The organism is Saccharopolyspora phatthalungensis, from assembly GCF_014203395.1.
Taxonomy (GTDB): domain Bacteria; phylum Actinomycetota; class Actinomycetes; order Mycobacteriales; family Pseudonocardiaceae; genus Saccharopolyspora; species Saccharopolyspora phatthalungensis.
In genome coordinates this window covers 1489789-1720474 of the sequence record NZ_JACHIW010000002.1, presented here as the reverse complement: position 1 = coordinate 1720474, position 230686 = coordinate 1489789, and the positions used below count along the sequence as shown (strand labels likewise).

Annotated in this window: 204 protein-coding genes and 7 pseudogenes (2 of these 211 running past the window's edge); 104 read left to right on the top strand and 107 right to left on the bottom strand. The window is 66.5% G+C overall.

Annotation, left to right across the window (positions count from 1 at the left end):
• The 3 genes in view from BJ970_RS33735 to BJ970_RS33725 are tightly spaced (at most 5 nt apart) and all read left to right on the top strand, a layout consistent with a single transcriptional unit that may run on beyond the window.
• Nucleotides 1-570 carry the end of an ABC transporter permease subunit gene (locus BJ970_RS33735; RefSeq protein WP_184731757.1) on the top strand. Its footprint begins 1209 nt before the window's first position, so 570 of the gene's 1779 nt are visible here — the last part of the coding sequence; the start codon falls outside the window, past its left edge; the stop codon is at nt 568-570.
• Nucleotides 567-1667, top strand: coding sequence for an ABC transporter ATP-binding protein (locus BJ970_RS33730; protein WP_312864596.1), 1101 nt, complete (start codon nt 567-569; stop codon nt 1665-1667). Before BJ970_RS33735 ends, BJ970_RS33730 begins: the two co-directional genes overlap by 4 nt.
• 5 nt (nt 1668-1672) lie before the next feature.
• Entirely contained in the window at nt 1673-2746 is a 1074-nt protein-coding gene (locus tag BJ970_RS33725; protein WP_184731755.1) for an ABC transporter substrate-binding protein, read from the top strand.
• Between the two features lie 100 nt (nt 2747-2846).
• On the opposite strand, the gene ligD is transcribed toward BJ970_RS33725, so the two are convergent.
• The 3 genes from ligD to BJ970_RS33710 are packed head-to-tail and all read right to left on the bottom strand — an operon-like array spanning nt 2847 to nt 5206.
• On the bottom strand, nt 2847-3803 hold the full coding sequence (ligD, locus tag BJ970_RS33720; RefSeq protein ID WP_246471940.1) for a non-homologous end-joining DNA ligase: 957 nt from the start codon (nt 3801-3803) through the stop codon (nt 2847-2849).
• A gap of 60 nt (nt 3804-3863) precedes the next feature.
• Complete coding sequence (locus BJ970_RS33715; protein ID WP_184731753.1) at nt 3864-4472, bottom strand: class F sortase; 609 nt, start codon at nt 4470-4472, stop codon at nt 3864-3866.
• Between the two features lie 17 nt (nt 4473-4489).
• Nucleotides 4490-5206, bottom strand: a complete 717-nt coding sequence (locus BJ970_RS33710) for a DUF4142 domain-containing protein (protein ID WP_281399669.1) — start codon at nt 5204-5206, stop codon at nt 4490-4492.
• A 455-nt stretch (nt 5207-5661) separates the two neighbouring features.
• On the opposite strand from BJ970_RS33710, the gene BJ970_RS33705 reads away from it, so the two are divergent.
• The 6 genes from BJ970_RS33705 to BJ970_RS33680 all read left to right on the top strand — a co-directional run bounded on the left by BJ970_RS33705 (nt 5662) and on the right by BJ970_RS33680 (nt 17275).
• On the top strand, nt 5662-6003 hold the full coding sequence (locus tag BJ970_RS33705) for a hypothetical protein (RefSeq protein WP_184731749.1): 342 nt from the start codon (nt 5662-5664) through the stop codon (nt 6001-6003).
• A 20-nt stretch (nt 6004-6023) separates the two neighbouring features.
• Nucleotides 6024-6590, top strand: coding sequence for a hypothetical protein (locus BJ970_RS33700; protein ID WP_221468374.1), 567 nt, complete (start codon nt 6024-6026; stop codon nt 6588-6590).
• A gap of 367 nt (nt 6591-6957) precedes the next feature.
• Nucleotides 6958-7503 carry a DUF3455 domain-containing protein gene (locus BJ970_RS33695; protein WP_184731745.1) on the top strand — a complete coding sequence of 182 codons (546 nt, stop codon included), beginning with the start codon at nt 6958-6960 and terminating at the stop codon, nt 7501-7503.
• 256 nt (nt 7504-7759) lie between these two features.
• Nucleotides 7760-8065 carry a cytochrome P450 gene (locus BJ970_RS40285; RefSeq protein WP_184731743.1) on the top strand — a complete coding sequence of 102 codons (306 nt, stop codon included), beginning with the start codon at nt 7760-7762 and terminating at the stop codon, nt 8063-8065.
• A gap of 10 nt (nt 8066-8075) precedes the next feature.
• Nucleotides 8076-8342, top strand: a complete 267-nt coding sequence (locus BJ970_RS39255; RefSeq protein WP_184731741.1) for a cytochrome P450 — start codon at nt 8076-8078, stop codon at nt 8340-8342.
• Between the two features lie 209 nt (nt 8343-8551).
• Entirely contained in the window at nt 8552-17275 is an 8724-nt protein-coding gene (locus BJ970_RS33680) for a WXG100-like domain-containing protein (RefSeq protein WP_184731739.1), read from the top strand.
• Between the two features lie 79 nt (nt 17276-17354).
• Here the strand turns inward: BJ970_RS33680 and BJ970_RS33675 are convergent, their stop codons facing one another.
• A complete protein-coding gene (locus tag BJ970_RS33675; protein ID WP_312864595.1) occupies nt 17355-17948 on the bottom strand; it encodes a cysteine dioxygenase family protein in 594 nt (197 codons plus the stop codon).
• 15 nt (nt 17949-17963) lie between these two features.
• The gene (locus BJ970_RS33670; RefSeq protein ID WP_184731737.1) at nt 17964-19292 is read right to left on the bottom strand and encodes a cysteate synthase; all 1329 of its coding nucleotides are present in this window, start codon (nt 19290-19292) and stop codon (nt 17964-17966) included.
• 133 nt (nt 19293-19425) lie between these two features.
• Between BJ970_RS33670 and BJ970_RS37400 the strand changes: the two genes are divergently transcribed.
• The gene (locus tag BJ970_RS37400; RefSeq protein WP_184731735.1) at nt 19426-19608 is read left to right on the top strand and encodes an AMP-binding protein; all 183 of its coding nucleotides are present in this window, start codon (nt 19426-19428) and stop codon (nt 19606-19608) included.
• Between the two features lie 282 nt (nt 19609-19890).
• Here the strand turns inward: BJ970_RS37400 and BJ970_RS33660 are convergent, their stop codons facing one another.
• Both BJ970_RS33660 and BJ970_RS33655 read right to left on the bottom strand, forming a co-directional pair.
• The gene (locus BJ970_RS33660; RefSeq protein WP_184731733.1) at nt 19891-20370 is read right to left on the bottom strand and encodes a GtrA family protein; all 480 of its coding nucleotides are present in this window, start codon (nt 20368-20370) and stop codon (nt 19891-19893) included.
• 184 nt (nt 20371-20554) lie between these two features.
• Nucleotides 20555-21490, bottom strand: a complete 936-nt coding sequence (locus BJ970_RS33655) for an NmrA family NAD(P)-binding protein (protein WP_184731731.1) — start codon at nt 21488-21490, stop codon at nt 20555-20557.
• A 284-nt stretch (nt 21491-21774) separates the two neighbouring features.
• Here BJ970_RS33655 and BJ970_RS33650 point away from each other — a divergent pair, with 284 nt between their 5' ends.
• Nucleotides 21775-22056, top strand: a complete 282-nt coding sequence (locus BJ970_RS33650; protein ID WP_184731729.1) for a hypothetical protein — start codon at nt 21775-21777, stop codon at nt 22054-22056.
• Between the two features lie 90 nt (nt 22057-22146).
• Here the strand turns inward: BJ970_RS33650 and BJ970_RS33645 are convergent, their stop codons facing one another.
• Nucleotides 22147-22290 (bottom strand): RidA family protein, encoded by a 144-nt coding sequence (locus tag BJ970_RS33645; RefSeq protein ID WP_221468372.1) that lies wholly within the window; start codon nt 22288-22290, stop codon nt 22147-22149.
• Between the two features lie 63 nt (nt 22291-22353).
• A complete protein-coding gene (locus BJ970_RS33640) occupies nt 22354-23454 on the bottom strand; it encodes a PLP-dependent cysteine synthase family protein (RefSeq protein WP_221468371.1) in 1101 nt (366 codons plus the stop codon).
• Between the two features lie 115 nt (nt 23455-23569).
• Here BJ970_RS33640 and BJ970_RS33635 point away from each other — a divergent pair, with 115 nt between their 5' ends.
• A complete protein-coding gene (locus BJ970_RS33635; protein WP_184731727.1) occupies nt 23570-24502 on the top strand; it encodes a LysR family transcriptional regulator in 933 nt (310 codons plus the stop codon).
• 146 nt (nt 24503-24648) lie between these two features.
• Here the strand turns inward: BJ970_RS33635 and BJ970_RS33630 are convergent, their stop codons facing one another.
• Both BJ970_RS33630 and BJ970_RS33625 read right to left on the bottom strand, forming a co-directional pair.
• The gene (locus BJ970_RS33630; RefSeq protein WP_184731725.1) at nt 24649-25482 is read right to left on the bottom strand and encodes a transposase family protein; all 834 of its coding nucleotides are present in this window, start codon (nt 25480-25482) and stop codon (nt 24649-24651) included.
• Nucleotides 25483-25704: 222 nt separating this feature from the next.
• Nucleotides 25705-26748, bottom strand: coding sequence for an NAD(P)-dependent alcohol dehydrogenase (locus tag BJ970_RS33625; protein WP_184731723.1), 1044 nt, complete (start codon nt 26746-26748; stop codon nt 25705-25707).
• 99 nt (nt 26749-26847) lie between these two features.
• Here BJ970_RS33625 and BJ970_RS33620 point away from each other — a divergent pair, with 99 nt between their 5' ends.
• From BJ970_RS33620 to BJ970_RS33555, 14 genes are all read left to right on the top strand, one after another.
• Nucleotides 26848-27435: a TetR/AcrR family transcriptional regulator gene (locus BJ970_RS33620; RefSeq protein WP_184731721.1), complete on the top strand. Its 588-nt coding sequence runs from the start codon at nt 26848-26850 to the stop codon at nt 27433-27435.
• Between the two features lie 469 nt (nt 27436-27904).
• The gene (locus tag BJ970_RS33615; protein ID WP_184731719.1) at nt 27905-28771 is read left to right on the top strand and encodes a vWA domain-containing protein; all 867 of its coding nucleotides are present in this window, start codon (nt 27905-27907) and stop codon (nt 28769-28771) included.
• Nucleotides 28772-28784: 13 nt separating this feature from the next.
• The gene (locus BJ970_RS33610) at nt 28785-29486 is read left to right on the top strand and encodes a protein phosphatase 2C domain-containing protein (protein ID WP_221468370.1); all 702 of its coding nucleotides are present in this window, start codon (nt 28785-28787) and stop codon (nt 29484-29486) included.
• Nucleotides 29468-31369, top strand: a complete 1902-nt coding sequence (locus BJ970_RS39250) for a protein kinase family protein (RefSeq protein ID WP_184731717.1) — start codon at nt 29468-29470, stop codon at nt 31367-31369. Before BJ970_RS33610 ends, BJ970_RS39250 begins: the two co-directional genes overlap by 19 nt.
• Before the next feature lie 475 nt (nt 31370-31844).
• Nucleotides 31845-32579 (top strand): GntR family transcriptional regulator, encoded by a 735-nt coding sequence (locus BJ970_RS33600; RefSeq protein ID WP_184731715.1) that lies wholly within the window; start codon nt 31845-31847, stop codon nt 32577-32579.
• A 44-nt stretch (nt 32580-32623) separates the two neighbouring features.
• The gene (locus BJ970_RS33595) at nt 32624-33655 is read left to right on the top strand and encodes an ABC transporter ATP-binding protein (RefSeq protein ID WP_184731712.1); all 1032 of its coding nucleotides are present in this window, start codon (nt 32624-32626) and stop codon (nt 33653-33655) included.
• Entirely contained in the window at nt 33642-34697 is a 1056-nt protein-coding gene (locus BJ970_RS33590; RefSeq protein WP_184731710.1) for an ABC transporter ATP-binding protein, read from the top strand. Before BJ970_RS33595 ends, BJ970_RS33590 begins: the two co-directional genes overlap by 14 nt.
• Before the next feature lie 136 nt (nt 34698-34833).
• Nucleotides 34834-36354 carry an ABC transporter substrate-binding protein gene (locus tag BJ970_RS33585; protein WP_184731708.1) on the top strand — a complete coding sequence of 507 codons (1521 nt, stop codon included), beginning with the start codon at nt 34834-34836 and terminating at the stop codon, nt 36352-36354.
• Nucleotides 36355-36365: 11 nt separating this feature from the next.
• Nucleotides 36366-37313, top strand: coding sequence for an ABC transporter permease (locus BJ970_RS33580; protein WP_184731706.1), 948 nt, complete (start codon nt 36366-36368; stop codon nt 37311-37313).
• A gap of 9 nt (nt 37314-37322) precedes the next feature.
• A complete protein-coding gene (locus BJ970_RS33575) occupies nt 37323-38189 on the top strand; it encodes an ABC transporter permease (protein WP_184731704.1) in 867 nt (288 codons plus the stop codon).
• A 24-nt stretch (nt 38190-38213) separates the two neighbouring features.
• On the top strand, nt 38214-39824 hold the full coding sequence (locus BJ970_RS33570) for an arylsulfatase (protein WP_184731702.1): 1611 nt from the start codon (nt 38214-38216) through the stop codon (nt 39822-39824).
• 71 nt (nt 39825-39895) lie between these two features.
• On the top strand, nt 39896-41497 hold the full coding sequence (locus BJ970_RS33565; protein ID WP_184732568.1) for an arylsulfatase: 1602 nt from the start codon (nt 39896-39898) through the stop codon (nt 41495-41497).
• Nucleotides 41490-42251, top strand: a complete 762-nt coding sequence (locus BJ970_RS33560) for an alpha/beta hydrolase (protein WP_184731700.1) — start codon at nt 41490-41492, stop codon at nt 42249-42251. The genes BJ970_RS33565 and BJ970_RS33560 overlap by 8 nt, the downstream gene beginning before the upstream one ends.
• A gap of 242 nt (nt 42252-42493) precedes the next feature.
• The gene (locus BJ970_RS33555) at nt 42494-43003 is read left to right on the top strand and encodes an RICIN domain-containing protein (protein WP_184731698.1); all 510 of its coding nucleotides are present in this window, start codon (nt 42494-42496) and stop codon (nt 43001-43003) included.
• 110 nt (nt 43004-43113) lie between these two features.
• Here BJ970_RS33555 and BJ970_RS33550 read toward each other — a convergent pair whose 3' ends face one another.
• A complete protein-coding gene (locus BJ970_RS33550) occupies nt 43114-43980 on the bottom strand; it encodes an alpha/beta fold hydrolase (protein WP_184731696.1) in 867 nt (288 codons plus the stop codon).
• A 106-nt stretch (nt 43981-44086) separates the two neighbouring features.
• Here BJ970_RS33550 and BJ970_RS33545 point away from each other — a divergent pair, with 106 nt between their 5' ends.
• The 8 genes from BJ970_RS33545 (at nt 44087) to BJ970_RS33510 (ending at nt 50968) form a co-directional block, all read left to right on the top strand.
• Entirely contained in the window at nt 44087-44608 is a 522-nt protein-coding gene (locus BJ970_RS33545) for a CGNR zinc finger domain-containing protein (RefSeq protein ID WP_184732565.1), read from the top strand.
• Between the two features lie 240 nt (nt 44609-44848).
• On the top strand, nt 44849-46087 hold the full coding sequence (locus BJ970_RS33540; protein WP_184731694.1) for a hypothetical protein: 1239 nt from the start codon (nt 44849-44851) through the stop codon (nt 46085-46087).
• A 163-nt stretch (nt 46088-46250) separates the two neighbouring features.
• Nucleotides 46251-46727, top strand: coding sequence for a hypothetical protein (locus BJ970_RS33535; protein ID WP_184731692.1), 477 nt, complete (start codon nt 46251-46253; stop codon nt 46725-46727).
• Nucleotides 46728-46729: 2 nt separating this feature from the next.
• The gene (locus tag BJ970_RS33530; protein ID WP_184731690.1) at nt 46730-48532 is read left to right on the top strand and encodes a caspase family protein; all 1803 of its coding nucleotides are present in this window, start codon (nt 46730-46732) and stop codon (nt 48530-48532) included.
• A gap of 8 nt (nt 48533-48540) precedes the next feature.
• Nucleotides 48541-49173 (top strand): hypothetical protein, encoded by a 633-nt coding sequence (locus tag BJ970_RS33525; RefSeq protein ID WP_184731688.1) that lies wholly within the window; start codon nt 48541-48543, stop codon nt 49171-49173.
• Nucleotides 49174-49297: 124 nt separating this feature from the next.
• Nucleotides 49298-49744: a hypothetical protein gene (locus tag BJ970_RS33520; RefSeq protein WP_184731686.1), complete on the top strand. Its 447-nt coding sequence runs from the start codon at nt 49298-49300 to the stop codon at nt 49742-49744.
• On the top strand, nt 49737-50306 hold the full coding sequence (locus tag BJ970_RS33515) for a hypothetical protein (RefSeq protein ID WP_184731684.1): 570 nt from the start codon (nt 49737-49739) through the stop codon (nt 50304-50306). Before BJ970_RS33520 ends, BJ970_RS33515 begins: the two co-directional genes overlap by 8 nt.
• On the top strand, nt 50303-50968 hold the full coding sequence (locus BJ970_RS33510) for a hypothetical protein (RefSeq protein ID WP_184731682.1): 666 nt from the start codon (nt 50303-50305) through the stop codon (nt 50966-50968). Before BJ970_RS33515 ends, BJ970_RS33510 begins: the two co-directional genes overlap by 4 nt.
• A 103-nt stretch (nt 50969-51071) precedes the next feature.
• On the opposite strand, the gene BJ970_RS33505 is transcribed toward BJ970_RS33510, so the two are convergent.
• The 4 genes from BJ970_RS33505 to BJ970_RS33490 all read right to left on the bottom strand — a co-directional run bounded on the left by BJ970_RS33505 (nt 51072) and on the right by BJ970_RS33490 (nt 53643).
• On the bottom strand, nt 51072-51716 hold the full coding sequence (locus BJ970_RS33505; RefSeq protein WP_184731680.1) for a cupin domain-containing protein: 645 nt from the start codon (nt 51714-51716) through the stop codon (nt 51072-51074).
• A gap of 204 nt (nt 51717-51920) precedes the next feature.
• Nucleotides 51921-52187, bottom strand: coding sequence for a hypothetical protein (locus BJ970_RS33500; RefSeq protein ID WP_312864594.1), 267 nt, complete (start codon nt 52185-52187; stop codon nt 51921-51923).
• 435 nt (nt 52188-52622) lie between these two features.
• Nucleotides 52623-52916 carry a hypothetical protein gene (locus BJ970_RS33495; protein WP_184731678.1) on the bottom strand — a complete coding sequence of 98 codons (294 nt, stop codon included), beginning with the start codon at nt 52914-52916 and terminating at the stop codon, nt 52623-52625.
• A gap of 307 nt (nt 52917-53223) precedes the next feature.
• Nucleotides 53224-53643 carry a hypothetical protein gene (locus tag BJ970_RS33490; protein WP_184731676.1) on the bottom strand — a complete coding sequence of 140 codons (420 nt, stop codon included), beginning with the start codon at nt 53641-53643 and terminating at the stop codon, nt 53224-53226.
• A gap of 556 nt (nt 53644-54199) precedes the next feature.
• Here BJ970_RS33490 and BJ970_RS33485 point away from each other — a divergent pair.
• The gene (locus tag BJ970_RS33485; protein WP_184731674.1) at nt 54200-54751 is read left to right on the top strand and encodes a fascin domain-containing protein; all 552 of its coding nucleotides are present in this window, start codon (nt 54200-54202) and stop codon (nt 54749-54751) included.
• Nucleotides 54752-54927: 176 nt separating this feature from the next.
• Here the strand turns inward: BJ970_RS33485 and BJ970_RS33480 are convergent, their stop codons facing one another.
• From BJ970_RS33480 to BJ970_RS33465, 4 genes are all read right to left on the bottom strand, one after another.
• On the bottom strand, nt 54928-57429 hold the full coding sequence (locus BJ970_RS33480) for an ATP-binding cassette domain-containing protein (protein WP_184731672.1): 2502 nt from the start codon (nt 57427-57429) through the stop codon (nt 54928-54930).
• Between the two features lie 61 nt (nt 57430-57490).
• The gene (locus BJ970_RS33475) at nt 57491-58645 is read right to left on the bottom strand and encodes a substrate-binding domain-containing protein (RefSeq protein WP_184731670.1); all 1155 of its coding nucleotides are present in this window, start codon (nt 58643-58645) and stop codon (nt 57491-57493) included.
• Between the two features lie 78 nt (nt 58646-58723).
• A complete protein-coding gene (locus tag BJ970_RS33470) occupies nt 58724-59746 on the bottom strand; it encodes an ABC transporter permease (RefSeq protein ID WP_184731667.1) in 1023 nt (340 codons plus the stop codon).
• A 31-nt stretch (nt 59747-59777) separates the two neighbouring features.
• Nucleotides 59778-60518, bottom strand: a complete 741-nt coding sequence (locus BJ970_RS33465) for an SDR family NAD(P)-dependent oxidoreductase (RefSeq protein ID WP_312864593.1) — start codon at nt 60516-60518, stop codon at nt 59778-59780.
• 195 nt (nt 60519-60713) lie between these two features.
• Here BJ970_RS33465 and BJ970_RS33460 point away from each other — a divergent pair, with 195 nt between their 5' ends.
• From BJ970_RS33460 to BJ970_RS33445, 4 genes are all read left to right on the top strand, one after another.
• Nucleotides 60714-61583: a carbon-nitrogen hydrolase family protein gene (locus BJ970_RS33460; protein ID WP_184731663.1), complete on the top strand. Its 870-nt coding sequence runs from the start codon at nt 60714-60716 to the stop codon at nt 61581-61583.
• Nucleotides 61584-61598: 15 nt separating this feature from the next.
• A complete protein-coding gene (locus tag BJ970_RS33455; RefSeq protein ID WP_184731661.1) occupies nt 61599-62573 on the top strand; it encodes a cyclase family protein in 975 nt (324 codons plus the stop codon).
• 73 nt (nt 62574-62646) lie between these two features.
• Nucleotides 62647-64341, top strand: coding sequence for a dihydroxy-acid dehydratase (locus BJ970_RS33450; RefSeq protein ID WP_184731659.1), 1695 nt, complete (start codon nt 62647-62649; stop codon nt 64339-64341).
• 100 nt (nt 64342-64441) lie between these two features.
• Nucleotides 64442-65152, top strand: coding sequence for a GntR family transcriptional regulator (locus BJ970_RS33445; RefSeq protein ID WP_184731658.1), 711 nt, complete (start codon nt 64442-64444; stop codon nt 65150-65152).
• Nucleotides 65153-65295: 143 nt separating this feature from the next.
• Here the strand turns inward: BJ970_RS33445 and BJ970_RS33440 are convergent, their stop codons facing one another.
• The 6 genes from BJ970_RS33440 to BJ970_RS33415 form a co-directional block, all read right to left on the bottom strand.
• Nucleotides 65296-66747 carry a glucosyltransferase gene (locus BJ970_RS33440; RefSeq protein ID WP_246471937.1) on the bottom strand — a complete coding sequence of 484 codons (1452 nt, stop codon included), beginning with the start codon at nt 66745-66747 and terminating at the stop codon, nt 65296-65298.
• A gap of 38 nt (nt 66748-66785) precedes the next feature.
• Nucleotides 66786-67865 carry a class I SAM-dependent methyltransferase gene (locus BJ970_RS33435; RefSeq protein ID WP_184731656.1) on the bottom strand — a complete coding sequence of 360 codons (1080 nt, stop codon included), beginning with the start codon at nt 67863-67865 and terminating at the stop codon, nt 66786-66788.
• Complete coding sequence (locus tag BJ970_RS33430; protein ID WP_184731654.1) at nt 67862-70498, bottom strand: HAD family hydrolase; 2637 nt, start codon at nt 70496-70498, stop codon at nt 67862-67864. Before BJ970_RS33430 ends, BJ970_RS33435 begins: the two co-directional genes overlap by 4 nt.
• 98 nt (nt 70499-70596) lie before the next feature.
• Complete coding sequence (locus tag BJ970_RS33425; protein WP_184731653.1) at nt 70597-70782, bottom strand: hypothetical protein; 186 nt, start codon at nt 70780-70782, stop codon at nt 70597-70599.
• A 387-nt stretch (nt 70783-71169) separates the two neighbouring features.
• A complete protein-coding gene (locus BJ970_RS33420; RefSeq protein WP_184731651.1) occupies nt 71170-72174 on the bottom strand; it encodes a 2Fe-2S iron-sulfur cluster-binding protein in 1005 nt (334 codons plus the stop codon).
• A 2-nt stretch (nt 72175-72176) separates the two neighbouring features.
• Nucleotides 72177-73400: a cytochrome P450 gene (locus tag BJ970_RS33415; RefSeq protein WP_184731648.1), complete on the bottom strand. Its 1224-nt coding sequence runs from the start codon at nt 73398-73400 to the stop codon at nt 72177-72179.
• Nucleotides 73401-73540: 140 nt separating this feature from the next.
• Here BJ970_RS33415 and BJ970_RS33410 point away from each other — a divergent pair, with 140 nt between their 5' ends.
• The gene (locus BJ970_RS33410) at nt 73541-74479 is read left to right on the top strand and encodes an AraC family transcriptional regulator (RefSeq protein WP_184731646.1); all 939 of its coding nucleotides are present in this window, start codon (nt 73541-73543) and stop codon (nt 74477-74479) included.
• Between the two features lie 179 nt (nt 74480-74658).
• Here the strand turns inward: BJ970_RS33410 and BJ970_RS39245 are convergent, their stop codons facing one another.
• The gene (locus BJ970_RS39245; RefSeq protein ID WP_184731644.1) at nt 74659-75078 is read right to left on the bottom strand and encodes a beta family protein; all 420 of its coding nucleotides are present in this window, start codon (nt 75076-75078) and stop codon (nt 74659-74661) included.
• Nucleotides 75079-75734: 656 nt separating this feature from the next.
• Between BJ970_RS39245 and BJ970_RS33400 the strand changes: the two genes are divergently transcribed.
• The 4 genes from BJ970_RS33400 to BJ970_RS38520 all read left to right on the top strand — a co-directional run bounded on the left by BJ970_RS33400 (nt 75735) and on the right by BJ970_RS38520 (nt 77177).
• Entirely contained in the window at nt 75735-76106 is a 372-nt protein-coding gene (locus BJ970_RS33400) for a hypothetical protein (protein WP_184731642.1), read from the top strand.
• Between the two features lie 94 nt (nt 76107-76200).
• The gene (locus tag BJ970_RS33395; protein WP_184731639.1) at nt 76201-76491 is read left to right on the top strand and encodes a WXG100 family type VII secretion target; all 291 of its coding nucleotides are present in this window, start codon (nt 76201-76203) and stop codon (nt 76489-76491) included.
• Nucleotides 76492-76522: 31 nt separating this feature from the next.
• On the top strand, nt 76523-76720 hold the full coding sequence (locus BJ970_RS40280; RefSeq protein ID WP_221468368.1) for a DddA-like double-stranded DNA deaminase toxin: 198 nt from the start codon (nt 76523-76525) through the stop codon (nt 76718-76720).
• A 19-nt stretch (nt 76721-76739) separates the two neighbouring features.
• Nucleotides 76740-77177 carry an Imm1 family immunity protein gene (locus tag BJ970_RS38520; RefSeq protein ID WP_221468367.1) on the top strand — a complete coding sequence of 146 codons (438 nt, stop codon included), beginning with the start codon at nt 76740-76742 and terminating at the stop codon, nt 77175-77177.
• A gap of 138 nt (nt 77178-77315) precedes the next feature.
• Here BJ970_RS38520 and BJ970_RS33380 read toward each other — a convergent pair whose 3' ends face one another.
• The 4 genes from BJ970_RS33380 to BJ970_RS33365 form a co-directional block, all read right to left on the bottom strand.
• Complete coding sequence (locus tag BJ970_RS33380) at nt 77316-77693, bottom strand: DUF2255 family protein (protein WP_184731635.1); 378 nt, start codon at nt 77691-77693, stop codon at nt 77316-77318.
• Entirely contained in the window at nt 77690-77896 is a 207-nt protein-coding gene (locus BJ970_RS33375) for an SDR family NAD(P)-dependent oxidoreductase (RefSeq protein WP_184731633.1), read from the bottom strand. The genes BJ970_RS33380 and BJ970_RS33375 overlap by 4 nt, the downstream gene beginning before the upstream one ends.
• A 100-nt stretch (nt 77897-77996) precedes the next feature.
• The gene (locus BJ970_RS33370) at nt 77997-78950 is read right to left on the bottom strand and encodes a DUF5996 family protein (protein WP_184731631.1); all 954 of its coding nucleotides are present in this window, start codon (nt 78948-78950) and stop codon (nt 77997-77999) included.
• A gap of 199 nt (nt 78951-79149) precedes the next feature.
• Nucleotides 79150-80259, bottom strand: a complete 1110-nt coding sequence (locus BJ970_RS33365; protein WP_184731629.1) for an AI-2E family transporter — start codon at nt 80257-80259, stop codon at nt 79150-79152.
• Between the two features lie 197 nt (nt 80260-80456).
• On the opposite strand from BJ970_RS33365, the gene BJ970_RS37395 reads away from it, so the two are divergent.
• Entirely contained in the window at nt 80457-80597 is a 141-nt protein-coding gene (locus BJ970_RS37395; protein ID WP_221468366.1) for a hypothetical protein, read from the top strand.
• A 295-nt stretch (nt 80598-80892) separates the two neighbouring features.
• Here BJ970_RS37395 and BJ970_RS33355 read toward each other — a convergent pair whose 3' ends face one another.
• The 5 genes from BJ970_RS33355 to BJ970_RS33340 form a co-directional block, all read right to left on the bottom strand.
• On the bottom strand, nt 80893-81138 hold the full coding sequence (locus tag BJ970_RS33355) for a DUF397 domain-containing protein (RefSeq protein WP_184731627.1): 246 nt from the start codon (nt 81136-81138) through the stop codon (nt 80893-80895).
• An 81-nt stretch (nt 81139-81219) separates the two neighbouring features.
• Nucleotides 81220-81384, bottom strand: coding sequence for a hypothetical protein (locus BJ970_RS33350; RefSeq protein WP_221468365.1), 165 nt, complete (start codon nt 81382-81384; stop codon nt 81220-81222).
• Entirely contained in the window at nt 81378-81554 is a 177-nt protein-coding gene (locus tag BJ970_RS37390) for a hypothetical protein (RefSeq protein WP_221468364.1), read from the bottom strand. Before BJ970_RS37390 ends, BJ970_RS33350 begins: the two co-directional genes overlap by 7 nt.
• A 122-nt stretch (nt 81555-81676) precedes the next feature.
• Nucleotides 81677-81958 carry a hypothetical protein gene (locus tag BJ970_RS33345; RefSeq protein WP_184731624.1) on the bottom strand — a complete coding sequence of 94 codons (282 nt, stop codon included), beginning with the start codon at nt 81956-81958 and terminating at the stop codon, nt 81677-81679.
• A gap of 424 nt (nt 81959-82382) precedes the next feature.
• A complete protein-coding gene (locus BJ970_RS33340) occupies nt 82383-82718 on the bottom strand; it encodes a hypothetical protein (RefSeq protein ID WP_184731622.1) in 336 nt (111 codons plus the stop codon).
• Between the two features lie 442 nt (nt 82719-83160).
• Between BJ970_RS33340 and BJ970_RS33335 the strand changes: the two genes are divergently transcribed.
• On the top strand, nt 83161-83817 hold the full coding sequence (locus tag BJ970_RS33335; protein ID WP_184731620.1) for an HAD family hydrolase: 657 nt from the start codon (nt 83161-83163) through the stop codon (nt 83815-83817).
• Here the strand turns inward: BJ970_RS33335 and BJ970_RS33330 are convergent.
• Nucleotides 83814-85040 (bottom strand): NsdA family TPR-like regulatory protein, encoded by a 1227-nt coding sequence (locus BJ970_RS33330; protein ID WP_184731619.1) that lies wholly within the window; start codon nt 85038-85040, stop codon nt 83814-83816. The genes BJ970_RS33335 and BJ970_RS33330 overlap by 4 nt on opposite strands.
• Nucleotides 85041-85422: 382 nt before the next feature.
• Here BJ970_RS33330 and BJ970_RS33325 point away from each other — a divergent pair, with 382 nt between their 5' ends.
• A complete protein-coding gene (locus tag BJ970_RS33325; RefSeq protein WP_184731616.1) occupies nt 85423-85599 on the top strand; it encodes a hypothetical protein in 177 nt (58 codons plus the stop codon).
• 38 nt (nt 85600-85637) lie between these two features.
• Here the strand turns inward: BJ970_RS33325 and BJ970_RS40275 are convergent.
• The 6 genes and pseudogenes from BJ970_RS40275 to BJ970_RS33295 form a co-directional block, all read right to left on the bottom strand.
• A pseudogene (locus BJ970_RS40275) lies at nt 85638-85826 on the bottom strand (integrase core domain-containing protein); the annotation flags it as partial.
• 60 nt (nt 85827-85886) lie between these two features.
• Nucleotides 85887-86186: a DUF6262 family protein gene (locus BJ970_RS33315; RefSeq protein ID WP_184731614.1), complete on the bottom strand. Its 300-nt coding sequence runs from the start codon at nt 86184-86186 to the stop codon at nt 85887-85889.
• Nucleotides 86183-88087: a tyrosine-type recombinase/integrase gene (locus BJ970_RS33310; RefSeq protein ID WP_184727270.1), complete on the bottom strand. Its 1905-nt coding sequence runs from the start codon at nt 88085-88087 to the stop codon at nt 86183-86185. Before BJ970_RS33310 ends, BJ970_RS33315 begins: the two co-directional genes overlap by 4 nt.
• Entirely contained in the window at nt 88056-89159 is a 1104-nt protein-coding gene (locus BJ970_RS33305) for a tyrosine-type recombinase/integrase (protein WP_184725899.1), read from the bottom strand. Before BJ970_RS33305 ends, BJ970_RS33310 begins: the two co-directional genes overlap by 32 nt.
• Before the next feature lie 63 nt (nt 89160-89222).
• Nucleotides 89223-89963: an IS3 family transposase gene (locus BJ970_RS33300; RefSeq protein WP_184727934.1), complete on the bottom strand. Its 741-nt coding sequence runs from the start codon at nt 89961-89963 to the stop codon at nt 89223-89225.
• A complete protein-coding gene (locus BJ970_RS33295) occupies nt 89963-90286 on the bottom strand; it encodes a transposase (RefSeq protein WP_184727273.1) in 324 nt (107 codons plus the stop codon). The genes BJ970_RS33300 and BJ970_RS33295 overlap by 1 nt, the downstream gene beginning before the upstream one ends.
• Before the next feature lie 77 nt (nt 90287-90363).
• On the opposite strand from BJ970_RS33295, the pseudogene BJ970_RS40270 reads away from it, so the two are divergent.
• The 6 genes and pseudogenes from BJ970_RS40270 to BJ970_RS33265 all read left to right on the top strand — a co-directional run.
• Nucleotides 90364-90624 (top strand): annotated as a pseudogene (locus BJ970_RS40270) (GNAT family N-acetyltransferase); the annotation flags it as partial.
• A 45-nt stretch (nt 90625-90669) separates the two neighbouring features.
• On the top strand, nt 90670-91107 hold the full coding sequence (locus tag BJ970_RS33285) for a transposase (protein WP_184731612.1): 438 nt from the start codon (nt 90670-90672) through the stop codon (nt 91105-91107).
• On the top strand, nt 91104-92108 hold the full coding sequence (locus BJ970_RS33280; RefSeq protein ID WP_221468363.1) for an IS3 family transposase: 1005 nt from the start codon (nt 91104-91106) through the stop codon (nt 92106-92108). Before BJ970_RS33285 ends, BJ970_RS33280 begins: the two co-directional genes overlap by 4 nt.
• Before the next feature lie 1153 nt (nt 92109-93261).
• Nucleotides 93262-94563, top strand: coding sequence for a group II intron reverse transcriptase/maturase (gene ltrA, locus BJ970_RS33275; RefSeq protein ID WP_221468362.1), 1302 nt, complete (start codon nt 93262-93264; stop codon nt 94561-94563).
• A gap of 187 nt (nt 94564-94750) precedes the next feature.
• Nucleotides 94751-95989: a group II intron reverse transcriptase/maturase gene (gene ltrA / locus BJ970_RS33270; RefSeq protein ID WP_184731610.1), complete on the top strand. Its 1239-nt coding sequence runs from the start codon at nt 94751-94753 to the stop codon at nt 95987-95989.
• Nucleotides 95990-96189: 200 nt separating this feature from the next.
• Entirely contained in the window at nt 96190-97446 is a 1257-nt protein-coding gene (locus BJ970_RS33265; protein ID WP_184726914.1) for an IS701 family transposase, read from the top strand.
• A gap of 204 nt (nt 97447-97650) precedes the next feature.
• Here BJ970_RS33265 and BJ970_RS33260 read toward each other — a convergent pair whose 3' ends face one another.
• Nucleotides 97651-98373 carry a 5'-3' exonuclease gene (locus tag BJ970_RS33260; protein WP_184731608.1) on the bottom strand — a complete coding sequence of 241 codons (723 nt, stop codon included), beginning with the start codon at nt 98371-98373 and terminating at the stop codon, nt 97651-97653.
• Nucleotides 98374-98594: 221 nt separating this feature from the next.
• Here BJ970_RS33260 and BJ970_RS33255 point away from each other — a divergent pair, with 221 nt between their 5' ends.
• Nucleotides 98595-99890, top strand: a complete 1296-nt coding sequence (locus BJ970_RS33255) for a glycosyltransferase family 4 protein (protein WP_184731606.1) — start codon at nt 98595-98597, stop codon at nt 99888-99890.
• Between the two features lie 46 nt (nt 99891-99936).
• Here BJ970_RS33255 and BJ970_RS33250 read toward each other — a convergent pair whose 3' ends face one another.
• Entirely contained in the window at nt 99937-100179 is a 243-nt protein-coding gene (locus BJ970_RS33250) for a GNAT family N-acetyltransferase (protein WP_221468361.1), read from the bottom strand.
• On the opposite strand from BJ970_RS33250, the gene BJ970_RS33245 reads away from it, so the two are divergent.
• Genes BJ970_RS33245 through BJ970_RS37380 form a run of 4 tightly spaced genes read left to right on the top strand, consistent with a single transcriptional unit; the run spans nt 100153 to nt 103506 of the window.
• The gene (locus BJ970_RS33245) at nt 100153-101193 is read left to right on the top strand and encodes a glycosyltransferase family 4 protein (protein ID WP_184731604.1); all 1041 of its coding nucleotides are present in this window, start codon (nt 100153-100155) and stop codon (nt 101191-101193) included. The genes BJ970_RS33250 and BJ970_RS33245 overlap by 27 nt on opposite strands.
• Nucleotides 101193-101897 (top strand): PIG-L deacetylase family protein, encoded by a 705-nt coding sequence (locus tag BJ970_RS33240; RefSeq protein WP_184731602.1) that lies wholly within the window; start codon nt 101193-101195, stop codon nt 101895-101897. The genes BJ970_RS33245 and BJ970_RS33240 overlap by 1 nt, the downstream gene beginning before the upstream one ends.
• Nucleotides 101898-101922: 25 nt before the next feature.
• Complete coding sequence (locus BJ970_RS37385) at nt 101923-103302, top strand: WbqC family protein (RefSeq protein WP_221468360.1); 1380 nt, start codon at nt 101923-101925, stop codon at nt 103300-103302.
• 60 nt (nt 103303-103362) lie between these two features.
• Nucleotides 103363-103506, top strand: coding sequence for a hypothetical protein (locus BJ970_RS37380; protein WP_221468359.1), 144 nt, complete (start codon nt 103363-103365; stop codon nt 103504-103506).
• Between the two features lie 525 nt (nt 103507-104031).
• Here the strand turns inward: BJ970_RS37380 and BJ970_RS39760 are convergent.
• A complete protein-coding gene (locus tag BJ970_RS39760; RefSeq protein WP_376775185.1) occupies nt 104032-104247 on the bottom strand; it encodes a mycothiol transferase in 216 nt (71 codons plus the stop codon).
• Nucleotides 104248-104456: 209 nt separating this feature from the next.
• Here BJ970_RS39760 and BJ970_RS33220 point away from each other — a divergent pair, with 209 nt between their 5' ends.
• Nucleotides 104457-104564 (top strand): zinc-binding dehydrogenase, encoded by a 108-nt coding sequence (locus BJ970_RS33220; RefSeq protein ID WP_184731600.1) that lies wholly within the window; start codon nt 104457-104459, stop codon nt 104562-104564.
• Between the two features lie 130 nt (nt 104565-104694).
• Here BJ970_RS33220 and BJ970_RS33215 read toward each other — a convergent pair whose 3' ends face one another.
• Entirely contained in the window at nt 104695-105348 is a 654-nt protein-coding gene (locus tag BJ970_RS33215; RefSeq protein ID WP_246472125.1) for a DUF3159 domain-containing protein, read from the bottom strand.
• Between the two features lie 87 nt (nt 105349-105435).
• Entirely contained in the window at nt 105436-105909 is a 474-nt protein-coding gene (locus tag BJ970_RS33210; RefSeq protein WP_246471934.1) for an alpha/beta hydrolase family protein, read from the bottom strand.
• Nucleotides 105910-105919: 10 nt separating this feature from the next.
• Between BJ970_RS33210 and BJ970_RS33205 the strand changes: the two genes are divergently transcribed.
• Nucleotides 105920-106303 carry a hypothetical protein gene (locus BJ970_RS33205; RefSeq protein ID WP_184731596.1) on the top strand — a complete coding sequence of 128 codons (384 nt, stop codon included), beginning with the start codon at nt 105920-105922 and terminating at the stop codon, nt 106301-106303.
• Between the two features lie 145 nt (nt 106304-106448).
• On the opposite strand, the gene BJ970_RS33200 is transcribed toward BJ970_RS33205, so the two are convergent.
• Genes BJ970_RS33200 through BJ970_RS33180 form a run of 5 tightly spaced genes read right to left on the bottom strand, consistent with a single transcriptional unit; the run spans nt 106449 to nt 115096 of the window.
• A complete protein-coding gene (locus tag BJ970_RS33200) occupies nt 106449-108194 on the bottom strand; it encodes a glycoside hydrolase family 15 protein (RefSeq protein ID WP_184731594.1) in 1746 nt (581 codons plus the stop codon).
• Entirely contained in the window at nt 108191-109210 is a 1020-nt protein-coding gene (locus BJ970_RS33195; protein WP_184731592.1) for an SDR family oxidoreductase, read from the bottom strand. Before BJ970_RS33195 ends, BJ970_RS33200 begins: the two co-directional genes overlap by 4 nt.
• Nucleotides 109211-109216: 6 nt before the next feature.
• Nucleotides 109217-112186, bottom strand: a complete 2970-nt coding sequence (locus tag BJ970_RS33190) for an FAD-binding and (Fe-S)-binding domain-containing protein (protein WP_184731590.1) — start codon at nt 112184-112186, stop codon at nt 109217-109219.
• Between the two features lie 13 nt (nt 112187-112199).
• Nucleotides 112200-113303, bottom strand: coding sequence for an enolase C-terminal domain-like protein (locus tag BJ970_RS33185; protein WP_184731588.1), 1104 nt, complete (start codon nt 113301-113303; stop codon nt 112200-112202).
• On the bottom strand, nt 113300-115096 hold the full coding sequence (locus BJ970_RS33180; RefSeq protein WP_184731586.1) for a thiamine pyrophosphate-requiring protein: 1797 nt from the start codon (nt 115094-115096) through the stop codon (nt 113300-113302). The genes BJ970_RS33185 and BJ970_RS33180 overlap by 4 nt, the downstream gene beginning before the upstream one ends.
• A gap of 237 nt (nt 115097-115333) precedes the next feature.
• Between BJ970_RS33180 and BJ970_RS33175 the strand changes: the two are divergent.
• Nucleotides 115334-115619 (top strand): annotated as a pseudogene (locus tag BJ970_RS33175) (WhiB family transcriptional regulator).
• Between the two features lie 138 nt (nt 115620-115757).
• On the opposite strand, the gene BJ970_RS39755 reads toward BJ970_RS33175, so the two are convergent.
• Entirely contained in the window at nt 115758-115979 is a 222-nt protein-coding gene (locus tag BJ970_RS39755) for a hypothetical protein (RefSeq protein WP_184731584.1), read from the bottom strand.
• A gap of 307 nt (nt 115980-116286) precedes the next feature.
• On the opposite strand from BJ970_RS39755, the gene BJ970_RS33165 reads away from it, so the two are divergent.
• Nucleotides 116287-116505: a hypothetical protein gene (locus BJ970_RS33165; RefSeq protein ID WP_184731582.1), complete on the top strand. Its 219-nt coding sequence runs from the start codon at nt 116287-116289 to the stop codon at nt 116503-116505.
• Between the two features lie 1003 nt (nt 116506-117508).
• A complete protein-coding gene (locus tag BJ970_RS33160; protein WP_184731580.1) occupies nt 117509-117712 on the top strand; it encodes a hypothetical protein in 204 nt (67 codons plus the stop codon).
• Between the two features lie 1241 nt (nt 117713-118953).
• On the opposite strand, the gene BJ970_RS33155 is transcribed toward BJ970_RS33160, so the two are convergent.
• From BJ970_RS33155 to tal, 3 genes are all read right to left on the bottom strand, one after another.
• Nucleotides 118954-120891, bottom strand: coding sequence for an aconitate hydratase (locus BJ970_RS33155; RefSeq protein WP_184731578.1), 1938 nt, complete (start codon nt 120889-120891; stop codon nt 118954-118956).
• A 252-nt stretch (nt 120892-121143) separates the two neighbouring features.
• Nucleotides 121144-121815 carry a UdgX family uracil-DNA binding protein gene (locus BJ970_RS33150; protein ID WP_184731577.1) on the bottom strand — a complete coding sequence of 224 codons (672 nt, stop codon included), beginning with the start codon at nt 121813-121815 and terminating at the stop codon, nt 121144-121146.
• 62 nt (nt 121816-121877) lie between these two features.
• Entirely contained in the window at nt 121878-122981 is a 1104-nt protein-coding gene (gene tal / locus BJ970_RS33145; RefSeq protein ID WP_184731575.1) for a transaldolase, read from the bottom strand.
• A gap of 293 nt (nt 122982-123274) precedes the next feature.
• On the opposite strand from tal, the gene BJ970_RS39750 reads away from it, so the two are divergent.
• Nucleotides 123275-123487 (top strand): DUF2188 domain-containing protein, encoded by a 213-nt coding sequence (locus BJ970_RS39750; protein WP_184731573.1) that lies wholly within the window; start codon nt 123275-123277, stop codon nt 123485-123487.
• A 9-nt stretch (nt 123488-123496) separates the two neighbouring features.
• On the opposite strand, the gene BJ970_RS33135 is transcribed toward BJ970_RS39750, so the two are convergent.
• Complete coding sequence (locus tag BJ970_RS33135) at nt 123497-124066, bottom strand: LysR family transcriptional regulator (protein WP_184731571.1); 570 nt, start codon at nt 124064-124066, stop codon at nt 123497-123499.
• A gap of 73 nt (nt 124067-124139) precedes the next feature.
• Between BJ970_RS33135 and BJ970_RS33130 the strand changes: the two genes are divergently transcribed.
• Both BJ970_RS33130 and BJ970_RS38510 read left to right on the top strand, forming a co-directional pair.
• Nucleotides 124140-125087 carry a DMT family transporter gene (locus tag BJ970_RS33130; protein ID WP_312864591.1) on the top strand — a complete coding sequence of 316 codons (948 nt, stop codon included), beginning with the start codon at nt 124140-124142 and terminating at the stop codon, nt 125085-125087.
• A gap of 348 nt (nt 125088-125435) precedes the next feature.
• Nucleotides 125436-126371: a 3-methyl-L-tyrosine peroxygenase-related protein gene (locus tag BJ970_RS38510; protein WP_246471933.1), complete on the top strand. Its 936-nt coding sequence runs from the start codon at nt 125436-125438 to the stop codon at nt 126369-126371.
• Nucleotides 126372-126379: 8 nt separating this feature from the next.
• On the opposite strand, the gene BJ970_RS37365 is transcribed toward BJ970_RS38510, so the two are convergent.
• The 9 genes and pseudogenes from BJ970_RS37365 to BJ970_RS33075 form a co-directional block, all read right to left on the bottom strand.
• Complete coding sequence (locus BJ970_RS37365; RefSeq protein ID WP_221468355.1) at nt 126380-126637, bottom strand: hypothetical protein; 258 nt, start codon at nt 126635-126637, stop codon at nt 126380-126382.
• 191 nt (nt 126638-126828) lie between these two features.
• Nucleotides 126829-127899, bottom strand: a complete 1071-nt coding sequence (locus tag BJ970_RS33115; protein ID WP_184731569.1) for a lysylphosphatidylglycerol synthase transmembrane domain-containing protein — start codon at nt 127897-127899, stop codon at nt 126829-126831.
• Between the two features lie 419 nt (nt 127900-128318).
• Nucleotides 128319-128642 (bottom strand): YchJ family protein, encoded by a 324-nt coding sequence (locus BJ970_RS33110; RefSeq protein WP_312864590.1) that lies wholly within the window; start codon nt 128640-128642, stop codon nt 128319-128321.
• Between the two features lie 270 nt (nt 128643-128912).
• A complete protein-coding gene (locus BJ970_RS33105; RefSeq protein WP_312864589.1) occupies nt 128913-129911 on the bottom strand; it encodes an aldo/keto reductase in 999 nt (332 codons plus the stop codon).
• A 402-nt stretch (nt 129912-130313) separates the two neighbouring features.
• Nucleotides 130314-131921: pseudogene (locus tag BJ970_RS38505) on the bottom strand (TIGR04141 family sporadically distributed protein).
• Nucleotides 131922-132130: 209 nt separating this feature from the next.
• Nucleotides 132131-132283, bottom strand: coding sequence for a hypothetical protein (locus tag BJ970_RS33090; RefSeq protein WP_184731562.1), 153 nt, complete (start codon nt 132281-132283; stop codon nt 132131-132133).
• Between the two features lie 97 nt (nt 132284-132380).
• Complete coding sequence (locus BJ970_RS33085) at nt 132381-133562, bottom strand: hypothetical protein (RefSeq protein WP_184731560.1); 1182 nt, start codon at nt 133560-133562, stop codon at nt 132381-132383.
• A gap of 41 nt (nt 133563-133603) precedes the next feature.
• Nucleotides 133604-136516: a DEAD/DEAH box helicase gene (locus BJ970_RS33080; RefSeq protein ID WP_184731558.1), complete on the bottom strand. Its 2913-nt coding sequence runs from the start codon at nt 136514-136516 to the stop codon at nt 133604-133606.
• A 6-nt stretch (nt 136517-136522) separates the two neighbouring features.
• Complete coding sequence (locus BJ970_RS33075) at nt 136523-137986, bottom strand: SEFIR domain-containing protein (RefSeq protein WP_281399716.1); 1464 nt, start codon at nt 137984-137986, stop codon at nt 136523-136525.
• 130 nt (nt 137987-138116) lie between these two features.
• Between BJ970_RS33075 and BJ970_RS33070 the strand changes: the two genes are divergently transcribed.
• Nucleotides 138117-138665, top strand: coding sequence for a toll/interleukin-1 receptor domain-containing protein (locus BJ970_RS33070; protein ID WP_184731554.1), 549 nt, complete (start codon nt 138117-138119; stop codon nt 138663-138665).
• A gap of 121 nt (nt 138666-138786) precedes the next feature.
• On the opposite strand, the gene BJ970_RS33065 is transcribed toward BJ970_RS33070, so the two are convergent.
• Nucleotides 138787-139740, bottom strand: coding sequence for a hypothetical protein (locus BJ970_RS33065; protein ID WP_312864588.1), 954 nt, complete (start codon nt 139738-139740; stop codon nt 138787-138789).
• Between the two features lie 589 nt (nt 139741-140329).
• Between BJ970_RS33065 and BJ970_RS33060 the strand changes: the two genes are divergently transcribed.
• From BJ970_RS33060 to BJ970_RS33035, 6 genes are all read left to right on the top strand, one after another.
• Nucleotides 140330-142567, top strand: coding sequence for an ATP-binding protein (locus BJ970_RS33060; protein WP_184731552.1), 2238 nt, complete (start codon nt 140330-140332; stop codon nt 142565-142567).
• Nucleotides 142568-142793: 226 nt separating this feature from the next.
• Nucleotides 142794-143522, top strand: coding sequence for an NUDIX hydrolase (locus BJ970_RS33055; RefSeq protein WP_184731550.1), 729 nt, complete (start codon nt 142794-142796; stop codon nt 143520-143522).
• The gene (locus BJ970_RS33050) at nt 143522-144673 is read left to right on the top strand and encodes a 5'-methylthioadenosine/S-adenosylhomocysteine nucleosidase family protein (RefSeq protein ID WP_184731548.1); all 1152 of its coding nucleotides are present in this window, start codon (nt 143522-143524) and stop codon (nt 144671-144673) included. The genes BJ970_RS33055 and BJ970_RS33050 overlap by 1 nt, the downstream gene beginning before the upstream one ends.
• Nucleotides 144670-146658: a hypothetical protein gene (locus BJ970_RS33045; protein ID WP_184731546.1), complete on the top strand. Its 1989-nt coding sequence runs from the start codon at nt 144670-144672 to the stop codon at nt 146656-146658. Before BJ970_RS33050 ends, BJ970_RS33045 begins: the two co-directional genes overlap by 4 nt.
• A gap of 314 nt (nt 146659-146972) precedes the next feature.
• The gene (locus BJ970_RS33040) at nt 146973-151001 is read left to right on the top strand and encodes a PDDEXK-like endonuclease domain-containing protein (protein WP_184731545.1); all 4029 of its coding nucleotides are present in this window, start codon (nt 146973-146975) and stop codon (nt 150999-151001) included.
• Nucleotide 151002: 1 nt separating this feature from the next.
• The gene (locus BJ970_RS33035) at nt 151003-151851 is read left to right on the top strand and encodes a hypothetical protein (RefSeq protein WP_184731543.1); all 849 of its coding nucleotides are present in this window, start codon (nt 151003-151005) and stop codon (nt 151849-151851) included.
• A gap of 195 nt (nt 151852-152046) precedes the next feature.
• On the opposite strand, the gene BJ970_RS33030 is transcribed toward BJ970_RS33035, so the two are convergent.
• The 3 genes from BJ970_RS33030 to BJ970_RS33020 all read right to left on the bottom strand — a co-directional run bounded on the left by BJ970_RS33030 (nt 152047) and on the right by BJ970_RS33020 (nt 156171).
• A complete protein-coding gene (locus BJ970_RS33030; protein ID WP_281399664.1) occupies nt 152047-153384 on the bottom strand; it encodes an MFS transporter in 1338 nt (445 codons plus the stop codon).
• 502 nt (nt 153385-153886) lie between these two features.
• Nucleotides 153887-154591: a Crp/Fnr family transcriptional regulator gene (locus BJ970_RS33025; protein WP_184731539.1), complete on the bottom strand. Its 705-nt coding sequence runs from the start codon at nt 154589-154591 to the stop codon at nt 153887-153889.
• Nucleotides 154592-154821: 230 nt separating this feature from the next.
• Nucleotides 154822-156171, bottom strand: coding sequence for an MFS transporter (locus tag BJ970_RS33020; protein WP_184731537.1), 1350 nt, complete (start codon nt 156169-156171; stop codon nt 154822-154824).
• A 424-nt stretch (nt 156172-156595) separates the two neighbouring features.
• Between BJ970_RS33020 and BJ970_RS33015 the strand changes: the two genes are divergently transcribed.
• A complete protein-coding gene (locus tag BJ970_RS33015) occupies nt 156596-157057 on the top strand; it encodes a nuclear transport factor 2 family protein (protein ID WP_184731535.1) in 462 nt (153 codons plus the stop codon).
• A gap of 141 nt (nt 157058-157198) precedes the next feature.
• On the opposite strand, the gene BJ970_RS33010 is transcribed toward BJ970_RS33015, so the two are convergent.
• Nucleotides 157199-157891, bottom strand: a complete 693-nt coding sequence (locus BJ970_RS33010) for a DUF4386 domain-containing protein (RefSeq protein WP_184731533.1) — start codon at nt 157889-157891, stop codon at nt 157199-157201.
• Nucleotides 157892-157967: 76 nt separating this feature from the next.
• Between BJ970_RS33010 and BJ970_RS33005 the strand changes: the two genes are divergently transcribed.
• On the top strand, nt 157968-158501 hold the full coding sequence (locus tag BJ970_RS33005) for a MarR family winged helix-turn-helix transcriptional regulator (RefSeq protein ID WP_184731531.1): 534 nt from the start codon (nt 157968-157970) through the stop codon (nt 158499-158501).
• 191 nt (nt 158502-158692) lie between these two features.
• On the opposite strand, the gene BJ970_RS33000 is transcribed toward BJ970_RS33005, so the two are convergent.
• Nucleotides 158693-159490 carry a GNAT family N-acetyltransferase gene (locus BJ970_RS33000; RefSeq protein WP_184731529.1) on the bottom strand — a complete coding sequence of 266 codons (798 nt, stop codon included), beginning with the start codon at nt 159488-159490 and terminating at the stop codon, nt 158693-158695.
• A gap of 525 nt (nt 159491-160015) precedes the next feature.
• Here BJ970_RS33000 and BJ970_RS32995 point away from each other — a divergent pair.
• The gene (locus tag BJ970_RS32995) at nt 160016-161140 is read left to right on the top strand and encodes a hypothetical protein (protein ID WP_184731526.1); all 1125 of its coding nucleotides are present in this window, start codon (nt 160016-160018) and stop codon (nt 161138-161140) included.
• A gap of 52 nt (nt 161141-161192) precedes the next feature.
• Here the strand turns inward: BJ970_RS32995 and BJ970_RS32990 are convergent, their stop codons facing one another.
• Nucleotides 161193-162227 carry an undecaprenyl-diphosphate phosphatase gene (locus tag BJ970_RS32990; RefSeq protein ID WP_184731524.1) on the bottom strand — a complete coding sequence of 345 codons (1035 nt, stop codon included), beginning with the start codon at nt 162225-162227 and terminating at the stop codon, nt 161193-161195.
• Between the two features lie 536 nt (nt 162228-162763).
• On the opposite strand from BJ970_RS32990, the gene BJ970_RS32985 reads away from it, so the two are divergent.
• Together BJ970_RS32985 and BJ970_RS32980 are read left to right on the top strand one after the other, a co-directional pair.
• Nucleotides 162764-164188 (top strand): FtsW/RodA/SpoVE family cell cycle protein, encoded by a 1425-nt coding sequence (locus tag BJ970_RS32985; protein WP_184731522.1) that lies wholly within the window; start codon nt 162764-162766, stop codon nt 164186-164188.
• A 69-nt stretch (nt 164189-164257) separates the two neighbouring features.
• A complete protein-coding gene (locus BJ970_RS32980) occupies nt 164258-165232 on the top strand; it encodes a magnesium transporter CorA family protein (protein WP_184731520.1) in 975 nt (324 codons plus the stop codon).
• 96 nt (nt 165233-165328) lie between these two features.
• Here the strand turns inward: BJ970_RS32980 and BJ970_RS32975 are convergent, their stop codons facing one another.
• The 5 genes from BJ970_RS32975 to BJ970_RS32955 all read right to left on the bottom strand — a co-directional run bounded on the left by BJ970_RS32975 (nt 165329) and on the right by BJ970_RS32955 (nt 170659).
• On the bottom strand, nt 165329-165622 hold the full coding sequence (locus tag BJ970_RS32975; protein ID WP_184731518.1) for a hypothetical protein: 294 nt from the start codon (nt 165620-165622) through the stop codon (nt 165329-165331).
• A 416-nt stretch (nt 165623-166038) separates the two neighbouring features.
• Nucleotides 166039-166857 (bottom strand): SAM-dependent methyltransferase, encoded by an 819-nt coding sequence (locus BJ970_RS32970; protein WP_184731515.1) that lies wholly within the window; start codon nt 166855-166857, stop codon nt 166039-166041.
• Nucleotides 166858-167025: 168 nt separating this feature from the next.
• Nucleotides 167026-168447: a sugar porter family MFS transporter gene (locus tag BJ970_RS32965; protein ID WP_221468354.1), complete on the bottom strand. Its 1422-nt coding sequence runs from the start codon at nt 168445-168447 to the stop codon at nt 167026-167028.
• 182 nt (nt 168448-168629) lie between these two features.
• Nucleotides 168630-169502, bottom strand: a complete 873-nt coding sequence (locus tag BJ970_RS32960; RefSeq protein WP_184731511.1) for a TIM barrel protein — start codon at nt 169500-169502, stop codon at nt 168630-168632.
• 176 nt (nt 169503-169678) lie between these two features.
• Complete coding sequence (locus BJ970_RS32955) at nt 169679-170659, bottom strand: LacI family DNA-binding transcriptional regulator (RefSeq protein WP_221468353.1); 981 nt, start codon at nt 170657-170659, stop codon at nt 169679-169681.
• Between the two features lie 200 nt (nt 170660-170859).
• Here BJ970_RS32955 and BJ970_RS32950 point away from each other — a divergent pair, with 200 nt between their 5' ends.
• The 8 genes from BJ970_RS32950 to BJ970_RS32915 all read left to right on the top strand — a co-directional run bounded on the left by BJ970_RS32950 (nt 170860) and on the right by BJ970_RS32915 (nt 187539).
• The gene (locus tag BJ970_RS32950; protein ID WP_184731507.1) at nt 170860-171840 is read left to right on the top strand and encodes a sugar phosphate isomerase/epimerase family protein; all 981 of its coding nucleotides are present in this window, start codon (nt 170860-170862) and stop codon (nt 171838-171840) included.
• 11 nt (nt 171841-171851) lie between these two features.
• Nucleotides 171852-172679 carry a sugar phosphate isomerase/epimerase family protein gene (locus BJ970_RS32945; protein WP_184731505.1) on the top strand — a complete coding sequence of 276 codons (828 nt, stop codon included), beginning with the start codon at nt 171852-171854 and terminating at the stop codon, nt 172677-172679.
• A gap of 31 nt (nt 172680-172710) precedes the next feature.
• A complete protein-coding gene (locus BJ970_RS32940) occupies nt 172711-173562 on the top strand; it encodes a mycofactocin-coupled SDR family oxidoreductase (protein WP_184731503.1) in 852 nt (283 codons plus the stop codon).
• 270 nt (nt 173563-173832) lie between these two features.
• Nucleotides 173833-181704, top strand: coding sequence for a WXG100-like domain-containing protein (locus BJ970_RS32935; RefSeq protein ID WP_184731501.1), 7872 nt, complete (start codon nt 173833-173835; stop codon nt 181702-181704).
• 566 nt (nt 181705-182270) lie between these two features.
• Nucleotides 182271-183704, top strand: a complete 1434-nt coding sequence (locus BJ970_RS32930; protein ID WP_312864632.1) for an NF041680 family putative transposase — start codon at nt 182271-182273, stop codon at nt 183702-183704.
• Between the two features lie 596 nt (nt 183705-184300).
• Nucleotides 184301-185662 carry a group II intron reverse transcriptase/maturase gene (gene ltrA / locus BJ970_RS32925; RefSeq protein ID WP_184723821.1) on the top strand — a complete coding sequence of 454 codons (1362 nt, stop codon included), beginning with the start codon at nt 184301-184303 and terminating at the stop codon, nt 185660-185662.
• A gap of 119 nt (nt 185663-185781) precedes the next feature.
• Complete coding sequence (locus BJ970_RS32920; protein ID WP_184731497.1) at nt 185782-187296, top strand: C25 family cysteine peptidase; 1515 nt, start codon at nt 185782-185784, stop codon at nt 187294-187296.
• Nucleotides 187297-187302: 6 nt separating this feature from the next.
• Nucleotides 187303-187539: a hypothetical protein gene (locus BJ970_RS32915; RefSeq protein ID WP_184731495.1), complete on the top strand. Its 237-nt coding sequence runs from the start codon at nt 187303-187305 to the stop codon at nt 187537-187539.
• 191 nt (nt 187540-187730) lie between these two features.
• On the opposite strand, the gene BJ970_RS32910 is transcribed toward BJ970_RS32915, so the two are convergent.
• From BJ970_RS32910 to BJ970_RS32900, 3 genes are all read right to left on the bottom strand, one after another.
• Nucleotides 187731-188996, bottom strand: coding sequence for a hypothetical protein (locus tag BJ970_RS32910; RefSeq protein WP_246471931.1), 1266 nt, complete (start codon nt 188994-188996; stop codon nt 187731-187733).
• A 484-nt stretch (nt 188997-189480) separates the two neighbouring features.
• Nucleotides 189481-190215, bottom strand: a complete 735-nt coding sequence (locus BJ970_RS32905; protein WP_184731493.1) for an SDR family oxidoreductase — start codon at nt 190213-190215, stop codon at nt 189481-189483.
• Between the two features lie 73 nt (nt 190216-190288).
• Complete coding sequence (locus BJ970_RS32900; RefSeq protein WP_184731491.1) at nt 190289-190726, bottom strand: cupin domain-containing protein; 438 nt, start codon at nt 190724-190726, stop codon at nt 190289-190291.
• Between the two features lie 459 nt (nt 190727-191185).
• On the opposite strand from BJ970_RS32900, the gene cutA reads away from it, so the two are divergent.
• Nucleotides 191186-191503: a divalent-cation tolerance protein CutA gene (gene cutA / locus BJ970_RS32895; RefSeq protein WP_184731489.1), complete on the top strand. Its 318-nt coding sequence runs from the start codon at nt 191186-191188 to the stop codon at nt 191501-191503.
• On the opposite strand, the gene BJ970_RS32890 is transcribed toward cutA, so the two are convergent.
• The 4 genes from BJ970_RS32890 to BJ970_RS32875 all read right to left on the bottom strand — a co-directional run bounded on the left by BJ970_RS32890 (nt 191494) and on the right by BJ970_RS32875 (nt 195326).
• Nucleotides 191494-192105 (bottom strand): NsdA family TPR-like regulatory protein, encoded by a 612-nt coding sequence (locus BJ970_RS32890; RefSeq protein WP_512700304.1) that lies wholly within the window; start codon nt 192103-192105, stop codon nt 191494-191496. The two genes, cutA and BJ970_RS32890, sit on opposite strands and share 10 nt — an antisense overlap.
• Nucleotides 192106-192251: 146 nt before the next feature.
• Nucleotides 192252-193271, bottom strand: a complete 1020-nt coding sequence (locus tag BJ970_RS32885) for a Gfo/Idh/MocA family protein (RefSeq protein ID WP_184731487.1) — start codon at nt 193269-193271, stop codon at nt 192252-192254.
• A 102-nt stretch (nt 193272-193373) separates the two neighbouring features.
• A complete protein-coding gene (locus BJ970_RS32880) occupies nt 193374-194288 on the bottom strand; it encodes a sugar phosphate isomerase/epimerase family protein (RefSeq protein WP_184731484.1) in 915 nt (304 codons plus the stop codon).
• 258 nt (nt 194289-194546) lie between these two features.
• On the bottom strand, nt 194547-195326 hold the full coding sequence (locus tag BJ970_RS32875) for a GntR family transcriptional regulator (protein ID WP_184731482.1): 780 nt from the start codon (nt 195324-195326) through the stop codon (nt 194547-194549).
• 145 nt (nt 195327-195471) lie between these two features.
• Here BJ970_RS32875 and iolC point away from each other — a divergent pair, with 145 nt between their 5' ends.
• The 5 genes and pseudogenes from iolC (at nt 195472) to BJ970_RS39235 (ending at nt 200699) form a co-directional block, all read left to right on the top strand.
• Nucleotides 195472-196470, top strand: a complete 999-nt coding sequence (gene iolC / locus BJ970_RS32870; protein WP_184731480.1) for a 5-dehydro-2-deoxygluconokinase — start codon at nt 195472-195474, stop codon at nt 196468-196470.
• On the top strand, nt 196463-197344 hold the full coding sequence (locus tag BJ970_RS32865) for a Cgl0159 family (beta/alpha)8-fold protein (RefSeq protein ID WP_184731478.1): 882 nt from the start codon (nt 196463-196465) through the stop codon (nt 197342-197344). Before iolC ends, BJ970_RS32865 begins: the two co-directional genes overlap by 8 nt.
• Before the next feature lie 46 nt (nt 197345-197390).
• On the top strand, nt 197391-198290 hold the full coding sequence (iolB, locus tag BJ970_RS32860) for a 5-deoxy-glucuronate isomerase (protein WP_246471929.1): 900 nt from the start codon (nt 197391-197393) through the stop codon (nt 198288-198290).
• A complete protein-coding gene (gene iolD, locus BJ970_RS32855) occupies nt 198287-200152 on the top strand; it encodes a 3D-(3,5/4)-trihydroxycyclohexane-1,2-dione acylhydrolase (decyclizing) (protein ID WP_184731473.1) in 1866 nt (621 codons plus the stop codon). The genes iolB and iolD overlap by 4 nt, the downstream gene beginning before the upstream one ends.
• A 60-nt stretch (nt 200153-200212) precedes the next feature.
• Nucleotides 200213-200699 (top strand): annotated as a pseudogene (locus BJ970_RS39235) (aldehyde dehydrogenase family protein).
• Nucleotides 200700-200724: 25 nt separating this feature from the next.
• Here the strand turns inward: BJ970_RS39235 and BJ970_RS32845 are convergent.
• A complete protein-coding gene (locus BJ970_RS32845) occupies nt 200725-201285 on the bottom strand; it encodes an EF-hand domain-containing protein (protein WP_184731471.1) in 561 nt (186 codons plus the stop codon).
• Between the two features lie 360 nt (nt 201286-201645).
• Between BJ970_RS32845 and BJ970_RS32840 the strand changes: the two genes are divergently transcribed.
• On the top strand, nt 201646-202689 hold the full coding sequence (locus tag BJ970_RS32840; RefSeq protein ID WP_184731469.1) for a S1 family peptidase: 1044 nt from the start codon (nt 201646-201648) through the stop codon (nt 202687-202689).
• A gap of 252 nt (nt 202690-202941) precedes the next feature.
• Here the strand turns inward: BJ970_RS32840 and BJ970_RS38500 are convergent, their stop codons facing one another.
• Together BJ970_RS38500 and BJ970_RS40265 are read right to left on the bottom strand one after the other, a co-directional pair.
• Complete coding sequence (locus BJ970_RS38500; RefSeq protein WP_312864586.1) at nt 202942-203640, bottom strand: acyl-CoA dehydrogenase family protein; 699 nt, start codon at nt 203638-203640, stop codon at nt 202942-202944.
• Nucleotides 203641-203680: 40 nt separating this feature from the next.
• A pseudogene (locus BJ970_RS40265) lies at nt 203681-204256 on the bottom strand (AMP-binding protein); the annotation flags it as partial.
• A 248-nt stretch (nt 204257-204504) separates the two neighbouring features.
• Between BJ970_RS40265 and BJ970_RS32825 the strand changes: the two are divergent.
• On the top strand, nt 204505-205758 hold the full coding sequence (locus tag BJ970_RS32825) for a phthiocerol/phthiodiolone dimycocerosyl transferase family protein (RefSeq protein ID WP_184731463.1): 1254 nt from the start codon (nt 204505-204507) through the stop codon (nt 205756-205758).
• A gap of 270 nt (nt 205759-206028) precedes the next feature.
• Here BJ970_RS32825 and BJ970_RS32820 read toward each other — a convergent pair whose 3' ends face one another.
• Nucleotides 206029-206400, bottom strand: a complete 372-nt coding sequence (locus BJ970_RS32820) for a CBS domain-containing protein (RefSeq protein ID WP_184731460.1) — start codon at nt 206398-206400, stop codon at nt 206029-206031.
• 195 nt (nt 206401-206595) lie between these two features.
• Here BJ970_RS32820 and BJ970_RS32815 point away from each other — a divergent pair, with 195 nt between their 5' ends.
• Genes BJ970_RS32815 through BJ970_RS32800 form a run of 4 tightly spaced genes read left to right on the top strand, consistent with a single transcriptional unit; the run spans nt 206596 to nt 208312 of the window.
• Nucleotides 206596-207006, top strand: coding sequence for a CBS domain-containing protein (locus BJ970_RS32815; protein WP_184731458.1), 411 nt, complete (start codon nt 206596-206598; stop codon nt 207004-207006).
• Nucleotides 207003-207149, top strand: a complete 147-nt coding sequence (locus tag BJ970_RS32810; RefSeq protein ID WP_184731455.1) for a hypothetical protein — start codon at nt 207003-207005, stop codon at nt 207147-207149. The genes BJ970_RS32815 and BJ970_RS32810 overlap by 4 nt, the downstream gene beginning before the upstream one ends.
• A complete protein-coding gene (locus tag BJ970_RS32805; protein ID WP_184731453.1) occupies nt 207146-208030 on the top strand; it encodes a universal stress protein in 885 nt (294 codons plus the stop codon). Before BJ970_RS32810 ends, BJ970_RS32805 begins: the two co-directional genes overlap by 4 nt.
• A gap of 27 nt (nt 208031-208057) precedes the next feature.
• Entirely contained in the window at nt 208058-208312 is a 255-nt protein-coding gene (locus BJ970_RS32800) for an SHOCT domain-containing protein (protein WP_184731451.1), read from the top strand.
• 93 nt (nt 208313-208405) lie between these two features.
• Here BJ970_RS32800 and BJ970_RS32795 read toward each other — a convergent pair whose 3' ends face one another.
• The 3 genes and pseudogenes from BJ970_RS32795 to BJ970_RS32785 all read right to left on the bottom strand — a co-directional run bounded on the left by BJ970_RS32795 (nt 208406) and on the right by BJ970_RS32785 (nt 211596).
• Nucleotides 208406-209407 (bottom strand): Acg family FMN-binding oxidoreductase, encoded by a 1002-nt coding sequence (locus tag BJ970_RS32795; RefSeq protein ID WP_184731449.1) that lies wholly within the window; start codon nt 209405-209407, stop codon nt 208406-208408.
• A 127-nt stretch (nt 209408-209534) separates the two neighbouring features.
• Nucleotides 209535-209885: pseudogene (locus tag BJ970_RS32790) on the bottom strand (HAD-IC family P-type ATPase); the annotation flags it as partial.
• Nucleotides 209886-210321: 436 nt separating this feature from the next.
• Nucleotides 210322-211596 carry an Nramp family divalent metal transporter gene (locus BJ970_RS32785; RefSeq protein ID WP_221468352.1) on the bottom strand — a complete coding sequence of 425 codons (1275 nt, stop codon included), beginning with the start codon at nt 211594-211596 and terminating at the stop codon, nt 210322-210324.
• Nucleotides 211597-212156: 560 nt separating this feature from the next.
• Here BJ970_RS32785 and BJ970_RS32780 point away from each other — a divergent pair.
• Complete coding sequence (locus tag BJ970_RS32780; RefSeq protein ID WP_184731447.1) at nt 212157-212621, top strand: PPOX class F420-dependent oxidoreductase; 465 nt, start codon at nt 212157-212159, stop codon at nt 212619-212621.
• A 78-nt stretch (nt 212622-212699) separates the two neighbouring features.
• Here BJ970_RS32780 and BJ970_RS32775 read toward each other — a convergent pair whose 3' ends face one another.
• The 4 genes from BJ970_RS32775 to BJ970_RS32760 all read right to left on the bottom strand — a co-directional run bounded on the left by BJ970_RS32775 (nt 212700) and on the right by BJ970_RS32760 (nt 216136).
• A complete protein-coding gene (locus tag BJ970_RS32775; RefSeq protein WP_184731445.1) occupies nt 212700-213596 on the bottom strand; it encodes an ABC transporter permease in 897 nt (298 codons plus the stop codon).
• The gene (locus tag BJ970_RS32770; protein WP_184731443.1) at nt 213583-214371 is read right to left on the bottom strand and encodes an ABC transporter ATP-binding protein; all 789 of its coding nucleotides are present in this window, start codon (nt 214369-214371) and stop codon (nt 213583-213585) included. Before BJ970_RS32770 ends, BJ970_RS32775 begins: the two co-directional genes overlap by 14 nt.
• A 31-nt stretch (nt 214372-214402) precedes the next feature.
• Nucleotides 214403-215470: an ABC transporter substrate-binding protein gene (locus BJ970_RS32765; RefSeq protein ID WP_184731441.1), complete on the bottom strand. Its 1068-nt coding sequence runs from the start codon at nt 215468-215470 to the stop codon at nt 214403-214405.
• A 168-nt stretch (nt 215471-215638) separates the two neighbouring features.
• Nucleotides 215639-216136, bottom strand: a complete 498-nt coding sequence (locus BJ970_RS32760) for an RrF2 family transcriptional regulator (protein WP_221468351.1) — start codon at nt 216134-216136, stop codon at nt 215639-215641.
• A gap of 326 nt (nt 216137-216462) precedes the next feature.
• Here BJ970_RS32760 and BJ970_RS32755 point away from each other — a divergent pair, with 326 nt between their 5' ends.
• The 3 genes from BJ970_RS32755 (at nt 216463) to BJ970_RS32745 (ending at nt 218793) form a co-directional block, all read left to right on the top strand.
• Nucleotides 216463-217014, top strand: coding sequence for a sigma-70 family RNA polymerase sigma factor (locus tag BJ970_RS32755; protein WP_184731439.1), 552 nt, complete (start codon nt 216463-216465; stop codon nt 217012-217014).
• On the top strand, nt 217011-217721 hold the full coding sequence (locus BJ970_RS32750; protein WP_184731438.1) for an anti-sigma factor: 711 nt from the start codon (nt 217011-217013) through the stop codon (nt 217719-217721). Before BJ970_RS32755 ends, BJ970_RS32750 begins: the two co-directional genes overlap by 4 nt.
• 154 nt (nt 217722-217875) lie before the next feature.
• Complete coding sequence (locus tag BJ970_RS32745) at nt 217876-218793, top strand: DUF1996 domain-containing protein (protein WP_312864585.1); 918 nt, start codon at nt 217876-217878, stop codon at nt 218791-218793.
• Between the two features lie 114 nt (nt 218794-218907).
• Here the strand turns inward: BJ970_RS32745 and BJ970_RS32740 are convergent, their stop codons facing one another.
• Nucleotides 218908-219834: a hypothetical protein gene (locus BJ970_RS32740; RefSeq protein WP_184731434.1), complete on the bottom strand. Its 927-nt coding sequence runs from the start codon at nt 219832-219834 to the stop codon at nt 218908-218910.
• A gap of 423 nt (nt 219835-220257) precedes the next feature.
• Between BJ970_RS32740 and BJ970_RS32735 the strand changes: the two genes are divergently transcribed.
• Nucleotides 220258-220665 (top strand): SsgA family sporulation/cell division regulator, encoded by a 408-nt coding sequence (locus tag BJ970_RS32735; RefSeq protein ID WP_246471927.1) that lies wholly within the window; start codon nt 220258-220260, stop codon nt 220663-220665.
• Between the two features lie 194 nt (nt 220666-220859).
• Here the strand turns inward: BJ970_RS32735 and BJ970_RS32730 are convergent, their stop codons facing one another.
• From BJ970_RS32730 to BJ970_RS32720, 3 genes are read right to left on the bottom strand one after another with little or no spacing between them, the layout of a single operon-like run.
• Nucleotides 220860-221210: an LLM class flavin-dependent oxidoreductase gene (locus tag BJ970_RS32730; protein ID WP_246472116.1), complete on the bottom strand. Its 351-nt coding sequence runs from the start codon at nt 221208-221210 to the stop codon at nt 220860-220862.
• Nucleotides 221211-221243: 33 nt separating this feature from the next.
• Nucleotides 221244-222269: an o-succinylbenzoate synthase gene (locus tag BJ970_RS32725; protein WP_184731430.1), complete on the bottom strand. Its 1026-nt coding sequence runs from the start codon at nt 222267-222269 to the stop codon at nt 221244-221246.
• Nucleotides 222269-223783 carry an NsdA family TPR-like regulatory protein gene (locus tag BJ970_RS32720; RefSeq protein ID WP_184731428.1) on the bottom strand — a complete coding sequence of 505 codons (1515 nt, stop codon included), beginning with the start codon at nt 223781-223783 and terminating at the stop codon, nt 222269-222271. Before BJ970_RS32720 ends, BJ970_RS32725 begins: the two co-directional genes overlap by 1 nt.
• Before the next feature lie 125 nt (nt 223784-223908).
• Here BJ970_RS32720 and BJ970_RS32715 point away from each other — a divergent pair, with 125 nt between their 5' ends.
• On the top strand, nt 223909-225531 hold the full coding sequence (locus tag BJ970_RS32715; RefSeq protein ID WP_246470688.1) for an IS1634 family transposase: 1623 nt from the start codon (nt 223909-223911) through the stop codon (nt 225529-225531).
• A 1287-nt stretch (nt 225532-226818) separates the two neighbouring features.
• Here the strand turns inward: BJ970_RS32715 and BJ970_RS32710 are convergent.
• The 6 genes from BJ970_RS32710 to BJ970_RS32690 all read right to left on the bottom strand — a co-directional run.
• Nucleotides 226819-227193 (bottom strand): amidohydrolase family protein, encoded by a 375-nt coding sequence (locus BJ970_RS32710; protein WP_246471926.1) that lies wholly within the window; start codon nt 227191-227193, stop codon nt 226819-226821.
• On the bottom strand, nt 227174-227413 hold the full coding sequence (locus tag BJ970_RS38490) for a hypothetical protein (protein WP_246471925.1): 240 nt from the start codon (nt 227411-227413) through the stop codon (nt 227174-227176). Before BJ970_RS38490 ends, BJ970_RS32710 begins: the two co-directional genes overlap by 20 nt.
• A 75-nt stretch (nt 227414-227488) precedes the next feature.
• Nucleotides 227489-228124 carry a TenA family protein gene (locus BJ970_RS32705; RefSeq protein ID WP_184731425.1) on the bottom strand — a complete coding sequence of 212 codons (636 nt, stop codon included), beginning with the start codon at nt 228122-228124 and terminating at the stop codon, nt 227489-227491.
• Nucleotides 228109-228858 carry a glutamine amidotransferase gene (locus tag BJ970_RS32700; protein ID WP_184731423.1) on the bottom strand — a complete coding sequence of 250 codons (750 nt, stop codon included), beginning with the start codon at nt 228856-228858 and terminating at the stop codon, nt 228109-228111. Before BJ970_RS32700 ends, BJ970_RS32705 begins: the two co-directional genes overlap by 16 nt.
• Nucleotides 228855-229910 carry a phosphotriesterase family protein gene (locus BJ970_RS32695; protein ID WP_184731421.1) on the bottom strand — a complete coding sequence of 352 codons (1056 nt, stop codon included), beginning with the start codon at nt 229908-229910 and terminating at the stop codon, nt 228855-228857. The genes BJ970_RS32700 and BJ970_RS32695 overlap by 4 nt, the downstream gene beginning before the upstream one ends.
• A protein-coding gene (locus tag BJ970_RS32690) for an ABC transporter permease (protein WP_184731419.1) crosses the window boundary here: on the bottom strand, nt 229907-230686 show its 3' portion. It continues 240 nt past the right edge of the window; only the last 780 of its 1020 coding nucleotides appear in the window; its start codon lies off the right edge, out of view; its stop codon occupies nt 229907-229909. The genes BJ970_RS32695 and BJ970_RS32690 overlap by 4 nt, the downstream gene beginning before the upstream one ends.

Here is a 230686-nt window from a genome sequence, read left to right as displayed (position 1 = left end):
GGCACGCTCGCCGCCCTCGGCGTCAGCCGCAGCGGCCTGAGCAGGCTCGGCGGGCTGGCCAACACCCTGATGCTGATGCCGCTGCTGTTCCCCACGGTGGTGGCCGCGGCGGCGATGTTCGTGGCGTTCCTCCCGCTGTACCTCACCGACACGCGCACCGGCCTGATCCTCGCCCACACCGCGCTCGCCCTCCCGTTCGCGTTCGTCGTGGTGCTGGCAAGCGCGCGCAAGCTCGATACGAAACTGGATCAGGCGGCGGCGAGCCTCGGCGCGCGCGCCCGGCAGCGGCTGACCCGGGTGGTGCTGCCGCTGCTGCGCCCCTCCATCATCGTCGCCCTGTTCCTCACTTTCATGAATTCGTTCGACGAGACCCCGGTGGCGATTTTCGTTACCGGCGTGCGGGTCAGCACGCTGCCCGTGCAGATGTACGACTCGTTGACGATCCAGAGCGACCCGACCATTGCCGCGGCGGCCGTGGTGATCATGGCCCTGGCCGGGCTCGGCATCGGGCTGGCACCCCGGCTCGCGGCCGCCGGCCGCCGCACGTCCCGGAAGGGTGGAACGAAGTGACAAGCGTGATCACCGATACGACGAAGACCCGGCGCGGCGCGGTGAGCCTGCGCAAGCTGACCAAGGACTACGCGGGCTCGCGGGCGGTTGACGGTATCGACCTGGACATCCCGGCCGGCGAGTTCTTCACCCTGCTCGGCCCTTCGGGCTGCGGCAAGACCACGACGCTGATGATGCTGGCGGGCTTCGTCGAGCCCTCCGGCGGCAGCGTGGTCATCGACGGTCGCGACGTCGCGCATGTCCCGCCACCCGACCGCGACATCGGTGTCGTGTTCCAGAACTACGCGCTGTTCCCGCACCTGACCGTGTTCCAGAACCTGGCTTTCCCGCTGGAGATGCGCCGGCTCGGCCGCCCGGAGATCGCCCGCCGGGTCGGCGAGGCGCTGAAGCTGGTCCGGCTCGAACAGTGGGCCGACAGCTATCCGGGCCAGCTCTCGGGCGGCCAGCAGCAGCGCGTCGCGGTCGCTCGTGCGGTCGTGTTCAACCCGCCGGTCCTGCTGATGGACGAGCCGCTCGGCGCACTGGACCGCAAGCTGCGCCTGCAACTTCAGCTGGAGATCCGCAGCCTGCAACGAGAACTGGCATTGACCGTCGTGTACGTGACGCACGACCAGGACGAGGCCATGTCGATGTCGGACCGCGTCGCGATCATGCGCGAGGGCCGGATCGAACAGATGGGCACGCCCGCGGAGCTGTACGAGACGCCGGTTTCGGTCTTCGTCGCCGACTTCCTCGGTGACAACAACACAATCCCCGCGCGGGCCGCGGACGACAGGCACGTCATGGTCGGCGATGTCGCGCTGCGAACACCGGCGCACGGGCTGGCCCGCGACGCGGACTGCGTGGTGCTGATCCGGCCGGAACGGGTCCGCATCAGCGATGCGCCGGCGACGTTTTCCGGGGTCGTGCACGACGTCGTCTACCTCGGCAGCGCCAGCCAGTACGAAATCGACGTGGCCGGCGCCGGTCGGCTGCGGTGCGCGGTGAGTCACAACGGAGGCCACGCGGTATGGGAGCCCGGCCGGCGCGTCGGCGTCGAGCTGCCGGCGGACTCCGTGCACGTGATGCCTGGCGATCCCACCTCGAAGAAAGAGTGATGAAAATGGACCTTCACACGCCGTTCGGACGCCGAGGCTTCCTGCGCCTCGGGGCGATGACCACCGGTGCGGTGCTCGGTGGCGGAGGGGTGGCCGCCCTGCTCACGGGCTGTGGTGGCGGCGATGCGAGCTCGCTGATCTACGCCGGATATGGCGGGTCCTATCAGAACGGCATCAAGTCGGCCATGTTCGACCCGTTCGGCAAGGCGACGGGGATCGGCGTCAAGTACACCGCGGACGCCAACGACGTCACGAAGCTGATCTCCATGGCCACCGCGGGCCGGTCGCAGAACGACGTCGCCGACGCGCAGGGCCCCGCTTTCGCCCAGCTGCGGTCCAACAATGCGCTGGAAAAGCTCGACCGCGCCGTGGTGACGCGGGACGACGTGGTCGATGCCAGCCTGATCACCGACTACAGCATCCCGTACTACCAGTTCAGCCACAACATCTTCTGGAACACCTCGCTGGTGTCCGGGAAAATGAACTCGTGGGCCGATGTCTGGGACGTGAATCGGTTCCCGGGCAAGCGCGGTTTCCAGCAGCTGCCGTGGTTCACCCTTGAGATCGCGCTACTGGCCGACGGGGTGGCGATGGACCGGCTCTACCCGCTGGACGTCGACAGGGCCTTCCGCAGCCTCGACCGGATCAAGCCGCACTCAGTGTTCCTCGACAACAACTCGCTCACCAACGCCGTCTCGACCGGCGAACTCGTCACCGCGGACCTGAACCTGTCCCGCGTGCAGACGATGCAGAAGAGCGGCGTCAAACTCGAATACATCTGGAACCAGACGATGGTCGACGTCGAGCAACTCGTGGTGCTGCGCGGCGGGGCGGGCCGCGACTCGGCGATGAAGGCCGTCCAGTACTCGCTCGACCCGGACACCCAGCTGCGCATCATGCGCACCCTCGGCTACACACCGACGTCCAAGGCCGCGCTGGCCCAGATTCCGACCGAGGACGCGAAGAACCTACCCGGCACGGCGGAAACCGTCGGCCAGAGCTTCTACCTGAACTCGTCCTGGTGGGCGGAGAACTACCGGACGGTCTCGACGCGGTTTTCCAGCTGGCTGACGTCGTGAGCAGCGGGGTTCTAGCGCTGGCTGCCGCGCCCTCAGACCGCAGGTAGGCCAGCGTGCAGTATGGCGCGAGTCCGGAATTCCCTGTTCCGTGCTAAGACGATCATTGCTCTGGTGCGACGATGTGCCGGAATGACGGGTGCCGCAGGCGTCCGTCGGCGGTTCGTTCTCGATAGCTGATTTCGGCGGTGACCACTGGTTCGATCCATCGGGCGTAGCGGGCGAACTCCTGCGGGACGGCGTCGGCGAACGGACTTGCCGGTCGGCTGAGCTCGTCGAGTCCTTCGGCGAGTACCTTCCGGTCTCGGTCGGAGAATCCGGTGCCGACGTGGCCGGCGTAGCGCAGGGTGCCGGTCTGGTCGTAGAGGCCGACCAGCAGCGAGCCGACTAGGTGGCGGTACCGGCCGCTGCCGGGTACCCATCCGCCGATTACCACGTCGGTGGTCGTGCGGATCGCGGTCTTGATCCAGTCCGGTGAGCGTTTTCCGGGTATGTATCGGGAGTTCAGGCGCTTGGCGACGATCCCTTCGAGGTGGTGTTGGCGGGCGATCTCAAGCATCTGTGCCGGGCTGACGTCGGTGTAGTAGTCCGGCACCCGGATCGGGCCGCGTTCCAGTCCGAGCGTGGTGAGCCGGTCGCGGCGATCGAGGTAGGGCGTGGCGAGCAGGTCGGCGCCGTCGAGGTGGAGCAGGTCGAAGAGATACAGGCAGACCGGCACATCACGCAGTACGGCAGTGGTGGGCAGGGGGCGGTGGATCCGGTCCTGCAAGCGGACGAAGTCGGGTTGGCCGCTCGTGCCGAGGGCGACGATCTCGCCGTCCAGGACCACTCGCCGGGTGCCGATGACCTCGGTGAGGGCTCGGAGTTCGGGAAACGACGTCGTCACGTCGCGGCCCGAGCGGCTGATCACCCGGATACCGTCCGGCCCGGCAACGACCAGGGCTCGCATGCCGTCCCATTTGATCTCGGCGGCGAAGCCGGGACTGGTTGGTGGGGATCCCGCGGTGGGCAGCATCGGGCCGCGTGCCACCCACGCGGGTACCTGCGGTTGCGCTGCCATGTGGTGAGCCTGCGCCGCGGTGACCGCAGTCGCCAGTGGGTGCTGCAGTTGGCATGCCGCCTACGCCGGGACGGCGTAGGCGACGATGTTGTGGTCGTACTGGCGCGTGCTGTCGTCGAACGTTCCTCCGCAGGTGATCAGCACCAGACGGGGACGGCCGGTACGGTCGAACACATCTTCCGGCAGGGATTCCTTGGGATAGCTGCGCACTGCCTCTATCCGGTACCGGAGCGCGGCTTGCGCGGTAGTAACCGTGACGGGATCGCCTGGCTCAAGATCGGCCACCCGGAACAACGCCCCCGGGCCGTCGCGGCGGCTGTCGACGTGCCCGGCCAGCACGACGGTGCCGTGCCGAGAACCGGGTGCGACGCCCGCGCTCCACCACCCGACGACGCCGGGTGATTCGGGCACGCCTAGCTGACGGTCCGGCCCCGGCAACACCGGTCGGATCGGCGCGTCGACGCCCAAGGGCGGCAGCCGCACCCGTTGCGGCACCTGGTTCGGCGACGCCGGCACCGGCTTCTCCTGCGCCGCTGCGGGTGCTGAGGAACGTTCGGTATGGGCGACCGGGACTGTTCCGGTGTGTGGCAGTCTCGGGCCGCTGGTCAGAGCATGGCCGAGTCCCAATGCCCCGACCATTAGGCCGAGCGCCAGCAAGATCTCTGGCACTCGGTGGTGCCGTGACCTCATTCGAGACGCTGTCGCCGGCGCAGCAGCACCACACCGGCACCAGCGGCCATGGCCAGACCGGCTACCACCAAGCCTAGGTCGGCGGCGCGGGGATGTGCTTGCTCCACGAAGCCGCCGGATCCGGTGTTGGCGCCCTTGGGCGCAACGCCGAGGGCCTTCGCGGCCGCCTCGGCATCGCTAAGGTGTTTGAGGACTACCGGGAGGAAGTCTTTGGCGTAGTTCTGCACGTCAGCATCGTGACCAGAGGCGATTTCGGCGCGTGTTTGTGTTGCCGCCTCTTGGTGTCCCGCGATCTGCGCCTGCAGGTAGGTGGTGTCGAACATGGCGCCGGACGCGCTTTCGAGTTGGTGTCCGATACCCTGCTGCTCCGCATTCGGCGACGATGGCAGCATCGCGCCCTTCTGACTGGCCAACTGTTCGAGCTTGCTCTGCGCGCTCTGGTGATCGGTAAGCGTTTCCTGTGCCAGTGACCGGACCTGCGCCGTAGCTGCCTTCTGCAGCGCCAGTTTGCCTATAGTGATCTCCGCCAGGTTCACCTGCGCGACCTGTGTCATGAAAGCCGTGTCCTGCTGGGCCAATGCGGCCGTGGCGCTTCCGGAGGACTGCTGAGCCGGGTCGATCGACCACGGAGCCGCGTGGGCCGCACCGCTGGGTACCGCCAACGCCACTACCACGGCCGCACCGCCCAACGCCGCTGCAGCGCATCTACTCATCCTGGTCCCCCTTCTCCCCACTGGTCAGGAACAATTACGGTGCAGGGCGATTCCGCACGCCGCAACAGAAGCTGCATCGGTCAGTTGATCAGGCGGAGGCGGGCATTGCGGTGAGGCTCGCTGAGGGTTCGGTGGCGCCGTTGCCGTTCCTACCCGCGGGCCCGATGGCTGCTCAAATTCGCCGAAACGAGTGAGTAGCCAGGCACGGCGGACGACCGTCGCTAAGCGGGTCGATTTCGATGGAAATCCGCCCGCCGATTTCCATCGAAATCGCCATTTCACGTCGAGCGCGTTGCACCCGACGGCGGAGCATCGGGGGGCGGTGCGGTCGGCATGGTTCACCCGTTCGCCGGATAACCGGGGATGCCCGGTTCGCGATGATTATTCGGTGGGGTAGCGCAGGGCTGCCCTGTTTTTCGAAGTGAGGATCTATGCGGTGGTTAACCCCTGCTCTGGTGGGCGAGCGTTTGGTGTCGGCGTGCGGTAGCGGTTCGGCGAGTCAGGGACCGACGGCGCAGCAGGTGGTCGAGCAGTTCCAGCGGGACGGGCTTTCGGTGCCGAACCCTCGGGACGATACGGCGCAGAACTGCGCGTCGCTCGGATGCGTGCAGCTGGTGGCGACCGACACGGTGTCCGTGGTGTCGTTCGCGGACGAGTCGGCGGCATCGACGTTCGCGCGCAAGCTTGGGGATAACGCGCACCAGGCGGGGGCGATCGTGCTGCGGTACGACGCAGCCGAGACCCCGGAGGATGTCCGGCTGAAGTTCCAATCGTCGCTGGCGAGGATGGCACATTGATCGCTGGCGGTGACGGCGCATTGATCGCGTGGCTGATCCACTACAAGGACATCTTCACCATCTTGTTCACGGCCCTGTCCGCCGGCGTCGCAATCGTCGCGGCAGGGACCTCCCAACATCAGTTCCGCCTTACCCAGCAACGAGATCGTCAGCAGTTAGCTGCCAAAGTCGCGCTCTGGTACGAGAACGACGTGCCGAAGTACGTCAACACCAGCGGTCTACCGATTTGGTCGGTTGCAGTGTTGTTCGACGGGCGAAGTCAGCTTGCGGAGCGGGGGTGCTGGCCGCCTGCACCCGAACCGATCGACGCCCGCAGCTTGTTGGGCGCCGACGCCGACACGCTGTGGCGAGAGGCCATCAGCGACACCGCGGACCGCATGAAGCAAGGACACTTCGACGATGAGTCGGAAAGAGGCGCCGACGTGAGGTTCCCGCTGGGGATCGTCTTCACCGACGGCGACAACCGGCGTTGGCGCCGCGACTTCAATGGGATTCTTACCGAGATCGAGGGCCCACACTGGCTGTGCGCGCGAATCTGCAGCGCCGGTCGACTGCTGCGACGTGTGGTCACCTGGCGTGAGAAATGAGAAAACCCCCGGGCCAATCCGGCTCGGGGGCTCTCGCCGGCCCGGGGCTGCCCAGCGGCAGACAGTCCTTGCCGGTCAGACTTCCCGCGATGGCAAGGAGATCGACCAAGTAGCCGAACGGCTACCGCCGTTCTCAACGCCCGAGCTAAACCCATGGGTGATCGTCGCTGCCCCCGGAAACTCCGACATCGTTTTGTGTGCCTCCTTTCGAGGGAATCGCGCTTAGGTACGGGAGTATTTCGGGGCAGACAACAAAGGTTTCCAGGCAAACCTGTCGCCGTACTGCCCATTCTGCCGTCCGCCTTGATCAACATTATGGGTGCAATGCCCGACGGGAACCGGTGGGCCGATGAGAAGGCAGGGAAGTATGAAGCGGTTGACGGTCGCGCTTTTGGCTGGCGTTCTGGCGATTGGTGGTGCGGCGACGGCGAGCGCAACTCAAGTCGAGGCCGGGGTACGGACAAGCCTCGATTCGCAGTGGGTGCCGGAGGCAATCAAGGCGCCGGCCAGCAACAAGCGTATCGCCACCTACCGCGGCGATGGCGTGCAGATTTACGGCTGCCTCAACGGGGCCTGGACGTTCATCCAACCCGCAGCGACGCTGAGCGACTACTACGGCACATCGGTGGCGATCCACTTCGCCGGCCCAGCCTATCCTCGCTGGGAATCCACAAAGGATGGTTCCTTGGTCGGTGCGCAAAAGATCGCCTCGGCGGACAAGCCGGGCGCGGTGCCGCAGTTGCTGTTGAAAGCGACCGAGAACAACGGCGGCCGGGGCACGCAGTTCGGCGAGGTCACCTACGTTCAGCGGCTGAACACCCGCGGCGGTCTTGCTCCCGCCGGGAAGTGCAACGAAGGCGCACGGGCCAGCGTTTCCTACACCGCCGATTACGTGTTCTGGGGCGCCCAGTGAGCTGAAGGGGCGTTCGTCGCCAGATATGCCGCACGAGGATGGAGCTGATCCGCTGTGCGAGAAGGCATATCGACCCGATGCCGGGCACCGGGACCACCCGCAACGTCCAACGACTTACTCGGGGGCTCCGGCGCAGCAACGCGCCGGAGCCCCTGGCGGGTCAAAAGCGCCTACCTGGAAATGAAATCCACCAATTTTAACGGGCCCGGTAGGCAACGCCCGGACGGTTCAGCGGTTGACGATCTGGGAGATCAGGATGTCTCTGGTCTCGGTGAGGTGGGTCTCGACCGCACTGGAGGCTCTGGCCTCGTCGCCCGCGAGGACCGCGTCGTGGATCGCGCGCTGTACTTCTAGGACCTCGGCGAGGCTGCGGGTCCTGGTGGTGGAGAGTCGCCGTGCGGCGGGAATGGAAACAACGGCCGCAACGCTGTCCTGGGCCCTGTATCTCCTCGCCCGCCATCCGGAGACGGAACGGCGCCTGCACGCCGAGACCGATGCCGTCCTGGCCGGGCTCCGCCCACCGATGAGCATCTGCCGAAGCTGGACTTCACCGGCCGCGTGATCAGCGACGCATGTACCCGCCTGCCTGGCTGCTGACCCGGACGGTGACCCAAGACACCGAACTCGGTGGCAAGCCGCTGCTCGCGGGCACCACGATCGCCTTTAGCCCCTACCTGATCCACCACCGCCGCGACCTCTACCCCGAGCCTGACCGGTTTGACCCCGACCGCTGGCTGAACCCTCCAGACCGCAGCGCCTACCTACCGTTCGGCGGCAGCGCGCGCAAGTGCATTGGCGATCGTTTCTGTGAAGACCTGCCGCAGCCGTGCGAGCACTGAACGGTAGGCAATGGCAGCGTCGACATGTGCGGTGTCGCACGGGCCCGCTGACCCGGCGCGAAAGCGCAGGTCGGCGGGCCTTTTTGCATCCCGTAGTGGCTTCGGCGACCGAGAAACCCAACTGGGGTGGCCAGCCGCCCCACTGCCGGCCTAATGGCACGATGGTCATTTCGGGGTGGTTCGTGTGTGAGCTGATTGGGTGATTGCGCGTGTCTGTGCTGGTGCCGGAGGAGGTGAGACGGCTTTTTCAGGTGTTGACGGGTGAGGATATGACGGATGCGGATGAGGATGCGTTGTTCGCGGTGGCGGAGCGGTTGGAGTCGGGTGCGGCAACGGTGGAGGTGTTGGCACCGGCGGTGGGGGAGGTGATGGGGCAGGTACGGGGTGAGTTTTCGGGCAAGGCGGCGGATCGGTTTGCGGAGCGGTTGGCTGGGTTTGGTCCGGTGTTGGAGGCGGGTGGTGTGGGGTTGCGGGAGTTGGCGGGGTTTGTGCGGAATCTGGCGTTGCAGGTGCAGTATTTGAAGTTTGTGACGGTCGGGGGCCTGCTTCTGTTGTGGGCGGAGGTGGCGTGGGCGGTGTCGATGGCGGGGGTGACGGCGGGGGCGAGTATGGCGTGGTTGGCGGCGCGGTTTGCGGTGATGCGGTTTTTGTTGTCGCGGTGGTGGGGGCAGTTGTTCATGCGGTTGGCGGTGGCGCAGGTGGTGGGGATCGGGTTGCAGGTGGTGATGGATGTGGGTGCGCAGGGGGTGCAGTTCGCGTTGGGGACGCGGAAGAAGTGGGATGGCCAGCTGACCGGGATGGCGGTGGGGGTGGGGGCGTTCAGTGCGTTGTTGGCGGTGCCGCTGTCGGCGTTGGGCAATGTGGTGGGTAATGCGGTGACGAAGGTGTTGGTGCGTGGTCTGGGTGATGAGATCGATGTTGAGGTGTTGGCGGCGGCGGCGAAGCATGCGGTGGAGGAGCACGCGGAGCTGTATCCGGCCTCGTCGATGGCGCGTTTTGCTGATGTGGTGTCAAAGAATATTGAGGATTACGCGGGGATGTCGGTGCGGGCGATGTGGGCGGCGCGGTTCGGTCATGGGCTGGGGGAGTCGCTGGAAGAGGGCCTGACCGAGATGTTGGGCGAGGCGGGGTATGGGGCGTTGAGTGGTCAGGGGGCGCAGTGGAATCCGTTCTCGTTCACGGCGGGGTTGTCGGAGGCGGTGGGTTCGGGTATCGGGAACCTGGCGGGTCTGGCGTTGCGGGGTCAGTTGATTCCGGCGGGCCGGGCCCAGGATGCCGCTGGCGGAGAGAAGGAGTCCGGCAGCGCCGACACCGACACGGATGTGGAGACGTCCGAGGACGCGAAGGTGGACCCCGGTTCGCAGCCGAGGGAATTCGGCTCTCCAAAGGAGCTGTCCACTAGGGACCTCGCGGAGTCGGTGCCGGGTTCCACAACGGTGGCGACTGACCTGAAATCGGCTCTGGGACCGGTGGTCAAAGGTATTCCGGTGACGTCGGGCTTCCTGCCCGTCGACCTCGGCGTGGATGCCGCTGCCACGATGGGGCTGGATCCCAAGGCCGGCGCGCGTGAGACGCCGAATTACACCGCGCCGACGTCGTGGCACGCGGACGATGAAAATGCCCCGGGTGCGCCGTGGGATCTGGACAGGCCGGTCACACCGCCGCCATCGTACAGCCGGGTAACTGGTGATAACCACGCGGGTGCTTGGTCGTCTGCCGTGGCCGCTACGGGTGTGTCGGCGGAGCGGTCGGCGGGTTCTGAAATTGTCGCCAAGATAGGGGATTCCTCGGCCGATTTGCCGCCAAACGATGGCCATCCCGGCGTCGACACGCCCAGGGCGAACGGCCACAAAAATGTGGACGATGCGCGGCTGGTGGAGCCATTGGCCCGACTGGACGACGTTTCGTGGGAGAGCTCGTCGTTCCCGGATGTCGCCGAGGTGTCCGATCTGCCTTCGGATGTCGCGATGTCGAGGAATTCCCAAGCGGCAGCGGCGCTTCCGGGTGCCGACGCCTGGTCCACGTTGCCGGGACAGGAGTCCGCGTGGGATGGAATGACTGTTCTTGGTGTTCCTGCGGGTAGGGATTCGGCTGCGGAGAATTCGGATGCGGTTGGCGTGGGCGATAGCACGCCGCACTCGTCGGTGTTGCCGGGTTCGTCAGGGGTGGTGTCGCCGGTTGGTCCGGTGGGGTTGCCTGCGGGTGCGGTTCGGGTGACGGTGCCGGTGGATGTGGTTGCTGATGGTGGGGTTGCGGAGTTCGTGCGTGGTCGGGTGAGGGATGTGGGTGTGGGTCCGGTGGTGTTGGTGTCAGGAGTCGGTTCGAGTCCTGGTGTGGTGGTGTCGTCGGGTCAGGCGTCGGAGGTGGCGCGGGTTCTGGGGCGTGATGTTGTCGCGATGATGCCGGGGCGTGGTGAGCGTGGTCCGCGGTGGATGCGGTTTTCTTCTAATGGGTCTCGTCCTCGTCCAGTGGCGGATGCGATCGGGTCGGATTCGGGGTTGGCGGCGAAGGTTGATGAAGTAGGTCGTAAAAAGGCGGTGCGGTTTTCTCGGGAACTGGCGGCCAGGCTGGGCACGCAAGGGTCGGGGTTGAGAATCCATGCCGGAGCGGGCTCGCCTTCCCAGACCGAGGTTCCGGCGTTCGGGTCGGGCAGCGGTCAGATCGGCGAGGTGACCGCCGAGCCAGCGGATGATCCGGCGTGGGCGGTTTTGGCGCCGGTGAGAGACTTCCTGATTTCGTCGGACTTTGTGGGCACCGCTGCTCGGGATTCGATCGCAGACAGTGCTGCACCGTCGCCGGCGGAGTCCGGTTTTGCGGCCGCGAATCCGGGGCCGGAGGCGCTAGACGTGGCCGAGCGGCCTGATAGTGCGACGCGATTACAGGAGTTGGGGCGCGTGGAGGCGCGTCGTGCCCGTGACGCGGGGGAGCCCCACAGCGGTGCGACGTTGGGGGAGAAGTTCGGACGTAGCAAGTCGTGGGGCCAGCAGCGGCTTGCGGAGATCAGGACTGAGGGTGGTGCGACCCGACGGGCATTCCGGGTGCGGGAGCGGGAGGACGCGCGGTTGGAGGCGCGTCGTGCTCGGGACGCGGGCGAGCCTTATACGGGTGCGGCGTTGGGCGAGAGGTTCGGAAAGAGCACCGCTTGGGGTCTGCATCGGCTTCGTGAGATAGCGGATGAGGCGAGTGGTGCTGCCGGTGGTGCTTCGGGTTCCGAGGGCAGTCTGTCGACGGAAGGTGCCCCTTCAGCGGATGCGGCTGTGGCGCGGTGGACGGAGTCGGATCTGCGTAGGGAGGTTGAGTGGGCGCGGTCGGTGGGTGGGCCCCGTGACGCTGCGGTGCGGATTGTGCAGGGGACTCATGATGTGGTGACGTTGGCGCGTGATGGCGCGGATGTGTCGTTGGATGATGTGGTGGCTTTGGTGGCGGTGAAGGTTGCTGAGGTGGGTCGTGATGGGGCGGTGCGGTTTTCGCGGGAGTTGGCGGCCAGGCTGGATGCGCAAGGGACAGGGTTGGGCGTTCGTGCTGGTGCGGGGCCGGATCCGCAGGCGGATGCCTCGGTGTCCGAGGGGTCTGCTCCCGCTGAGTCGGCGGGTGTTCCGATGACGTGGGGTTTTGATCCGGACGTCGATGCCGTGTTTGATTCGATGGATTTTGGGGGATGGTCCTCGGGGGTCAGGGGGACGGGTTCGGCCGGTGCGGGCGGTGGCCGTAAGCGGCGTCGTGGCGATGGTTCTGGTTCGGTCGATGAGGGTGCGGCGCGCAGGCCTGTGGGGCCGCAGCCGAACTTCCCGGTTTCGCCGGAAATTGGGGACACCGGTGCGAGCTTGGCGGGGTCGCACGAGAACGCGCGGGTGGAGGCGCATCGTGCTCGGTACACGGGTACGCACCGTAGGGGTGCGGCGTTAGGGAAGAAGTTCGGGAAGAGCGCGACGTGGGGTATGGCACGGCTTAGGGAGATTGGTGGTGAGGGTGGTGGGCGCTCACGGGCTTTGCGGGAGGGGGAACAAAAGCGGGCGGACGTGCGGGAGGCGGCGCGGGTGGAGGCGCGTCGTGCTCGGGATGCGGGTGAGCCTTACACCGGGGCTGTGTTGGGGGAAAAGTTCGGCATGAGCGAGTCGTGGGGTTCGGAGCGGCTTGTGGAGATCAGGACCGAGGGAGGCGCGACCCGGTCGGCTTTGCTGGAGCAGGAGGGGGAGCGGGTGCGGGAGGCGGCGCGGGTGGAGGCGCGTCGTGCTCGGGATGCGGGTGAGCCTTATACGGGTGCGGCGTTGGGGGAGAAGTTCGGAATGAGTAAGGAGTGGGGTAAGGCTCGGAATGCGGAGATCAACGTTGGGGATGGGACCGCGCGGGTCTTGCGGGAAAGGGAGCAGGAGCGGGCGAACGTGCGGGAGGCGGCGCGGGTGGAGGCGCGTCGTGCTCGGGATGCGGGCGAGCCTTACACGGGTGCTGAGTTGGGGGCGAAGTTCGGAAAGAGCAAGGCGTGGGGTCTGGAGCGGCTTGTGGAAATCAGGGACGAGGGTGGCGCGACTCGGTCGGCTGTGCGGCAGCAAGAGCTGGAGCGGGTGCGGGAGGCGGCGCGGGTGGAGGCGCGTCGTGCTCGGGACGAGGGCGAGCCCGACACCGCTTTGACCGAGCCGGTCGTGCGGGAACGGGACCAGGAGCGGGCGAACGTGTGGGAGGAGGCGCGTGAGGCGGCGCGTGCGGAGGCGCGTCGTGCTCGGGACGCGGGTGAGCCTTACACGGGTGCGGAGTTGGGGGCGAAGTTCGAAAAGGGCGAGACGTGGGGTTTGGAACGGCTTGCGGAAATCAGGGCTGAGGGTGGTGCGACTCGGTCGACTGTGCGGCGGCAAGAGGTGGATCGGGCGTGGGAGGCGGTGCGTGTGGAGGCGCGGCGTGCTCGGGATGCGGGTGAGCCTTATACGGGTGCGGCGTTGGGGAAGAAGTTCGGAAAGAGCGTTGCGTGGGGTAAGGCCCGGCTTGCGGAAATCAAGGCCGAGGGTGGTGCGACTCAGTCGGCTGTGCGGCAGCAAGAGATGGATCGGGTGCGGGAGGCGGCGCGTGCGGAGGCGCGTCGTGCTCGGGATGCGGGTGAGCCTTATACGGGTGCTGCGTTGGGGAAGAAGTTCGGAAAGAGCAAGCCGTGGGGTACGGCCCGGCTTGCGGAACTCAATGCTGAAGATGGGAACGCGTGGGCCTTGGGGGAAGGGGGGCAGGAGCGGGAGGCGGCGCGGGTGGAGGCCCGTCGTGCTCGTGACGTCGGCGAGCCCTACAGCGCTGCGAGGTTGGGCGAGAGGTTCGGAATGAGCGCGGCGTGGGGGCAGGCGCGGCTTGCGGAGATCAAGGATGAGGGCGGTGTGACCCGGTCGGCTTTGCAAGAGCAGGAGGGCAAGCGGGTGCGGGAGGAGGCGCGTGCGGAGGCGCGTCGTGCCCGGGACGTCGGCGAGCCCTACACCGCCAAGGTACTGGGCGAGAAGTTCGGAATGAGCACGGGGTGGGGGCAGCAGCGGCTTGCGGAGATCAGAGGGGAGGGTGGTGTGACCCGGTCGGCTGTGCGAGGGCGGGAGGGCAAGCGGGTGCGGGAGGAGGCGCGTGCGGAGGCGCGTCGTGCTCGTGAAGCTGGCGAGCCGCACAGCGGTGCGACGTTGGGGGCGAAGTTTGGAAGGAGCGCGGACTGGGGTTCGCGGCGGCTTGCGGAAATCAGGGCCGAGGGTGGCGGGGGACGGCCGGATTCGCGGGCCGAGGCGCCGGTTTTGCAGGAGTCTGCGGACAGCGGTCAAGTCGGCGGTGCGGTGACCGAGTCGGAGGACGATCTGTGGTCGTTGGATTTCGATGCGGCTTTAGAGTCTTGGTGGGGCTCGCCGGCCGGTGCGGGATGGCCGTGGGGTGATGATGTGCCGCAGGCGGCGTCGGAGGACGCGGATTTGTTGGCGGTTGCTGGGAGCAATGGCCGTAACCTGGGTCGTGATGAGGGTTCGGGCGACGAGGGTGCCGAGCGCGGACCCGTGGGGCCCGCCGACGATGTGGTGGATCCGGGACTTGAAGCGGAAAATGCGGCCGAGATGGCTGATCTTGCCGAGCTGGGTAGCGCGGAGCTGCTGAACGAGGCGGCGCGTGCGGAGGCGCGGGCCCGTGATGGTGTGCCGACCGAAGCGGTCCCCTCGGCGGAATTACTCGATGCGGAGTGGATGGAGTCGGGCCCGGAGGTGAGCTTCCCGATTGTGCCGGAACTTGTGGACATCGGTGTCGTCGATGGGGGCTCGCCGGGAGTGGAGTCGTGGTCGTGGGACGTTCATGGTGCTGCTCCGGATGTGGGGGCTCTGGGGTCGGGTTCCGGTCATCTGAATCCGGATGAATCCGGTTTGCCGGATCTCGGTGCGGAGGCACCTGGTCGTGATGGCGTGCCTAATAGCGCGGAGTTGCGGGAGGCGGCGCGTGTGGAGGCGCGTCGTGCTCGGGATGCGGGTGAGCCCTATACCGCCGTGGTGTTGGGGCAGAAGTTCGGGATGACCCGATCATGGGGCAAGTCGCGGCTCGCGGAGATCAGGGGTGAGGGTGGTGTGACCCGGTCGGTTTTGCAGGAGCGGGTTCGGGAGGCGGCGCGTGCCGAGGCGCGTCGTGCCCGGGATGCGGGTGAACCTTATACCGGTGCGGCTCTGGGCCGTAAGTTCGGAAAGAGCGCAATGTGGGGTAGCTCCCAGCTTGCGGAGATCGGTGGTACGGGTGGTGCGATGCCGCGGGTTTTCCTGGAGCAGAAGGTGGAGCGGGTTCGGGAGGCGGCGCGTGCCGAGGCGCGTCGTGCCCGGGATGCGGGTGAACCTTATAGCGGTGTGGCGTTGGGGAAGAAGTTCGGAAAGGGCGAATCGTGGGGTAAGTCGAGGCTTGCGGAACTCAAGGATGAGGGTGTTGGAAGACGGCGTCCCTTGCGGGAAGACGAGCGGGAGTTGGCGAAGGTGCGGGAGGCGGCGCGGGTGGAGGCGCGTCGTGCCCGTGATGCGGGTGAGCCCTACACCGGTGCGGCGCTGGGGAAGAAGTTCGGGAAGAGCGCAGCGTGGGGCGTGGAGCGGCTTCGGGAGATCAAGAATGAGGTGGGTGGTTCTGTGGGGGCGGATTCGGGTTATCTGAATCCGGATGACTTGGGATTGTTGGATCTTGCTGCCGACGCTGGTCGTGATGCCGGAGCAATGGATTCGATTGCTGCCGGTGCTGCGTCGTTGCCGGCGGATCTCGATGATCCGGATGCGCAGCCGCCCCGGGAAGTGGCGGGTGCGGCCAAGTTGCCTGGTAGTACGGGGTTGCGGGAGCAGGCGCGGGCGGAGGCTCGTCGTGCCCGTGACGCGGGTGAGCCCTATAGCGGGTCGGCGTTGGCGCGGAAGTTTGGCAAGAGCAATTGGTGGGGGCGGGCGCGGCTTGCGGAAATCAAGGATGAGGGTGGTGTGACCCGGCCAGTTTTGCAGGAGCAGGAAGAGGAGCGGGTGCGGGAGGCGGGGCGTGCCGAGGCTCGTCGTGCTCGTGACGCGGGTGAGCCCTATACCCGTGTGGAGTTGGGGCGGAAGTTTGGCAAGAGCAATTGGTGGGGGCGGGCGCGGCTTCGGGAGATCAGAGATGAGGGGGGTGGTTCTGCTGATGCGGCATCGGGGTCTGGGGGTGGCGTGCCGGTGCAGCGTGTCTCGTCGGTGGGCGTGGATGCGGATGCGGTTGAGTGGTCGCAGGCGGAGTCGGTCAGTGTGGCTGGGCAGGCCGCGCCGGATCTGCTTGGGTTTTGGGATGTTGGCGATGTGCCGGGAGTGGGCGACCTGGATCTGGGGGCGGGTTCCGGTTATCTGAATCCGGAGGTCTTGGATCTTGCCGCGGATGTGACTGGACGTGGTTCAGGAGTAATGGATTCGATCGGTGCAGACGCCGCGTCGTTGCCGGCGGACGTCGGTGACGCGGAGCCGACTCGGGAAGTGGTGGATGCGGCCGAGTTGCCTGGTAGTGCGGGGTTGCGGGAGGCGGCGCGTGCCGAGGCGCGTCGTGCTTGGGGTGGGGGTAAGCCCTATAGCGGTGTGGCGTTGGGGCAGAAGTTCGGAAAGAGCGCGGCATGGGGTAAGGCGCGGCTTGCGGAACTCAAGGGCGAGGGTGTTGGAAAACGGCGTCCCTTGCGGGAAGAGGAGCGGGAGTTGGCGAAGGTGCGCGAGGTGGCGCGGGTGGAGGCGCGTCGTGCTCGGGATGCGGGCGAGCCCTATACCGCTGCGGCGCTGGGGCAGAAGTTCGGAAAGAGCGAATCGTGGGGGAACCGGTTACTTGCGGAAATCAGGACGGACGGTGATGCGAGCTGGCCGGTCGTGCGAGATCGAGAGGGAGAGAGGTTGCGGGAGGTGGCGCGGGTGGAGGCGCGTCGTGCTCGGGACGCGGGTGAGCCCTATACCGCTGCGGCGCTGGGGCAGAAGTTCGGAAAGAGTGGTTCGTGGGGGCACCGGCTGCTTGCGGAAATCAGGACTGAGGCTGGTGCGACCCAATCGATTTCGCGGGGCCGGAAGCGGGGGCGGCATCGGAATGCTGAGGTCAATAAGGTGGGTCGTTCAGCTGGTGCCGCTTCGGGTTCCGCGACTGAGGTGTTGGTGGAGGGTTTCTCTACGGTGGATGGGGTGGCGGTTGAGTGGTCGCAGTTGGAGGTTGAGTCGGTTGGTGTGGCGGGGTGGACTGAGTCGGCTCTGCTTAGGGAGATTGAGTGGGCTCGGCTGATGGATGCACCGCGGGATGTGGCGGTGGGGATCGTGCAGGGGACTCATGATGTGGTGGCGTTGGCGCGGGATGGCGCGGATGTGTCGTTCGATGATGTGGTGGCTTTGGTGGCGGTGAAGATTGATGAGGTGGGTCCTGATGAGGCGGTGCGGTTTTCCCGGGAGCTGGCGGCCAGGCTGGACACGCCAAGGGACGGGGCTGGGCGGTAGTGCCGGGGCGCAGGGCACCGGGTCCATAGGACGTCCCGATTTTGCCTAAACCTGTGAATCCCTTGGGTCCCGGCGTTGGTCAGTCCCCGAGAACGTCGAACTCGTCGTAACAGCGACGGATGCTCGTCCCATGGACGCGCACGTCCGTGCCGTAGACGTGCAGGGAGATGACGAGGTCGTCGCTGCCGTTGCGCACCAGGTGAATGTCTCCGGGCGGGGCGAGGTGAGCGACCGTGCCAGCCGGGTTGACCATGGTAGCCACGGGTGCCAGGGCTCGGCGTCCACCAGCGGAGGGGACCAGCTGATAGGTGGTCTCAACCTCCTCGCCCAGGTAGGTACCGACGACGCACCAAGTGGTGTGATCGTGGATTGGCGTGCTCTGCCCGGGCAGCCACACCAGGGCTACGAGCGAAAAACGGCCATCTGGTGCGACATGCAGCACGTGCTGTTTATAGGCGTGCGGGTCCGGCTCCAGGTGGCGGACGTCCACCAAGTCCTTGAAGTCCAGGAACGGAGCGAGGACCTCGGCGACGCGGCGAGAGGTGTGCTCGGGCGGTTCGTCCGAGGGGGCAGACCTCAGTGCGCGGTCGATTGCCCGGACGAGTTCGGCCGTGCCAGGTGAACCCGTGGTGTTGGGATGGTCGAATCCGTCTGGCAGCAAAGTAGAACCCACTTTCGCGAGCGTTGGTCAGGGCGCGGTGGTAGCGGCTCGGTGCTCGGTTATCTGCGCGGCGATCTCCGCCGCGCGGTTTGCCGACCGCACCGCGTCGCGGGGGACGGTGAACGCCGGCCGGTTGAGTTCCAGCCGGTGGTCGCGGGCGTATCTCGCGCGCCCGCCTCCGGTGACGTTGAGCAGAATCGTTCCTTCCGGGTCGACGCGTCCCGTGCGCAATGCCTCGCGCAGCGCCGCCAGGGCGACACCCGCGGGCGGCTCGATGTCGATGCCCTCAAGTTCGAGGAAGGCGTTCATCGCGGCCTGGGCTGATCGCGCGTCGGCAACGATCACGTCACCGCGGCTCTCCACCAGCGCCGCACGCAGACCGCCGATTACCTCGTATGGAGGGCGTCGATTGGTCAGCTCTGGCGCGAAAGCCCGACGCGCAGAAGCGCAATCGTCTGAGTCGTCCGCGTCGGCCGCGTTCCATGGCAGGCGTCCGGTGTGCCAAGCCTCGTGCACCGGCGCGAAGTCCGCGTTCTGGGCCAGCACGAGGCGCGGTTGCCGCACGTCGTCGCCATGAATTCGGCGGAGCCGTACTGCGGCTTCGTGGGCCGCGATCGCACCCGCCCCGCTGCCGATCGCCTGGACGTAGGTGGCGGGAAGTGCCTGAAGTTCTTCCCACGCCGCCAGCATCACCGTGCCCAGTCCGTCGCGTCGCCCGACGTTGCGCGTCCCGCCCTCGGCGTGAAAACCCGGTTGCTGCGCCAGCATTTCCGCCAGCGCGATGGCATCGGCATACTCGCCCTGCTCGACGGCGATGACGCGCACCGCATCCGTGTAGGGAGTCTGGGAATGCAGTCGTGTGAGAGCGCCATCGGGCACGACAATCACTGCCGGGACGTCGAGTCGCGAACACAATTCCGCGAAAGCGGCGGCAGTGTTGCCCGCGGAAGCCACCACGAGCGTGCCGAAATTGTCGGGAATGCGCCCTAGAACGGTGGCGGCTTCCAGTTCCTTGAACGAACCAGTGATCAGGCTCGCATTGCGCTCGGGCCAGTAGCCGTTGAAGGCGATGCGCAGGTCTTTCACGCCCAGGGCGGCGCCAAGCCGTTCGCTGCGGTAGATCACGGTCCGCCCGGCGTGTCGAATCATGCGGCGCACCGGTAGCCAACGGTGGTAACGGAACGCGCCGGTTGCCTGGTCATCCGGCGCGAACGTTGCCGCGTGGTACTCGGTTCGCAGCAGGCCGGGTGCGTGCGCTTCGGGGCAGTCCAGCAGTAAGCCATCGTCCGGAAAACGTCGTTCGCAGACTGAGCAGACCAGGAAGTGACGAACATTATCCGAACAGTTGGCAGGCAATGGGAAGACCGTCTCGTTGTTGGGCCGAAGTTGTGCGGATGAGCCTAGATGCCGACAGGCTGCACAACACCGAACGACACAATCTATGTGTACTGCTCACGAATGTCTGCCTGATCGGGCAGGTTATTGAGAGGTGGGGCATACCCGGCCCGAAGTCGGGCCACTTTCGATCGCCGCTGGCGTCCGGCCCGGTGACCGCGTGGCTGCGCTGGGGCCGACGAGCGTGGCGTGGGCAGTGGTGGACTTCGCGGTACTGAGCATCGGTGCGGTCGTGGTGCCGATCTACCCGACTTCCTCGGAAGTGGCGGCGCTGTAAACGATGGATGTAGGGATTGCTGATGGCTTTCCGGCGCGGTCCGGGTTTGCCCGTTTACGGTCCGGAAGTGTCCATGACGGACTGCGTGGTTTCTTCTGACATTCTCGCTCAACCGCCCCTTCGGGGAACCGACTCGACGTGAAGCAGGAAAGCGGTGTCGACCGTAACAGCGGTTTTCGTCCAACCCGGTCGTGCGCGCAAGCGCCAATCGCCGGATCGGAACTCGCTATCAGCTCCCGCAGCGGGCTTGAGACGCAGCAGACTGTCCCTTGAAATCGTGCGCTAATGGTGGGAGTTGTCCCGGAAGACCCACCACCGAGAAGCGGCGTAGGTGAACAGGGCGACGCAGGTGCCGGCGAGTAGTCTGGCGAGTCGGTAGTCGACTCCCAGTGCGGACAAGCCAGTGGTCACACCCAGCGTCAGCGCGAAGTCGGCGGCGACCACCACCGCGTAGCGGAGGAACTGGCGGCCGACCGGGGCATGTGAACGGAAGTTGACCGTGCGGTTGAGCACGAAGTTCAGCGTGAAGGCGAGCGCGTAGGCCACGGCCACCGAGACCGCCAGTGGCAGCCGGGTCCAGGTGCGCAACGACGCCAGGATGGCGAGGTCGATCGGGAAGGTGAAAGCGCCCAGGATCGCGAAGCCGACGAGGTCGCGGGGGAGGATCCGGCGCAGCCGCGGGGGAAGCCGGTCGACCCAGGAGGTGAGCAGATCCCCGACTCGCTCGGCCGTACGGAGGCCTGACGTGGTCTGCTCGTGCATCTCCACCCATCGCACCAATCATGTGGGCCGCCAACGGAGGGCCAACGCTGCGGCGGCGTCGCGAGCGTTCGCCTCCGCATCTTAAGGGCTCCCGTCGAATTGAACGCACGTTCGAGTGATCGCCAGGCGCGCGAGCGACGGTTGGCGCTGACGCCGTCGCGTTCGGTGACCGACAGGGAACAGCTCACTGTTGTTCAGGTGCTCGCGGGGCGAATAGGTCGGCTCGTTCGGCGACGAATTCCTCGACGGACTGCGCGGGTTCACCGGTGATCTTTTCAATGTCCTGGGTGAATCGGTCGTAGCGGTTCTCGCGGTGCAGGCGGGTCATGGTAGCGATGTGTTCCTGGGTGTGCGGCGGAAGTCCCGCGCGCGAGAGCACCTGGTCGGTCCACGTATCGACCGGGACGTCCACATAGGACACCGGTTTGCCCAGTGCGCGCGAGTATTCTGCGGCGACACCGTTCATGTCCTGGGACCGCGGCCCGGTCAGTTCGCAGACCTTCCCGAGGTGCGGCGTCGGGTTGCGCAGGACGGCCGCGACGACGCGAGCGACGTCCTTCGCCGCCACTGGCGAGGTGCGGCCGGTGCCGAAGGGCAGCCGGATGGTTCCGCTGTCGGCGATGGATTGCGCGGCCAGTGTGGTGAACAGCGGGTTGTCCAGGAAGATCGTGGGTCGCATATGCACCAGCGGAAGGCCGGACCAATTGAGGACCTGCTCGGACAGCCAGTGCAGCCGTTGCTGGTGGGACTCTTCGGTGCTGATCGCGGTCATCTGCGACACCGTCATCTGCGAGATGCTGACCACGGCGTCGAGGGACCCGGTCGCGCTGGCCACCGTCGCCACCGTCGTGGCCGCCTCCAGGTAGTCAGGCGAGACGCTCATGCTGAAGAACATCCGGCGGGAACCGTCCATCGCGGCGGCTACATCGTCGGGGCGGGTAAGGTCACCCACGACAACTTGCGCACCGAGAGTGCGCAGCTCCTGTGCGCGGTGGTCGTCGTGACGCACCAGCGCCCGCACCGGCAGATCGTGCGCGAGCAGAAGTGTGGTGACGGTGCGGCCGACTCCACCGACGCCGCCCCCGGCGCCGGTGACGAGAATGTTTTCGCTGTCTGCCATTGCGGTTCCTTCCTGCGCAGCTCCGGCCACCGTAGAACCGTCGCATTGCAAGAAAAGGGACTTTCGCCCCATGTCTTGCAGCCCCAAGTCGGCGGGGTGGCTCGCATGCCGATGCGCGCCGCCAGTACCCGCTTGTTGCTTACGGGACAGACGTTCGCCATCGTCCCGCCGCGGTGTGTTCTTGTTGTACCTAGGGGTAAACTCGTGTTGTTCAGCCGGTCTGGCTTCGGCGATTTCGACGCCGATGCACGGCTGCCCATGTGGTTGCGTGCGGGGGAGGGGCAATGGCTACTAAACAGCGGAAGGCAGGTACCGAGGGGACGACGGTGAACTTCCCCGGTGTTACGGCGGAGTTCCACCGACCCGATCACGTCATCCCGACGCGAGATGATCTTTCTGGCGCGGCCGAAACCGTTCGGGGGTATCTCCCATCGGGCCAGATGCTGGCCTTCTACGGTGGTCTTGGAGCGCTGACCGCGTTTTCGGTGATCGAGTGGCCGGTGGCTGCGGCGATCGGTGCGGGTGTCGCGCTCGCACAGCGCGCCGGCGGTACGGCGTCGGAGTAATCCGGCTGCACGTGGTCCCCGGAGCGGATAAGCCCCTGGGGACGCTGTTCAGATCGGCGGCTGCCGGGCCGGTGTTGGCTCGTTGTGCATTTACTCGATGACCGCGGTGGCCTCGATCTCGACCAGAATGTCGGGCTCGGCCAGTGCGGCGACGCCGATCCCGGTCAGCGGGGGCAGCAGGGTGACGCCCAGCTTTTCGGCGGCCCGGGCGGCCCCCGCCGTGAACAGGGGCATCTTGTCGGGTGTCCAGTCGACGAGGCTGCTGCGCGGTGCTTGGCTCGACCGGTTGTTGGTCGGCTACGCGGGACCGCCGTCCCTCGTGAGCGACTCAAGGTGCGTTAGATAGGGCGTGAAATCCCAGCCACGGGAACGGACCCACTCGTCGTTCCAGTAGGTGTCGGTGTAGCGCTGTCCGTCGTCGCAAATGAGCGTGACGATGCTTCCGGTCTGCCCGGCCGCGCGCATGCGAGACGCGAGTTCGAGCGCGCCGACGATGTTGGTGCCGGTCGAGGCTCCAACGCGGCGCCCGGTCAGGCGTTCCACGACGCGCATCGCGGCGACCGTCGCGCCGTCGGGCACCACCAGCATCTCGTCGATCACCGACGGCACGAAGGATGGTTCGACCCGGGGCCGGCCGATGCCCTCGATGTTCGAGCCGATGCCGGTGACGTCGCGGCTGCCCTCGCGCCAGGCCCGGTGAAACACCGATCCCTCGGGGTCGACGACCGCTAGGCGGGTGGCCACCTGCCGGTACCGGCAGTACCGGCCGATTGTCGCGCTGGTGCCGCCGGTTCCGGCCCCGACCACGATCCAGGCGGGAACCGGATGCCGTTCCATGGTCAGCTGATCGAAGATCGAGGCGGCGATGTTGTTGTTGCCGCGCCAGTCGGTGACGACGGAAGCCCGGCCGAACTGGTCGAGGTAGTGGTGGCCGGGTAGGGCGCCGAGACGTTCGGCCTCGGCGTAGATCTCGCCCGGGCGGTCCACCAGGTGACAGCTGCCGCCGGAGCGTTCGATCAGCTCCAGCTTGGCACGGCTGGTCGCCCTGGGTACGACGGCCACGAAGTCCAGTCCGAGCATCCGGGCGAACCAGGCTTCCGAGATGGCGGTCGAGCCGCTGGTGGCGTCGACGAGAGTCGTGCCCTCGGTGATGTCGCCGTTGACCAGGCCGTAGAGGAAAAGGGACCGGGCGAGGCGGTGCTTGAGCGAGCCGGTGGGATGCACCGACTCATCCTTGAGATACAGGTCGATGCTCCAGGACGACGGCAGCGGGAACACATGGAGGTGGGTATCGGCGCTGCGGTTGGTGTCGGCCTCGATCTTGCGGATCGCCTCCGCGACCCAGCGCCGGTCCAGACCCGGGTCCAGGACTTGTGCGGCGGCTCCTGCCCGGTCCATTTCGGTCCCCGTCTGCTCGGCTGATCTGGGTCGCTGTCCAGGCTCGACCGCCGCGAGCCATTGGTCAACGGCAAAAATATTCGGAGTCTCATAAGCCAGGCTTATACTGGGTGCCGTGTTGGAGCTGAAACACTTCCGGGTGCTGGCGGCGATCGCGGCAGAGGGCAGCCTCTCGGCCGCGGCGCGCTCCCTCGGGTATTCGCAGCCGGCGGTGACCCAGCAGGTCCAGGGCCTTGAGCGCGCGTTGCGGACTCCTATCGTGGTCCGCTCGAAGGCGCGCGTCGGGCTGACTGACGCTGGTGAGGTGCTGCTTCGCCACGGCGAACAGATCCTCGATCTCGTGGCGCGTGCCGAGTCGGAGGTTGAGGCGGTGGCAGGCTTGCGCGCCGGGCGGGTCCGGCTCGCCTGTTTTCCCAGCGGAGCCTCGATGGTGTTGCCGCGGGCGCTCGGGACGCTGACCGCACGGCATGAGGGGCTGTCGTTCACCCTGACCGAGACCGAGCCCCGGGGCGCCTATGAACTGCTCCGCCGCGGCGAGGTCGACATCGCGGTCGTCTATCACTACGAGATGGCGGGAACCGGCGCGCCGCCGGGCCAGGGCCCGGACGAGACGGCGACACCACTGCTGGAGGAGGCAGTGCACGTCGCGCTGCCGGTCGGCCATTCGGCTGCCGGCGAAGCCGTCGTCGAACTTGCCGATCTGGCCGGCTCCCGCTGGATCGCCGGGTGCCCCGACTGCCGGAGCAACCTGGTCGACGCCTGCCGCGCAGTCGGATTCGACCCGGACATCGCCTTTGAGACCGACGATTACGCCGCCCTGCAGGCGCTGGCCGCGGCCGGCTTGGGCGTGGCCTTGCTGCCCGAGCTGATGCTCGCCGCGGCACGTGCGGAGGCGGGATTGGTGGTGCGACGGCTTCACCCCCGCTCCGTGCGGGTGGTGACGGCGGTGACGACGACCGGGTTGTCGAGGGTTCCCGCCGTCGCCAGGACGATGGCGGCCCTGCGGGAGGCGGCCCGTCTCGTCGAGATCCCGGACCTACGTGAGTGACCGTCCGGGCGATTTCAATGGAAATCAGCGCGTTGATTTCCATTGAGCGTTTTCCATCCTGTTTGGGCTGGTGATGGGGGGTGGACAGAGGGGGTGGGGTGTGAGTGGGCTGGTGAAGGGCCATGATCGTTTGCGGTGGCCATGTGTCAGCGGGTGATTTCCAGGTTGGTCAGCACCAGCAGGGCACGCAGCAGGCGGGTGGCGTGGCGGGTGTGCATGCGTAGCCGGGTGAGAATGCGCCAGTTTTTCAGGTCGGCGAAGCCATGTTCACCGGCGGCGCGTTCGCGGGCGAGGAGTTGGTTGGCCTGTTTCTCGGCGTCGGTGAGGGGCCGGGCGCGGGCGGCACGGCGGCCGATGATGATCACGGGCTGGGTGGGGTCGTCTTCCAGTCCGGTGAATCCCAGGTCGCACATCGCGCCCAGGCCGGCGTCGCGGAGTTTGGTGGTGAGTTTGGCGTGGCGGGCGGTGGTGACCTCCGAGGCCCGGCCCGGGGTCGCGGCCGAGAGCCACAGCAGATTGCCCGCGTCGTCGGTGAGAGCGAGAAACAGCAGCCCGTGGCGTTTGTGTTTGCCGCTGTAGTAGCGCCGGTTGTCGTGACCGCTGCGCCGGTGGGTCGGGATCAGGGTGCCATCCAGCAGGACCACCTCGCCCCCGGTGCGGGCGGTGGTGGCCAGCACCCGGTCCAGGCGCGGGGCGCGGGCGGCCAGCAGGTCGATGACCTCCAGGACCCACCGGCGAATCGTGGAGGCCGAGACGCCGTTGCCCCCGGCCAAATCCAGCAGCCGCTGGTCGTGACGCAGCACCGCCAGCGCGATGATCGCCTGCTTACCCGGGGGTGCCTTGCGCCAGCGGGAACCGATCTTCTTGCGGCGAGCGGAAATCAGGTCACTGACCACCTGAAGCGTGCGGGTGGAGACCGGAAGCTGGACCTGGTAGATAATGGGCGCTGCGCCCTCGGCGAGGTTTTTTTGTGTAGTCACGAACCAATCGAACCCGCCGAGGGCCATCTTTTTCGTCTTCCCCGGCAGTGATCATGATCACCCTGCCGTGGGCCGTGGGGACAGTGTCAGATGATCAATCCCGATGATCATGACTCCGACCAGCCCACTCACACCTCACCACCCACGTCAACGCCCCCTGACCTGCAAGGATCAGGATGGAAAAAGGTCATTGAAATCGCCAACCCTGAAAGCAGCAGCGGTTTACGACAGGTCGGACATGTCCAGCACGAAGCGGTAGCGAACGTCGTTGCGCTCCAGGCGTTCGAGAGTTTCGTTGATGTGCTTGGAAGGCACGATTTCGATGTCGGCGGTGACGTTGTGCTTGGCGCAGAAATCGAGCATGGCGGCGGTCGCGGGTCGGCCGCCGCTGCCCGCGGAGCTGAGTTTCTTTCGCCCTACTAGCAGGTCGGTGGTCTGTACCGTGACGGGGCCAAGGTGCCCGAGGTGGCTGAGTGTTCCGTCCAGGGCGACGAGCCGCAGGTAGGGGTCGATGTCGTGCGGTACGGCAATGGTGTCGATGACGACGTCGAACCGGTCTCGGGATGCGGTCATCTGCTGTTCGTCCGTGGACACGATCAGGTCGTGAGCGCCGAGGCGGCGGGCGTCATCGGCTTTGTCGGTCGATCGACTGATGACCGTGGTGTCGGCGCCGAGTGCGACGGCGAGTTTGACCGCGAGGTGTCCGAGACCGCCGAGTCCGGCCACCGCGACACGGCTACCCGGGCCGACACCGAGTGCCTGAAGTGGCTCCCAGACGGTGATCCCCGCGCACAAAAGAGGAGCCGCGGCTGCGGGATCGAGTCCGGTGGGCAGCGGGTAGGCGAACTGGTCGCGCACGATGTACTCGCGCGAGTAGCCGCCCAGCGTGGTGGATCCGTCGTGGCGGTCGGTGCCGCTGTAGGTCAGGGTCGGAAACTCGTAGCAGAAGTTTTCCTGCCCCTGTCGGCACATGGCGCACGTACCGCAGGAGTCGACGATGTTGCCGACCGCGACGGTGTCGCCGATGGCGAATCGGGCGACCTCGCGCCCGATATCGGTTACCACGCCCGTGAACTCGTGGCCCGGTACCAACGGCGCATCGTCGTTGTCGGTGTGGGCGCGGACGGCGTGTAAGTCGCTATGGCAGACGCCGCAATAGTCCACGCGCACGGCGACGTCGTCGCCCCGTAGTTCCCGGCGTTCGAGCGACACCCGGCGCAGCGTGTTCCCGGCGCGGACGGCTTGCCAGCCCACGGTGGTCCTCATGCTTCCTCCCGAGATAAACAGACTGTTCGGTCTATTTGCAGGCTAGCCGAGGAACGACCGGTCAGGCAAACCGACTGGTCTGTTGTTATCGTGCTCGGCATGGCCGACAAACCGCTGACCTCGCGTGGCGCCGCGACGCGGCAGCGCATCCTGGACGTGGCAACGCGGGAGTTCGCCGAGCACGGGATCGCCGGGGCGCGCGTCGAACGCATCGTGGCCGCGGCCCGCACCAACAAGGCTCAGCTCTACGGCTATTTCGGTAGCAAGGAAGGGTTGTTCGACGCGATCTTCTTCGGCGCTCTGGAGCGGATCATGACCGTCGTCCCGATCGATGCCACCGATCTCGCGGACTGGGCCGTGCGTTTGTACGACGAATACCTCCGCCGCCCAGACCTCATCCGGCTGGCCACCTGGGCGCGCCTGGAACGACGCCCGGCCGGTCACCTCGTTGACGATGCCGATCGTCTCGACGATGCAAAACTGCGCGCCATCGCCGAGGCGCAAGCCGCGGGGATCGTCCGGGCCGGGGACCCGTTCGACCTGATGGCCATGGTGATCGCGATGTCCATGGCATGGTCACCGGTCAGCAACGTCTACGCCGCCACCGACCAAGAACCCCCGGAAATGCACGAACAGCGCCGAACCCTGCTCCGCGACAGCGTCCGACGCGTCGTCACACCAAACTAAGCCGCACGAGGTGATTCTGCCTAACTGCGCGGTTCGCCCCTGCATAGATCACCGCGCAACCCGACGCACGGTCCGGGTTGCCCAGGACCGCACCGTCATTGCCAGCGGTTGAGCGGGCTTGCCGCATGGTGACCAGTTGATCAACTCAAAAGTTTGAACCTTGGCTGGCGCAAAGCGCACCCCGACGGACGGCAACCTGTGTAGCATTCGCCAGCGATACATCCCAACAGCGGTCGGGCATCTGGAGGAGTATGGCGCCCATCTGCCCCCAGCCTCGGCGCTGGAAGTGGTTGACGATGGAAATACGGTCCTGGAAAGGGTGTATCACTTCTTCGTTGTGCTTCCTTGGGCAGCTCTCCTGCGACCAGACGAACCTCCTAGTAGATGGCCAGGTGCTTGACGACCTGACCACTCGTCAAGCGGAACCCGCCTTTCGCGCAGAAACTATTCCATAATCGGAGGAAACGGGTTGTACTCAGCCGAGATCAACCGCACTCAGCGGGCCTGCCTGCTGCTGCTCATCGACCAGTCGTACTCGATGTCCGAGCCTTGGGCGGGCACCGGGATGTCCAAGGCCGATCAGCTGGCCCTTACGGTGAACAAGATCCTGGGCAACGCCGTTCTGCTGTGTAGCAAGGGCGACGACCGGATCTTCGACTACTTCGAAGTCGGTATCATTGGATACGGTATGGACGTCGGGCCCGTGCTGCACGGAACAGACCTCGGTACACCGCTGATCCCCATCGGTGAGGTGGCGCGCAATCCTAAGCGGATGGACCAGCTCACGCAGAAGATTTCCGATGGCGTCGGCGGTTTCTTGGAAGTCCAGACGAACAAGCCGGTGTGGGTCGACCCGCGGTTCAACGGGCAGACGCCGATGGTCAAGGCATTCGGCACGGCTGCTGAGATCATCGATTCCTGGTGTCGTCAGAATCCACGCAGCTTTCCGCCCATCGTCATCAACATCACCGACGGCGTAAGCTCGGACGGCGAACCGACCGATGTGGCCTGGCAGATCCGCGAGACGGCCACCGAGGACGGGAACGTACTGCTGTTCAACGTGCACGTGTCCGGTATGCCGAATCCGCCTGCGGTGATGCCGAATGCCCCGGCGGGGCTTCCGGACGCCTACGCGAAAATGCTGTTCGACATCTCCAGCGAGCTGCCGCCGCAGATGTTGGAAGCCACTGCTGTCGCCGGATACGAGGTCAAACCCGGTGCCCGGGGTTTCGTCTACAACGCCGAGGCCCACATGGTGGTGGATTTCCTCGACATCGGGACCCGAGCGGTGACGCCGACCGGACTCAAGGAACTCACCGACGGACGCGAGTCGTAGGTTGCGGGCAGCCGTGGGAATCCGGATCTGCGCCGTCGCTCAGAGCATGTCGAAGCGTGGTCGCAGCGATGCAGAGAACGAGGACCGCGTGGCCTACGACGTCGGAAGCGGTCGTTTCGCGGTGGCCGACGGCGCATCGACATCGGCGCGGTCCGAGGTGTGGAGCGAAATCCTCGTGAACGCCTTCACCCGCGACGGTGTCGACCCGCTCGCGCCGGACGTGCTGGACCGGCTGCGCCAGGCCTGGTGGAAACAGGTGGCCCGGCCCGGCTTGCCGTGGTGGGCGGTGGAGAAGCTGCCGCAGGGTGCGGCGGCCGCCTTCGTCGGGCTCACGGTTCGCGAAACCGGGTATCGGGTGCGCGCGATCGGTGACTCCTGCCTGTTCCACCTACGAGGAGAAGAGATCCTTCTGGCAGGACCACTGGATAGAGCGGATCGGTTCTCACGTTTCCCCGCATTGATCACCACTCGGCCTCATGCGGCCGCGACCGTCGCCATCTGGGAAGGAGGGGGTAGCTACGACGCCGGTGATGTGTTCGTGCTTGCCACGGACGCGATGGCGAAACACCTCCTGCAAGACTACCAGACGGCAGGACGCCTCCTCCCGGTTGCCAAATACCTCGAAAGTCCCGAGGCTTTTGGCGATTTCGTCGCTCGTGCCAGGGAAAACGGGATGGACAACGACGATACGACAGCGTGCGTGGTGCAGACGTGAAACTACCGACACCCGTTGACTACCAAGAAGCGGTCCAGATCCCCCAGCGGGCGTTCGAGGACGAGATTCTGCAACGTGGAAAGCCGCTGCGCAATGGTCTCGGCCTGCCCAACGCGATCTCAGGCGGGTTCGCGCTGACGTTCAAGATTGAGGTCGGCTCGGAGTGTTTTGCCGTACGTTGCTTCCACAAGGAAGGCAATCACCTCCAGGAACGTTATGCGAGAATCGCCGAGTTCGTCCAGGCGCATGAACGGTTGGGCTTCCTGGTGGACGTCGATTACATCCCCACGGGAATCCGCGTGCGCAACAGCACCCTCCCGATAGTTCGGATGCCTTGGGTCGAGGGAAGACGGCTGGACAGCTGGATCGATAACCACCTCAACGACCCCGATGCGCTCGGCGCCGTCCGGCGACACATCCGCGAAGCTGTTACCGCGCTGCGCCGAGTGGGCGTCGCGCACGGTGACCTCCAGCACGGCAACATCCTGGTGCGGCCGGACCACAACGTGCGGTTCGTCGACTACGACGGAATGTTCCTACCGGCGCTTCGTCCACTCGGCCCATCCGAACAAGGCCACCGCAATTTCCAGCACCCCGATCGCGCAGACCACTACGACGCATCCATCGATCTGTTCGCGACTTTCGTGATCGACCTATCGCTCGAGGCTCTCCAGCACGATCCCGTCCTGTGGGACGAGTTCCACACCGGTGAGAACCTCCTTTTCAGCGGATCGGACTTCGCCAGACCAGAGCAGTCGGGAGTCTTCGCCCGACTCGGCGAGATCGCCCCGCTGGCCGCGCGCTTGCGGCGACTCAGGGAAGCCTGTACGGCCGAGTTCGCGGCAGTGCCCGACATCCTGCGAGGCGTGGGGATTGCCGGGCCGCAGCGCCGAAGCGGCCGAGCGCGCACCAGGACCTACGACTTGCCGCGACCTGTGCCGGCCGCTGAGCGCGACACGCTGCTCGCGTGTCAGGGCGATGAGGTCACCACGTTCGGCCGAATCGTCGATGCGCGCTTGCAGCCGACTGCTTACGGAAAGATGGCCTTCGTCAACCTCGGTGATTGGCGACGCGGAGATTTTACCATCATCGCATTCGACCAAGTCTGTAAAGAACTCTGCCAGGAGTACGGCGCAGATCTGGCTGGCCTGAAGGGACGTTGGGTGTCGATCACCGGCATGGTCACCGCGTACCGGGGCAAGCGATCGTATTGGACCCCGCAGATCGAACTGCGTCGACTGCGCTCCCTTCGCATGCTTGATATGCGACAGGTCGAAGAGTTCGAAGCGGCAGCCAACGGGGCATTCGTCGATGAAACTGATCAGATACACGAACCTCCCGAAGCGCGAGATCTCGGAGGCTCTGACAAACCGACGACGACATCGGCACCAGCCTCGGTGCCCTCCGGCGCGCCGCAGCAAGGCTCGGGTGCATTGCCGGGCAAGCCAGCCGCATCCGGAAGCGGCGCGGACGACCTCCAGCAGCGTCTCGGCAGGCTGTACTCGTCCCCGGGGTTCGCCGCGCAGGTCTCCCCGCATGAGGAGCTGAACTCGACGGGATCGGCAACTAGGTCGCCATGCGGTGGGGCTGACAGACCTCCCCCTGAACTCCCTACGCCACCACAACCTTGGCCAGTTCGCCCCCCGGTGCAGCCAGGCCCAGTTCCCCCGCAGTATCGGGTCTACCGACTGCCGCCTAGCCAGATCTCACCACCACAGCCTTCCGCGCCACCACCGCCACCCCCACCACCACCGCCACCGGTGCCACCCCCACCACCGAATTGGCAGTCGGGATGGTCGGTGCCGTATCGGAATCCCTGGCCGCCGGCAGAGCAGGCGCCGAACCGGATTCGGCAGCTCCTGAAACGCTGGTTCGGTCTGTGAATGATGAATCCTGAACTCGACCGTGCATGCAGGCACTGGTGATGAATGCAAGGCGACCGCCGCGCACCCAGAACGCACACCGTGCCAAGGCCATCCGCCGCAAGCAGTACCGCGCGCTGTCGGAGGTCAGCGCGGCTGACTGAGCCGCGGATTGAGCGATGAGGCACCCGTTCGGCACTGCGGGGTCTCTGATCCGAGCGAGGATGACGTCGAAGAACGCATGCGCCGAAGGGTTCAAGCCCGGCATGCAGGCCCGCGCCATGCGCGGGCGGCTCTTACCTCTGCCATGAGTCGTACTTCAACCCTTGCCAAGTCGCCGCCCGACCGGCGAACATCCCCGACAGCACCAGCGGCAACCCGGGTTTTGGCTGCGTAGCGGGGTTTAGTGGCAATTTCCGAACGCTTCTTGACGGCACGGGCACCAGCGCCTTAAATAAGTCAGACCTCCGGACGTCAGACGAGTGAAGGAGCTCCCGTGGAACTACACAGCCGGCTGCCCGACCGCGTCGCGGAGGTATTGCGCGCCCGGATCCGCGACGAGTACGAGCCGGGCCGGCGGCTCCCGTCGGAGACGGTGCTCGCCGAGGAGCTCAACGTCAGCCGCGCCAGCGTCCGGGAGGCGCTAAAGCAGCTGTTCGCCGAGGGGCTGGTCGACCGGCGGTGGGGCGCTGGCACGTTCGTGCGCGAACTGGGCGAACCCGTGGCCTTCGACGTCAGCGAGGTGTCCACCACCCGCGAGGTCATCCGCTCCGCGGGCCACGAGCCGACGCTGAGCTTCGTCGACATCACCGTTGTCCCCGGCGAGGACGAGGTTCTCACCGCGCTCGGCCTCGATCAGGGCGCCGACGTGTGGAAAGTCGAGCGCGTCTTCGCGATAGACGCTCAGCCCGCGGTACTGATCATCGACCACCTGGCGCAGATCGTGAACGGCGCCAAGATCGACCCGACCGTGCTCAAGGACGTCAACCTCGACATGATGACGCTCCTGCGTCGCGAGGCGAACACCCACATCGCCAGCTCCGAAGGCACGATTGACGCCGTCGCCGCCGCACCGCTCGTCGCGTCCCGGCTCGGCATCGCCGAAGGCACCCCCGTGCTCCGCCAGCGCCTGATGAACATCGGGCCGGACGGGATGCCGCTCATGCACTCGGTGTCGCACCACCGCAGCGACGTCGCGTCCTTCCGGGTGCTGCGCCGGCAGCGCAGCTGATCCCCGGTCGCAATCCCGCAACCTCCGGAGATCTCATGACCTCAATGGTGACTTCATTTGCCTCTCCTGACGGGAAAGACACCGCCACCGACGCCGCCCTCGAAGTGCGAGACCTGCACGTCGAGTTCGCCACACGCGATGGCGTCGCCCGGGCCGTCAACGGCGTGAGCTGGAGTGTCCGCCGCGGCGAGACGCTGGCCGTGCTCGGCGAATCCGGCTCGGGCAAGAGCGTGACCGCCCAGGCGGTGATGGGCATCCTTGAGACGCCGCCCGCGCGCATCACCGGTGGCCAGGTGCTGCTGCACGGCGAGGACCTGCTCGCGATGGACGACCGCCGCCGTCGCTCGCTGCGTGGATCCGGTGTCTCGATGGTGTTCCAGGACGCGCTGTCCGCGCTTAACCCGGTGTTCCCGGTGGGCTGGCAAATCGCGGAAATGTTCCGCGTCCACCGTGGAATGTCCAAAAAGGATGCCAAGCGCAAGGCGGTCGAGCTGCTCGACCGGGTACGGATCCCCGCGCCGGCCAAGCGGGTGGACGACTACCCGCACCAGTTCTCCGGCGGCATGCGGCAGCGCGCGATGATCGCGATGGCGATCGCGCTCGACCCCGACGTGCTCATCGCCGACGAACCCACCACGGCGCTCGACGTCACCGTGCAGTCCCAGGTCATGCAGCTGCTCGCGGACCTGCGGCGAGAGTCGGGCATGGGGCTCGTGCTCATCACGCACGACCTCGGCGTGGTCGCGCAGGTCGCCGACCGGATCGCGGTGATGTACGCGGGCCGGGTGGTCGAGCACGGCGAGGCCACCGACATCTACACGCGCCCCGCACACCCCTACACCCGCGGGCTGCTCCAGTCGATTCCCCGGCGCAGCGACAAGGGCCAGGAGCTGCACACGATCCCCGGCCTGCCGCCGAACCTCGCGGCGTTGCCCGGCGGCTGCTCGTTCCATCCCCGCTGTTCGTTCTCCGACAACAGCCGTTGCGCGGCCGAAACACCGGTCCTGCGGGTCCCGCGCCCCGGCCGTGTCGCCGCGTGCCACATCTCCGAGGAGGTCCTCGATGCCGAGTTCTGACGCGGACGTGTTACTCGACGTTCGTGACCTCGTTAAGCACTACCCGGTTAGCGGCGGGCTCCGGCGGCAGCGCCGGCACAGCGTCAAGGCCGTCGATGGGGTCAGCCTGCAACTGCGTCGCGGGGAGACCCTAGGCGTGGTCGGCGAGTCGGGCTGCGGCAAGTCCACGCTCGCGAAACTGCTGATGCTGCTGGAGACACCGAACTCGGGCGCCGCCGAGTTCGAGGGCCGCGACATGTTCTCGCTCGGCCGCCGGGACCGCACCCGGCTGCGGCGTGACGTCCAGCTGATCATGCAGGATCCCTACGGCTCGCTGAACCCGCGTATGACGGTCGAGCAGATCGTGGGCGAACCGTTCGACATCCACCGCGACATCGCCCCGCGCGGCGACCGGCGCAAGCTCATCCAGGAACTGCTGAGCGTTGTGGGCCTCGACCCCGACCACCATCTCCGCCGTTACCCGCACCAGTTCTCGGGCGGGCAGCGGCAGCGCATCGGCATCGCCCGCGCGCTCGCGTTGCGCCCCAAGGTAATCGTGTGCGACGAACCGGTCTCCGCGCTCGACGTGTCGATCCAGGCCCAGATCCTCAACCTGCTCAGCAAGCTACAGCAGGGCTTCGGGCTCTCGTTCATCTTCATCGCGCACGACCTGTCCGTGGTGCGGCACCTCGCCGACCGCGTCGCCGTCATGTATCTCGGGCGGATCGTCGAGACCGGCACCGAGGCCGAGATCTACGACAAGGCCGAGCATCCCTACACCCAGGCGCTGCTCTCGGCCGCGCTCGACCCGTCGCCGGACCGGCGGCACGAGAACCAGGTCATCCAGCTCACCGGTGACGTGCCGAGCCCGCTGGATCCGCCGCCGGGGTGCCGTTTCCACACTCGATGCTGGCTGCGCCGGGAGATCCAGACCGAGCGCGGCGAGGCGGCCACCGAGCTCTGCGAGACCGCCTCTCCGTTCTCCGAAACGGAGCCCGCGGCCACCGGGCACCACACCGCATGCCACTTCGCACCCGCCTGGACTCCGCCGATCCCCGACTGATGTATGCCCAATACACGGCGCTGGGGCTGTCCTCGCCAGGCGACGCCTGAGAACCCGCAGCGGTGCGAGCCGAGTCCCACACCGCAAGCGGCTTACGCCGCTTATAAAAAGACACTAGTCCACGAAGGAATCACTCATGTCTACGGCAGACATTTCGCGTCGTTCCTTTCTCGCGCTCTCCGCCGCGGCGACGGCGGTGCTCGCCGCCGGCTGCGGCGGAACCGACTCCACGGGCAAGGCGGCGGGCGCGATCACCCTCGCCCAGTCCACCGAGCCGAACCTCGCCGCGCTCATGCAGGTCGTCTCGGGCAACAGCTTGTGGCAGCACCTGGTTTTCGACTACCTCACCGAACTCGACGACACGCGCACACCCCAGCCGCGGCTGGCCGAGTCCTGGACCCCCGGCCCCGACCTGCGCACGCTGACCTTGCGGCTGCGCGAGGATGTCGTTTTCCACACCGGACGCCCGATGACCGCAGACGATGTCGTCTTCTCGTTGCAGCAGGCCGCGATCCCGAAGAACGGCTCCCAGCTGACCGGCGTCGCGCAGCAGATCGCGTCGATGACACCGCAGGGAACGCACGGCCTGGAGATCACGCTCAAGGAACCGAGCAACCGGCTGTTCGAGCTGTTCGAGACCACTCCGATCGTCGATAAGGACACCTTCGCCAAAGCTGCCGACGGGAAGAACCTGGTCGGCACCGGCCCGTTCCGCTGGAACGGCTACCGCGCGGGCGACTCGATCGAGCTGGCGGCCAATTCCCAGTACTGGGGCGGGAAACCCGCGCTGACGAGCGCGAGCGTGCTGATCATCAAGCAGTCGCAGGCGCTCATCGCCGCCGCCCGCTCACGCCGCACCCAGATCACCGACGGGCTCACGCCGCTGGACGCGGGCACCGTGCGCGGCGGTCAGCTCCGGGTCGAGAACCGGGGCGGGATCCAGTGCTACGTGCTGGGCCTGGACGCCTCGAAGCCGCCATTCGACGACATCCGCGCCCGGCAGGCGGTGGCGGTGGCGGTCGACCGGGAACGCATCGTGAGCCAGATCTACCGCAACACCGGCACCGTGACCAACCTGTGGTGGCCGAAGAACACGCCGGGCTGGGACGCCAAGACCGACGCACGGTGGCGCTATGACCCGGACCGGGCGCGCGCCGCGCTGCGGGATCTCGGCCTAGAGGGCGCCTCGGTCCCGGTCACGGCGAACAGCGGTGACCTCATCGGCCGCGCGATCTTCGACATCGTGCGCTACAACCTCGAAGACGTGGGCCTGCGCATCGAGCCGAACATCCTCGAATCGGCCGCGTTCATCAACCGCAATGTCGCCGGCGCGCTGGGCACCTGCTTCGTGCACACCACCGGCTTCGGCAGCCTGTCCCCGGTGGCATGCGTGACCGCGACCGCGCACCTCAAACCCAACGGGGGCACGCACTTCAGCTCGCCCGAGTACACGCGGCTGATCAAGGCCGCCAGCACCGCGGGTGAAGACACGCGGGCGGCGGCCAACGCCGCGCTCGGCAGCTATCTCGTCGAGCAGGCATTCAACCTGCCGCTCGTGATCGCGCCACCGCCGATGGTGGTCGACTCCGAGGTCCGGGATCTCCGGATCACGACCGCGTTCCGCTATCTCCTTCCCCAATCCCTCTCCTACCGCTGAGGCAGGCCGCTATGCCCTCCTACCTGATGCGCAGGATCCCGGCCGCCCTGCTGACCGCGCTCGGCGCCTCGATCGTGATCTTCGTGCTGATGCAGCTCGCGCCCGGCAGCCCGGCGAGCGTGCTCGCCGGTCCCGATGCCACCCCCGAGACCGTCGCGGCCATCGAACGCTCGCTCGGACTCGACAAAGCCGCACCGGTGCAGTACTTCGACTGGCTGCGTGGGCTGGTCACCGGGCAGCTCGGCGACTCGCTGATCTACCGCCAGTCCATCGCCGAGCTGATCGGGCAGCGGCTGGAGAGCACGATCGAACTCGCCGCGCTCGCCGCGATCCTGATGTGCGTCATCGGTATCGCGCTCGGCGTGCTCGGCGGATCGTCCCGCTCGGCACGCGTCCGCGCCACGCTGGACAGCGCTTTCTCGATCCTGCTCGCGCTGCCCACCTACGTCACCGCCGTCCTGCTGCTGCTCCTGTTCGGCGTGGTGTGGCCGGACATCCTGCCGGTCAGCGGCGAGACTCTGCTGTCGGAGAGCCCGGGCGGCGCGCTGCAAAGCCTGATCCTGCCCGCGATCACGCTTGCCATCCCGCATTCGGCGGTCATCGGCAGGCTCCTGCAGACGAGCATGCGTGAGGCGATGCACGAGGACTACGTGCGCGCGGCGAACGCGAAGGGCCTGACCCACCGGCGGGTGCTGTGGGTGCACGTGCTGCGCAACTCGATGTCCACCGCGGTCGTCGTGATCGGCATCCGCTTCGGCGGCCTGCTCGGCGGCGCCGTGCTGGTCGAGGCGCTGTTCGCGCGCAACGGCGTCGGCCAACTGCTCGTGCAGAGCGTGCTCAGCCGCGACTACTTCGTGGTGCAGGACCTGATCCTGTTCGCCGTCGTCGCCGCGATCGTCATGCAACTGATCTCCGAGATGGCGCTTGCCGCCCTCGACCCCCGCGTCCGGCTGAAGTAGGAGCCTGCGATGTCCACAATGGTCGAAACCCCGCAGCCGGTGAGCGTGTTCGCCGGCGCCGCCCGCCGCTTGCGCGGATCGTGGCTGCTGTCCTCGAAAACAGGAAAAATCAGCGCCGCGATGGTGCTGATCGCGCTCCTGGTGGTGGTGCTGGCGCCGCTGCTGGCGCCCTTTGGGCTGGACGAGCAGGGCCGCACGTCGTTCGCCGGGCCCACCGCGGCCCACCTGCTCGGCACCGATCAGCTGGGCCGGGACCTGCTGTCCCGGCTGATCTACGCGATCCGGCTGGACATGGTGATCGCGCTCATCGCGATCCCGCTGGGCGGGATCGTCGGGACGCTGCTGGGGCTGTCGGGCGTGCTCGCGCCGTGGCTCGGCCAGGTCACGTCCCGAATCTTCGATGTGATCATCGGCTTCCCGACGTTGGTGCTGGGCATCGCGCTAGCGCTCGTGCTCACCCCGGGCACCACCGCGGTGATCGTCGCGATCGCGGTGATCAACCTGCCGGTGTTCGGCAGGCTCGCGCGCGGCGGCATGCTGAGCCAGCTGGGCCGCGACTACGTCATCGCGGCGAGGTCGCTGGGCGCATCACGGTGGCGGCTGCTGTGGCGGCACGTGCTGCCCAACATCCGGTCCGCGATCCTCGTGCAGGGCGCCATCGCGATCGCCGACGCCGTGTTCGTCGAAGGCGCGCTGAGCATCCTCGGGGTGGGCGTGCAGCCGCCCGAGGCGTCGCTCGGCAGCATGGTGCAGGCAGGTCTGCCCTACATCGCGGACAGCCCGCTGTCGGTGCTGGCGCCCACCATCGCGCTCGCGTGGATCATCCTCGGGTTCGCCCTGATGGCCGACACGTTCAACAACCGCGCCTCGCGGTGAGGTTCCAAGGGAGGGAAACCAGCTGTGACGAATGTCGTCCTGATCCTGGCCGATGACCTCGGCTACTCCGATGTCGGCGCCTATGGCGGCGAGATCCGGACGCCGAACCTGGACCGCCTGGCGGCGGGCGGAGTGCGGTTGACGCAGTTCTACAACACGGCCAGATGCAGCCCGTCGCGCGCGTCACTGCTCACGGGGCTGCACCCGCAGCAGACCGGGATCGGCATTCTCACCAACGACGAGAGCCCCACCGGCTACCCGGGCACGCTGAGCCGCCGGTGCGCGACCGCGGCGGAAGTGCTCGGCGCCAACGGTTTTTCCTCGTACCTCAGCGGAAAGTGGCATCTGACCAACGACGTGGTCAACCCCAACGATGCTTGGCCTACGCGCCGCGGGTTCGACCGGTTCTTCGGCACGCTGATCGGCTGCGGCAGCTACTACGAGCCCAAGACGCTGATGCGTGGCGAGGAAAGCGCGCAGGATGAGGTCAAGGACCACGCGTTCTTCTACACCGACGCGATCGCCGACGAGGGCGCGAAGTTCATCCGCGAGCACGTCCGGGACCACGGCGACCGGCCGTTCTTCCTGTACACGGCGTTCACTGCGCCGCACTGGCCGCTGCACGCGCACGAGGAGGACATCGCCGCCTACGACGGCAGGTACGACGATGGCTGGGACGAGCTGCGAAAACGGCGCTTGGCGCGGATGGTCGCGTCGGGCCTGCTGGAGGAGGACACGGCGCTCAGCGAGCGCGATCCGAGCCAGCCCGCCTGGCAGGACGCGCAGCACAAGCCCTGGCAGCTGCGGCGGATGCAGGCATACGCCGCACAGGTCGACCGGATGGATCGCGGAATCGGCACGCTCATCCGGGAACTGGAGGCACACGGGATCCTCGACGACACCCTGATCATCTTCCTGTCCGACAACGGAGCGTCCAATGAGGACCTTCCGCAGGGCGATCCGGACCGGTTCCACCGCCGCACGGACATCCTCTCCCACGAGACGCGCGACGGACGTCCCGTGCTCATCGGCAACGACCCCGACGTGCCCCCGGGCGGCGAGAACACCTACGCCAGCTATGGGCGGGCGTGGGCGAACCTGTCGAACACGCCGTTCCGGTACTACAAGAAGTGGGTGCATGAGGGCGGGATCGCGGCGCCGTTCATCGCGCACTGGCCTGCGGGCGGCCTCGAAGCGGGCGGGATCGTGCGCCAGCCGTTCCAGCTCGTGGACGTACTGCCGACTTTGCTTGAGGTCACCGGCAGCGCGGCACCGGACCAAGAGCTGCGGCTGGAGGGCCGCAGCATGCTGCCCGCGTGGCGCGGCGAAACGGTCGACGAGGCCGATCTCTACTGGGAGCACTGCGGAAATGCCGCGATCCGGCGGGACCGGTGGAAGCTCGTGCGGGCCTATCCCGAGGCGTGGGAGCTGTATGACCTGACGCGGGACCGCACCGAGCTGCACGACCTCGCGGCGCAGGAACCCGAGGTGGTCGCCGAGCTCGCCGCGGCGTGGGAGGCATGGACGGCGCGGATCGGGGTGATCCCGTTCGAGACCACCATCGCGTTCTATCGCGAGATGGGCATCCCGGAGCCGCGAGCCACGGTGATCGCGTCTTCGGAGGACTACCTTTGATCCAGCGTCCCAACCGGCCAGGGCATGGTCGGCCAGGGCAGCGCCGAATTGACCAAGAAAGGCTGACGTTCATGACGAACGTGCTTCTGATTCTGGCCGATGACCTCGGCTACTCCGACATCGGCGCCTACGGCGGCGAGATCCGCACCCCGAATCTGGACCGGCTCGCGGCGGGCGGCGTGCGGATGACGCAATTCTACAATACGGCGCGGTGCAGCCCGTCACGTGCGTCGCTGCTCACGGGACTGCACCCGCACCAGACCGGCATCGGCATCCTCAACCGCGACGAGCGGCCCGTCGGCTATCCTGGCACGCTGAACCGGCGCTGCCTTACCGTCGCGGAAGTGTTGCGGGCCAACGGTTTCTCGACCTTCTTAAGCGGTAAATGGCATCTGAGCAACGATCCGAGCCGGCCCAACGACGCGTGGCCCACGCGGCGCGGATTCGACCTGTTCTTCGGCACCATCACCGGTGGCGGCAGCTACTTCGACCCGAAGACGCTGACCCGCGGCGAAACGCCCGCAACCGACGCCGCCGACCGGGACGGGTTCTACTACACCGATGCGATCGCCGACGAGGCCGTGCGCGACATTCGGGAGCGGGGGAGCGAGCCCTTTTTCCTCTACACGGCGTTCACGGCCCCGCACTGGCCACTGCATGCGCCTGAGGAGGACATCCTCGCCTATGACGGAATTTTCGATGACGGCTGGGATGAGCTGCGTGAGCGTCGCCTAGAGCGGATGATCGAACTTGGGATCGCCGAACCCGGCACGACGTTGAGCGACCGCGATCCGACGCAGCCGGCGTGGCAGGACGCGGAGCACAAGCGTTGGCAGCTGCGCCGCATGCAAACCTATGCCGCGCAGGTGGAGCGGATGGACCGCGGCATCGGGCGAATCGTTGCCGAGCTGGAGGCACAGGGCATCCTCGACGACACGCTCATTCTGTTCCTGTCTGACAATGGCGCCTCGCCCGAGCCCCTGCCGCAGGGCGACCCCGCACGCTTCACGTCGCGCAAGGACCTGACGTCGGGCACCACGCGCGACGGGCGGCCCATCCGCGTCGGCAACTACCCGTCGATCGACCCCGGCCCGGACGACACCTTCGCCAGTTACGGGCGGGCGTGGGCGAACCTGTCGAACACGCCGTTCCGGTACTACAAGAAGTGGGTGCATGAGGGCGGGATCGCGGCGCCGTTCATCGCGCACTGGCCCGCGGGTGGGCTCTCCGGAGGGGACATCGTGCACCAGCCGTTCCAACTCGTCGACGTGCTGCCGACGCTGCTTGAGGCCACCGGATCGACGTTTCCCGAGGCGGACGTGCCGCCTTTGGAGGGACGGAGCATGCTGCCCGCGTGGCGGGGCGGGACCGTCGCGGACGCGGATCTCTACTGGGAGCATTGCGGGAACGCGGCGGTCCGGCGGGGCCACTGGAAACTCGTGCGGGCATACCCAGACCCTTGGGAGCTCTACGATCTGGAGAACGACCGCACCGAGCTGCACGACGTGGCCGCCGAGCATCCATCCATTGTGGATGATTTGAGTGCGGCGTGGGACGAGTGGGCCTCGCATGTGGGCCTGATCCCGTTCGAGACGACCGTCGGCATCTACCGGGACATGGACATAGAGGAGCGAAGGGCCATCGCGATCGCGTCGGCGGAAGACCGTGTCTGAGACGGTGGTCTACGGCACCGGGGGCGGGCGACCGCTGGAGCTGCGCCTGTACGGGCGCGGCGGTGGTCGGCGACCGGGCGTGGTGTTCGTGCACGGCGGCGGGTGGCGCAAGGGAACGCTGGACATGCTCGCGCGGCTGGCGTCGGAGGTGGCGGACGCGGGGTACGTGACGGCGACCATCGACTACCGCCTCTCCGGCGAGGCGCGGTGGCCGGCGGCGCTGGAGGACGCGAAGTGCGCGGTGCGGTGGATGCGCGCGCACGCCGACGAGCTAGGCGTGGACGCGTACCGGATCGCGGCGGCGGGCGGCTCCGCGGGCGGGCATCTGGCCGCGCTCGTGGCGCTCACCCCGGGCAGGTTCGAAGGGAGCGGCGGCTGGGCGGGCGTGTCCAGCGCGGTTCAGGCAGCGGTGCTGTACAATCCGGTGATCGACCTCGGTGTCCCGGCGATCGGTGAGATGGTCGAGGAATTCCTTGGACCGGAGCCGGTTCCCGTCGCCTCGCCACTGTCGTATGTGGATCACTCGTGTCCGCCGGTGCTGAGCCGGGTTGGCACGGAGGACGAGCTCACCCCGGCGTCCGGCTGCGTCGCCTTCCACGGCAGGTTGGACGAGCTGGGAGTGGCGAATGAGCTGGAGATCGTGCCGGGCCGGGGTCACGGTCTTCCAGTGCATGACCACGAAGGCTGCTACCACGCCACGATCGACTTCCTGGGACGGCGGTTTCAAGGGAAATCGGCACGCCAATTCCCTTGAAACCGCAACCGACGCCGAGGAGGTAGTCACGACGACAGGGTCCCGTCCAGGCGCTCCATCCGCCGACCGGCGATTTCCAGTGAAATCGCCGACCACCTCGGGAGCGCAACCGGCAACGGTATTTCATCCCGGCGGCCTGTCGCTATCCCAAAGTTTGGGGATACGCGTGCACGGTGGACCCGCCGAAAGTTGGATCAGTTCGCGCAGCGGCGCGAACATTCATCCAGCGGCAGGAGTACCTCATGACCAGATCTGCTTTGGGGCGGGTCGTTGCGGCGTTGATCGCCATGGCGTTCGTGGTGGGCGGCGGCTTCGTCGCCTCGTCGGCAGGTGCCACCGCGGGGCAACCAACAAAGGCGGAGTCGGCTTTGGCCGGTTTCTTGATCGTGTCGAGGATGAACGGGCTGTGCCTGGAGGTCCGGGGGGACAACGTCGGCGATGGCGGCGCGGTGGCCATGCTCGGGTGCACGGGTCGCAATAACCAGCGTTGGTCGAGGAGCGGCAGCCAGTACCGGAACGACCACAGCGGCAAATGCCTCGACCTCAACAGCAACAACGGGGCCACCGGCGCCGGACTCAACCAGTGGACATGTGGCGACATCCCCGCCCAGCGGTGGACCTTCACCGGTAGCGAATTCCGCAACCAGAACAACAAGTGCCTCACCGTTCCCGCAGGGAATCGGTGGGACGGCGCCGCGGTCGTGATGTGGGACTGCGTCGGTGCCGCCGACCAACAGTGGCAAATCGGCTAACTGGGACACAGGTCCCGTGATGGGGGTCGGGACCTGGACGGGCGCGAGGAGCTTGGTCGGCTGTTCGCGCCCGCCCAGCAAATACTCCCACCGAGGGTCTGGGGCGGTGACTACTCAACGACTCGGCCGAGGAAGCCGCGGATGTAGCCCGCGACGGTGTCGAGGTCGGATTCGAGTGCGAAATGCCCTGCGTTGAGGAGGTGGATCTCGGCGTCGGGAAGGTCGTTGCGAAAGGCGCGGGCGCCGTCGGGACCGAAGATCTCGTCGTTGGCCCCCCACACGGCTAGCAGTGGTACTTGGCTCTCGCGGAAGTATTCGTGCACGCGCGGGTAGAGGGCGACGTTGGTGATGTAGTCGCGGAACAGGCGTAGTTGGATCGCGTCGTTGCCGGGGCGTTGGATCAGAGCGTGGTCGTGGGTCCAGGTGTCGGGGCTGACGAGACTGGGGTCAGCAACGCCGTGCAGGTACTGCCAGCGAATCGCGTCCAGGCCGAGGGCTTCGCGCAGGGCGGTCTCGTTGCTCGGGTTGGGATCGGCCGCGTATGTCCAGATCGGTGCCCAGAATGGTGCCACGAAGCCGGCTTCGTAGGCGTTGCCGTTCTGGCTGATGATCGCGGTGACCCGCTCGGGGTGGGCCAGTGCGAGCCGCCAGCCGATGGGCGCACCGTAGTCCTGCACGTAGATCGCGAACTTCCTCACCTCCAACTGGTCCAGCAGACCGTCGGTGATGGAGGCGAGCGCGTCGAAGCTGTATTCGAATTCGTCGACCGGCGGTGTGTCCGACTGCCCGAATCCGAGATGGTCCGGGGCGATGACGTGATAGCGGTCGGCCAGTGCTGGGATGAGCTCGCGGAACATGTGTGAGCTGGTTGGATAGCCGTGCAGCAGCAGCACGGTCGGCGCCTGGCTCGGTCCGGCTTCCCGGTAGAAAACCTGATGACCGGCGATGGTCATGGTCCGGTGATACACCACGCTCATTCTAACTCCTTTGGAAGATTTAACTGGTTAGCTCGACGCAGGTGACTGTAGGTCGCTGTGCTAACCTTGTCAACCAGGTCTTACTGGTTAGATTGGTTGCTTGGCGATGGTCGAAGATTGTGAGCTGCTGCTCGCGCTCCTCAACACCAGGCCGATAACGGACGGCGTCGAACACGACGAGCTCTCCGATGATCGTTCTGCGCGAAGGTGGTCCGAGGCGCGTGGTGGCACCGGAACGACGCTTGAGCTGCGACGGTTGCGACGCCTTCGAGAGCACCTGACCCATGTGGTGCTGGGTCAAGCGCCCGTGACCGTGCTGGCCGAGGCGCTCGAGGGCGCCCACCAGCGCCCCAGTCTCAGCGAGGCTGGCCTGAGTTGGGAACTCGTCACCGAACCCGACATGCGCCTGTCGGCGCGAGTGGTGTTGGCCTGGGCCTGGGTGAACGAACACCTGCCAGGACGCCTACGACCGTGTGGCAACGACGAATGCCAGCTGTTCCTCCTGGATCGCAGCAAAGCCAACAAGGCCCGCTGGTGCTCGATGGCGACCTGTGGAAATCGCATGAAAGCCAGACGGCACTACGAACGCATTCGAAGCCATGTCCCGACTCAGCGGGGCGATCAGTAAGCCGGCCCCGGATGAACCGCGGCCCGTGGCGCCGATCGCGGAAGGCGTTTCAACGCAGGCATCTTGCCGTTGCAGCATTAGCGGTACCCGGTGTTCTACCTGGACAGGCGATCTGGGCGCGCGGGGGACCGGTCCCGGGCTGCTCCTGATTCACTCGCGGTGTGGTTGTGCACGACGACTCTGGTCATGGGCTATCGTCGGCGGCCAAAGGCTTTCGAGCTTAATCCCTGGGGACGCGGTATGCGTAATGATTTGCGGTGGAGCGATTTCTCGCCGCCGGAAGAGCATCTGAAGCTTGGCAGGAGCTTGCTGCGAAGCGCGTCGCGGATCAGGCGCAGCTGGTTCGGATTCGCGGCGTTGGCGCTGCTCGCCGCTTTGTTCAGCGCGATCAGCATATGGCAGTTGCTCGTCCTGTGCTGCGGGATCTGGTTCGTCAACCGCGCTTACATGTACCAGGAGAAGGGACAATGGTGTCTGTCGCGCACGGCCGCATATCGGGCGCACCGGGGCTTTGAGCTCCCGGGCGAGGTACCCAGCCGTTCCCGGGGACAGAAGTGGGTCATCGGGAGCAAGCTCGTCATCGCGCTCTGCGGCCTTCCGTACGCCATGGGTCTGCTGACCCTTCTTGACAGCTTGAAGGCGATATGGACCGGGATCGCACACGGCGACCCGACCTACGGCAGCCTCGCCGACCTGGTGGAGGGGATCGCCCTGCTGGTCGTCGCCAACTTCTGGAACGTGATGGGTGCCCGGATGGGTCAGGAGGTCATCTCCTCACCTCAGGATGTCGCCTCGCGTTCCTACGTCCTGTACTTGCGGCCCTTCCGGATCGATGGCGATCTCGCCCGCCAGCAACGCCTCCTGTCGCCGACTGGGCTGGTGCGCGGCCTGTTTCTGGCGCAGAGCCGAACGGAGGAAGCTCGCCTCGCCCACGCGCTGAGGTGGGCGGGGCCCCTGGTGGCGGTCGGGCAGCCGCAGGAGCATTCACCGCATAGCGGGGCGGTCCGGATGTACCTGCCGAGCCACGACTGGCAGCGGCCGGTGCGGGAGTTGATTCAGGAATCGCGGCTAACGGTCATCATGCTCGGCCGGAGTTCGGGAACCATGTGGGAACTCGGCGAAGCATTACGCGTCCTGCCACCCGAGCGGCTGATCCTGGCTGTTCCTTTCGGGAAGGCGGGATATGAGCGCTACCGGCAGGTGGCCGAAGAAGCGTTGCGCGCACAAGCGAACTGCCGGCAGTGCGAGGAAAAGCGTGGCCCGCTGAACCCTCCTGCCCTGCCGCGATACGTCGGCGGCAGACCGTTCCCGGCTAGGATCAAGGCGCTGATCTACTTCACCCCCGGCTGGAAGGCGGAATTCGTACCGCTTGAGCGCCCGCCGCGCTTCGAGGAAAAGCTCATGGGGGCGCTGGACCGGGGATTGTGGCCCGCCGTGCTGCAGCTGACCGACTACGAAAGCCGCTCCCGCAACGCCTAGCTGCACCTAGGAAATCCGCCTGTGCGGCATCGTCCGCAGAAGAGATCGGCGCGGGTTTTTCGAGTCGTGAACTTGATGCCACGGCCGCTCTGCCAGCCGAGCTTGACGACGAGATTGGGGATCCCGGCACATCGACATGCTCACACATCGTATTGTTCGGAACGTGCAGCGTACTGATTCAAGGCAGCCATGGGGCGAGCTGCGTGTCATGCCAGATCTCGGGCACATCGGCGATGAAACCGCCATGAGCCTGAGCGTGCACCTGCGGGACGAACTGCTCCGCGCGGGGGCACCTGAAGTGGGCCGGGAGAAGGTGGAGGCGCCCCCTGACAGCAAGAGTGGCGTGGCGCAGAGCATCTGGCCGCTGGTGGTCAGCGGACTGGCGTCGGCGGCGATGACGCGCATGGTGGCCGTGGTGGCGAAGGCTTGGCTGGACCGGGCGAAGGGGCGGAAGCTGACGCTGGAGTGCGGAGGCGAGAAGCTGGTCTTGGAAGGCGGGTCTGCCAAGGATCAGTCCGCCGTTGTCCAGGCATGGATAGACAAGATCGAGGCGAAAGCCGACAGCGACGGCGGGAACTCGAACACCGCCACTGACCTCGGTCGAGACGACGATCAACCCGGAACCGTCACTCGGGGGTAACGGTGGGCCGCCACGCCCTTATCGTAGCGACCGCGAACTATCAGGATCCGCATTTCCGGAGGATGCGTGCGCCCGCGCAGGATGCTCGCGGCCTGAGCCGCATTCTGAAAAGCCCTCAGATCGGCCGCTTCGACGAAGTGGTCGTACTGGAGGACGAGCCGAGGCACCGGGTCGAGGAGGCATTGGGCGATCTGCTCGCCGACCGCCGCCCGGACGATATGGTTCTGGTCTACTTCACCGGCCACGGAATTACCGACGAGCGGAACAAGCTCCATTTTGTGACGAGCAACAGCCGCCACGACCGGCTGGCCACCACCGCCGTGTCCTCGGCGTTCGTAAGCGAACAGCTGGAAAACTGCCGCGCGGGGACCAAAGTCGTGCTGCTCGATTGCTGTTTCAGCGGCGCTTTCCCCGCCGGGTTCGTCGCGAAAGCAGCTCCCGTCGACGCCGGGCTGGCCGCCCAGCTACCCGGCCGAGGGTTCGCGATCATCGCTTCCTCCGGTGAATTGGAGTACGCGTTCACGGGTGAGGAGAAGACCCTGGACAAGGGGCGATCCTCGTCTGTCTTCACCGACGTGATGATCGAGGGCCTGCGGACCGGCAAAGCTGATCGCGACGGCGACGGCCGGGTCGAGGTCAGTGAACTCTACGACTACGTTCGAGATGAGGTGGCCGCCAGGGCACAGCAGACGCCGACCTACATCGGTCGGGTGTCCGGGACCATCTACCTCACCTGGGTCCCACCGCAGCCGCAGCACATCGCGGATCTCGTGATGCCCCGGGGTGGGCAGGGAGTACCGCGGCCCCACGCCATTCTGCCGGCAAAGCCGACGACGCAGGTGCCGGCGACGGCCCGCGAACGCGGCAGGGCCCGGTGGCAGAAGAGGATCGCCGGTCTGGTTGGCGGGCAATCGGTCCCTTCGCTCAGGGATCGGGTGCTAATCGATCACCCGATCCGTCATTCCCTGCTGGCCGCGGGATTTACGACCGCGACAACCGCGGTTGTCGTTGCCCTGCTGGGCGTCTGGTTCGACACCGGTGACCTGCGGAGCCTGATCGCCTACGTGCTCCTGCTCGGCGCGGCCACCGGCGTCTACCACTGGTCCCGGTTGCGTGTGCGGCGCTGGCGGTACGGGTATATCGGCTTGTACAGCGCTGGGCACCTCGATCCCGTCGCGCCCAGCCCCAGGACATTGCTCATCCCGGTCGGTCATGTGACGGGCGGGCACCGGTCGTCGGCGACCGGGCAGTTGTGTGCCGAGATCCGGCTTGGTTCACGGTTTCTGGAAGTGTCTGCGGATGAACTTGCCGTGTGGCAGGTCGCCCATCGCGCCTGGGGTAAGGAATCCATCCCTTTCACCCGCCAGGACCTCGAATGCCTGCAGGTCGGCGCAGGTGCTGCCCGCGCCTCGATCGACCGTCTTATCCACTTGGACCTGTTGGTGGAGGTGCGGCCGGGAACCAGGGACGTGGTGGACTTCGCCCGGTCGCACCGCTTTGTGCCGCTGCTGCTGGGTCTGGGCAACACGACGACGACGCCGTGGCTGTACCGAATCGGGATGATCGACCGGACTCTCATCGAGGTGCACACGAACGTGTACCGGATCTTTGTCGCTTCGCCTGCCCAGCGGAGCCTCTGGCACGCATGCGTGACGGTGGCACGAGAGGAAGCCATCCTGGAACTGGACATGTTCATCCGGAGTGTGCACGCGTTGCTTTCCGTCGAGGCGGGGCACTTCGACCGCGCTTCGCCTGATCCGGACCCCACCCGCACGGCCGAGCAGGTACCGGAGGCGACTGGATGATCTCCGAGATGTCGCGAAAGCAGACGCTCATCTACCCGATCGGCTTCTTGTGCGGTCCCGAGTACCTGGAGGCAGGAGGGAGACCGGATGGCTACCAGCTGCGGATCGGCGGTGGTGGCATCCGCCTGGACACCTATGCGGAATGCTTGACGTGGAGTTGCGCACGCGGAGCGATCAAGCTGATCGAATCGGCCTCGTCGGAGGGCTGGCAGCGGCAGGACACCGAAGCCCTCGCGGTGCGGGAAGGTGTCACCGACGCCCGCCATGTCGTGAACAGGTTGTTCGCGGTCGGGGCATTGGCCGAAACGACGACCGGGCCGCAGCAGCCGGATGCCGCGGATTTCACGCAACGGTACCGGCTGCTGCCGCTGCTGACCGGTTTCGGCGACGTTCCTTGGCATCGGCAAGTGCCGCCGGAGGCAGCCGAGCCATCGTCGGCGATCGACTTCGTGGCCTACCTGCTCTGGAAGTACGCCCCGCTGGTGCACAATCTCGCCGAGCTGTGCGAGCTGCTGCTCAAGCCGGGAGGGCGTCTGAATTGGTCCGTCATTCCGGATCACCTGAGCTTGCTGCCGATCGCTCTGCGTGCCGTGCAAACGCTGCTGGCCCATCAGGCGGCTTATCTCGATCACCCGTTATGACGAAGTCGGAACGCAACCGGCCACGGCGACGTCTGTGCAGGATGTAGCCCCAAACCCGACTCATGAATGAGGCGCCCGAATGAGTACGACGCGAAACACCGTGGGCGGTGTTGGCATCGCAGTCATGGCGATTGCGGGCCTGGTGGGGATCGTCGGGGTGTTCCTGCCTGAAGGCATCGTGCCGCCCACACTCGTCTATATCGGCCTGGCCGCGGCGGCGACCTTGGCGGTCACCGCGATCTTGGGCTATGCGAATTGGCGCGGAAGCAAGCTACGTGCCCAACGCATCCATGCACGGCTACGGGCGAACGACCCCAGGAAGGCGCTGCCCGAGTTGCGAACCTTGGTCGCGGATCTCGAACGGGTCGCAGGGCAGGATGACCCGATTACGATGGAATGGCGGCAGGTTCTCGCCAGGACGCAACGCGACGTCGGGCAGTTGGCCGACGCGCTGCGCACCGGCAAGCTCAACGTCGAATGCCGCACACGGGCCCTGGGGCACGACCATCCGCGGACGAAGGAGTCGCGGCGCGACCTGCAAATGCTGCTCCGGGAGATCGAAGGTGGCTGAGACCCTCATCTTTCCCATCGGGCACTACCAGGGAAAAATCCGTCGCGGGACGGACTTGGTCCAGGAGATCAGACTCGGCGCCAGCCTGCTCACCCTCACCGACGAAGAGCATCGAGTATGGCTGGCCATGCACGACAGGGACGGCGGGCAGGCCGTCAGGGCGGCGGAGTCCGGCGTCGTATCGTCGTTGCTGGAACGCGGAATCCTGTTCAAGGTAGCTGAAAATCCCTCCGCACAGCGTACGTTCGCCCTGAAGCACCGGCTTGTGCCGAGCATGCTCGGCCTCGGCAACACACCGGAGGTGCCGACGGCCTATTCGATAGGCACCATCGGCGACCCCGCCGTCGAACTGCCCGCCCCGCTCTACGACCTGTGGGAATGGGGGCATATGGACCCGAATCTCTGGGTCGCGGTGCGCGGAGCCACCGCAACCGCTCAGCGCGTCGGGATCGACAATCCAGCCGAGAGCGTGCCCGAACTGCTGCTCAGGCGTCTTCTCGCGGCGTTGCACGACATTCTCGCGGAACACGCGGCGTACCTTGATCGAGGATTGAGGGAATGATCATCGGCCGGAGAACCGATGCCGACACGCAGGTCGTTCCCGTCGGCCACTACATGGGGCCGTTCTACCCGGGCCTGGGCGCCGAGCTACAGCACCACATCATTCGGGTCGGCTGGGACTCCGTCCGGATGACCCAACAGGAATTCGAGACATGGGCACTGTGCCACGGTCCGGCGGGCCTGGTTCGTGGCCAGCGGTGGACAAAGCGGCACCTTGTCGACAGCGGTGCAACGAAACTTGGCCAGCGCGCGGTGCGAAAGTCCTTGGGCCGCCTCATCGAGCGCGGGGCTGTCGTCGAGCTCGGGCAGGGGCCCAACGGCGCCGAGACGTTCGCCCGCGCATACCGCTTCCAGTCCCTGCTGTTCGGGTTGGGCAACCCCGTTGGAGATCCGTTCGTCTTCGGCGTGGGTTTGCCGGGCCGACCACCGGTGCTGACGCTGTCGGCCGAAGACTTCCAGCTGTGGCAATGGGGACATATCAGCGACACGCTGTGGAACTGCTGCGAGCTGAGTGCGGAGTCATGGCGCAAGGCCGGTTCGACCGATCCCGACCGCACCGACGTCCGGCGCAACCTGGCCCGCTCGGTAGCGACACTCCAGGTCTTGGTTGCGCACGGTGCGGCGTATGTGGACCTACCGCGCCGGCAGACCAGACAGGGTTGAACCAGGAGTCACGGTGAGCAACGTCTTGAACAGCGTGGGATCGAGACCACCATTCCGGCGTGACATGGCTTCGGTGCCGGGGTCCGCCGGAATGGTGCGGTTCCTACTTGCGCCTCGTGATTACGACCGGCTTGATCTCGGTGGGCACCCCGTCGAACGCGGAAACCGGGACGCCGAACGTGGCGGCGAGGACGTCGCGGGGTAGCGAGTTCAGCGTTCCCACGATGCCGATGTCGTCGTTCGGTTCCGTGGTACTGGTGTTGAAGATGACCAGCACGTCGAGTGCCTTGGTGGCGCTGGCGTTTTCGAAGTAGTGGAAGAACCCCTGCGGCGCGAAGACGAGATCGCCTTCGTCGGCTTCGAAGGCGTCGTTGTGGTAAGCCCCATCCGGGTGCGTACCGAGAATCGTCCATTTGGCCTTGCCGGCAATGATGTAGTTCAGTTCCCAGGCGGTCGGGTGCCAGTGCGCTTCGCGAATGCCGCCGACCTCCAAGCGTACGAAGTACACCGATCCCTGCTGGCCGCGCAGGACAGGGAAGTTCTGCTCGTGCGCGCCTTGCAGGGTGCCGCCGTCGAAGATCGTCGGCTCGCTCGCCCTCAGCTTGAAAAGGTGCGGGCTCGGGTTCAGCCGTGGGTCGGTCCCCGCGGCGGCAGCACCGGATTCTGCGCTGGTCGCACTCTCGGTGGCCGCACTACTGGCGGATAGCCCGGTGTCGCCGGTCGTGTTCAGGTCGTCGGTCTCGCTCATGGGATCGATTCGCCTTCCCTGTTGTCTCGTCGGGCGAGTCGATTCTGCCGAGAATTGCCATTCCGCAAGATCGACTGATCGGTGATTTGTTGCGGAACGATCGGCTGATTTCCGGTTGGTGTAATCGTGGTGCGGTTCCGCGCGGTTCCGCGCGTTTCCGCGCGGTTCGAAAGGGTTCCGGAGGCCGCTCGCTCAGGCACGGAGCTAGCTCGACTGCTCCGCCGTTCGCCGTCCGCCTGAGGAACCCGATTTGCCCTCGCGGGCCCCGGCGCGCTGTGCAATCGCGGTGCCCACGCCGATCGCCACCGCCACCGGCCACTCGATCACTGACAGCGCCGCCAACGTCCCCAGCCCCCCGTAATAGGCCACCGTCTGCGGAGAAGGCAGACGGCTCCGTACGGTGTTGACCACGCCCGAGAGATCCTCACGCGTAGGAATGTAGTGATCGGGCTGGTGGAACTCGGCAGTCACGCCCGGCAGGTTTACCGTCGTCGCCTCGCGGGTGGTCGTGGGTTCGGGCGTTGTGGTTCTCCGGCGGGTGGTCGTGGGTTCTGGGGTTGTGGTTCTCCGGCGGGTGGTTGTGGGTTCGCGTCCCGTTGTTTCCCGCCGGCTGGTCGTCGCCTTGCGGCCCGTCGACCTCCGCTGCCTAGTAGCCATGGTCCCTCCTTACCGCCTTACCGCAGCCTGCCGAGAAACCGACGTCTTCCCGGCCGACGACACCTCCTCTTGAATGAGGGGTACCACGTCGGGGGCGAGCTCATGCGCATCCGCACAATGCAGTACGCCGCATGACCACGAACCTGCTGCCGAGCTCCTGGCCACTGACCCGACGTCGTCCTGGGTGTACCGCCCACAGGCGCGGACGTCGCGCATCTGGATGTGGGCACCGTGAAGGACGGCGGTCCATCAGTGTTCGTCGTAGTGGCCTTCGTGGCTTGCGTGGCGGCACTTGTCATGTATGTAGTCGACATGGTCGCCATGGGGAACGGCGACGTGACCGCAGCCATCGCCGTGAACGTGATCATGTTGCTCGTGCGTGGCGTGCTCGTGTGTTTCGCACTCGTCGTAGTGGTCGTCGTGCACGCGATGCAGGTGGCCGTCGTGTACGTAGTCAACGTGGTCCTGGTGCGGTACCGCGACGTGGCCGCAACCCTCACCATGAACGTGCTCGTGTTCGGTGTGTTGGGTGTGCGTCGCCATCGCTCAGGCTCCTCTCCGTCGTGTCCACGATCGCCAAAGTGCCCAGCCACTAGCCCGCTGACGGGTAGCCGCCGGTGGGCGTGCCTTTCGACTACCCGGTTTGGTCCCGACGCAACCTGGCGGTTCCGGCTGGCAACGGCCTGGGCGGACGCGCAAGACCAACCGTAGGGCTTCGGGCGTTGCGTAAAATCCGTCAGACAAAGCGGCCTCCATAAATACTGACTCTTTTGGTCGTTTCTCCAAGTCAACAAGGTTTTCGCGGGCCAAGTTTGCGCGTTCACGCAAACATGCCAAATGGGATAAGGTCTCAAGCGATTGCCTTTCCGCTAAAGCAGAACCTTCGCTCGCCGTTCGGGCCGTTTTTCAGGCAAGCCTCGACCGTGACGGTCTTTCCTTCGGGAATGTTCACCTTCTTGAACGCACACCGGTCAACCGGGTGCGAGCCGTTGGTGTCCTCGCTTTGTACAGCGTGACGCCCATGGGAATCGCGCCAACTCAGGGCTCCCCAGGCTCGCAGTCCATCGGCCTGCATGTCGCATACCTCGAAGAGGTCACCGTCGTGCCAGAAGATGGCCTTCCCGCCGGGATTGTCGTCGAGTGTCACCGCTCCGCCATCTTTTCCTTTCGTCTGGATCGGGCTCGGCGTCGCCTGCGCTGCGGTAGCCGCAGGCCCCAGCAGCACCAACGCCCCCAGCAGCGGGAGCGCTCGGCTCAGGTAACGAAGCATCTGCATTTTCCTTACCTCTCGTTCGCAGTCGGTGCACTGAATTTCTCGTAGCCGCAGTCACGGTTCCCAGAGACGCCAGGTTTCGCCTGTCTGTCGCCCGCGGGGTTGTTCTTCGCGGTAGGGAAAGAGTCGCAGTCGGTGGTGACCGTTGGATGACTCGACAGTGACACGGGGCGCTGCCAAGGCGCGATCGGTGTGACCTGGTGAAGATCGCTGCGCGTTGGGGCTGTACCCGAGCGCAAACACAAGCCCCCAATACGGCCATGACCGCGAAAATCACCCGACCCGGCGTCATCCAGCCTGTTGGCAGAACCCGAAAGCGCCACTTCTGGGGATTTGCACCCGACCGGGACCCGACGACCTGTCGGACTGGGGCCGGCGGCAGCCGAAGCGGGGTATGGGTGGCACCCGCCGTAGTGAACTTTCTCGGCCGCCCACCTCGCGTGACCGAAAGAAAGCCAGGGGGCCGGTCCCGGCCCCCGCTTGTGACACAGGAGGCACCACGTTCATGGACAGGTTTTCTCTTCGTCAACTGACCAGGACCACGCTGGTCCTGGTGACCACTGCCCTGGCCATCACCACCGCGACCGCCGCTGCCTCTCCTGCGGTCGAGGAAACGGTGGTGGCAACGCAGAGCCTCAATGAAGCGGTCGGCAAACTCCAACGAGCCGCCAAACCCGCCTGCCAGAGCAACGTGAGCATCAGGTCCTGGGCCAATAACAGGTACGTGAGTGCGGAATTGAACTGGGGCGGAAACGGCTACGGGACCCTGCGTGCCCGAGCGGACCGGGTCGACGCCTGGGAGAGGTTCACCATCTGCCAGAACGGGTTGGCTTCCACGATCCGGTCCGAGGCCAACGGCAAGTACGTGAGCGCCGAATTGAACTGGAGCGGAAACGGCAACGGGACCCTCCGTGCCCGAGCGGACCGGGTCGACGCCTGGGAACAGTTCTCCTTCGGCAACTGCGGCCAGGACTGTGTGTCCATCCGATCGACCGCTAACGGCAAGTACGTGAGTGCCGAATTGAACTGGAGCGGAAACGGCAACGGCACCTTCCGTGCCCGAGCGGACCGGGTCGACGCCTGGGAAAACTTCGCCTGGAGCTGACCGCACCCGGTCAATCACCACTGGGATCGGGTTGCCCTGGGGAACGCCGATTTCGCGCGAAATCGCCGTCGGCTCCGCACGAGGACCGCCGATTTCGCGCGAAATCGCCAACCCTGCCGGGCGGGCAACCTCAAGCCCCAGTCTCGGACCGCTTGACGGTTTTCTCCGGGCTGTGCTCAGCGCGACAGCGCGGAAGGCTTGCTGCGGTGTTGTACCTGGGCGAACAGTCCGGTCGCGACCAGTGCCATCAGCCCGGGAAGCCAGTACTGCCAAGCCTGGGAGAGACCGGCGAACGCGGCGGTGTTCTGTGTCACCTGAAGCAACAGGACCCCGAAGACAACCCCGATGAAGCTCCCACGACCGCCGAAAATGGAGGCACCACCAAGGACCACCGCGGTGATGCTGGCGAGGGTGTAGGAGATACCGGCGGTCGGGTCACCGATGCCGGTCTGTGCCGCCAGCAAGAACGCGCCGAACAGCGTGCACACCGAGCCCGCTACGTAAGCCAGCACGTAGACGCGAGTGACGGGGATGCCCCGCTTGTACGCGGCCTGGTCGGCGGAACCAGTGCCACGCAGGCACAAACCGGCCATCGTGCGGCGCGACGCGAGTTCGAGAACGAGCAGAAGGACCACCCCGGCGATCACGGGCCACGGGACGGGGCCGATCTTGACCTTGAGCAGCGAGGTTACCGGTTCGGCGATCAAACCGCCGGGAACGTCGCGCATGAACAGCGAAAAGCCCTGCAGTGCCATATAGGTCACGAGCGTGGCCACCACGGGCGTGACGCGGGCGAACTTCACCAAGCTGCCGTTCACCAAGCCGATTCCACCGGCTACCAACACCATCATCACGAACCCCAGGACCCACCAGCCCACGGCGTAGTCGTCAGTGACATAGAAGGACGCGACGACGACGAGCGCTCCGCACAGCGGCCCGACCGAGAGATCGATTCCGCCCGTCAACATCACGATCAGTTGACCCGCGGACAGGAACAGCAGCGGGCCCAGGAGCTCCAGCATGCTGGCGATGTTGAAACTGGACAGGAACCGCTCGTTCTGTGCGGCCCCGACGATGGTCAGCGCGATGATGGCGGCGATCAGGAAAGCGCTCGGTCCTTGCTCGCTGGACAGGAGCTTTCGCCAGCGGCGTCCCGGTGCTTTCTCCCGCGCCGGGGCCCGCTCCGCTTGCTCGGCCGACGAACTGGTCAGGGCGGCCTCGGTGATCGCGTTATCGGTGATCCCGTCGCCGACCAGTTCGGCGACCACCCGGCCCTTCGAGAAGACCAGGACGCGGTCGCACAGGCCGGCGAGTTCCACGTTGTCGGAGCTGAGCACGACGACGGGCACGCCGCCGTCCGCCGTGTCCCGCAGCCGGTGGTAGATGTCGGAGCGGACGCCGACGTCGATGCCCTGGGTGGGTTCGTCGCACAGCAGGACCTTGGGGTCGGACAGCAGCGAACGACCCAGCACCACCTTTTGCTGGTTGCCTCCGGAAAGCGTCCCGACGGCGACGTCCGGGGACGCGAGCTTGACGCCGAGTTCGACTACTTCGCGCTCGACGAGCTGATCTTCGCGTTGGACAGCGATGATTCCGGCGCGCGATGTCTGGTCGGTCGCCGCGACGGCCAGGTTTTCCCGGACGGAGTGAATGGTCGCGACGCCTTCGACATGACGTTCCTGGGGCATGAGCACGACACCCGACTCGCGCGCCCGGCGAGGGCTCGACACATCCACCGGTCGGCCTTCGATCAGCACCCGCCCCCGGCTCGGCGCGGCACCGCCCAGTGCCCTGATGAATTCGCGCTGCCCGTTGCCCTCGACGCCGGCCAGACCAAGGATCTCCCGCCGGGCCAGGGCGACGCTCACCCCGCCCAGCCGATCCGATGTCAGGTCCTCCACCCGCAGGACCGGCTCGCCCGGATCGGCGGCGTGATCGGGGAACAGCGAGGTGACCTCCCGCCCGGCGACGCGCGTGATGACCTCCTGTTCGCTCACCTCGGCCCGGTTGAAGGTGCCGCGGATCTGGCCGTCGCGCAGGACCGTGATGCGGTCGGCGAGTGCGAACACGTCGGGCAGCCGATGGCTGATGTACACCACGGCGACACCGCGGGCGGCGAGCTCACGAATCCGCTCGAACAGCCGCTCGGTCTCGGCGGACATGAACGGTTCGGTCGGCTCGTCGAAGATGACCACGCTCGGGTCGCACGCGAGCGCGCCGCAGATCTCGACCGCCTGCTTCTCGGCGAGGGTGAGCGCGCGAACCGGGACGGTGGCATCGATCGGCATCCCCATCGCCCGCAACTTCTCCGTCGCCCACCGCGTCGCCTCACCGAAGCGCGGACGCTTCGCCGCGGGCACCGCGAGCATGAGGTTCTCCGTCACGGTGAGGTCCGGTAGCAATGTCGGGTGCTGAAACGCGATCGCGAGGCCCTGCTCGCGCGCGGCCACCGGGGAGATCTCGGCCAGCGGGCGGCCCGCGATCGCGATATGCCCGCTGTCCGGTTTCACCGCGCCCGACGCGACTGCCATGAGGGTCGACTTGCCCGCGCCGTTGCCGCCGACGAGCGCGTGGATCTCGCCCGCCTGGGCCTCGAAGTCGACCCCGTCCAGGGCGAGGACACCGGGAAAACGTTTGGTCACACCGCGCATCACCAGGCGGGCGCTCGATTCATCCATCGTGTGAGTCCCTTCCGGTGCTGGTCCGCGGCCGCCGACCGCGGACCAGCGCACAGATCGATCAGTTGTAGATGCTCTTGAGCTTCTCGGGCGCGAGCTCGGCCGAGAGGATGGCGCTGGTCGGCAGCGCCGAGTCGCACTTCGGCTGCTTGCCGCTGTCGAAACTGTCTTCGTAGATCGGGATGTTGATGATGTCCGGCTCGTCGTTGTTGATGCCTTCCTTCGCGGCGACGGCCTTGCGCAGCGCGAGGCGGACGAGCCAGGTCCGGCTCGAAACGGTCACGAGGTTGGCGTCGGGCTGCTGTGCCCTGGCCTTCTGCCATTCGCACGCCAGGCCGTTGTTGTCATTCGCCGTCCACAGCGGAAGTTTGCGGCCGGCCGATTCGAAGGCGCGAACGCCACCGACCGAGCCGTCGCCCGAGTCCGAGATAATCGCGTCGATCTTGTTGTACTTGGTCAGCAGGCCCGCGACGACCCGCTGCGTCTGGGCCGGGTTCCAGTTCGTGTCGATCGGCTTGCCCGGCTCGTTGAGCAACTTGGCGTTCTTGCAGGCCGGGTTGTTCGCGAACTCGTCCTGGATGCCCTTGATCTCCGTGGTGCTCTGGGTGTTGCCCGGCGTGCCGCCCAGGAACAGGACGTTGCCACCGGCTTCCCCCAGGTGCTCGCAGGTCCAGCGGGCCCAGGTGTGCCCGTCGTTGATCGTGTTGTGGCCGACGAATGCGGTGTAATCAGTACCGGCGGTGCCACCCGGGTTGGCGGTCCACGGCACGATCGCCACGCCGTTCTGGAACGCCTCGCGCAGCGTTGGCAGGAGCGCTTGGCCCGCGTCGGGGAACACGACGATGGCGTCGGCGCCCTGAGCGACGAGCGCCTTGATGTCGCTGATCGCCTTCTGCGGATTGTTCTGGGCGTCGGAATACGGCATGACAGTGAGGTTCGGGCACTTGCTCGCCTCGTCCTCGAACTCGGCTCGCGCCGTCTTGCGCCAGGCGTTGTCCCCCGTACCGTCGGCCAGCGCGACCTTCAGCGGTTTGGTGCCGCAGAACTCGTTGATCGATTTGAGTTGGGAGACTTCACCGATCTTGCCTTTGTCGCTGTACACGTCGTTGACGTTCGAGGTGGAACCGCCCTTCGGGCTCGCGCATCCGGTGACGGCGATGAGTGCCGCGACGACGATCGACCCGCCTGCCAGCACAGGGCGTCGCTTGTTGACCATTGTCACTCCATTGTGAGGGTTACTGGATGTGGTGGGGAAATGCATGCCGGCTACCTAAACCCGGCTACCGGGACCCGGCTACCGAGACGTGGCCCGATTCCCGCTCAACCGACGGGGGATCGCGCTCAGCGGCACGCGGCGCATGACAACGGCCAGGGCGAGCACGGCCGCTTGCACGAGCAGTTGAATCGAGGTCGCGGCACCGGCGGCGAGCACGACCTGGTTGAGCTGGGTCAGGAACAGTGCCGCCACGCCGGTGGCGACCGCGCTGCTCATGCCGCCGGTCAGCAGGCTTCCCCCGAGGACGACCGCGGCAATGGACGACAGCTGGTAGGTGTTGCCGAGCAGGATGTCGGGCGTACGCAGGTACGCCGCGAGCAGAAGGCCCGCCACCGCATACAAGAGCCCGCCGATGGCATAGGCGGAGACCTGGTACCCCTCGGCTCGGATGCCGAGCAACCGCGCGGCGGCCGGGTTGGCGCCCACGCTCACGAAGCGCCGCCCGGGCACCGAGCGCCGCCGGAGCCACTGCGTGATGGCGACCAGGATCACGGCGACGATCAGCAGGTTGGGCACCGTCCACAGGGAACCGGTCGCGAATGCGCTGACGGCCGGGTTCGCCGACGCCGGAAATCCCTTCGATATCTCCAGCACGACACCGATCAGGATCGTGTTCATGGCCAGGGTCGCCACGAACGCGGCGATCCCGAACCGCACCACCAGCACGCCGATGACCAGCCCGCCGGCCGCCCCGGCGAGCAGTCCGAGCACCGCCGAGACGGCCAGCGGAAGTCCGGTCAGCTCGGGCACTTTGGTGGCGAACAGGGCCGCCAGCGCCATCGCGCCCGGCACGGACAGGTCGATGCCGCGCTGAGTGATCACAAAGGCTTGCCCGAGCGCGGCGAGGACCAGGATCGAGGCGAAGGGAAGCATCGAGCTCAACGCGGCCCCGGAAAGGCTGCCGGGCGCGATCAGCGGGCTGATCGCGAACAGCACCGCGGTCATGGCCCACACCGGCACGAACGGACCGCGGGGCAGCCTCAGCCGTGGCCGCCGGGCCCGCGCGGCCCGTTGCACCGGTTCGTGTATGCCGAGGGACATCGCTAATCCTTTCTGTTGGGCCGGAAGGCGGTCACACAGCGGTGTAGCCGCCGTCGACGGGCACATCGGCGCCGGTGATGAAGCTCGCCTGGGGACTCAGCAGGAACACGATGATCGAGGAGATCTCGGAGACATCCGCGATCCGCCGTAGCGGATGGGATTCGACGAGCTCACGTTCGGCCGCCGCCGGATCCCGTTGCGCGGCAAGGTAGGTGCGCAGCTGTTCGGTCCGCACCGAACCCGGGCTCACCACGTTGCAGCGGATTTTCTGGCGCGCGTAGTCGGCGGCGATCTGCCGGCTTAACTGGAGCACCGCGCCCTTGGACGCGCAGTATGCGGGCTGGTTGCGCAGCCCCACTCGCCCCGAGATCGACGAAAGGTTGACGATGGAGCCGCCCGATCCCTGCCTGACCAGTGTCCGGACGACATGTTTGCAGGTGAGAAAGGTTCCCGTCGCGTTCACACCGAGCACCCGCGTCCAGTCCGCGAGCGTGGTCTCGGTGAGAGGGCGCGAGACCATCGTGGCGGCGCAGTTGACCAGACCGCCGATCCCGCCCCACTCGTCGAGCGCCGCGTCGACAGCGCCCTCGACCGCTGCCTCGTCGGTGACGTCGGCGAGCTTGGCGCGCGCCTGCCTCCCTTCGGATGCCAGCTCCACCGCCAGCCGTTCGATGCCCTCCGCGTTCCGGTCGACCAGCAACACGGGTTTGCCGGTGGAGGCGACGGAGCGCGCCACGGCGGCCCCGATCCCGCCGCCGGCGCCGGTGACCACGACCGCGTTGCTCATCGGTATGTCCCTCGATCCCGCCGTTGGGCGAATTGGCGCCGCCGACCAGTCCCTGACCTGCGTCAATGACTTCCAGAATGCCGATGAGAGTGACATGCTGCATGCAGCATGTCAAGGCATTGATATGTAGCATGCAGCATGCCAATATCGACCGGAGCGAGAAGGGTGGTGGTCTGGGCCTTGAGTCGGACGGATGAAGCGGTACGGGTCGCGGTTGCCCAACTACCTTCGGCGGGACCGAATCTCGACGTCAACCTCTGCGCCACGATTGACGCGATCGAATTGGCCGGGGCGGCGGGCAATGATCTCGTCGTGTTTCCGGAATGCACGCTCAGTGGTTACATGTTCGCCGCGCGTGCCGAGGCCGAGCAGGTGGCGATCGGCCTGGGTGACCAACGAATCGAACACCTCGTGCGGGCATGCCGCCGCGCGTCGACCGTCGCGGTGGTCGGGTTTCTCGAAGCCGATGGCGACGCGCTCTACAACTGTGCGGCGACCCTTGGACCGGACGGCGTGCTCGGAACCTATCGCAAACAGCACCTGCCCTACCTCGGCGCCGATCGCTTCGTCGAGCCCGGTCGCGGCGAGGCACCCCGCGTCGTGACGACCCCGATCGGCCGCATCGGCGTGATGATCTGCTTCGATCTCCGCTTCCCCGAATCGGCGCGGGTGCTCGCCCTGCAAGGAGCGGACATCATCGCGATGCCGACCGCTTGGCCGCAGGACGCCGTCTTTCTCGCCGACCACGTCACCCGGGTCCGAGCCCTGGAGAATCTCGTCTACCTCGCGGTCGCCGACCGAGCCGGCGACGAGAACGGCACGACTTTCCTAGGCCAGAGCCAGGTGGTCTCGCCCGCCGGAGAGGTGTTGATCAACGCCGGAAATGATCACGGAGTCTTCGGCACCGAGGTGGACCTGGCCCAGGCGCGCCAGAAGAAGCTCGTGAAGATTCCCGGCGAATACGAGCTCGGCATCTTCGCGGAGCGCAAACCCGCTCAGTACACCGAGATTACGCGTCCCGTCGAGTCGTCAACCCGCGAGGCACGGTAGGAAAGGAGATTGGTCGTGTGTGGACCTGAGCTGATCACCGAGACGACGCGCCGCAAGATCGCGGCGTACGCCGCCGAGTTCCGGAAGGTGACCAAGAGCCCGTTCGGCGCCGACGACGAGATCGGCATGCTCAACCTGCTGTCGCCGGAATCGGCGCGGGAGGTGATCCGGCGGGCGGATGGCGGTGCCGCGATCGACTTGTCCGTCGACATGTTCGTGGGCATGCCGTCGTGGGTCAAGGCCGGCGACCCGGCGTTCCAGCAGTGGATGACCCACACGCCCGACGGCACGATCCTCGACGACCTGACCGGCGCCGGGGACGCGCAAAACCGGCTGGTGTCCTATTCCGGCGACGCGGTGTCGATGTACACCCATACCGGAACGCATATCGACACGCTCAACCACTTCGGCTACCACGGCGAAATATGGAACGGGTTCTCCGCGGCGCAGCATCTGAGCTCGCGGCATTGGACCAAGTGCGGCGCCGACAAGATTCCGCCCATTATCGGCCGCGGCGTGCTCTTCGACGTGGCCGGACTGCACGGCGTGGACATGCTGCCCGCCAATTACGGGATCGGTGCCGACGACCTGCGCGCCGCGCTGGAACGGCAGGGCACCACGTTCTTGCCCGGGGACATCGCACTGGTCCGGACCGGACGGATGACCCAGTGGCCGGATCCGGCGCGCTATATCGACAACAGTCCGGGCCTGAACCTGGACGGCGCTCGGTTCCTGGCCCGGGCGGGAGCCGCGTTGATCGGCGGCGATAACTCCGCGCTTGAGCAGATGCCGGCCGACGATCCGGAGAACTGGCAAACAGTCCATACCTATCTTCTCGGGGAGGCCGGGGTGCCGATCATGGAGCTCGTCGACTGCGAACAGCTCGCCGCGGAGTCGCTCCACGAGTTCGCCTTCATCGGCGCTGGCCTGAAGATCCGAGGCGCGACCGGCGCGCCGATGCGACCAATCGCGATGCCGCTGACCAGCTGAGCACCGCGACCCGTTGTCCACCGCGACCCGTTGTCCACCGCGACAGCTGTCCACAAGTGAGGCGAGTTCCACCATGTCTGAGAATGAGTTCACGTCCGCGGTCGACCACAGCCGGACCTCGTACGGAGACGAGGGGTTCAGCCGGTTCCTGCGCCGCGCGTTTCTCGCCTCCCGCGGATACGACGACGTCGACCTCGACCGGCCCGTGATCGGGATCGCGGTGACCACGTCGGACTACAACACGTGCCACCGCGATATGCCGGCCCTCCTGGAGGCGGTGCGGCGGGGGGTTCTCGAAGCCGGCGGGCTGCCCATGGAGTTTCCCACGATCTCGCTCGGCGAGATCCTCACCTCGCCGACCTCCATGCTGTTCCGGAACCTCATGGCGATGGACACCGAAGAGATGATCCAGGCGCTGCCGATGGACGCGGCCGTGCTGCTCGGCGGATGCGACAAGACCGTCCCGGCGCAGCTGATGGCCGCGGCGTCGTCGGACAAGCCGGTGCTGCTGGAAGTCGTGGGGCCGATGATGACGGGCAGTTGGCGCGGGCAACGGCTGGGCGCCTGCACCGACTGCCGCCGGCTGTGGGCGAGCCACCGGGCCGGTGAGCTGGACACCGCGGAGATCACCGAGGCGCGCAGCGAGCTGGTGACGACCGCAGGCACCTGTGCGGTCATGGGTACCGCGTCGACGATGGCCTGCCTGACCGAAACACTCGGCATGATGCTCCCGGGCGGAGCCACCCCTGGCGCGCCGACCGGCGCACGGCTACGGCACGGCGTCGCCACCGGGCGGCGCGCCGTCGAACTGGCCCGGCAGGGCGCGCCGAAACCCCGGGATGTCCTTACCAGGGCCGCGTTCGAAAACGCCATCAAGGTCCTGGCCGCCCTCGGCGGTTCCACCAACGCGCTGGTTCACCTGATCGCGGTGGCTCGGCGAGCGGGTGTCGAGCTGTCGCTCGCCGACTTCGACACCATCGGCGCTAAGGTTCCGCTCCTCGTGGACTGCAAACCGTCCGGCGCCAATTACATGCCGGACTTCCATCGGTCCGGTGGGGTCCCGGTACTGCTCAATGAGCTTGAACCGCACCTGGAAACGTCGACGGTCGGCGTCACCGGGCGTTCCCTGGCCGAACTGCTAAGCGACGTCCGGCCCCACGAGGCCACGCGAGACGTCATCCGGCCGCTCGACGATCCGCTCGGTCCGCCCGGCGCGCTCGCGGTGCTGACCGGTTCTCTCTGCCCGAACGGCGCGGTGATCAAGACGTCGGCCGCGAGCCCGGAACTGTTGCAGCACACCGGCCCGGCCTTCGTCCTCGATGCCGGGCAGGACATCGCCGCGGTGCTGGACGACCCCGATCTTGACATCACCCCGGATCACGTACTCGTGCTACGCATGGCCGGACCGATCGCCGCCGGCATGCCCGAGGCCGGGGCGTTGCCGATTCCGGCGAAACTGGCGCGCCGGGGAGTTCGCGACATGGTCAGGGTTTCCGACGGGAGGATGAGCGGCACCTCCTACGGAACCGTCGTGCTGCACTGCGATCCCGAGGCCGCGGCGGGCGGGCCGCTCGCGGCGGTGCGCAACGGCGACCTCATCCGGCTGGACATTCCGGCGCGGCGGATCGACCTTCTCGTGGACGAGGACGAGCTGTCGCGACGCCTGCGCGAGTTCACGCCCGCGCCGCCGCCGGCTCGTGGCTGGCGGCGGCTCTACGCCGAGACGGTCCTACCGGCCAGTCAAGGTGCTGACCTGTCGTTCTTGTAGGCTGACAAGGGGGTAGGGGAGCGATGGCACTCTTGACATGCTGGCGAAATTGGGCGGGCAAAGCTGGTTCCTCGCTGGTCGACGGAAAGGGTAAGAACGCGTGAAGCCACTGTCGGGCGACAACGCCTCCTTGACCGAGCGGGTTTTCGAGCGGATCAGGACTGCCATCCTTTCCGGGGAATTGGTGCCCGGCTCGCTGTACTCGGTCGTGGACATCGCGAGCCAGCTAGGCGTGTCACGCACACCCGTGCGTGAGGCACTGCTGCAGTTCGCGGCCAATGGCATGGTCCGGTTCGAACGCAGCCGTGGCGTGCGCATCCTCGAACTGTCGGTCAAGGACATCGAAGAGATCTATTCGCTGAGGCTGCTACTGGAGGCGCCTTCCGCCTATCGCGCGGCCACGCACATGAACGATCGCGATCGCGCGGTCTTCAAGAAGGCGTTCGCCGGGATGCGCAAGGCGAGCGATGCCGGCGACGAACGCCTCTTTCAGCAGCACGATGTGGTCTTTCACGAGACAATTGTCCGCGCGGCGGGCAACGAGCGAGTCGTCCAAGTGGTGGCCAACACGCGCTCGCAGATGCACGCACTGGGTCTTTCCACGATCAAGACGCGAACGCTCGCCGACATCCTCGCCGCCCACGAAAGGATTTACGACGCCATTCTCGCCAAGGATGCGACCGGTGCCGGCGAGGCGGTGCAGGACCATCTCATTGGCACGCTCAAAGTGCTGGTGCAGCAGTCACTCGACTCAACCGAGGCCGGCGAGGACTATCAGCCCCCCGTCGCGCGGTTGAAACTGCTTCCCTAGCAGGAGTCTTTCCGTGGTGTGGGCTTCCCCGGCCGTGATCGTGACGGTTGGGTCCCGGGGCTTTGGAGTAGTTTTCCCAAGTGGCCTGCGGAGCGGGTAGCGGAACTCAGACGCCGCATGCATCCGGTTGCGGGTGCTGGCGATCATCTGATGTCGCGTAGTTTCGCGCACGGAACTACGACGGCGAACAGTGGCGAGGCCCCGGCCGGTGGCAACGGCGAGAGCGAGATCGTGATGTCGTCGGGCGCGGGAACAATCGGTGCTGAGGTCTTACCGTGTGCCTCGGCGACGACGGCGGTTTCCTGGAAGCCGTGTGATCCGGGCGGGCCCTGGCAATTGACCTGTGCGGCACGTACTTCGGCTTGCCAGGAAGGACCGTTGGCACGCACCGTTGGGCCGCCCCAGTCGGTGATCAGTTGGACCGCGAGCACCGCGACCGTCGTTGTCCCTATCAGCCCAGGCGCGCCCGTGGGAAGTGCGCGGTCGGCAAGGCGGTCCAGGACCATGACCATTGCTGTCCACAGCATGAGGATTGGAACGATCGTGTACCGCGACCCCGCGAGTCCGAGTTCGTTGCCGTCGAAAAATCCGGCCGTGCCACGGAGACCGACCGGTACGAAGAGGAACGCGACGGACACGGCGAGCGACAAGAACGCGACCAGGCGTGTCTTTCGGTCGGCATTGAGCACCAGGGCGATCAGTGCGGCACAGACCAGCGCCCCGGCGAGCACGACCACCGGCATACCGAGTCGCTCATGGATCGGTCCGAGCAGTCGATCACCGGTTGCCGAAGGCAGCGCCACCCTCGCCGCGTAGATTCGCGGTAGCTCGGCGAAATCGGTCGGACTCGCCCGGTACGGGACCGTCCGAGTGAGGTGTACCCACGCCTGCGAGGCCAGTGCGACGATCATGCCGACCGGCGCGATCAGGGCGAGGCGCCGCCTGGGGGACCGGAGCACCCCCACGACCGCAGCCGGCAGCACCAGCGCCGTCAGTGGGTCGGATAGCGCGGCCAGGGCAACCACGAACAAAGCGCCGAGCTGTCCTCTCCACGAATTCGAAGCCGCCAGCAGCACCCAGAACGCCGCGTAGGCGAGGTACCAGTGCAGGTTGCACACGGTGGCATTGACCTCGAACCCCGCTTGGGGCAGCAGGGGCACCAAGGCTGTGAGCAGCGCCCGAGCCCACCACGACCGAACGACCCGAACGCTGGCGAACCACACCACCAAGGAGACGAACGCGACGGTGAGTGCGGCGATCCCGGCCAGCCACCAGGCCACCCATGACAGCGGCAGGTGCGCTGCCGGTTGCACCGCGACACGGGCGATCACTTGCAGGTACCCGGCGTGCGGTACAAAGATGTTGTGCCACAGCGGGTGGCGTATCGCCTGGTTGAAGAAGACGCCGCCGTCCTCGGCCCAGATGACGTCCGCCGCGCGACCCGAACCGCGGGCCAGTTGCAGGTAGGTCGTCGCCACGACCCAACAAGCGCAATAAAGGACCACGCGGAGCCGGTGCCGGAAATCCCGTGTCTGGCCAGCACAACCCGTCGTGTCCTTGGCACTTGACGACAGTTCTTCCTGCCTAGCCGTCATCGGAATCCTTTTGCTAGCGGGGAGAATTGTTAGCGATGCTATGAACCCCTGGTAGCGCCCCGTCGAAACAGCGTCCGGACGCGGCTGGCGATCGTCCGGTTGGCCAGTTCCTCGATCTGTTGTTCCAGCAGGTTGTTCTTTCGGCGCAGCGATTCCATTTCTGCGGAGTGTCGGGCAACGGCGTCGTCCAGGGCGGTTGCGATGTTGTTCTTCTCGCTTGATGCGCGAGCGATCTCTTCCGCGAGCCGGTCGGCATCCATGGCGTGCGCCGCCGCCTCGTACTGGAGTTGGAGGACCCGGGTGTAAAGGGCTATCCGATTGTTCTCCATCGCCGCGAGCAGGCGTGACCGTCCGTAGGGGCGCAGGGCTTCCAGGAGCTTGTCGGCGCTGATGTCCGTGCGCCTGACGAGAACCCCGAGTCCGAAGACCGCGGGAACGAGTTCGCAGTGCCACCGGTCATCCGATTGCTCCAGTGCGTCCTCGACCGCGGTCATAACGCCATTGCGTTCCCCACCAGCGTGCTCCGCGGTACGGAACGCGCCCAGCCCGACCAGGCCGGCGGGGGTCAGTTCGTCCTGCCAGACGGTGGGTCCGTCCGCACTGGCCGGATGCCGTTCCTCCGGCGGTATCGACAGCGGTTCGTAGTAGAGGTCTCGTCGTGCGCAGGGCCACAGCACGTCGTGCAGCACGATGACCGCGTCCGGGGCGTGGGTGAGGATCCAGTCGAGCTCCCGCCGCACCACGGCGTAATTGTGATCACCATCCACTATGTACAGATCGGCCGGCGGGATCGTCTCCAGCGCTTTGGGGGAAGGGATCTCCACCAGGTGGAGGGCATCGTGTTCGCACGCGTATGCCCTGAGCTCGTCGGAGGGCTCTGGCTCTACGCAGTACACATCGGAGGCACCGAGCTCGGCGTACATCGCGCTGCCGTGGCCGGACTCCACTCCGATCTCGACGATTGTGGTGATCGTGCGGTGCTCGAAGATGACCTCGAACAACTCGCGGTAGACCGACATCGAGTGCAGCAGCAGCGGCTGCCGACGCGCCTCGCGGGCCTGCGCGTGCGGATCGTGCCTGCTGCCGATGCGATGCGGGCAGTCGGATGCGGTGCTCATCGGACACCCGCCAAGCGCCGGGAGAAGATCCGGCCGGCCCCGGCCACGAGGCCGACGAGACCACGGTCACGGTATTCCGCGCGCGCCCGCTGAGCGAGCCTGGCTACGCGCGCCGCGGGAGGGATCCGGGGCTCCAGCCGCGACATCGAACGCGGCAGCATCGCGAAACCGATGCTGATCTGCGCGGAACTAACCGGGCCGCCGCTGCGGGCGGCCAGCGGCAGCCACAGCGCCGAATGCGGTGACTCGAACTCGACGACGTTGCCGCCGAGATAAACGCACTCGGCCATGACCAGCGAAGCGATGTCCTCGGCGGTGTCCCAGCGCAATACCGAGGGCACGTTGCGACCCGCAACGAAGACTTTGGCCTCGATCCAGTCCACCCGCACGATCGCCGGTCTTCCCGGTATCGCCAGCGCCACCTCCGCGACGTCGTGTTCGTGGAGCACGAGCCGTGCGAAGGACAGGCCATTGTGGTTGATCCGCACCGGTCGCCGCACGCCGTCGTGCCAACTGCCTCCCGGAGTCCGCCAGCGAAGCCGCGTCTCGCAGGGCGAGATAGAAGGCTCGAATACGTCGGCGTCGAGCAGCCCGGTGTCCAGGGCGTGGGCCGCGGCGGCCAGGCGGGTGTCGGACGCGGCGATGAGCCGTGGCCAGAAGGCGTCCCGCATGTCGAGCTCTTCGAGGCCGCCGGGCGACAGGTAGGGGAGGGCTGCGACAAGGTCTTCAGGCAGGAGATGCGTGATGACCGAAGACCCGAAGTTGTCCTCGTGTCGCCAGCCGCCGAACAACGCGGCTTCGTCCGCCGTGGGTGCGCGCAACGCGCGCGCGAGGATCGTGCCGAGTTGCCTGCTCGCCGACCCGCTCAGTTCCGGACAGTTCCATGTCGAGTTCTCGGCGTAGCGGTTCCACATCTGCTGGAAGGACAGCACGCCGTCGCGGACCGCATGGCGTTGCGCGGTTTGGCGGGGATCGTCCACCCAGGGCCCCAGGATCGGCTGCCCGTCGTCGGAGTAGTCGATCAACGAGCCACACGTGGCGTTGACGGACTGTTCGAGCACCTCGGGGCTGCGCGCGGCCGGGAGCGCGACCTCGGCGGGCTGACCGGCCTGGGACAGATAGCTCTCCAGGCGCAGCCCGGCCATGTGCACCTGCGAGGCACCCTCGTGGGTCGCCAGGTACAGACCCGAAACCTGGACGTCGACTCCGGCCAAGCGCAGCGCCTGCGCGAGTTGCCGCTGGGTCGTGCCGGCCCACCCGAGGTCGACCAGCACCAGTTCCGGCTGGTCCAGGGCTCCGCAGCCGCGCAGCGCGGTAACGAGGCGTCCCCGGCTCGCCGCGGTCGTCGTCGCCAGCCGGTTGCGCAGGTTCGGGGTCTCGGTCAACGCGTCGCAGACCCGGTCGACGGTGTGGCCGTTGTCCAGGATCGTATCGAGCATGTGCGCCAGGCAAGGCACCTCGCCCGGCCGCAGGCCCAGCATGTCGAGCACTTCTCGCACGCTCAGCCGATAACCGCGCCCGATCAACGCGGCGAGCGACTGCCGGTCGGCCGAGTCCACGATGGCCATCGACGTCACGTGCCGCGACAACCACAAGGGCTTCGCCTCCACGGCCAGCCCTCGAACGCGGGCGGCTTCGTTGACCATCGCCGCCAGCAGCTCGCCCTCCCGCATCGGACACCACACCACAGGGGTTCCGGCGTCGTGCGCGGTCCGTGCCACCCACTCGGCGAAACCCGTCAAGACGGGCCCGAGCACCGCGGCCCCGTATCGCCAGGCAGCGCCCTCCGGTGTGGTGTCATGTCGAGCACCGGCCTGAAGGATCTTCGCGCGCAAGCTCGTCAGCCCGAAGTCACCGTGCTCGGGATCCAGGAGCGGGTCGAACGATCCCAGCAGGTCAGTGTCCCGGTGCTCGCGCTCCAGCAACTCGCCGAAACCACTGCCCCCCTTCCGGTAGTGGACCGCGCGGATCCCGAGCGCACCCGGGACTTTGTGATCTGCTCTCCGGTCATCGCCGACGTGCACCAACTGCTCGGGGCGCAGCCCGAGCTCGTTCAACACGACGGGCCACAGGCCGTCCGCCTTGTTCACGCCGTGCGCGTGCGAGCGGAACACGCGCACGCCCTCCAGCGACTCGAGTTCCGGCCGGGTCAGCAGGTAGGACAGCTGGTCCTCGGTGAAGTAGGTGTCGGACACCAACACGACCGGAATGCACTCCTTGCGCGCCAGGTCCGCGACCGAAGCGATGTCCAGGTCCACGACCGTCAGCGCGTGTTCGAACTCGACCTCGGCCTGCACAAGCTCCTCAAGCTCCATCCCGCCGAACAAGCTCAGTGGCATCCGCCGCCAGATGTCGAACAGCGAGACCTCGCTGCCCAACGAACCGCGGCAACGGCGCGCCTCCCGCTCGGCGTCGATGCGCATGCGTCGGAATGCGGCGTCGCCTAGCCACGGCGGACAGACTTCCGCCCGGCGAAGTCGACCGCCGAGCAGGCCGAAAACGTCCGCCGGACGCGGAACCCGCCGCCACAGCACGGTATCGAACACATCGAATGACACAGCGGCACAGGAGCCGTCGCCGATGATCCGGCACAGGTCTTGCAACTGCGGACTGTGCCCTTGCCTCGACCGCATGGCCTCTCCCCCAAATTCACTGCACATTCGTCAGATCGCCGCATCCGCGCATGCTGCTCAGGACCGCTGCGAGCAACAGTTCGATCGCCTGAGCTTGATCACTCGTCTCGCTGGTCACCGACCGCCGCCCCAGTCCGGCGCTCGCTGTATTGGGCCTGTGAAGTATCACCAAGGCGACGCCCCAGCCTGGCGACGATTTCGTCGGGGTCCCGCGAGACATCCGCGGAAACGCCGGTGGTGGTTGCACGGCTTACCTGGTCGCCGTGCTCACGAGCTGCGCTCATGCTGAAGTTGCCCCCTAAGAGCAGTGTGGGCAACGAAGGCGCCGGTCGCTCGCCGAAAAGACGCGCTTGGAGCCGTCATCAGCTATTGGTGTGATGGCAGCAGTCGCAATCGCGCAACTTGCCACGCGCTGCACCGTAGTCACGCGGAATCCACACCATGCGCTCGGGTGTTCGCCCCGTTTGCTCCTGGTAGCGGCGAGTGTCATCGAGCTCTTCGGCGAGTTCGTCCAATTGTTCGTGGAACTTACCGCGACCGGACCCGGCACACCAAACTGTCCACATCGGACTAATTGATGGTCGAGCGGGCGCGTTTCGGTTGCCCGTTGGCTGAGATTGTTTGTTGCAGCGAGGGATTCGGCTTACCGGGCGGGCAAACGGGCCACACGGTTACTCGGTCGGCGTGAACTTCTCCCGGTGGATCCGTCGTGGCGACATCCGCCTGCGCTTGAAGGCCGTGACTCCGGCCTCCACCATTGCCGGCGGCCCGCACAGCCACCCGGACCAGCCGCGTCCGCTGGCGACGTCCTCGACGAAGGCGTCGGTCGGGAAACCGCTGCGATACGCCGGGTCGGGCTCATGGGAGAGCACCGGGACGAACCGGAAGTTCGGGTGCAACTCCGGCAGCTCCGCGAAGCGGTCGAGGTCGTAGAGGTCGGCGGCGCCCCGCACGCCGTGATAGAGCAGCACTACACGGTCGGGGTGCCGGCGCAGGGCGGTCCGGGCGATGCCGACCAGTGGCGCGAGTCCCGTCCCGCCGCCGACGAGCGCCATCGGGCCGCCGTCGTCATCCGCCTCCGGTGGGAGGTGGAAGTCGCCGAGCGGGCCCGAGGCGGCAACCCGATCCCCGGCCGCCAGCCCGTCGAACAGCCATCCGTCGGTGGCGAGGCCGCCGGGAACCCGCCGAACGTGCAGCTCCAGGACCTTGTTCTCGTCGGCGGTGTTGGCCAGTGAGTACTGGCGGCGCGCGCCCGATCCCGGCACGACCAGCTCGACGTACTGCCCGGCCTCGAAGGCCAGCGGCTCGGGCAGGCCCAGCAGCACGCGGCGGGTGTCGCGCGCGATGTCGGAGACCTCCAGGACCGTGGCGACCAGATCCTGCAACGCGTGCGTGGCACGCCCGGTCGACCCGGGACTGCTCAGCTCGACGTCGGAGACGGGGCGGGCCTGGCAGGCCAGGGCCAGGCCGGCACGCCGCTCGTCGTCGGTGAGCGTGTCCAGCGGCGAGGCGCCGTGGTCGACCTCGCCGGAGAGCACCCGGAGCTTGCAGGTGCCGCACGTGCCCTGGTTGCAGGAGTTCGGCATCCACACCGCCGCCCGCAGACATGCGTCGAGCAGGCTCTGGTCGTCGGCGCACTCGACGCTGCGCCCGCCGACGCTCACCGCGAAGCTCACCTTCACACCTCCCACGTCACGTGCAGGCTCGTCGGGCCGCGGAAGCCCCAGCCCCAAAACTCCACCCCATCCCGGGTGTCCCGCGCCAAGTTGGGGATGACCTCGAACAGCTCCTCAAGCGCGATCCGCATGACGTGGTTCGCGAAGTAGATGCCGGCGCACGCGTGGTTGCCGGCGCCGAAAGCCAGGTGCGGCAGCGGCGGGCGGTGCAGGTCGTACTTCGACGGCGCGGCGTACTGCCCGGTATCGTGGTTGGCCGATCCGTAGGACAGCATCACCGGGGTGTCCGCCGGCAGGTCCACGCCCGCGATCGTGACCGGCCTCGTGGAGATGCGGGCGGTGGCCGACCAGATCGGCGACGTCCAGCGCAGCCCCTCCGAGATCGCCCTCGGAATCAGCACCGGGTCGTCGACCACCTGCGCCAGCTGCTCGGGCCTGCTGAACAGGCCGACCAGCGTCGAGGCCATCCCGTGGCCGGGCTCCTGCATCGCGCCGAGCAGGTAGACGTAGATCGTGGGGTAGATGTACTCGCGGTCGCGGGTCTGCCCGGGCGGCATGCCGTCGTGCAGCCAGTGGGAGATCGCGCTGTCGGTCGGCTCGTCGATCCACCTGTCGATCAGTGGATCGACGATCGCGCGGATCTCGGCCTTGGCCGCGTCGCCCTCGGCGAAGCCTTCCGGGTTCGCGAACTCGCCGTTCTCGTCCACCGCGGCGTTGGTGAAGGAGCGGTTCAGCTTCGCGAACCACTCGCGGAGCTTGTCGGAGTCGACATCGTGCAGGCCGAGGAGGTCACCGAGCGAGCGAACGCTGACCGGCTCGCAGTACTGCGCCACCAGTTCCGCGCGCCCGTCATCCTCGAACTGCTCCAGGTAGCGGCGGGCGATCGGGCGGACGAGGTCGTCGATCCAGCGGTCTACCTCGACGGGCTGCAGGGCGGGCTCGACCATGGAGCGCAGGTCGGCGTGGACGTCGCCGTTGACACCGATGATCGCCGGGTGCCCGAAGGTCCGCCCACCCGCCGGCGTGATGACCGCCTCGAAGTCCGGGCTGGTCGCGATCTCGCGGCAGACCTCTGCGGTGGAGGCGACATAGGACCCCAGCACCGGGACGTACGCCAGCGGAGCCTCGGCCCGCAGCCGCTCGTACACCTTGTACGGGTTGCGTTCGAGCTCGGTCATGGTCACGTCGTCCAGCCAGGACAGATCGGGCCGCTCGGTCGTGGTCATTGATCGTCTCCTCCCACGTCGTTGTCCGGGATGGCACGGGACGGTAGATCGGTGGAGACGGGTGAGCGACACGATTCGCGCGGCGACGGCACGGATCGCGCGGCGATTTTGTGACCTGCGCCTCAGGTATGCTCCCCGCCATGCGCGCACGGCGTGGTTCCGCGCCCCGGGACTGGGACCAGGCATCCCGGGAGGTGGCGGCGGCGTACTTTCCGCACGAGCTGCGGATAATCGGCGGCGGCCGCGATCCCCGCCTGACCCTGCGCACGCTCGACCTCGGCCCGGTGCTGATCGGCCACGTCGGTTGGGGCGCCGACGTCCGGATCGCGTGCGACTACCCCTGCGCCTACGAGGTGAACCTGCCGCTGACCGGCCACCTGCAGAGCCGGGGCCGGCACGGCTCCGTGACATCCGTTCCCGGTCAGGCCACGGTTTTCCGGGCGGACACGCCCTCGCTGATCAGCCACTGGGACGCGACCTGCACCGTGCTCGGCGTAAAGTTCGACAGCGCGTGGCTCGACCGCGAGGCCGAACGAGTGCTCGGCGACGACCGAGCGACCGTCCGCAGCATCCTGCCCGACCAGGTGGAACTGACCGATGGCCGCGGACGCGCGTGGCGGCAGCTCGTCGCAAGCCTAGCGGCCCACCTGCACGATTCCGAGCTGTTCGGTGAATGCGGTCCCGTCCGCGACCAGCTGGCCGGGGCATTGGCCGCGGGCTTTCTCCTGGCGGGCTACCCGGAGGCAGGCTCGGGTTCCGTGCCGCGGCCGCGCGCGATCAGGCGCGTGGTGGATCAACTGCACGACGACCCGGCCCGGGCGTGGACCGCGAGCGAGATGGCGGCGGTGGCCGGCACCAGCATCCGGCGACTACAGGAGGGTTTCCGGCAGTGGCTCGGCTGCACGCCGACGGAGTACCTGATCGGAATTCGTCTGCAACGAGCCGAAGCCGACCTGCGTGACGACCCGTCGCTGACGGTAAGCACCGTGGCGGCCCGGTGGAGCTTCTCCAGCGCCAGCCGATTCGCCGCAGCGTACCGCCGACGCTACGGCATGCCGCCGTCGCAGGCTCGACAGTGATTCAGGTAGCGCAAATTCCGTTGCGCCGCAAGAAGATCCAGTGCATCGCGTGGTCGCGCTCCCGCCGATGTCGGCGAAATCGCCGCCAGCTCCGCACCAGGACCGCCGATTTCGCGGGCTGTCGACGCTGAACAGAAGCTTTACGTTGCACGTTCGTTGGCCTGCGGCCGGTTGCGCATTCATGTCGCGGTCCGTGTGGCCAGGTAGGCGACGTGATGGGAGGTCGCCAATGCCACCGGACGGCTCACCGCGCCCCACTTCGGGGCTTGGTCGTCGAAGACGGTGGAGATCTCTCCATCGCCCCAGGAGAACTTCGGCCCGGAAAAGGGCTCGGAGTGGACGAGATTGCGGCAGATCGCCCGGAACGTGGAAGCGCGCGCCGACTCTGCCGTGGCGTCTTCCGCTACCTCATTCATAGGCTCTCGCGAGTACAGCCACCGGCCGCCGCAGGAGTACTTCAGATTGACGTGCTTGCTTCGGAATCTCTTGCAATGGCCCCAGCAGTCTCCTTCGACATGCGTTACGGCGGCGCAGCGTAGTCGTGCAGGTGCTGCTGCTTGTCGCTGTCGACCGCTTCGCTTCAAAAGGAGACACTTCATCGGCGCGACTGGTCTTGTTGGGTGATCTTGCGATGGTCTTGATCGAATCGACTGTAGCTGTGTGACCAGTGATCCAAGAGCGCTCGCCTCCCCGCCAGAGCCGGGACCAGCCACACCGGTCGATGTCCGTCCCGAGGATATGCATTCGGTGGCCCGTCGGTTCCTGGCCGGGCAGGACGAGCGCGAGGACATTCATCGTCGACTGCTGCAGCGGTTGGCTGTCGCTACCCAGACAGTCGGACAGGACCAGTCGGGCAAGAAATTCGCCGCAGACTATGCCAACGCAGCCCAGGCCGCGTTGGGCGGGTTCGTGCGCGCTCACCGATTGCTGGGAGCAATCGGCCAAGGCTTGAGCATAGCCGCGGAAAACCATCGTACTTTCGGAACGGCCGTGTCCCCAAGGCCACAGAACTGGAGCAGTACGCCAACGAGCAGGGATGGCACAAGACGCAGACACCGAACGGGCCACCCAAATACGTCGACGACAATGGTGTCGTGCGCCTGACCCTCAAACAGGGCACGCCGAGAGCGCCGGGAAGCGAGACACCTCATGTCGAGATCCGCAACGCCGCGGGCCAACGTGTCGATCCCAACGGCAACCCGGTCGCCCGCAAGAGTCCTGGAAACCACACACCGATCGATTGGGACCTCGGTTCATGAACGACTACCAGACACTTCCCGGGCTAGCCGAGGTCTATCTCGAAGACAGCTTCGTGCTGGGTATCCACGAAGGAAGGGATTCCCTGTCCTTTGACCTGGATGCTGTCCTCACCGAACAACACCCCCGCTATACCCCGCCGCCGGATGAGCAGTACTGCTATGTGAATGCGACGCTCTCGTTCACCCGCACCACGGTCATCGACTGGATCAGCCGCACCGACGCCTCCTATCGCGACGCAAACGATGAGATCGACCAAGGCAACATCGACTTCCTCACCGTCGACGACGACACCTACCGTCTTGGCGGAGATTGGGGGGAAGTCGCGATCCAAAGTAGTACGCCTCCCGAATTCCGCATCGAGGAGTAAGGAAGCTCGGACTTGATGAACAAACTACTCCGGCCGGATTGCCGATCTTCGTCGGTAGCGATGCGGTCGTGTTGTAGTTGATGTGGGAGGTCGTGTGGACCGTATTGCGGTGGATTTCCGTGCTCTCGAAGCGGGCGAAGAAGCACTGCGGCGAGCGGTCGACGAGATCGATGCCCGGCTCGGCGAGCTCGAAGGCGTGGTGACTCGGCTTCTGAGTTCTTGGTCGGGTGACGCTGCGGACGCCTACCAAGCGGCCCAAGAGGAGTGGGACCTAGCCGTGGCAGGCATGTGCGAGAACGTCCGCGAGATGCACCGGCTGTTGGTGACTGCGCATGGTAATCAGGCATTAGCGGTGCGGTCGAATACGAATATCTGGGAGGTCTAAGGCGGGTGCGTGTCTTTGCGACGCACTCCGCGTGGAGACCAAGGCGGCTCAGCGTATGCGCGACTCGGGGCAGACGTACGGGGTGGTCGTGGTCAACAACCCGATGTGTGTTGGTTACGCAAACTGCAAAACAGCTATTCAGTCAATCCTGCCCCAAGGGTCAACGCTCGTAGTATGGGACCCAGACAAGGACAGTCCAACGACTATCAGAGGGAAGGCACAACCGTGACCCAAGCACCACGCAACTGGTGGTGTCGGCGGTAATCGACAAAACGGTACGCCACGCCTACACCGCTGGCGAATGCACGGAGCTGGTCCGGGCGGCGGTCCGCGACGTACACCTCGACTTCTCATCGAAGTTCTACGTTTGGGACAGGCCATGCGGGGACGGGGACAACGACGAGTTGCCGCCTTCGCAACTTCGGATTGCGACTGACCCGGTTGCGGGCTACGGGGCGCTTAACTGGGCGGGTTTCGAAGGCTCTGAGGATGACGGCTGCTTCGATTCCTGCACCGAATCACCACCGGCGAACCCGCCGCGAATCCGGTTCGATATCCAGTCCGACTACTACTTTCCGGCTGACACGTTGCTGCCGCTGGACGTGATCCAGGACGCCCTGTTCGAGTACTGCCGCACAGGGCGTAGGCCGAGCAATGTGCAGTGGCAGGAAGGGCCCTACTACTGACCGGGTGCACGCACACGAAAACGGCCCCCGCGTCCTGCCCGACGTGGGCGGCCGTTCCTGTGTCCGGCTGGGAGGGACCGGATGCCCTAGAGCAGGGCAGGTGAACGTCCATCAAGAGGCGTTGTGGAACGCTACTTTTTAGCGCGGTAGCAGTTTGATCGTCGTGGCTCGCGCCTCGGGGCTGACCATGGGGTCGACGTAGCGTGCGCCGTAGCGGCGGTACTTGGCGCGGTAGGTGTCGTCGATCTGGTTGTTGATGTCGTCGTCGGTTTCTTCGACGAAGGTGACGTCCTTGTCGATGCCGCCAGCCTGGATGTGGCCTTCGTGGCGGACCTGGGTGCCGCGGAACCAGGAGCTTGCGCGTCCCTTGTATGCGCGGACGAACAGGTCCTCGTCGTTGCGGACGACCCAGATGGTCACCGGGTTTCGCAGCGTGTCGTTGCGGCGCAGTGACGCCAACTCTAGTTCGTCCGCTTCCGCGATCTTGTTCAGTTCGGTGCTCGTCCACGTCCTCATCGGTGTCTCCTTCTTGTTGCGATGATGGCCTGCCCGCCGTTGTGCTTCGAGTTGATCTCCTTCACCGTGGTATCCAACTCGGCCTGACGTCGCCCGGAGACGAACACGGACGCCCCTTCCGAGGCGAAACGCCGAGCAGTGGCCGCGCCAATACCCTCCGACCCGCCGGTAACCACGGCGACCTTCCCATTGAGCTGGCCCATAAAGCATCCCTCCGCCATCGAGGGTGCCCGTACCCAAGCCCGGTCACCTGGGCCGTTCGTCCTCGGAACACGGTGGCTGACCAAACGTGGTGACGCGCGGTCAGCGGGGTGCGGCGCGGCGTTCCGGGCGGTCTTCGAGCGCGTCGCGGTACCAGTTTGCGTTGTCTGCGGCGGCTTCGTAGGTCGTTTGCAGGAAGTTGAGCAGGGACTGCTCGGGGTCCGCTGCTGTGCGCACGGCTTCATACGGCAGAAGGAACTCGCCGAATTCCGTGCTGTAGGCCGCAGCCTGTGGTTTCACCGGATGCTCGGCGTAGCCCTCGGGTTCGGGGTAGGCGTAGGAGTAGAAGGTGCCCTCCTGGCTGCCACCGGGCCAGAATCCGCAGCTGGACAGCTCGTGGGAGTAGGCCTCGACCATGACCCAGTTGCCCAAGTTAAGCGCACCTCCGGGATGCCGTGGTGCGGGGCGGCCGCTGAACCGGGTGCAGGCGAGGTCCATGGAACCCCAGAAGAAGTGCACAGGGCTGGTCTTACCGATGAACCGGGACCGGAACTGGCTGATCACCTGGTGCGCGGCGGTGAGTTGCGCCCAGAACCGCCGGGCGTGCTCGGGGTTGTAGGAGGCGTGTTTCGTGTCGTCGGCGAACGGGATGGCACGCTGCACCTCGACGGGGTCGGGCCAGATCGGTACCTCGATCTCGAGCTCGGCGAGCGCCGTCGTGGTCTCGCGATAAAACGAGGCCACCGACTTCGGTTCCAGGGCCACCTGGCGCTGGTCGCCGCCGCTGGAGCGAATCCGCAGCTGGTGTTCGATGAAATCGAACTCCATATCGAAGAGGTTCGCCCGGTAGGGAATCGCCGAGGTGGTCAGGCCCCGGGGGGAGACGTACAGCGGAACTTGCCACCAGTGGTTGACCATCGGTGCCAGCGCCAGGCGAATCTTGCCCACAATCTGGGTCCACATGTGCAGTGTGTCGCGGGTGGCGGCCCACTCATCGACCGGAAGACTCGGCCAGGTCTCGGCGCGTCCGGATCGGACGTTCTGGGTGCTGGTCATGGCTGGCGCCTTCGGTGAGGTGTTCGGTTTCTTTTCCGGGCATACTTGGCGACTCGCGTCGCACGAGCCGCGCTGACACGCAGCGGGTACCCAAAACCCACATCGCATCAATCGACGCGATAGCGCCGCCAGCCCAGATCATCTGCGCGGTTTCGCCGTCCGCTCGACTGCCCACGCCCGCAAGGACAACCGATGCGCATCATGCGCGGTCCAGGCGTGGCTGCACGAGCTCGCGCAGGAGGAGCCTGATCACTGCGGCTACGGGAATGGCGATCAATGCCCCGATGATTCCCAGCAGAGCGGCACCGAGCAGGACGGCGACGACTGTGGCGGCGGCAGGCACCTGCACGGCCCGGCCGATGATCTTTGGCACGAGTAGGTAATCCTCGACGATCCGGTAGACGACCAGGAAGGCCACGGTGGCCAGCGCAACCGGCACCGATACGGTCAGGGAGACCAACGTAACGATCACCCCGGCAAGAATGGTGCCGGCTACCGGAACCAGGTCCAGGAGCGCGACGAGCACCGCCAGCAGCAGCGGAAACGGCACGCCGAAAATCACCAACCAGATGAAGCTGGTCGTGCCGGCGATCAGGGAGGTGATCAGATTGCCGAGCAGGTACCCACCGGTCTGGTCGAAGACTTCGTCGCCGATCCGCATGGCGTGGGGCCGCCGCTGTGCTGGTACCAGCCGGTACAGCGTTTGCAGGATTCTCGGCATCGCGGCCAGGAAGTACACCACGAGCACCGCGACGACGACCGATCCGGAAAGCACGCCGAACAACAGCTGTCCGGCCCCCAGCAGTCCCTGTGCCAGGGTTGCGCTTTGTCCGCTGAGCAGCTGCTGCACGCGCTGGTGGACCTCGAACTGGGCATCGAGCCGCCCGAGCGTGGTTCGTGGGTCTTGGAGGCTGCTGAGATATTCCGGCACCCGCACGGCGAACTGTCCCGCTTGAGTGATCAGGGGCGGGATCGCCGCCGCGAGGAATCCGGCCACCACGCCCACGGCAACGACCAGCACACTGAGCACCGCGGTCCACCTGGGCAGCCGGTGTCGTATCAACCACGACACCGTTGGTTCCAAGCTCATCGCGAGGAAAAAGGCCAGACCGATGAGGATCAGCACCTGCCGCGCGGTGATGATCAGCTGGACGACGCCGTAGGTCACCGCCACGCCGGCCGCCGCTGTCATGCCCGTGATGAACGGCGAAGGCCGGCGTGTCGGCTCCGGTGACTCGGGCTGATGAGTCCCCGCAGCACAACGCTGCTCGCCGCCATCGGCGGGCTCGGCGGTGGGATCCGTCGTCACCGTCTCCTCCCACCGGTCGCATCGAACCAGCACCGTTAGGGGACTGCGCTGCAAGGCCCGTAGGATTTCTTCCGCCGGGTCGGTAACCCAGCGCACACATCTTGAAGGTCGGCGCCTACTCGCGCATTTTCACAGGCCGCCTGGCCGTCCGCTGCCGGTCTCCAGGCGAGTCCATCCCTCTTGGGGGGACCCCGCTGGTGGCGGCATCTCCGCCGGCGTCGAGCGAAGCGAACAATGCCGACTACACCCGGGTGCCCGCATCGAATGTCGCCCTCACCGAGTCGGACCTGCCGTGGGCCGAGCTTGCCGCCATCCCGGAAACCTACGCGACCGCCTAGACGTGCCGTTTCCGGAATCTGGAAATCATTCCGGAGCAGGCCTTGGTCATCCGGGGAGCGCCGCAGACTGGCCGTTGCTATGGCGTCACCGCCGGAGTCACAGACGTGGCAGGAGTAGGGCCACGGCGGGATCGTTACCCACCGTGGCCCACCACCGGGCACGTGGGCTTGACCGACACAAGATCAAGAAACGTGCCGATTGGCCGCTTACTCAGCGGCATCGCGACTCCCGTCCGGAATTGTCGCTGGGGCTCGGTTCATGTCGCGCGGCCAGGGCTGCGAGCGATCTGAGTGATCATCGACCCGTGTCTGCTAGATCGTCGAACTCGCCCACCTCGCATCCTTTGATCCAGGCGTCCATCTCGGCGAGGGTGAAGAACACGACGCCCGCTTCGGGATGTTTGCTGTTGCGTACGGCGATCCTGCCGTCGTGCAGCGGAGCGACTTCGACGCAGTTACTTCCCGCGTCGCCATTACCCGTTCTGCCCGGAGTGCTTGGCCGAGGTTCGGCAGCACGGGTAGCACAACGCTCAGCCGTCACCAGCTGATCATTGCACCATGAAGGGACGACTTCCTCTGTCCACTATGGCCATTGACCACGGCTGCCTACTCGACGGCGAGGTCAGGACGCTTGCGGTTTGTCGAGGTAGGTGTTGAGCAGGGCGTCCGTCTCAGACATCAGTACCTCGGGGATGACCTCGACGTAGTGGTTGAAACGACGGTCGCGCGCCACATCCCACAGCGAGCACACGGCGCCGTTGTACTTGTCCCAGGAGCCGATCACCACGCGCGGAAATCCTCGCCATTCATGTCCGCGATGGGCTTCTGGTCGATGGCTAGATCAACACGGTGGCGATGCGGCCGATCGCCCGGATAGCGGGCCCCAACTACGCCGGCCTCGGCGAGATCACCCAAATGCGGGCAATCGGTCAGACGCCGAAGACTGTTCTCACGCACGGCAACGAGTGACGACCGCAAGTTTTAGGGTTCTTCTGTCCCGGCGGCGAGTGCGCGCATGCGGGACCGGCCCGCCGCCGATGTGGGAGGGGGAGTGCAGCGGCGGCGGGCCGGAGCTTGAATCAGCGGATGGGTTGTCGGTTCAGATCGATGACACTTCCGGTGCGGAGTTCCGGCGACTTTTCATATGTGGTGGCGTTTTGGCATACCTCACACGGGGCGCCGCCGCCTTGGTACATCACGAATGCCAGCGGGAGCATTTCGCGGCAGGCGCTTACGTGGTACTCCGCAACTTCAGCTGGGGTCTGTGATTCGGATTCGACGGTGTGGATGAATCCGCCTTCGGAAGCAAAGGCGTGGCTGAGGGCGTCCAGCCCGGACTGCCGCCAGGTGTACTCGTTCATGGCGATGCTTTCTGGTCGTGCTGCCCCATGGGCAGCGTCTTGTTTTCTTGGATGGGCGAGCGGTCCCCGGTAGCGTCTGTGCCCACGCTGGGCACCAGCGCGGGATCGCCTGGGGGGCCGCGACGCGGGCGTGTCCGGACGGCATCTGCCGTGCACCGATTGTCCTTCTTCTCATCGCAGATCTCGATCAGCGTCAGGACGCGTGCCGAGAAAGTCAGCAAGAACAACCCGGCAGAGTCTGTTGAGAAATAAAGGTTTCCTCGAAGTGATGCGGCGTATGGGGCCGTGGTCGCGGGCACATACGCCGGCCCTCTCCAGAGGTATCGGCACCCGCTGAGGGACGTCCGCGACGACACGAAGCGCTGCGGTAGCTGACGGGTCTCAGCGTTGCAACCACCACCGACCGGCTCGGGAAGTTCGGAACTCACGACGCGATCCCTTCCACAGTGCTCAACTGGCCGGTCACAGTGCCGAACCCACGGTTTGCCACAGCGGAGGGCGCTGGGAGCGGCAGCCGTTGCGCATCCGCAAGGTGGGCACGTGCACAGTCCTGGCACTTGGTCGGAGTCCGTGCGGAAAAGCTCTCGCCGTTGGACGGAAACGCAGGCGAGTTGCACGCTGACCAGTAAGCGATCCGGCCACGGACGGCAATTGGCCGGGCACCGGCGAAGATCCGGTGTTCAAGGTCGCGGAATACGCCCACACCGACCATGTCGTGCTCGGCCGGGGGCAGCCCGGTCTCGGCGCCAACACGGGTCATCAGACGGCCCTCCCGTGCTCGGTGGTGAACCCAGTCAGCTTGTGCTCGGGCAGAGGGGAGACCTCCAGTAGTGACAGGGTCATCGCGCACCACCCCGGGACTCCTTGGTAGGCACGACGTACTGTGTCCCGTCGTATAGTGATCCTGGCAGCACCCGCCACCCGTGCTGTACGTAGCGCATGGCAGCTCTTTTCCCGTTCGCTTACCACCCATGTCGTAGCGGCCTTTTCGTCACAGCAGGCTCAACGAAGGCCCAAGGGCAGTTCTTGTCCACCGAGTACAGCAGAAAAGTGCTCTTTCCAGTATTGGCCACTGGCGGGCCATTGCTTACCGCCCGAGCGAGGTCCAGAAAGTGACATTGCGTTTTGCGGGGCAGCGGACAGCGGCACGGCATGGCCGACTAGGCTCTTGCAGCAACATCACAAACTGTCAGGAGGTACCCGTGATTTGTGCGGTCTTTTTCGACGTTGGTGAGACGTTGGTGGACGAGACCAGAGAGTACGGCACCTGGGCTGACTGGTTGGGGGTCCCGCGTCATACATTCTCTGCGGTGTTCGGTGCGGCCATTGCCCGCGGTCAGGACTATCGGCAGGCCTTTCAATACTTCCAGCCAGGCTTTGATCTAGGCCAGGAGCGCCAGCGCCGAGCCGATGCCGGGCAGCCCGAGAGTTTCGACGAGACAAACCTGTATCCCGACGTACGCCCCTGTTTGCGGGAGCTCCGCAACATGGGCGTGCAAGTCGGTATTGCCGGAAACCAGACGGCTCGGGCTGAGTCGATCCTGAAAGCTCTCGCTCTGCCGACCGACGTACTCGGCACTTCGGACAGCTGGGGCGCTGAAAAACCAAGTCCGGAGTTCTTCGGCCGTCTGATCGAGGAAGCACGCTGCGCCCCCGAGCACATTCTGTATGTGGGGGACCGGCTGGACAATGACGTGCGCCCTGCCCAAGCTTTAGGGCTCCAAACAGCGCTGATTCGGCGAGGGCCGTGGGGCTACATCCTCGAAGATGAGGCATCAGCCGATCACTGCCTTTTTCGAATCGCCGACCTCGCCGACCTACCCGAACTCGTACGTGCACACAACGCCCACGATGTCTAGACCGATCTCGTCGACGTGAGCGCGCGCACGCGGTCCTCAAGCATACGAGCGTGTGGCGTGTGGGACAGTTGGGTGAGGACAGAGGGAATTCGCTCGGCGGCCGTGCCGTACCACGTTTTCTGGAGCGATTCCAATGCGTCGGCTACGGCGGCAGCGGACCGATCAGCATCCTCTTGGGCATATGCCAGCGCCAAGTCGAGCAGCAGTACTGAATGCTGCTTGCCCTCATGCGGCCCGAGTCCCTCTAGTGCCGTGGTCAAGTTTCTTGCCGCCGCTGCGTAGCGTCCAGCCGCCAACTGGGCGCTGGCAGCAAATCCGTGTAGCCGTGATTCATCGTAGAAATCCAGCCAGACAGGGTCCGGGTTCCCGCCTTCGGCGACCAGAGCGTCTTGCGCATTGCCGATAGAACGGAGGCTGGCCTGGACCTCGCCGAGTTTGGCAGCGATCTCGGCACTGACCGAGTGCACCCACGAACGCAGCAACTTCCCGCCAGCGTGCTTAGCGTGGGCGTGGGCTGCGGCAATCAGGGGAAGCGCGGCTTCCTTGTCGTGAGCGAAGCCGGGGATGAAGCTGTTGTGCGCCAACACAGCCGCACTCAGTGCATGGTCACGCGCCTCCAAGCTGGCCTCGCGGGCAGTGTCGAAGAACCGCCCGGCTCGGTCAGCGTCGCGGAGGTCGAAAAATGCCAGTCGCGCGGACAGCAACGCCGACTCTGTCAAGGCGAATGCCAAGCGGCGACGGTGCTCGCTGTGTGAGGTTCTCTGCATCAACCGGACGCCGAACCGCGTGTGCTCGGCTACGGCGTTCAGCAACTCCTGTGGTGGAGCCGACCAGTACAGCGCCCGTTGGGCCGCAGTGATTTCCGCATAGGCCGCAGCTGAGGCGGAATTCACTCCTGAATCCGCCTCACCTGCGTACGCCAGGGTGTCCGCGGCCTCGGCGGTCGCATCCAGCGGCGCGATCAGCGGAAGCAGTCCAAACCCCACCACGCCACGGACGAACTGTTGCCGGGTAAAGCTTTCCGGTAAACCTGCGGACATAATCAGCAGCCTCCTCACACAAGAACCGTGCTCGTCATCACATGGCCTAAGGGACAGCTCCTCCGAGGTGAGCAAGCCCAGGCCGCTCGCCTCTAGCCCGAACACAAGCACGAGATGCTTACGAAACCGCACCTCGGGCCGGCGCTCGCCGGTCTCCCAGCGCCGGCAGGTATGGCCGTTCAAGGCAGCAGGCCCATCCCCTCCCTTTCCATGCTCTGCAGGAGCTGGCTCGCCAGCTCGTCGTGGCTCCAGCCACGCTGCATCCGTTCCCAGGCCAAACGGTTATTCGGCGGATAACGGTGCGGTACCCCCATCGAGACCCCTCGCACTACTTGAGCAGTGTCGCCCGCAGCGTAGAACGATCGACGCCGTGCGTCACCAACCGACTACCGCTGGCAAGCAATGGCCCACCAGTGGCCACCTGACGCGCAGGTCCAACCCACCTCTCGACTCCGTGAGCCCATCCGAGCCGTGAGTGCGCCGGTACGGGACCGTGAACTCCTGGCTGACACGGTCACGGATGCTGACTCGGCGTGCCACGCCCTCGATGAGGCAGGGTTAAGCCATGACTGAGAACCCGGTACTGCGTGACATCGCGGCCGACCATCCCGACGCCGCCGGGCTCATGGCTCAGCTGGAACACTTCCAGCTCAGCCTCTATGGTCATGCCGACCCCGCATGGGTCGACGCCGCAGAATTCACACCGCCACGAGGACTGTTCGTCGTCGCCTACCTCCACTGAGGTTCCCCCCGAGTGGTGGACAGGGGGTTTATGGGGATTCAGGCAGCCGCTCGAAGTGAGTTCTCGTAGTCGTCGGGACTGAGCATCCCGATCGCGGAGTGCCGCCGGACAGCATTGTAGAAGCGAACCCAATTGTCAACTGTGTCAACAAGTTCCGCTTGTGTGGCGTAGGTATGCCGGTAGTAGTGCTCGTGTTTGAACGTGGACCAGAACGATTCCGCAGGGCTGTTGTCCCAGCATTATCCGGCTAATGATCGTGGTTTCCGGTTGTTGGCCGGTTAACGCTTTTAGTCGTTTCGAGCTGTGAGGCGTCGGAGTTGTTCTTCGTGGCGGCGTACTCGGGTGGCGAGGGCGTCGAGGGCGGTGCGGAGGGTGGTGATCTCGTCGGTGAGGCTGGTGAGGGTGCCGCTGGTGGCGGATCGAGATCGGTGTTCCTCGATGACGGCGCGCAGGGTTGGGTTGCGGTAGAGGGTGGTGCGGCCCAGCCCGGTGTGGGCGGCGACGGCGGTGAAGGTGACGGCGTGGCCGTCGTGGTGGAGCTGGACGCAGGCGCGTTCGACGCGGCCCAGGGTGCTGGTGGTGGTCATCCGGCTTGGGCCTCGTTGATCAGAATGTCGAGTCGGGCGATGAGTCGTTGGTGGCGTTGGGCTTCGGCGATCCAGCCTCGTTGTTCGGCGTCGCGGGCGAGTGCTTCGGCGTCGACGCGTTGGGCGGCCAGGATGGGCAGCGAGCTGGGTTCGGTGTGGAAGCTGGGGCAATGCTCGCAGATGTTGGCGTAGGCGCAGGCGCCTTGGGCGGGTGCGCGGAGGCAGAACCCGCCGGCCAGACGGGATTTGAGCAATGGGGTGTTCTTCCAGTCGGCTCCGCCGGTGATGTCGGCCAGTGGCAGGCTGATCGTGCCGGTGGTGGGGGTGCGGGCCTGTTGTTTGGCGAGGTCGAGGGCTCGTTCGTATTCGGCTCGGACGGTGGTGTCGAACAGCCGACCGTAGCGCAGGCTCATCTCGGCGGAGACGTGGCCAAGTAGCGCCATCAGTGCTTGGAGTGAGACGCCGGCGTTGACCAGGGCGGTGGCGTAGGTGTGGCGGAGCTGGTGCGGGGTGAGGTGGTCGAGTCCCGCGGACTGGGCGGCGCGGTCGAGTTCGTGACGGACCGCGCTTTGGGAGAGGCGTCGGCCGTGGTGGGTGAACAGGAACTGGGCCCGGCGCCGGTAGCGAGGGTGCGGCATCGGCCGTCCGTGGGAGCGGATGGCGGTGATGTGGTCGATTAGGTCGAGGATGTCGTCATCGATGGGGATCATGCGCTCGGTCTCCAGTTTGCCGAGCGGGATTTTCAGCCAGCTGCCGTGGTCGGGGACTTCGTGGACGCAGTCGAGCTCGAGGTCGAGCAGTTCCCCGATCCGCAGTCCGCAGCTGCGTTGCAGTCGCAGGGCGGCTGCGGCGAGTTCGTTGCCGGGGTGTTCGGTCAGCACTGCGGTGAGTCGGCGGTCGACGTCGAGGGGCAGGTAGCGGGGCAGCGTGTGCGGGAGTTTGGGGACATCGTCGCGGAATATCAGCTTGCGGGGTGGCGCGTCGGGCCAGTCCCACTCGGTGATATCGGTCAGGAATCCCATCAGCGCGAGCACTCGCCGGGATCGGTCCGCGACGGTGATCGGCTGATCGTTTTTCGGGTTGACCGCGTCGACCAGCGACCTCAGGTAGGGCTCGATGTGCTTGCGGCGATCCAGCTCGGCGATGGAGCCGAGTCCGGGATCGACCTCGGCCAGGAAGACCCCGAAGTGCTTGAGCCGGGTCGCGAAGGCCGACACCGTTTTGGGCTGACAGGTCGCCCGCTTGCGTTCCAGATAGGCGATCACCGTCTCGCGGATCGGCGGCCGCAGGTCGGCGAGCCGGTCGGCGAACGGGACCGGCCCGCCCGAGCGTGGCAGCTCATCGACGATTCCCAAGTAAAACAGCACCCGTTGGGCATTGCTGACCGACGCCAGATAGTGCCTGTGCCCCTTGCCAGTTCGCGTCTCCCGCTCCTGGCACGCAGCCCGGAACTCGTCCAGATCGGCCACGGTGAGCAGATCCAGCGACCGTCCAGTCTGGATCAGCAGCCGGACCGGAACTTGGGAACCGGTGGCGAACCGGACCCGTTCGGTGAACCCGAGCTCGGCGGCCGCGGCCATGAACCGATCGAGATCCGGACCCAGCGGTGAATCCTTGACCTCCCTCCAGATGCTGGAAAGCTTGCGTTCCAGCAGATAGTCATAGCCCGGTTGCAGCACCCGATGCAGCATCAGGAACGTGATGATCGGCCGGGTCGAGCTTCCCGCCGACAAGCGGGTCTCCAAAGGCTGCACCGCCCACTGCCCGGGGTCTGGCCAGCGCTGGAAGAACACCCGAGCCGCCCCCGTGTAGGCGGTGTTTCCGCGTCCGGTCCGCCGCAGGTAGTCCAAGTAGGCGGCGTGCAGATCATCACTGGGAGCGGATGCGATCGCGAGCGGCATCGAATTCTGCTTTCACATGCGCCGGAGCCAAATGGATGTAACGGGCGGTGGTGTCGACATGAGCGTGTCCGAGCAACGCTTGCATCACCGCGAGATCGACCCCCGCTTCGGCCAGGGCGGTGCCGAAGGTGTGTCGCAGCGCGTGAGGATGCCCGCCGACGACGCCGGTAAGCCCACGGTGATAGCGGAAGATCGTGCGCAACCCGGCCGCAGTCAACGGCTGGCCCCGGTTCGGCCCCTTGGCCACGAGAAACAGACGGGCGCTTGCGGATTCGGGCCGCTCGGCCAGCAAATACACCTGGATCACCGAAGCGACGTCGGCATCCAGCGGGACCCGGCGTTCCCGCTGGCCCTTACCGACCACCCGCAGCCATCGGCCGCCGATATCGGCGTCGACGACGTCCAGGCCCAGCACCTCGGCGGAACGCAGCCCGCAATACAGCATCAAGCCCGCGATCGCCCGGTCCCGCCACGCATGAAAACTCGCCAGAAGCTCCGCCGCATCCGACTGCGACAGCGCCGTGGGCAGACGACGAGGCTCCCGGAGCCGAAGCGACGAACGGGTTTTCGGCCGACGGACGGTGTGCGCGAGCATCCCGCTGCGCTCACCCGCTACCAGCCAGCGGGCCTCCTTGCCTCTGGGGACTGGGTTTTTCACGTCCGGATCCCGCATCGCGGCGAACGCGAACAAACCCGAGATCGCCGCCAACCGCCGATTGATCGTCGTGGGGGCATACTGATCCATCCGACGGCCCGACAACGTGACCACGTTCGGCCCCGGCCTGCCCGCAACCGTAGCCTCCCGGCAGGCACGCAAGAACCGCAACAACACCTCCGTGGTCACCTCCGGCAACGGCTGCTCCTCAACGACGAGCCACCGGCAGAACGCCAACACGTCGTATCCATAGGCACGCACGGTCTTCGGTGAATAGTTCCGATCGGCCAAATACGCCAGGTACTCATCCACCAACCCGAACCGCGACGCGGCCGGCCCGGCCAACGCCCAGCCACCGTCCCGTTCCTCAAGCCGAAGACCGGCCTCGATACCCAAAGGAACAGACGTACCAGCCATGAACGCAGCCAACCGGCAAGTACCACTACCGCAGCGTGTCGCTGACCTGGACAAACACAACCATTAGCCGGTTAAGAGGGAGATCCCGGTCGCGCCCATCGACCGGCGCAGCCCGTGCCGGAAACACGCCTGCACGGTCAGGCCACCGGTGTACTCCCCGCCACGGTCGGAATGCAGGATCGTGCCACGACACCGGCCGCCTCGGGTAGCGACAGCGGCGTCGATGGCCTCGGTGACCATCTCCGAGCCGATGTGCTCGGAGATGCTGTAGCCGAGCACTTTCCGGGAATGACCGTCCCGGACCGCGCACAGATACATCTCGCCCTCACCGCAGGACAGGTAGGTGATATCGGTCAGCCACACCGCGTCCAGGCGGCCTTGGTCGAATTCCCGGTCGATGAGGTCCGGTGGGAACGACGCATGCGGGTCGGCCACGGTGGTTTTCACCTTGAATGTGCGCGGGCTGATGCCCTCCATCCCGATGCCGGCCATGATCTTGGCGACGGTCTTCTCGCTGACCACCTCGCCCCGCGCACGCAGTTCGGCGGTGATGCGGGGTGACCCGTAGGTGCCGCCGGACTCCTTGTGTATCTGGGTGATCTTCACCTCGAGGTCCGCCCGGCGCTGTGCGCGTGGTGTCAGCACGGTAGCCGCCGCGCGTTTGACATGCGCGTAGTAGCCCGAGGCCGACACGCCCAGAAGTCGCGCCATGCGACGCACCGAGAACCGCCCGGCCTTGCCTCCACCGCTGTTGGTGTCGGTGCCGGTCTCGGCGAGCGTGTCGGGGCCGGCGTACTTGGCCATCAGATCGAACCGTTGGGTTTCTTCTGCATCGCGGCAAAGTACGCCGAGGCTTTTACCAGGAACGCGTTGTCCTTCTCCAACTCGGCGACCTGTCTGCGCAACCGCAGCAACTCGGCCCGCTCCGCCGCCTCCAAAGGTTTCTCGCCCTGGACCTCGGCCGCGGCGATCCTGCGCCGCTCATCCTTGACCCAGTTATTCAGCAACCCGTCGTTGAGACCCAACTCACGAGCTACTTCAGCGATCGTGCGGCCGGAATCGATCACACGATGCGCAGCCTCGACCTTGAACTCGGCCGTGAACGACCGACGCTTACGAGGAGGCATGAGGACATCCTTCCAGCAGGAACCAATCCTGCCAACGTGGTGTCCACTACCCCGGGGGAACCCCACACGGCGAACCGGTTGCCTGCGGCGGATGTCACCGCCTCCTCAACGACACCGTCGAAATCAAGAAGATGTACAGAACCCCGAGACTGCGAAAACGGGGCCTGGGTCGCCTAATCCTCACACGGTTGGAGCGCTTCGCACTCCAAGCAGGCTCCCGACGGATCCGTCTTGAGAGCGGCGCGAAGAACGCAGACGCTCTCAAGTTGTACGAGGAGGCCGGATACCATCCCCCCGTACACCCTCTTTGTCAGGATGAGATGAGACACCTGGTGTGAGTGCCGGGTGCCTGAGCGAGGGCGGGATCGGAGATCCTGGTAGACGTGTCCACTTCATCATCTGACAGGTCCGGCGACCCGAGCAGGCAGTCTGATCCTGCCGCGCGGCCGTCGCGGCGGGTGTTCAGCCCGGAGTACAAGCTGGCGATCGTCGCTGAGTATGAGAACGCTCCGAACGGGGAGAAGGGCGCGATCCTGCGGCGGGAGGGTTTGTATTCCTCCCACGTCATCGAGTGGACGCGTGCCCGTGACGCCGGCGTTTTCTCCGCCGGCTCCGCCGGTGGTGCCGGCTGGGCGGCGCCGAAGCGGTCGAAGAAGACCGCCGAGCAGTTGGAGTTGGAGAAGCTGCGCCGGGAGAACGAGAAACTAAAGTCTGATCTGGGCAAGACCCGGATGGCGTTGGACATCATGGGAAAAGCGCACGCGCTCTTGGAAGATCTGTCCGAGAGCGCGGGCAGCGACGAGCCGCCGAGGACATCATGACCACCGCGTTCACCGAACTCCGCGCAGCGCAGGTCTCGGTGCGTCGCTCGTGTGAGCTGACCGGGATCGCCCGCGCCACCCATTACCGGCGGGCCAAGCCACAGGGCCCGGTGCATGGTCCGTGGCTGCCGCGTTCCCCTCCGCCGGCGACCCTGACCGAGGACGAACGGCAGGCCGTGCTGGACCTTCTGGCTAGTCCTGGCTACCAGGATTTGGCGATCCCGCAGGTCTGGGCGCGGGAACTCGACGAGGGGCGCTATCACTGCTCGGTTTCCACGATGTACCGCATCGCCCGCGCCGCCGGACAGGTCCGGGAGCGCCGGCGGCAAGCCACCCATCCGCCCCGCACACGCCCGGAACTTCTCGCGCACGGACCCTCCCAGGTGTGGTCCTGGGATATCACCGCGCTCAAAGGCCCGGTGAAAGGGGTCTGGTACAAGTGCTATGTCGTGATGGACATTTTCTCCCGGTACGTGACCGGCTGGCTGGTCGCCGCAGCCGAAGACTCCGTCGTAGCCAAAGAATTCCTCGGCGAGGCCATCACGCGCAACGGCATCGAGCCGCACACGATCCACGCCGACCGGGGCGGGGCCATGGTGTCCAAACCCGTCTCCGAACTCCTGACCGACCTCGGTGTCCTGCGGTCACATTCCCGCCCGCGTACCTCCAACGACAACCCCTATTCCGAGGCCCAGTTCAAGACCATGAAGTACGTGCCGGACTTTCCCGGCAGGTTCGGGTCATTAGAGGACGCCCGCGCCTTCTGCGACGGTTTCTTCCTGGGCTACAACCATGAACACCGTCACTCCGGTATCGGCCTGCACACCCCTGCCTCCGTCCACTTCGGAACAGCCGAACAGATCCGCACCCAACGGCAAACCACCCTCGACCGCGCCCACGCCGCACACCCCGAACGCTTCACCCGCCGCCCCAACCCACCAGCACTACCCCAAACGGCCTGGATCAACCAACCCACCGAAGATCAGCAACCAGTCCACTAAGCACAACCCGTCTCAATTTGACTTGAGTGTGCCACGAACGCAAGGAGTGAGTTGGTTGTAGGACGCCCCATGTAATGCGGTGCTGTGCAGGAGATGAAGGTTTTGTGGCCCTTCGGCGTCGCCTCCGCGGGGGGAGGCGTCAAACCACCTCAAGCCGCATTGGCTGAAGACCGTTGTGGTGAGCGTTGAGGAAAAGGCACACGTGATGTGTCAGGTAGGGATCGGGAAGGCGAGCGAGAGCGAACCGCTGATGACGTGTCGAAAATTGCAGACGACATCGAAACCGGGGCATTCAAGTAGTCCCGGGATGAGCCTGGCGGGTGCCCGCTGGCTGGCCAGGTGGTGTCCGGCATGGAGGCGGCGCGAGCCCGGTCTGCGGCTTCTGCATGGAACGTGGGAAAGCGAGTGCTGATACAGCCCGCCGCGTGCCGAAAGCGGCGCGGGAAGGCGAAAGGGAGTGCGCCGAGCGGCGGAAACCGTGAGGCGTCGAGTACCGATGCGGCACTCGCTGGCGGACCGGCTCGTAGTGTGCGCCGGGCGGCGCAGAGAGCTTGCTGGTGAAAGTCCAGCCGGACCGGCCCCAAGCGGGGTCCGTAGCCGAAGGCGGGGGTAATGCCTCGCTGGGCGCTGTTGGGAGGTGGATGTGATGGCCTTGGGCTGTTGGGTCGTGCTGACCAGTGGCGCAGGACAGGGCGCTCACCGTGAGGTGGGGTCTGAAGGGTTTGAGGCGAAACACCGAGCCGTAGCCGAATATGGCGAACCGGTCGGCCCGATCCAGGTGATGCCGAGCCTGCACTATGGGGGCGAAGGAAATACTTGGGGCATCTGGACACAACAAGGTGTGTGCGGGCGGCGCGGTGGGAAAGTTCTCTGCGTTACCCCGGGAGGTCTCGTACGGTCCCGCTCGACGGGGCTGGGTAGCTGGGCGTATAAGCCGCGAGGTGAAATCGCTGGTGATGCCGTGCGAGAAGTCGGAGTGATCCACGGTACTGAGGAACCAAGGAACAACAGAAACCTTGGGATCGTCGTGGTGGTGCGACGGCGGGCGGTGACTCAAAAGGCATCGACCTGGGGAAGGGATCACGGTGGAAATGGCGAGTCGGGGTGTGGTGTCGAGTGAGTAGGTGGCGCCGGACTGATGGTTGCTGAGGCAATGACCGAGGCGGCGTTGGCTGAGGAGACTCGGAATCACGCAACGGTGGGCCAGGTAGGAAAGAAACGTATGCAGGTGCGGAAGGCGCACTCGCTGATCGGTCAGATCCACGATCCACGCAATGTGGTGCGGGCGTGGGAGCGTGTGCGAGCGAACCGAGGTGCGGGTGGTGTGGATCGGGTCAGTATTGACCGGTTCGACTGCGAGCAGGATCGCTATCTCACGGTATTGCGACAGCGGCTGGCTGATGGGCGTTATCGTCCGCAGCCGGTGCGTCGGGTGGAGATCGATAAGCCAGGATCGACGGCCAAACGTCCACTGGGGATTCCTACGGTCATGGACCGGGTATGCCAGCAGGCGATACGGCAGGTGCTGGAGCCGATTTTCGAGCCGACGTTCTCCGAGGTCAGCTTCGGGTTTCGTCCGAAGCGGTCGGCGCACATGGCGATGCGTCGGATCTGGGGACAGTTGCAGGCGGGTGGGAGATGGATCGTTGACGCGGACATCGCCGATTTCTTCGGGACGATCTCGCATGACAGGCTCGTATCCCTTGTGGCGGAACGAGTTGCCGACGGTAAAGTGTTGAGTCTGATACGTCAGATTCTCACGGCCGGAGCGCTGCGGGACGGCGTCTACGAAAGCACGGTCGCGGGCACGCCTCAGGGCGGAGTCATTAGTCCTTTGCTCAGCAATATTTATCTGCACGTTTTCGACGAGCGGATGGAGCGGGCTGGATTCCAGGTGACCAGGTATGCCGATGATTGGCTGGCAGTCTGCCGGACTCGGGAGGAAGCGGAGCGGGCGCTGGCGAGCGCCTGTGCGGTGCTGGAGGAACTGGGTCTGCGGATTCATCCGGAGAAAACCAGAATCGTGCACGTCAGTCAGGGGTTCGAGTTCTTGGGCTACAAGATCGGCTTGGGCAAGGGTTTGCGCTTCAAACAAGGTGGTATTGGTTTGTATGCGATTCCCCGGCAGCAGTCGATCGACCGGTTCAAGGACAAGGTGCGCGCGTTGACACGGCGGCGCATCGCGGTGCCTCTGGAAGAGTTGATCGACATGCTGAACCCGGTGATTCGAGGATGGGGCATGTATTACCGGCGCGCGAACGTGCGCAGGTTGTTCAATCGACTCAACATGTGGATCGTGCGACGAATCTGGGGATGGCGGTTCAAACGATGGCGAAACGCCGGATGGCGCACGCTGCCGGAGAAACGCCTCTACGGTGAATATGGCCTGGTCAACCTGCTGCAACTGATTCCCAGCATGCGCGATTACTACCGCCAGAAGGGCTATACCCATTGAGAGCCGCTTGCGGGAAAACTGCACGAGCGGTTCGGCAGGGCGGGCGGAGGTAGCGGACCCTGGTCCGCCGCCTCCCCCGACCCGACAGTGAGGAAGCCCTGGTAATCGGGGCGGAGCGAAGGGGCCGGCTCATCGGAGATCTGTTCGCGCGAACAACCGGACGTGGTCCGGGAGGAAACGAGTGAGCATGTCAGGTCCGCAGGACAAACCGTTTGATATTTCAAAGCAGCTGGTGTGGGAGGCATACAGGCGAGTCAGGGCGAACCAGGGCGCGGCCGGAGTGGATGGTGTGTCGATCGAGGAGTTCGAGAAGGATCTCCGGAACAATCTGTTCAAGATCTGGAACCGGATGTCCTCGTGCAGCTACTTCCCTCCGCTGGTCAAGGCGGTGGAGATCCCCAAGCCTGGGGGCACGCGAATGCTCGGCGTGCCCACGGTAGGTGATCGCATTGCGCAGACGGTGGTCGCGATGGCGTTGGAAACCCGCACCGAGTCGATCTTTCATGATGACTCCTACGGGTATCGGCCTGGGCGGTCAGCGTTGCAGGCGGTCCAGCGGTGCCGGCAACGGTGCTGGAAGAAGGATTGGGTTCTCGATCTTGATGTCGAGAAGTTCTTCGACTCTGTGGATCACGCTCTCATGGTCAAGGCCGTGGAGGCGAATACCGATCAACGTTGGGTGGTATTGTATGTGAAGCGGTGGCTTGTCGCGCCGCTTCAACTGCCCGATGGGACCTTGCAAGCGCGAGATCGAGGAACCCCACAGGGCTCTGCGGTTTCGCCCGTGCTGGCGAACCTTTTCATGCATTACGCGTTCGATCTGTTTCTCGCTCGGGAGTTCCCGGCTGTGCAGTTCGAGCGCTATGCCGACGATGCGGTGGTGCACTGCGCGACCGAGCGTCAAGCCCGTGAGGTATGGGCCGCGCTCGCTGAGAGGCTGGACAGCGTCGGATTGCGGTTGCATCCCGACAAAACCAAAATAGTGTACTGCAAGGACGCGAAACGGCGGGGCTCGTTCGAGCAAGTGTCGTTCACGTTCCTGGGGTATGCGTTTCGTCCTCGCAAGGCACGGCAGAAGGATGGCCGGTTCTATACCGGCTTTCTGCCGGGCGTCAGCCCCGCTGCGCTCAAGGCGATGGGGCAGCAGGTCCGCACATGGCGGATACACTTACGCACCGGACTCGACCTGAAAGAGCTCGCCGATTGGATCAATCCGATCGTGTCGGGCTGGATCACGTACTACGGCCGGTTCTACCAGTCTGCGTTGTATCCCTTCCTGCGACGTATCAACACCTACGTGATGCGGTGGGCCCAAAAGAAGTACAAGCGGCTGCGCAGCTTCAAACGCTTCAAAGCGTGGTGGACCGGGCTCGTCGAACGAGAACCCGGACTATTCACACACTGGGCGTGCACAAGCCTGTTCTAACGGATTCGATGAGAAGAGCGGAGTGACGGGAGACTGTCACGCTCCGTTCCGTGGGAGCCGGAGGGTGAGACTCCCTCCGGCCACCCGACCAACTACCGTACATGCCCGACCGGGGAGCGGTGAATCGCGCATTCGAGAAAACTCTCCGTCTTCTATTAGGGCTTTGTTACTTGTAGATCATCGTGTGGGATGATCTTGGGATGCTGCCGGCTGAGCTTGACGCTGTCCGTGACCGTTTGGAGGAATTCGCGGGTGAGGTGTTCACGTCGTTCGTCCGTAGTGAGCAGCGGGCGAATGGTGGGCTGTATCTGCGGGGGCTGATGCTGGACGGGCGGCGTAAGTCGATGCAGCCGATGGCCGAGCGGTTGGGGGTGGATCATCAGCGGTTGCAGCAGTTCATCACGTCCTCGACGTGGGATTATGCGGTGGTGCGGCGGCGGTTGGCGGCGCGGGCGGTGCAGGTGGTGTGCCCGGAGGCGTTCGTGCTGGATGACACCGGGCATCTCAAGGACGGCGAGGCCTCGCCGGGGGTGGCCCGGCAGTACACCGGCACGGCGGGCAAGGTCACCAACTGCCAGGTCGCGGTGAGCGTGCACGCGGTCACCGATGCCTGTTCGGCCGCGCTGGACTGGCGGTTGTTTCTCCCGCAGAGCTGGGATGATGAGTGCGCGACCGGCGCCGAGGCCGAACGCATCGCCGCCCGGCGGGCACGTTGCGGCATTCCTGAGGATCAGGGGTATCGCCCGAAGTGGCGGCTGGTGTTGGAGATGCTCGACGAACTGGCCGCCTGGGGGCACATTCCGCCGGTGGTGGTCGGTGATGCCGGCTACGGCGATAACGCGACCTTCCGGTGCGAACTGGGCGCACGAGGACTGCCGTATGTGATGGCCGTCAAGGCGGCCGCCACCGCTCATCCCGCAGACGCCGAGCCGGTGGCCGCGTCGTATTCCGGCCGGGGACGGCGGCCCGCACCCCGCTACCAGGACACGCCCGCCACGTTGCGGGATCTCGTGCTCGCCGCCGGACGCACGGGCCTGCGGTGGGTGACCTGGCGGCAGGGAACCAAGAAAACCCAGGGCAATCCCACCGCTGCGATGCGCTCTCGGTTCCTGGCCCTGCGGGTGCGGCCGGCCAACCGCGATATTCCCCGGGAGGCTGACGGCAGTCTGCCGGTGTGCTGGCTGCTGGTCGAATGGCCGCCCCGCGAGCCCGAACCCACCGACTACTGGATCTCCACCCTGCCCGAGGACACCCCGGTGCGTGAGCTGGTGAGGCTGGCCAAGATCCGGTGGCGCATCGAACACGACTACCGGGAACTCAAGACCGGGCTCGGGCTCACCCACTTCGAAGGGCGTTCCTTCACCGGCTGGCACCGCCACGTCACCCTCACCTCCGCCGCCCATCTGTTCCTCACCGAACTCCGGTTGACCAGCCCAAAAGCACCTGGGGCGGCCTGACTCTCTACAAGATCCTCCACGCCCTCCAGGTCCTGCTGGCCACCTGGACAGGCCGATGCCCCACCTGCCACCAGCAACCACCATGACCACCTAACAAAGTCCTACTATGACACTGCTCCCCAACGCCACCTCGCCAGGGGGTGGGTTACGGAATGCTCCGACCTGCCAGGACAGCCCGCCTGAGATTCTGCGTTCCCACGGGCTTTAGTTCCACAGGCCAAGTTCGCCGACGATTTCTGGTGCGGCGAACGGAGTAGTAGGTGCACCCGGGCTGGTGACGGCCGGCAGGGGGATGTCGGTGCGGAGCTGGATGAGCGTTCGCCAGAGAAGAAGGTCGTCCCAGCATTCTCGGATCAAGGTTCCGGTGCGACCGGTGAGGCGATCAAGCCCGGCGAGGTCTTCCAGATGAGCTCCGTCGGCGAGGAGTCGGCTTGCTGTCTTGGGGCCGATTCCACGGACTCCGGGAATGTTGTCCGACTTGTCTCCGGTGAGGGCGCGGTAGTCGCACCATTGGTGCGGTGTAACAGCGTAGGTGTCGTAGACCTCGTCTGCGTCGATGCGCCGCCGGTCCGCGCGTCGTTGGGTGTTCAATGCGGACACTTGGTTCGATAGCAGTTGATAGAAGTCCTTGTCGGTAGACATGATCACGTGTTCGCGTCCTGGGTTCGCGGCGATGAAGGAGGCGATGATGTCGTCGGCCTCCCGGCACGGATATTCAGCACAGGGAATGTCCAGCAGTTCCAGGCCTTTGTAGAGGAGCGGTAGGTCGGCAAAGACCTCCTCGTCACCGGCAACTGGCGGCTTGTAGCCGGGCATGAGAGTACGGCGGTCTGCGGCGCCTTCCTGGCCGTCGAAGACGACAATGATCTCCGGAGCGTCCTCAAGGCTGCGTGCGCCAGCGCGTACGCGGGCGAAAAACCCGAACACGAGAGTAATGTCCCCGTCCGCTCCGGGACCTGATACGGCAGGGAAACCCGAACGCGGCGCGGTGCAGCAGGTTATGGCCGTCGACGTACAGCCTGGGCGGTGCGGTGGCGGGCACGGATCCTCCTTGTGATGCGAAAGCCTGTGACCGCGGCAGCCGGGTGCCCACGACGACATGGACAGCCGGAAGAGTAGCCGATCGAAATTCGATGAAGGAGAACCACATGGGTACTCGGCGCGCCGTCTTGTATTGCACCGTTAATGGCGTATGCAACAACACCAACGGTCTGGGGCGTCAAACGACGACGCTGCTCTCCACGCTTCAACGACACAGGGACCTGCTGATTGGGGCTGTCGGGGCGTTCGATGTACACCTGGCGTGCCCACAGCCGGGGCCAGCCACGTGGGCCTTTGATCCGGCCCAGCTAGAGGCGAGTCGGAGGGCCGTAGAGAAATGGGGCGGGCGGGTCCACGCGTTGCCCTACGATACGCAGACGGAGTTCTGGTCGGTTGCCACATGGCGGGCCTTGTCGAAGGCCGGTGCCCGCTGCGCATGGACGTTGGCGCAGCGCTATGACGAGCTGCTGGTGATCGCTGTGGACACCCCGTTCGCCGGGCTCGGCGAGGCGTGGATGCGGCAGCCGGCCGCGACGCGCGGCACGGTGCATATCCTGCTTTGCTTCTACAGCACCGCCCTGATCGTTGAACGTCCCACGCCGAATCCGCGGCGTATCGAATGGGAACGGCGTGGCATCGAGAGCGCGAACCAGCATCCCGAGATCTGGATCGCCGACATCGGCCGGTTCCTGTCTCGCCATCTTGAAGCGGACTACCGGATGCAGCCGCGCCGACTGGCGCCGTACACGTCCAGCCTCGACCTGACCGGCCCGGACCTACAGCCCATGCCGAGCGGCCAGGCCCGCGCGGTTGCAGCGCGATGGCGGATCCCCCTGGATCGACCGCTGGTGGTCACGATCGGGCGCACCGACCCCACCAAGGGGATCGATGTTCTCATTCACTCCCTTGGCCCATTGCGCAACGAGGTCCACGCCGTGATCGTCGCTGTCCCGTTCGACCACGCCGATCCACTGATCGCGGACTATGCACGCCGGATCGGCGAAGAGAATCTGCGGGCGACATTGGTCACCAGGTTCACCCGGGACCTGCCGCGAGCCCTGTGCGGTCTCCCGGAGACCCGGGTGGTGGCGTGTCCGTCCAGGGGAGAGACATTGGCAAATGTGCCGTTCGAGACGGCTCTGTGGGCGCAAAACGCTGGCCCGGTTGTGGTGGCCCCGCGCCGGGATGGGTTTGTCGAACAGATCGACGACGGCCGCACGGGCATGTTGTATGACCCGGACGAGCCGGATGGACTGACCGAGGCGGTCCGGCGCGGCCTCTCGTTACCGGCCGAAGAGCGGGCCAAAATGCGGGCCGCTGCTGCGTCAAGGGTCCGTGCCGAACGCGACGCCGCCCGCAACTTTGCGCGCCTGCTGGAATTTTTCTGGGCTGCTAAAGCCTGAGCGTCAGCTTTGCGCCAGTGGCCGGACGGACGATGGTGTCTGAGTGCTATTTGATGATCAGTTCGTAGACCGCGCGGCTTTTGTCAGGGCCTTTGAAGTCGGTGATGACGGAGACACCGTTGACGTTGTGATCGCCTGGCACGTTGGTGAAGCCAAGGTTCGTCCACGCGGAGTGTGCTGCGGTGTTGTCCGGTTCTGAGGTGAGGTACAGGCGTCTGCAGCCCCATGTGACGGCTCGGGAGCGCACGACATCGAGCAACGCGTGTACGGCCTGCGCGAAAACGGACATCTTGCCTACGTCCTCGCCGCGGGCCCGCCGTCTCCCGGGGACGGCGTAGAGATCATTCGCCTGCCTCGCTTCGCATTACCCGCACCAGCAACCGAAGACGTTCTCCTGACCGCCCTCGCGAGCACGTCCACGGTCGCCGACGACGCCCGCCACCTGTTGTCCCAAGTGGACGCCGATCTGGTGTGCTGGGTCGACGCCACCTGGGGCCTGGGCTTCCTCGCACCACATCCCGGTATCGCGACCGCCCTGATGATGCGCGTGCTGCGCACCGACACCTACCTGCACCAAGCTCTGGCTCACCAGCCGGATCGAGTGCTGACGAACAGCGAGTTCCTGATCCGTGAGGCCACGAACGCCGGCCTGGACACCAGGGGCTGGCGAGCAGTACCCAACGCGTTGCTGACCCCAGGGACCCCTCCCTCGGCCACGGCGCGAGAACACTTGCGCACCAGTGGCCCGGTGCGGATCGTGGCCCGTGCCGAACCGCACAAGGGCATCGCCGAGCTCATCACCGCCTGCCCGCATACCTTCGAACGGGACGTGGAGATCGTCCTGGCCACAGCCGGTTTCGAGTACTGGCCCGGCATGCAGCAGCAGGTCATCGCCGACTGCCAGAGCCGAGCGCGCGCTCATCCCCGGGTGAGACTGGTGGCCGATCTGCCGTGGCGGGCCGTACAGCCCTTCCTCGCCGGCGCGGCCTGCACCGTGATCGCTTCCACCTCACCAGAGACATTCTGTAACACAGCGCTGGAAGCTCTCAGCGTCGCCACTCCGGTGGTCACCTTCGACCTCGGCCACGTGCCCACCCTGATCGGTAACGCTGGAGCCGTCGTCCCGCCCTCCGCTGGAGCGGCGGGACTCTGGCAGGCGGTGACCGAACTGCTCGCCGACACCGAGGGGTACCAGCGCGCCAGCCAGACCGCGATCCAGCGCGCCGCCAAGCACGATCCGGCCGCGATCGCTGAGCAGTTTCTCCGCGTCGTCGAGCCAGCGCTCCAGCGGAGGGCGGACTAGTGAGCGTCTTGGGACTCAGCGCGGGAGAGCGCGCGTTGGTCGTGGCACCGCATCCCGACGACGAAACCCTGGGCTGCGGCGGAACGATCGCACGGCTGGTCGCCGACGGAGTCGACGTTCACGTGCTCGCCGTCACCGTGCGCGCCGCGCCGATGTGGGGTGGCGTCAGCGACCCAGTCGTGCGCCAGAACGAATTCATCCAGGCGTGCGCCGCGCTGGGCGTCACAACCCAGGCGATGGCCTGGATCGATGAGACCGGTGACCTGGACATCGCCGCTCGGCCTCGGGCCCTCGTCGAGCTGATCGAGCAACACCCAACAGCGTCGCTGGCCATCCTTAAACCGGACGCGCTGCTCATCCCTGCGGCCGGTGGCTTTCACCAAGATCACCAGGTGGTGCACCGGGCCGCGTTCGCCGCCGCGCGGGTCCACGCACGCGAAAGCAAGCACACACCCTCACTCGTCCTCGGATTCCGCGGCGTCGAGGACCACTGGTGCGCCCAGGAGGAGCCCTGGCGTGTCCACGTCAACACCTCGGCGCACTGGTACGCCAAGGAACACGCGCTACGCTGCTACACCTCGCAACTACGCGGCGGAGGTCATCCCCGCGCTATCGAAAACATCCGCACCACCGACGCCGCAGCCGGCGGTGCGCTGGGCTGGCACTATGCCGAGAAATTCGTCCCCTATCGCCTGGCGTACTGACCCATTCCACGGAGCCGTTTCAGCCATGTCGTTACACCGCAAGGAAAACCACCCACCCAAGGTACTTGTCGCGCACCAGCCGTCATATCTACCGTGGCAGGGCTACTTCGCCCGACTGTTCGACGTAGACCAGCTCGTGTTGCTCGACCACGTCCAGTTCGCCGAACGAGGCGTCCAGCATCGCACCTGGATCCGTGGCCACACCGGCGGACGGCAACGACTCAGCGTTCCTGTCCGCCGCACAGGCCGATATCCGCAACCGATCCGGGACGTGGCCATCGCCGACCCGCGCTGGGCCCACCGCCACTGGCGCACCCTGAGCCAGATCTACCGGCGCGCCAAGTACTTCGACACCTACGCCGAGGACCTCCACGCGATCTACCACCAGCCGTGGACAACGCTGACCGCGGTGAACACCACCCTCATCAAACTGGTGTCCCGCGCACTGGGACTGGACATCCAACTCATCCCCTCCAGCAGTCTTGATCCCACAGGCACCAAGACCGCGATGCTCGTCGATCTGTGCCGCCGCACCGGCGCGACGGTGCTGCGTGTGGGCACCGGAGCACCGCACTACCTCGACACGAGGCTGCTGACCCAGGCAGGCATCGCAATCGAAGTCGCCACCTACACTCACCACCCCTACCCGCAAGGGCGCGGCCCATTCGTCCCCAACCTGGCGGCGCTGGACCCGGTGCTGCACCACGGGCCACATGCCCGAGAGATCCTGGCCGCAGGCGCATCGACCCGCACCTGGACGCCGCATGAGCACGACAGCCGACCCGCAGTAACCGGATCTCGCGCGCGTCCGCAGGCGCGGCAGACACACTCACTGATGCCGCTGCTCACCGATCGGCGCCGACTCAAGCAGGCCGCACGCGGATGCATGCGCACGACCTCCAGCCCCGGCGCCGATGGCATGACCTGGCGCAACTACCGGGCCGGGCTAGACGCACGGCTTGCGAAATTGGCGGCACACCTGCACGACGGCTCCTGGACTCCCAGCCCACTCCGGCAAGTCACCTGGAGCCTCGATGACAAAGACCTGGCGATCGTCATTCCAACGGTCGAGGACCGCATCGTGCACCGAGCGCTACGCCAGTGCGCGGAACCGATACTCGAAGCCCACGCGTATCCGGACTGGCTGTTCGGCTGGCGGCCCGGCCGCAGCCGCGCCCACGCCCTCGCCTACGCCCAGCGCCACGGAATCACCAGCCCCTGCTGGGTAGCCGACATCGACGTCACCCGCGCGACCGCAGGCAGCACCGTCGACCAAACCATGCGCTGGCTGGCGGACTGGATCCATGACGGGAGCTTCCTACGCATCGTGCGACGAGTCCTCAACGGGCTCCCATCCCCGCTCGCACCGGGCAGCGGGCTATCCCCGCTGCTGACCAACCTATGACTGCTGCAGGTCGATCACGCCCTCGCTGACAGCACCGTCATACGAGTCACCGACAACTACGTGATCTTCTGCACCGACCACGACGCCGCCCACCACGCATACCGGATGCTCACCAAAACGTTGACCACGCACGACCTCGCGCCCCATCCATGCAAGAGCAAGGTATGGCGCCCAAACCTCGAAGACCTCTTCCTCGCGGGCTAACCACACAGGGGTTCGTCGCGTACCGTGCCCGCTCGGTCGAATAGAAGTCGTCGAAACCGATCTACACCGGCCTACCGCGCGCCATGGCGGCCGCCCTGATACTGAGCGCAGCCAAGTGATTCATGCTGATGCTGTGGCCCAGCCGCTGTTGGAGGAACATGTCGTGTCCACCCGGCTGAGGAGATGCTGCCGATCGCCGAGAGCGAGGCGGTGGTCATCCGCACAATGAGCCGGCGAGCGTTCTCTGAGCTGGGGTCGCCACAACGCCATGACGACATCGACCGCTAGTTCAGCAGCCACCGATGTAGCCGGTAGCGAGATCACGGGGAGCACGATCGCCAGCCACCACGCCAGCCGCGCCTGCCTCGCTCCCACCGCAGAGATGGTCAACAGCGTCACTGACGTCAGCAAGATGATCGGAATGATCTCTACCCCGGCCGCTCGGCCCTGCCCCAACGGGTCAAGGGCCACCGATCGTCCCCGCAGCGAAGACCAGGACCACCGACGTCGGAAGACGTGGTCCCCTTACTCGCCAACGGTTCCGTCGATACTCTCGCGAAGCAGATCGGCATGACCGTTGTGGCGCGCATACTCCTCGATCATGTGGGTGACGATGTAGCGGAGCGAGAAGACCTCGTCTCGCCACAGCACCGTGGTATCAAGCGAACCCACAGCGTCCACCGTGGCTCGCGACCGCGCGCACTCCTCCTCCCAGACCCTGACCCGCTTGTGGGAGCAGATCGCGCCATTTCCCGAGGAAGGCCGCAGCTACACCCGAAACCTCCTGCTGCGCGCACTTCGGGACGCCGAGGCCGCCGGAGAGGGTGCACGCGCGCACGCTGCAACATGGGCTCGGCCTGCTCGGCATCAGCGCACCAGAACGCATGTAACAGCAAGCTATCTCCTTGCTAGCGAAAGCTGGCGCGGAGCGCGCCGAGTAAGCGGGCTGGTTGAAGGCGAAGCCCTCGCGCGTGTTCGACTTCGAGGACGTGCGCGAAGCGTATCGCGTGATGGAGGCTGGCGAGGCCAAAGGCAAGATGGTTGTCGTCCATGCTTGAGCCGCCATCGGTCGACAACGAAGACACCCAAGGCGACAGTCGGCGTTCAGGAGCCGTAGAGCGTGGCGCGTGGTCGACGGGTCCGATGCGGTTCGAGCGATCGGCCATGCGGTCCGTGCAGAATCCCCCGTCAGTCGAGTGCCTTGAGTCGCTTGGTCGAGCGCCGGGCCGCCCAGACGACCACCAGCAGCGCCAGACCGAGGAGCGGGTAGCCCATCGCGATCTTCGCGAACGCCAGCCAGCCGGTGTTGTCCTCGTTGTAGAGCCACTGCTGCACGACGAACCTGGCCGCGAAGACGCTCACCAGCGCGAGGGTGGCGATGTCATAGTCGTGCCGCGATGGCCGGTCCCTGCGCCACGCGTTCCCCTTGTCCCCGAACAGGTTCACCGCGACCCCGACCAGCGGCCACCGCACGAGGACCGACACGAGCAGGACACTTCCGATCAGGAGGCTCGCCCAGATACCCACGAGGAAGAACCCCTTGGCCGATCCGGTCTGGTAGGCGATGAACGCGGCGACCCCGACGCCGATCAGGCCGGAGACGGCCGGTCGGATTGGCTCCTTGCGCACCAGCCGCAGCACGGTGATCGCCACCGCGATACCGATGGCGCTCCAGATACCGCCCTGCAGTCCGAACACGCTGTTGGCCACGACGAAGACCACGACCGGCAGTCCGGTGTACACCAGCCCGGACGGGCCGCCCATCTGGTCGAGCAGCGTCGGCTTCGGGGCCAACTCGGCGGCATGGGGTGTCTCGCCGCTGTTGCGGCCGTGTTCTGGCATCATGTGGCTCTCCTCGGTCTCTTGCGCGGCACCCGCACCCGGTCGGACTTGATGAGCGGAGGGGAAAACGTGGTTCATCAGTCCTCCTCACCGGTTGTCGGGCCGACCGCCCAGGTGTCGGCCGAGGAAACGCTCGGCCGCGTGGAACATGGCGATCAGGTTCTCCGGGTTCGCGAACATGTGGCCTTCGTCGTCGAAGACCGTGTACTCGACTTCCACGCCGCGGGCGCGCAGCGCGTCGACGATGTTGTCGGACTCAGCCTGCACGACGCGGACATCGTTGGCGCCCTGGAGCACCATCAGCGGTGTGCGGATCTGGTCCACCCGGCTGATCGGCGAACGGGCCAGCATGTCGGCCTCTTGCTCCGGGTCGTCGGGGTCACCGACGTACAAGTGCCAATTGTTGACTATCTGGGGCTGCACGAAAGGGGGAAGGGTTCGCATGAAGTTCGCGAGGTTGGAAATGCCGACGTAGTCGATGGCGGCGGCGAAGACGTCCGGGGTGAAAGCGACGCCGACCAGCGTGGCGTAGCCGCCGTAGGAGCCGCCACCCGAGCTCATCCCGGCCACGGTGACTGGCGATCTCTCCGAAGCCGACCGCTCCCTGCTCGTGGTCATGAGCCGCGTGCTCGACCCCTCAACCCTCAATGCCTACACGGAAATGCTGCCGATAATCCCTACCGACCCCGCGATCACCGAGTTCGACAATCTGCCCGCCGACACCGACGAGCAGACCCGGCACGAGCTGGCGGAACGCCTGGTCGCATTCGGCGACAGACTCCGGACCGAACACCCCGCGCTGAAGGAACTGCGCCCCGACGTACCGACCGGTGTACACCCTGCCGCGAGGACGCTCGCCGTAGCTGTCAAAGACCTCTACAACCGCGCCCAAATCGACGTCCTGCACCGCATACGATGCCTGCGCCGGACCCCACCGCGCACGGACCCCACCTGACCGCGTGTTCAGCCGCACGCAACGCCGCCAGCACAAGCAGGTATTCACCGCGCTTGCCAAGCACTTCGACGTCGCTCTCCCAACCGTTGCAAGGAAATTCTGGCGTTCGCCCTCGACATACCAGCTGCGGCTGAACGCTCGGCGCCTACGCGGCTCGGCGCAGGCGCACGCAGGATTCGAGGAGGAGGGCATGGACGAAGGCTTGCGGGAGGTTCCCGCGGAGTTGGCGTTGCCGGACGTCGTATTCCTCGGCGAACAAACCCGGTGTTCCGCAGGCCGCGCGGTTGCGCTCGAACCACCGCATCGCGGCGGTGTCGTTGCCCTGCTGGTTTTCCGCGAGCGCCATGAAGAACCCGCACAGCAGGAACGCGCCTTCGTCGCTCTCCAGGGGCTGCGGGGAGTGCCGGAACCGGTAGAGGTAGCCGTCCTCGCCGAGGTCGCGGAGAACCGCCGCGATGGTCGCCCGGGTGCGCGGATCGTCCCCGGGCAGCGCCCCGCGCACCGGCGGGAGGAGGAGGGCGGCGTCGGGCCCGGTCCGGGTTGGGCTGCGTTGCCAGTGACCGTCCGGGTGCAGGCAGCGTCGCGAGGTTTCGGCGAGGATCGCGTCCGCGAGGCTCAGCATGGCCGGGACATCGCTTCGGTGGGCGACCCGCGCCGCCGTTTTCAGGCCCGCGACGCAGGCCAGCCGCGAATGTGTCCACCAGTCGTCGGCGAGCTCCCACAGCCCGGCCTCCGGTTCCCCCCAGTGGCGGCCGATGGCGGCGACGGCCAGCTGCACGGCGCGTTGCCTGTCGCCGTCCAGCCGCCCGTAGCGGGCGGCTTCGGCGAGCAGCTGGAGAAGTTCTCCGTAGCAGTCGAGCTGAGCCTGGCGCGTGACCCGGTTCCCGCGGGCGACGGTCTGCCCGCCGGGGTAGCCGGGCAGGTCGACCAGCCGCTGTTCGTCGGGCACCGTGCCGCCCTCGGCGGTGTAGGCGGGGCGCAGCCCGTCGCCGTTGGCCAGGATGCGTTCGGTCATGAACGACACCGCGTCGTCCAGGAGCGCTTGTTCGCCGGCTGCGGCTGCCGCGATCCCGGCGTAGCACTGATCGCGGATCCACGTGTAGCGGTAGTCGTAGTTGCGGCCTTGTTCGGCGCGTTCGGGCAACGACATCGTCGCCGCCGCCACCATGCCGCCGCGCGGCACCGTCAATCCGCGCAGCACGGCACAGGCGTGTTGCGCGTCCCTGGGTGCCACGAGGTTGTCGAACGTCGGGACCTCGCGGGACCACGTCGTCTCCGTGCTGCGCCAGGCGAATTCGGGTTCGACCGGGTCGCCGAGCCGACCCGGGGAAAGTTCGAGGACGAAGTCGTGGTGCCCGCCGGCGGGAACGGTCACCTCCGTCCGGAGCACGCCGTTGTCCACTGTGGCGTTTGGCGCGCCGGACCAGCGTATCCGCAGCCCGCCGCTGTCTGCGGTCCAGTGCCCGGCGTCGTCGAGTGTGAGATCTCGGGTGGGGTGCTGGCCGAAACCGGCTCGGACGTCGAGCATCACGTGCAGCCTCACTTCGCGTTCGACGGCCTCGATCCGGCGCAGCAGCACCACCCGGTCGCGCTGGCCGGGCCGGGCCAGGGCGTCCCGGCATTCGACGATGGTCGAGGTGGTCACCCACCGGTGGCGCCAGATCAGTGATCGCGGTTCGTAGTAGCCGCCCCACGCGAAGGGCTCGACGGGTGCGATCACGTAGGCGCCGGCCCCACCGAGCAGCCTTGAGAACACCGCGTCGTCGTGCCACAGGGGCGCGCACAGCCACACGATGTCGCCGCGTGGACCGCAGACCGCGCCCCGGTAGCCGTCGGCGAGCACGGAGTATTCGCGCAGGATGTGAGGGCGGACGGCGTCTTCGTCGCTCACCGGGCCCTCCGCGCTCGTGGGGTCCGGCGGCGCAGCACGCCCAAGCCCACGGCGGTCATCCCTGCCGCGGCGAGGGCGAGTGCGTTGTGGTGGTGGGACGCCCACATCTGCGGGCTGCGCTCGTGCGCCCGGCCGAAGACTCCGCGAGCGCCGTAGTCCCGACCGTCCGTTCCGTCCGCAGGCTCCCACAGGTTATCCGCTCGGGCGGGATCGTCGACATCGGCGTTCTGCTGCGCGGCGTACCCGTTGCGGGCGAGGTAGCGCTCCAGCAGCCCGGGAACCAGGGCGTTGGCGATCAGGGTGGCTACGGTGCTGCCGCCGACCCAGTATTCGCGGCGCTGCGGGTGGTCGGCGGCGTGGAGCACCGCATCGGCGACGATCTCGGGTTGGTAGATCGGCGGCATCGGTTGGGGGTGGTGCGGCAGCCGGGAGCGCACCCACGAGAACTGTGGTGTGTTCACCGCGGGCAGCTGCACCATGGTGGTCCGGATGCCGCTGCGCTCATGCAGCAGTTCGCAGCGCAGGGACTCGTGGAACCCTTGGATCGCGTGCTTGGCCCCGCAATATGCCGATTGCAGCGGAATTCCCCGGTATGCCAGGGCGGAGCCGACGTGCACGATCACGCCCCGATCACGCGGGCGCATGTGGCGCAGCGCGGCCATTGTCCCGTGCACGCACCCGAGGTAGGTGACCTCGGTGACGCGCCGGTACTCCTCGGGGCTGATCTCCTCGAACGGCATGAAAACCGTAGCGAATGCGGCGTTGACCCAGACATCAATGGGCCCCAGTTCGCTCTCCACACGCGCGGCCGCCGCCGCGACCTGCTCGTCGTCGGAGACGTCGGCCGGGACCACCAGTGGCATCCCGCCGGCGTCGCGAACCTCCCGCGCGGCGGCGTCGAGCCCGGTTCGCCCGCGGGCCACGAGTGCCACCCGCGCCCCGCGCTTGCCGTAAGCGCGGGCAACCGCGCGACCGACACCTGCGCTCGCCCCGGTCACCACGACGACCTGCGACATCGCCTTTCACCTGCCTCCCATCCGATTCTTTCCCAACTCCCCGGCCGCAGCGGACGGGAGCGCGCAGCGCAGCAGTTCGGCGAGATGCAGCGGATGCCGCTGCCGTTCGGCGTGCTCGATCTGCGTGCGACAGCTGAATCCGTCGGCGAGCACCGCTGTGTCGTCCGGCGCTACTCGCAGGGCGGGCAGCAGGACCCGTTCGGCGCACGCCATCGACACCTCGTAGTGGCCGCGCTCGAACCCGAAGTTGCCGGCGAGGCCGCAGCAGCCGGAGTCGAGGACATCGGCCTCGATGCCGGCGCGGCGCATCAGCTCGGTGTCGGCATCGAATCCCAGCACCGCGTACTGGTGGCAGTGCCGCTGCACGACGGCCCGCCCGCCCACTCGCGGTGGCCGCCAGCCGGGTGCGCGATCCCGGATCGCCTCGGCGAAGGTGACGAACTGGTCGCGCATCCGCTGCGCATCCTCGTCATGCGGCAGCAGCTCACGGCTGTCGGACCGGAACACCGCGGCGCACGACGGCTCCAGCCCGACGATCGGCGTTCCGGACTCCAACCACGGCCGCAACAGCCGCAAGGTGCGCCGCAGCACGCGTTTCGCGATGCCGAGCTGTCCGGTCGAGAGCCAGGTCAACCCGCAGCACATCGGCTGGGTAGGAACCGCGACCCGCAATCCGGCGTCTTCGAGCACATCCACGGCCGCACGCGCGATCTGCGGGTCGAAGTGGTTGGTGAACGTGTCCGGCCACAGCACGACCGCGTTGCTCTCACCGGGTCGTGGCGGCGGGGGTCCGTGGCGGTGGCGCCACTGCCGCTGGAAGCTCGCCGCGGCGAAGCGCGGAGGGGTGCGCTGCGGCGCGATGCCGGCGAGTCGTTTCCCCGCTTCGGCCAGCACCGGGACCCGCAGCGCCGCGTTGACCGCGTGCGGAGCCGCTGCGGCCAGTTGCGCGATCGCGGGTAGCCATCCCAGCGAGTAGTGCGCCGCCGGGCGCAGGCGATGGCGGTAGTGCTGGGCGAGGAATTCCGCTTTGTAAGTCGCCATGTCCACGCCGACCGGGCAGTCGGACTTACATCCCTTACACGCCAGGCACAAGTCCAGCGCATCGCGCACCGCGGTGGAGCGCCATCCGTCGCGCACCGGTGAATCCGGGTGCCCCTGCAGCATCTCGAACAGCAACCGGGCCCGCCCGCGGGTGGAATGTTCCTCCTCTCGCGTCACCATGTAGGAGGGGCACATCACGCCGCCCGTGGCGCGCCGGCAATTGCCGATCCCGACGCAGCGGGACGCGGCCTGGGCGAAGCTGCCGTCGTCATCGGGAAACCCGAGGAAGGCCCGGTTCGTCGAAGGCCGGTAGTCGGCACCGAGCCGGAGGTTCTGGTCGACACGGTGCGCGGCCACGACCTTGCCCGGATTCATCCGGTTCCGCGGGTCAAAAGCCGCTTTGACCTCCTCGAAGGCGGTCACGATGGACCGGCCGAACATCCGCTGGAGCAGTTCCCCGCGCGCCTGCCCGTCCCCGTGCTCGCCGGAGAGCGATCCGCCGTGGGATGTGACGAGGTCGGCCGCGCTGAACAGGAAGTCCCGAAAGGTGGCCACCCCGGGGCCGCTCTTGAGCCGGAACGGCATCCTGATGTGCACGCAACCATGCCCGAAGTGGCCGTAGAGGGCCGGGCGTTCGTAGCCGTAGCGCTGGAACAGCGCGAGCAGGTCGCGAAGGTAGTCGCCGAGCACATTCGGCGACACGGCCGAATCCTCCCAGCCTTCCCAGCTTTCCGGCATGTCCGGCGGATGCGCGGTGACTCCCAGCCCGGCCTCGCGGGCCTTCAGCATCTGCTGCTCCTGCTCGGGATCGTCGGAGACAGCGACGTCGTCGTCCGAGGTCGACTTCCCCAGCGCGGCAAGCAACGCGTGCAGTTGGGCGTCGGCTTCCTGGGTGGTGCCACCGCCGAACTGGACCATCAACCAGCTGTTGCCCCGCGGCAACATCGCGACCGAATCGAGGAACTGGCCCTCCTCCCGCATGAAGTGCACCAATTCGCCGCCGATGGCTTCCAGCTGCATCGGCCGGCAATGCGCCAGGATCCCCGGCACCGCGTCGGCGGCCGCGGCGATGTCGTCGTAGCCGAGCGCGAGCATGGCGGCAGCGGGCACCACGGGCACCAATTCGATCTCGGCGCGGAGCACGGTGGCCAACGTGCCCTCGCTGCCGACCACGAGCCCGGCTAGGTCGAACTCCGCACCGAGCAGCGAATCCAGGTTGTAGCCGGAGACCCGCCTCGGGATGTCCGGGTAGCGTTCGCCGATCTCCTCGGCGTGGCGGTCGCGCACCCGGCGCAAGCGGTCGCACAGCGCCCCGAGATCCCCGCCTGCGTCGATGCGGTCGGCCAGTTCTTCCTCCGTCCATTTCCCCACCCAGGCGCGGGTGCCGTCGTAGGTGAGGATCTCCAGCCGGACCACGTTGTCTACGGTCTTGCCGTAGTGCTGCGCACTGGCCCCGCAGGAGTTGTTGCCCACCATCCCACCGATCGTGCAATGGCTGTGCGTGGCCGGTTGCGGCCCGAACTTCAGCCCGTGCTCCGCGAGTCGGCGGTTGAGATCGTCCAGCACGATGCCGGGCTCAACGACACAGGTCCGCGCTCGCGGGTCGACCGAAACGAGCTTGTTGCAGTATTTGCTCCAGTCCAGGACGACTGCGGCGTTCGTGCACTGGCCCCCGAGGCTCGTGCCGCCGCCTCGGGACAGCAGCGGCGCGTTGTGGCGGCGGCAGACCGCTACCGCGCGTGCCCCCGCCTCCACCGTGCGCGGCACAACGACGCCGATGGGCACCTGGCGGTAGTTCGACGCGTCCGTCGAATACGCGCCGCGGGTGCCCGCGTCGAAGCGCACCTCGCCATCGACCTCCGCGCGCAGATCGCCTTCCAGCGCTTCGACGTCCACTTGAGACGGTTCGGCCGTCCGCGCATGAGCTCTTGCCATCTTCTCCTCCCGTTCAGGCGATCCGAAAGGCTTCGGCGTCGGCTTCCTTGAACGTCATGCCGTGTCCGGGGAGGGAGAGCTCGGCGCGCACCCGCCCACCCGTCGGATCGAGTACCCCGTCGAAGAACATCCGCTCGATCCGGTCGTGGTCGTGGAACCACTCCAGGTGCCGCAGGTTCGGCGTGGCCAGCGCGACGTGCGCGGCCAGGTTCTGCGCGCAGTGCCCGGAGATCTCCCGGTTGCGGGCCGCCGCCAACGCGGCGGCCCGCAACCATTCCCCGAAGCCGCCGCAGCGGGTGACGTCCACCTGCAAGCAGTCCACCGCCTCAAGCATGGCTTCGAAGTACGGCAGGTGGTATCCGTACTCACCGGCGGCGACGTCCGCGCCCACCAATTCCCGAACCCGGCGCAATCCGCTGAGGTCGTCGCTGGAAACGGGCTCCTCAAACCACGACACGCGGCGCTCGTCGAGCCGGTGACCGACCCGCACCGCCTGGCCCGGCCCGTAGGCGCCGTTGGCGTCCACGTAGAGCTCGACCTCCGGGCCGACCACCTCGCGCGCGAGATCGACCCGCCGGAGGTCGCGATCGACCCTGGTTCCCCAGTCCTGCCCGATCTTGATCTTCACCGCCGGCAACCGCAGGCCGTGGACCCACCGCTGCAGTTGCGCCCGCTGCTGCCGCTCGTCGTAGGTGGTGAAACCACCGCTGCCGTAGACCGGGACGACATCCCGCACCCGACCGAGCAACCGGCAGAGCGGCAGGCCCACCAGACGGGCGGCGGCGTCCCACAACGCGATCTCTACTGCCGACATCGCGCACGACACCAGGCCCGGGCGCCCGAGGTTGCGAACCGCCTGCTGCATCGCCTGCCACGCGGCCGGGACGTCGAGCCCGTCGCGGCCTTCGACGGCGGAGCCCAGGATCCCGTGCACGAGCTCGACACCCGCGACGTCGGTGTAGGTCCAGCCCAGCCCGACCACGTCACCGACCTCGGCGCGCACCACCACGATCGTCGTGGCCGACCAGGCCAACGTGCCATCGCCCTCGTCGGCATCGGTCGGCACCCGGTACGCGCTCGCCCGCACCGGCCCGATCCGGGCTTCGGTGGCGCTCATTGCCGCTTGTGGCCGCCCGGCAGGAATTCCTGAACCTTGGACTTCACGCCCTCGCGGACCACCGACCAGGCTTCGGGATCCCCCTTGAGCAGCGAGCTGGTCACCTTCTCCAACTGGTCGAGGTCTGCCCGCGGCGGGATCGGCGGCACCGTCGGATCGGTGACGAACTCCAGCACGCACGGCCGGTCGGCGGCCAAGGCCTGCCGCCACGCCTCGTGGATCCGCGCGGGATCGTCGACCTTCGCCGCCCGCAGGCCGAGCTGTTCGGCCACCGCCGCGTAGCCGACGTCCGGAAGACGCTGCGAGGGAATGAACTGTGGTGCGCCGCTCATCGCCCGCAACTCCCAGGTGACCTGGTTGAGATCGCCGTTGTTGAGTACCGCGACCACCACCCGCGGATCGCTCCACTCCCGCCAGTAGTGCGCCAGGGTGATCAGTTCGTTAAGGCCGTTCATCTGCATGGCACCGTCGCCGACCAGCGCGATCACCGGCCGATCCGGGTGCGCGAACTTCGCCCCCGTGGCGTAGGGGACCCCGGGGCCCATCGTGGCCAGCGTCCCCGATAGCGAGGACCGCATGCCGGCGCGGATCTTGAGGTGGCGGGCGTACCAGTTCGCCGCCGAACCGGAATCCGAGGTCAGGATGACGTCATCGGGCAGCTGCGGCGAAAGCTCGTGGAACACCCGCTCCGGGTTGACCGGGACCGCCTCGACGTGGGCGCGCCGGTCCATGACCTCCCACCATTCGCGCACGCTTTCCTCGGTGCTCGCGCGCCAGGACCGGTCCTGCTTGCGCCGCAACAGCGGCAGCAGCGCGCTCAGGGTCCGCTTGGCGTCGCCTAGCAGGTTGACCTCGAACGGATAGCGCATGCCGATGCGGTTCGGGTCGATGTCGATCTGGACCCCGCGCGCGTGCCCGAACTCGGGCAGGAACTGGCTGTACGGAAAGCTCGACCCGACCACCAGCAGCGTGTCGCAATCGCGCATGAGCTGGTACGACGGTTTCGTCCCCAGCAGCCCGGCCGCCCCGGTGACGAACGGCAGGTCGTCGGGCAGCACGTCCTTGCCGAGCAATGCCTTCGCCACGCCCGCACCGAGTATCTCGGCGGTCGCCACGACCTCGTCGGCGGCGTCGCGCGCGCCTTGGCCGATCATGATCGCCACGCGCTCACCCGCATTCAGCACGTCGGCCGCCGTGCGCAGGCTCGCCTCATCCGGCAGGAGCGAGGAACCGGACATCCCGATGCTGGAGGGGACCATCTTGAACTCGTGCTTCGGCGGCGTGTACTCCAGCGCCTGCACGTCGCCGGGAACGATCACCGCCGTCACAGTGCTGCGCGCCTGGGCGGTGCGCATCGCCCGGTCCAGCACGTTGGGCAACTGCTCGGGCACCGTGACCATGCCGAGGTACTCGCTCGCGACGTCCTTGTACAGCGACATCAGGTCGACTTCCTGCTGGTACGCGCCGCCCAAGGCCGAACGGGCGGTCTGCCCGACGATGGCCACCACCGGTACCCCGTCGAGCTTGGCGTCGTAGAGGCCGTTGAGCAGGTGAATCGCGCCCGGCCCCGAGGTGGCGGCGCATACCCCGATTCGACCGGAGAACTTCGCATACCCGACCGCTTCGAACGCCGACAGCTCCTCGTGCCGAGACTGCACGAAACGCGGTCGATCACCGGCCCGGTCCCACGCCGCCAACATCCCGTTGATCCCGTCGCCGGCGTAGGCGAAAACGTGCTCGACGCCCCATTCCCGCAGGCGGGACAAGATTCGATCCGCGACCAACTCCGCCACGACGCGCACCTCCTCGAGTCGTTGGTGTCCAGGCACCAACCGCCAGGCAACAACCTCCCGTTCGCCTACCCGCAGCCCCAGCCCGCTAACCCCGCCAAGCGCTCGGGCCGAGGCGGTGAGCCCGTGACGTTGATCACCGTGGGCGGGTGATCTCTGCTCGACGAGAGGTGTATCGGGGTCCCGTTCCGGGTAGATCGACTAGAGACAGCCGAACGCAGGGAACCGGAGGTGGTAGCAGTGGCAGCAACGACTCGCTTGCCCAAGCCGGTGAGCGATGCCTGGCATTGGCAGCTCGACGCGGCGTGCCGGGATGTGAGCACGAGCCGGTTCTTCCATCCGGAGAATGAACGCGGCAGCGCTCGCGACAACCGCGAACGGCGAGCGAAGCTCATCTGCCGCCAGTGTCCCGGTCATGCGGCAATGCCGTGCCCACGCGCTGAAGGCCCGCGAACCCTACGGCGTCTGGGGCGGTTTGGGCGAACGCGAGCGGCGGGAGCTCATCGCCACCGGTCGGACCGTCTAGTGCCTCATCGAGGAACCTTGGTTGGGGTATAGATCACCTCGGGCGTCCAATACCGCACTGTCCGGTTCTCCCGGGGAAATCGTTGTGTCGCCGCCAGCTCCGCACCAGGACCGCCGATTTCGCGATGGTCCAACGGATTCAGGCGCGAGAGGCAAGCAGCGGGATCACGCCGCCTGCCAGCACAGCATCGACCTGGCGCGGTGAGAGTCGGTGCCGCACTCGGATGGAGCGGTTGCGGGTGGTGTTGCGCACGTCGAGTTCGTTACCGGCCGACAGTGCGCCGGGCAGGTCGTCGAAGAGGAGGGAGTCGTCGACTCCGATGCCCGCGTAGTCGTCGGGGTCGCAGAACTCCAGCGGCACGATGCCGAAGTTGGCGAGGTTCTGCCAGTGGATGAACCCTGGCCGTAGTTCTGCCCGCCGATCACGACGTGGCCGCCGGGGTGGCCCCGGGCGCGGCGAGGGTAGTCGGCGTCGATCCGCGTGAAGGTGAACTCGGCCAGCGCCGGGATGTTCGAGCGCAGCGGCAAAGCGCTGGCACCGGCCGGGGAGATCTCACCCGACCGCCGGAACAACACAACACAAACCGTGGAACTCACACCACACGTAATCGACCAAATCCCGATGGCACTCCACATGCTACGGATGATGCACTGGAAGGAAAACATCCATGTTAAAGCGTGTACCCGCCGGAACCGTACGACTCCAATTCAAGCGCTACCTGTTCAACAATGGACACGAATACCACGACCGGATCACCCGCCACGTACTACACCGCGTTGACGGACAGTGGACGTGCCGCAGCTGCACGTTCAGCGTGGCCGAACAGCGCTACCTCACCTGGCAAGGAGTCATCGAGGATCACCGAAGACACAACGGCAAAACCTGAGACCCTCGCCCACGTCAGAGGGACGGCAAAGCCAAGCCGAGACATTTCGAACCTCAGACACAGGGATGCCCCTCCGGTACGCCGTACCGGAGGGGCACCATCATGCTAGAGGTCGAACGCCCCTGCCTCACCGCACTACCACAAGCGCACAACCGTTTGCGCAGATCATCCGGTAACCTTTAGCCTCATGATCTACGGAGATCCGACGTGTCTCGGCAGGAGAAACGAGTTGATTAGCAAGCTGCGTAAGCAAGCGGAGGGGTGGTCGCATTTAGCCAACGACGGTCTTTCTCGGGCGGCTGACGAGGGGGCTAGCAATCTTGAGGCTGGGCACTCATCCGTACGGGTAGGGCACACGATTTACATCGTGACAGAGTGATCGCTCCGCGCTAATCTGCGGTCGAACCCCCGCCACAGGGGCGGGGGGACGGCATTAGGACAACTACATGAAAACCCAAGCGGACTGCCGTAACTGGCAGAGAACGTCGCTTGACTTGCAGCCCGAGATTGGGCCGAGGTCTCGCGACAGAAGACCCGTGCCAATCTGCGGGCTTACTCATTATTGGCCCTCACGGGTGACCGAGCCGCACGAGTGATTAGCCCGCACCGGGGAATTCGACGCGAAACGGCGTCGTAAGAGGCGGGCGTGGGATGAGATGCGGAAGCGCCGTAGGCGGGTGTACCTGTGACGGACACCCCTGACCCGCACATCAGAACGTCCATGAGCCCGGCCGCCAATCTCGCGGAAGCGCTCCGGCAGGCTCAATAAAATGTCGATCGGTAGGACAACTACATGAAAACCCAAGCGGACTGCCGTAACTGGCAGAGAACGTCGCTTGACTTGCAGCCCGAGATTGGGCCGAGGTCTCGCGACAGAAGACCCGGACCGGTCTACGGGCTTACTCATGATTAGCCCGTACGCGTGGATTCGACGCTGGATGAAAAGGCGTCGGAAGAGGCGGGCGTGGGATGAGATGCGGAAGCGCCGTAAGCGGGTGTACCTATGACGGACACTGGCCCGCAGTTCATCGGAAAGCCCATGAGTCCGCCGGCTAATCTCGCGGTCGCGCTTCGGCAGGCTCAATGGGATCTCGAACGGGTTGCTTTCGCGATGCCTCGCGGGGAAATCTCGAAAGAGGAAATTCTCAAGCTGGCTGACAGCATCACTGAACTGGCCGATCGGCTTCGAATGCATCCGCCTTCGTGACCCGCTCGGGCGGACCTCTCGTGTGCTTAGGACGCAATTAACGCGAAATGTGGGCAAGGGTCCCCGGTAGCGCGTATCTACCGGGGACCGTCAAGGAACTTACCGCATACGCGGTTTGACGATTGAATGGGGATGGAAGTTGTCCAAACAGACGTTCATACCCGGCGTGTATCAGTGCTCTGCTGATTGCTGCCTGTTTACCCACAAGGACCGGGCGGCGGTAGCTCAGCACGAATACGGGGCACACGGTCCCGTGGCGGAGGAACCGGCGACTATTGAACGAGACGAACGCGACGGGAGGTTTTGCAATGAACACCGGGTCGCCCCTCTCCATCACAGAAATCACCACCACGTTCACACCCGTTCGGTGTGCTGACTGCCTGGTAAATTGGCATAGCTGGTCAGCCGTGCAAGCCGAGACGTTCGCCGCAGTTCTCACACGGTGGCATTGCGCCTGCTCTTACTGCTACTGCGACGCTAGGAAAGTCAAAGTGAGCCTGAAAGAGCGTTCCCGTGGCTGGCGGCTCCTCCGCCGTATCCAACGCGGATTGGAGCGGCTCTAGACGCGGGCCGGTGCCGGGCACGAGATACAGTGCCCCCCGACCCGGCATCGGCCCGTTCGCGGCCGGTTGGCGTCCTTCCCTCTCCTGGCGTCAACCGGCCGCTTCCAATTCAATCGAGAGGCTTGGAGAAATAGCCAAAGTAATGACCGATCGGGTTGACGGCGTGAAGCACGGATCACAAGCGACGTATAAAAAGTATGGTTGTAGATGCACTGAATGCAGTGCAAGGATGGCAGAGTATAGCCGAGCTTGGCGGCAAAAGAAGCGCCGAACTCCTTTGCCGAATGATAAGCATGGAACCGTCACCGGGTACACCCACGGTTGTCGTTGTTCTCTCTGTTCAAAGGCCCGACGAGATTACGAAAGAGAGCAGAAAGCAAAGCTCCGCCTCAAGCCTGCACCTAAAGATAAGCACGGAAGAGCGAGCACCTACAAATACTATGGATGCCGCTGCGATGACTGCGCTGCGGCGCAACGTGAATATCAAAGGCTAGCGAGAGCTCGGCGCAAAGCGAGAGCTCGCCGCAGGGCTTGACCCAGATGCAGCGATGCCCTGTTTTGATCAAGACCATTAGTCGGCAGGGGCCGCGAGATCGGCCACTGCTTCATAGCCCATTTCGTGCGAAATCGCCGCCAGCTCCGCACCAGGACCGCCGATTTCGCGATGGTCCAACGGATTCAGGCGCGAGAGGCAAGCAGCGGGATCACGCCGCCTGCCAGCACAGCATCGAGCTGGCGCGGTGAGAGTCGGTGCCGCACTCGGATGGACCGGTTGCGGGTGGTGTTGCGCACGTCGAGTTCGTTACCGGCCGACAGTGCGTCGGGCAGGTCGTCGAAGAGGAGGGAGTCGTCGACTCCGATGCCCGCGTAGTCGTCGGGGTCGCAGAACTCCAGCGGCACGATGCCGAAGTTGGCGAGGTTCTGCCAGTGGATTCGCGCGAAGGACTTCGCGATCACGACTCGCAGACCGAGGTAGCGGGGCGTGATCGCGGCGTGCTCGCGCGACGAACCCTGGCCGTAGTTCTGCCCGCCGATCACGACATGGCCGCCGGGGTGGCCCCGGGCGCGGCGAGGGTAGTCGGCGTCGATCCGCGTGAAGGTGAACTCGGCCAGCGCCGGGATGTTCGAGCGCAGCGGCAAAGCGCTGGCACCGGCCGGGGAGATCTCGTCGGTCGAGACGTTGTCTCCCGTCTTGAGCAGGACCGGTGCCGCCAACCTGTCGGGCAGTGGCGGGAAGTCCGGCAGGGCAGAGATGTTAGGTCCCTTGATCAGTTCCAGCGTCTCCGCCTGTTGCGCCGGGAGAGGGGGGACGAGCATTGCGGTGTTGACCGAAGCCTTCTCCGGCAGCGCGAGCTCCGGGGGATCCCGGTCGAGGTCGCGCGGGTCCGTGATCACGCCGGCGAGCGCCGAGGCCGCTGCTGTCTCGGGGGAGCACAGCCACACTGAATCCTCAGGCGTACCTGAGCGGCCCGGGAAGTTCCGCGGAAAAGTGCGCAGCGAGTTCTTGCCCACCGCGGGCGCCTGCCCCATGCCGATACACCCCATGCAGCCGGACTGGTGGATGCGCGCGCCGGCCGCGATCAGGTCGAATGTGGCGCCCATGCGGGTCAGGTCTTCGAGGATTTCCCGGGAGCTGGGGTTGATGTCGAAGCTGACCGAAGGGTCCGTCTGGCGGCCGCGGACGATTGCGGCGGCGATGGCGAAATCTCGCAGACCAGGGTTGGCCGACGAGCCAATGACGACCTGGCTGACATCGGTCCCGGCGACTTCGCGTACCGGAACCACGTTGTCCGGCGCCGAAGGGCGGGCGATCAGCGGTTCCAGCTCGCTGAGGTTGATGTGGTCTTCGACGTCATAGGACGCGTCGGTGTCGGCGGACAAGGGCGTGAAGTCGTCCTCGCGGCCTTCGGCGCGCAGGAAGTCGCGGACCTCGGCGTCGGCGGGGAAAACCGTGGTGGTCGCGCCGAGCTCGGCGCCCATGTTGGCAATGACATGCCGGTCCATCGCGGAGAGCCCGGCCAGCCCGGGTCCGTAGTACTCGATGATGCGGTTGACCCCGCCAGCGACCCCGTGCTGGCGCAGCATTTCCAGGATCACGTCCTTCGCCGAGACCCATGGCGGCAGCTCCCCGGTCAGGCGCACCCCCCAGATCTCGGGCATCCGGATCCGCAACGGCTGGCCGGCGATCGCTAGCGCCACTTCCAGGCCCCCGACGCCGACGGCGAGCATTCCCAACGAGCCGGCGGCGCAGGTGTGCGAGTCGGAGCCGACCATGGTCTTGCCCGGCGTACCGAAACGCTGCATGTGGGTGGGGTGCGAGACTCCGTTGCCTGGCTTGGAAAACCAGAGGCCGTAGCGCTGGCTGGCCGAACGGAGGAAGTCGTGGTCCTCGGCGTTCTTCTCGTCCGTCTGCAGCAGGTTGTGGTCCACGTATTGCACGCTGGTCTCGGTGCGGGCACTCGTCAGCCCGAGTGCTTCGAGTTCTTGCATGACCAGCGTGCCGGTGGCGTCCTGCGTCAACGTCTGGTCGATGGCGATCGCCACGTTCGAACCGGGCGATAGATCGCCGTCGACCAGGTGGGAGGCAATGAGCTTGTGGGCGAGGTTGCGAGCCATCAACATCTCCCTCCTGGCATGGCCGCGCACCACCACGTGCTACCCGGCGTGTCGATCTGCAAAACGTTTCCTTCGCACATGTCCTGCGGCCGATGAGCTGACACAAGCCCGTATGCCCGTCGACGGCGACCAACTCGTCGGCATTGCCAGCCTCTCCGACGTAGCAAAGCCGCTTCCGCACAGGGAGGTCGGCAAGCCGTTGGACGCGCTGTCGTCGGACTGAGCCTTTTCCGGGGCCTCGCGCCGTGCGCGCTACCGCTTTGCTCGTGGTCCTCGGCTGTTCAGGAGTTCCGCCACGACCTCGATGTCGGCGAGCAACCCTTGGTAGGCCGCGTGCCGGTCTGGGGCCCGCACCACCGCAGAGGGGTGCGTTGTGGCCAGCACCGAACGAGGCCGCTGCCGTCCGAGTTCGGCGATTTCCGGGAAGTCGAGGACGATGCCGCGACTCTTGGTGATGCGGAAGCTGTTGCCCAGCAAGGCCTTCGCTGCCGTTGCCCCGAGGCAGACCACGATTTCGGGCCGCACTATGCGGAGTTCGGCCGTCAGCCACGGTCGGCAGGCGCGCACTTCCGCGTCGCTCGGCTTCTTGTGGATACGCCGCTTTCCTCGTTCCGGCAATACGAATTTGAAATGTTTCACCGCATTGGTCAGGTACGCCTCGTCACGCGGGATCCCGGCATCGTGGAGCACGCGGTCGAGCACGCCGCCCGCGGGGCCGACGAAGGGCTCGCCCTCCTGGTCCTCGCGGTCTCCGGGTTGCTCACCGATGAACATCAGCGGCGCCGGGCACGGCCCCGCACCGAACACGGTCTGGGTCGCGTCCTTGTAGAGGCCGCACCCGTGGCAGCCCTGGGCCGCCCGCTGGAGAGCGTTCAAGCCTCCGCGAGCAGGAACGAACGGTTCAGCCGTTGATTCGGGTGCCATCGCTGCTCCTGAGCACTGGCTGCAGCCTACCTGCTTGCGGTACCGATTACCTCGGTCAGCGTCTACAGCCGTATCAGTTCATCGCGCTTGTGCGTGATCTTGTCGAACAACTTCCGGAAGGACGCGGCGAATTTGTCTACTCCCTCACGTTCCAGCACTGCGGTCACGTCGTCGTAGTCGACACCAGCCGCGGCGAACCGGTCAAAAATGCGGCGGGCCTCATCCACATCACGCTCCAGAGTGTCCGCGACCTGGCCGTGGTCCAGAAAGCTCTGCAGTGTCTCCCTCGTCATGGTGTTCACCGTCTGGGGGCCGATCAGCTCCTCGACGTAACGAACGTCGCGGTACTGCGGGTTCTTCACTGAGGTGGAGGCCCAAAGACAGCGCTGCGCAACCGCGCCTGCGGCAGCGAGTTCCTCCCACTCTTCGCCTGCGAACAACTCCTTGTAGGTCTGGTAAGCGAGCTTGGCGTTCGCGATCGCGAGCGTGCCCTTGAGCTCGTCATGCCCACCGATGGTGTCGAGCCGGCGGTCGGCTTCGGTATCCACTCGCGATACGAAGTACGAGGCCACGGAGGCGACAGACCGCGGTTCTCCGCCGCCGTCGCGGAGTCGCCGCAATCCCCGCAGGTATGCCTCGGCGGCGGCGCGGTGCCGCTGCAGGGAGAACAGCAGCGTCACATTAACCGGAATTCCGCTGGCGATGGATTCCTCGATCGCTGGCAGGCCGGCCTGGGTACCGGGGATCTTCACGAACAGATTCGGCCGATCGATCATGCGGTGCAGGCGCGCGGCCTCGGCGATGGTGGCTTGCGTGTCGTTCGCCAGCGTGGGGTCGACTTCCAAGGAGACCCATCCGTCTCGTCTGTCCTCGCTGCGGTCGAAGAGCGGGCGGAGCACGTCACACGCGGACCGGATGTCCTCACGTGCGAGGACGTAGAAAACCTCCTTGGGGTCGGTTTCGGTGGCTAGCACGTCGCGCAGCTGCTCGTCGTAGCGGCCGCCTTCCGCGATAGCGCCGTGGAAGATTGTCGGATTGGAGGTCACCCCGGCCAACCCTTGCTCAACGAGGCGACTTAGGTCGCCGTCGCGGACGAAAGGCCGGGACAAGTAGTCCACCCAGGCGCTCTGTCCATGGTTTGCCAACGTCTGCAGCGGTGTATTCACGCCATCTCCTGTAGGACTCATAACAGCGTGCTACCCGGAAGATCGGCAGAAGACACCTGACCCGCTATCGCTACCAGCGGAGGAGCGTACTGGGGTCTGAGCTACGTTTGTTGCTGATGAGGCTTGTGTGTCGCCCGTCGATGACTGGCGGGCACCGAAGGCCATGTTTGCCACCGCAGCGATCCGTGGAGCCACCGACTCATCCGGATGCGGCGTGTGTTCGGTGCACCGCATCCGGGTACGCCTCCAGCGTCCCAGAGATTAGCGTCCCAGAGATTTTTGCGGAGGACATCGTGACCGAGCGTCATGTGGTACCCGACCACGGCGGAGGCGGCTGGAAGGTCATTGGGTCGAGCACGGGCGCCACGGAGTCTCGCACCACGACCCAGGCCGGAGCTATCGCCGACGCCGAGTACGAAGTCCGGCGTGCTGGCGGCGGCGAAGTGCTCATCCACGGTCTTGACGGCAAAGTCAACGACAAGCGCAAGGTGGAACCCGGCACTTGAGCTGAGTAGTCACCAGGCCTCGCGCCCGGCCAACCGGTGGTCCGCGGGGAGGACGAGTCGGGCTTGCTCGGTGTGCAACCGAGTGACGTGCGCACTGCGCGGGATGGTCGAGGGCTGGTCGTGCCATGACTCCGCGACGACCATGTCCAGCCCGTCCTCGTGTAGTGCGCGCAGGTGGTCGACGGTCTCGCCGTCACGCAGGCACATGCGAACTTGTGGATGTCGGTGCGCGTAGTCGCGAAGCCGACCGAGCAGGAATCCCCTGATGGCGGAGGAGATCGCGCCGATGCGCACGGTCCCGCGCAACTCGTCGCCGTGGCCGGCCAATTCTCTTTCAGCCTGCTCCACCACCCGCGTCACGGTCCGGGCGTGCCCCGCGAGGACGTGGCCAGCGTCGGTCAGCCGCAGCCGCCGGCCCACCCGCTCGACCAGTACCGAGCCGACCTCTGCCTCAAGCCGCCTCAGGTGCTGCGACACAGCTGGCCCTGTCATCTGCAAGCTGCGGGCGGCCGCGACGACCGATCCGGTGCGCGCGACCGCGTCGAACACGCGCAAACGGTGCCAAGTCCAGTTGTTCATGTACTTCTGCTTAGCAGTACCCGGTACCCACGCGACCTGGACTCGCCGTGGATCACCTGTCCAAACTAGTGTTGTGTCGGTCAAAAACCAGCAGATGTCGATCGCCGGATTCTCGCCGCCCGCCGACGGAACGGGCAGGTGGGGACCCGTTTTGCTGGTACTCGGTGGCGCGGGTTGTCTTTCCGCGTCCGCGGTGCTGGTCAAGGTCGCCGCCGTGGACCCAGCCACATCGGCGTTCCTGCGGTGTGCGATCGCGGTCCTCGTGCTTGCGCCTCTGGCTTGGCGCGAATGCCAACGGGCCGGCCAGTTGTCCCGCCGCGGGATCGTGGTGGCCGTTGTAGCCGGTGCGGCACTGGGCGCCGATTACATGATGTGGACTCGCAGCATCTTCGATGTCGGTGCGGGAGCGGCCACGGTGCTGATCAACGTGCAGGTGCTCGTACTTCCGTTGCTGGGCCTGGTGATCGACCGCGAGCGCCCGACACGTCGATTCGTCTTGGCCTGCCCGGTGATGATCCTCGGGATCGTCCTCATCAGCGGAGTGCTGGAAAAGGGCAACACGGCACCGCATGCCGTGCTGGGCACCGTCTTCGGCGTCATGGCCGGCGTCGCTTATGCGCTGTATCTGTACCTGACCCGCCAACAGGCCCGAGCCGAACCAGGGCACACCGTGGCCCCGCTCGCCGTAGCGACCGCGAGCGCCGCCGCCACGTCCGTGGCGCTCTCCCCGTTGAGCAGTGGTATTCACCTCGCGTCGATCTCGCCGCCGTCGTGGCTGGCCATGATTGGGCTTGCGGTGTTGGGCCAGGTGTTCGCGTGGATTCTTGTCAACTCGGGGTCACCACACCTGCCCGCCAACCAGACCGCGGCGCTGCTGCTGACCCAACCGGTGGCGGCCGTCCTGCTCAGCCTGATCGTTCTCGCGGAGGTGCCGTCAGCGCTTGAGGTGAGCGGCATAGCTTTGGTGCTTTTGGCGGTGGCTGTCGCGAATCGGGTGTGGCGTAGCCGAAACAAGACATAGGCTCTGTGTGCCACGCTGGGTACTGGGGGAAGTTCGAATTGAACACTAAGGACAGTGCGGATCTGATACGTACGATCGCGTTACCGGATGACGGTCGCGCGCTGACACGTGAATTCGACGCCGGCCACTCTGACGGCGCCGTCCGCATCGGTCGTGGTGAAGACCTGGCCGTTTGGTGGGGCATGGGTGGGGCGGCGGGATGCTGGAAACTGGGCCACTGCCTATACCATGACTTGCTACGGCATGGTTTTGGTGCTTTTTGGCTGTAGTTGTCGCATATCGGGTTTGGTGGGTAGGAATAAGATATAGACTCTGTGTTTCACGTTGAGTACTTGGGGGAAGTTCGAATTGAACACTGAGCACAGTACGGATCTGATAAGTACGATCGCATTACGGAATGACGGTCGCGCGCCGACCGGTGAATTCGATACCGCCGATTCCCGCCACTACGACGACTATTTCCGTATCGACCGCGGCGAAGACCCGGCCGTCTGGTGGGGCGGCGCACAGCGGGTGGCCTGGATGGTGGTGTACGACCTGCACGACGCGGGTCTGCACGAGAACCACCGCGCCGACCTGCTGGCCGGGATCAGCCGGCTGCTGCTGGCCAGCACCTCGGCCCCGGGCCACAGTGGACCACCGTTACCAGCACCGCTGGAATCGTACGGAAAGAGCGGGACGGCGGCCCGGCGCTGGAAACTGGGCCACCACCTTTTCCATCACGTGCTGTCGCTGATGAACTCTCGCGCGGATGGGATCGTCGCCGCGGTGGCGAAGCCGGACTGGGACACCGCACGCGCGCTTGTGGACGAGCTGACCGTGCTCATACACGCCACTGAGCTGAAGGCACCGCGGGCCGCGGATGGGCTGGAAATGTCCACTGTGGATAGTGTGTATGTTCCCGGCGGCTATGCGCCGATGGCGCAGCTGCACGACCACATCGCAGTGGCGACCCTGCTGGGCGCGGCGGTCGAGAAGAACGCTCCGATCGCCACGGTCTGCCACGGCGCCGCCGCTCTGCTGGCGCTCAACGGCGTTCCCGGCACGACCTGGCCGTTTGCCGGGCAGGTGCTCACCGGGTTCTCCGACGCCGAAGAGGACCTGCTGGGCAACACCGCGAAACTGGCGTGGACGCTGGAGCAGTCGCTTGTCGCGGCCGGAGCCGAATACCGTTGCGCTGCCCCATGGTCCGAGCACGTCAGGGAGCAACCGGGGCTCGTCACCGGTCAAAACCCCGCTTCGAGCATGGCAGTCGCCAAGGCCCTTCTGAAGCAGATCGGCTGACCGGATCCCTACCATCCGGCCGACGACCGCGAGTCCGACACGGAACAGCGCGTCGGATTCGCGGTCTTGGGCACGATTCGCACCGATGTGATCGGCCCGCGGGCGGCGCCGAGGCCGACGGACCCGGCGTGCTCACAAGTGCGCGGCGTCGACGCGAGCCGGTCGAACGCCCGGAACAGCCCGGGCGCGTTGTCGAGCCCGCCATGATGGGTCACGACCATGCCGGGACGTGCCCGCCCGGACAGGACCAGGTCGCGCAGCAACACCGTGTACCGGCGATCATGCGTGCGAGGCTCGTGACTCCGCTTGCCCTAGCACGCAACAAGAGTAGGAAGCGCGGCGGACGCACGCTTGCCGAAGGCCCCGAGCGCGGCCGCACGCCGCAAGCCCAGCCGGTGGCCCTGCAACGAAATCAGCCGAAAACCTCCGGCGACGCCCGCGCCCAACCATGCGCGCCTTACGCCTCGCCGTATTCGGCGGAATGACGATGCATGGCGACGGGACCGGTGTGAATCCGCATCACGTAGACCACCCAGCCCACCAATGCCAGCGCCAGCCAACTGATGCCACGGTAGACCAGCGCGCTGGCCGCTGCGGGGGCGGCGGCGATGCCCGCGGCGACCATGACGCCGAGCAGTCCGGCCGACGCCAGGCCCGCCCCGCCAGGAAAGATCTGGAGCGCGATGCTGCCCTGGACGATCAGGAACCCCAGCACGAGCACACTCAACGGCACCGGCGAGCCCACGGCGGCCACGGCCGCGATCAACGTGAGGAAGTCCAGCACCCAGCTTGTGATTACCAGGCCCCCCAGCAGCAGCCAGCGGCGGCCGTTGGGCCGAAGCATCGCGATTCGAGCAGACAGGCGGCGGGCACTCTCCTCGGCTCGCCGCGTCCACGTGACCCGGCATGCCCGACACAGCCCCGGTATATGGCTACTGGCCACCAGTATTACCTGCATGGCCCGCTGTAGCACCGCAGGATGGGTCAGCACCATCCAGCAACCGGCCGCCCCCACCACGATCACCGCGACACCCGCAACCACCACGATCATCGGGACGTGCACAGCCCAGCCAAGCCCCAGGACTGCCAGCGCGAGCAACGCCACCGTATCCAGCACCCCCGCGACGAAGACCGCCCACGAGGCCAGCGGCGCATCGACCCGCTGCTGCCGCAACTGGTCGATCGCGTAGGCCAACGCACCCGCACCGCCGACCACCGGCACCGTGTTCGAGATCGCGTTCTGAGCAAAGGTAATGCCCTGGATGGTCGGAACCGACAGCCGCGCCCCACCGACCATCAGCAGCTGCCGGTGCATCTCTCCATACAGGGCCAGCCCACCCAAGCCCGCCACGACCGCGAGCACCATCCAGGGCCACCGCAGGTGCGCCAACGGCTCACCGGCCATGACCACGTCGTGCGACAGCCCGGGTGCCTGCGTAGCCAGGGCGGCCAGGGCCACGGCGGCGACCGCCCAGTGCAGGATGGGCTTCCAGTGCGCCCGCAGTACCGCGCCCGACTTAGTGATCAAACTTGGCCACCTCACGCCCGTCCCTCCCCGAGATTGAGCGCGAGCAGCCCGACCACATCCGGTCGGCTCCACACGGCGATTACCGGAAGGGCATATCAGTGGCGATTCTAGCCGCCCACGCATACCAGGCAGTCCGACAGAAGAGTCCTCGATGCAGACACCGGTGGCGTCGTGACCGTGGCTGGATTGCCGCCGGCTCAGCCTGCCGACCGCCTCGCAGCGCTCGAAGCTGGGCCGCTAGCTGGTTCTCGGTGTTCTTGCCGGACTGGCGTTCGATTCCCTGGGCTGAGTGCACAGCCCGCTGCTGCTCGCTGTGACGCTGTCGGCGACGTCGCTGGGGTTGGTTGTCCCGGTGCTCATCAATGCCGGCCAGCGTTTCCTCAACCGCATCCTCTCCACCGGCTGGCCCTGCAGTCTGGTCAGTTGTGGTCGCCGTCGACGTAGAACCAGGTCTTGTTGGTGCGCGTGAAGCGGCTGTGCTCGGTGATTGTCCCCGCTTTACCGTGCAGCCGGTAGTGAGCCCGGAAACGTACGGTGCCTTCGCTGTCGAATGGTCCGCCGCCGGTGCGGTCGAGGACGTCGAGCCGGACCCAGCTCTGCTCGGGGACGAGGCGGAGCTCGGTTGGACGGGTTGCGGGATGCCAGGTCTTGAGCAGGTATGCGGCATCGCCGACGGCAAACGCCGAGTAGCGCGAACGCATGAGTTGTTCAGCCGTGGCCGCTTGACGCTTGCCGGCGTGCACAGGGGCGCAGCAATCGATGAACGGCTCGCCGAGTCCACACGGGCATAGATGGGACGCGCTCACCCGGGAAGTTTCTCATCCGTGTCGCCCACGGAAGCGCCCGCCCCGCTCACCGCGTCAGGTGTTCCAGGTACTCCTGCGTTTCGACGTCGGGGGAGTACACGCAAATTCCGCTCATTCCAGTCGTCCGGATCGGACATCGTGGGCAAACCCTGAGCGCGGTCCGCCGAGGCGAACAGCGCTCAGGGGTCGCGGCTATCGTTGTGCGGGTCAGCGGCCGTTCATGTGCATGAGCTGTTCTGGGTAGCGCAGGCCCTTGGTAATGCCCGGGGGCAGCGCGGCGTCGAGCAACGCCAGGTCATCAGCGCCGAGTTCGAGCGAGGCCGCGCCCAGGTTCTCCTCCAGGGTGACGCGGCGCTTGGTGCCCGGGATCGGGACGACGTCGTCGCCCTTGGCCAGCAGCCACGCCAGGCACACCTGCGCCGGTGTGGCCTCCAGCCGGGCTGCCACCTCGGTGACGGTTGCCGCGGCGGCGGTGTTGGCGGTGAAGTTCTCCCCCTGGCAGCGGGGATCCCACTTCCGGTAGTCGTCGTACTCCTCGGCGGGCTTGGCGGTGCCGGTAAGAAAGCCGCGGCCCAGCGGCGAGTAGGGAACCAGGCCGATGCCCAGTTCCACCAGGGTCGGCAGTATCTCCTCCTCGATGTGGCGTTCCCACAACGAATACTCGGTCTGCAGCGCCAATACCGGCTGCACCGTGTGCGCCCGGCGGATGGTGGTCGCAGCGGCCTCGGACAGGCCGAAGTACCGCACCTTGCCCTCGGCGATCAGCTCGCCGACGGTGCCCGCCACGTCCTCGATCGGCACCTCGAGGTCGACACGGTGCTGCGATAGCAGGTCGATACGGTCGGTACCCAGGCGCCCGAGCATCCCATCCACGGCCTCGCGGATGTGCGCGGGCCTGCTGTTCAGCGCGCCGCGAGTGCCGTCCGGGCCGTACTCCCAGCCGAACTTGGTGGAAATGAACGCCTCGTCTCGCCTGCCGCGCAGCGCCGCGCCGAGCAGCTCCTCGTTGACGAACGGTCCGTAAGACTCGGCGGTGTCGAAGAACGTGCAACCCAGGTCGAGGGCGCGGTGGATGGTCGCGGTGGACTCCGCGTCGTCCGGGATGCCATAGGCATGGCTCATTCCCATGCAGCCCAGGCCGAGCGCGGACACGGTCGGGCCCCCGGCGCCCAGGACGCGGGTGGGCAGAGTCGTGCTGGCGGACACGCAAAACACCTCTCTCAGTGCTGAATGCCACCCGATGGGCCCGTGCCGAGGCGGCGATCGGGCCAGAAGTGCCATCGGCGGGGTGGCGGAGACTCCCTACACCGCAGCAGAAGAGCGACCGTGAAGATACGGAACGATCTCCACGGTTGTCAACGGAAGGAACCCGTTATGGCGGCCATCCCGCCGAAGAAGCAGGCAGCGGCGGTATCGGCCCATGACGGCCACTTGCCGTGATCGCCGAGGGAAAGGATCACGCCGTGGAGGACAGCACCACCGCATCGGGCGCGTCCGCAGGATCCGCGAGCACTATTGACAATCGGGGATTCGGAGATCTGGACCAGATCGATGAGGCCGTTAAGTTCGCGCTGTACCTGGTCGTCGGTGTAGGTGGTGTTCGTCCCATCACAATGCCGTGCTTTCGAGTTCCGCGAGGGACCTGACCTTGATGCCGACGACCTCTACCTGAACTCCCCACGATTCCAGCTCCTTCACCGTCTCGGCCAGTGTGACCTGGGAGAACGCAAAGAGCGAGTTTGTGGTGAGCTCCATGCCGTGTTTAAGGAGGATCGCGAACACCAGTCTGGTCGGCTTGAAGTCCGCCGAGATGATGCGTCGCCCGGCCACCTCGGCGACCTTGTTGGCGAACCGCTCGCGGACATCGGGGTTGTTCATGAGCATCCGCACGGCGACCTGCGCTTGGCTGAACAAGTGGCTGAGTGCGTCGGACCGATTCGCCCGCTTGACCAAGATCAAGGTGCCGTCCTCGGCCAGCAAATCGCAAATCTCCAGTGAATCCGGAGATTTGAGCGGGTTGGGGACATTTCTCTTGTCGAGGCAAACATAACCCTGGTCGGGACATTCGCGCGGAACGCGCAGGTTGTAGTCGCCTTCGTCCTGCCCAGGCTCCCACGGCGGCAGCTCCACCGAGGCCGTCGGTCTGATCACCCTGGTCACCGTGCGGGTGATCTCAGGGAGAAATCGCTCGCCGATCTCGTACCAGCGCCCATCCGCCAGGTGGAACTGGCGGGAGCCGATCGACAGATTCGCCTCCAGCCAGCGGGGCACGCCAATGGTTGCCAGCTTGTCCGCGGCACGCACTTCGTGGTGCCGGTACAGTTCGACCTTTCCCTCGCACAGTGCCTTCCACCGCCCGCCCGCGCGCTGGTCGCTTGCCCTGCGTAGCACGTAGTCCAGATCGAATTCCTCGGACTCCTTTCCTTCCGTGCTGTTGATCCTGATCCGGTACAGCCGTGCGGACGCTCAGGAATCGAGATGGTCGATGGGGACGGCAGCCGTGACCTGTCCGCGCGTCGGGTCGCGGAGCACGTCGTCCAGCGCCTCGTCGAGCGTATTCATGGTCGCCTTGTTGCGCACCGGCTTCACGCGTTCGACGAACTCCAGATCCGGGTGCGGGCGGTGCTCCTGGCACACACGGGCGACCTCCCGGATGTCGGCGACCAGATCGTGGGGTTCGATGCCCAGTTGGATCAACAGGCCGCTTCCGCCATCGGCCTTGGTGACCTGGCTCTTGCCGAACCTGGTCCGGGTGAGGTCGATGTCCGCGATCGCACCGGCCACCTTGTGGACGATTCGCAGATATTCCTTGATGTCGAGCATACTCACCGACATGCCGCCGGGAATCATGGTGATGTCGGTACGCCCTTGTCCCAGGACCTTCGACGTGATGCCGCAGACCGAGTCGGGATCGACCGCGCGCAGCGCGAATGTCAGCCCGAAGTCTTTGTCCTTCAGGTGATCCGGGATCAAACGGAATCCTTGGTCGTAGCCGATCGCGTAGACCTCGCCGTCGACGGCGAGTACGAGCAGCCCGGCAGATCGCCAGGTCGGCTCGGACACTTCGAACCCGGAGGTTCGACGAAGTTCTTCGCACCAGGGCGCTTCCTCCCGGATCATGCCGCCGTGGGCGATCAACGCCTCGATTCCGAGCCCGGTGAGATTGGGCGCGTCGTTGATGTCGCCACCGATCTTGTCGACCTGCGCGAGATCCACCGCGTCGTACAGCCGGGCTGGATCTACACCTACCAGGCGGTACAGCGTGTGCTTGGACGTTCGTCGCGCCAAGGATCCTCCAAAAAGGTCATTCACGGATCGGGGTAGCGGAGATGTCAGGTGAATGCCTCATCTGGGCAAGCTGATTAGGCGAATGAGGTATTTACCTCGGGTGCTGTCCCGCTGCGGGGTGGGTGGAGCCCGGCAGGTCAGCGGCTGCCGATCACTGTCACGTCTTGACAACCGCTGGTGAGCGACCGCCGGGTGGAGTTCAGCAGCTCGTCGAGCAACCGCAGGTACGGATCCAGCTGCGCCAGTGGGCACCGCGGCGGTTCCGATGAGGTGTCCGTTTTCGCGTTCATGGCTGCCGGAGATTAGCCGTGCTACGAACGCGAAATCCACCGAAAAGGGGCTTGCGGACCTTTCTGTCCCGAGGCTGTCCACCGGACACCGGATCTGTCAGGTGCCCGTTCCGCCGCTCTCCGCGAGCCGGTCGATTTGTTCGGCCAGATCGTCTCGGCCGGCTTCGATGACCAGTGCGCGCAACCGGCTCGCATCCAGATCCGGGAACTCCAGCTGTGCGCTGAGCTGCCGGAGCATTTCGGGGAATTCGGCCGGGCGGTACCGCAGCCGAAGCAGCCACGTCTCCGTTCGTGCCAGCAACGCGCGCCGCCGGACATCGGCGTCCTCGCACCACACCCGCACGACCACGCTCCAGAGGTCGATGAACGAGCCCACGGTGGAGACCTTGCGCGTCCCGATGGGTTCGAAATCCTCGGTTTGCAGGTCAACGTGCCACGATCCGTCGGGGAACCGCATCGGATCGCGATCGGCCAACTGTTGGTTAGTCAACCACCGGTTGATTCGCCGTTCCTGGTCCACGACCGGGGAAGTCGACTGCTGCAGGGCCATGGCGATATCCGGGGTGCCGGTACACAGATCGCTGAGGCCTTCGTCGAACTCCCCGCCCGTGTCGGCGCCGTAGGCGAGGTGGCGGATGTGCCCCCCACGCGCCATCGCGCGGACAACGTAGATTCGGAGGAACACGTATTCCGGCCGGACGTCCTGCGGGTTCTCAACGGTGTGGGGGAGGTTGAATTCCTCCCGGTCATCGCGGTGCGCCAGGTTCTCCAACGCTTCCCGACGGAACTGGTGCAACGAGGTCAGCAGCTGGAACCGGTTGTCCGCGGCGTTCTCGGCGAGCGCTTCGGCCCGGTTCAGCAACGCCGTCGACTCCCCGTAGTGGCGCCGGTGCAGCGGTTCACACCGGTAGGCGTCGAAGTAGAGCTTTCGCCGATCCTCCCGCCGGATCTCGTAGCAGGTGTCATCGCGCAGCGATTCCCGTGCTAGGGCGGTGAGTTCGAGCGCATCGCTGTGTGCGCGCAGGTGACCGATGCCGCGTAGCACGCGGACCGCCCGGTCCACCAGAACCTGATCAAGCCTCAGGAAACCGGCGATTTCCGGCACCGTGGCGACCCCGGCTTCGGCGATGGTGCGTTCGATGAACTTGTCGATGAGGCCGTAGGGCCTGCCCGTTCTGGTGGTGGCCCGGACCTCCAGCTCGTGCACCGGCAGCAGCAGGGCGAACAGGCGGATCGGCTGGAATCCTTGCCGGAACGCCGCGTCCTCCAGCACTCGCATCGGCGTGAAATCGTTTCGCTGTGTCGATCGTCCTGGCGCCATCATGATCCGATTGTGGTGAGTTGGTCGACGATTTCGTGGTAAGTGCGCAGGTCTCCGTCGGTGCGCAGCGCGGTGTGCAGCGCGTCCATCAGCTCGCGAAAATCTTGGTCCGTGGCGGCGCGCAGGGTCTTGAGGTCGCCGACGAGCACGAGCCGTTGCTTGGCCCGGGTGAACGCGACGTTCAGCCGCCGGAGGTCGTCGAGGAACCCGATTCGGCCATGGGGATTGCTGCGGGTGAATCCGTAGAGCATCACGTCCCGTTCCCCGCCCTGGAACGAGTCCACGGTACCGATGTTGGCGTCCACGGTCTTCTGGTCCGCCCACTCCCGCGCCATTCGCTTGAGGAGATCCAGCTGGGCGTTGTAGGGCACGATCAACGCCCATTCCGCGCCGCTGCGCTGGTAGTGCTCGGCCAGCCGGTTCAGCAGCCGTGCCTCGGCGTTGTTGTGGTATCCGCGCTGTTCTGGCTGGGCTGCCTGGTCGCGGCGCTCGTGCGCGGGCAGGCACGAGATGTCCACGAACGCCAGTGGGCTGCGAAAGAGCGCATCTTCCTGCGGCGGCCGCACTTCCGAGCGCAGAGTTCCCCGGTAGAAGTGGTCGGAGATGAACCGCGCGATCACTTCGGGCATCCGGCGTTGGGTTCGCAGCTGCACGATGTTGTCCGCGGGCAATGTGGCGACCAGCGTTTCCAGCAGGCTCTTTCGGGACAGCTCCAGCAAGGCACCCGGCCCGCCCCGGCTGTTGATCGCGTCCTCCACCTCGGACTCGCTGACCGGGGGCAGCTGCATGTTGTCGCCCACCAAGACCGCGCGTCGGCCTCGCACCAGCGGGATCAGCACGTCCGAGGTCTGGATCTGCCCGGCCTCGTCGGCGATGACCAGGTCGAATGATTCCGCGGCGATCTGCTCGTTCGATCCTGCTCCGATGCAGGTCGCGCCGATCACGTCGGCGTAGCGGATCAGCTCGGGGTGCAGCTGCTCGGTCGCGCAGGAAGAGACCTCTGCGTGCCAGTCCTCCAGCAGCGCCGCCTGGGCCTGCAGGAGGCCGATGCGGGTGTGCAGCCCGTGGTGCAGGTTGGTGAGCCACTGCAGGGTGCTCTCGTCGTCGCCGGTGTCGGCCACCTCCGGCAGCGCCTCCATGGAACGCAGCGCGTTGCGCAGCGCGGTCATGGCCGCCAGCGCCTGTTCCCGCCACCGGCTGCTGTTGTCAACTGCTGCGTCGAATTTGCGTTGCGCCGCCTGCACTTCGGGTACTTGGCGGAGCATTGCTTCGAGTTCGTCCACGGCGTGCCGCCGGGTCTGCCGGGCCTCTTCGAGCGCCTGGGAGCAGGCCGTGAGTTTTTCCCGACGGCCGGCAATCCGATGGTCGCGCAGACGCGTGAGCATCGCGGACAGCGGCCCATTCCTGCTGCGGGCGCGGATGCGTTCCGCGCGCCGGGCGAGGCGGTCCAGTCGGCGCTGCGCGCGGGCCGATCGCTTGTCCAACCGGCTGATCCGGTTGTCCAGATCGCGAACGCGCTCGTATGCGGGACCACCCACCGCGCGGCGGCACCGGTCGAGTTCGAGGGCGCACAAGTCCTGGTCCGCGCGGGCCGACCGCCACGATCCGATCCGGGCACCGAGTTCGGCGTGCCAGCTGAGCGCGGTCGGCAGTCCGGCATAGTCCTGTGCCCTGCGGCTGCTGCCGACGACGATCTCCTTGCGCAGATCGCTGGCATAGATCTCCAGCAGGAACGGCCGAACCTCGGGGTCGACGTCCACCTCCCGCCCAACCCGGATCATGACCAGGTCGCGCGGCATCCTGGCCAGCACGTTGTCCACGGCCTTGTTGGAGTGCGAGGTGATCAGGGTCTTTCCGCGTTCGCCTCGCCCCAGCGCGTAGGCGATTTCGGTGATCACCCGCGTCTTGCCGGTGCCTGGCGGGCCGAGGATCACCATCAGGTCCCTGACGGCCAATGCCCTGCGGAACGCGGTTAGCTGCTCGGGGTCGAGCCGCTGTGCGGGGTGGTCCGGACGTCCCGTCATCGGTGCCAGCTGGTGATCGACCAGCACGTCCAGCAGCGAGCGGTGCTGCGTTTGCCGCCCGCGCAGGGCCGCTACGGCCTCGCGCCGCTTGATGTGTACTACCTCGATGCGCGAGGGGACCAACTCGCCCTGCTGTCGCAGCCGCGCGTGGTCCAGCGGCTGGTCGAACCGGACCGTCACCGCACCGTCGGCGGCCCCCAGCACCTGCCCGCGACGATCGTCGTCGCCGGAGATCTGCAGGTATGCGCCCGGCTCCGGGGCGCGACCGACGATATGGAAGGAATAGGTGCTCGTCGAGGTGAAACCGTGGTCGCCGACCGGGGTCACCTTCCGGTAGGCGAATCCGCCCCGCCGACGGGAATTCCCCTCGGCGGCGGTGCGCGCGATCTCGTTGAACTCGGTGAGCACGTCGAGGTAGCGGGTGTGCTCGGGCTTCAGGCGCGCAACCGCGTCCCGCTCGGCGAGTTCGTGTTGGAGGCGAGCCCATTCCTTTTGCAGCCTGGCGCAGTGCGCGGAGGCGTCCTGCGGAACCGCCCGCGGCTGAGCCGCCACCCGCCAGCCGCAGCGCACCAGCAGACAGCCGCGAGTGAGTTTGGCGTGATCGCCCAGGCCCAGCGGATAGACCCGGTTGACCCAGAGGAAATCCTGTTTCTTGCTTGGGGTGAGGTGCACGACATAGGCGTAGGCGTGCAGCTGCAGGCCGGGATTGCCCTGTCGCTCGGTGATGATCATCGGCGCGCCGTCCGGGCGGACGGCGAGATCGCGGGCGATCTGCTCCAGCCCGGCGGGCAATCCGTTTCCCTCGTTGCGCTTCTGATTCAGCTCCTGGTCGAACCGGTTTCCCGGGACGAGGTGGATCGGGGCGGTCAGGCGGACGTCTCGTAGCATGCGGCTTCACATCCGGAATGCGGTGGCCAGTTCGGCGACCGCGGGGCGTCGGGCGGGGTCGGGATGCAGGGCGGTATCGATGGCCGTCGCCGCCTGATCCGGCGCCACGGGGCAGACCGCGCGGGTCGGCAGCGGACGAGCCTCGTCCGGGACTTGGCCGCTGATCAGGTGGTAGGCGACCGCGGCCAGCCGAAAGACATCGGTCCAGGGGCCGATCCGCCCACGCCGCAGGCGCGTCTGCTCCGGTGCCCGGTAGACGGACCCGTCCTCCCCGGGGAGCGCCGGTCGTCCCGCCGCGCCGAGATCGCGCAGTGCGAGGTGGCCGTCGTCGATCCGGACAATCGTGTGCGGTGCCAGTTCGCGATGGGTGCACTGGTGTCGGTGCAGCGCCGCCAACGGGCAGCACAGGCCGGCCAGCGCGTGCAACGTTCGCCGCACCGCGATGGAGTCGAGCTCGTTGGGGTGCGGGACGTGGTCGGCGAGCGTCTGGAAGTCCTCGGCCGGTGCGTTGCGCCGTGGCCAAGCGAGCACCAGAGTCCGCGTTCGGCCCGCGTCGACCAGCGCCGACTGCCGGGGAGCGGCGTGGCGCCGGCCGTCGAGCTCGGCAAGCAGCTCGTGCTCTTTTTCCAACGCGGCGAAGGCTTCCCGGGTGCCCCGGGTATCGGCCTTCCGCTCGACCTGTCGCAACCAGACCCGTTCGTTCGGGTCGCCGAGGCGCAATGCCGGCGCTTGCCGGAGGACGGCGGGGCCGCCTTCGCCCGCAGGTGTCTCGACCTCGCCGTGCACCAGGTAGGTGTGCTCGCCGAGGACGATCACCGCGCCGGGCTGGAGGACCACGTCAACCGACTCCGCCTGTTGCCCGCCGGGCGCCTCCCACGGTCCGGCGGCGGGCGGGGTCCAGATGCCGAGCGGCGGCTTGGCATGTCGCGGAACATCGTGCAATGCGTGGAGCAGGTCTTGGACGCCGTCGCTGTCCACGTCGAGTTCCCGGATCGGGTAGAAGGTGGCGGAGTTTCGCTGCAAGATCCGGGGAATGTCCGCTGCGGTCGCATCGCGCAGCACGACGGGCAGCATCCGCTTGAGTTCCTTTCGGAGGTCTCCGGCGAGCTTGTCTCGGGCCTGCGCGGCACCGATGTGTGTGGTGTCGCCGACGGGCCCCTGCTGGGTGCTGTCCATCAGGCGGCGCATCTCCGGTGAGGCCATCACCAAGACGAAATCCGCTTTCTGAAATTGCGCAATTTCGTCGGCGACCTCGTCGGTCCGCTGCGCAGTGCGCCATTCCTTCAGATCTGCGGCGACCCCTGCCTCCAGGCGCAACATTGTGGCGAAATCTCGTACCAGAGCGCGATGTTCGGCGGGGTATTGCGCGCAGAAGACGTAGACCTGCGGAGATCGTCCGGTTTGATCCGGATGAGGCACGACCACCTGCCCTTCGTTCTCATGATCGGCATTAGCGAGAAAGTGCCACATCGGCGTCGGCCGGTGCGGGGGAGGAGGTGAGTTGTCCAGTATTTGTCCAGTGGTGGTGGTTCGGGTGTCCACCGGGCCGTGATTTCATGAGCTCTCCGCAGCGCCAGGTCGGCCAGACGAAGAGGAAGCAGTGCGACTACCAACCGTTTTCATCTCTTACACGCACGACAGCGATGAGCACCGCGAAGCAGTGCTCCGCTTCGCGCAGTTGCTGGCGAAAAACGGGATCCGATCGGTGAACGACTTCTGGGCCGACCCCGATCGCCGTAACTGGGGGGAATGGGCCGAGAAGTACATCAACGAGAGCAACTACACCCTGGTGATCGCTTCGGAGCGCTACCGACGGGTGGGAAACGGAGAGGTGCCGGACGACGAGAACCAGGGTGGCCAGTGGGAGGTGGCCTACCTGCGAGAGCGGCTGCAGCGGTCCCGAAGCGAGTGGACCAGGCGCATCCTGCCCGTCGTGCTGCCGGGGCGCCTGGTCGAGGAGATCCCAAGCTTCCTGCAACCGAGCGGGTGCACCCGCTACCACGTGTCGGAATTGAGCGAGGCAGGGATCGAGGCGTTGTACCGGACCCTGACCTTCCAGCCGGAGCATGTTGCTCCGAAGCTCGGCCGACCGCTGGTGCTGCCACCGAAGTCCGGTCCCGGGTCTCCGGGCTGGGAGACCAGGCCCTAGCGAGGGTACGCGGCGCTGGGGCTGTCCCCGCCAGGCGAGGTCTGAGCCGTTTGGGACGCTGTGGGGCAGCCCTGCAAGCTGAGTCCCACCCCGCGCCGCTGATAAAGCACACCCGCGCCGATCAACTCGGCTCCTGGGCCGACCCTTGCCACCGGATGCCGTAGGCGAACCCCGGTTCGAGGTGCCGGAAACGGGCCCGCACCTCGCCCGCTCCGTCCGGCTCTAGGGGCTGTCCGGTCACCGCGTCGTCGTGCACGTCGTTTTGGAACACCTTCTCCAGCAGTCCGATCGACCGGGGAGTCTGGTCGCCGAACCGCACGGTGAGATCGAACTCCTCGCACGCGCCCTTCGGTACGCAGACGTAGTGCGGCAGCATCTCGGCCACCCGGAACCTCATCGCGATCTCGTGCTTCTCCCCGTAGTGCAAGGGCTTCGGCGGCCGCAGTGCGAGGCTGATCCGCTGACTCGTCTCCTGCGTCCGGTGCACCAGCGTGCCGCCGGCGAACACGTCGATCGAGAAATCGTTTTCCCGCGCAGACGCGGAGCGGTCGGACGCGGTGAGCGTCACCGCCAGATCGAGCTCGTCGAGAACCTCCGCGTCGGCGATCACGTGCCTGAACACGAACGCCTCCGGCTGCGGCTGATCGAGTGCGAGTAGGACCCGCAGCCGCTCGGTGCGCCAGGTGCCCGCCGGGCAGGGGGCCGGTCGGCTGCTACCGGCCAGGAGTGACGCCAGCTCGGCGAAGCCTTCCCGGATGCGCCGCCGTGCGGTGCGGGGATTCCGCTCTAACCGCTGCGCCAGCCACAGCTCCCGTTCCTGGAGAAACCGCGTCTGCGGGCCATCGAGCCCCAACGCCGTGAGTGCCGCCACCCGCTGTTCTTCCCCCAGTGCCGCGGCATGGCGGAGCACCGCGTCTGTGACCTTCTGCACGATCTCGGCCGGGGTGTCTTGGGAGTCGACGCCGCAGGCTTCGCGCAGCGCGGCACCGATCTGGTCGGCCCGCGCTAGGCACAGTCCCCGGTTTTTGCGGAGCTGCTTCAAGTCGTCGTCGTAGCGCTTGGCTCTGCCGTCCACTAGCCCTCCTGGTGATCACGGACGGGAGTCAATGTTGGCCAACCTGGTTTCAGTTGTCCAGCTGCTCTCTCGGCGAAGCGGTCGTATCGTTTCCTGCTGAGCTAGAAACGGGAAACTCCTTGTCGCCCGCATCCGGTCGACTCCACGATGGATCACGTCGGATCGAGAACGGTCGAGCCGCGTTCCGCCGATTTCGCTGGTCGAGGAATTCGTGTTGTCCCGGAGGGGGCGAAATGCAGATGTTGTGTTCGTTTTCGTCGCTCGCGCGGTTGGCGCTCTGGCTGTTCGTGATCGGACTTTGCGCGGGAGCGGCGTTGGCGGGTCACGTCACGGGACCCGACGCGAGGAAGTCGCCGGTCGTCACGTGCGACGTCGGCAATGCGGCCGGAAAGGGGGTGTGCTGAGCGATGCAGATCCACTTCATTGCGCTGGTCCTGCCGCTCCTGTTCCTCGTGTTCGGCCGAAACCGAATGTGCGGGCGATAGCAAAAGCGGCGGCCGGGATTCGCCCGGCCGCCTCTCGAATCGAAAACGTCACCGACTCGGTGCTGGGATCTGGCACACTGCGCGAACACCTGAGGAGGACGCACATGGGTGAGAGTTCGAACTTCGGTGCCGAGCTTAGGCGGCTGCGCCGACGGGCGGGGTTGTCACTGTCCACACTGGCCGCTCGCACCCACTACAGCAAGGGCTTCCTGAGCAAGGTGGAGACCGGCGCCGCACCGCCGAGCCCCGCACTGGCCGCGTTGTGCGAAGCGGAGCTGGGCGCGACGGGTCTGCTCGTCGAGTTGCTTCCCGACGAGCCCGCGCGACGCCGGACGCGGCCGGACACCCGCCCTTCCGGACTGCCCGCGCTGTCCGCGCACTTCGTCGGGCGGTTGGCTGGGCAGCGGTCGATCCGGGCGGCGCTGGAGGCCGACGGCGGTGTGTGCGTCGTTTCGGGGATGGGCGGTGTCGGCAAGACGGAACTCGCCGTGCGGTGCGCGCACCGGCTGGAGTCCGGTTTCACCGACGGCTGCTTGTTCGTCGATCTGCGCGGCCACACCCCGGGGAGGGGGCCGGCCGAGCCGGCGGAGGTGCTGGACCGGTTGCTGCGAATGCTGGATGTCCCGGTCGACGAGATCCCGGCGGACGTCGACGACCGCGCGGCGTTGTACCGGTCCCGGCTGCGCGGGCGAAGCGTGCTGCTGGTATTCGACAACGCGGCCGGCGCCGCCCAGGTTCGCCCGCTGCTGCCTGCCGAACCGAAGTGCCGAGTGCTGGTGACGAGCCGGAACCGGCTGCCCTCGCTCGACGGTGCCACGCACGTCTCGCTCGATCTGCTGTCCGATGTGGACGCCGCGCGGTTGTTCGCCGCGATTGCGGACGTCGACGCGGAGGGGGCCATGGTGCGCTCGATCGTCGAGCGCTGCGGGCGTCTGCCGCTGGCAGTGCGGATCGCGGCGGCGCGGCTGCGGGCCCATCCCGCTTGGGATCTCGCCGAGCTGCACCGACGGCTGACCGACGAGGCGGATTGGTTCGGCGAGATCGACGACGGTGAACGCAGCCTCACGGCGGCCCTGGAGCTGTCAGTGCGAGACCTGGGCGCCGCAGAATCCCGGATGCTTGGCCTGCTGTCGCTGCACCCCGGCGGGGATTTCGACGTGTGCGCCGCGGCGGCGCTGACCGGGGTGGCCCCGCGGGCGGCGGATCGGCTCGCCGAACGCCTGCACGGGGCTTTCCTGCTGAGCCAACCCGCGAAGGACCGGTTCGCGCTGCACGACATCGTCCGAGCGTTCGCCAGGGACTCGGTGCTGGCCGGAATGCCGGAGCAGCAGAAGGTCGCGGGTTTGCGTCGGCTGCTGGACGCGATGCTCGCGACTGCGGCGTTGGCGGACCGGCTGCTGATCCCTGGGCGCTACCAGCCGGAGTGGGCGCGTCACCTGGATCCTCCGGAGCCGCTGCGGTTCGCCGGCCGCGCGCAGGCCATGGCCTGGTTCCGCGTGGAGTGGCAGAACCTGGTGGAGCTGAGTCGCGCCGCCCAGCAGTTCGGGGAGTACGAGCGCTGCTGGCATCTGGCGTTCGTGCTGCGGGGGTTTTTCTTCGAGACGAAGTTGTGGGATCCGTGGATCGCGGTTCATCGCCGGGCTCGGGAGGCCGCAGCGGAGTTAGGCGACCGGTGGGCGTTGGCCGGCACGAACTCGCACCTCGGCGTTGCACTGGCCGATCGGGGAGATCTTGCCGGGGCTGCGGAGTGCTACCGGGATGCGCTCGATCTGTACCGGGAGATCGGTGATGAGCACGGCGAGATCACGGTGCGGGCCAACTGCGGCTGGGTCGAGCACTTCCGCGGGGATCACGAAACGGCGGTGCGGAACCTGAGCTTCGCGCTCGGGCATTACGAACGGGTCGGCAACGTGCGCAACGCGGCGATCACGCGACGAGGAATCGCGTTGGCCCAGACCGCGTTGCGGCAGTACCCGGAAGCCGCCGATGCGGCTGAACGGGCACTGGCCGAGGCCGAAGAACTCGCCCTCGAAGCAGATGCGGTGCGCGCGCTGAACTGCCTCGCCTGGGTCCACTTCGAAGCCGGTGAGCACCGGCGGGCCGCTGCGGCCTACCAACGCGCCGCTGACCGAGCCGGCTCGCAGGCGTCGCACTACGAGCAAGCGCGTGCCCTTACCGGTCTGGGCAATGTGGCGGCGTGCGGTGGGCGCGGCACGGAAGCGGTGGCGCTCTGGCGGCGCGCCGACGAGGCCCACGGCGGGCTCGAACCGGCAATGGTCGCCGAAGCCCGCGTCCGATTACGGTTTCGCGTCACCGGCGGAACACTCGCGCAGCACGTTTGAGCGTTTTCCTGCACCGAGCTGTGGTCATGCTGCTCAGGTTCGACGCTTCCCGGGCCACGTCGAGAGCATGGCAGGCGTAGCGCACCCGAGTGATGAGAGCACGGTTCGGTGGGTGAGCGGCGGCGGGCCGCCGGGTGGCAGCCGTGTTACTGCATTCGTAGTGAAAGTGCCGATGTGCGCCCAACCTCCCTTTCTGTCGAAGTGACAATAAGCTAGGGTCCCTGTCGTGGTTGATGAGTCGTGGTCGCCTCCGGAAGTTCTCGTGACGGTGGATCTGGTGATCCTGACGTTGCGGGAGGCAAGTCTTCATGTGCTGCTGGTGGAGCGTGGTGTCGAGCCGTACCTAGGTGAGCGTGCCTTGCCTGGTGGGTTCTTGAACAACGCCGGCGAGGGCATCGCGGAGGCCGCGGCGCGGGAGTTGCGGGAGGAGGCGGACCTAGACGGTGCGCAGCTGCATCTGGAACAGCTGGGTACCTATGGGAAGCCTGCCCGTGATCCGCGTGGCCGGGTGATCTCGGTGGCGTATCTGGCGATCGCGCCAGGGCTCCCGGAACCGGTCGCCGGCACTGACGCGGCCGGTGCCGGTTGGGAGCCGGTCGAGGACGTACTGGCCGGTCGGTTGGGCCTGGCCTTCGACCATCGGCAGATCGTAGCCGATGGGGTGGAGCGGGCGCGGGGCAAGTTGGAGCATACGGCGCTGGCGACGGCGTTTTGCGGCGCGACGTTCACGATCGCCGAGTTGCAGCAGGTCTACGAAGCGGTCTGGGGGGTGGAGCTGGATCCGCGGAACTTCTACCGGAAGGTGCAGAAGGTTCCGGGGTTCATCGAATCAGCCGGTGACGAGCGCAAGGCCACGAAGGGGCGGCCTGCGCGGCTATTTCGGGCCGGGGCGACGACGGTGTTGCATCCACCCTTGGTGCGCCCCGACCCAGCGACGGAGGAGGAACGGCAGTGATGACGGACAACGTGGTGGTGGTGCTCACCGCCTTGAACCTCGAGTACGAGGCTGTGCGGTGGAGACTGGCCGATCCGCAGGTGTGGGTGCATGAGCGGGGTACGCGGTTCGAGGTCGGAACCCTGCGAGGCACGCGCTGCCAGGTGGCACTTGCGTTGACCAGTAAGGGAAATCAGTCCTCGGCGGTGCTGGCCGAGCGGGCGATCCAGGAGTTCGAGCCGCTGGCGGTGTTGTTCGTCGGTGTGGCCGGGGCGTTGTGGGATGCCACCCCGCTGGGTGATGTCGTGGTGGCCACGCACGTCTACGCCTACCACGGCGGGACCAGTGAGGACGACGGGCTCAAGGCTCGTCCTCGGGTGTGGGAGACAGCGCACGGGATCATCCAGCTCGCCTCCCACCTGGCACGCATGGGCGACTGGACCGACAACATTTCGGCCCCGCCCGCGAGAACACCGTCGGTCCGCTTCGGCGCGATCGCAGCTGGCGAGGTCGTGCAGAACTCGCGGATCTCCTACGAAGCGAAGTGGATTCGCCAGCACTACAACGATGCGCTGGCGATCGAGATGGAGTCCGCTGGCGTGGCCCAGGCCGGACACCTCAACGGGGCGCCGGTGGCGATCGTGCGCGGCATCAGTGACAAGGCCGACGGAACCAAGAACACCGACGACGACGGCACGTGGCAGCCGCGGGCCGCGGACAACGCAGCGGCGTTCGCCGCCCGCCTCGCCGAGAAACTCATCAAGGAACGGGAGCACAGCCCCATGCAGTACCGCAACAGGGCCAACACCGATGGCGTCACCAACATCGCGCAGGGCAGCACGGTCGGCATCCAGGCCAAAGAGGTCACCGGCAGCGTCGTAACGATCGGCGCGACGCCACCTCTGTCGTCGACGACTGACCTCGCGGCCGAACTCGCGGCCGTCCGTACAGAGCTGGCCCGCGCCCGGTCGAGGGGCACGCTCGACACCGTCACCTACGTGGCGGCGCAGGACGAGCTCGATCTCGCAGCCAAGGCGCTGGCGGAGAACACGCCCGACGGCAAGAGCAGGTTCGTCCTCGCGCTCAAGCGCCTGCGCGGGCTGATCGTCGAAGCCGCCGATGTGGCCACGAAGGTCGCGGCGTTGATCACGGCGGTGAACGGCGTTTCATGAGCGACCACGACACCACCACCGCCAACACAGCCGAATCTGGCTCCTTCGTCGGCATTCAGGCCGAGCAGGTACACAACTCCACTGTGTACATGGTGTCTTCCGATGATCCGCCTGAATGGAAGTACCGGGTCGGCGTCCGCTACTTGGACAACGGGGTGCCACTGCGTGCCCGTGAACTGATCACCGAGGCCATCGCCCACGGCTATGCGAACGCCGAGGTCCGTTTTCACTGGGTGCTGGCCATGCTCAGCAAACGCTCCTACCGCGAGCTGGACGCCGAGGACCGGGCGCAACTCGCACAGCTGCCTGGCTGGCTCGTCACGTGCGTGGGCGACGAGTGGACACGCGCATTGGAAGCGTTGTGTGAACTGCTGAAGTATCTCGGGAGTCCCGACGGCGATCCCGCAGCGGCGTTGGCGAAGCTAGAGGCTCTTCCTGCCCGGCAACGCGAGAAGATCGGGCGTCACTGCGACCTCGTGCTGACCGGCAGCATGAAAGACCGTTTCTGGGCGGACAGGCGCCGTGCTGCCGAACGGGGAAGGTGCGCCGGCGACCGGGAAAAGCGTGTGTGGGCCTACTTCCAACCGGACCCGGCTCACCCGCGCATCCGCCAACCGGCGCCGAAGGCCACTACTCTCGACGACCGGCTGCGCGCCGTCCTCGCGACCGGACTTCTCGTTGCCTCATTCGGCGCCCTCGGCTGGATCCTGCTGCAGCGCCAGACGCCAGTGCCGGTAATCGCTTGCTTGGTGCTGCTGGTGAGCGGAGTTGTTGCGGCCAGGTCGGGGTTCGAGTGGCGGTACCGGACCCAACGCCTCCGGGCCAAAGAACGCGAGCGCGTCGGACGGTTCGATGACCACGAGGCTGGCGAACCCGGGTTCGCCAAACGGGTCGATCACGCCTTCCAGTACTACGCTCACAAGTATGCGCCGGAGGGTGTCGCGCGCGCGGTCTGGCTGGCCGAGACCAGAGGTATCCGCGCCACACTGCGCGACGAAATCGTCGAACTTTACCGCGAAAGCAGGATCACGGTCGGCGAGATCACCTGGCTGATCCGGTACGTGATCCGCGATGTCAGACGGCAGTGGCGCAAGGGACTCCTGTTCGCCTACCGCGAACAGTATCGGACGTCGGTGTCCACCAAGGTGACGTGCTTGTCTGCGCTCGCAGTGGCGGCCCTCGCGCTCGGTGCGGTGGCTGATGCGGCCGTGCGGACGGACCCGCTACCGGCGCTCGGCAGCGTGCTCATCACAGTGGCGGGCGGGCGAGTCGCCACGATCCGCTGGTGGCGAATTCTCAGCGAACGTCGGCGATACAGCGAAGAAGCCCGGGAACGCGCATGCGACCTCGAAGCCCGCGAAGCGGAGTATCGGCGGTGGAAAGGCAAGCTGGAAGCCACTTGCCCAACGGAGGACGAAATGGCGGCATGGCTGGAATGTGACAGGGCCATGCTCATGGACGAGGCGCTGCGGCACTACCGCCTCGCCTGGCGTGACGTCATCGCAGACACGATCGTGCAAACCCCCGCGCGGAACCGGAAACGAGCTCGGGTCAACGGTGGTCCCTGGCGGTATCCGAAATACGACCTCCGCTTGTTCCTGATCACGGCGGACGGAGTCCGCGAGCTCACCAGGCGGCTCGACTTCGAAAACGCCTCATTCCACGGATGCGAGCGTGGCCACTTCCGCTTCGATGCCGTCTCGTCGCTGCAGGTGGTCGAGTCAGGGGAGTACGACTACACCCTTGAGTTGACTCTCAGCAACGGGCCTTCCCGGATTATCGACGTCACCGAACCTCCGCGAGAAATCGAACAGCAAGCTACTGACGAGCCCGGGCTCTCCCAGATCAGCCTTGACTCCACCGGCTTTGCGCACGCACTGCACGTGCTGGAAGGGATCGCAGCCGAAGGAAAGGCATGGATCCACCGCGCCACCAGCACTCGCAACGTCGGACCCGCCTTCCCCGGAGCCGAGTCCACCGCCTAGCCAGTCGTTGGGGACATTTCCCAGAATTGTGTCCGAGGGGCGACTGCACACTTTCCACCCGGACCCAGCTGCCCGAAGGCGGATGACGGAGTTCGGACCGAGTTTTCGCCAGTGGAACCCGATTCGGTGAATCTGGGAACTTGCGGGATGATCCGCGCAGGTCGATGGCATGCCAGCACGGATTCATCCGTTCAGTCTATGGTGGCCGAATGCGGAACCGAGGAAGCCTGTTCTGCTGGCCGCAGATGGGCAGCCCTGCGCCGCCGCAGGAAGCGCCGACCGGTAATGTCTCGCCGACAGGGGGATCAAGCGGCATGTCCGCTGACATGGAAGAACATCGGCTGCAGCTCGTGCGCGCCAAGGCCGATCAGTGGGCCAAGAGCCTGATCGAGCTCAGCTCCCGAAATACGCTGCTGAACTTCAAGAACACCAAGACGACCAGCCTGGACCTCACGAATGCCGATTCCGCTGCGGTGCGGAATTTGCTGCACGGAAAGGCCGTGAAGCTCGGCGCGCTGTTCCAGGAACCCGAAGCGCACAAGGACGCCCGTACCCGCGCGCGCAACGTGCGGCGTGCGATGCACATGCTCGTCGAAGAACAGGGCATCGACGTCGGCAAACTTGCGCAGGGACTGGTCCGCGCTGTGCCGCGCGACGGCACCACCAGTGCCATCGGCCGACTCCGCGCTCCTCTGCTGCTGCGCACGCTGCGGATTAACGCCCGCACCGTCGCTGACAGCGAGTTCGAGCTGGAGCTCGCCGACGATGCGGAGCTCAACCCGGTCTTGCTGTACGCGCTGGACAAGGACTTCGGGCTCGCCCTCGACGTCCAGGAGTTCACCGCCCGCGCCGCCGACCTGCTGTCGGATACCGACGACCCGCTGGCCCAGCCGGAAGCCGTGCACGCCGAACTCGCCGCGGTGGCGCAGGCCCAAGGCGTCTCCGTCGAGCTGGAACAGGCGGTGGTGTGTGGGCTGTTCAACTACGAGAAGCAGCCGATGGTCCAGGACCTGCACGGCGCGGGTGATCTGCTCGCCAGACACGACCTGGTGGCCGCGCTGGCCGGTCACGAACCGTCGAAGCTGGCGGTCTCCGAGCGCTCGCAGCACTTCTCCGCCCCAGCCGCCGACGCGATCAAGCCGGCCGACGAGTTCCTGGTGCAGGACGCGGACTCCTCGCAGCAGGAGGCGGTCGGGGTCGCCCTGGCCGGGCACGACGTGCTCGTGGAAGGCCCGCCCGGCACCGGCAAGAGCCAGACCATCGCCAACATCATCGCCGGTGCCGCGGCCCGCGGGATGCGCGTGCTGTTCGTGTCCGAGAAGCGCGCGGCGATCGAAGCGGTGACCACGCGGCTGGCCCAGGTCGGCCTGGACGGGCTGGTGTTCGACCTGCACCAGCAGAAGATGGACAAGAAGCACGTCGCGCGGCAGCTGCACGACAGCCTGGAGTCGGCCGGGCGGCAACCGCGCCCGGAGGTCGGCGACACGCACCGCAAGGTGGAGCAGCGGCGCGCTCAGCTGCGCCGGTACTCCGACGCGCTGCACCAGCCGCGGGAACCGTGGGGCAAGACCGCGTACGAGGTGCAGCAGGAACTGCTGGAGCTGCGGGCTCCGGCGACGCCGCTGAACTTCCGCGGCTCGGTGCTGCGCTCTCTCGACCGGGCGACGGTCGAGCGGCTGGAGGGGGACCTGCGGCAGTTCGTGGATCTCGACGGGCCGCGTGTGGTCCGCCGCGAGACACCGTGGTGGCAAGCGGATATCTGGGAGACCGACGATATCCAGAAGGTCCTCATCGAGCTCGACGAGCTCGCTTCGAACACGCTGCACCGCGGCAGGCAGAGCATGGTCCGCGTGCTGCACCAGACCGGACTGCGTGCTCCGCAGAACCTCGCCGGATGGGACGAGGTTCTGCGGCTGCTCGACGAGGTGAACACGAGCGTCCGGGAGTTCGGCGGAGACGTCTTCGGCAACCGGCTCGACGACTGGTACCACGCCACCGCGCCCGTCAAGGAGCATCTTGGCGGCGGCCAGCCGCACGGCTGGCTCGCCCGGCGCCGCCTGCGCGCTGAGGTCAAGCAGGCGTCGACCGACGGGATCACCCAGCGCAGGGTGCTGCACACAAAGCTCGCCAGGGTGGTCGAGCAGCGCGACCGCTGGCAGCGGCTCGGCGATCCGCACGGCAGGCCGTCCGAGGTGGTGGGCCTGGCGGAGACGATGGAGCTGTTCCAGACCCTGCGCAACCAGCTCACCGCGGTGGCGATGTGCGCGAAGCTGTCCGATGTGGACAACCGTCCGACCGAGCAGGTGGACGACGAGATCCAGCAGCTGCGGCAGGACCAAGAGATGCTGTGGCGGATGCAGGGGATCAACCACCTGATCGCGGACTTCGAACGCCTCGGCCTCACCCCGCTTGTCCAGCAGATTTCCGAGCAGCGGCTCGACGTTGACCAGGCATGGCTGCTGTTCCGGCACGTGTGGCTGAAATCCCTGCTCGACCAGTTCAAGCTCGACTCCGCGGTACTGCGGGAGTTCGCCCCCGACACCCACACCCGGCTGGCCCGGGATTACCGGCAGGACGACACCTGCCACCGCGACACCGCGGCCGACCGGGTGCGCTTCGAGGTGGCCCGGCGGCTGCGGCAAGTCCGCGACGAGCATCCTCAGGAGACCCGGCTGCTGCGCGAGCAGGCGAACAAGCGCTCCCGGCACCTGCCGCTGCGGAGCCTGGTCGAGAAGGCCCCGCACGTGCTGCTCGCGCTGCGCCCGTGCTGGGCGATGTCGCCGCTGGTGGTCAGTCGCACGCTGCCCGCGGAGAAGCTGTTCGACCTGGTGGTCTTCGACGAGGCCAGCCAGATCCGCCCGCACGACGCCGTGGCCACCATCGCGCGCGGCGAGCGGCTCGTGGTAGCCGGGGACGACAAGCAGCTGCCGCCGTCGAACCAGTTCGAGCGCATCCTCGAAGGCGCCGAGGACGACGACAACGCCCTGCAGGACTACGAGTCGATCCTGAGCATCATGCGGTCGCTGCTGCCCAACCAGGTGCGGTTGCGCTGGCATTACCGCAGCACCGACGAGCGGCTGATCGCCTTCTCCAACCAGGAGATCTACCACCGCGACCTGGTGACCTTCCCGGGCACCGCGATGGAGACCCCCGTCGTGCTGCACTTGGTCGAGGACGGCACCGTCGCGCCCGGCCAGCGCGGATCGTCGCCCGCCGAAGTGCAGGCGGCGGCGGACCTGGTGCTCGCGCACGCCGAACAGCGCCCGGACGAGACCCTGGGCGTCATCGCGATGGGAAACGACCACGCGGAGAAGGTAGAAGCCGCCGTGCGCCGCGCCGTGCAGGCCCGCCCGGACCTGCAGGAGTTCTTCGCCGAGGATTCCGGTCCGGGCCGCCGGTTCTTCGTCAAGAACCTGGAGCGGGTGCAGGGCGACGAGCGGGACGCGATCATCCTCACCCTCGGCGTGGCCAAGCGCAGCGGCGGCCGGCTGGACGGGCGCAGCTTCGGGCCGCTGAACAGCGAGGGCGGCCGGCGCCGGCTGAATGTAGCGGTCACCCGCGCGAAGCGGCGCATGACGATCGTGAGCGCCGTCGGTCCGGCCGAGATTGAGCCGACCCAGGAACCGACTGGCACCGAATTGCTGCGCCGCTACCTGGAGTTCGCCCAGGCCCAGGGCGATCTCGACCGGGTCGGCCACCGGAAGCCGGTGCGGCTCAACGGGTTCGAGCAGGACGTGCACGACGCGCTGGTGGAGCGCGGCATCGAGGTCCATCCGCAGTGGGGCGTCTCCGGCTACAGCATCGACTTCGCGCTGGCGCACCGGGACCGGCCGGGCCAGATGGTGCTGGCCGTGGAGGCGGACGGCGATCGCTACCACAGGATGACCAGCGTCCGGGACCGCGACAGGCTGCGGCAGTCGCATCTGGAACGGCTCGGCTGGCGGTTTCACCGGCTGTGGGCCTCGGCGTGGTTCGCCGACCGCTCCGGTGAGACCGACAAGATCGTCAAGGCCTGGGAGGGCGCGATGCGCGACGCCGACCGGGCGGCGCCCGCGCCCGAGCCTCCTCGGCGTGCCGAGCCGGATCCACGGCCCTCCCCGGAATCCCGTCGCGGCCCGCGCCCGGACGTCCGGCCGGGCCTGAAGACCGACGAGTACACCGAGGCCGACCTGATCGCGATCTGCCGGTGGCTGCTGTGCGACGGGCTCCAGCTCGACCGCGAGGAGCGGCTGTCGCAGGCGCTGCGCGAGCTCGGCTTCAAGCGCCGCGGCCGCAAGATCGTCGAGCGGTTGTCCCGCGCCATCGACATCGCCCAGTACCAAGCCGACAAGGAGGACAGCTGACATGCAACCCCTGGACGACCGTACCGCCGAGAAGATCGCCGACATCGTGGTTGACATGGGCGGCCCGTACGAGCGGAAGTCCTACGAGCTAGGCCCGCTGCTGGCCCGCGCGGGCTGGTCACCGGTCCCGGAGTACGACGGCTCGCCGCGGGTGCAGTGGCTGGCCGAGCAGCTGATCGAGAACCGCGCCGACCCCGCGCGGATCGAGCGCTTCCTGTGCAGGGTCTGCGATCCGCGCGAGTACGACGACGGCAAGGTGGTCGCCGAGGAGTTCCGCGATGCGCTCAACGGCGTCCTCGAAGCCGAGGGCCTCGTAATCTCCGCCGTCGGTGGGCGTCCGGTCCTCGGCGAGCTCGGGTCCGACGGTGCCGCGCACTACTCCGAGCCGGACGGCCTGGAGGAGCGACTGCGCCGCCTCGTGCTGGACGAGGTGGCCGCCGAGATGCTGGTCAACCGGCTAACCGAAGCACGGATCTGCATGCGCAACGGTGCACACACGCTGGCCGTCATCGGGCTCGGGAGCCTCGTCGAAGGGGTGCTGCACGCCGTGCTGACCGAGCGGGACGAGAAGGTGCGGCAGGACGGTTTCGTCAACGAGCACGGCAGAAAGGTCTCCGCCGACCGGGTCGGACTGGCGGTGCTGCTCGACACGGCGCGGGAGAACGGCTGGATCCAGTTCGACGCGCACCGGTTCCTCGGCCCAGTCAAGGAGTTCCGCAACTTCATCCACCCTCGGCAGGAGGTGGCCTCGCAGGCCCGCCTCGACCACGACACCGTGATGATGTGCTGGGGCCCAATCGGCGCGCTGTTCAACGACGTCGAGGAACGCCTTGCCGCCGCAGGAGGCTGACTCCGCATGCACCGGGTGGCGTGTCTGCGTTCGACTCCTGTCTCACCAACGGAGCAGGAGTCGAACGAGGTGATAACGCAGTGCTGCTCGCGCTCGCTAACCAGCCCTCGTACTTGATCTTTGACCCCCCAAACACATTCGAATCGATCTCCGTCCGTTCGTCAGGGAGCCCGGTCACCTGGCTGAAGTCCGGCGTCAGCCGGGTTGACCGCGCCGCGAGAGGCCGTCTGTTCGCGGCAGATTGAGGGCGGCGACGAGAGTGATGATCGCTACGGCGATGATATAGAACGTGAGCGAAACCTTAAACCCGGTCGACTTGATCAGCAAGGTAGCCGCGTAACCTCCCGATCCCCCGAACACCGCTACCGAGATCGCCGAGGCTATCGACACCAGCGAACCCCGGTTATGAGTCCCGAAAAGCTCACTGATGGTGGCTGTTCCGGCTCCCGCGATCGCACTTGTGGGAATGGCGAAGAGCACCTGCACCAGAACGAGCGATCCGAAGGAGGGAACGCTGACCACAAGCCAGAAAAGGGGCAACGAGGCAATGATGTAAGTCAGGGCCGCACCGATGATGAGCGGCCTTCGGCCGACCTTGTCGGAAAGATTCCCGGCGACCGGAATCAACGCGACCGCCACAACGCAGCCGATTGCGGTCGCCCACAGCGCCGCCGTGGCCGAAATCGTCGTGAAAGCCGTGGCGAACGTGGGCATGTAGTTGATGGTGACAAAAGATGTCACGCTCCACAGTGCCACCACGCCGACGGCCAGGAAGAAACCCCGCGCCGAGCTGATCGGCCGGTCGGTCGGAGAATCCACCGCGCTTCCGGTGTCGGGTTCGACCATTCGCGCGTTGGTCAACTCTTGGAACTCCGGTGTCTCGCCGATTCCCCTACGCAGAACCAGGACGATGATCGCGAGCAGCGCGCCGAGCAGGAACGGCACACGCCAGGCCCAGGTCTTGACCTCATCCGGCCCGACGGCCGACGTCAGGGTCGCCACAACGAAAAGACCGAGCAAGAGTCCCCCATAGGTGCCGACCTGATGGAAGCTCCCGAAGAATCCCCGGCGCCCCGGACTGGCCCACTCGGTGAGGTAAACGGCCGCGCTGCCGAACTCGCCTCCGGCCGAGAAGCCCTGCATGAGGCGCCCGATGAGGATGAGCGCAGGGGCAAGCGCGCCGATGGCCGCGTAGCTGGGACTCAGCCCGATGACGAGGGAGCCCGCAGCCATCAATAGCATGGACAGCAACATCACGAACTTTCGTCCACGACGGTCGGAGATCGGGCCGAGCACGAGTGCGCCGACCGGCCGCGCAACGAAACCGACGGCGAATACGGCGAAAGTGGACAGGAGTGCCGCTACCGAGTCATGCCCCGGGAAGAAGTTGGCCCCAATGGCAGCCGCGAGAAAGCCGTAGACCGTGAAGTCATACCATTCCATCACGTTGCCGAGTGTTCCGAGGACAGCGGAACGCGATCGCGTGCGCCTAGCCGCAGTGGTGGACGATTGCACTTGTGTTGGGCTCGACATTGAGACCTCTAGTCTTCTCGGAGATCCGAACTTTCGGACCACGGTTAGCCGTGCTGGCTACGGGTCGCCGTGTGACTGGGGAGTCCCCTGTCCCACACCTCTGTTCCGACCGCTGAATAGGCCTGTGCTCGGTCGCTATGCAGGGCGTTGACGGTTAGCCGGAGCGTCGATGGCAGCAAAGGTAGGAATCGACGTCGCCAGGGAGTTCCACCGGGCGGTCGTCGTCACCGAAATCGGGACAGTTCGAAGTGATCCACGGCGCGATGACCAAGCTGTTCGGGACAGACGTAGGTAAGGGCCGTCATCCGCGCCGCGTTGGGCCACAGGACTTTGCCGTTGCGGTCGTCGTACGGGATACGAGTCGTCCGGCAAGGCAGGGGCTCCGGGGATCTCATCGCCGTCCTTTCGCGTCGCCGGGATTGTGGCCGCCTTGGCCCACGCGAACAGGCTGGTTTGGAACCCCGCTCCTGTCTGTATACGTCTTTACTAACGTCCGAGTGGATCAGGACTTGCGGGACGAGCCGAACGCGAGGGTGTCGCCGCACTCACCGATCGCATGGAGCGCCGCCGGGTCGAGGATCTCGATGCGGCCGCGGTGCAGGGCGACCACGCCGGCGTCCTGGAGTTTGCCCACGGCGTGGGTCACCGACACCCTCGTGCGCCCGGTTGCCGACGCGATCTCTTGGTGAGTGATGGCCAGGAGATTCTTGCCCGACAGGGGTGCTCCGACCCGTGCCTCTTCGGCCCAGAACGCGTGTAGTAGCGCCGCGACCTGTGATGTCGTGTTCCTGAACGCTGCGAACTCGATCTGCTCAATGAGGCTGGCGATCTTGCGGTAAGCCATCCCGAGCAGGCCCACCGACAGCTCCGGGTAGACCGCACACGCGCTCCGGAACTGGGTCTGGGAGATTCTGACCGTGGTCACGCTACTCACGGTCAAGGCTCGGAGGCCGAGAGACAGCGTCGTCGGTTCGCCGAAACACAGGGCGTCGCCGATGACCGAGCCGGAGTACCCGTAGTAGAGCAACCGTTCCGCGCCCTGGCTCGTGCCTATCGAGACCCGGTAGACACCGCTGGTGACCAGATGAACGTAGTCCGCACAGGAGTGGGTGTCGCAGATAAGCTGGCCCGCGCTGTACGTGACGTGACGTCCGGTATGGAAAAGCGGGCTCAGGTCAAGCGGGGCGTGGGTGAGGAACGGCTTCATTGCAGTCCTCCGGCTTCGGGCGGACCTGACCCGGTGCGCTACGTGATGTGGCTGAGCCTGCCAGGGGTAGATCGACAGGCTAGCCAGTGTTTGGCAGCGTACTGGGCTGCGGTACTACCGGTAAAGCGACCTCTTGTTGCCGCAGAACTAAAATAGTCCAGCATCGCCCCAGAAATTCGCCCGCCGGGCGTGGGTTTGCCGCTACGGGCCTAAAAAGCCTTGACCCACTGTCAGGCTGACGCGGCGGAGCGATCGGCTTGCGCCACCGGCTCGGGCCGCTCGGCGCCGGTCCGCAGCGACAGCCGAGACGTCTCGGGCAGCGCGAAAGCGACCACGAAGACCGCGGCGGCGACCGCCATCAGGTAGAACGCCGGCGCGATGGAGCTGCCGGTGAACGACACCAGCCAGGTGGCGACCAGCGGCGCCGTACCGCCGAAGAGCATGTAGGCCAAGTTGTAGCCGATCGATGAGGCGCTGTAGCGCACCCGCGTCGGGAAGATCTCCATCTGGGTTGCTACGACGGCGGCGACCACGAAGCTCCACGGCAGCGCGACGAAGAGCTGACCGAGGATGGCTGTCCACAGACTGCCTTGGGCAGCGAGTAGGTATCCGGGCACGCTCAGCGCGATGAACCCTGCCGAGCCGATAAACAGCAGCGGTTTGCGGCCGACCCGGTCACCAAGCAGCCCCGCCACCGGCACCAGCGCAACGGTCACCGTGAGCGCGGCGGCGTTGGCCAGCAGCGCCGCAGTGGGACTGATCTTGATCGTCACGGTGAGGTAGGTAACGAAGTACGTGCCCAGCGTGTAGGCGCCCAGCCCGCTTAGCGACGCGATGGCGAACACCAGCGCGATATTCCGGCCATGCTGCCGCACGGCCGTGCGCAGCGGCGCGCTCTCGACCTCATGCTTGCCCGTCACCTCCCGGAACGCCGGCGTCTCGCGCATGCGCAACCGGATGATCAGGCCGACGATCGCGAGGGGACCGCCGATCAGGAACGGCAGCCGCCAGCCCCAGTCGACGAACGCCGCCTCCGACATGCTCACCCGCATGCCCAGCACAGTAAGGGTGCCAAGGATCGCCGGAAGCGTGGTGAAGGTCGCCGAAATGGCGGAGAACAGTCCGCGCCGGTTAGGCGGTGCGTACTCGGTTATGAACGATGTCGCACCGGTGAACTCCCCGCCGCCGGAGAAGCCTTGGACCAGTCGGCACAGCGCCAGCAGGGTCGGCGCGAGCAGGCCGACGGTGGCGTAGGTGGGCAACAGCCCGATCGCCATCGTGGCGGCGCCCATCAGCAGCACGATGGTAGCGAGCACGTTGCGGCGGCCGAGCCGGTCGCCTAGATTGCCCCAGACAACGCCGCCCAGGGGCCGGGCAAGGAAGGCCACGCCATAGAGCGCGAACGCGGAGAGCAACGCGGCGTAATCGTTGCCTGGCGGGAAGAAGAGCCTGGCGACGACGGGAATGGACGCCGAGTAGATCGCGAAGTCGAACCATTCCACGAAGTTGCCGACGCTTCCCGCGGCGAGCGCCTTCAGCCCTGACCGTGGGCCGCGCGCGCCGAGGGCGTGGTCGGTCATGTCCGAACCTCCTTGAGGAAAACCCGCTAGGGACGTGCCGATCGATGTGCCGGGCTGCGGGCATCCGTCTCCAACAAGTGTGCCGACGGTATAGCGGACTAGACCAGTAGTCAATTGTTGGCCTTAACGAAAAAAAGTCAGTAAGTTTCCCACGCAATGACGAGGCGTGAGGTGTGCAGCCAACCCCGCTCGTGCAGGGTTGTTGCCGAGTGATCGTCGGCCGCCGCGTTTTAGAGCTGACGGTCGTGCCTGTAGGGGGTGGAACGGCCGGCGCCCCAAGGTCCCCAAGGTCCTTAAGGTCAACGTGCCGTGTGGCCCGCCTCGCCCGAACATGCTGACCGATGACCCCGCCGCTGTCTATCCGGGAACAGGACTGTTCTGGTGCCTGATGGAGTACGAACGTTCTCAATGCAAGGAGGTCGCAATGTCGGAAGATCGCCCGCCTTACCCGCCGTTCACGCACGAGACAGCCCTGCAGAAGGTCCAGGCCGCTGAGGATGCGTGGAACACTCGCGATCCCCAACGGGTGGCAATGGCCTACACGCCGGACTCGACGTGGCGAAACCGCGACACGTTTATCAGCGGCCGCGACGAGATCATTGCTTTCCTGACGCAGAAGTGGGGGCGCGAGCTGGACTATGCGCTGCGCAAGAGTCTCTGGGGGTTCCAGGAGAACCGGATCTCCGTCCGATTCCAGTACGAGTGTCACGACGCGGAAGGCCAGTGGTGGCGCAGCTACGGCAACGAACTGTGGGAGTTCGACGAACGCGGCCTCATGCGACGCCGCGAGGCAAGCATCAACGACGTCGCCATCAACGCAGCCGATAGGCGCATTTACGGGACCCGACCGGCGGGCGAACACGGGATCGACATCCCGCTCCGGTAGTCCTCGCCAGCACGTCATCAGGGGCATAGATCAACTCATGCGCGACCCACCGCACTGATCGGGTTGCGGTGGGGAAGCGCCGTTTTCTTCGACTACCCGGCCAGCGTTGCCTCCTCGGGCAAGGGGGTGGGGGACGGTGGGTCATTGGCGCCGTGATGGGCGGGTGCGCGGCAACAGGGCGGCGGAGATCACCAGCCAGATGAGGCCGCCGAAGCGGACGACCGGCAGGAAGTACGCGAAGCCGTCGACCACCAACGCAAGGGTGGAGAGCATGCCGGCGGCGGCGAGGACGAGTCCCGCCCAGCTCACGGCGCGCGGCAGCAGTCCGGCGAGCAGGCTCGGCACCGAAACGCCGGCGAGCAGTAGCGCGAACATCACCGCGTAGGCGGGCCCGCCGGCCAGGAATGACAGGTCGGCCAGGGCGCGAGCCAGTGCGGGGCCCGCATCGGCCGATAGGCGGCTGCTGCTCCAGCCGAACATCGCGCTGAGGGCGAGGGCGTTGGCCGCCAGCACGCCACCGACGAGGGTGATCGCGGAGCCGGGCGCGGTGATGCCCAATGCCCGCAGCCGCCGGTAGAGCACCGCGGCTGTCAGGGCCAGCGGCACTGCGGCGGCGAAGAGCAAGAAGGCGCCGAGCTTGACGCTGGCGGTGTGTTCCTGGGCGTAGTTCAGGACCTCCAGGCCGGACGCGCCGGGTCGCGGGGTGGACCGGTCGACGACGACGTAGGCGGCGGTCAGCACGGCGAGAGCCAGTACGGGCGCCAGCAGCGGTGGGCCGGCTTGTGGGCGGCGCGAAGTGTGGTTTGAGCGCTGCGCGGTGGGGGTGGTTGTCATGACGTCTCCTTGGGTGGTTCGTTCATGGCAATAATGATTCTAGCTTGGAACGATTGTCAACTGATATCATTGCCCCATGGATGCGAACGGTGACGGAGCGGGCCCGCACCCCCAAGAAGGAGCCGCTTTTCTGCTGGCACAGCTCGGAGCCCACGCGGCGGAGCTGTTCGCGCAACGGATCGCGCGGTCTGACCTGACCCCCGCGCAGGCGGGGCTTCTGCGACTACTGGCCCGGACGCCCGGGCGCAGTCAGCGCGAACTCGCCGACGTCCTGGGAATGCCGCCGAGCCGTTTTGTGCCGTTCGTAGACGACCTTGAGCGGCGCGGGCTGCTCGAACGTCGCAAGAACCCCAGCGACCGGCGCCTGTACGCGCTGTTTCTCACCAACGACGGCACCGAACTGCTCTCCCGGCTGCGTGTGGAAGCCGCGGCGCACGAGGAACAGATTTGCGCGGCGCTCACACCGTCGGAACATCAGAAACTGACCGGTTTGCTCCGGCGGCTGGCTCAGCAGCAAGGGCTCAGCCCCGGCGTTCACCCCGGCTACCGGTCGATGCGAACCAGCGGCACCCCCGCACCAGACCGAGTGCCGCCTGAGCCGGCCGGCTGAATACGCCGGACCCGAGGTGAAGCATGAGTGGTCCGCATCGACAGCTGACTCCACACCGATCACGGTCGACCAGGTTGTTGAGGTCAACCTGATCAGCTGGGGCGAACCGCGCCCTCTTTCGACCGGTTTGCCGCTACAGCACGGTGATCTGGCGGCGCAAGGCGAGGATCGACGCGGCCGCGGAGGTTGAATCAGCCCTTGAGGCTGTAGAAACGCATCGGTGAGTTTGGCTTGAAGCCGATCCGCGGGTACACGGGTGCCCCGGCGACGGTCGCGTGCAGGGTGGCGCGGGTCAGTCCGGTGGCCCGGCCGCCCTCGCACAGCGCCTTCCGCGTCACTGCCTCGCCGTAGCCCCTGCGCTCCCACTCCGGGTCCGTGGCGACGAGCAGGACAAAAAGACGGCCTTCCGCTTCCACGGTCGCAGCGCACGTCACCGGAACATCGTTTCGCATGCCCAGGTAGGCATACACCTCGTTCTTCCACAACGTGGAGCCGACCAACCCGTCGCGGCCGTCCTCCAGCGGGAATCCGTAGGCGCGCGAGTTGATGTCGGCAAAGGCCTGCAGCTGTTCGTCGGTGGTCACACGCACGAACGTCAGGTCGTGGTGGGTCGGCTCGGGAATGGGGAGCAGGTCCCCGGCCATGCCGGTGCCGGGGAAGGCATGCACGAGGCCCGCTCGTTCGGCCGCCGCGCCCAGCGCCGCGCCCGCGTCATCCAGGAGGTCTTCGAAGAGCCACAGGAAGCCGGGGTGCTTTTTCGAGCGCATGACATCCGCCGCCTGGCTCAGACGTTGCTCGACGAGCTCCGCGTCCGCGCCGACATCGGTCAAGGTGATGCAGTTCCAGAAAGGGAACCGACAATCGGCCCAGCGAACCGCGATGCCCGGAAGGTCCCGCACATCGGCACCCGAGTCCCGATCGAGCGTCATGGCACGCCAGACCAGGGCGAGCTGCTTCATCGATTCGATCGAGTCCGCGAGGTCGGTCACCAAGACTCCTTGAAATTGTCGGGTACGCAGCCAGTCACCACAGGTGACGTTGGGTAAGGTACCCGGCGCAGTGGCAGGCGCGATGGGCGCCCCGCCGGGATGGCTGCCATGGGTCGTGGCCTGACGTAGCGAAAACTGTGTCCTCGTAGTGTCCACTGTGGTCCGGGCACGTACCAGAAGCGTGCTGCGTGCGGGTTTGGGAGCCAGTAGGACTGGAGATCGCGAGAATTGCCGAAACATCCCGACTCAACGGCCGAAACGCCCATTTTCGGGCCAAGGCCGAAAATGGGACAGCAACCCTTTCTCTGGATGTGACGAATTCCATTGGCGCTGGTTACAAGGCATGTGCGGCCTGTGCGAGATGGTCGGCTCTTGCCGTTTTCCCGATCGTGCAGAATCCTCACCGGTCGGGTGCGCGCACCCGGAAAAGACGATCTCGGGGGCTGGCGGTCCGCCTTCTGGCGGGCAACCGCTGGAAGATTCTGGAAAGGCTTGTCCGTGAAGCATCGCAGGAGACGTTCGTCGGTGTCTGGCTCCCGGAAACGCCGATCCCCGTTCTGGCGAGCGCTGCGCGGAACACTGGCCGTGCTCGGAGCATTCGCCATCGTGATCGCCGGGTCGATCGGTCATACGCTCGCCGGTCCCGGCAATGCGAGCACGGCGGCACGGCTGGCCGAATGGGGACGCGATCACGGCCTGGGCTCGGTCATCACATACCTGGAGCAATTGCAGTACGACGCCAACAAACCCAAGGTCGGTGGCACGCCGCAGGGCGGGATTCCCCAGGTCGGCATCGACTCCACCTCGACCGGAGGCCCAGCTCCGATGCCCAATCTCGCCGGCGGCACACCGCTGCCCGGCGAGGGCCAGTGGCAGACCGTCGCGACCGTGCGCGGGAAATCCGCCATCCGCGTCGCCCTGGTGCGCCCGGACACGGAGCACACCTCGTACCTGGCTGCCGCGATGTGGATCGATCCAAAACTGGTCAGCGGCGAGCTGCGCCCCGGCTTCCAGGACCCCGGCGGGAACTGGCCCGAACCCGACACGCTCACGCACACCGACCAGAAAAGCGTGCTGGCCGCATTCAACGCCGGGTTCCGCCTGCCTCGCGGCGACAGCCACGGCGGCTACTACAGCGACGGGCGGACCGCCTTCCCCCTCGTCAACGGTGCCGCGAGCCTGGTGATGCTGCGCAACGGCACCGCCGAAGTCGGCTCGTGGAACCAGCAAGTGCACCTCACCCCGAACGTCGTCAGCGTGCGTCAGAACCTGGTCATGCTCGTCGATAACGGGCAGCTGAACCCCACCTGTGACACCGGCGGCAGCGCCGAGTGGGGCGTCACCGTCGGGAACAAGTCCTTCATCGACCGTTCCGCCTTCGGCGTCACTGCCAGCGGCGCCGAGGTCTACGTCGCCGGGCCCGCGCTGTCGGTGTGCACGCTGGGCCGCATCCTTCAAGGGGCCGGTGTCGTTCGGGGCATGGAGATGGACATCAACCCGGACTGGATCAGCGGCGCCTACTTCGAGCACGGCCGAAACGGCCTGGTCGGCCACCGGCTCTACCCGGCACAGAAACTCCCCCCGACGCACTACCTCGCGCCCACCAGTCGCGACTGGTACGCCTGGTTCCCCAGGTCGACCAGCCCGTGACCCTTCGGCCAACAGCCCCCGCTGCGGCCCGACGCCAAGCCGGTCCGCGCTCTTACAGGGCGAACCAGCCGACGCAGGCCAGCCCGGCGATGATGCAGTACAAAGCGAAGGGACGCAGGGTGCGCGTTTCGAAGTACGAGGTGAGGAAGCGCACCGAGATGTAGGCGCCGAATCCGGCCAGGACGCTACCGAGAAGCGCGGGTCCGAGCGCGCCCTGCGCTTCCGGGGCGAAGAGTTCGGGGATCTTCAACAGGCCCGCGCCGCCGATGGCAGGGGTGGACAGCAGGAAGGCGAAGCGTGCCGCGTCTTCGTGGCGCAGGCCGCGGGCCAAGCCGCCGACCATGGTGATGCCGGACCGGCTGATGCCGGGCAGCAGCGCCAGGCTCTGCGCGGCACCGATGAGGAGTGCCTGCAACCAACTTTGCCGGGACAGCCGCACGTCCGACCGGAAGCCCGGGTCATTCGTGTCGGATTCGTACCGGTCGTCCCCGGTCGGGACGTCGTGCCCGCGAACGGCCGGGATCGGGACGGTCTGCTCGGTCGACACCGCCGACATCACGATCGTTTCCTGCTGGTGTAGCGGAATCGTGTCGAGGGTTTCGGCGTGCGGGATGTCCTCGTTCTCGCCTCGCCGCTGCCGGTACTTCTCCACCGCGTAGAGAACCAGGCCGTTGAGCGCGAGGAAGATCGACGCGGGTACGGGCTTGCCCAGGTACTCGCGGACCACTTTCTCCAGCGCCAGACCCGCGATGCCAACCGGGATCGTGCCGACGACCAGAAGCCAGCCCAGGCGCTGGTACGGCGTCTCGATGCGCCGGTCCCGCACCGACGTGAGCAATCCCCCGATGATGCGGACCCAATCGCGCCAGAAGAAGATCACCAATGCCAGCGCCGTGGCGACGTGCATTGCCACTAGAACCGACAAATAAGGCGAATTGGGTGCGCTCATGTCAAGGTCGCGAGCCCAGCCGCCCCCAATAAGTGCCGGCAGGAGCACGCTGTGTCCGAGGCTGGAAACCGGGAACAGTTCGCTGACTCCCTGTAGCAAGCCAATCACGGCGGCCTCGAAGTAGGACAGATTTGACATGGCGGGACCTTTCTCGCCGGTTGTCGTTGTGTGCACAGCCGGGCTGGTCCCGGAATCCGTCACGAGACTACAGGCCTGGAAACGCGGAAAAATGTGACAAGAGTGCCGTTTGGTGCGACTGCGACGGGGAAATAACTGGCGCCGCCGCGACCTCGGCGTGCTGCAGATCACGGCTCGGTCTCGGGATCTGTACTACTCTGAAACGACGGATGCGGATGCGATCCGAAGATTTCATCGCCGCTGCCGAGCGGTAGCGGCCGACGGCGAACCGGCAGGAATGGGTGGTGTCCGACAGATCTGCGTTTTCGGGGCAAACCGCCCATAAGGAAAAAGAGGTATTACTCGCTGACATGCTGTGACCGATCAGTATTCCCGGGTATAAGCCTGCTATGGGCCTATTGTTGCTGATCGTGCTGTTTCCCTGAGTTGGACTGCGGGGACGTGCTGAACGGTGGACGGCTGAGATCGATTGGCGGGCGCGGGAGTCGGGCCACCTCGCCGACAAGAGCTGATCAACACTGGCGAACGGGTTGTCAATGCTTAACTCCCCGGCGGGTGAGGCCGTGCGGCGCGGTATGCGCAACATCGAATTGGGAATGCTGATCTTCGCTGCGGTGGTGACCACGGCCGCGCTGGCGATGCTCGACGTGGGCCAGGACCGGCAACTCTCGCTGCTCGTGGTCGGGTTGGGCGCCGGATATTTCGCACTCTTCGGTGTCGCTCACCTCGCGGTGCGCGGGTTCGCCCCGTATGCCGATCCGCTGCTGCTTCCGTGCACGGCGTTGCTGAACGGGCTCGGTTTGGTCATGATCTACCGTCTCGACCTCGCCAACGTCAGCGACGCGGCTAACGCCCGCGGTCCGATCCCTTCGGGCAACGCACCGATGCAGGTCGTGTGGACCGCGGTGTCCGTGGCGCTGTTCATCGCCGTGCTATGGCTGATCCGCGATTACCGCAGTGTGCGGCGCTACGCCTACACCGCGGGCGCGATAGGCCTCGTGCTCGTCGTTCTGCCGGGTGCGCTGCCCCCCAGCGTCTCCGAGGTCAATGGCGCGAAGCTGTGGTTGCGGGTGGGCGGTTTTTCCATCCAGCCGGGCGAATTCGCCAAGATCCTGATCATCATCTTCGCGGCCGCGTTCCTGGTCGCCAAGCGGGATCTGTTCACCACGGCGGGGCGTCGCGTGCTCGGACTGGACATCCCGCGCGCCCGCGATCTTGGTCCGCTGATCGTGGCCTGGGGCGTGTCGGTCGGCGTGCTTGCGCTGGAAAAGGAGCTCGGTGCCGCACTGCTGTACTTCGGCGTCGTGCTGACCATGACCTACGTTGCCACCGGCCGGATGTCGTGGCTCGTGATCGGGCTGATGTTCTTCGCAGGCGGCAGCGTGTTCGCCTACTACGTGTTCGACCACGTGCGGACTCGGGTCGAGGTGTGGAGCGACCCGTTCGCCTACGCCGGCACCTCCGGTTACCAACTCGTCCAGTCGCTGTTCGGCTTGGCGTACGGGGGTTTTACGGGCGCGGGGCTCGGGCGGGGCATGCCGAACCTGATTCCCTTCGCCGACACCGACTTCATCACCGCAGCCATTGGCGAAGAACTCGGCCTGCTCGGACTCATCGCCGTGTTGGTCGTCTACTTCCTGCTGTTCACCCGCGGACTTCGAGCGGCTCTGTCGGCGCGCGACGACTTCGGCAAACTCCTCGCCGCAGGGCTCGCGTTCGCGCCTGCGCTACAGGTCTTCGTCGTGGTAGGCGGCGTCACCGAGCTGATCCCGCTGACCGGGATGACCATGCCATTCCTGTCCTACGGCGGATCCTCGCTGCTGGCCAACTTTATCCTCGTCGCGATGCTGATCCGGATCTCGGATGCGACGCAGCGGCCGGCGCCAGAGCCCCAGGTGCAGACTCCACTTGCCCAAGCGGACACGGAAATGGTCACCCGCCCCCGCGGTATGCCAGCTTGATCTCATTTTGTCTGGATCACTGCTACCGCGAGTTTTCCCGTGGCCGGCCGGCGGCTAGCCTGTCGCGTCGTGGCCCGAACACGTGTTTACCGTAACGGCATTCTCGACGCCGAGGATTTCCCCGTCGCCGAGGTATCCGACCATCTCGCCGATCCCGCGGCGACCGTGTGGCTGGACTTCTGCGCCCCCACCGAGGATGATCTCGCCGCGATCAGCGAGGAACTCGGGCTGCACGAGTTGGCGGTGGAAGGTGCCGTCGACACCCAGGAGCGGGCCAAGCTGGAGTGCTTTCGCACCCACTCGTTCCTCAGCGCATACGCGGTGCGCATGCATGCCGAGACCGGGCATCTTCGGACCTCCGAGGTGGCGGCATTCGTCACCGACCGCGCGTTGGTCACCGTCCGCAAGGACGAGCACTTCGACATCGACGCCGTTCTGCAGCGCTGGGATTCCGCGACCGAAGGTCTGGCCAAAAGCGGCGTCGGGTTCCTGCTGCACGGATTGCTGGACTACATCGTCGACGGCCACTTCGAGGCCGCACAGATCATGGACGAACAGATCGAGGACCTCGAAGACCTGGTCTTCGAGGGGAAACCCGACCACGGCTCGCTGCAACGGCGGTCGCTGCACCTGCGCAAGAGCCTGGTGCGGCTTCGGCGGGCGGTCGTGCCGATGCGGGAGGTGCTCAGCACGGTCGTGCGCCCGGACCTCGGCGTGGTCGATGAGGCGATGGCGCCGTACTTCCAGGATGTCGAGGACCACGTGCTCCGCGCCGCGGAATGGACCGACTCGCTGCGGGATCTGATCACGACCGTCCGGGAAACGCAGCTCAACCTTCAGGCGCATCGGCTCAACACCGTGATGAAGAAGGTGACCAGCTGGGCCGCGGTCATCGCCGTCCCCACCGCCATCACCGGATTCTATGGCCAGAACGTTCCCTTCCCGGGGGACGGGCAGCCGTGGGGTTTCTGGGTATCGGCAACGGCGATCGTCCTCGGTTGTGGGGTTGTCTACGCCCTGTTTAAGAAGCGGGACTGGCTATAGGCCAACCGCTCGGTGCCCGGGTTACGGCGGCGCTTCGCGCGTAGCGCCTGTTCAGCAGGCCATAGGCCTACTGAACAGGCGCCAAGCTGATCGACGTTATCCGACGGCGGGCGGCCTTAGCAGCCCGCGCAGCAACCACACGGCGGCATTTACCAGCAGCCGCCCGACGATTCCGGCACCGGCAAGCTCGGCCAAAACCGCCGCCGCATCCTCGACCACGTCGAGGATGCGGCCCAGCAACTCCGGCTCGCACAGCTTTGTCACGGTATCGCCGGGCGGCATTGTCAATCCGTTGCCCGACGGGATCGGGCCGCTTACCGAGGCGGCGACTTTCACCACCAGGCGCGAGCCGGCATCCGTCGGCAGGTTCCAGGACAGTTCCAGGGACATGGCGGACCTCCTCGCAGAGAGCGTGGACAGCCCGGCATCACGGCCTGGCATCCCCACTGGGCGCCGCGCTGGAGCGCGCGAAAGCCGGTCAGCGCAACGGGAATCCGGCCGCGATGGGGCGGGAGCGAGTCCACGACTTACCGGGACTATGACTGTCCATCCCACACCTCCCTCACGGCCGGGACTCAGCGATTCGGTTTCCGACGGGCGGCTGCGGCCCGCGCACACCCGAAACGGCCTGCCCAAGGGGCGGCCAAACACAGCCACGGTCGCAAGGACTTCCCAGTTCTGTCAAGGTCTTTCCCGCCGATGTCGTCGTGCGCTACGCCCAGCGGCCGCCGGTGGTCAGTCGCCGCACCCTCGGGCGTATCGAGCACTGCGGTGAAGAAGCGTGACTGAAATCCGGGAAGCTCGGCTCAGGGCTTGTGGGCGATGGCGCCGTACATGGCGATGTCGGCTTCCGGGACGTTCCGGGCGGTGTCGTTGTCCGGGCGCCATTTGTGCATCTGGACGATCCCGGGCTCGACGAGGTCGAGGCCGTGGAAGTACTGGGCGGCTTGGGCGTGGGAGCGCCAGCGTAGGGTTTCGCCGTGTTCGTGGTAGGTCCGGCGGACCTCGGCGAGCATTTCCGGGGCGAAGTCGTCGGTGGCGATGGTGGCGGCGACGTAGCTGCCGGAGGGCAGTACGTCGATGATCCGCCGGACGACGTCGAGTGCCTCGTCGTCGTCTTCGATGAAGTGTACGACCGCGATGAGCATCAGCCCGATCGGCCGGCTCGGGTCCAGGGTCTGGCGGAATTCCTGGGAGGCCAGGATCGTGTCCGGGTCGCGCAGGTCGGCTTCCACGTAGGCGGTGCGGCCCTGCTTGGTGCTGGACATCAGGGCGCGGGCATGTACGAGCACGATGGGGTCGTTGTCGGTGTAGACGACGCGGGCCTGCGGCCGTACCTCCTGGACGACCTCGTGCAGGTTCGGCGGGGTGGGGATGCCGGTGCCGATGTCCAGGAACTGGTCGATGCCGCATTCGGTGGCCAGGTAGCGGCCGGCGCGGTGCATGAACTCGCGGTTGGCGCGCATGTGCACTGGCAGGGCGGGCCAGATTTGCTTGGTGGCCTCCGCGGCGGCCCGGTCGACGGCGTAGTTGTCCTTGCCGCCGAGGATGTAGTCGTAGATCCGCGCGCCGTGCGCCCGGTCGGTCCGCAGGTCGGCGCTGGTGCGCCGGATCCCGTCGCTCATGGTGCTCCTTCTGATCGCAGCACCTCCATGCTTTCAGAGATCAACATTGTCCGTCCACGGATCCGCGTGTTCGGCGAGTTTGTCCAGGTGGACTTCCCGTTCAGGGATCTACACTTTGAGCAGAGGCTCTTCGGCGTGTCCGTCCACGAAGTAGTGTTTGGCGGATTCTCAGCGGTACTTCACCCGGAACTCGTTCTCGAACTCCTCCAGCGAGCGGCCGCGGGTCTCGGGGACCATCGTGGCGGTGAAAAGCACGCCCAGCACGCTGATCCCGGCGAAGACGAAGAACACCGGTCCGGGGCCCAGCGCCGCTACGAACGGCGGGAAAACCAGCGTAAGTATCGCGCCCGACAGCCACAGCACGAGCACGCACATGCCCATCGCGAAGCTGCGGATCTTCAGCGGGAAGATTTCCGACAGCAGCAGCCATACCAGCGGCCCGATCGTGCCCTGCATGACGAACACGAACGCGACCACGAGCGTCAGCACGACGTAGGGCTTGGCCGCGACGTCCGGCATGAAGACGGCCGCCGCGCCGACGAGAACGTGGAGCACGGTGATCGCGGCAAACCCGCCGAGCAGCATCGCCCTGCGGTTGATCTTGTTGATCAGCAGGATCCCGGCCGTGATGCCCAGCACGCTGAACAGGCCGTTGAGCGTGTTGGCGATGGTTGCGGCGTTGTTGGAGAAACCGGAGTTCTCCAGCAGCTGCGTGCCGTAGTACATGATCGCGTTGATGCCGGTGAACTGGATGAGCATGCCCAGTCCGGCGCCGATCACGATGAGCCTGCGGATCCACCGGACGCCCAGGTTGGACCAGTCACCGGTCCGGGCCTCGCGATCCTCCTCCGCGAGAGCGCGCACCTCGGCCATCTCGGCCTCGGCGCGCGCGGCGGAGCGCACCTGCTTGAGCACCGCGAGCGCGTCGGAATCGCGGCCGTGTTCGGCCAGCCAGCGAGGGCTCTCCGGCATGCGCAGCATTCCGAGCAGCAGCGCGAACGCCGGCAGCACCGCGACGAGCAGCATGAATCGCCACACACCGGCGAAATCGCCCCACGCGTTGTAGATGATCGCGTTGATGACGAACGCCGCGAACTGTCCCGTCACGATCATGAACTCGTTGCGCGTGACCATGCCGCCGCGTTTCTCGGCGGGCGAGACCTCGGCAAGATAGACCGGGACCGTGGCAGACGCTCCGCCGACCGCGAAGCCGAGCACGAACCGGAACGCCGCGAGCAATTGCCATGTCGGGGCGGCCGCAGAGCCGAGCGTGCCGACCACGAAGATGACGGCCAGCAGCAGAATCGTGCGCCTGCGGCCGTACTTGTCGGCGAGTTTCCCGACGATCGCACCGCCGACGGCGGCACCGAAGATCAGGATGCTGACGACCAGGCCCTCGGTGAATGGCGTGAGGGAGAGGTCGGCCTTCATCGGGCTCAGTGCGCCGTTGATGACGCCGGTGTCGTAGCCGAAGAGCAGTCCGCCGAACGTCGCGACGAACACCACCATTCTGAGCCGCCGGGAATGCGTTCCCGGCCCGTCGGGTGGCAGGGTCGTGCCGACCGAGGCCGGATCGGATTTCAGGGTCATGAGTGGCTCCATAAGGTTGTTGATGCCCGGGACGTGGCGTTCTGGATGCCCAGGGCGGCGGGGTGTGGCTGAGAAGTGCTTGCCGTGGGGTGGCTTTGGGAGTGGACGTCTTGCTGTTCTGGACGCCCTGGCCGCTGTTTGAAATCCGTGGTCGCTGCTTATGGAGCTGCCGGCGGGGTCTTTCAGCGTGAACCCATCGCCGTGAGGAATCGCACGCTGACTTCGACGTCGTCGAACGGCGCGGGCGAGTCCTCGTGGAGTCGCTTGTCCTGCTCGATCACGAACCAGCCGTCGTAGTCGATCTCGCCCAGCACGCGGAAAATCGCGTCGAAATCGATGTCGCCCTGGCCGAGCGGTGTGAAGACGCCCGAGTAGACGCCGGCGGCCCAGGGCGTTTCGCCCGCGATCATCGGCTCGGCGATGGAGGTGTCGACGTCCTTGAGATGCACGTGACCGATCCGGTCGCCCAGTTGTTGCGCGATGGTAACCGGGTCGCCGCCGCCGCAGAAGATGTGCCCAATGTCCAGGCAGAACTCGATGTCCGAGCCGTCGATGACCCGGGCGATGTCAGCCGGGGTTTCGACGGCGGTTCCGACGTGCGGATGCAGTACGCACCGAATGCCGCGGTCGCGGCCCGCTTCGCTCACCGCGTCGAGGCCGGTGAGGACCTCGTTCCACTCGCGTTCGGACAGCTCCACCCGCGTGTCGAAGTCGCCGCCGGGGGTTACCGCTGCGATCGTGGCCACCGTCGCGCCGAGGCTGCGGAGAAACGTCGCGGTCTTGGCGAATTCCGCCACTACGTCGTCGAGCGGTTGGCCGTGGAACACCAGTGGCGCCCACCCGCCCACGCAGCGTAGGGAATGTGCGTCGAAGAGCCGCAGTGCGGTCTCGGGTTCGGCAGGGAACAGGCCTGGTTGGAATTCGGTCGCCGTCAGGCCCGCGCGTCGCATGTCGGCGAGTACCTGGTCGGCGGAGAGCTGGACGCCCCAGCCGGGGAGGTAGTTGATTCCCCACGACACGGGTTGCCCGCAAAGACGATCCGTCAGCTGCACCATGAATGATCTCCGTTGATCTAGATCGTGCTAGTCTCCCTGGTCACGACGCTTAGATCGTGCTAGGGAGTGTGACGTAAGCTACGTGGTCGCAAACTCGTATGTCAAGACATATTCGTCATGAGGGTTCGGCGGCAGGTACGTCGCATGCCAGCCGCCGGCGCTAACCCGCCGAACACTCACGACCCGGCGCGAGGCGAGGCGGTGCTGGTGCGTACGACGAGTTCCGGGTCGACGGTCACTTCTGCCGCCGCGGCCATGGATCCGTCGATCCGGCCGATGGCGAGCTCCACGACGTGCGTCGCTAGCGCCGGCACGCACTGGCTGACCGAGGTCAGGTCCAGGTGGCTCATGCGAGCCAGCGCGCTATTGTCCGTGCCGACCACGGAAATATCTTTGGGCACACGCAGTCCCGCGCCGGTGAGCCGGCTGATCAGGCCCACGGCCATGCGGTCGTTCGCGGTGACGACCGCAGTGCAGTCCACATCGGATTCGAGTAGCGCGGAGCCGGCGTGCGCGCCGGACACCTCGGAGTAGTCGCCGGGCAGCACGTGCGCGAACCGTTCGAGGCCGTGTGCGCTCATCGCGTCGAGGTATCCCTGTCGACGTCCCGCCGCGCCCGGCTGGGATCCGCCGTCGACGTGCACGATCTTGCTGTGTCCGAGTTCCACCAGATGATCGACGGCGAGCCGGGAGCCGGCGTGGTCGTCGATGTGGACCGAGTCGATGCCGGCTATGCGCCGGCCGACCGCGATGACCGGCGATGCCGCCGATACCTCGACGAAACCGGCGGGGTCGTCCTCCGGCGCGATCACGATGATCGCCTCGCAGCGGAACTCCAGCAGTTCCTCCGCCGCGCGTCGCCAACTCCGCGTCGCCGTGATCGCGCCGAGCGCGATCGAGAATCCCGCTTCTTCCGCGGCCGGGTAGAGGGCTTCGACAAGATCGGCGTCGAGTCCGTGGGTCATTGTGTAGATGACGCCGAGGTGTTTGCTGCGTGCCCGGCGTAGCTGCCGCGCGGACGAGTTCGGCCGGTAACCGAGCTCCTTGGCCGCTTGCCAGACGCGTTCCCGGCTTTCCCTGCTGGCACCGGGTTCGTTGCGGAAGACGATCGACACCAGTGCGCGCGACACCTTGGCGCGGCGCGCGACGTCGGCCATCGTGGGAGACCGGGCTTCGCCGCGAATATGTCTTGACATTTGCCCCTCGCTCGCTCCTACACTGCGACACTAGCACGATCTAGGGTCGGTTCCCGGTGTTCATCGGAATAGCGATCCCGATTTCCGTGCGATCGAACTAGCACGATCTAGGTTTGCTGGGGCCTCGGCGCCGAGGCCTGGAACAGACCCGAAAGGCCGACATGAGAATCGGACTCAACACCGACAGCCTTGCCACCCTGTCCCTCGACGAGGCTCTCGACACCGCGGCCGCCCTCGGGATCGAGACCATCGAGCTCTCCACCGGGAACTGGTCGAACGCGCCGCACGCGGACCTCGACAACCTGCTGAACAGCGCGGCGTCCCGCCGGGAGCTGACCGAACGGATCGAGAGTCGCGGGCTGACGCTGGAGGCGTTCAACTGTTCCGGCAACCCGCTGCATCCGGGCGAGGAAGGCCGCAGGCACGACGTGGTCACCCGCAAGACCATTGAACTGGCCGCCGAAATGTCGGTCGAGCGCATCGTGCTGATGTCCGGCTGCCCCGCCGCGCCCGGCGACAGCTACCCGAACTGGATCACCGTCGCGTGGCCTCCGTACACAAAGGACATTCTCGACTACCAGTGGAACGACGTCCTCATCCCGTATTGGACGGACCTCGTCAAGCATGCCACCGAGCACGACGTCGGCCAGCTGTGCCTGGAGATGCATGGCCACCAGAACGTCTACAGCCCGGCCACGCTGCTGCGGCTGCGGGAGGCCGTCGGCCCCGTCGTGGGCGCGAATTTCGACCCGAGCCACCTGATGTGGATGGGCGCCGACGTGATCGCCGCCGTGGAGGCGCTCAACGGCGCAATCCACCACGTGCACGCCAAAGACACCCGCATCGAGCGCGGCCGCATCGGCGCGAATACGGCGCTGGAGACCGCGTCGTTCGCCGATCCCGGTGCACGCTCGTGGAACTTCGTCACCATGGGCTACGGCCACGACGAGGACTTCTGGCGCCGGTTCATGGTGGCGCTGCGACGTGCCGGCTTCGACGGCGTGCTCAGCATCGAGCACGAGGACATGCTGGTCGACCCCGTCGAGGCGGTGGAGAAGACCGTGGATCTATTGCGCCGCACCGGGTTCACCAAGCCGGTCGCCGTCGCCGAGACGGCCGCGCGCTTCGGCATCGAGGTCTGAAGGAGAACGACATGCCGCTTCAGGTTTTCCAGTCCCGGTGGGCAATGATCGGACTACCGCGCCACGCGTCCGGGCCATGGTCGCCGACCGAACAACTCGACCAGATCGCCGGCGCCGGCTTCGACGGCGTCTCGATCTCCTTCCACGACCCGGAGAACGCCGTCCTCCTGTCTCGCGAGGCCGTCGAACGCGGCCTGGGCATCGAGGTCGTGTGCTACCCGGCCGACGCGGCGGAGTTCGACGCGCTGCTGAGAGTCCTCGAACCCGTCCCCGGCGTCTCCCACATCACTATGCAGCCGATGCTGCGGACACCCCACATCGACGTCGCGGCGAAGGCGATCCGGCAGTGGTACGCCTCGGCGCGGCAGGCCGGGACACCGCTGCTCATCGAGACCCACCGCGGACGGCTGACCAGCGACATCCTGTTCACGACCGAACTTCTCGACGCCGTGCCGGAACTGCGGCTCACCGCGGACCTGTCGCACTACGTCAACGGCGACGAGTTCGCCCTGCCGGTCTCGGAACGCAACCAGGCGCTGATCGAGAGGCTGCTCGCGCGCAGCGACGTCTTCCACGGCCGGATCGCCTCGCCCGGGCAGGTACAGGTGCCGGTGCGGGCCGAGCACACCAGGCCGCTGCTCGAATTGTTCACCTCGTGGTGGCGGCGCGGATTCGAACTGCGCCGCGCCGAGGATCCCGAACCGCTGGTGACGTTCACCGCGGAGCTAGGCCCGCCGGGCGACTGGTACGCGGGCCTCGGCCCGGATGGCAACGAGCACACCGACCGCTGGGTGGAAGCGCTCGACCTCGCCAACCTCGCGCGCTCGCTCTGGGCGTGACCCAGCACCCCATCCGGAAGGAAATCCCCTCATGACCACGAACATCACCACCGACCGCTTCACAGGCAAGGTCGCGCTCGTCAGCGGCGCGGGCCGCGGACAAGGACGGCAGGTCGCCATCGACCTCGCGAAGGAAGGCGCCGACATCATCGGCTTCGACATCTGCGAGGACATTCCCACCGCCAGCGTTCCCATGTCGTCGGCCGAGGACCTCGACAAGACTCGCGCCGAGGTGGCGGCCACGGGCCGCCATATGGTCGCCATGCACGCGGACGTGCGCGACTACGCGCAGGTCAAGGCCGTCGTCGACCGCGGACTCGCCGAGTTCGGGCGCCTCGACGTGGTCGTCGCGAACGCCGGAATCGTCACCGACACCGGACCGTTCTGGGAACTCAGCCTGCGGGGCTGGAACGACATCATCGCCACCAACCTCACGGGCGTTTTCCACACCGCCAAGGCCGCGACGCCCGCGATCATCGCCGGCGGCCGCGGCGGCGCACTCGTGCTCGTCGCATCGGCGGGCGCGACCAAGGGGTTTCCCAACATCAGCAACTACGTCGCGGCGAAGCGGGGCGTCGTGGGGATGATTCGGCCGATGGCCGCGGAACTCGGGCCGCACGGCATCCGCGTCAACGCGCTGTCGCCCACGAACGTCGCGACCGACCTCTTCATGAGCAAGACCAACAAGAAGCTGTTCGTGCCGCATCTGGCCGAACCGAGCGAGGAGGAGTACGAGGCGGCCTGCCGACCGATGCACGTGCTGCCCGCCGGCTGGATCGAAACCGCCGACACCTCCGCCGCGACCCGATGGCTGGCCTCCGACGAGGCGCGGTACGTGACCGGCATCGAATTGCGCGTCGACGCGGGTGTCGTCGTGCGCTGAAGTTCCTGGGTTCGAAGGGCCCGATTCGTGCGAAATCGCCAACCCTGCCGCGCGGCCCGGTCGATTGGACCGCATGATCCAGTATCAGAGTGTCCACCACCACTCGGGAAGGCCAGCGCGTACCCTTTTGCTGAGTTTGACAGCTGAACGCGCAAAATCGTTGGCACGTGTGGGGGTGCATGGTTCAACCGGGCGGTATGGTCGGCTCAAGCTGCTGGCGTGGTGGTCGTTTCGGCCTAATTCAGGTCTGCGCTGATTGGGTGATTGCGCGTGTCTGTGCTGGTTCCGGAGGAGGTGCGGCGGCTTTTTCAGGTGTTGACGGGTGAGGATATGACGGATGCGGATGAGGATGCGTTGTTCGCGGTGGCGGGGCGGTTGGAGTCGGGTGCGGTGGCGGTGGAGGTGTTGGCGCCTGTGGTGCGGGAGGTGGTGGGGCGGGTGCGGGGTGGGTTTTCGGGGAAGGCGGCGGATCGGTTTGCGGAGCGGTTAGCGGCGTTTGGTCCGGTGTTGGAGTCTGGGAGTGTGGGGTTGCGGGAGTTGGCGGGGTTTGTGCGGAATTTGGCGTTGCAGGTGCAGTATTTGAAGTTTGTGACGGTGGGGGGTTTGTTGTTGCTGTTGGCGGAGGTGGCGTGGGCGGTGTCGATGGCGGGGTTGACGGCGGGGGCGAGTATGGCGTGGTTGGCGGCGCGGTTTGCGGTGATGCGGTTTCTGTTGTCGCGGTGGTGGGGGCAGCTGTTTATGCGGTTGGCGGTGGCCCAGGTCGTGGGGATCGGGTTGCAGTTGGTGGTGGAGGTGGGGGCGCAGGGTGCGCAGTTTGCGTTGGGGACGCGGAAGAAGTGGGATGGCCAGTTGACGGGGATGGCGGTGGGGGTGGGGTCGTTCAGCGCGTTGTTGGCGGTGCCGTTGTCGGCGTTGGGCAATGTGGTGGGTAATGCGATTACCAAGGTGTTGGTGCGGGGTTTGGGTGACAAGATCGATGCGGAGGTGTTGGCGGCGGCTGCGAGGCATGCTGCGGAGGAGCATGCGCAGTTTTATCCGTTGTCGTCGATGGCGCGTTTTGCTGATGTGGTGTCGAAGAATATTGAGGATTTCACGGGGATGTCGGTGCGGGCGATGTGGGCGGCCCGGTTCGGTCACGGGCTGGGGGAGTCGCTGGAAGAGGGCCTGACCGAAATGTTCGGCGAGGCGGGGTATGGGGCGTTGAGTGGTCAGGGGGCGCAATGGAATCCCTTCTCGTTCACCGCCGGGTTGTCGGAGGCGGTGGGTTCGGGTATTGGCAACCTGGCGGGTCTGGCGATGCGTGGTGAGTTGGTTCCGGCGGGCCGGGCCCGGGATGCCGCCGACGGCGAGAAAGACTCCGCCAACCTGGACACGACTGCGGACAGGTCGGAGGAGCTGAAGACCGATTCCGCTTCGCAGTCGGGTGAAAAGTCCGGCTCCCGGAGCACCGTGTCCGATGTGGACCCCGAGTCGTCGGAACCAGGTTTGAGAACTGTGGCCACCGACCGGAAGCCTGGCTCGGTGGGCTCAGGTGTTCCGGTGGCGTCGTCGGCTTTCTTGCCTGTCGGCTCCGGCCCCGAAAGGGAACCGCTGGCTGGTGTGTCGGGAGCACGGCAAGGCGAAATCGGCGCAGTGGAAAGGGAAATGGCGGCGGGTCGGCCTGCGTCTTCGGATTCGCCGTCGCTGATTAGCCCGGCTCACGGGGCCTGGGCACCGGATGCCAGGATGGCTCCGGATGCTGGTGGGCAGGCCACGTCCGGTGGCGTGCCGAGGGATGTGGATACCGAGGCTGCGGTGGAGCCACCGCCCTACGGCCCGCCCCAGGCCGACGAGGTCTTCCCAGCCGTATCACCGGGTGGCGATCCCCGTTCCGGTACGCCGCCGCCTGGGTACGGTGCGGTTACCGGAGATATCCGCGTCGGTGCTGCATCGTCTGGTGCGGACGGTACGGAGCATTATCGGGTCGGCTCACTGGCTTCTGACAGTGATGCCGAAGTGGGGGGTTCCCATGCCGGTTCGCCGCAACGTGACGACCACGTCGGCCCAGGCACGTCTGGCATGGACGGCGCGGAGCGATACCGTGGCCGTTCGCCGGTTTCTGATGCCATGGCCGATTCGGTTGCCGGGAATGAGGATGCGGCTCGCTTGGGCGGCGGCGCGCCGGAGCCCGCAATGCTGCCGGATTCGGTGGAGGGTCCGGTGTTGGGTGCGAAGGCGATGGGGTTGCCTGCGGATGCGGTGCGGGTGCCGGTGCCGGCGGAGGTGGTCTCTGGCGGTGGGATTGTGGGGTTTGTGCGTGGCCGGGTGGCGGATGTGGGTGGTCTGGTGGTCTTGGTTTCGGGGGAGGGTTCGGGCGCTCCGGTGGTGTCGTCTGCTCAGGCGTCGCGGGTGGCGCGCGAGGTCGGACGTGATGTCGTCGCGTTGATGCCGGGGAGTGGCTGGCATGGTCCGCGGTGGATGCAGTTCGCTCCCGACGGTTCCCGTCCCCGCCCGTTGGGCGGGCCCGGCCGGATTGAGGCCCTGCGGCAGGTCGGCGGGGGGCGCTTCGGGCTGGCGGATTTGGCGCGTTCGTCGGTTCCCGAAAGCCCTGCCGAGACCCAGGTTGCGGGACCGGCCGAAGCAGGGAGTGCTGCGACGGCGCCGGTCGGCGCTGATTCCACGGCTGCCGACGCGGCTGAGTCGCGCACGTGGAGCCATGCCAAGGAACAACCGGCTTCGAATAGTGTGGCTGAGTGGACGGAGTCGGATCTTCGTGGGGCGGTTGAACGGGCTCGGTCCTTGGGTGGGAACCGTGATGTTGCGGTGGGGATCGTGCAGGGCACGCATGAAGTGGTGGCGCTGGCGAGGGACGACGCGGCTGTGTCGCTGGACGACGTGGTGGCCTTGGTCGCGGTGCGCGTTGCTGAGCTGGGCCGTGCGGAAGCACTACGGTTTTCCCGGGAGTTGGCGGCCAGGCTCGGTACGCAGGGGAGGGGATTGGGCATTCGTGCCGGTGCGGAGACGGATTCGCAGGCGGAGGTGCCGGTGCTGGCTGGGGAATGGTCGTGGGGTGATGTGCCGGATGTGGGTTCGCCTCATGCGGGGTGGTGGGAGGCGGGATTCCCAATTTTGCCGGATCTTGTGGGCGCCGGTGCGGGCGCGCTGGATCTCGGCGCGGGCTCGGCCCGGGTGGAGCCACATAGTGCCCGTGACGCGGGTGAGCCCTATACCGGTGCGGCGTTGGGGAAGAAGTTCGGAAAGAGCCAGACATGGGGACGGAATCGCATCCTTGAGATCAGGAGTGAGGTGGATGCTTCTGCCGGCGCCGCGGTTGGCGTTGCGGGGTGGTCGGAGTCGGATTTGCGGAAGGAGGTTGAGCGGGCTCGGTCGGTGAGTGGGCAGCGTGATGTCGCGGCGGGGATCGTCCAGGCCACGCATGATGTCGTGGCGCTGGCGCGGGACGACGCGGCTGTGTCGCTGGATGATGTGGTGGCTTTGGTTGCGGTGCGCTTTGCTGACGGCGGTCGTGATGGGGCGGTGCGGTTTTCCCGGGAGTTGGCGGCCAGGCTGGGTACCGAAGGGACTGGGCTGGCCGTTCGTGCGGGAGCGGGGTCGGAGCCCCAGACAGAGGCTGCGGTGTCCGAGGAGTCCGCGAGTGGCGATCGGACCGGTGGTGTGCTCGCCGAGTCGGTGGGTATTCCGATGACGTGGGGGTTCGATCCGACCGACACCGAGTGGGCGCATGACGTCGGGTCGTGGTCGTTTGATCCGACCGCCGTTGAACAGTCATTGGGTCCTGGGTGGGATGTGGCGGAGCCGGGGGTGATTGCCGCTGCGGAGGGGGCGGCGTCGGAGGGGGTTGATGGTGAGCGGTCGCGGTTGGTGGCTGAGTTGGGTGGGTTGGTCGATGTGTTGGGGCGGCTTTTGACGGGTGCGCCGGAAGGTTATTTGCCTGGGTTGCGGGGGCGGGTTGGGCATTGGTCGCAGACGTTGGCCCGCGGTGAGTTTGATGGTGTGGATGTGGTGGCGTTGCGGAGGCGGGTGGGTGATGCGGGGGCGTTGGTGGAGCGGTTGCGTCGGGACGGGTTGGTTGAGGCCGGCGGCGGTGATGGTGGTGTAGCGGAGTCGAGGGTCGGTTCGGTTGGTGGTGAATCGGTTGATATTGCGGAGGTGGATGCGGCTGATCGTGGTGTTGGCGCGGTGGGTTCGGTTGGTGACGGCGGCAGCCGGAAGCGGGCTCATTCGGGAGATTCGTCGGATGAGGGTGCGGAGCGTCGCTCGGTGGGCCCCGGTGACGCGGTGGGCTCGGCGTCGGAGGCAGGGGAAGCGACCGGATTCGAGAACACGGAGCGGCTGAACGAGGCGGCACGGGTTGCGGCGCGTCGTGCCCGCGATGCGGGGCAGCCCTACAGCGGCGGTGCGTTGGGCAGGAAGTTCGGAAGGAGCAAGGAGTGGGGTCGGCGACGACTTGCGGACATTAGTGGTGAGGGCGGCGCGACCCGATCGGATTTGGATGAGCAGTTGCGGGAGGAGGCACGGGCGGAGGCGCGTCGTGCTCGTGACGCGGGTACCCCCTATAGCGGCAGGGAGTTGGGGGACAAGTTCGAGAAGGGCTTGAAGTGGGGCGTGGCGCGGCTTGCGGAAGTCAACAAGGAGGCGGGTAAGCGCCGGGCCACATCGGCGCAGCGGTTGCGGGATACGACGCAGGCGGAGGAGGGTCGTGCTCTCGAAGCAAGCCAGCCTTACCGCGATGAGGAACTGGGGAAGAATCCAGAAAAAGGCAAGAAGTCGGGGCAGGCGCGGCTTGCGGAGATCGGTGATGAGGGTCGCGAAACCCAGTCGGCTAATGCGCGGTTGCGGGAGGAGGCACGGGCGGAGGCGCGTCGTGCTATTGCCGGAGGCACGCCGCACAGCGCTAAGGCGTTGGGGGAGATGTTCAACAGGAGCAGGGACTGGGGGCAGCAACGGCTTGCCGAAGTCAAAAATGAGAGCGGTATGAGCCGGTGGGCTCTGGACGAGCGGCTGCGAGAGGAGGGGCGGATGGAGGCGCGTCGCGCTCGGGACGCGGGCCGGCCGTACTCCGGCACGGAATTGGGGGACAAGTTCCAAAGGAGCGCTGATTGGGGTCTGCGACGGCTGCGGGAGATAATGAATGAGGTGGGGAGTTCTGCCGGGTTTGCTTCGGATTCCGGCGGTGAGGTGCCGACACATGATGCCGAGTCGGCGGGTGGGACGCAGCCGGTGGAATCCGGCCTGGAGGCGGACTTCCCGACTTTGCCGGAACTTTCGGGCGACAGTGTGGCCGGAGGTGTCGCCGCGGACCCGACGGCGGCGAGCTGGTCGTGGGAGGCCGGATGGGATGTCGGCGACGTGTCAGGTGCGGGTGACCTGGAGTGGCCGCAGCCGGGCGGCGTGGCGGGGTGGTCGGAGTCGGTCTTGCGGACGGAGGTTGAGTGGGCTCGGTTGGTGGGTGGGGCGCGCGATGCGGCGGTAGGGATTGTGCGTGCCACACATAATGTGGTGGCGTTGGCGCGTGGCGATGCGGCCGTGTCGCTGGAGGATGTGGTGGCTTTGGTTGCGGTGCGGGTTGATGCGGTGGGCCGTGACGAGGCGGTGCGGTTTTCCCGGGAGTTGGCGGCCAGACTTGGTACGCAGGGTACGGGGTTGGGAATTCGTGCCGGTGCGGGACCGGGTCCCCGGGCAGCGACACCGGTGCCCGAAGAATCCGTAGCCGATGAGGGGCCGGGTGTTCCAGCGACATGGGTGTTTGATCCGGCCGTTGAGTCTGGGTTGGATTCGGCGGATATTGCGGAACCGTCGTGGAGTGATGCGCCGGGGGCGGGGCCGGATGATGGGCCGAGCCCGGAAGCGGATTTCCTGGCCTCGTGGGAATTCGGGTACCGCAGTGCGGTCGGCGACTTGGCGTCCGATGGGAGCTTGCCGGAGGTTGCGCCGTGGTCGTGGGGTGTTGATGAGGTGCCGATTGCGGGTGCTCTGAACCTGGAGGCGGCCGGCGGGTACCTGAATCCGGGAGCACTGGCGGTGCGGGGCTTAGGCGCGGACACGACTGATCGTCGTCCTCGCGGAACGGGTTCGACCTATGCGGGTGCTGCGTTCGAAACCGTTGACGCGGCGCCGGAATCGGCGGCCGAGACGCCGAATAGTGGGCCCGGCACCGCTGCGGCGTTGGGGAAGAAGTTCGGAATGGGCGCGTCGTGGGGTAGGGAGCGGCTTGCGGAGATTGGTGCGAGTGGCACGTCGCGGGCCTTGCGAAAAGTGGAGCAGGAGCGGGCGGATATGAACGAGGCAGCGCGTGCGGAGGCGCGTCGTGCTCGTGATGCGGGTGAGCCCCACACCGGTGCCACGCTTGGGGAGAAGTTCGGCAAGAGCAGGTGGTGGGGGCGGGATCGGCTTGGTGAGATCGAGTCTGAGGGCGATGCGACCCGGTTGGCTGTGCGGGGGAAGGAGGCGGAGCGGTTGCGGGAGGCAGGGCGTGCGCAGGCGCGTCGTGCTCGTGATGCGGGTGAGCCCCACACCGGTGAAACGGTGGGGAAGTTCGGGAAGAGCGAGAGGAGGGGAAACGCCGGGAGTAAGCGTGGTGCGACCGGGTTGGTCGCAAGGGGGCCGGCGGGGGAGCAGTTGCGGGAGGATGCGCGGGTGGAGGCGCGTCGTGCTCGTGATGCGGGTGAGTTCTACACCGGTAAGGCGTTGGGGGAGAAGTTCGGGATGAGCGAGGCGTGGGGTAAATCCCGGCTCGTGGAAATCAATGCTCAGGGCGGCGGGGCCCGGCGAACCTTGCGGGCAGAGGAGCGTGAGTGGGCGCAGGAGCGGGAGGCGGCGCGGGTGGAGGCGCGTCGTGCTCGTGACGCGGGTGAACCCTACACCGCTCCCAAGTTGGCCGAGAAATTCGGGAAGAGCACGGCGTGGGGACAGCATCGACTTGCCGAGATCAAGGATACGGATGGTGCGACCGGGTCGGCTGTGCGGGAGCCGGCGGCGAGGCAGGTGCGGGAGGCGGCGCGGGTGGAGGCGCGTCGTGCCCGTGACGCGGGTGAGCCCTACACGGGTAAGGCATTGGCGGCGAAGTTCGGGAAGAGTATGGCATGGGGGGCGCGCCTGCTTGCGGGAATCAGGGCCGAGGGTGATGCGGGTCGGCCGCCTTTGCCGGAGCAGGATCCCCAGTCGGACGTACCGGTGTCGGAGGATTTTGCGGTCAGCGGTCAGGTCGGTGCTACGGCCGCCGAGTCCGCAGTGGATTCGCCGGGCGTTGGGGGGTGGTGGTCGTGGGGTGATGCGGCGGGGACGGGGCCGGATGACGCGGGGTTGTTCGCTTTCGATGCGGACTTCGATCTGGACGGGGCTGATTTTGGCGTCGGAGCAGTGGATTCGGCTGGTGAGAGCAGCGGGCGTAAGCAAGGTCTTGGCGATGGTTCGGGCGAGGGTACGGGTCGTAGGTCCTCGGTTCTGCCGGGTCTCCCGGAATTGCCAGAGGTCGGGGGCAGCAGTGCGGCCTTTGGTGGCTTGTCCGGGGTGGAGCCGTCGCCGTGGGATGTTGATGAAGCGGGGGGTGGGGATGTCGCGGATTTGGTGGCTGGTGAGGGTTATGTGGATCGGCATGGCGTGGAGTTCTTCGGGTTCGGGTTGGATGTGGGCGTGGTTGATCGCGGTACCAGCGCTGTGGGTTCGGCGGATGGAGGTGCCGCGGAGTTGCTGGCGGAGTTCGGCGGTGAGGCTGCGGAGCCCGGTGGTGTGGCGGTGGATCCGGCACCGGGAGCGGTGGAGGCGGCCGAGCAGATTGAGCGTGCCGAGTCGTTGCATGAGGCTGCGCGGGTGGAGGCGCGTCGTGCTCGTGATGCGGGCGAGCCCTACAGCGGTGCGGCGTTGGGGAAGAAGTTCGGGAAGGGCCGGTCGTGGGGCCGAGCACGACTTGTGGAGATAAGGGATGAGGGTGCTGCGGCGCGGCCAGCTGTGCTGGTGCGGGAGTGGGCGCAGGCGCGGGCGGAGGCGCGGGCGGAGGCGCGTCGTGCTCGTGATGCGGGCGAGCCCTACAGCGGTGCGGCGTTGGGGAAGAAGTTCGGGAAGAGCAAGGCGTGGGGTAAGTCCCGGCTTGCGGAAATCAAGACTGAGGATGGCGGGGCGGGGCGGCCCCGGGCTAGTGGATGACAAGCCGTAGGGGCGTGCGTTGATCTCAGTGGGCGAGCCTGTGATTCTCACGTTCAGTAGCGCAGATTGGCCAATGTGGGGTACACCAACCGACTGGCGCGATAGATGTGCGGGTGGTCTCCTGTCGTCAGGGAGCTGATGAATGTTTTCAAAGGTCGCATCGGCGCTGCCGCCGGGGCGCTACTCGTGGTGAGGAGTTTGCTCACATTCTGTTCCTGTGAGAATCGGTCAGGGGTCGTCCGTGTTGAGGATGACTAGCTGATGTTGGTGCGGGTATCGGTATGGACATCACGTTACCGCACCGGCATGGAACGCTGCCTCGATGGGCCGACGGGAATAGAGATTCCCATGAGCAATGAGGACATCGCGATCAGGGTTTGAACGCGCGGTGATGGTGCGGCGGCCGATTTGCGTTACCGGAGGCCACACGGCCAGCTGTCACCTAAGCTTGTTGTTTAACCAGGTAGCGCTGGGGTGTGCCCCCAGTTGATCACGGACGAAGCCCTTGGTTGATCATTCCTCTTGCGACAGAAGGAAGATCACAACCAAGGGCTTCGATGATCAGTGTGCACGACACCGGCCAGGCCGATGCGTTCGGGGAGCTGTCCGGGTTCCGCCAGCGGTTCTACGACGAGTGTCTGACCAGGCGGGGGGATGCGTTGTTCGAGCTGACCGACGCGGTGCTGTGCACTGCGGGGCCGGTGACCAGCCTGGCCGAACTGTCCCTTACCGCGGAGCATAGGCGCGGGCATGGTGCTGGCTACGACGCGATCAACCATGGCAGCATCGAGGTCGGCCGGTTACGCACCGCCCTGGCCGAGCTCCCCTTACCGCGCGCCGCGGACGGGCGGATCGCCCTGGCCGTGGACGTCTCACCCTGGCTGCGTCCGGACGCCGCGTGCAGCCCTGAGCGGTTGTTCTGCCATGTCTATGGCCGCTCCCGTAGTGCCTCGCAGTTCATCCCGGGCTGGCCCTACTCCTTTGTCGCCGCGCTGGAGACCGGGCGTACCTCCTGGACGGCGATCCTCGACGCGGTACGGCTGGGGCCCGCCGACGATGCCACCGCGGTCACCGCCGCTCAACTGCGTGAGGTCGTGGGCCGGATCATCGACGCCGGACACTGGCAGCCTGGCGATCCACACATCCTGATCGTGGCCGACGCCGGCTACGACGTGACCCGGCTGGCCTTCGTTCTGGCCGATCTGCCCGTCGAGCTGGTGGGCAGAATCCGTTCCGACCGCGTCATGCTGCGGCCCGCACCGCCCCGGCCGCCGGGGACCATCGGGCGTCCGCACAAGCACGGCGGCGTGTTCACCCTGGCCGACCAGAACAGCTGGCATGCCCCCGACCACACCACCGACACCGACACCACCCGCTACGGACACGCCCAGGCGCGGGCCTGGGACCGGCTGCACCCGCGCCTGACCCACCGCGGCCCCTGGCTGGACCATGAGGGCGAGCTGCCCCTCGTCGAGGGCACCGTGATCCGTTTGCAGGTCGAACACCTGCCCGGCGATCGGGACCCCACACCGGTGTGGCTGTGGTCCTCGGTCACCGGCGCCAGCGCCGAGTTGGTTGATCTGCTCTGGCAGGCGTTCCTACGCCGGTTCGACCTCGAACACACCTTCCGACTTCTCAAGCAAACCCTCGGATGGACCCGCCCGAAACTGCGGGCACCCGACTCGGCCGATCGCTGGACCTGGCTGATCCTGGTCGCCCACACGCAACTACGCCTCGCCCGCCCCATCACCGAAGACCTTCGACGCCCCTGGGAAAAACCGGTCACCGAGCCCCGCCGGCTGACTCCCGCCCGCGTCCGGCGAGGGTTTCGCAACATCCGCGCGAAGGCCGGTCACCCGGCAGCCGCACCGAAACCCTCCCGACCCGGTCCCGGACGCCCACCCGGCTCCCCCAACACCCACCGCGCCACCCGTCACGATGTCGGCAAGACCATCAAACGCAACCTCACCCTCCAACAACACCAAAACCGCACAGGTTAAACAACAAGCGTACGTCCAGCAGTCCGGGCGTCATCGCAGCTCAGAAGGGATGTGAACAGATGTAACCGGGCGACAAGCTCAGGGCAGCCAGCCGGTGTGAGTCCGGTCCGGGGAGACGCCAGGGTCCTCGGTAGCTGACTCCCGGCGTCGATCGAGAGGTCGGCGTCGAAGTGGAGTGACAAGCGCCCTTCGGGGGCGTGCAACCGGCCAGTCCGCAACATCAAGTGAAGCCTGCAGCGTCGTTATTTAAGCCCTGTCAGCGATGACGGGGACCAAGGAGGAGCCGAGCCTGTGCTTGAACGGCGAAGGCCATGGAAGGCGATCTTGGACCTGGAGCGGTCGCCGAGGAACCTCCCGGCGTAAGGGGCGTGGAATGGTCGGAAGGTTGGCCTGGGAACTGGAGAGAGCCTCCTCGGCCCCACGCATGCGGCGTGGGAAGCGTGGCTTGCCTATAACCGGCGGAACCGGGAAGTGGCGGGCTGTCGAGAGGCAGTCGGAGGGGGCAGTAGTAGTGCCGATCGGCGGGACAACACAACCCGCTGGGAGCGAAGGGCCCCTACTTCATCGACGCGATCCGCGAACAGGGAGGGACTCGGGTGAGTGCCGTATCGGCTAGTTCCGCCCGCCGGGAGGACACGGGCCGCGAGCAGCGGCGTCCTCTGGACAAGGTCCGAGCCTTGCAGTGGACGCTATACCGCTGTGCCAAGCAAGAACCCGAACGCCGGTTTCATGCCTTGTATGGCCACGTCCACCGCATGGACGTCTTGTGGCGGGCTTGGATCGGAGTGAGTACGAACCGGGGAGCCGCCGGGGTGGACGGGGTGACCGTCGACGCGGTGGCGGCCGCGGGGGTGGAAGCGTTCCTCCAGGGCCTGGCGGAGCGACTGCGGACGCATAGCTATCGTCCGTCAGCGCTGCGGCGGGTCCAGATTCCCAAGCCGGGGCGGCCGGGGGAGTTCCGGCCGTTGTCGATCCCCACCGTGGCCGACCGGGTGGTGATGATGGCCGCGAAGCTGGTGCTCGAACCGGTCTTCGAGGCCCAGTTCACCGAGGCCAGCTACGGGTTCCGGCCCAAGCGATCCGCGATAGACGCGTGCGAGGCCGTGCGCGTCGCAGCGAACCAGGGTCGCGAATGGGTATTCGAGGCCGACATCCGGGACTGTTTCGGCACGATCGGGCATGACGCCTTGCTCAACGAGGTGGCCCGCCGGGTGGCGGACCGGTCGATGCTCAAGCTGCTGCGGTCCTGGCTGAGGATGGGAATCCTGGAGGGCGGGGTGACTTCCCCGACCGGGGCGGGAACCCCGCAGGGCTCGCCGATTTCCCCGTTGATGGCCAACATTGCGTTGCACGTGCTGGATGAGGCATGGCAGCACGAGGGCCGCCGGTTGGGGATCTTGGTGCGCTACTGCGATGACTTCGTGGTCTTGTCGCCGACCAGGCAGCGCGCCGAGCAGGCGCGTGAATTGGCCGCGAGGGTGCTGGAACGGCTCGGGATGCGGTTGCACCCGGAGAAGTCCGGCATCGTCTGCCTCACCAGGGGCGGGCAGGGCTTCGAGTTTCTCGGATTCCACCACCGGAAAATGGAATCGTGGAGATGGCGGGGCAGGTTCTACCTGCAACGCTGGCCCTCGGCGCGAGCGATGCGGGTGCTGCGGGACAAAGTCCGCGCGGCGACCGCGTGTTCGAAGGCGGTCCGGCCGCTGTCCGCGGTGGTCGCCGACCTCAACTCCGTACTACGCGGGTGGGGTGGCTATTTCCGTAACGGGAACTCCGGGCGGAAGTTCAACGCTGTCGATGGCTACGTCCACGAGCGGTTGGCGATCCTCGCCAGCCGCAAACATGGCCTCAGGGGCCGGAACTGGACCACCCGCTTCACTTATGGGTGGGTCACCCGGCTCGGGGTCTACCGCTTGACCGGGACCGTGCGCAGGGCGACGGTGCATGCCAGTCGGTGAACGATGTCGGAAAGCCGTGTGCGGGAGAACCGCATGCACGGTTTGATGCGGCGGGGACTGGAAACGGAGCGTTATGCCACCGCGCCAGTCTCCGACCCTACTAAGATAAGGATTGTGTCATGGGCAATGTAGTCAAGTTGGTTGTCACCAATAACTCCGTCCTGCTGAAAAAGTACAAAGAATCAGGCCTCAAGGTTGTGCAAAATGAGCTCGAAAATCTCATCAAGGCGGATGAGAAGCGTGGCATCACCACCACCGTGGTGGACATGAGCAACAAGCAAGAAATGGACAAGTATAAAGCACCGGTAGTGACGGACAGTACGGATGATAAGCAGAACAAGGACGCCGTCGACGCGGTGTTCACATTCTCCAAGCCTGCCTATCTGATGATCCTGGGCAGCTACGACGTCGTCCCCCACGTGGAACTGACAAACCCTGTTTATAATTCCAAAGAAGGCGACACCGATCGTTGGGTTCCCAGTGATCTGCCGTATGCGTGCGAGACCTCCTATGCTGCTGGAGGTAAGGATCCTGCGAAGTACACAAGTGCCAGTCGGGTGGTCGGCCGACTCCCGGATATCACGGAAAGCTCTGATTCGTCCTACCTGGTCAGCCTCATCAAGGGTGCCGCCAGCGCAGCTCCACTTGAGAAAAGTACCGAATACTTCGGCCTTTCCACCGAAAAATGGGAGGGGTCGAGCACGAAGAACGCGGCCCAGATCTTCGGCAGCTCCGACAAGGTCAACTTGGTTCCGCCTAAGGGATCGCCGTGGGAAAAGGCAGCTCTGGTTCCCGTGAACCACTTCGTTAACTGTCATGGGGCCGCCAAAGACCCTCAATGGTACGGACAATCCAAGGACTATCCTTACCACTATCCCGTAGCCCTTAAGGCCGGCGATATCGACCAGGGCATCACCAAGGGGGCGATCGTTACAGCGGAGTGCTGCTACGGTGCACTCCTCTACTCCCCAGACGCCAGCACGCGGATGGCTATCTGCAACACTTATCTCTTCCAAGGTGCGTCGATGGTCCTCGGCAGCACAACTATTGCCTACGGGCCGAGTGCCTCGTGTGACTGGGCCGATCTGATCGTCCAGTACGCCTTCCAGGAAGTTCTCAACGGCCAGTCCACGGGGTATGCCACGCTCAAGACGCGGCAGGACTATGTGAAGAATAAGCCCCATCTCGATGGGATAGATCTGAAGACGCTTGCGCAGTTCATCCTGCTCGGTGACCCCTCGCTCAAGCCGGTGAAACCACCGCAAAAAGTGGCCGAGGCCGATATGCACGCGGCCGTGACAGAGCGCCGTCGGGAAGCCCAGCTGATCGCGACCACGCTGGAACAAAGCGTCTCGGTGCCCGTGCCGATTCCCGACTCTGAACGCAGCTCCGAGCTTGAGGCGCGCTTGCGTGAGATCGGCGAAAACCACGGACTGTCCTCGCTGACCATTTCCTCGTTCGCCGGGGTCTGGACGGGCGACAGGGATGTGCTAGAGGCAGTCGGGCAGCCGCCGCGTATTCACCTGCTGCACGGCCAGCGCGACCCGGACGCCCCCGTGCACACCGGCGTCATCGTGATCGTCCGCGAGCAGGAAGGAACCGTTGTGTCCGTGGACGAGGCCGAGGCCCGGTGACCGTCAGTGACACGGCTGCGCGGCTTGCTCTCGATCAAGCGAATCAACGTGGGCTCCAAGAGCGAGAAGGACGCCCTCATCCTGCACTCCGGCGGGCAGGACTACGTGGTACGCCGACCCGGCGAGCATTCGTTCCAGGCAACGAGCCTGGACTACTTGTCGGGCCATCTCGTGGAAGTCGAGGGCGAGATCGACCAGCAGTATTTCTACGTCACTGACTGGACCGTGCTGGACAACGAATGACACCGCCTCGACGCACGGTCTGCTCGGCACAGTCGAGCAGACCGTGCGTCGCACCGCGCGGTCGGTTGGGTCGCTGCGTTGTGAATGGCCATCGCGGCGACCCGAAGGCGGTCGCGCACGGTGTTCAGGTCGGCGGCGGCATCGGCCGTGCCGTAACGGCATCGGATCGGGTCTCAGTCTGAGCGGAACGCTCAGCGCACCAGTCGGTGGTCGCCTTGCCGTTGCAGCGCTCGGAAATCCTCGATCCAGGCGTAGCCGCGCCCGGGCAGGCCGTCGGGCCCCGGCTGCACCGTTTTGGACGCGAACAGGCTGTTGAACAGCCAGGGCGTCTTGTCCGGCCCGAAGTCGCGCACCATCGCTGCGTCCTGCCCGATCCCGTAGGTGGCTAGCGCGAGCTTGCCGGTATTGCGGAACCGCTGCACCTGGTCCCGCAGGAAGTGCTTGTGCTGCTCGTACCAGGGGCTGGAGGACAGGAAGTCGTTCCACTGCTGCTGGGGGACCGGATGGTCGATCGCCGCGCGCACCACTTCCCACACCGGCGTGCCCTGGCGGAAGCCGTAACGGCGGGCGAACTCGTCGCTGACCGGCTCGGTGAGCTTGCTCTTCCAGAACCGCACCAGGGAGAACTCGGTGACCAGGAAGGACTGATCCTTGCGCAGCTTGGGCAGCACGTAGTCGACGTACTTGTCGACGCCTGCCGGGGAATCCACGTGCGGGTGGATGTCCACGCCTTCGATGGCGGGTGTGCGGCGGGCGTAGTCCACCCAGCGCGCGGTGGACGCAGTCTGCCCGTCCGGCGAGTCGAGATGGTTCAGCGCGCCCATGAACAGCCGCGTCCGGGAGTTCTGGCCGAACCGCTGCGTGCGCTGGTCGATCACGTGCTGCGTGATCGCCTCGTAGTACTCGTTGAGCCGCTTGTCCCGCTCGTTCTTCTGGGTCTCCAGGAACGGCTCGTTGCCGATCGTGAGGATGTCTACCTCGTTCAGGACTCCCGACAGGACCTTGTCCACCCGGGCGAGTTCCGCGGTCATCTCGGGCGAGCCCGGGCGCGGGATGGGCCGCTCTCTGTTCTGGAACTTCAGCGACAGCGTGGTGCCGTAACCGCGGTCGGCGGCGTCGAGCAGCATGCGGATCTCCGGCTGCTGCGCGGGATCGCCCTTGTCGGCCTCGTGCATGGGGTAGAAACCGCGCAGCCAGCTGGTGTCGATCGCACGCAGCTCGGGGAAGGTGACTGTGCGCGGGTCGCCGTTGAAGTTCGCGCCGAGCACACCATCGGGACGCGACGCGGGGACACTGCCCGAGGCCAGTGCCTGCATCTGGCCGAGCTTGGTGCCGCAGCCCGCGAGCCCGAGCATGCCCGCGCTCGCGGCGAGCCCGAACAGTCCTGCCAGCCTGCGGCGCGATAGGGGCGTGCGTTCATTCAGCCGCGCTGGTTCGTCTGGGACGTGTGGCCGCATGGCGCCTCCACTGCATGCTGATCGTTGTACGTTCCGGGGTGGCCGTTCGGCGCAGCGGTCTGTTCCGATCGGGCGGTCGCGGAGTCTGCCGGACATCGGTCGGAAAATGGTCCCGTGCCGCCGCTATTTGGGGAACCTCGCGGCGCCGCGGCGCACACATCCTGCAACAGGAGCGCGGGTCTTGAACACCGACGAACGGCTGAGAAGCAACAGCCAGCCGATGACCCGCTGGCAGTCAAGTGATAGTTCCAGTAGCAGCGGTGCGGTCGTCGGTGGCTACGAGCGATCGGATCGCGATCACCCACGCCTGAAAGGCTTCCGCCTGCCCCACGTCACCTCGACGAGATCTTCAGCAGCCGAACTCGAATCGTCCTGTTTGGACAATTACCGCGCCAGCCGGCAACACAGCCGACACCCCAGCACAGTGGCTCAACCGCGCGGCGGGCGTGAGCGTGCGCAGCATCTGTGTCGTCACCGAGCCGAGTCAGCGCGCCAGCCACTGCCGATAGGTGGTCCTGGCGATGACGGTGCCCTTCTTGGCGATGAGGACGTCGCCCGAGACGGCGGCGAACATGCCGGCGCTGTTGTCGGTGACGACGGCGCGATGGTCACCACGGGCGGCGAGAGTGATCTTGCCCAGCTCGTCGAGCGCGAAGACCTCGGGGCCGGCGACGTTGCGGGTGCCCTGTAGAGGCGCGCCCTGGCTGACGTCGGCCACGGCCTGGGCGACGTCGGCCGCGGCGATGGGCTGGAGGAGCGTGGCCGGCAGGCGGACGGCGTTCTCGTCGGCGGTCCAGGACAGCGTCGCGTCCATGAACTCGAAGAACTGCGTGGCGCGGACGATCGAGTACGGCACGGGGCCAGCCTTGAGAAGGTCCTCCTGCAGCACCTTGGCGCGGTAATAGGCCAAGCCCGGCACCTGGTCGACGCCCACGATCGAGAGGATGACCGCGTGGCCGACGCCGGCGGCCTTGGCGGCCGTCAGCAGGTTGTCCATGGTCTCCTGGAAGAACGCGAGCGAGGCTTCGTCGAAGGTCGGCGAGTTCGTTAGGTTGACGACGACGTCGGTTCCCGCCAGCGCCTCGCGCAAGCCTTGCCCGCTGCGCAGGTCCAGACCGGTCGACGGCGAGTGCGGCACCGCCTCGTGCCCGCTCGCGTTCAGGATCTTGACTACCTGCGATCCAATGAGCCCGGTCCCACCGATGACAGCGATCTTCATTGCTTTGACCTTCCTTGTTCTCGGAGAATGAAAGTCTTGAGCACGACGGGGTGCGGTGCAGCTGAGCCAGTGGTCAGTCTGTGCCCGGGGCCCGGCGGTTCTTACGCCGGACGAGCTCTTCCTCGTCCACGAGGGTGAGCATCGGTTTGCCTGGTTCGCAGAGCATGGTGACGGTGAAGCGCACCGGGATGTCGCCGCGGTTGTTGCCGTCCTGGTAGTGGATGACGTCGCCGCCGGGTTCCCAGAAGGCCTCGCCGGCGCGGAGGACACGCGCCGGCTGGCCTTCGAGCTCGAACACCATCTCGCCGTCCAGCACATAGCCGAAGGCCGGTCCGGAGTGCCGATGCGGAGGGGTACCAGGGTCGCCCGGCGGGAACTCGACAACGACGGTCATCGCGTGCGCACCCGCCGGAATGAAGGGAGGCTCCGCCTCCTGCACCACAGTGAGCGCCGACTGCCACGCATTCGATCGTGGTTTCTGTTCGGCGTTGGTCGACTCGATGTTCGACATGACAAAACCTCCCTAAGCAACGGGATGCGGAGGGTCCGCCCACCTGCAGAGCCCGCATTATCGCGCGAGTTGTCACCCCTCACTTGGTCATGCCGTTGGCGGCTGGCATCAACCTGGGGCTTTGGTCCTCATCGAAGTGAGACCGAGTCGAACTCGTGGCCTGGTGCCTCGTTCATGGAACCTTGGTTGAGGCATAGATCACCTCGGGCACGCAACGCCGTTTTCGCGCGTTAATGAACACGCGGCGCGGTGACTAGGTGAAATGCAGGCCGTAACGCCCTCACCAGGCGTTACGAGCAGCACGAGCCTATCGCCGGCTTTCACTGACACCCCGCTTACCGGCCACCTCACGACCCCCTGCGCCCACACCCATAGGCCCGCCGGCACCCCGCGCACAAGGCGGTGCAGGCTCGGCTCCGCCCGGTCTGCTCGGGCGGCCTGGTCGATACCCTTGATCGCATGGCTGACTACTTGCTTGTTGTGACGACGACGGACTCAGAAGAGGCAGCGGCCACGTTGGCGCGGGGGATCGTGGAGGCGAAGGGCGGCGCCTGTGTGCAGGTGGTGCCGATCCGCAGCTTCTACCGGTGGGAGAACGCCGTTCAGGATGACCCGGAATGGCAGCTTCAGATCAAGACGTCGGCCGGGCGGCTCGACGCGCTGATCAAGCACATCAACGAGCATCACACCTACGACGTGCCCGAGATCATCGCGACGCCGATCACCGGCGGCAGTGATGCCTATTTGTCGTGGGTCGACGAGGAAACTCAAGCCTGAGAACTCGCGAGCAGCCCCGACGTAGCCCGCTGCCGCAGGGCTCCGGCGGTGCCTCGTCCGCTGTCCTGCGGTAGCACCTCGGTTAGTTCCCACAGCCGATCTTGCGCGAGGCTTGCCTCGGTTCGGACGGCGAGCGGCAGGGCTTCGGCCGCCAGCTCGTCAGCTCGGTCGACATCCGACCGTGTTGCGGCCGAAAGTGCGAGGTCGGCGACCACGAGCGCTCGAACCTTGGTCTCGGTCGGCGATAGCGCGGAGAGCAGCGACCCGGCGAGAGAGTCGGTCTCGCGGTGGCCCAATCGCCCGTACGACGAAACGGCGAGGCTGCCGAGCCTGCTCGCGCCGAAGAAGCTCGTCCACGAGCGCTCGTGGTGCGGGCGGGCGTAGTCGAACGCGGTGAAAGCACGTTCGAGCGCACGTTCGGCCGTTTCGCCGTCGCCGATCCGGGCGGCCTCTTCCGCTTGCCGCGCCGCGACCCACGCCTGCGTTGTGGCTGCCGAGCCTCTGACGTGCTCGCCTGCTTCCCCGAGAAGCTGCACGGCCTGGGCGGATTTGTCCTGTGAGGCGAGCAGGTATGACCAGTAGTTCAAGGTGCAGGCGGTCAGCGGGCAAGATCCCCGCCCGTCCCGAGTATTCGGGGTGGGCGGGGCTTCGCTGTGTCATGTGCACTTTCCGCCCGATTCGAGCAGCGGCGTGAACCGGAATATGTGTGGGCCGAGTGCGATTTTACGGCGATTCCTCGAATGACGGGTCAGGAGTAGAAGTCGGGGCGGTCGACGAGCTCGACCGCGGCGCGTTCGCCCGTGGCCTGCGCCTGCACCCCGGCCGCGCACGCCGCCGCGGCGGCATAGCCGTCCCATGCACTCGCGGCGGTGGGGTCGACGCCGCCCCGACGGGCGGCATGTGCCCAGCGCTGGAACTCCTCGTCGAAGGCGATGCCGAAGCGGCCCCGGAAGTCCTCGGTGACGTTGCCTCCCCAGCGTCCGCTTTGCTGGATGAGCGGGCCACCGCTGGCGCCGATCAGCGCGGCGCCCCGTTCGCCGACGGCTTCGCAGCGCACCTGGTAGCCGAACCCGCAGTTGACGAAGATCTCCACATCGGCCAGCACGCCGCCGGTGGTTTCGATGGTGACCACCTGCGGGTCGATCAGGCCCTCCGGTGCCGCAGCCGACGAGCGCGGCCACCGCACCGACACGGCGCTGATCTCCTGGCCGAGCAGCCAGCGCGTGGTATCGAATTCGTGCACCACCGAGTCGTAGATCATCATCTCGCTGGTGAAACCGGGCGGGGTCGAGGCGTTGCGGTGCGCGCAGTGCAGCACCAGCGCGCGGCCGAGTTCACCGTTGTCGAGCAGATGCTTGAGCTCGACGTATTCCGGGTCGAAGCGGCGCATGAACCCGACCTGCACCAGGTGCTTGCCGCGCGCCTGCTCGGCTTCGACGACCCGCAGCGAGGATTTCGAGTCCGGGGTCAGCGGTTTCTCGCACAACACCGGGACACCGCGCTCGATCGCGGCCAGCAGCAGCGGCTCGTGGGCCACCCCGGGCGAGGCGATCACCAGAGCGTCCACATCGGACGCGCCGATCACCTCGAAGGGGTCTTGCTCGGCGCGAGCGCCGGTGTCCGCTGCGGCCTGCCTCGCGCGGTCGATGTCCGGATCACCGACGGCGACCAGCCGGGCGTTGCTGATTCGCTCGTGGATGCGACGGGCGTGATCCGCGCCCATCCTCCCGGCGCCAATGAGACCGACCCGTAAATCCTGGTCGCTCATGAAATCCTCCTGTGCCGCAAGGGTTTAGCTACTGGGGAGCAGGGGCTGTACTCAAGCGCCGCTAAGTGACCACCTACGCACAATGACCACAAGAACAATCCTTCAACGGCCGGCGCCGCAGCGGGTCAGATAGTTGCGGGTGCGACGGGCGATCGGCAGCGGCACGTCCGGGTCGACCGGATAGAGGTCCTGCTCGACGATCGCGAACAGATCGGCGCCGAGGTTCTCGGTGGCCCTGATGATCGGTTCCAGGTCCGGCACTCCGGCGGGTGGCTCGCACATGACGCCGCGCCGCACGGCGGGTCCGAACGGCAGGTCCTCGGCTCGCACGCCGGCGAGGACTGCCGGGTCGACCTGCTTGAGGTGCAGGTAGCCGATGCGGCCGGGGTGTTTTTCGATCAGCGCGAGGTTGTCGCCGCCGCAGTAGGCGATGTGCCCGGTGTCCAGGCACAGCGTGACCAGGTCCGGGTCGGTGATCTCCAGGAATCGTTCGACGTGCTCCTGGGTGTCGACGTGGCTGTCGGCGTGCGGGTGGAACTGTAGTTGCACGCCGCACTCCTCGCGCAGTGCCTTGGCGAGCCGATCGGTGCCCTTGCCCAGCGCCGTCCACGCGTCGGTGTCCAACGCGCGCTGCTCCAGCTGTTCGCCGGTAGCCGGGTCGCGCCACATGTCCGGGATCACGACGATGTGCTTCGCGCCGAGCGCGCTGGTCAACTCCGCGACCTGCTTGACGTGTTCCCAGGTCTCGGTCCACACGTCACCGCGGTGGAAACCGGTGAAGCAGGTACCGGCCGACAGGGTCAGGTTGCGGCTGCCGAGCTCGTCGCGCAGTCGCTCCGGGTCGGTGGGCAGATATCCGTAGGGGCCGAGTTCGATCCACTCGTACCCGGCTTCGGACACCTCATCGAGGAAGCGGTGCCACGGTGTCTGCTTGTCGTCCTCCGGGAACCAGACGCCCCAGGAGTCCGGTGCTGATCCGACTCGCAGGCGGTTGCCGGCGGCGCTGCCGTTGCTCATCGATGCCCTTCCCCCCGGCGAGCGGCGGTGCCGAACCGGCCGGGTGTTCAGGTGGGGGAAATGGTGTTGTCCGAGCGGGACCTACTCGCGTGCCCGGCGCGATCGTCTGCCGATGGACCAGGCGAGGAGTCCGTCGCTGTTCGGTAGCCGGTAGTTTTCTCCGCCGCGACAACCCTGTCAAGGAAACGTCCTGACATATTTACGTGCGGACCAACATGGACCCGCAATCGGCCCCATGTCGGTTGCGCATCCGCGGTCTCAGGAGTCGCCGCGCAGGGAGAGGTCGAAGGAGTAGCGCGAGGCGCGATAGACGTGCGAGCCGTATTCGACGACCTTGCCCGCTTGGTCGTAGGTGGTGCGTTCCATCGTCAGCAGCGGTGCGCCCACGGGTTCGTCGAGCAGATCGGCGTCGGCCTCGGCGGCCACCCGCGCGCCGATCGTCTGGTGGGCGGCGTGCAGGTGCACCCCGGCGGCGCGCAGCAACTGGTAGAGCCCGCGCTCTTCGAGCAGATCATCCTTCGGCTCGATCAGGCCCGCGGGCAGGTAGTTCTGCATCCGGGCGATCGGCTCGCCGTGGGCATAGCGGACCCGTTCCAGGTGCAGCGCCTTGTCCTGCTCGGAGATCCCGAGGATGTGCGCGATCTCGGCGGAGGGTGTGATCACCTCGTTGGTGAGGACGGTCGTGGTGGGTTTCTGGTCGATCCGGGCGAGGTCGTCGAAGAGGCTGCTCAGCTCCAGCGATCGCTTGACGCGGTTGAACACCACCTGGGTGCCCGCGCCGCGCTTGCGCACCACCAGGCCCTTGTCGACCAGGGAGCCGATCGCCTGCCGGATCGTCGGGCGGGACAGTCCGAGTCGGGCGGCAAGCTCGATCTCGTTATCCAGTCGCGCGCCCACCGGCAGGGCGCCGGAGTCGATCGCTTCTTCGATCTGGCTGGCCACCTGGTAATACAGCGGCACCGGGCTGCGGTGGTCCACGGAGATCTGGGTGGCCGGATCCCATGCTGACTCCGGGGATCGGCGGCGCGTCGAGGTCACCCCCCTACGGTATCAAGACCACCGGACTGATTAAGTAAGTATGTACTGACAAAGTCTTGACAGTTGTTCCGCGCGCCGAGTAGACAGGAGTCACCACGCTTTCCGGCCGCTCGACGGCCCGCGAGTCCCACCGGAGGTCTCTGGCATGAGCAGCCCCTTCGACGTCATCACGGTGGGCCGCATCGGGGTTGACATCTACCCGCTGCAGACCGGTGTGCCGCTGCCGCAGGTGGTGTCCTTCGGGAAGTACCTGGGCGGCACCGCGACCAACGTCGCGGTCGCGGTCGCCCGGCTCGGCCACCGCAGCGCGGTGATCAGCCGCACCGGGGCCGACCCGTTCGGCGAGTACATCCACCAGGCGCTCAAGGGATTCGACGTCGACGACCGCTGGGTGAGCGCCGTCGAGCAGTACCCGACGCCGGTGACCTTCTGCGAGGTCTTCCCGCCGGACGACTTCCCGCTGTACTTCTACCGCCAGCCCAAGGCGCCTGACCTGGAGATCCACGCCGACGAACTGGACTTCGACGCGATCGCCGAGGCGCGCATCTTCTGGATGACCGGCACCGGATTGGCCGAGGAGCCCAGTCGCTCGGCGACGCTTGCGGCGTTGCGGCACCGGGCGAAGCGCGGCACCACGGTGTTCGACCTGGACTGGCGGCCGATGTTCTGGCCGGACCACGACGAGGCCCGCGGCTGGTACCAGTCGGCACTGCCGCACGTCACCGTGGCGGTCGGAAACCTCGACGAGGTCGAGCGAGCGGTCGGCACCCGCGAGCCGGAGAAGGCGGCGGATCTGCTGCTGGACATCGGCGTGGAGCTCGCCGTCGTCAAGCAGGGCCCGAAGGGGGTGCTCGCCCGCACCCGCGATGCGGAGGTGGTCGCGCCTCCGGTGCCGGTCGAGGTGGTCAACGGGCTCGGCGCCGGGGATGCCTTCGGCGGTGCGCTGTGCCACGGCCTGCTTGAGGGCTGGGAACTGGAGCGGACCATGCGATTCGCCAACGCCGCCGGCGCGCTGGTTGCTTCTCGCCTGGCCTGCTCGGCGGCGATGCCCTATGCGGACGAGGTCGAGGCCATGCTGTCCGGCGAATCCCGATCGCCGGGCGCAAAGCGCTTGAACGGCAACGAAAGTGAGCACCGTGTCTGATCTGAGCATCACCGACCTCACCTGGGTGCGCGCGACGCGGCCCGAGGCGATCGCGGAAGCGGCCGCGGCCCGGTCCCGGCGACCCCTGCTCGGTGACAACGGCCGCATGATGATCGTGGCCGCCGACCACCCGGCACGCGGCGCGCTGGGCGCCGGTGCCAACCCGCTGGCGATGGCCAACCGCGCCGACCTGCTGGAGCGGCTGTGCGTCGCCTTGCAGCGACCGGGCGTCGATGGCGTGCTGGGCACGGCCGACATCCTTGAGGACCTTCTGCTGCTGGGAGCGCTGGAGAACAAGGTCGTCATCGGCTCGATGAACCGCGGCGGCCTGGCCGGGGCGTCCTTCGAGCTCGATGACCGGTTCACCGGACACCGCGCGTCGGACCTTGAGCGGTTGCGCTTCGATGCCGGAAAGTTGTTGCTGCGTCTGGACATGAGCGATCCGGGATCGCTGAACACCATGCACGGCGCGGCGAATGCGATCAACGAGCTCGCCGAGCGCGGGCTGATGGCCATGGCCGAGCCGTTCATCTCGCACCGCGTCGACGGCAAGGTGCGCAACGACCTCTCGGCGGCGGCGGTCGCCCGCTCCATCGCGATCGCCTCCGGCCTCGGCGGCACGTCGGCCCACACCTGGCTGAAGGTGCCGGTCGTCGAGGACATCGACCAGATCGGTCGCGCCCTGGAGGCCACCACGTTGCCGACGGTCCTGCTCGGCGGTGAGGTTTCGACCGACCCGGCGGCGACCCAAGAGCGCTGGCACAAGGCGCTGCAACTGCCGAACGTGCGCGGCCTCGTCGTCGGCCGGACCCTGCTGTATCCGCATGACGACGACGTCGCGGGCGCCGTCGACGCCGCTGTCGGGCTGCTGTGACCGCGACTGCGGCGACACCCCGCATCACGAGCTTGGAGGACCAGCGTTGACGGACAAGCGTTTCTACTGTCCAGCGGGTACGACGGCGCGCGGCGAGTACAGCACTTTCGTGGACCCGGAGTCCGCGGGATGGGGCTACTCGTCGCTGCGGGTGCTCGAACTCGAAGCCGGTGCACGCCACGAGCTGGCCACCGGTGACAGCGAATGGATCGTGCTGCCGCTGGCCGACAGCTGCACGGTGGTCTGCGACGGCGAGACGTTCGAGCTGGCCGGGCGCAGGAGCGTGTTCGACGGTGTCACGGATTTCGTTTACATACCAAGGGATGCGCAGGTGCGGATCAGCAGCGATTCCGGCGGTCGGTTCGCGCTGACCGGCGCGCGGTGCGAAAACCGGCTGCCCGCGCGCTACGGCCCGGCCGCCGGAGTGCCGGTCGAGCTGCGCGGTGCTGGGCAGGCCAGCCGACAGGTCAACAACTTCGGTGCGGCGCACGTGTTCGAGGCGGACCGGCTGATCGCTGTCGAGGTGCTAACGCCGTCGGGAAATTGGTCGTCGTTCCCGCCGCACAAGCACGACTTGGAGCGCGAGGGCGAGTCGCGGCTGGAGGAGATCTACTACTTCGAGATCGCCGATTCGCACGGCAGCCCCGGTGTCGGGTACCAGCGGGTCTACCCGTCGGGTCCGGACCGCGCGACCGACGTGCTTGCCGAGGTGCGCAGCGGGGACGTGGTGCTGATTCCGGACGGCTGGCACGGGCCGTCGATGGCGGTGCCGGGCTACGACATGTACTACCTCAACGTGATGGCCGGTCCGTCCCCGGACCGCGCCTGGCTGATCTGCGATGACCCGACGCACGCGTGGGTGCGCGACACCTGGGCCGAGCAGCAAGTGGACCCGCGGCTCCCGCTCTACACCGCACCCGCACAGACCACAGTGGAGGAACGATGAAAACCCGGCGGTTGACCGTCGCGCAGGCGCTGGTGCGGTTCCTCGCCAACCAGCACACCGAACGCGACGGCGAGCAGCGTCGGCTGATCGCCGGGTGCTGGGGCATCTTCGGCCACGGCAACGTCGCCGGAATCGGCCAGGCGCTGCTGGAGGCCGGCGGCGACATGCCCTACCTCCAGGGGCGCAACGAGCAGGCGATGGTGCACGCGGCGGTCGGATTCGCCCGCCAGAGCAACCGGATGTCCACCTACGCGTGCACGACCTCGATCGGGCCGGGAGCGACGAACCTGGTCACCGGTGCCGCCCTGGCCACCATCAACCACCTGCCGGTGTTGCTGTTGCCGGGCGACATCTTCGCGACTCGACCCGCCGATCCGGTGCTACAGCAGCTGGAGGTCCCGCACGCCCGGGACGTCTCGGTCAACGACTGCCTGCGGCCGGTGTCGCGCTACTTCGACCGGATCTGGCGGCCGGAAGCGCTGATCCCCTCCGCACTGGACGCGATGCGGGTGCTCACCGACCCGGTGGAGACCGGCGCGGTGACCCTGGCGCTGCCGCAGGACGTGCAAGCCGAGGCGTACGACTGGCCGGAGGAGTTCTTCGCCGAGCGGGTGTGGCGGGTGCACCGCCCGGCACCGGACGCGCGGTCGGTCGCCGAGGCCGCCGAGCGGATCCGGGCGGCGAAGCGTCCGCTGGTCATCGCCGGGGGCGGGGTACACCACAGCGGTGCGGAAGAAGCGTTGCGGGCTTTCGCCGAGAGCACCGGAATTCCGGTGTCCGAAACGCAGGCGGGCCGTGGCTCGCTGCGCTTCGACCACCCCTGCGAGCTCGGGTCCATCGGGCACACCGGCACCGCGGTCTCCGACGACATCGCCCGTGCCGCGGACCTGATCATCGGCGTCGGCACCCGCTACTCGGACTTCACCACCGCCTCCCGGACTTTGTTCGCCAACCCGGACGTTCGGTTCGTCAACGTCAACATCACCTCGCTGGACGCCCACAAGCAGGCGGCGACCCCGGTGATCGGCGATGCGCGCACGACGCTGGGACAGCTGACCGAGGTGCTGTCCGGGCACCGCGTGTCCGAGGACTACGTGCAGGAGTACCGCGCCGGCGCGCAGCGCTGGGCGCAGGTGATCGAGCGGACGACGCGGAGCGCGGCCGGGGACGAGCGGCCGGGACAGGCTGAGGTGCTTGGCGTGCTCGACGAGGTCCTTGACGACCGCGACGTGGTGATCAACGCGGCCGGGTCGATGCCCGAGGACCTGAACAAGCTGTGGCGTGCCAAGCAACCGCGGCAGTACCACGTCGAGTACGGCTTCTCGTGCATGGGCTACGAGATCCCGGCGGCGATCGGCGCCCGGCTGGCCGACCCGTCGCGCGAGGTGTTCGCGCTGGTCGGCGACGGCACCTACCTGATGATGCCGACCGAGCTGGTCACCGCGGTGCAGGAAGGCATCAAGATCAACCTGGTGCTGGTGCAGAACCACGGCTACGCATCGATCGGCGGCCTGTCCGAGAAGGTCGGCGGCGAGCGTTTCGGCACCGCCTACCGCTACCGCGACGAAACCGGTGCCTTCACCGGCGAGCCGCTACCGGTGGACCTGGCGGCCAACGCCGAAAGCCTCGGCATGGACGTCCTGCGGGCCTCCACTGTGGACCAAATGCGCAACGCCCTGCGCGCAGCCCGGGCGGCGGAGCACCCGACGGCGGTGTACGTCGAGACCGACCCGGCGAAGGCGCAACTGCCGCCGGAGGCGTGGTGGGACGTGCCGGTGGCCGAGGTCTCCACCCGCGAGAGCACGCAACTGGCGCGCAAGCGCTACGAGGACCAAGCGCGCACGCAGCGGCACCACCTGTGATTTCCAAATCGTGAGCGAACTGCTTTGAACACCATCAACCATTTCATCGACGGCAAGCCCGTGGAGGGCGTGTCGGGCCGGTTCGGGGTCGTGACGAACCCGGCGACGGGGGAGCAGACCGCGCAGGCCGCCTTCTGTGATGTGTCCGAAGTGGACACCGTGGTTGGATCGGCGGCGAAGGCGTTCGCCTCGTGGGCCACCACATCGCTGGCCAAGCGCGCAGGTGCTGTTCAACTACCGCGAACTGCTGAACACCCACCGCGACGAGATCGCGTCGCTGATCACCGCCGAGCACGGCAAGGTGCACTCCGATGCCCTGGGCGAGGTCGCCCGGGGTCTGGAGATCGTCGAGCTGGCCTGCGGGATCCCGCAGCTGCTCAAGGGCGAAACCTCCACCCAGGTCTCCACCCGGGTCGATGTGGAATCGATCCGCCAACCGCTCGGGGTGGTCGCCGGCATCACGCCGTTCAACTTCCCGGCGATGGTGCCGCTGTGGATGTTCCCGCTGGCCATCGCCTGCGGCAATCCGGCGATTTCGCTCGGTTGATCCCTGGAGACGAAGACCGCACCATTCAGGCCTTGCTTGGCTCGATCGGCCCGAGCAACCAGTTGCCCGGCGCCGCACGGTCGGTAGCCGTGAAGTACTCGACAGTATCGGCGGCGAACTCCTCCACGGAGATCAGTCCGTCGCCGTCGCGGTCCAGCCGGCGGAATGCGTCGCGAGATTCGTCCTCGGACATCTGGATCGAGCTGCCGAACACCTTGACGTACTCGTCTTCGTTCACCGTCCCGTCACCGTCGAGATCGCCCATCGCGGCGTAGGCCTCGGCCGCGGGAGCTAGGACCTCGCGGAACGCCGACCTGTCAGCGGTTGCCCAGTTGTGCAGGCAGGTGACGAACGGGTCGCGGGCCAGTTCGCCGTTCACCGCGTATGGCGCGAACATGTCATCCCACCATCGTCGCGTCGCGCTGCTCAGCCGTCGTTTCTGGGCGGAGTCCTCGGCCCAGCCGAAGGCATTGCTAACGCCCTCCACCACGGCCTGGACGTCGGCCCACTCAATGACCCCATCGCGGTTGGTGTCCCAGAATTGGAAGAGGCGGTCGTGCTTCTGCCGAAGGAATTGCTCTGACATAACGCACCACATTTCGATGACGTATTTCGCGGCTTTCGATCATTGTCCGGTGCGTCGGGATCCGAATCTTGAGGGACGCCACGCCGCTGAGCAATGCGGCAAAGCCATTCGGCACCGTCGTGCACCAAGCCCCACCGCGCGATCTTTGGCACTGCGGAATCCCTTATGTCCCAATAGATCGCATCGTCTGCCGGACGGTGATCTGCACGGTCGATAGTCGCTCGACTACCAGTCGTGATTGCTCCATTTGGGGGAACGCAGTAGGCCTCACGGCGGGCAGTATCGCCGGATACTGCACAAACTCCCAGCTCCTGGCTACATCCCCCGGGCACGGAGGTGGGAGGTGGAAGGAGAGAGAACATGCCCCGAGGTTCTCTAGGCCGAGGCATTCTCGCGCTCGTCGCGACGATGCTGACCAGCCTGGCGCTCGCAGCACCAATCGCCGGTGCTGCTTCTACGCCGTTCATTATCGGAGGTACCGAAGCGAAACAGACCTACAGCTTTATGGCGTCCATGCAATCCACCGATGGTCAACACCACTGCGGCGCCTCGCTGATCGATAAACAGTGGTTGGTCACCGCCGCGCACTGCGTGGACGGGCAACAGCCCAGCAACGTCCAATACCGGATCGGGTCAAGCGACCGCACCAAGGGCGGTGAGGTCGTCAAACCGGACAAGTTCATCGCCCACCCCAATTCGAAGCAGAAGCAGAGCGGCAGCGACGTCGCCACCGGCTACGACATCGCCATGGTCCACCTGGCGCAACCGGTGAAAGCGCAGCCGATCGAGATCTCTGCGACGTCACCGCAGCCGGGCACCGCGCTGCTGCTGCTCGGGTGGGGCCAGACCTGCGGGACGCAAAAATGCGGCGAGCCGCCCCAAAACTTGAAGGAGTTGAACACCAAGACGATCGCCCCGTCGGGCTGCAACGGCTCGGGCAACCCCTTCGATTCGGAACGCGAGCTGTGCATCGATAATCAGGGCGGCAAGGTGAGCGCATGCTACGGCGACTCCGGTGGCCCGGCCGTGGTGCGAGAGGGCAGCGATTTCAAACTGGTCGGCGCGACCAGCCGCGGCCAGGCCGAGAATTGCGCGGAGAAGCCCGGCATCTACAGCAACCTCGTGGCGCACACCGACTGGATCAAGCAGACCATGAGTTCCGGCGGCGCATCCGATCCCTCCGGCGGAGGATCCGATCCCTCCGGAGGGTCGTCCCCGGGCGGGTCCCCCGGTGGGTCGCCGGGCGGGCCTGGTGGGTCCCCTGGCGGGCCGGGCGGGTCCCCTGGTGGGCCTGGTGGGTCCCCTGGTGGGTCGCCGGGCGGGCCGGGCGGGTTCCCTGGCGGGCCCCGTGGCGGCCACCCCGGAATGCCGTCGTTCCCGCCGGGGATGCTGCCCAAGCGGTAACCCCGTAGCCTGCGGCGGATGCCCTCAACGGAAGGCGGGGGGTCGTGGAACCGTTCACGGACGGTTTCATGATCCCCCACTTTCGCGCCTGCATCAGCCGGGAAGGTATTCGCGAGATCCCGCCTGTTCGTCACGTATAGTCGCCGCTCAAGCACCGGGTGAAGTTGTGATGCCCTACGGCAGCCCGGAACCCAACCTTCAACGGCCGATCGGCAGACGAGACCCAGCAGGGCAGGCTCGGCGGCGATCTCTTCAAGCGAGGTCTTCCAGGGTCTTCCGGACTGCCGCCGCCACCGCACGATTGCTGGTGACGACGGGAATGCCGGTCGTCGCTTCGATCCGCGCGACTGCTTCGAGCGCTCGGAAGTTCGTGCACGAGATGAACAGCGGATCGGGTTCGCAGCGGTCGACCAACTTGATCGCGCGGTCCGCGATCTCCTGCGGCATCGGTTCGGCGAGCCCGAAGTTGTCGTCGATCCCGAATCCCTCGATGTCGATGACCTCAATGCCGGTGCTCGCCAGGCTTTCGCGGATCTTGACGTTGAGCTCGTCGACATACGGCGTCAGGACCGCGACCCGCTCGGAACCGGCATCCGGCTCGGACAAGCTCAGGGACATGGCTCCGCCGCTGGCGACCAGCGGCAGACGAGCCTGCTTCTGCTCCTCGGTGCCGAATTTGAGCAGTGTCTGTGCCACGAGCTGGCTGCTCGCCGCAGCGGCGACCGGGGCGAGTCCGCGTGATGTCTCTTCGAAGAAGATGCATTGCTCGATGAGTCCGCCGCCCGATCCCCCGTATTCGTCGGGGATCGCGATGCCGGCCCAGCCCAGGTCGGCCATCTTCTTGAACAGTTCCCGGCTGTGCACGAGAGTGCCGTTTTTCGTGTAGTAATCCCGTTTCCGGCGATCGCCGCACTCGGCATCGCAGCCGGACCATGCGACCGATCTCGGCACCCTGATGCTCGCCGGCGCACGCCCCGCCGCGCAGGCTGGCGGGAAAGCCCGATTCCGCACAGCCGGAAGCATCTCCCGATACCGCGCTCGGTGCGCTCGAAAGATAGGTGACCTTTTCCTGCTTCAGGATGGTCAGCCAGGCTTCGGCATTGAAACGTCCACTGTAGATCAGACGGGCACGGCCTTCCGCATTCACGCAAAGCCCGGCCGAGTAGAGGCCGTTCACCCAGCCCGGGCTGGAGGTGGAGGCGAAGAGGTCGCCCGGCTGCAACGCGAATGCATGCCGAACGAAGGGCTGCATCGTGAGCAGATAGGAGTGCGGCAGCTGGCAGCCCTTGGGCGTGCCAGTGGTTCCGCTGGTGTAGAGCAGAGTCGCGGTATCGGACGCCGCAGTGTTGAACCAACCGGTCGAGGCGTCGTTCTGCTCGATCAGCGTCCAGAACTCGGCCTCGCTGTTGGGGCTTTTCACACCGATCACGACCGGGCTGATCGCTGCGGCCGTGACGGCCTTCTCCAGCGGGGTCCAGGAGTCGCCATCAGTGACGACTACCGACGGTTGCGCGTGCCCGAGGCGCTGCGCCAGTCCTTCGACGCCGAAGCCGGGATACAACGGCACTCCGCACGACCAAGATCTCGCCGTGTACGAGTAAAATATTACGTAAATACTTGCCCATCGGGTCGGCGTCGTCAAGGGGGCGGCGAAGCGGATCTCCAACCGGAGGGCGGTCTTCGACAGCAGCGGCAGACCCGCGTCGGGCGCTGGCCGCGAAGCGCGCGCAGCAGACGGCAAACCTTGATCAGGACATCGCCAGGTGAGTTAGGCTGGGCGGGCACCAAGAGAATAACCCAAGGAGATACGCAGAAATGCCTGAGATGACCAGTCGGTCTCCCGTGATTCGCAGTCTCGCTCCCACCGAGAGCTGGTTGGTGGATATCGGTATCTATGTGGGCTATGTCGTCGAGGTCCGTGGCCGATTGGATGTCGACGCACTTTCTGCGGCGTTGGAATCTCTCAGGCGCGCTTACCCAGCCCTGGCTGCGCATCTGAGGTCGGTTGATGAATGCCATATGCTCGTTGCCCCCACCGGCTCCCTGCCCGGAGTCAGCGTGTTAGACGGCAGCCCGTCCGACCCCCTGATGGGTTTCGATGTGGACCCTGGCAGCGTCCTCTCCGCGGTCCATGTAGTACGTGACGGCGATCGAGCCAGCGTGGCGTTGCTGATTCACCACGCGATCGCCGACGGACATCATGGACTCGCGGTGCTTGAGGCTTTCTGGTCCAGCTACACCGACATCGTGCAAGGCGGGTCTCCCAGCCTCGGCACCCACGGCTATCCGGACGCGGTCGAAAAAATTCTGTCCGATCGAGGGATCGGGCAATTCGAGTATCCGGATCCACCGGCGGAGTCCCTGCAAGTTTCCGGCGCGGACGCCGCCGGCGATCTGCCAGCGTTCACGAGTCAGGTGATCCGGTGCGATGTCGACATCGCGGCCCTCTTGGATCTCGGCCACCGGACAAAGCTCACCTTAAATGCACTCGTATCCGCGGCGCTTATCCTCACCGAGGCGAACGAGCGCCAACGGCCGATCCATGAGATCCCCTACTACATCACCCTGGACATGCGCAGGAGACTGACGCCGCCAGTGGAAACGACAGCCGGAACGAACGTACTCAGCTTTGTCGGCTTCACCGCGACCGACGACACCGATACCGATCTCATCGGCCTGGCCCGTGCCGTCGCCGCACGTCTTCCGGAAGCCCTCGAAGCGGAAAATGACATTCATCAGACCGCAACCGAACTGCGTGGGTTTTTCGATAATCTGGCGATGCCATCCACCCCAGGAAGCGTTTTCACAACCAACTGGGGCGCGGTACCGGCCCTGCGTTCTCCGGCGGGGTTGACACTCGATAGGTTCCGCGCCGCCGTTTACAACAAGATTCAAAACGCCAGTGTTCTGACTCCAACCCAGGCCGAAGCAATGCATACTTACACCATTTATTCATTCAATGGAAAATTGACAATAGAGGCACTTATCAGCGATCCAGCACAGTACGAGTCCGCGCAACGAAAGATCGCGGCATTGAAATCGACACTAAGCGCACTCCCGCAGGTCTAGTGCCTTGGTACCGTTGAGCGTGACGTAGCACAGCGGTGAACTCGTCTCGTCGGGGCTCCGGCGCGTTGCCGCGCCGGAGCCACCCGATGACATAGCCGAAGAGGTCGGAAACTCCTCGATTCGGACGACGGTGCAGATGGCTGGTCCGCTGGACGCGCTGTCGGTGATGTTGGCCAAAGAGTCTCACCGTCCACTTTGGCCCCACGTGTCTCGGCTGGGTCCGCATCGACGGACCGGTCAAGGCAGGAATCGACCGGACGGTTCGACCCGTCACAGCCACGTTTCGACGGCCAGCAGGTCGCGCATGGAGATCACGCCGACGACATTATGGCCCTGCTTCACCGGCAGATGTCGGATTCCTGCGTCGAGCATCCGTCGTGCGGCGTCTCGGGTGTCCTCGCCGAAGGAGGCCGTTTCGAGTTTGTGAGACGCGAACGACGTGGCTTTCGCCTCTCGCGGATCGGCCTGTTCCGCGATGGCTCGGACGACGTCGCGTTCAGAGATGATGCCGATGACCCGGTCGTTGTCGAGCACGGCGAGGGCGCCGACGTGGTCCGCGGTCATCTTCCTCGCGACCTCGGCGAGTGAATCCGAGTCTTGACAGCTGAGCGTTCCCGGGTGGAAGACCTCTTCGACTCGCATGGCTTCCTCCGTGCGACGTGGTAGTGACGAATGCGGTCGGGGTTCGACCACGCTCACCCGGCGCGTACCCGGCATGGCCAGCGCCAAAGCTCTACAAAACAGACCCTGGCGGCGAGCTTGGTGACCATCTCCCCTAGCTGGCGAAGGGGTGGGCGCGTGACGGTCGAGTCGGGTCCCGGCTTTTCGAGGTGGAACATGACCGACCAGGCAAACGCGCTCGAACTCGCCAGCACGCCCGTGGTCGCGGTCCGGCCCGAACTGGACGCGATGACCGCCCTGTACGAGATGTACCGCCGCGACGTCCACCACCTCGCCGTGGTCACCGAGGACGACGCTGCCGTGGGGCTGGTGAGCGCCGTGGATCTTCTGCAGGGCATCGCGGCCCAGTACCCGAAGACTTCCGCTCCCGTCGGCTCGCTGTGCCCGGTGCCAGGCCCCCGGGTGGACGCGGCCGACGACATCGGTATCGCGGCGCAACGCATGATCGACGCCCACACCGATGCCGTTCTGGTCGAGCGGCGGGGGCAAGTGTGCGGCGTGCTCACCGCAGTCGATCTCGTCCGCAGCATCGCCGACCGGCAGCCGGAGGAAGAAGGATCTCGATGAGCGTCGCCAGGGCCGAAACGGACGGCAGCCACCGGCGGGACGAGCGGTCGGCCGGCTTGGCGCAACGAATTGGCCTGACCGCGGTGCCGCAGGTACTGATGCGGTTCGGGCTTCCGATGACCTTGGAGGTCGGGGATCGATGACCAGCATGGAGCCGAAACCGGTCATCGTGGGCATCGACGGGTCCTCATCGGCACTTGAGGCCGCGCGGTGGGCCGCCGCCGAGGCCCAACGCCGTGGCACCTGGCTACACGTCGTATTCGCCGACGTATTCGCACTGGTGTACGTGCCGGACCTGCCGACGATGCCGATCCCGCAAACCTACGCCAACGCGATGGCGCGGCAAGCCGAGCAATGGCTGCACCGAGCCAAGCGGGAGGCGACCGCAGTGGCCCCAGGACTGGAGGTGCGGACTTTCGTGGCGACCGGAGGCGCCATTCCGGTGCTCGTCGACGAGTCACGGCACGCGCAACTCGCCGTCGCTGGCAGCAGCGGCCTCGGTGGTTTCACCGGAATTCTCGTGGGTTCCGTCGCAATCGCGCTTTGCGCGCACGGGCACTGCCCGGTCGCAGTGGTGCGACAGCCGCCCACGGCCGAATCTGACGCCCCCGTGGTGGTTGGTGTGGACGACTCGCCTGGTAGGGAAACGGTGCTGAACATGGCGTTCGAGGAAGCCGCGATGCGCGCTGTACCTCTTGAGGCCGTGCACGCCTGGCACACGGTGGGAAGCGAGCAAGCCTGGTACAGCTTCCACCGCGAGGGCCGCGACGCGGCGCTCCAACACGATGAGGAGCGCATCCTCGCCGAAAACCTGGCGAGCTGGAACGAGAAGTACCCCGACGTCGAGGTGCGCCGCATCGTGGCGCAGGGCAAACCTGCGCGCGTGCTGCTTGAGCACGCGCAGCACGCGCAGCTGGCGGTCGTGGGAGCCCGTGGGCGCGGGGCCCTCGCCGGGCTGGTGCTGGGCTCGACGAGCCAACAGTTGGTGCGCCACGCGCCCTGCCCGCTCATCGTGGCGCGCTGAACGAGAAATGCGGAGGAGGGGAGCGCGATGCCCTATTGGCACGGCTACGGCTGGGGTGTGTGGGGTTTGGCGATGATGACCGTGAGCATGGTCCTGTTCTGGGTGCTGATCATCGTGGCCATCGTCGCGCTGGTCCGCTACCTCCAGCGTGCCGGACGGGTCGATCGCGGCGTCGGCACCGCCGAAGAGTTACTGGCGGAGCGCTTCGCCCGCGGGGAAATCGACGAAGAAGAATACCGGCGCCGGATGACGGCGCTGGCCGAACGCAGACGCCGGACGTGACGGCCGGGTTGTGGGCGAACGGGTTGCTCGCTCATGAGCACCCGCTCGGCAGCCCGCGGGCCATCGGTGATGCCAAGGATGGACGAATTTCTGTTAGTTCTCAAACATTTCGGCCACGCCGTAGAAGAGCATGTCCGCGGCGTCGCGGCGGGGGGAAGCGACCGATGGCGTGCCGTGGCCGATCCGCAACAGCGCCTGCGGGGTGAGCCCACCCACCAGCCGCTGGAGCTCCTCGCGCGTCTCAGGTACTTCGACGACCTCGGAGATCATCGAAGCGACCAACCCTTGCGCGGTCGCGGTCAGCCACAACCGCTGGAGTGCCTGCCCGGCATCCAGCTCGGCTTCCCGGCTACCGTGCTGCGAGCACAACACCACCAGCAGCGGATGGGATTCGAATTCGATTGCCGGCGACCGCGATGCCTGTCCGGAGGTGAAGTCGCGGTGCACCCATTGGTCCCGTGGTTCTGGTTTGAGGCCGGCCGCCGAGAGCGGTACCCCTTCAGGGGTGTCGCCGGTGCGCCCTACCCAGGCGGCCATCTCGGTCCGGAAGCGGGGATTGGCCATCTGCGCACGGTGGGCGCGGTGCACCAATCCTTCGAGGGCGCCGAGTTCACCGGGCTGCACCACGTGCAGCCAGGCGTGCCCTTCGTGGGCAGCGCGCATCAGCAGATGTCGATCCTCTGTGGACACTGGGGTGTTCCGGAAGGGGTGGCGGTGGCTGTGCCGTTCGGTGATCGCCTCGTAGAGTCGGGCGTCTTCCGGGCGTGGCTGGGCTAGGCCACCGCTGCGCACCTCGGCCAGCGCGGTCGCGGCTGCCAGGTGCGGGAGCAGGGTCACCACCGGCCGGATTCCCGCGTGTTCCAGGGCGAGACGCAAGTTGAACAACGCGGCCCCGCAGGCCAGCCGAAGCTCCCGGTCCTCGGGGTCGGCGGCCGGCAGGCGCCGCCTCGGGTCTGCGTGCAGCTCGATCACGTGGGGCAGAATCCGGAAACGGCACGGCTGGCTGTTGTGCAGCGACGGAGCCATCCCGGAAAGCCGGATGATCTGCTCCATCTGCACGGGTGTCAACTCGAAGGCCGTAGGGAAAGCTCGCATGCACGACTCCTCATCCGCACATTCGATGTCCTCACTGTGGCGGCACCGTATTCGATTTGGCGAGGGTCCAAGGGCCTCTGATCCGTGCGACGGGCTGTGACCGAGCATGGCGAGGCTCCGTTCCCCGATCGATGCCTTCCTGCAGCAAGGCGCCTGCCGCCGGTGGCAGCCAGCCGACGGCGGCAACGCACATGGCGATGAGCGACAAACCCATTCCGACGGCGGCGCTTTGCACCGCGATGCCGCGGGCCCGGCGGGCGATGCTCATGGCGTCGGCGAGGGCGTCGATCCGGTCCGTGGTGAGCACGACGTCAGCGGCCTCCGATGAAGCGGTCGAGCCGCGGGCACCCATCGCGATCCCGACCGTCGCCGCAGCCAGGGCAGGGACGTCGTTGACCCCGTCGCCCACCATGATGGTGGTCGCCTTTTCGCTTTCGGCGCGGACGCAGGCCACCTTTCTCGCGGGTGTTTGCTCCGCGTGCGACAGCGCTGATTGGGGAGCCGGTGATCAGCCAAGCGGCACCCGACAGGAGCAAGGCCAGCGGGAGGAACCACGTGGCGTATTTGTAGCACGGCGAGGGTGCCGCCGAGTGAGAGCACGGCGATGAGATCGACGCCGGTTCGGCCGCGCCACAGTGCGAGAGACATCCACGTCAGCGCAGGCAGTATGGCGACGGCAGTGCCGACCGCCCAGGACACGTCGGCCGCGCTGGTGGCACCGGCCGCCCAGGCCACGACGCCGATCACCAATGCGCCCGTTGTGACCGCTAGGAGGGCCGGCTCGAACCACGAAGGAGGTGCCACTGACTCTCCGGCGACTTCAATGGAATGTCGATTTCCATGCCCGTTCGCGGCGGAGACCTCGCGGGTACTGGGTAGGTTAACCCAGCCTGCACGGCTGGAAGTCGTGGTGATCAGCCGAGGAACTGGTCATAGAGCAGGTAGGCGTTGAGGCCGACGATCACCGCGGTGATCAACGTCATGAGAGCGGTCATCCGGCGCGAGTTCGAGAAGGCCCCCATCGTGGCCCGGTCCCGGGTGATGAGCACCAGCGGCACCAGCGCGAAGGGGATGCCGAAGCTGAGCACGACCTGGCTGAAGTTCAGCACGTCCGTGGCGTTCATACCGAGCCCGATCACCGCGAGCGCGGGCAGCATCGTGATCAGCCGGCGCAGCACGAGCGGAATCCGGAAGTTCAGGAAGCCGGCCATGACGACTTGGCCGGCGAACGTGCCGACGCTGGAGGACGAGATCCCCGAGGCCAACAGCGCGACGGCGAAGACCAGCGCGGCGCCGCCCCCGGCCAGGGTGGCCAAGCCCGCGTGGGCATTTTCGATGCCGCCGATGGTCGTGTTGCCGCTGCCGTGGAACAGCTTCGCGGCCACCATCAGCATCGACAGGTTGATCACGCCCGCCATGCCCAGCGCGACGATGACGTCCCAGCGCTCGAAGTGCAGGACCTTCCGGCGCTCGGCGTCGTTCGACGCGCCCACCCGCCGACTGGTCAGCGCGGAGTGGAGGTACACGACGTGCGGCATCACCGTGGCGCCGATGATGCCCACGGCCAGGTAGGCGCTCCCGCTGCCCGGCAGGCTCGGTGCCAGTCCGGCGAGCGCCTGGCCTGCATCGGCGCCGATGCGCAGCAGCTGGTAGATGAAGCCGCCGATGATGAAGAAGAGCATCGCCGCGATGGCGCGTTCGAACGGCCGGAAGCCGCGCGCCTGGAGGGCGAGCACGATGAACGCGGCCACGGCGGTGATCAATGCCGCGGGGAACATGGGAATGCCGAACAAGAGGTAGAGGCCGAGGGCCGCGCCGACGAACTCCGCCAGGTCGGTCGCCATCGCGACGATCTCGGCCTGCAGCCACAGCGCCCACCGCACGGGTGCGGGGTACCGGTCCCGGCACACCTCGGGCAGGGTCTTGCCGGTGACGATGCCGATCTTGGCGGACAGGAACTGCACCGGCATGGCCATCAGGTTCGCCAGCACCACGACCCATACGAGGGCATAGCCGAATTCCGCGCCGGCGCTGAGGTTGGTGGAGAAGTTGCCCGGATCGACGTAGGCGATCGCGGCGATGAAGGCCGGGCCGAGCATCGCCACGGTGCCGCGCATCCGGCCCCGGGCGAGCACCTTGTCGAGAGGGACAGCGGTCGTCTCGGCCGGAGGCTTCGCCGTCGTACTCATGACAGGCCGGCCTTGTTTGCGAACTTGCTGGCCGAGGACGCGAGCGGGCTTGCGCTGCTCGTCCTCTGGCCGTCAGTCCGTTCGGTCAGGGTGATCGCATCAGGTCGAAATTTCGGCACGCCAGTCACCCGGTTACGGTACACCGAAAACACGGATTCGTGGGATGCCCTCTTGCGGACATGCGCCTTCCTGCACGGCCTGCGCATCATCGTGGTCCTGCTGCTCGCCACCGCAGCGGTCGTGCTGCTGCGCAAGCAAGTCCCGCAGCAGTGACGGTCGCAGGCCATCGAACTCGCCCGGCCGGAGCGTCCGCATGGTCATGTGCTCGCGGTCGGAGCGGCTGAGAAACCACCGATGTACGGTGTGAAGTCGACCACCGACCACGAACGCCGGGTTCGCCCACCTGGAAGACAACCTCACCGCAGCGAGCATCGCGCTCACCAAATACAAAAGCCGCCGCACTCGCAGCGCTTGGGTAAGCCACTACCTCAATACAACGCGGACATTGCGGGTAGTTTCGGAGCAAATTCCCGGAAAATGTCCACAAGAGAGGGTCATTCATGCCACGTGTTGCCACCGCCGAGCAGGTCGACCGGACCGCGCTGCTGGAGTTCCTGCGGCCGCGTCACCGCGGCTTGCTTGTCACCACCCGGTCCGACGGCCGCCCGCAGATGTCCCCGGTGACCTGCGGCGTGGACACCGAGGGCCGGATCGTGGTGTCGACGTATCCGGAGCGGGTCAAGACGCGAAATGCGCGTCGGGACGCGCGGGTGTCGATGTGCGTGCTTTCCGACGAGTGGGACGGCCCGTACGTGCAGGTCGACGGCCGAGCCGAGGTGCTGGACATGCCGGCGGCACTGGACGGTCTCGTCGAGTACTTCCGCTGCATCTCCGGCGAACACCCGAACTGGGACGACTACCGCGAAGCGATGGTCCGGCAGAACAAGTCGCTGATCCGCATCGACATCGAACGCTGGGGCCCGATCGCCACCGGCGGATTCCCGCCCCACCTCGCCGAGTCCTGAGCACGGTGCCGGGGCGCGTCCGAGCGGGTGACTGTCCGGGTCGCCCTGGGGAGACGCCGCGAAAACCGGTTCGGGTTTTCAGGCGGTGCCGAGGCCGCGGGAGCGGAGGATGCCGCGTTCCAGCGGACGGAAGACGAGCAGTTCGATGCCTATTCCGACGAGCAGGATCAGCGTGATTGCTGCGATGACGGTGGGCATATCGGACAGCAGGCGGCCGTCTTCGAGGTAGGCGCCGAGGCCCTTGCCCAGTTCGGGGGAGGTGGCGATGATCTCGGCCGCCATCAGGGAGCGCCAGGAGAACGCCCAGCCTTGTTTGAGTCCGGCCAGGTAGCCGGGCAGCGCGGCCGGCAGCAGGATGTGCCGGGCCATCGCGAGTCGGCCCGCGCCCAGTGCCTTGCCGACGCGCGGGAGGATCGGTGGTATTTGGTCGATCCCGGCGACCAGGCCGTTGGTGATCGACGGGACGCAGCCCAGCAGCAGCACCGTGTACATCGTCGCGGGGGTGACGCCGAACCAGAGCACCGCGGCGGGGACCCAGGCCACCGACGGCAGGCTCTGCAGACCGGATAGCAGCGGGCCGAGTGCTGAGCGGACCATCCGGACCTTGGCCACCAGCAGGCCCAGCGGGGTCGCGATGGCGATGCCGATGAGGAACCCGATGAGGGCGCGGTGCACGGAGGTCCAGATGAGGCTCAGCGCGTTGCCGCTGACGATCTCGTCCCACAGTTGCATGCCGACTGCTCGCGGCTCGGGCAGTTTGAATTCCGGCCACAGCGCGGATGCCCACAGCGCTTGCCAGACGACGAGTGCCGATGCGAGCGCGACCAGCGGCGGCAGGGCGGCGCGGGCGAACCGGCGCCAGCGGTTGCGGGCGTCGGACTGCGGGCCGGTCGGGGTGTCCAGGGCGTCGAGGCCGGCTTCGACCGCGGCGTCGAAATCGGTGTCCCGGGTGGCGGTGCGTTCAGGCCGAGGCATGATCACTGATCACCTCCCGAAGGCGCCGGTTGATCACCTCGGCCAGATCCAGACCGTCCTGAGTGGACTCATCGGCGGTCCATTCCTGCACGATCCGGCCGGGGCGGGACGACAGCAGCACCACGCGCTGGCCGAGCCGCACCGCTTCGCGGACGTCATGGGTCACGAACACCACCGCGGCCCCGGTGGACTCCCACACCCGCAGCAGCTCGGACTGCAGCACGTCCCGGGTGATCGCGTCCAGCGCGGAGAACGGTTCGTCCATCAGCAGCAGGGAGGTGGCGGAAGCGTCATCGGAGGCGCCGAGCGCGGACGCCAGCGCGCGGGCCAGCGCCACCCGCTGGCGCATCCCGCCGGAGAGCTCGTGCGGACGCTTGCCGCCCGCGTTTCCCAACCGGACCAGGTCCAGCAGTTCACGGGCGCGTTCGCGCCGGGCGGTGCGCTCGACACCGGCCAGGCGCAGCGGCAGTTCGATGTTGCCCGCCGCGGTCAGCCAGGGCATCAGCGCGGCTTCCTGAAACATCACGGCTGGCCGCGAGCCGCGCAGGTCGATAGAGCCGTGCGAGGGCTCATCCAACCCGGCGATCAGGTTGAGCAGCGTGGTCTTGCCGCATCCCGACGCGCCGAGCAGGCAGACGAACTCGCCCGGCCGGACGGTGAGATCGATGCCGTGCAGCGCCGTGACGCTGCGGCGTGCATTGCCGAAACTCTTGTGCACCCCGGTCAGCCGGACCACGTGGTCGGCGTTCGCGGGCGCTTGCAGGACACTGGTCATTTCTCGGTTGCCTTCTTCGCCACGGGGTCGATCATCCGGTCAGCCCGCCGTCATCGACCTTCGGCTTGCCGGCCGCTTCGAGCACGGCGTTGAGCGCGGTGAGGTCGACCAGGCCTTTCAAGTCGGGCGCCTGCCGCTCGATGCCCGCGATCACCTGGTCCTGTGCCAGCTGCGGGAACCGGGAGGCCAGCGGGTCGGTGGTGAGTTCGATGCCGGTGAACGCCCGGTCAATGACCTCGGGAGACAGTTCCTTTCCGGTCAGCGTCTTGAGCTGGGTGTTGACGGCGGTCTTGGCCGCCGCGGGGTTGGTGGCGGCGAGGTCGTTGGCCGCGAGCACGCCGCGCAACACGGCCTGCACGGTCTGTGGGTGCTGCTGGAGGAATTCGGTGCGCACCAGGACGACCGTGGTCGGGAACTTTCCCTCCGGCCACAGCTGCTTCTCGTCGACCAGGACCTTGGCGCCGGCGTCGTGCACCAGCCGCGACGCCCACGGCTCGGGCAACCAGGCGCCGGCCAGCCGGCCCTGCCGGAACTGGTCGAGGGTCTGGGCGTTGTCGATGTTCTGCACCCCGACGTCGCTCAGCTTGTTGTCGGCCAGCCACTTCTTCAGTGCCACGTCCTGGGTGTTGCCGAACTGCGGGGACGCGACGGTCTTGCCCCGCAGGTCCTGCGGGCTGTTGATCTGCGGCGCGGTCACCAGCTGGGCGCCGCCGGAGGTGGCCCCCGAGATAAGCCGGACGTTTTCCCCGCCGGACTTGGCGAAGGCGTTGATCGCCGGACCGGAACCGATGAAGCCGATGTCCAGCGAGCCGCCCAGCAGTGCCGAGACCTCCTCCGGACCCGCGCTGAACTGCACGGGCGTGAGCTTGGTGCTGCCCAGTTCCTTGGTGAACAGGCCCTTGTCCAACCCGATCAGTGCCGAGGCATGGGTGACGTTGGGGAAGTAGCCCAGTCGCACCTCGGCGGCCGGGGCGGCGTTCTCCGGTGGCACCGCAGAGCCGGCGCGGTCGGCGCGTGAACATCCGGCCACGGCGGCGAGCAAGGAGAGAACGGCGGCGGCAACGGCCACCGCCCGTGGTCTGCGTGCTGCGATGCTCACGTCTGACGTCCCTTCACCTGGCAGCCGGTCACACCGTCCGGGCTGAGCTGCCCTTAGGCGCCCGTCCTGAGCTGCCGTTTTGTCATATTGACGACAAAGTCGATAGGGACAGTACAGTTTGTGCCGCCCGCTGAGCACGCGCTCTCACGTAGTAGGACGCGGGTGCGCTCAGCGGCTCTGCCACACCTCGGGGTCGTGGGTGCGTCCAGCCACAGCCGCCGGGAGGTCATCCCGTGCGAGGTCGGCCAAAGTGACCTCCTCCAGCACCTCTCGCAGGCTGCTGCGGACCGCGATCCACACGCGTTGCACCACGGCCACCGACGGCTCGTAGCGGACCGCTTCCGGGCGCACCCCATGCACGCTGACCAGCGGCCCATCCACGGCACGGATCACGTCCGCCACCGAAACCGCCTCCGCCGGGCGGGCCAGCACCCAGCCCCCGGCCTGGCCGCGTCGGCTGGCGACGATCCCGCTGCGGCGTAGGTCGGCCAGCACCGCCAGCAGGAAGTTGCGCGGGATGTCCTGCGCGGTCGCGAGGTCTTCGGCCCTGGCGACCTGCTCAGGCTTCAGGAGAGCGAGCTCGATCAGAGCCCGTACCGCGTAATCCACCTTGGCCGAAATGCGCATACCGGTATTCTCCACCACCACGCCCATCGCCATCGCCATCGCAACCGCACCGCCTGCTGCCTCGCGGCTGAGCAGCGATATCAAGCCCCTAGAAGTGCCCGCTCACCCTGCTCTGTCTGGCTACCGAACATCCTTTGTGGATTCTCCCGTAACTGTTCGTCGATCTGGTGCGGTAGCAGTGGATCAACGTCGTAGCTGCGGGGTGCGGGCGGTGTCGTGGCCGTGAATCCAGCGTTGTGATCAGCGCACGGCAGTGCTCGGCGGGAAAGCCCTGGGCAGCAGTTGAACCGCCACGGCCCGGGTTACGTGTTGCCTTCGATACCTCTGAACGGCCCAACGGGAGCTGCGGGCGGAAGGAGCGGTGGATGGCGAGATTGCGGTCTCATCCGATTCAGACCGCCGGGGACGATGCGCTGATCCGGTCGTTGTTCGCCGAGCACGGGCGCGCCCTGCTCGCATACGCGACACGGTTGACCGGCGATCGAGCCGCGGCTGAGGATGTCGTACAGGAGACGTTGCTACGGGCCTGGAGAAACCCGGGCGCAATGGTGAACGGGAAGGGTTCCGTGCGCGGGTGGTTGTTGACCGTGGCACGCAACATCGTCATCGATCGCAGCCGCGCGAAGTCCGCTCGGCCGGCCGAAGTGGCGGAAAATCCAACAGCGCCGCCGACTGTGCGTGACCACGCGGACACTGTGGTCGACTCGATGGTCGTCACCGAAGCGCTGAACGGGTTGTCGGATAGCCATCGCGATGTGCTGGTGCAGATCTACTTCCGAGGGCTCAGCGTCGCCGAGGCAGCAAGAGAACTGGCGATACCGCCAGGAACCGTAAAATCACGCACTTACCACGCATTGCGGGCGCTCCGCGATGCGTTCGGTGGCGGACAGCTCGCGACGGAAGAGGTGGCCGGATGACCAGCCGAGAGCACACGGTTGACGTGGGCGCCTACGCGCTGGGCGCGCTCGATGAACCGGAACGGACCGCGATCGAGCACCACCTGGCGTCCTGCGAGCACTGCCGCACCGAGCTGGAGGAGTTGGAGCAGATGCGAACCGTGTTGGGGGAGGCCCCACCGGAGCTGTTCCTGGACGGGCCTCCGGACGACGCTGACCTGTTGCTTCAGCGCACCCTTCGACAGGCTCGAACAGAGCGTGCGCGGGAAAGCCGCCCGCGACGTGCCGTCGTCGGCGCAGCGGCGATGATCGCCGCGGTCGTCGCTGTGGGTGGCGGCGTCCTGATCGGCCGCGCGGGTGACAGCGAGCCTCCGCAGGTCGTCGCGCAACCACCGTCCCCGAGCGTGCTCATGCCAGCTGAGGGAACGAAGGTTGCTACGTCCACCGACCCGAGCAATGGTGCGAGGTTGACGGTGACGGTCACGCCGGCCGCCGGCTGGGTGCGGTTGAACGCCGCGGCCAGCGGGATACCAGCGGGCGAACGGTGCCGTTTGGTCGTAGTCGGCAAGGACGGCAGTCGGGAGATCGCCGGTAGCTGGCTGGTGTCCGAGAAAGCCGCGGCCGAAGGCAGCGCGCTGGACGGCGCGGCGCTGATTGCGCCGGGCAACGTGGCCGCCGTCGAGGTGGAAAACTTCGCCGGGAAGAGGTTTGTTTCGACACCGGTCTGATCTGAAGGCACACATGCGACCCCCGCGGGCAATCCGCGCGGGGTCAACATGTCTTCGTGGTTGCCGCGAGTGCCATGATGGGCGGGTGTTCACCAGCCGATTAGCGTCCAGAAACGTTCGATCATGGCGACTGGTAGCCCTGGTGCTGCCTGTTGTGCTGGCCGCGGCGGTCGGCGCCGGGTATTACGAGGGACGCAGTGAGCACGACGGGGGGCCTGCGGACAGCGATTTCGTCGATATCGCAGATGTCAGCCCGAACCCCCCGAAAATCCTTGCCGGGCCGAACGCCTCCACGGGCGTGGTGCTTGCTTCCTGCGGCCGCAACGAAAACGCGCATCGCAACGAGGACAACGTCGTCGCTACGCCCGGCATGAAGGGTGCGGCGCACCACATGCATGATTACGTCGGCAACGTCTCCACCGATGCGTTCTCGACTGACCAGAGCCTCGCCGCAGCCAATACGACCTGCACGAACGGCGACAAATCAACCTACTACTGGCCGGTGCTCCGCTTGCTGGACGATGATCCGGCCGCAGATGTCGCCGCTGGCTCGCCCCACAACCGCGGCACGATCGTGCAACCCGCATCGGTGCTGGTGAGCTTCCGCGGCAATCCGAGCAGCAAGGTGATCCCGATGCCCCGTTTCCTGCGTGGCGTCACGGGTGACGCGAAGGCACGGACCGCCGGGCTGACCAACGCCACGCGGGTGCAGTGGAGCTGTTCCGGAACGCTCGACCGGCGGACGAACCGCTATCCGAGATGCCCGAACGGGCAACAGGTGGTCCGGATCTTCGACTTCCCCAGCTGCTGGGACGGCCGCAGAAACGACAGCCCCGACCACCGCGACCACCTGACTTTCCCCGCCGCCAACGGTGTCTGTCCCACCGACACCTTTCCCGTTCCACAGCTGCACCTGGAGATCAGCTACCAGGTGCCCGTCGACGCGCCATACGCCATCGACACCTTCCCCGACCAGGCGCGCAGCCCCATCACCGATCACGCCGATTTCATCAACGTCATGACCGACGATCAGATGGCCCAGGTGGCCAACACGCTCAACCGCGGCGGCTGACCGCGGATCGCGAATCAATCGGATTCCCAACGCAAAACGGCTGTGCCGCTTCCTTGTGGAAGCGGCACAGCCGTCATGATCGAGGTCGTTGGTAGACTTGGTAGACCGCCGGGATCAGCCGAAGAAGACCGACGCAACCCGGTTGTCGAAGCCGAGCTTGCCGAGATCACGCACATCACCATTGATCACCAGCGACTTGCCCTTGCAGTTCTTCTCCGACCACAGCTTCAGCGAACCACCGGCCGACACCGAGGAAGTCACACCCGGACGTGCGACGTTCTGGCAGCCCTGACCGGACACGCCCTGCGAAGCGCCATTGTCGCTGAAGTTCGCGTCATCGAAGAGAATCGCACGGTCGGCCGGTCCCGCCGACTGCGCGGCACCATCCTGTGGGTTCTGGCCCGCGTCGCTCCCACCGGACTCGGCCTGCGCCTTCTGGCCATCCGGGGCCACCCCGAACCAGGTTCCGCCCACTCCCTGCCCCTTGGTGTCGCCGGGCTTGGTGTCCTTGGCGAACCGATACACCGGCCAACCGCCAAGAGTCAGCTGGAGACTCCCGTCATCACGCTTGACCGTACCCACCGCGGACTTCGGCACACCGGCCAGGAAAACCTTGCTTCCCGGCGCAACCGTCAACGGCGGCCACGTCTTCGCACAATCCCCATTGCAATTCGATTTCGACGGCTGAGCCGTATCCTTGTCGAACCGGTACAACGTAAGCCCCGCGCCATTGACCACTACCGGATTCAGGTCACCAGCCTGGGATGCCTTCAACTGCACCCACTTCCGAGCCATTTTCTGATCCGCGGTGTTGGCCGTGCCATCCGAGCCAGTCGCCCAATCACCAGTCCCGGCCTGCGCATTGTTCGCCTTCGCGGTTCCGGCCAGCATGGCGAGGCCCGCGTTCGCGGACTCGGCAACCGGCGCCCCAGGCGCGGCGGGAATCTGACCCAGCGCATCATTCACCGCCCCGCAGCCGGCCAACGAAAGCACGCCGGCAGCAGCAAAGGCGGCAACCGACACAACTCGCTTAGACAGCATAAGAAGTCCCTTCAACCGGTAGGATCCAGGCCACTGCGACCCGCATGCCCAGCACACGCACCCCACCGCAAGCGGGTTCAAGAGATGAGGTTCCGAGTTTTATTGATCAGGAGCTCAAGGCTGAGGTCTTCGTTGTTCTAAGCGTGGTCGCCGGCGTGCGCGACGCATGGACGTTATTCCAAGAGGCGTAGGAGAATCTGCTGCGCAGGGCATACGCGGTGCGATTGATCGCCGCCACGATAACCCCAAGCCCGGTCGCCCATCCCTGACGCAGCGCGCCCTAGTCAGTACGTGCGGTCACCTCTCGCTCGGGCTCTCGATCGCGTTTTACCTGCGTATATCCCCCGAGGCGGCGTGGTTGAACCGAATCCCGGTCGGCCCCGTTTTCCCAGTGGGCAGTTGACGACGATGAGGAGTGCGAACATGAAGCTCAACGATCAGATGTGTTTCAGCATGGTGGTTTCGGCAGGTGTGTTCGCGCGGATTGGCGTGGAACTGCGATACAACCGCAACAATCCGTACGAGGTCAGCTTGGCGTTCAACACGGGTAAGAGCGTCCGGGTGAATTGGGTGATCGGCCGCGACCTGCTGGCCGACGGGCTGCTCGCGGAGAGCGGGCTTGGCGACGTGCGAATCCGGCCACGACCGGACGCGCCGGGGACGATCGAGATCTCGTTGAACCCGCCGACCGGTCAGGCCACCTTCGAAGCGGACGCTGCTCAGCTGATGGAGTTCTTGAACAATACCTACGACATCGTCGCACCCGGCGAGGAGCACCGGTGGATGGACATCGACGACACGCTGAGCCGGCTGCTCACGCAGGACTCATGACGGATCGACAACAACCATCCTGGCGCCCGCCCGGTTGTGTTTTTCGTGGTAATGCAAGAAGACTGCTGGTCTCCGGTGCTTCGCGCCGGCTTCTCGGAAATGCTCAGCTGAGTTGTCCTCCCACGAGAATTCCCAGAGCTAATAGCAGACTTCGGGATACTCCGCGGCCATCTCGTAGCGCTCGTCGTGGGGAGTCAGATACCGGTGCCGAGGTTGCGTGCTTCGCTGTCGGAATACGAGGTGACCAGGTTCCAGCCGACCCGTCCGCTCGTGAGGTGGTCGAGCGTCGTGAACCGGCGAGCCAGTGCATAAGGGTGCTGGTAGGTGACCGATTCGGTCACGCCGAACCCGAAGTTATTCGTCACGTTTGCCATCGCCGGAACCACCAGGAAGGGATCCAGCGAGGGAATCTGCGCGGCGTCGACGAGTGCGGCGTTCGCGTTGCTCCAAGCCGTGACTCGCGGCAGCGCCTTGTACCGGTTCCTGGCCGGATCGAGATTGGGTTTTCCGGCGCATCCGGCCCCCAGCAGACCCAAGGACGCCATTGCCACGACCCCGCCGTAGCAGGTCCGGGATCTTTATTTCGGGCTGACGTTCCCATCATTGAAGGTCAGCAGGCTGGCGTGCTCATGCACAGCGCGGACGCGGGAGAGCCTGTCGCGCCACCAGCTGGCTTGGTCGGGGTCGGTCAGTTCGTAGGTGGCGAGCAGGCTCGGGTCGGGTGTGGGTGGTGTGCGGGGTATGGGCAGGTAGCCGTTTACCGCCCGCAGGGACTCGGAGCCGGACACGAGATCGCTATCGAGCAGCGAGAGCGTGCCGAGGCCGCAGGCGAAGTCCATCTCGGGCAGAGCACCGGCGAGGGCGACCTGGGCGGCCAGTCCCACGCTGGTTTCCAGTGCGGAGGAGACCACGCAGGGAAGCCCGGCGGCTTCGGCGACTTCCAGGGAGCGCCGTACGCCGCCAAGTGGGGTGCACTTGATGACTGCGACGTCGGCCGCGCCTGCGATAGCGACACGCAAGGGGTCATCGGCGCGACGGATGGATTCGTCGGCAGCGATACGCACGTCGACCTTGCGCCGGACTGCGGCTAGTTCCTCGACCGTCCAGCAGGGCTGTTCAACGTATTCGAGCCCACCTGCTGCTTTGTCGAGCTGGCGGATGTGAAGCACGGCGGTGTCGACGTCCCAGACGCCGTTGGCATCCACGCGAATGGCCCCGCTGTGACCAATGGCATCGCGCACTGCCTCGACGCGCGCGAGGTCTTCAGGCAGGGATTCGGCGTGGTCGGCGACCTTGACCTTGGCGGTACGGCACCCGGAATTGGCGGCGATCTCATGGGCACGCTCGGGACCAACGGCGGGGACGGTGCAGTTGATCGGGATGCGATCGCGCACTGGTTCGGGCCAACCGCGGGTGCATTGTTCGATCGTGGTGGCGAGCCAGGAGGCGGCCACGATGTCGTCGTAGTCAGCGAACGGACAGAATTCGCCCCACCCGGCGGGGCCTTCGATAAGCATCCCTTCGCGCACAGTGATGCCTCGGAATCGGGCGCGCATGGGGATGGCATAGATGCGCACACCATCGAAGTCGATCTCATTGGTCATTAGGTGGCGATGTCCTCGTCTCGGCGGGCCTTGTTGCGGTTGAGCAGGTCGGAGATCCGCTCGTCCAGTTCTCTCACGTCCGGTGAGCTGGCGCGTAACGGGCGGAACTGCCGTTGCAGCGTGCGGAGCCGATCAAGCGTGCGTGTTGAACTGACCTGCGTAGCCGTGTGCACGGCCTGTTGCCCCAGGGAGGCCGCCTGCTCCAAGTCGCGGCCGACCAGGTGTGCGGTGGCAAGGTCGGTTTGCACGAAGCAGCGGCTGCGCACGCGCCAGGACTCGTAGCCGTCCAGCGCCTGCGCGATCAGTCGAGTTCCGTGCTCGGGCTCGCCGGCATCGCGCAGGCATCGACCGAGATCAGCGGCCAGTTCTGCTTCGGTGTAGAAACCCAGCCACGGTGGTCCTTCCTCCGGTCGTGCGCGTTCGTAGTGCCGCTCAGCTTCAAGCACGGCAGCGCGGGTAGTGTTGGCATCCCCGGACAGCGCGTGGCCTCGTGCTTCGATCGCACGCAGCAGGGCCGACAGCACCGGAGTTGCCTTGCCGTTGGCCACTTCCTGACCGGCGCGGGCCAGCGCTACGGCCTGTCTGGCATGGCCGAGTCGATCACGCTCGCTCTCCACACCGTGTCCGATTTGTACGGTCAAACGGCTCATGTGAGAAAGCACATTGGCGGCATACAGTCGATCACCCGCACTCATGGCGAGATTCAGCGTCTGGATGTAGTAGCGCTGCGCCAGCGAATGCCTGCCTACATCGGCCGCCATCGCCCCAGCAAGCCACGAGGTTTGGGCAACCGCGCCCAGTAGGGCCTTGCCGGTTCTTTCTGAATAGGTGCAGTGCATGACCGTGTTTGCTTCGCGGTGCAGCATCTGCACCACCTGCTCACGGACGCGACCGGAACCATAGCGATGATCCAGCCGGCGGAGATGAGCGATGTGCTCGTTGATGATCTCTACATCAGCCATGCCGATGCGCTTGCCCGCTACTCGCGCGGTGTTCTCGACCGGAGGCACCGTCAGCGCGAAGAGGGCTGGCTCAGAAAAGGCCGCCGCAGTGAAAGCGGTGCCCAGCAGGAACTTGCGCCGTTTCATATCCCATCCCGACAGCTCGACGACCGTGCGGACCGTGCCGTCCAGTGTCCCTGAACAGTTCAGCCCATCGTGTAAATCGTCTGTAGCGGGAGCGCGATCGTCAAACCCGCAATCGGTGACGCTGATTTCACGGCGCAGGCTCCTGGAGAGCACCTTGGCGACCAACCTGGGCACAGGCCAGCGTGGCTGAGAACCATCCAGCATTCGCTTCACCGCGGTCGTGTTCGTACCGAGGTGTACCCCTTCCTCGGCGCCCGCCGTCACCACGGCACGCGCCAATGCAGCGTTGCTCATCCGCGACTCATCGAGCAGCGCGCGCAGCGCTGGGTTGCGGCTGCCCGCGTGGCCCTCGCAGCCCATTCCGGTCACATCCTGCGTACTTGTCTGATCGCTCTTGGTAGTTGATCCTGGCGTATCGGCCGCCACCTTGTGAAGCCTGCTGCTCGAAGTGGGACCCGAGTGGGACCCCCGAAGGGCTAGTCCCGTGTTTCGCACATGGGGGTGGTTGGGGTTGGAAGAGCGTTCCGCTTTGATCATCTTATCGTTGCGGGATGCGTGCACGACCGCTTCCGCAACCGATGGTCTTCGGTGGGCCGAGTGTGGAAAAGATGCTGGGTGCGTTGCCGGTGGTGGCCGACTACTGCGGCAGGTTGGACCTGGCCGGGATTATCGACCGGGCCTGCCCGGTGCGTGATGTGGCGATCCTGTCGCATGGGCAGGTGATCGAGGCGTTGGTGGCGAATCGGTTGACCTCGCCGACGCCGTTGTTGCGGGTCACCGATTGGGCGCGGGCATGGGCGGTGGAGGAAGTGCTGGGTATCGACCCCGCCAGGCTCAATGACGACCGGATCGCCCGCGCGTTGGACGCGATCGCCCCGGAGCTGGACCGGATCGTGGGATCGGTGGGGGCGCGAGCGATCTCGGCGTTCGGGCTGGATGTGTCCCGGTTGCATTGGGATATGACGTCGATCTCGCTGTATGGCGCATACGAACAGACCGATCCCGGCTACGCCGCACCACGATTCGGGCACCCGAAAGACCGTCGCCCGGATCTCAAGCAGGTCCAGGCCGGACTGGCGGTCACCGGCGACGGCGGGATACCGGTGCTGCATCGTGGCTACGACGGCGGCGCGGGAGAGGTCGCCCAGGTAGTGGGGGCGATGACCGCGCTGAAAAACCTTGCCGGGCCACGGGATTTTCTGTTGGTGGGGGACTCGAAGCTGATCTCCTACGGCAACCTGCACGCCATGGTCACCGCGGGCGTGAGATTCATCGCCCCGGCATCCAAGCTCTACGTCCGCGCCGCCGAGTTGGCCGCACTCGACCCGCAGGCGGCCACGGTTGTGGATTACGTAGCTGGACGGGACACCGGTAAACCAGCCGATCGCCGCGGCGCCTGGCGGGTCATGGAGGACACACTGAGCCTGCCCGGCAAGCGCAAGACCGACCCGGTACTGCGGCTGCGACGGGTGTTCGTGCACTCCACCGCCCGAGCGACGGCTGCCATGGCGGCACGGGCGAAGAAACTCGACCGGGCCCGCGGCGACCTCGACCGGGTCGTGCGTGGCCTGGGGTCGCGGCACTACCCGAGTGAGCACGCCGTCACCGACCGGGTCACCACCATCGCCCGCACCCGCCGTGTCAAGACCTACCTGCGCACCCAGGTCGGCACCGACCCCGTCACCGGTAAACCCACCCTGACGTGGTGGTTCGATCAGACCGCGCTGGATGCCGAGGCCTCCACCGACGGCTGGTACGCCCTGTTGACCAACCTGCCCGCCACCGTCACCGCCGCCGAGGTCCTCACCCGCTACAAGGGCCAGGAAGTGGTGGAACGCCGCTACTCGGCGTTCAAGGGCCCCCTGGCGGTGGCACCGATGTTCCTCAAGACCAACCGGCGCATCGCCGCCCTGCTCACCGTGATCTGTCTCGCCCTTCTCGTCTTCTGCCTGATCGAACGCGCCGTGCGGACCGCGATCGCTCCGGAGGTCAGGATGGCCGGCCTGTATCCCGGTCAGAAAGCCAAACCCACCGGCCGCTTGATCTTCCAGGCCCTGTCCGAACTCCGGCTGATCCCCGCCACCACCGGCCAACCCGCGACCATCCCGCAACCCGGGCCCGTCCAGACCCGACTACTCAACCTGCTTGCCGTCGATCCCACCCAACCGCCATGATCATCCGGCATACCCGGGTTCGTCCCACCCTCACCCATGTGCGAAAGACGCGGCTAGTGGTCGCAGTAGCACCGATTCAAGACTGTCGCCGGGCTCGCCTGGACGGTTCGCTTGTGGTGACGGAATAACCACGCACCGTTGCCCGGGAGGCGAGACGCTGGCAATGTTCACGTTGACGACCACACCGCAAGGCAGTGACGATTCCCTCGAACTTCCCTCACCGGGCCGGCTGGCCGCCAACCTGATTCGCCTTCATGCAGCGGAGCTCAAACGGACTACGGCGGCGCGCTGGTGCTGCTACCGCCGAGCATCCAGGAATCTGGGGCCGTGTCGTGGCCCTGCCGCCCTCGCTGGACGGCCCGACGCTACCGCCGATTACCGGCGTCGTGGCGGCCGAACGGACCATCATCGAGACGTTGGCAGGGGGCATGACGACCGTGGCTTGCACTCTCACCGCGATCGCCGACCTTCAACGTCGGCTTGCCGACCACGCTGACAATGTCGGCCGAGAAGAAGTCCGGCTTCAGGCTTATTGCAAGCCAGAAGCCGGAGGAGGGTGTGTTGACAGTGTCTTACCCGCTCGACCGGGCAGAGTCCGAAAACAGCGGTGGCAGCATGCCTCGTGAGCCTCGAATCGCATGGATCCACAGCGACCGCGCCAACGACCTCGCGGTCGAGGTAACCCGGATTCTGCCACTGGTCGAGTCTGGTCTACCGGTCGGCGACCGCAATGCGTTCGCACGGCATCGAGGTGCTGCGGCCAATCCTGGCCGGACTAAGTCGAGCAGCGGATCGTGGAACGGGGGCGCGCGGTGAGCCCTCCTCGACGTTCTGGCTCTGGCACATGGGTGGCCGGGAACTGCGGGGCCGGTATGGATACCGGACCCGCAGGCGAGGTCCTGCCTCGTAGTGCCCACTGGACGTTGAGATCCGCCCGGAGATGTTTGAGCGGGTGTTCAAAGGACTGAATCAAGTCGACTCGTCCTGTATTAAGGACACCACGCCGATTTCTGCGGCTGGATGCTGCCAGCCCCGGAGGATTCATCAATCACCTGATCTGAGAAAGTGATCTCGGCGCGCCCTGTGAGGTGTGCCGAAGCGCTACCACATATGAACAGTCGCCGGAACTCCGCACTGGAAGCGCCCGTCATCTAGATCAACAGTCCCTCCGCTGAGCCCGTCCGCTGATTCAAACTCCGGCCCGCCACCGCTGCACTTCCCCTCCCGCACCGGCGGCGGGCCGGTCCAGCATGCACGCACCGGCCGACGGGATGCGCGGCTTGGCACTCAGCGATTGAACACCGGCAGCTCGGCAGGAGGTTGCGGGATGAACCCGTCGTGCTGGGCCATCTGGTCGTGGAGATAGCCGTGCGATTCCGCGAGCGTGGCAAGCGCGCCGTCGACGTGCACCTGTCGGCCGTCACGTTTGACCACCCGCCCGCCGACCAGCACCGTGTGCACGTTGCCCGAGTTGGCCTGCGCGATGATCGCGGCGCAGGGGTCGGAGCGGTTCCAGCCGGCCTGACTGACACCCGACATGTCCAGCAAAACGATATCAGCGCGCTTGCCCGGAGCCGGAGTGCCTGCCACGTCATCGACACCTGCGGCGCGGGTCCCGTTGACCGTAAGCCACCGCAGGGCGTCACGTGTTTTCCACCGCATAACCGTCGGCGTCGTCGATCGCGCGTAGTATTCCTGATCGTCTCGCCACCGGGTCGCCTGCGGGACGAGCCGCGCGTGTGAAATCATGCCGCCGCCCGTACTGCTCGTCGATGACACCGTCGATTCGTAATGAACGTATCGTTCGTATGTTGAACGCTGTTTCTGCGACGGTCGAGGCGGCCGGGACGGCAAAAGTGCAGGATCCGCTGTCCTGGGACACCTGCTCCAGCAGCTCGCATGAACTGCACAAGAGTCGGCGCTTGTCCGTCCCGTGCGAGCAACACTGGACGGACACTCAGCCGTAGATCGCGTTGTGGAACTGGATTTCCGCTTGCAGCATCCCGGTGAACCAGTCGTGCAGCTGTTCGTCGGGCACCGCACGAGGCACGTCGTCGACCTCGGTGGCCAGCGCGTCGACCTGGGTCGTGAACGGCGCGCGGGTGTGCAGGGCGACCCAGTCGGCGATCGGCCCGGCGGGTGGCGCGACCGCGCGCGAACACCAGGTGCGGTAGAGGTGTTCGGCCGCGAACATCACGGTCACGATCGCCGCGTAGCCGCCGGTTTCTGCCGCGGATAGCGCGAACTTTGACAGCTGGTCCGCTTGGCGGCGCGCGGGCTCGTCCATTCGAGCCGGCACCGGCCACGCCGCCCGCGCCGTCCGGAAGTACTCGGACTGTTCCGTCGTCAAGCCGTGGACTGCCCGGGCATGCCGCTGCATCGCTGCCCACGACGGTGCGTGCCACACCGCCAAGCCGTGCAGACGGCACGCGCTTTCCACGAATGACTCTTCGATTTGCAGGTAATTCGCGTAGGGCTCGTCGCGGATGGTGCCGTGGGACACCTCGCGGATGAAGCGCACATCGAGCGCTTCGGCGAGGGTGTGTGCACCCGCCTCGACGAGCCAGGCCGACCGCTTCACCGCGCCAGCCACTCGATCAACCCGCCGAAGATCTGGCCGTAGCCGGACCAGTCCTCGCAGAATGCGGTCGGCGCCCAGTGCGGCGAACAGTCCGAGGTGAACGCCGCGGACCGCCCGTTGCCGTGTTCTCCGACGACGACCAGCGGATCGCCGTTGACGGTGGCCAGGGTCGTGGAGCCGGGCCGGGCGAGCACCCGGTTGTAGCCGAGCAGGTGCGGCCACGGCGCGCTGTCGAGGCCGCCGAGCGCGGGGTGGCCGGGGAGTGCGACGGTGGCCTGCGCTCCCGCGGGCAGCTCCACCCGGTCGTCCTCGGCGAGCAGTTCGACGGGCAAGACGTCGTGCAGCACGGTATTGCGGTAGGCGGCTTTGCCTTCGAATCCGGTGAACGAGAGGTAACCGCCGATCATGAGCAGGCCCCCGCCCTCGCCGACCCACGCTCGCAGGGCGGCCAACCTGTCGGCGCCCGGCCGGGCCCGCTCGAAGACTCCCGGGGCGAGCTGGATGGAGTTCGCGCCGATGTCGGAGACAACCACGACGTCGTACTGCGACAGTGCCCGCTCATCGTCCGGGAACTCCATCGGCACCAGGTGCGCGGGCAGGTGCCGCACTTCGTGGCCGCGCCCTTCGAGGGCCCGCCGCAGCTGCTCCACACCCACCTCGTACGAACTGGTCGTGAAGGTGTCCATTCCCTTGATATGGGTGGAATGCGTGACCCAGCTTTCGCCTGCGATCAGGACGCGGCTCACGGGAACTCCTTTCGCCCGGCCGCGAACTCGAACAGCCGGGCCGGATTGGTGTGCAACAGGTCTGCGGCGGTGTGCTCGGCAACGCCGTGCTCGACGAGACGCCGGGTGAACGACCGGGGCACGTAACAGAACCCGTTGCCCCCGTAGGCGGTCAGCATGCTCTTGAGGAAGACGTCGTGGCTGAGCAGGAGCCGGTCGGCATGCCCGCGTCGGATCAGATCGCGGACCGCGACCGCCGTCTGCTCGGGCGCCGGTGACTGCCCTTCGCCGGGGTAGCGGAACGGCATCCCGATCATGTCGAATTCGAGCCAGACACCCCGGTCCGCCAACGAGTTCTGGTAATCCGGGTCGGCCCCGGAGGGATCCAGGTGGCAGAGCACGACCGCGCCGGGCGGCACGCCGTACTCGCCGACGACGACGTCCAACACCTCGTGACCGCGACGCTGCCAGCCCGGCAGGTGGACGTAGAGCGGCACGCCGGTGGCGCGCTGTGCCCTGGCCGCCGCCCGAAGCGCTTTCCGTTCGTCGGCGGTGAAATCGGGGGAGACGCCGATCTCGCCGATCACACCAGGCCGAACTCCGGTTTCGCCCACGCCGGAATCGAACTCGCCGGTCAGTTCCGCGGCCAGGTCCCGTTCACCGGTCGAGGCCAGCCGATCGGGGTGGAAGCGTTGCAGATACCAACCGGAGCCCATGATGATCCGGAGACCGGTGCGTTCGGCGAACATCCGCAACCGCTGCGGATCTCGCCCGATGCCGGCGGGCGTGACGTCCACGATGGACTTCCCGCCGGCGGCGGCGAAGGCCGCGAGGTCGGCGAGCATGACGTCCGGCTCGTCCAGGACGCAGTGGTCCAGGCACGAGTAGGGCTGATCCCGCAACAGCCACGCGATATCCGCCGAGGTCTTCGCTTCCCGCAGGAACCGCAGCTCCGGATCGTCCGGTGCCGTGACCGCCGACCGGATGTCGTTGACCAGGTGCTCGTGGGTGAGCGTGAGCCCGAGTTCCGACGTCGTCACCGGGCCGGTGACGGTCATGACGGTGGTGCTCATGATCGGCCCGCCCAATGCCCGACGAGCTGTCCCAGGCTCCGCCCCCGCAGGTTGACCCAGATCGCGAGGATGAGCACCAGCCCGGTCACGATCGGCGTGAGGAACGGGCTCACCCCCAGCAGCGTCAGCCCGTTGGCGATCATCCCGGTGATCACGGCTCCGACGATGGTGCCGGTGATGGTGCCCCGCCCGCCGAAGAGGTTGGTGCCGCCGAGCACGACCGCGGCGATCACCGTGAGTTCGAAGCCCTCGCCCGAGTTCGCGGATCCCGAACCCAGCCGCGCCGCGGTGAGGATGCCCGCGGCGCCGGCGGCGAGCCCGGTGAGCATCAGCGCGATCATCTTGATCCGGTTGGTGTTTACCCCGGCCCGGCGCACCGACTCCTCCTGCGAGCCGATCCCGGTGACGTAGCTGCCGAACCGCGTCTTGGCCAGCAGCACGGCGCCGATCACGACGGTCAGCAGGGCGATCCAGGCCAGCACCGAGAAACCCAGGAACTTGGCTTCGCCGATGCGCGCGACGAACAGCCGCTTGTCGATCGGGACCGAGAAGCCCTGCGTGGAGAGCTGGGCGAGGCCGCGGATCACCGACATGGCGGCCAGCGTGACGATGAACGGCGGGATCTTCTGGTAGGCCGAGAGCCAGCCGTTGACCGCACCCCAGAACAGTCCGGCGGCCAGCCCGATCGCGATCACGATCGAGGAATCCCAGCCAGCTTCCAGCAGTTGCGCCGTGGTGGCGGCGACGAAGGCGAGGGTGGAGCCGACGGAGAGGTC

Bases quoted from the DNA above. Each gene is read 5' to 3' on its own strand.
- BJ970_RS33265 (WP_184726914.1), top strand. From the start codon at position 96,190: ATGCTGCCGGCTGAGCTTGACGCTGTCCGTGACCGTTTGGAGGAATTC.
- BJ970_RS33425 (WP_184731653.1), bottom strand. From the start codon at position 70,782: ATGAGCGCAGCTCGTGAGCACGGCGACCAGGTAAGCCGTGCAACCACC.
- BJ970_RS33525 (WP_184731688.1), top strand. From the start codon at position 48,541: ATGTCGCGAAAGCAGACGCTCATCTACCCGATCGGCTTCTTGTGCGGT.
- BJ970_RS33165 (WP_184731582.1), top strand. From the start codon at position 116,287: ATGTTAAAGCGTGTACCCGCCGGAACCGTACGACTCCAATTCAAGCGC.
- BJ970_RS33160 (WP_184731580.1), top strand. From the start codon at position 117,509: ATGACGGACACTGGCCCGCAGTTCATCGGAAAGCCCATGAGTCCGCCG.
- BJ970_RS33090 (WP_184731562.1), bottom strand. From the start codon at position 132,283: ATGAACGCGAAAACGGACACCTCATCGGAACCGCCGCGGTGCCCACTG.
- BJ970_RS33345 (WP_184731624.1), bottom strand. From the start codon at position 81,958: ATGAACGAGTACACCTGGCGGCAGTCCGGGCTGGACGCCCTCAGCCAC.
- BJ970_RS32990 (WP_184731524.1), bottom strand. From the start codon at position 162,227: ATGTCAAATCTGTCCTACTTCGAGGCCGCCGTGATTGGCTTGCTACAG.
- ltrA (WP_184731610.1), top strand. From the start codon at position 94,751: ATGTCAGGTCCGCAGGACAAACCGTTTGATATTTCAAAGCAGCTGGTG.
- BJ970_RS33315 (WP_184731614.1), bottom strand. From the start codon at position 86,186: ATGACCACCACCAGCACCCTGGGCCGCGTCGAACGCGCCTGCGTCCAG.
- BJ970_RS33185 (WP_184731588.1), bottom strand. From the start codon at position 113,303: ATGAGCGCCACCGAAGCCCGGATCGGGCCGGTGCGGGCGAGCGCGTAC.
- BJ970_RS33075 (WP_281399716.1), bottom strand. From the start codon at position 137,986: ATGTGGCACTTTCTCGCTAATGCCGATCATGAGAACGAAGGGCAGGTG.
- BJ970_RS33540 (WP_184731694.1), top strand. From the start codon at position 44,849: ATGCGTAATGATTTGCGGTGGAGCGATTTCTCGCCGCCGGAAGAGCAT.
- BJ970_RS32955 (WP_221468353.1), bottom strand. From the start codon at position 170,659: ATGGCCGACGTCGCGCGCCGCGCCAAGGTGTCGCGCGCACTGGTGTCG.
- BJ970_RS33005 (WP_184731531.1), top strand. From the start codon at position 157,968: ATGGATGCGAACGGTGACGGAGCGGGCCCGCACCCCCAAGAAGGAGCC.
- BJ970_RS32945 (WP_184731505.1), top strand. From the start codon at position 171,852: ATGCCGCTTCAGGTTTTCCAGTCCCGGTGGGCAATGATCGGACTACCG.
- BJ970_RS33595 (WP_184731712.1), top strand. From the start codon at position 32,624: ATGGTGACTTCATTTGCCTCTCCTGACGGGAAAGACACCGCCACCGAC.
- BJ970_RS33555 (WP_184731698.1), top strand. From the start codon at position 42,494: ATGACCAGATCTGCTTTGGGGCGGGTCGTTGCGGCGTTGATCGCCATG.
- BJ970_RS33375 (WP_184731633.1), bottom strand. From the start codon at position 77,896: ATGGGCCAGCTCAATGGGAAGGTCGCCGTGGTTACCGGCGGGTCGGAG.
- BJ970_RS32910 (WP_246471931.1), bottom strand. From the start codon at position 188,996: ATGCGGCCACACGTCCCAGACGAACCAGCGCGGCTGAATGAACGCACG.
- BJ970_RS33650 (WP_184731729.1), top strand. From the start codon at position 21,775: ATGGCTACTAAACAGCGGAAGGCAGGTACCGAGGGGACGACGGTGAAC.
- BJ970_RS33470 (WP_184731667.1), bottom strand. From the start codon at position 59,746: ATGTCCCTCGGCATACACGAACCGGTGCAACGGGCCGCGCGGGCCCGG.
- BJ970_RS33020 (WP_184731537.1), bottom strand. From the start codon at position 156,171: ATGACCGACCACGCCCTCGGCGCGCGCGGCCCACGGTCAGGGCTGAAG.
- BJ970_RS33045 (WP_184731546.1), top strand. From the start codon at position 144,670: ATGAGCGACCACGACACCACCACCGCCAACACAGCCGAATCTGGCTCC.
- BJ970_RS33010 (WP_184731533.1), bottom strand. From the start codon at position 157,891: ATGACAACCACCCCCACCGCGCAGCGCTCAAACCACACTTCGCGCCGC.
- BJ970_RS32820 (WP_184731460.1), bottom strand. From the start codon at position 206,400: ATGCGAGTCGAAGAGGTCTTCCACCCGGGAACGCTCAGCTGTCAAGAC.
- BJ970_RS33520 (WP_184731686.1), top strand. From the start codon at position 49,298: ATGGCGATTGCGGGCCTGGTGGGGATCGTCGGGGTGTTCCTGCCTGAA.
- BJ970_RS33135 (WP_184731571.1), bottom strand. From the start codon at position 124,066: ATGAACAACTGGACTTGGCACCGTTTGCGCGTGTTCGACGCGGTCGCG.
- BJ970_RS32750 (WP_184731438.1), top strand. From the start codon at position 217,011: ATGACCAGCCGAGAGCACACGGTTGACGTGGGCGCCTACGCGCTGGGC.
- BJ970_RS32815 (WP_184731458.1), top strand. From the start codon at position 206,596: ATGACCGACCAGGCAAACGCGCTCGAACTCGCCAGCACGCCCGTGGTC.
- BJ970_RS32800 (WP_184731451.1), top strand. From the start codon at position 208,058: ATGCCCTATTGGCACGGCTACGGCTGGGGTGTGTGGGGTTTGGCGATG.
- BJ970_RS33510 (WP_184731682.1), top strand. From the start codon at position 50,303: ATGATCATCGGCCGGAGAACCGATGCCGACACGCAGGTCGTTCCCGTC.
- BJ970_RS32775 (WP_184731445.1), bottom strand. From the start codon at position 213,596: ATGCCTCGGCCTGAACGCACCGCCACCCGGGACACCGATTTCGACGCC.
- cutA (WP_184731489.1), top strand. From the start codon at position 191,186: ATGGCTGACTACTTGCTTGTTGTGACGACGACGGACTCAGAAGAGGCA.
- BJ970_RS32825 (WP_184731463.1), top strand. From the start codon at position 204,505: ATGCCTGAGATGACCAGTCGGTCTCCCGTGATTCGCAGTCTCGCTCCC.
- BJ970_RS33325 (WP_184731616.1), top strand. From the start codon at position 85,423: ATGACTGAGAACCCGGTACTGCGTGACATCGCGGCCGACCATCCCGAC.
- BJ970_RS33640 (WP_221468371.1), bottom strand. From the start codon at position 23,454: ATGGACCGGGCAGGAGCCGCCGCACAAGTCCTGGACCCGGGTCTGGAC.
- BJ970_RS33015 (WP_184731535.1), top strand. From the start codon at position 156,596: ATGTCGGAAGATCGCCCGCCTTACCCGCCGTTCACGCACGAGACAGCC.
- BJ970_RS32795 (WP_184731449.1), bottom strand. From the start codon at position 209,407: ATGCGAGCTTTCCCTACGGCCTTCGAGTTGACACCCGTGCAGATGGAG.
- BJ970_RS39245 (WP_184731644.1), bottom strand. From the start codon at position 75,078: ATGAAGTGTCTCCTTTTGAAGCGAAGCGGTCGACAGCGACAAGCAGCA.
- BJ970_RS32805 (WP_184731453.1), top strand. From the start codon at position 207,146: ATGACCAGCATGGAGCCGAAACCGGTCATCGTGGGCATCGACGGGTCC.
- BJ970_RS32760 (WP_221468351.1), bottom strand. From the start codon at position 216,136: ATGGCGATGGCGATGGGCGTGGTGGTGGAGAATACCGGTATGCGCATT.
- BJ970_RS33340 (WP_184731622.1), bottom strand. From the start codon at position 82,718: ATGACCCGTGTTGGCGCCGAGACCGGGCTGCCCCCGGCCGAGCACGAC.
- BJ970_RS32905 (WP_184731493.1), bottom strand. From the start codon at position 190,215: ATGAAGATCGCTGTCATCGGTGGGACCGGGCTCATTGGATCGCAGGTA.
- BJ970_RS33025 (WP_184731539.1), bottom strand. From the start codon at position 154,591: ATGAAGCCGTTCCTCACCCACGCCCCGCTTGACCTGAGCCCGCTTTTC.
- BJ970_RS33150 (WP_184731577.1), bottom strand. From the start codon at position 121,815: ATGGCACCCGAATCAACGGCTGAACCGTTCGTTCCTGCTCGCGGAGGC.
- BJ970_RS33660 (WP_184731733.1), bottom strand. From the start codon at position 20,370: ATGCACGAGCAGACCACGTCAGGCCTCCGTACGGCCGAGCGAGTCGGG.
- BJ970_RS33410 (WP_184731646.1), top strand. From the start codon at position 73,541: ATGCGCGCACGGCGTGGTTCCGCGCCCCGGGACTGGGACCAGGCATCC.
- BJ970_RS33585 (WP_184731708.1), top strand. From the start codon at position 34,834: ATGTCTACGGCAGACATTTCGCGTCGTTCCTTTCTCGCGCTCTCCGCC.
- BJ970_RS32970 (WP_184731515.1), bottom strand. From the start codon at position 166,857: ATGAGCGACGGGATCCGGCGCACCAGCGCCGACCTGCGGACCGACCGG.
- BJ970_RS33435 (WP_184731656.1), bottom strand. From the start codon at position 67,865: ATGAGCACCGCATCCGACTGCCCGCATCGCATCGGCAGCAGGCACGAT.
- ltrA (WP_221468362.1), top strand. From the start codon at position 93,262: ATGACCGAGGCGGCGTTGGCTGAGGAGACTCGGAATCACGCAACGGTG.
- BJ970_RS32780 (WP_184731447.1), top strand. From the start codon at position 212,157: ATGCCACGTGTTGCCACCGCCGAGCAGGTCGACCGGACCGCGCTGCTG.
- BJ970_RS33195 (WP_184731592.1), bottom strand. From the start codon at position 109,210: ATGTCGCAGGTCGTCGTGGTGACCGGGGCGAGCGCAGGTGTCGGTCGC.
- BJ970_RS33645 (WP_221468372.1), bottom strand. From the start codon at position 22,290: ATGCCCCTGTTCACGGCGGGGGCCGCCCGGGCCGCCGAAAAGCTGGGC.
- BJ970_RS33255 (WP_184731606.1), top strand. From the start codon at position 98,595: ATGGGTACTCGGCGCGCCGTCTTGTATTGCACCGTTAATGGCGTATGC.
- BJ970_RS32735 (WP_246471927.1), top strand. From the start codon at position 220,258: ATGAAGCTCAACGATCAGATGTGTTTCAGCATGGTGGTTTCGGCAGGT.
- BJ970_RS32715 (WP_246470688.1), top strand. From the start codon at position 223,909: ATGCGTGCACGACCGCTTCCGCAACCGATGGTCTTCGGTGGGCCGAGT.
- BJ970_RS32900 (WP_184731491.1), bottom strand. From the start codon at position 190,726: ATGTCGAACATCGAGTCGACCAACGCCGAACAGAAACCACGATCGAAT.
- BJ970_RS33280 (WP_221468363.1), top strand. From the start codon at position 91,104: ATGACCACCGCGTTCACCGAACTCCGCGCAGCGCAGGTCTCGGTGCGT.
- BJ970_RS32695 (WP_184731421.1), bottom strand. From the start codon at position 229,910: ATGAGCACCACCGTCATGACCGTCACCGGCCCGGTGACGACGTCGGAA.
- BJ970_RS39255 (WP_184731741.1), top strand. From the start codon at position 8,076: ATGTACCCGCCTGCCTGGCTGCTGACCCGGACGGTGACCCAAGACACC.
- BJ970_RS37385 (WP_221468360.1), top strand. From the start codon at position 101,923: ATGTCGTTACACCGCAAGGAAAACCACCCACCCAAGGTACTTGTCGCG.
- BJ970_RS32845 (WP_184731471.1), bottom strand. From the start codon at position 201,285: ATGTCAGAGCAATTCCTTCGGCAGAAGCACGACCGCCTCTTCCAATTC.
- BJ970_RS40285 (WP_184731743.1), top strand. From the start codon at position 7,760: ATGTCTCTGGTCTCGGTGAGGTGGGTCTCGACCGCACTGGAGGCTCTG.
- BJ970_RS33035 (WP_184731543.1), top strand. From the start codon at position 151,003: ATGCAACCCCTGGACGACCGTACCGCCGAGAAGATCGCCGACATCGTG.
- BJ970_RS32730 (WP_246472116.1), bottom strand. From the start codon at position 221,210: ATGGCGTCCTTGGGTCTGCTGGGGGCCGGATGCGCCGGAAAACCCAAT.
- BJ970_RS33505 (WP_184731680.1), bottom strand. From the start codon at position 51,716: ATGAGCGAGACCGACGACCTGAACACGACCGGCGACACCGGGCTATCC.
- BJ970_RS32785 (WP_221468352.1), bottom strand. From the start codon at position 211,596: ATGAGTACGACGGCGAAGCCTCCGGCCGAGACGACCGCTGTCCCTCTC.
- BJ970_RS33450 (WP_184731659.1), top strand. From the start codon at position 62,647: ATGTCTGAGAATGAGTTCACGTCCGCGGTCGACCACAGCCGGACCTCG.
- BJ970_RS33155 (WP_184731578.1), bottom strand. From the start codon at position 120,891: ATGGCTCGCAACCTCGCCCACAAGCTCATTGCCTCCCACCTGGTCGAC.
- BJ970_RS33475 (WP_184731670.1), bottom strand. From the start codon at position 58,645: ATGGTCAACAAGCGACGCCCTGTGCTGGCAGGCGGGTCGATCGTCGTC.
- BJ970_RS32810 (WP_184731455.1), top strand. From the start codon at position 207,003: ATGAGCGTCGCCAGGGCCGAAACGGACGGCAGCCACCGGCGGGACGAG.
- BJ970_RS32770 (WP_184731443.1), bottom strand. From the start codon at position 214,371: ATGACCAGTGTCCTGCAAGCGCCCGCGAACGCCGACCACGTGGTCCGG.
- BJ970_RS33710 (WP_281399669.1), bottom strand. From the start codon at position 5,206: ATGAGTAGATGCGCTGCAGCGGCGTTGGGCGGTGCGGCCGTGGTAGTG.
- BJ970_RS33305 (WP_184725899.1), bottom strand. From the start codon at position 89,159: ATGGCTGGTACGTCTGTTCCTTTGGGTATCGAGGCCGGTCTTCGGCTT.
- BJ970_RS33030 (WP_281399664.1), bottom strand. From the start codon at position 153,384: ATGTCGAGCCCAACACAAGTGCAATCGTCCACCACTGCGGCTAGGCGC.
- BJ970_RS33250 (WP_221468361.1), bottom strand. From the start codon at position 100,179: ATGTCCGTTTTCGCGCAGGCCGTACACGCGTTGCTCGATGTCGTGCGC.
- BJ970_RS33725 (WP_184731755.1), top strand. From the start codon at position 1,673: ATGGACCTTCACACGCCGTTCGGACGCCGAGGCTTCCTGCGCCTCGGG.
- BJ970_RS33295 (WP_184727273.1), bottom strand. From the start codon at position 90,286: ATGCCTCCTCGTAAGCGTCGGTCGTTCACGGCCGAGTTCAAGGTCGAG.
- BJ970_RS33575 (WP_184731704.1), top strand. From the start codon at position 37,323: ATGTCCACAATGGTCGAAACCCCGCAGCCGGTGAGCGTGTTCGCCGGC.
- BJ970_RS33190 (WP_184731590.1), bottom strand. From the start codon at position 112,186: ATGGCAAGAGCTCATGCGCGGACGGCCGAACCGTCTCAAGTGGACGTC.
- BJ970_RS32885 (WP_184731487.1), bottom strand. From the start codon at position 193,271: ATGAGCGACCAGGATTTACGGGTCGGTCTCATTGGCGCCGGGAGGATG.
- iolD (WP_184731473.1), top strand. From the start codon at position 198,287: ATGAAAACCCGGCGGTTGACCGTCGCGCAGGCGCTGGTGCGGTTCCTC.
- BJ970_RS33380 (WP_184731635.1), bottom strand. From the start codon at position 77,693: ATGAGGACGTGGACGAGCACCGAACTGAACAAGATCGCGGAAGCGGAC.
- BJ970_RS33400 (WP_184731642.1), top strand. From the start codon at position 75,735: ATGAACGACTACCAGACACTTCCCGGGCTAGCCGAGGTCTATCTCGAA.
- BJ970_RS33215 (WP_246472125.1), bottom strand. From the start codon at position 105,348: ATGCCAGAACACGGCCGCAACAGCGGCGAGACACCCCATGCCGCCGAG.
- BJ970_RS33310 (WP_184727270.1), bottom strand. From the start codon at position 88,087: ATGCCGCTCGCGATCGCATCCGCTCCCAGTGATGATCTGCACGCCGCC.
- BJ970_RS32950 (WP_184731507.1), top strand. From the start codon at position 170,860: ATGAGAATCGGACTCAACACCGACAGCCTTGCCACCCTGTCCCTCGAC.
- BJ970_RS33545 (WP_184732565.1), top strand. From the start codon at position 44,087: ATGGTCGAAGATTGTGAGCTGCTGCTCGCGCTCCTCAACACCAGGCCG.
- BJ970_RS32755 (WP_184731439.1), top strand. From the start codon at position 216,463: ATGGCGAGATTGCGGTCTCATCCGATTCAGACCGCCGGGGACGATGCG.
- BJ970_RS33625 (WP_184731723.1), bottom strand. From the start codon at position 26,748: ATGAGGACCACCGTGGGCTGGCAAGCCGTCCGCGCCGGGAACACGCTG.
- iolC (WP_184731480.1), top strand. From the start codon at position 195,472: ATGAGCAGCCCCTTCGACGTCATCACGGTGGGCCGCATCGGGGTTGAC.
- BJ970_RS32960 (WP_184731511.1), bottom strand. From the start codon at position 169,502: ATGGTGCAGCTGACGGATCGTCTTTGCGGGCAACCCGTGTCGTGGGGA.
- BJ970_RS33040 (WP_184731545.1), top strand. From the start codon at position 146,973: ATGTCCGCTGACATGGAAGAACATCGGCTGCAGCTCGTGCGCGCCAAG.
- BJ970_RS32975 (WP_184731518.1), bottom strand. From the start codon at position 165,622: ATGTCCCTGGAACTGTCCTGGAACCTGCCGACGGATGCCGGCTCGCGC.
- BJ970_RS33490 (WP_184731676.1), bottom strand. From the start codon at position 53,643: ATGCTTCGTTACCTGAGCCGAGCGCTCCCGCTGCTGGGGGCGTTGGTG.
- ligD (WP_246471940.1), bottom strand. From the start codon at position 3,803: ATGGCAGCGCAACCGCAGGTACCCGCGTGGGTGGCACGCGGCCCGATG.
- BJ970_RS32940 (WP_184731503.1), top strand. From the start codon at position 172,711: ATGACCACGAACATCACCACCGACCGCTTCACAGGCAAGGTCGCGCTC.
- BJ970_RS33480 (WP_184731672.1), bottom strand. From the start codon at position 57,429: ATGGATGAATCGAGCGCCCGCCTGGTGATGCGCGGTGTGACCAAACGT.
- BJ970_RS33440 (WP_246471937.1), bottom strand. From the start codon at position 66,747: ATGACGGCTAGGCAGGAAGAACTGTCGTCAAGTGCCAAGGACACGACG.
- BJ970_RS33550 (WP_184731696.1), bottom strand. From the start codon at position 43,980: ATGAGCGTGGTGTATCACCGGACCATGACCATCGCCGGTCATCAGGTT.
- BJ970_RS33210 (WP_246471934.1), bottom strand. From the start codon at position 105,909: ATGAGCTCGGGTGGCGGCTCCTACGGCGGCTACGCCACGCTGGTCGGC.
- BJ970_RS33080 (WP_184731558.1), bottom strand. From the start codon at position 136,516: ATGCTACGAGACGTCCGCCTGACCGCCCCGATCCACCTCGTCCCGGGA.
- BJ970_RS33050 (WP_184731548.1), top strand. From the start codon at position 143,522: ATGACGGACAACGTGGTGGTGGTGCTCACCGCCTTGAACCTCGAGTAC.
- BJ970_RS33495 (WP_184731678.1), bottom strand. From the start codon at position 52,916: ATGGCGACGCACACCCAACACACCGAACACGAGCACGTTCATGGTGAG.
- BJ970_RS33085 (WP_184731560.1), bottom strand. From the start codon at position 133,562: ATGCGAGTGCTGGAGGACGCGGCGTTCCGGCAAGGATTCCAGCCGATC.
- BJ970_RS32840 (WP_184731469.1), top strand. From the start codon at position 201,646: ATGCCCCGAGGTTCTCTAGGCCGAGGCATTCTCGCGCTCGTCGCGACG.
- BJ970_RS32880 (WP_184731484.1), bottom strand. From the start codon at position 194,288: ATGAGCAACGGCAGCGCCGCCGGCAACCGCCTGCGAGTCGGATCAGCA.
- BJ970_RS33620 (WP_184731721.1), top strand. From the start codon at position 26,848: ATGGCCGACAAACCGCTGACCTCGCGTGGCGCCGCGACGCGGCAGCGC.
- BJ970_RS33565 (WP_184732568.1), top strand. From the start codon at position 39,896: ATGACGAACGTGCTTCTGATTCTGGCCGATGACCTCGGCTACTCCGAC.
- BJ970_RS33430 (WP_184731654.1), bottom strand. From the start codon at position 70,498: ATGCGGTCGAGGCAAGGGCACAGTCCGCAGTTGCAAGACCTGTGCCGG.
- BJ970_RS33655 (WP_184731731.1), bottom strand. From the start codon at position 21,490: ATGGCAGACAGCGAAAACATTCTCGTCACCGGCGCCGGGGGCGGCGTC.
- BJ970_RS32710 (WP_246471926.1), bottom strand. From the start codon at position 227,193: ATGCGGTGGAAAACACGTGACGCCCTGCGGTGGCTTACGGTCAACGGG.
- BJ970_RS33300 (WP_184727934.1), bottom strand. From the start codon at position 89,963: ATGGCCAAGTACGCCGGCCCCGACACGCTCGCCGAGACCGGCACCGAC.
- BJ970_RS32725 (WP_184731430.1), bottom strand. From the start codon at position 222,269: ATGACCAATGAGATCGACTTCGATGGTGTGCGCATCTATGCCATCCCC.
- BJ970_RS33590 (WP_184731710.1), top strand. From the start codon at position 33,642: ATGCCGAGTTCTGACGCGGACGTGTTACTCGACGTTCGTGACCTCGTT.
- BJ970_RS33415 (WP_184731648.1), bottom strand. From the start codon at position 73,400: ATGACCACGACCGAGCGGCCCGATCTGTCCTGGCTGGACGACGTGACC.
- BJ970_RS32920 (WP_184731497.1), top strand. From the start codon at position 185,782: ATGGGCAATGTAGTCAAGTTGGTTGTCACCAATAACTCCGTCCTGCTG.
- BJ970_RS32740 (WP_184731434.1), bottom strand. From the start codon at position 219,834: ATGCTGTCTAAGCGAGTTGTGTCGGTTGCCGCCTTTGCTGCTGCCGGC.
- BJ970_RS33370 (WP_184731631.1), bottom strand. From the start codon at position 78,950: ATGACCAGCACCCAGAACGTCCGATCCGGACGCGCCGAGACCTGGCCG.
- BJ970_RS33580 (WP_184731706.1), top strand. From the start codon at position 36,366: ATGCCCTCCTACCTGATGCGCAGGATCCCGGCCGCCCTGCTGACCGCG.
- BJ970_RS33060 (WP_184731552.1), top strand. From the start codon at position 140,330: ATGGGTGAGAGTTCGAACTTCGGTGCCGAGCTTAGGCGGCTGCGCCGA.
- BJ970_RS33695 (WP_184731745.1), top strand. From the start codon at position 6,958: ATGAAGCGGTTGACGGTCGCGCTTTTGGCTGGCGTTCTGGCGATTGGT.
- BJ970_RS32965 (WP_221468354.1), bottom strand. From the start codon at position 168,447: ATGACCCTGAAATCCGATCCGGCCTCGGTCGGCACGACCCTGCCACCC.
- BJ970_RS32985 (WP_184731522.1), top strand. From the start codon at position 162,764: ATGCTTAACTCCCCGGCGGGTGAGGCCGTGCGGCGCGGTATGCGCAAC.